General features: G+C 41.1%; 210 protein-coding genes, 13 tRNA genes, 7 rRNA genes, 3 pseudogenes and 1 riboswitch (1 of these 234 only partly in view). Of the genes and pseudogenes, 87 read left to right on the plus strand and 146 right to left on the minus strand.

The annotated features are described in order from the left end of the window. Nucleotides 1–168: 168 nt before the first annotated feature. From hemC to FVA72_RS20285, 5 genes are all read left to right on the plus strand, one after another. Nucleotides 169–1,113: a hydroxymethylbilane synthase gene (hemC, locus tag FVA72_RS20265; protein WP_110591032.1), complete on the plus strand. Its 945-nt coding sequence runs from the start codon at nucleotides 169–171 to the stop codon at nucleotides 1,111–1,113. Continuing rightward, complete coding sequence (locus FVA72_RS20270) at nucleotides 1,110–1,865, plus strand: uroporphyrinogen-III synthase (RefSeq protein WP_094962459.1); 756 nt, start codon at nucleotides 1,110–1,112, stop codon at nucleotides 1,863–1,865. Before hemC ends, FVA72_RS20270 begins: the two co-directional genes overlap by 4 nt. A 3-nt stretch (nucleotides 1,866–1,868) precedes the next feature. Next, a complete protein-coding gene (gene hemX, locus FVA72_RS20275) occupies nucleotides 1,869–3,137 on the plus strand; it encodes a uroporphyrinogen-III C-methyltransferase (RefSeq protein ID WP_094962458.1) in 1,269 nt (422 codons plus the stop codon). Between the two features lie 2 nt (nucleotides 3,138–3,139). Further along, entirely contained in the window at nucleotides 3,140–4,333 is a 1,194-nt protein-coding gene (gene hemY, locus FVA72_RS20280; protein WP_110591031.1) for a protoheme IX biogenesis protein HemY, read from the plus strand. Nucleotides 4,334–4,652: 319 nt separating this feature from the next. Further along, the gene (locus FVA72_RS20285) at nucleotides 4,653–4,880 is read left to right on the plus strand and encodes a hypothetical protein (RefSeq protein WP_004906084.1); all 228 of its coding nucleotides are present in this window, start codon (nucleotides 4,653–4,655) and stop codon (nucleotides 4,878–4,880) included. 807 nt (nucleotides 4,881–5,687) lie between these two features. Here FVA72_RS20285 and FVA72_RS20290 read toward each other — a convergent pair. The 19 genes and pseudogenes from FVA72_RS20290 to trxA all read right to left on the minus strand — a co-directional run bounded on the left by FVA72_RS20290 (nucleotide 5,688) and on the right by trxA (nucleotide 23,799). Next, nucleotides 5,688–5,764, minus strand: a tRNA-Pro gene (locus tag FVA72_RS20290). Between the two features lie 40 nt (nucleotides 5,765–5,804). Continuing rightward, nucleotides 5,805–5,890 (minus strand) — tRNA-Leu (locus FVA72_RS20295). Between the two features lie 15 nt (nucleotides 5,891–5,905). After that, nucleotides 5,906–5,981, minus strand: a tRNA-His gene (locus FVA72_RS20300). A 79-nt stretch (nucleotides 5,982–6,060) separates the two neighbouring features. Then, nucleotides 6,061–6,137: transfer RNA gene (locus tag FVA72_RS20305), tRNA-Arg, on the minus strand. Between the two features lie 167 nt (nucleotides 6,138–6,304). Beyond that, on the minus strand, nucleotides 6,305–7,681 hold the full coding sequence (thrP, locus tag FVA72_RS20310; RefSeq protein WP_004906089.1) for a bifunctional threonine/serine APC transporter ThrP: 1,377 nt from the start codon (nucleotides 7,679–7,681) through the stop codon (nucleotides 6,305–6,307). Nucleotides 7,682–7,970: 289 nt separating this feature from the next. Beyond that, nucleotides 7,971–8,738: a lipopolysaccharide N-acetylmannosaminouronosyltransferase gene (gene wecG, locus FVA72_RS20315; RefSeq protein WP_036958810.1), complete on the minus strand. Its 768-nt coding sequence runs from the start codon at nucleotides 8,736–8,738 to the stop codon at nucleotides 7,971–7,973. A gap of 9 nt (nucleotides 8,739–8,747) precedes the next feature. Next, the gene (wzyE, locus tag FVA72_RS20320) at nucleotides 8,748–10,103 is read right to left on the minus strand and encodes an ECA oligosaccharide polymerase (RefSeq protein ID WP_110591030.1); all 1,356 of its coding nucleotides are present in this window, start codon (nucleotides 10,101–10,103) and stop codon (nucleotides 8,748–8,750) included. Then, nucleotides 10,100–11,182, minus strand: a complete 1,083-nt coding sequence (locus FVA72_RS20325) for a TDP-N-acetylfucosamine:lipid II N-acetylfucosaminyltransferase (RefSeq protein WP_004906092.1) — start codon at nucleotides 11,180–11,182, stop codon at nucleotides 10,100–10,102. Before FVA72_RS20325 ends, wzyE begins: the two co-directional genes overlap by 4 nt. After that, nucleotides 11,179–12,429, minus strand: coding sequence for a lipid III flippase WzxE (wzxE, locus tag FVA72_RS20330; protein WP_110591029.1), 1,251 nt, complete (start codon nucleotides 12,427–12,429; stop codon nucleotides 11,179–11,181). Before wzxE ends, FVA72_RS20325 begins: the two co-directional genes overlap by 4 nt. Then, nucleotides 12,429–13,559 carry a dTDP-4-amino-4,6-dideoxygalactose transaminase gene (gene rffA, locus FVA72_RS20335; protein WP_004907307.1) on the minus strand — a complete coding sequence of 377 codons (1,131 nt, stop codon included), beginning with the start codon at nucleotides 13,557–13,559 and terminating at the stop codon, nucleotides 12,429–12,431. The genes wzxE and rffA overlap by 1 nt, the downstream gene beginning before the upstream one ends. Beyond that, nucleotides 13,546–14,286 carry a dTDP-4-amino-4,6-dideoxy-D-galactose acyltransferase gene (gene rffC, locus FVA72_RS20340; protein WP_110591028.1) on the minus strand — a complete coding sequence of 247 codons (741 nt, stop codon included), beginning with the start codon at nucleotides 14,284–14,286 and terminating at the stop codon, nucleotides 13,546–13,548. The genes rffA and rffC overlap by 14 nt, the downstream gene beginning before the upstream one ends. Continuing rightward, nucleotides 14,264–15,145 carry a glucose-1-phosphate thymidylyltransferase RfbA gene (gene rfbA, locus FVA72_RS20345; RefSeq protein WP_096865163.1) on the minus strand — a complete coding sequence of 294 codons (882 nt, stop codon included), beginning with the start codon at nucleotides 15,143–15,145 and terminating at the stop codon, nucleotides 14,264–14,266. The genes rffC and rfbA overlap by 23 nt, the downstream gene beginning before the upstream one ends. Nucleotides 15,146–15,153: 8 nt before the next feature. Continuing rightward, nucleotides 15,154–16,227, minus strand: coding sequence for a dTDP-glucose 4,6-dehydratase (gene rffG, locus FVA72_RS20350; RefSeq protein WP_175427134.1), 1,074 nt, complete (start codon nucleotides 16,225–16,227; stop codon nucleotides 15,154–15,156). After that, nucleotides 16,218–17,480: a UDP-N-acetyl-D-mannosamine dehydrogenase gene (gene wecC, locus FVA72_RS20355; protein WP_110591027.1), complete on the minus strand. Its 1,263-nt coding sequence runs from the start codon at nucleotides 17,478–17,480 to the stop codon at nucleotides 16,218–16,220. Before wecC ends, rffG begins: the two co-directional genes overlap by 10 nt. Further along, nucleotides 17,477–18,608: pseudogene (gene wecB / locus FVA72_RS20360) on the minus strand (non-hydrolyzing UDP-N-acetylglucosamine 2-epimerase). The gene wecC and the pseudogene wecB overlap by 4 nt, the downstream one beginning before the upstream one ends. Before the next feature lie 98 nt (nucleotides 18,609–18,706). Further along, a complete protein-coding gene (gene wzzE, locus FVA72_RS20365; RefSeq protein ID WP_004906105.1) occupies nucleotides 18,707–19,765 on the minus strand; it encodes an ECA polysaccharide chain length modulation protein in 1,059 nt (352 codons plus the stop codon). Between the two features lie 29 nt (nucleotides 19,766–19,794). Further along, the gene (gene wecA / locus FVA72_RS20370; RefSeq protein ID WP_004906107.1) at nucleotides 19,795–20,880 is read right to left on the minus strand and encodes a UDP-N-acetylglucosamine--undecaprenyl-phosphate N-acetylglucosaminephosphotransferase; all 1,086 of its coding nucleotides are present in this window, start codon (nucleotides 20,878–20,880) and stop codon (nucleotides 19,795–19,797) included. Nucleotides 20,881–21,506: 626 nt separating this feature from the next. Beyond that, nucleotides 21,507–22,766 (minus strand): transcription termination factor Rho, encoded by a 1,260-nt coding sequence (gene rho, locus FVA72_RS20375; protein WP_004906109.1) that lies wholly within the window; start codon nucleotides 22,764–22,766, stop codon nucleotides 21,507–21,509. Between the two features lie 706 nt (nucleotides 22,767–23,472). Continuing rightward, nucleotides 23,473–23,799, minus strand: a complete 327-nt coding sequence (gene trxA / locus FVA72_RS20380; RefSeq protein WP_004906112.1) for a thioredoxin TrxA — start codon at nucleotides 23,797–23,799, stop codon at nucleotides 23,473–23,475. A 117-nt stretch (nucleotides 23,800–23,916) separates the two neighbouring features. On the opposite strand from trxA, the gene rhlB reads away from it, so the two are divergent. Together rhlB and gppA are read left to right on the plus strand one after the other, a co-directional pair. Beyond that, the gene (gene rhlB / locus FVA72_RS20385) at nucleotides 23,917–25,203 is read left to right on the plus strand and encodes an ATP-dependent RNA helicase RhlB (RefSeq protein WP_004906115.1); all 1,287 of its coding nucleotides are present in this window, start codon (nucleotides 23,917–23,919) and stop codon (nucleotides 25,201–25,203) included. 11 nt (nucleotides 25,204–25,214) lie between these two features. After that, on the plus strand, nucleotides 25,215–26,717 hold the full coding sequence (gene gppA / locus FVA72_RS20390; protein WP_110591026.1) for a guanosine-5'-triphosphate,3'-diphosphate diphosphatase: 1,503 nt from the start codon (nucleotides 25,215–25,217) through the stop codon (nucleotides 26,715–26,717). A gap of 52 nt (nucleotides 26,718–26,769) precedes the next feature. Here the strand turns inward: gppA and rep are convergent, their stop codons facing one another. Next, nucleotides 26,770–28,794: a DNA helicase Rep gene (gene rep, locus FVA72_RS20395; RefSeq protein ID WP_094962448.1), complete on the minus strand. Its 2,025-nt coding sequence runs from the start codon at nucleotides 28,792–28,794 to the stop codon at nucleotides 26,770–26,772. Between the two features lie 329 nt (nucleotides 28,795–29,123). After that, complete coding sequence (gene ilvC / locus FVA72_RS20400) at nucleotides 29,124–30,596, minus strand: ketol-acid reductoisomerase (protein WP_036958818.1); 1,473 nt, start codon at nucleotides 30,594–30,596, stop codon at nucleotides 29,124–29,126. Between the two features lie 174 nt (nucleotides 30,597–30,770). On the opposite strand from ilvC, the gene ilvY reads away from it, so the two are divergent. Continuing rightward, nucleotides 30,771–31,667: an HTH-type transcriptional activator IlvY gene (ilvY, locus tag FVA72_RS20405; protein WP_004906122.1), complete on the plus strand. Its 897-nt coding sequence runs from the start codon at nucleotides 30,771–30,773 to the stop codon at nucleotides 31,665–31,667. Here ilvY and ilvA read toward each other — a convergent pair. The 6 genes from ilvA to ilvL form a co-directional block, all read right to left on the minus strand. Beyond that, nucleotides 31,659–33,233 (minus strand): threonine ammonia-lyase, biosynthetic, encoded by a 1,575-nt coding sequence (gene ilvA, locus FVA72_RS20410; protein WP_094962447.1) that lies wholly within the window; start codon nucleotides 33,231–33,233, stop codon nucleotides 31,659–31,661. The two genes, ilvY and ilvA, sit on opposite strands and share 9 nt — an antisense overlap. Nucleotides 33,234–33,235: 2 nt before the next feature. Beyond that, a complete protein-coding gene (gene ilvD, locus FVA72_RS20415) occupies nucleotides 33,236–35,086 on the minus strand; it encodes a dihydroxy-acid dehydratase (RefSeq protein ID WP_094962446.1) in 1,851 nt (616 codons plus the stop codon). A gap of 67 nt (nucleotides 35,087–35,153) precedes the next feature. Then, nucleotides 35,154–36,080, minus strand: coding sequence for a branched-chain amino acid transaminase (locus FVA72_RS20420; RefSeq protein WP_004906127.1), 927 nt, complete (start codon nucleotides 36,078–36,080; stop codon nucleotides 35,154–35,156). Nucleotides 36,081–36,091: 11 nt separating this feature from the next. Continuing rightward, the gene (ilvM, locus tag FVA72_RS20425) at nucleotides 36,092–36,361 is read right to left on the minus strand and encodes an acetolactate synthase 2 small subunit (protein ID WP_004906129.1); all 270 of its coding nucleotides are present in this window, start codon (nucleotides 36,359–36,361) and stop codon (nucleotides 36,092–36,094) included. Continuing rightward, entirely contained in the window at nucleotides 36,358–38,004 is a 1,647-nt protein-coding gene (gene ilvG, locus FVA72_RS20430; protein WP_110591025.1) for an acetolactate synthase 2 catalytic subunit, read from the minus strand. Before ilvG ends, ilvM begins: the two co-directional genes overlap by 4 nt. A 132-nt stretch (nucleotides 38,005–38,136) precedes the next feature. Further along, nucleotides 38,137–38,238 (minus strand): ilv operon leader peptide, encoded by a 102-nt coding sequence (gene ilvL / locus FVA72_RS20435; RefSeq protein ID WP_071524553.1) that lies wholly within the window; start codon nucleotides 38,236–38,238, stop codon nucleotides 38,137–38,139. Nucleotides 38,239–38,717: 479 nt separating this feature from the next. Between ilvL and FVA72_RS20440 the strand changes: the two are divergent. Beyond that, nucleotides 38,718–40,245 (plus strand): annotated as a pseudogene (locus tag FVA72_RS20440) (YifB family Mg chelatase-like AAA ATPase). 77 nt (nucleotides 40,246–40,322) lie between these two features. Here the strand turns inward: FVA72_RS20440 and FVA72_RS20445 are convergent. Further along, entirely contained in the window at nucleotides 40,323–40,661 is a 339-nt protein-coding gene (locus FVA72_RS20445) for a DUF413 domain-containing protein (RefSeq protein ID WP_036958821.1), read from the minus strand. Between the two features lie 112 nt (nucleotides 40,662–40,773). On the opposite strand from FVA72_RS20445, the gene hdfR reads away from it, so the two are divergent. After that, nucleotides 40,774–41,613 (plus strand): HTH-type transcriptional regulator HdfR, encoded by an 840-nt coding sequence (gene hdfR, locus FVA72_RS20450; RefSeq protein WP_004906133.1) that lies wholly within the window; start codon nucleotides 40,774–40,776, stop codon nucleotides 41,611–41,613. Between the two features lie 572 nt (nucleotides 41,614–42,185). Here the strand turns inward: hdfR and FVA72_RS20455 are convergent. From FVA72_RS20455 to FVA72_RS20480, 6 genes are all read right to left on the minus strand, one after another. Continuing rightward, nucleotides 42,186–42,261 (minus strand) — tRNA-Trp (locus FVA72_RS20455). An 8-nt stretch (nucleotides 42,262–42,269) separates the two neighbouring features. Beyond that, nucleotides 42,270–42,346: transfer RNA gene (locus FVA72_RS20460), tRNA-Asp, on the minus strand. Between the two features lie 59 nt (nucleotides 42,347–42,405). Further along, nucleotides 42,406–42,521, minus strand: a 5S ribosomal RNA gene (gene rrf / locus FVA72_RS20465). Nucleotides 42,522–42,665: 144 nt separating this feature from the next. Beyond that, nucleotides 42,666–45,574 (minus strand): 23S ribosomal RNA (locus FVA72_RS20470). A gap of 349 nt (nucleotides 45,575–45,923) precedes the next feature. Next, nucleotides 45,924–45,999: transfer RNA gene (locus tag FVA72_RS20475), tRNA-Glu, on the minus strand. A 133-nt stretch (nucleotides 46,000–46,132) separates the two neighbouring features. Beyond that, nucleotides 46,133–47,672 (minus strand): 16S ribosomal RNA (locus FVA72_RS20480). Together the 16S, 23S and 5S rRNA genes with 3 tRNA genes alongside form the textbook arrangement of a ribosomal RNA operon. A 583-nt stretch (nucleotides 47,673–48,255) precedes the next feature. On the opposite strand from FVA72_RS20480, the gene FVA72_RS20485 reads away from it, so the two are divergent. Next, the gene (locus FVA72_RS20485; RefSeq protein ID WP_094963182.1) at nucleotides 48,256–48,801 is read left to right on the plus strand and encodes a gamma carbonic anhydrase family protein; all 546 of its coding nucleotides are present in this window, start codon (nucleotides 48,256–48,258) and stop codon (nucleotides 48,799–48,801) included. Here the strand turns inward: FVA72_RS20485 and FVA72_RS20490 are convergent. Genes FVA72_RS20490 through dprA form a run of 5 tightly spaced genes read right to left on the minus strand, consistent with a single transcriptional unit; the run spans nucleotide 48,777 to nucleotide 52,080 of the window. Beyond that, nucleotides 48,777–49,037, minus strand: a complete 261-nt coding sequence (locus tag FVA72_RS20490; protein WP_110591024.1) for a DUF1488 domain-containing protein — start codon at nucleotides 49,035–49,037, stop codon at nucleotides 48,777–48,779. The genes FVA72_RS20485 and FVA72_RS20490 overlap by 25 nt on opposite strands. Beyond that, on the minus strand, nucleotides 49,034–49,852 hold the full coding sequence (gene aroE / locus FVA72_RS20495; RefSeq protein ID WP_110591023.1) for a shikimate dehydrogenase: 819 nt from the start codon (nucleotides 49,850–49,852) through the stop codon (nucleotides 49,034–49,036). Before aroE ends, FVA72_RS20490 begins: the two co-directional genes overlap by 4 nt. A 5-nt stretch (nucleotides 49,853–49,857) precedes the next feature. Continuing rightward, the gene (gene tsaC / locus FVA72_RS20500; protein ID WP_096865179.1) at nucleotides 49,858–50,427 is read right to left on the minus strand and encodes an L-threonylcarbamoyladenylate synthase type 1 TsaC; all 570 of its coding nucleotides are present in this window, start codon (nucleotides 50,425–50,427) and stop codon (nucleotides 49,858–49,860) included. A gap of 12 nt (nucleotides 50,428–50,439) precedes the next feature. After that, nucleotides 50,440–50,979, minus strand: a complete 540-nt coding sequence (locus FVA72_RS20505) for a DNA topoisomerase family protein (protein WP_036959223.1) — start codon at nucleotides 50,977–50,979, stop codon at nucleotides 50,440–50,442. 24 nt (nucleotides 50,980–51,003) lie between these two features. Beyond that, nucleotides 51,004–52,080, minus strand: a complete 1,077-nt coding sequence (gene dprA / locus FVA72_RS20510; RefSeq protein ID WP_036959221.1) for a DNA-processing protein DprA — start codon at nucleotides 52,078–52,080, stop codon at nucleotides 51,004–51,006. 133 nt (nucleotides 52,081–52,213) lie between these two features. Here dprA and def point away from each other — a divergent pair, with 133 nt between their 5' ends. The 5 genes from def (at nucleotide 52,214) to mscL (ending at nucleotide 56,987) form a co-directional block, all read left to right on the plus strand. Beyond that, on the plus strand, nucleotides 52,214–52,735 hold the full coding sequence (gene def, locus FVA72_RS20515) for a peptide deformylase (RefSeq protein WP_004265511.1): 522 nt from the start codon (nucleotides 52,214–52,216) through the stop codon (nucleotides 52,733–52,735). A 28-nt stretch (nucleotides 52,736–52,763) separates the two neighbouring features. After that, the gene (gene fmt / locus FVA72_RS20520; RefSeq protein WP_004265508.1) at nucleotides 52,764–53,711 is read left to right on the plus strand and encodes a methionyl-tRNA formyltransferase; all 948 of its coding nucleotides are present in this window, start codon (nucleotides 52,764–52,766) and stop codon (nucleotides 53,709–53,711) included. A 69-nt stretch (nucleotides 53,712–53,780) separates the two neighbouring features. After that, a complete protein-coding gene (gene rsmB, locus FVA72_RS20525) occupies nucleotides 53,781–55,064 on the plus strand; it encodes a 16S rRNA (cytosine(967)-C(5))-methyltransferase RsmB (protein ID WP_110591022.1) in 1,284 nt (427 codons plus the stop codon). A 36-nt stretch (nucleotides 55,065–55,100) separates the two neighbouring features. Next, the gene (trkA, locus tag FVA72_RS20530; protein ID WP_004265502.1) at nucleotides 55,101–56,477 is read left to right on the plus strand and encodes a Trk system potassium transporter TrkA; all 1,377 of its coding nucleotides are present in this window, start codon (nucleotides 55,101–55,103) and stop codon (nucleotides 56,475–56,477) included. Nucleotides 56,478–56,576: 99 nt separating this feature from the next. Then, on the plus strand, nucleotides 56,577–56,987 hold the full coding sequence (mscL, locus tag FVA72_RS20535) for a large-conductance mechanosensitive channel protein MscL (RefSeq protein ID WP_004265501.1): 411 nt from the start codon (nucleotides 56,577–56,579) through the stop codon (nucleotides 56,985–56,987). Here mscL and FVA72_RS20540 read toward each other — a convergent pair. The 37 genes and pseudogenes from FVA72_RS20540 to FVA72_RS20720 all read right to left on the minus strand — a co-directional run bounded on the left by FVA72_RS20540 (nucleotide 56,988) and on the right by FVA72_RS20720 (nucleotide 74,579). Continuing rightward, a pseudogene (locus tag FVA72_RS20540) lies at nucleotides 56,988–57,187 on the minus strand (alternative ribosome-rescue factor A). A gap of 33 nt (nucleotides 57,188–57,220) precedes the next feature. Continuing rightward, nucleotides 57,221–57,637, minus strand: a complete 417-nt coding sequence (gene zntR / locus FVA72_RS20545) for a Zn(2+)-responsive transcriptional regulator (protein ID WP_036959225.1) — start codon at nucleotides 57,635–57,637, stop codon at nucleotides 57,221–57,223. Between the two features lie 133 nt (nucleotides 57,638–57,770). Beyond that, nucleotides 57,771–58,157: a 50S ribosomal protein L17 gene (rplQ, locus tag FVA72_RS20550; protein ID WP_004907152.1), complete on the minus strand. Its 387-nt coding sequence runs from the start codon at nucleotides 58,155–58,157 to the stop codon at nucleotides 57,771–57,773. Between the two features lie 37 nt (nucleotides 58,158–58,194). Next, the gene (locus tag FVA72_RS20555; RefSeq protein ID WP_004265491.1) at nucleotides 58,195–59,184 is read right to left on the minus strand and encodes a DNA-directed RNA polymerase subunit alpha; all 990 of its coding nucleotides are present in this window, start codon (nucleotides 59,182–59,184) and stop codon (nucleotides 58,195–58,197) included. A gap of 25 nt (nucleotides 59,185–59,209) precedes the next feature. Beyond that, on the minus strand, nucleotides 59,210–59,830 hold the full coding sequence (gene rpsD, locus FVA72_RS20560) for a 30S ribosomal protein S4 (RefSeq protein ID WP_004265487.1): 621 nt from the start codon (nucleotides 59,828–59,830) through the stop codon (nucleotides 59,210–59,212). Nucleotides 59,831–59,867: 37 nt separating this feature from the next. Then, nucleotides 59,868–60,257, minus strand: a complete 390-nt coding sequence (gene rpsK / locus FVA72_RS20565) for a 30S ribosomal protein S11 (RefSeq protein ID WP_002919257.1) — start codon at nucleotides 60,255–60,257, stop codon at nucleotides 59,868–59,870. 16 nt (nucleotides 60,258–60,273) lie between these two features. After that, nucleotides 60,274–60,630 (minus strand): 30S ribosomal protein S13, encoded by a 357-nt coding sequence (rpsM, locus tag FVA72_RS20570; RefSeq protein WP_004907144.1) that lies wholly within the window; start codon nucleotides 60,628–60,630, stop codon nucleotides 60,274–60,276. Between the two features lie 145 nt (nucleotides 60,631–60,775). Next, the gene (gene rpmJ / locus FVA72_RS20575; protein ID WP_004265484.1) at nucleotides 60,776–60,892 is read right to left on the minus strand and encodes a 50S ribosomal protein L36; all 117 of its coding nucleotides are present in this window, start codon (nucleotides 60,890–60,892) and stop codon (nucleotides 60,776–60,778) included. Between the two features lie 46 nt (nucleotides 60,893–60,938). Then, entirely contained in the window at nucleotides 60,939–62,264 is a 1,326-nt protein-coding gene (secY, locus tag FVA72_RS20580; protein ID WP_004265481.1) for a preprotein translocase subunit SecY, read from the minus strand. A 7-nt stretch (nucleotides 62,265–62,271) separates the two neighbouring features. Continuing rightward, complete coding sequence (gene rplO, locus FVA72_RS20585) at nucleotides 62,272–62,706, minus strand: 50S ribosomal protein L15 (protein ID WP_004265478.1); 435 nt, start codon at nucleotides 62,704–62,706, stop codon at nucleotides 62,272–62,274. 3 nt (nucleotides 62,707–62,709) lie between these two features. Then, on the minus strand, nucleotides 62,710–62,889 hold the full coding sequence (rpmD, locus tag FVA72_RS20590; RefSeq protein ID WP_004265475.1) for a 50S ribosomal protein L30: 180 nt from the start codon (nucleotides 62,887–62,889) through the stop codon (nucleotides 62,710–62,712). Nucleotides 62,890–62,895: 6 nt separating this feature from the next. Then, the gene (gene rpsE / locus FVA72_RS20595) at nucleotides 62,896–63,396 is read right to left on the minus strand and encodes a 30S ribosomal protein S5 (protein ID WP_004265471.1); all 501 of its coding nucleotides are present in this window, start codon (nucleotides 63,394–63,396) and stop codon (nucleotides 62,896–62,898) included. A 14-nt stretch (nucleotides 63,397–63,410) separates the two neighbouring features. Further along, nucleotides 63,411–63,764: a 50S ribosomal protein L18 gene (gene rplR, locus FVA72_RS20600; protein WP_004265467.1), complete on the minus strand. Its 354-nt coding sequence runs from the start codon at nucleotides 63,762–63,764 to the stop codon at nucleotides 63,411–63,413. Nucleotides 63,765–63,773: 9 nt separating this feature from the next. Beyond that, the gene (gene rplF, locus FVA72_RS20605) at nucleotides 63,774–64,307 is read right to left on the minus strand and encodes a 50S ribosomal protein L6 (protein WP_004265464.1); all 534 of its coding nucleotides are present in this window, start codon (nucleotides 64,305–64,307) and stop codon (nucleotides 63,774–63,776) included. 14 nt (nucleotides 64,308–64,321) lie between these two features. Continuing rightward, nucleotides 64,322–64,714 carry a 30S ribosomal protein S8 gene (gene rpsH / locus FVA72_RS20610; RefSeq protein WP_004907134.1) on the minus strand — a complete coding sequence of 131 codons (393 nt, stop codon included), beginning with the start codon at nucleotides 64,712–64,714 and terminating at the stop codon, nucleotides 64,322–64,324. 29 nt (nucleotides 64,715–64,743) lie between these two features. Further along, the gene (gene rpsN / locus FVA72_RS20615) at nucleotides 64,744–65,049 is read right to left on the minus strand and encodes a 30S ribosomal protein S14 (protein WP_004265458.1); all 306 of its coding nucleotides are present in this window, start codon (nucleotides 65,047–65,049) and stop codon (nucleotides 64,744–64,746) included. 12 nt (nucleotides 65,050–65,061) lie between these two features. Beyond that, entirely contained in the window at nucleotides 65,062–65,601 is a 540-nt protein-coding gene (gene rplE, locus FVA72_RS20620; protein WP_004265455.1) for a 50S ribosomal protein L5, read from the minus strand. Nucleotides 65,602–65,616: 15 nt separating this feature from the next. Then, the gene (rplX, locus tag FVA72_RS20625; protein WP_004265452.1) at nucleotides 65,617–65,931 is read right to left on the minus strand and encodes a 50S ribosomal protein L24; all 315 of its coding nucleotides are present in this window, start codon (nucleotides 65,929–65,931) and stop codon (nucleotides 65,617–65,619) included. Nucleotides 65,932–65,941: 10 nt separating this feature from the next. Continuing rightward, a complete protein-coding gene (rplN, locus tag FVA72_RS20630) occupies nucleotides 65,942–66,313 on the minus strand; it encodes a 50S ribosomal protein L14 (RefSeq protein WP_004265449.1) in 372 nt (123 codons plus the stop codon). Nucleotides 66,314–66,488: 175 nt separating this feature from the next. Then, entirely contained in the window at nucleotides 66,489–66,743 is a 255-nt protein-coding gene (rpsQ, locus tag FVA72_RS20635) for a 30S ribosomal protein S17 (RefSeq protein WP_004265446.1), read from the minus strand. Next, complete coding sequence (rpmC, locus tag FVA72_RS20640) at nucleotides 66,743–66,934, minus strand: 50S ribosomal protein L29 (protein WP_004265442.1); 192 nt, start codon at nucleotides 66,932–66,934, stop codon at nucleotides 66,743–66,745. The genes rpsQ and rpmC overlap by 1 nt, the downstream gene beginning before the upstream one ends. After that, nucleotides 66,934–67,344, minus strand: a complete 411-nt coding sequence (gene rplP / locus FVA72_RS20645; RefSeq protein WP_004265436.1) for a 50S ribosomal protein L16 — start codon at nucleotides 67,342–67,344, stop codon at nucleotides 66,934–66,936. Before rplP ends, rpmC begins: the two co-directional genes overlap by 1 nt. A 12-nt stretch (nucleotides 67,345–67,356) precedes the next feature. Then, nucleotides 67,357–68,058, minus strand: a complete 702-nt coding sequence (rpsC, locus tag FVA72_RS20650; RefSeq protein ID WP_004265433.1) for a 30S ribosomal protein S3 — start codon at nucleotides 68,056–68,058, stop codon at nucleotides 67,357–67,359. A gap of 17 nt (nucleotides 68,059–68,075) precedes the next feature. Further along, a complete protein-coding gene (rplV, locus tag FVA72_RS20655) occupies nucleotides 68,076–68,408 on the minus strand; it encodes a 50S ribosomal protein L22 (RefSeq protein ID WP_004265430.1) in 333 nt (110 codons plus the stop codon). 15 nt (nucleotides 68,409–68,423) lie between these two features. After that, entirely contained in the window at nucleotides 68,424–68,702 is a 279-nt protein-coding gene (rpsS, locus tag FVA72_RS20660) for a 30S ribosomal protein S19 (protein WP_004265426.1), read from the minus strand. A 14-nt stretch (nucleotides 68,703–68,716) separates the two neighbouring features. Beyond that, nucleotides 68,717–69,541 (minus strand): 50S ribosomal protein L2, encoded by an 825-nt coding sequence (rplB, locus tag FVA72_RS20665; protein WP_004265422.1) that lies wholly within the window; start codon nucleotides 69,539–69,541, stop codon nucleotides 68,717–68,719. A gap of 19 nt (nucleotides 69,542–69,560) precedes the next feature. Continuing rightward, a complete protein-coding gene (gene rplW, locus FVA72_RS20670; protein ID WP_004265420.1) occupies nucleotides 69,561–69,863 on the minus strand; it encodes a 50S ribosomal protein L23 in 303 nt (100 codons plus the stop codon). Further along, on the minus strand, nucleotides 69,860–70,465 hold the full coding sequence (gene rplD / locus FVA72_RS20675; RefSeq protein ID WP_004265418.1) for a 50S ribosomal protein L4: 606 nt from the start codon (nucleotides 70,463–70,465) through the stop codon (nucleotides 69,860–69,862). Before rplD ends, rplW begins: the two co-directional genes overlap by 4 nt. A gap of 16 nt (nucleotides 70,466–70,481) precedes the next feature. Then, nucleotides 70,482–71,111, minus strand: coding sequence for a 50S ribosomal protein L3 (gene rplC / locus FVA72_RS20680; protein WP_004265414.1), 630 nt, complete (start codon nucleotides 71,109–71,111; stop codon nucleotides 70,482–70,484). Nucleotides 71,112–71,143: 32 nt separating this feature from the next. Then, a complete protein-coding gene (gene rpsJ / locus FVA72_RS20685) occupies nucleotides 71,144–71,455 on the minus strand; it encodes a 30S ribosomal protein S10 (RefSeq protein ID WP_001181005.1) in 312 nt (103 codons plus the stop codon). A gap of 340 nt (nucleotides 71,456–71,795) precedes the next feature. Beyond that, the gene (gene bfr, locus FVA72_RS20690; RefSeq protein WP_094963184.1) at nucleotides 71,796–72,269 is read right to left on the minus strand and encodes a bacterioferritin; all 474 of its coding nucleotides are present in this window, start codon (nucleotides 72,267–72,269) and stop codon (nucleotides 71,796–71,798) included. A 126-nt stretch (nucleotides 72,270–72,395) separates the two neighbouring features. Continuing rightward, on the minus strand, nucleotides 72,396–72,596 hold the full coding sequence (gene bfd / locus FVA72_RS20695) for a bacterioferritin-associated ferredoxin (RefSeq protein WP_004265412.1): 201 nt from the start codon (nucleotides 72,594–72,596) through the stop codon (nucleotides 72,396–72,398). A gap of 273 nt (nucleotides 72,597–72,869) precedes the next feature. Next, nucleotides 72,870–74,054: an elongation factor Tu gene (tuf, locus tag FVA72_RS20700; RefSeq protein WP_004264373.1), complete on the minus strand. Its 1,185-nt coding sequence runs from the start codon at nucleotides 74,052–74,054 to the stop codon at nucleotides 72,870–72,872. A 117-nt stretch (nucleotides 74,055–74,171) separates the two neighbouring features. After that, nucleotides 74,172–74,247 (minus strand) — tRNA-Thr (locus FVA72_RS20705). Nucleotides 74,248–74,253: 6 nt separating this feature from the next. Then, nucleotides 74,254–74,328, minus strand: a tRNA-Gly gene (locus tag FVA72_RS20710). A gap of 75 nt (nucleotides 74,329–74,403) precedes the next feature. Further along, nucleotides 74,404–74,488, minus strand: a tRNA-Tyr gene (locus tag FVA72_RS20715). A 15-nt stretch (nucleotides 74,489–74,503) separates the two neighbouring features. After that, nucleotides 74,504–74,579 (minus strand) — tRNA-Thr (locus FVA72_RS20720). A 426-nt stretch (nucleotides 74,580–75,005) separates the two neighbouring features. On the opposite strand from FVA72_RS20720, the gene coaA reads away from it, so the two are divergent. Next, a complete protein-coding gene (gene coaA, locus FVA72_RS20725; RefSeq protein WP_004264367.1) occupies nucleotides 75,006–75,956 on the plus strand; it encodes a type I pantothenate kinase in 951 nt (316 codons plus the stop codon). Between the two features lie 39 nt (nucleotides 75,957–75,995). On the opposite strand, the gene birA is transcribed toward coaA, so the two are convergent. From birA to btuB, 10 genes are all read right to left on the minus strand, one after another. Next, entirely contained in the window at nucleotides 75,996–76,970 is a 975-nt protein-coding gene (birA, locus tag FVA72_RS20730) for a bifunctional biotin--[acetyl-CoA-carboxylase] ligase/biotin operon repressor BirA (RefSeq protein WP_110591021.1), read from the minus strand. Continuing rightward, nucleotides 76,967–78,001, minus strand: a complete 1,035-nt coding sequence (gene murB / locus FVA72_RS20735) for a UDP-N-acetylmuramate dehydrogenase (protein ID WP_110591020.1) — start codon at nucleotides 77,999–78,001, stop codon at nucleotides 76,967–76,969. The genes birA and murB overlap by 4 nt, the downstream gene beginning before the upstream one ends. 155 nt (nucleotides 78,002–78,156) lie before the next feature. Then, nucleotides 78,157–78,272 (minus strand): 5S ribosomal RNA (gene rrf, locus FVA72_RS20740). A 26-nt stretch (nucleotides 78,273–78,298) separates the two neighbouring features. Then, a tRNA-Thr gene (locus tag FVA72_RS20745) sits at nucleotides 78,299–78,374 on the minus strand. A 45-nt stretch (nucleotides 78,375–78,419) separates the two neighbouring features. After that, nucleotides 78,420–78,535, minus strand: a 5S ribosomal RNA gene (gene rrf, locus FVA72_RS20750). 142 nt (nucleotides 78,536–78,677) lie between these two features. Then, nucleotides 78,678–81,762, minus strand: a 23S ribosomal RNA gene (locus tag FVA72_RS20755). A 349-nt stretch (nucleotides 81,763–82,111) separates the two neighbouring features. Continuing rightward, nucleotides 82,112–82,187: transfer RNA gene (locus tag FVA72_RS20760), tRNA-Glu, on the minus strand. Between the two features lie 138 nt (nucleotides 82,188–82,325). After that, nucleotides 82,326–83,865, minus strand: a 16S ribosomal RNA gene (locus FVA72_RS20765). A gap of 530 nt (nucleotides 83,866–84,395) precedes the next feature. Continuing rightward, nucleotides 84,396–85,259 (minus strand): glutamate racemase, encoded by an 864-nt coding sequence (gene murI / locus FVA72_RS20770; protein ID WP_110592832.1) that lies wholly within the window; start codon nucleotides 85,257–85,259, stop codon nucleotides 84,396–84,398. Next, the gene (gene btuB, locus FVA72_RS20775) at nucleotides 85,204–87,072 is read right to left on the minus strand and encodes a TonB-dependent vitamin B12 receptor BtuB (RefSeq protein WP_110592831.1); all 1,869 of its coding nucleotides are present in this window, start codon (nucleotides 87,070–87,072) and stop codon (nucleotides 85,204–85,206) included. The genes murI and btuB overlap by 56 nt, the downstream gene beginning before the upstream one ends. A gap of 74 nt (nucleotides 87,073–87,146) precedes the next feature. Next, a riboswitch (cobalamin riboswitch) is annotated at nucleotides 87,147–87,241 on the minus strand. A 112-nt stretch (nucleotides 87,242–87,353) separates the two neighbouring features. On the opposite strand from btuB, the gene trmA reads away from it, so the two are divergent. Further along, nucleotides 87,354–88,451, plus strand: coding sequence for a tRNA (uridine(54)-C5)-methyltransferase TrmA (trmA, locus tag FVA72_RS20780; RefSeq protein WP_036959114.1), 1,098 nt, complete (start codon nucleotides 87,354–87,356; stop codon nucleotides 88,449–88,451). Between the two features lie 70 nt (nucleotides 88,452–88,521). On the opposite strand, the gene FVA72_RS20785 is transcribed toward trmA, so the two are convergent. Then, the gene (locus tag FVA72_RS20785; protein ID WP_110592830.1) at nucleotides 88,522–88,911 is read right to left on the minus strand and encodes a YijD family membrane protein; all 390 of its coding nucleotides are present in this window, start codon (nucleotides 88,909–88,911) and stop codon (nucleotides 88,522–88,524) included. Between the two features lie 12 nt (nucleotides 88,912–88,923). Next, nucleotides 88,924–89,580 (minus strand): HTH-type transcriptional repressor FabR, encoded by a 657-nt coding sequence (gene fabR, locus FVA72_RS20790; RefSeq protein ID WP_004265350.1) that lies wholly within the window; start codon nucleotides 89,578–89,580, stop codon nucleotides 88,924–88,926. A 350-nt stretch (nucleotides 89,581–89,930) separates the two neighbouring features. Here fabR and sthA point away from each other — a divergent pair, with 350 nt between their 5' ends. Continuing rightward, nucleotides 89,931–91,328: a Si-specific NAD(P)(+) transhydrogenase gene (sthA, locus tag FVA72_RS20795; RefSeq protein WP_004265342.1), complete on the plus strand. Its 1,398-nt coding sequence runs from the start codon at nucleotides 89,931–89,933 to the stop codon at nucleotides 91,326–91,328. Nucleotides 91,329–91,401: 73 nt separating this feature from the next. Here sthA and oxyR read toward each other — a convergent pair whose 3' ends face one another. Then, the gene (gene oxyR / locus FVA72_RS20800; protein WP_004265340.1) at nucleotides 91,402–92,307 is read right to left on the minus strand and encodes a DNA-binding transcriptional regulator OxyR; all 906 of its coding nucleotides are present in this window, start codon (nucleotides 92,305–92,307) and stop codon (nucleotides 91,402–91,404) included. A gap of 1,442 nt (nucleotides 92,308–93,749) precedes the next feature. Here oxyR and FVA72_RS20805 point away from each other — a divergent pair. Both FVA72_RS20805 and FVA72_RS20810 read left to right on the plus strand, forming a co-directional pair. Further along, nucleotides 93,750–94,088, plus strand: a complete 339-nt coding sequence (locus FVA72_RS20805) for a pilus assembly protein (RefSeq protein ID WP_094961910.1) — start codon at nucleotides 93,750–93,752, stop codon at nucleotides 94,086–94,088. Nucleotides 94,089–94,164: 76 nt separating this feature from the next. Next, nucleotides 94,165–94,509: a hypothetical protein gene (locus FVA72_RS20810; protein WP_110592829.1), complete on the plus strand. Its 345-nt coding sequence runs from the start codon at nucleotides 94,165–94,167 to the stop codon at nucleotides 94,507–94,509. A gap of 64 nt (nucleotides 94,510–94,573) precedes the next feature. Here FVA72_RS20810 and argH read toward each other — a convergent pair whose 3' ends face one another. The 4 genes from argH to argC all read right to left on the minus strand — a co-directional run bounded on the left by argH (nucleotide 94,574) and on the right by argC (nucleotide 99,089). Next, nucleotides 94,574–95,950 carry an argininosuccinate lyase gene (gene argH, locus FVA72_RS20815; protein ID WP_004265335.1) on the minus strand — a complete coding sequence of 459 codons (1,377 nt, stop codon included), beginning with the start codon at nucleotides 95,948–95,950 and terminating at the stop codon, nucleotides 94,574–94,576. A gap of 78 nt (nucleotides 95,951–96,028) precedes the next feature. Next, nucleotides 96,029–97,249 carry an argininosuccinate synthase gene (locus FVA72_RS20820; protein ID WP_004265334.1) on the minus strand — a complete coding sequence of 407 codons (1,221 nt, stop codon included), beginning with the start codon at nucleotides 97,247–97,249 and terminating at the stop codon, nucleotides 96,029–96,031. A gap of 44 nt (nucleotides 97,250–97,293) precedes the next feature. Next, entirely contained in the window at nucleotides 97,294–98,070 is a 777-nt protein-coding gene (gene argB / locus FVA72_RS20825; protein WP_004265333.1) for an acetylglutamate kinase, read from the minus strand. Between the two features lie 14 nt (nucleotides 98,071–98,084). After that, nucleotides 98,085–99,089 carry an N-acetyl-gamma-glutamyl-phosphate reductase gene (gene argC, locus FVA72_RS20830; protein ID WP_110592828.1) on the minus strand — a complete coding sequence of 335 codons (1,005 nt, stop codon included), beginning with the start codon at nucleotides 99,087–99,089 and terminating at the stop codon, nucleotides 98,085–98,087. Nucleotides 99,090–99,191: 102 nt separating this feature from the next. Here argC and argE point away from each other — a divergent pair, with 102 nt between their 5' ends. The 4 genes from argE (at nucleotide 99,192) to gadC (ending at nucleotide 105,228) form a co-directional block, all read left to right on the plus strand. Next, the gene (gene argE / locus FVA72_RS20835; RefSeq protein ID WP_110592827.1) at nucleotides 99,192–100,346 is read left to right on the plus strand and encodes an acetylornithine deacetylase; all 1,155 of its coding nucleotides are present in this window, start codon (nucleotides 99,192–99,194) and stop codon (nucleotides 100,344–100,346) included. A 228-nt stretch (nucleotides 100,347–100,574) separates the two neighbouring features. Then, a complete protein-coding gene (gene metF / locus FVA72_RS20840; protein ID WP_110592826.1) occupies nucleotides 100,575–101,459 on the plus strand; it encodes a methylenetetrahydrofolate reductase in 885 nt (294 codons plus the stop codon). 705 nt (nucleotides 101,460–102,164) lie between these two features. Continuing rightward, nucleotides 102,165–103,565, plus strand: a complete 1,401-nt coding sequence (locus FVA72_RS20845; RefSeq protein WP_004265325.1) for a glutamate decarboxylase — start codon at nucleotides 102,165–102,167, stop codon at nucleotides 103,563–103,565. 112 nt (nucleotides 103,566–103,677) lie between these two features. Beyond that, the gene (gene gadC, locus FVA72_RS20850) at nucleotides 103,678–105,228 is read left to right on the plus strand and encodes a glutamate:gamma-aminobutyrate antiporter (protein ID WP_094961903.1); all 1,551 of its coding nucleotides are present in this window, start codon (nucleotides 103,678–103,680) and stop codon (nucleotides 105,226–105,228) included. Between the two features lie 72 nt (nucleotides 105,229–105,300). Here the strand turns inward: gadC and ppc are convergent, their stop codons facing one another. The 3 genes from ppc to metB form a co-directional block, all read right to left on the minus strand. Continuing rightward, nucleotides 105,301–107,940, minus strand: coding sequence for a phosphoenolpyruvate carboxylase (gene ppc / locus FVA72_RS20855; protein ID WP_094961902.1), 2,640 nt, complete (start codon nucleotides 107,938–107,940; stop codon nucleotides 105,301–105,303). Between the two features lie 403 nt (nucleotides 107,941–108,343). Next, entirely contained in the window at nucleotides 108,344–110,785 is a 2,442-nt protein-coding gene (locus tag FVA72_RS20865) for a bifunctional aspartate kinase/homoserine dehydrogenase II (RefSeq protein WP_094961901.1), read from the minus strand. Nucleotides 110,786–110,797: 12 nt separating this feature from the next. Next, nucleotides 110,798–111,958 carry a cystathionine gamma-synthase gene (gene metB / locus FVA72_RS20870; RefSeq protein WP_110592825.1) on the minus strand — a complete coding sequence of 387 codons (1,161 nt, stop codon included), beginning with the start codon at nucleotides 111,956–111,958 and terminating at the stop codon, nucleotides 110,798–110,800. Between the two features lie 315 nt (nucleotides 111,959–112,273). On the opposite strand from metB, the gene metJ reads away from it, so the two are divergent. Beyond that, nucleotides 112,274–112,591 (plus strand): met regulon transcriptional regulator MetJ, encoded by a 318-nt coding sequence (metJ, locus tag FVA72_RS20875; protein ID WP_004265315.1) that lies wholly within the window; start codon nucleotides 112,274–112,276, stop codon nucleotides 112,589–112,591. A gap of 262 nt (nucleotides 112,592–112,853) precedes the next feature. Here the strand turns inward: metJ and rpmE are convergent, their stop codons facing one another. Next, nucleotides 112,854–113,069: a 50S ribosomal protein L31 gene (gene rpmE / locus FVA72_RS20880; RefSeq protein ID WP_004265313.1), complete on the minus strand. Its 216-nt coding sequence runs from the start codon at nucleotides 113,067–113,069 to the stop codon at nucleotides 112,854–112,856. 218 nt (nucleotides 113,070–113,287) lie between these two features. Between rpmE and priA the strand changes: the two genes are divergently transcribed. From priA to rraA, 7 genes are all read left to right on the plus strand, one after another. Next, nucleotides 113,288–115,486 carry a primosomal protein N' gene (gene priA / locus FVA72_RS20885; RefSeq protein WP_004265310.1) on the plus strand — a complete coding sequence of 733 codons (2,199 nt, stop codon included), beginning with the start codon at nucleotides 113,288–113,290 and terminating at the stop codon, nucleotides 115,484–115,486. 341 nt (nucleotides 115,487–115,827) lie between these two features. Then, entirely contained in the window at nucleotides 115,828–116,856 is a 1,029-nt protein-coding gene (gene cytR, locus FVA72_RS20890; RefSeq protein ID WP_004265308.1) for a DNA-binding transcriptional regulator CytR, read from the plus strand. A gap of 73 nt (nucleotides 116,857–116,929) precedes the next feature. After that, the gene (gene ftsN / locus FVA72_RS20895) at nucleotides 116,930–117,736 is read left to right on the plus strand and encodes a cell division protein FtsN (RefSeq protein ID WP_004265307.1); all 807 of its coding nucleotides are present in this window, start codon (nucleotides 116,930–116,932) and stop codon (nucleotides 117,734–117,736) included. 169 nt (nucleotides 117,737–117,905) lie between these two features. Further along, nucleotides 117,906–118,436, plus strand: a complete 531-nt coding sequence (gene hslV / locus FVA72_RS20900; protein WP_004265304.1) for an ATP-dependent protease subunit HslV — start codon at nucleotides 117,906–117,908, stop codon at nucleotides 118,434–118,436. An 11-nt stretch (nucleotides 118,437–118,447) separates the two neighbouring features. Then, nucleotides 118,448–119,782, plus strand: coding sequence for an HslU--HslV peptidase ATPase subunit (gene hslU, locus FVA72_RS20905; protein ID WP_004265302.1), 1,335 nt, complete (start codon nucleotides 118,448–118,450; stop codon nucleotides 119,780–119,782). 187 nt (nucleotides 119,783–119,969) lie between these two features. After that, nucleotides 119,970–120,893 (plus strand): 1,4-dihydroxy-2-naphthoate polyprenyltransferase, encoded by a 924-nt coding sequence (locus FVA72_RS20910; RefSeq protein WP_004265301.1) that lies wholly within the window; start codon nucleotides 119,970–119,972, stop codon nucleotides 120,891–120,893. 119 nt (nucleotides 120,894–121,012) lie between these two features. Next, on the plus strand, nucleotides 121,013–121,537 hold the full coding sequence (gene rraA / locus FVA72_RS20915; protein ID WP_004265300.1) for a ribonuclease E activity regulator RraA: 525 nt from the start codon (nucleotides 121,013–121,015) through the stop codon (nucleotides 121,535–121,537). Nucleotides 121,538–121,906: 369 nt separating this feature from the next. Here the strand turns inward: rraA and zapB are convergent, their stop codons facing one another. Further along, on the minus strand, nucleotides 121,907–122,146 hold the full coding sequence (gene zapB / locus FVA72_RS20920) for a cell division protein ZapB (protein ID WP_110592824.1): 240 nt from the start codon (nucleotides 122,144–122,146) through the stop codon (nucleotides 121,907–121,909). A 305-nt stretch (nucleotides 122,147–122,451) separates the two neighbouring features. Between zapB and FVA72_RS20925 the strand changes: the two genes are divergently transcribed. From FVA72_RS20925 to FVA72_RS20935, 3 genes are all read left to right on the plus strand, one after another. After that, complete coding sequence (locus tag FVA72_RS20925; protein ID WP_004265297.1) at nucleotides 122,452–123,312, plus strand: MIP/aquaporin family protein; 861 nt, start codon at nucleotides 122,452–122,454, stop codon at nucleotides 123,310–123,312. 3 nt (nucleotides 123,313–123,315) lie between these two features. Next, nucleotides 123,316–124,842: a glycerol kinase GlpK gene (gene glpK / locus FVA72_RS20930; protein WP_004265295.1), complete on the plus strand. Its 1,527-nt coding sequence runs from the start codon at nucleotides 123,316–123,318 to the stop codon at nucleotides 124,840–124,842. 224 nt (nucleotides 124,843–125,066) lie between these two features. Next, on the plus strand, nucleotides 125,067–128,840 hold the full coding sequence (locus FVA72_RS20935) for a hypothetical protein (protein ID WP_110592823.1): 3,774 nt from the start codon (nucleotides 125,067–125,069) through the stop codon (nucleotides 128,838–128,840). 41 nt (nucleotides 128,841–128,881) lie between these two features. Here FVA72_RS20935 and emrD read toward each other — a convergent pair whose 3' ends face one another. Beyond that, on the minus strand, nucleotides 128,882–130,066 hold the full coding sequence (gene emrD, locus FVA72_RS20940) for a multidrug efflux MFS transporter EmrD (RefSeq protein WP_110592822.1): 1,185 nt from the start codon (nucleotides 130,064–130,066) through the stop codon (nucleotides 128,882–128,884). A 144-nt stretch (nucleotides 130,067–130,210) separates the two neighbouring features. Beyond that, nucleotides 130,211–130,339 carry a hypothetical protein gene (locus FVA72_RS21785; RefSeq protein ID WP_256372551.1) on the minus strand — a complete coding sequence of 43 codons (129 nt, stop codon included), beginning with the start codon at nucleotides 130,337–130,339 and terminating at the stop codon, nucleotides 130,211–130,213. 183 nt (nucleotides 130,340–130,522) lie between these two features. Here FVA72_RS21785 and fpr point away from each other — a divergent pair, with 183 nt between their 5' ends. Beyond that, on the plus strand, nucleotides 130,523–131,269 hold the full coding sequence (gene fpr, locus FVA72_RS20945; protein WP_094961897.1) for a ferredoxin--NADP(+) reductase: 747 nt from the start codon (nucleotides 130,523–130,525) through the stop codon (nucleotides 131,267–131,269). A gap of 74 nt (nucleotides 131,270–131,343) precedes the next feature. Here the strand turns inward: fpr and FVA72_RS20950 are convergent, their stop codons facing one another. Next, complete coding sequence (locus FVA72_RS20950) at nucleotides 131,344–131,763, minus strand: DUF805 domain-containing protein (RefSeq protein ID WP_094961896.1); 420 nt, start codon at nucleotides 131,761–131,763, stop codon at nucleotides 131,344–131,346. 35 nt (nucleotides 131,764–131,798) lie between these two features. Here FVA72_RS20950 and FVA72_RS20955 point away from each other — a divergent pair, with 35 nt between their 5' ends. From FVA72_RS20955 to FVA72_RS20975, 5 genes are all read left to right on the plus strand, one after another. Further along, nucleotides 131,799–132,428, plus strand: coding sequence for a DUF1454 family protein (locus FVA72_RS20955; RefSeq protein ID WP_175427135.1), 630 nt, complete (start codon nucleotides 131,799–131,801; stop codon nucleotides 132,426–132,428). Nucleotides 132,429–132,606: 178 nt separating this feature from the next. After that, nucleotides 132,607–133,377, plus strand: a complete 771-nt coding sequence (gene tpiA, locus FVA72_RS20960) for a triose-phosphate isomerase (RefSeq protein WP_036959102.1) — start codon at nucleotides 132,607–132,609, stop codon at nucleotides 133,375–133,377. 425 nt (nucleotides 133,378–133,802) lie between these two features. Then, entirely contained in the window at nucleotides 133,803–134,747 is a 945-nt protein-coding gene (locus FVA72_RS20965) for an OmpG family monomeric porin (RefSeq protein ID WP_004265280.1), read from the plus strand. A 425-nt stretch (nucleotides 134,748–135,172) separates the two neighbouring features. After that, entirely contained in the window at nucleotides 135,173–137,053 is a 1,881-nt protein-coding gene (locus FVA72_RS20970; protein ID WP_110592821.1) for a glycoside hydrolase family 3 protein, read from the plus strand. 123 nt (nucleotides 137,054–137,176) lie between these two features. Continuing rightward, entirely contained in the window at nucleotides 137,177–138,133 is a 957-nt protein-coding gene (locus tag FVA72_RS20975) for an OmpG family monomeric porin (protein WP_004265276.1), read from the plus strand. A 213-nt stretch (nucleotides 138,134–138,346) separates the two neighbouring features. Here the strand turns inward: FVA72_RS20975 and FVA72_RS20980 are convergent, their stop codons facing one another. From FVA72_RS20980 to ssuE, 7 genes are all read right to left on the minus strand, one after another. Beyond that, nucleotides 138,347–139,360, minus strand: coding sequence for a sulfate ABC transporter substrate-binding protein (locus FVA72_RS20980; protein ID WP_110592820.1), 1,014 nt, complete (start codon nucleotides 139,358–139,360; stop codon nucleotides 138,347–138,349). A gap of 402 nt (nucleotides 139,361–139,762) precedes the next feature. After that, complete coding sequence (locus tag FVA72_RS20985; RefSeq protein ID WP_004265273.1) at nucleotides 139,763–140,203, minus strand: PACE efflux transporter; 441 nt, start codon at nucleotides 140,201–140,203, stop codon at nucleotides 139,763–139,765. Between the two features lie 248 nt (nucleotides 140,204–140,451). Beyond that, complete coding sequence (locus tag FVA72_RS20990; RefSeq protein WP_110592819.1) at nucleotides 140,452–141,390, minus strand: sulfonate ABC transporter substrate-binding protein; 939 nt, start codon at nucleotides 141,388–141,390, stop codon at nucleotides 140,452–140,454. A gap of 47 nt (nucleotides 141,391–141,437) precedes the next feature. Next, entirely contained in the window at nucleotides 141,438–142,589 is a 1,152-nt protein-coding gene (gene ssuD, locus FVA72_RS20995; RefSeq protein WP_110592818.1) for an FMNH2-dependent alkanesulfonate monooxygenase, read from the minus strand. A 49-nt stretch (nucleotides 142,590–142,638) separates the two neighbouring features. Beyond that, a complete protein-coding gene (locus FVA72_RS21000) occupies nucleotides 142,639–143,373 on the minus strand; it encodes an ATP-binding cassette domain-containing protein (RefSeq protein ID WP_405030007.1) in 735 nt (244 codons plus the stop codon). Nucleotides 143,374–143,375: 2 nt separating this feature from the next. Next, nucleotides 143,376–144,155, minus strand: coding sequence for an aliphatic sulfonate ABC transporter permease SsuC (gene ssuC, locus FVA72_RS21005; protein WP_004265254.1), 780 nt, complete (start codon nucleotides 144,153–144,155; stop codon nucleotides 143,376–143,378). Between the two features lie 64 nt (nucleotides 144,156–144,219). After that, on the minus strand, nucleotides 144,220–144,741 hold the full coding sequence (gene ssuE / locus FVA72_RS21010; protein WP_004265252.1) for an NADPH-dependent FMN reductase: 522 nt from the start codon (nucleotides 144,739–144,741) through the stop codon (nucleotides 144,220–144,222). A gap of 691 nt (nucleotides 144,742–145,432) precedes the next feature. Between ssuE and FVA72_RS21015 the strand changes: the two genes are divergently transcribed. From FVA72_RS21015 to FVA72_RS21035, 5 genes are all read left to right on the plus strand, one after another. Next, nucleotides 145,433–146,677, plus strand: a complete 1,245-nt coding sequence (locus FVA72_RS21015) for a PfkB family carbohydrate kinase (protein ID WP_004265251.1) — start codon at nucleotides 145,433–145,435, stop codon at nucleotides 146,675–146,677. A gap of 10 nt (nucleotides 146,678–146,687) precedes the next feature. Next, nucleotides 146,688–147,650, plus strand: a complete 963-nt coding sequence (locus FVA72_RS21020; protein ID WP_004265250.1) for a sugar ABC transporter substrate-binding protein — start codon at nucleotides 146,688–146,690, stop codon at nucleotides 147,648–147,650. Nucleotides 147,651–147,722: 72 nt separating this feature from the next. Further along, entirely contained in the window at nucleotides 147,723–149,249 is a 1,527-nt protein-coding gene (locus tag FVA72_RS21025) for a sugar ABC transporter ATP-binding protein (RefSeq protein ID WP_110592816.1), read from the plus strand. A gap of 13 nt (nucleotides 149,250–149,262) precedes the next feature. Beyond that, a complete protein-coding gene (locus FVA72_RS21030) occupies nucleotides 149,263–150,255 on the plus strand; it encodes an ABC transporter permease (protein WP_110592815.1) in 993 nt (330 codons plus the stop codon). 36 nt (nucleotides 150,256–150,291) lie between these two features. Then, complete coding sequence (locus FVA72_RS21035) at nucleotides 150,292–151,236, plus strand: nucleoside hydrolase (RefSeq protein WP_110592814.1); 945 nt, start codon at nucleotides 150,292–150,294, stop codon at nucleotides 151,234–151,236. Between the two features lie 355 nt (nucleotides 151,237–151,591). On the opposite strand, the gene FVA72_RS21040 is transcribed toward FVA72_RS21035, so the two are convergent. Together FVA72_RS21040 and FVA72_RS21045 are read right to left on the minus strand one after the other, a co-directional pair. Next, on the minus strand, nucleotides 151,592–152,635 hold the full coding sequence (locus tag FVA72_RS21040) for an NAD(P)-dependent alcohol dehydrogenase (protein ID WP_110592813.1): 1,044 nt from the start codon (nucleotides 152,633–152,635) through the stop codon (nucleotides 151,592–151,594). 172 nt (nucleotides 152,636–152,807) lie between these two features. After that, entirely contained in the window at nucleotides 152,808–153,311 is a 504-nt protein-coding gene (locus tag FVA72_RS21045) for a DUF4334 domain-containing protein (protein WP_004265242.1), read from the minus strand. Nucleotides 153,312–153,715: 404 nt separating this feature from the next. On the opposite strand from FVA72_RS21045, the gene FVA72_RS21050 reads away from it, so the two are divergent. Then, the gene (locus tag FVA72_RS21050; protein WP_004265240.1) at nucleotides 153,716–154,615 is read left to right on the plus strand and encodes an AraC family transcriptional regulator; all 900 of its coding nucleotides are present in this window, start codon (nucleotides 153,716–153,718) and stop codon (nucleotides 154,613–154,615) included. Nucleotides 154,616–155,145: 530 nt separating this feature from the next. On the opposite strand, the gene pfkA is transcribed toward FVA72_RS21050, so the two are convergent. From pfkA to FVA72_RS21090, 8 genes are all read right to left on the minus strand, one after another. Then, on the minus strand, nucleotides 155,146–156,123 hold the full coding sequence (pfkA, locus tag FVA72_RS21055; RefSeq protein ID WP_004265237.1) for a 6-phosphofructokinase: 978 nt from the start codon (nucleotides 156,121–156,123) through the stop codon (nucleotides 155,146–155,148). 406 nt (nucleotides 156,124–156,529) lie between these two features. Continuing rightward, on the minus strand, nucleotides 156,530–157,474 hold the full coding sequence (locus FVA72_RS21060) for a phosphatidate cytidylyltransferase (protein ID WP_004265235.1): 945 nt from the start codon (nucleotides 157,472–157,474) through the stop codon (nucleotides 156,530–156,532). Then, nucleotides 157,471–158,112 (minus strand): lysophospholipid acyltransferase family protein, encoded by a 642-nt coding sequence (locus FVA72_RS21065; RefSeq protein ID WP_094961883.1) that lies wholly within the window; start codon nucleotides 158,110–158,112, stop codon nucleotides 157,471–157,473. Before FVA72_RS21065 ends, FVA72_RS21060 begins: the two co-directional genes overlap by 4 nt. Nucleotides 158,113–158,349: 237 nt before the next feature. Further along, on the minus strand, nucleotides 158,350–159,102 hold the full coding sequence (locus FVA72_RS21070) for a M48 family metallopeptidase (RefSeq protein WP_004265231.1): 753 nt from the start codon (nucleotides 159,100–159,102) through the stop codon (nucleotides 158,350–158,352). Between the two features lie 219 nt (nucleotides 159,103–159,321). Further along, nucleotides 159,322–159,903: a HutD/Ves family protein gene (locus tag FVA72_RS21075; protein ID WP_094961882.1), complete on the minus strand. Its 582-nt coding sequence runs from the start codon at nucleotides 159,901–159,903 to the stop codon at nucleotides 159,322–159,324. 82 nt (nucleotides 159,904–159,985) lie between these two features. Then, nucleotides 159,986–160,270 (minus strand): addiction module antidote protein, encoded by a 285-nt coding sequence (locus tag FVA72_RS21080; RefSeq protein WP_004265229.1) that lies wholly within the window; start codon nucleotides 160,268–160,270, stop codon nucleotides 159,986–159,988. Beyond that, nucleotides 160,267–160,569, minus strand: coding sequence for a type II toxin-antitoxin system RelE/ParE family toxin (locus tag FVA72_RS21085; RefSeq protein WP_096863599.1), 303 nt, complete (start codon nucleotides 160,567–160,569; stop codon nucleotides 160,267–160,269). Before FVA72_RS21085 ends, FVA72_RS21080 begins: the two co-directional genes overlap by 4 nt. A 256-nt stretch (nucleotides 160,570–160,825) precedes the next feature. Beyond that, nucleotides 160,826–161,395 (minus strand): Spy/CpxP family protein refolding chaperone, encoded by a 570-nt coding sequence (locus tag FVA72_RS21090; RefSeq protein WP_110592812.1) that lies wholly within the window; start codon nucleotides 161,393–161,395, stop codon nucleotides 160,826–160,828. Between the two features lie 150 nt (nucleotides 161,396–161,545). On the opposite strand from FVA72_RS21090, the gene cpxR reads away from it, so the two are divergent. The 23 genes from cpxR to FVA72_RS21205 all read left to right on the plus strand — a co-directional run bounded on the left by cpxR (nucleotide 161,546) and on the right by FVA72_RS21205 (nucleotide 186,257). Next, nucleotides 161,546–162,244 (plus strand): envelope stress response regulator transcription factor CpxR, encoded by a 699-nt coding sequence (gene cpxR / locus FVA72_RS21095; protein WP_004265224.1) that lies wholly within the window; start codon nucleotides 161,546–161,548, stop codon nucleotides 162,242–162,244. Continuing rightward, nucleotides 162,241–163,611, plus strand: coding sequence for an envelope stress sensor histidine kinase CpxA (cpxA, locus tag FVA72_RS21100; RefSeq protein ID WP_004265222.1), 1,371 nt, complete (start codon nucleotides 162,241–162,243; stop codon nucleotides 163,609–163,611). Before cpxR ends, cpxA begins: the two co-directional genes overlap by 4 nt. Before the next feature lie 471 nt (nucleotides 163,612–164,082). Then, nucleotides 164,083–165,519, plus strand: coding sequence for a capsule assembly Wzi family protein (locus FVA72_RS21105; RefSeq protein ID WP_110592811.1), 1,437 nt, complete (start codon nucleotides 164,083–164,085; stop codon nucleotides 165,517–165,519). 611 nt (nucleotides 165,520–166,130) lie between these two features. Then, nucleotides 166,131–167,114, plus strand: coding sequence for a nitroreductase family protein (locus tag FVA72_RS21110; protein ID WP_110592810.1), 984 nt, complete (start codon nucleotides 166,131–166,133; stop codon nucleotides 167,112–167,114). A 152-nt stretch (nucleotides 167,115–167,266) separates the two neighbouring features. Continuing rightward, entirely contained in the window at nucleotides 167,267–168,730 is a 1,464-nt protein-coding gene (locus FVA72_RS21115) for a lipopolysaccharide biosynthesis protein (protein ID WP_137019342.1), read from the plus strand. Between the two features lie 32 nt (nucleotides 168,731–168,762). Continuing rightward, a complete protein-coding gene (locus FVA72_RS21120; RefSeq protein ID WP_110592808.1) occupies nucleotides 168,763–169,911 on the plus strand; it encodes a polysaccharide pyruvyl transferase family protein in 1,149 nt (382 codons plus the stop codon). A 10-nt stretch (nucleotides 169,912–169,921) separates the two neighbouring features. Beyond that, complete coding sequence (locus FVA72_RS22275) at nucleotides 169,922–170,986, plus strand: EpsG family protein (protein WP_110592807.1); 1,065 nt, start codon at nucleotides 169,922–169,924, stop codon at nucleotides 170,984–170,986. A 34-nt stretch (nucleotides 170,987–171,020) separates the two neighbouring features. Continuing rightward, a complete protein-coding gene (locus FVA72_RS21130; RefSeq protein WP_165119773.1) occupies nucleotides 171,021–171,800 on the plus strand; it encodes a glycosyltransferase in 780 nt (259 codons plus the stop codon). Nucleotides 171,801–171,845: 45 nt separating this feature from the next. Beyond that, on the plus strand, nucleotides 171,846–172,952 hold the full coding sequence (gmd, locus tag FVA72_RS21135; RefSeq protein ID WP_110592805.1) for a GDP-mannose 4,6-dehydratase: 1,107 nt from the start codon (nucleotides 171,846–171,848) through the stop codon (nucleotides 172,950–172,952). A 10-nt stretch (nucleotides 172,953–172,962) separates the two neighbouring features. Next, nucleotides 172,963–173,925 (plus strand): GDP-L-fucose synthase, encoded by a 963-nt coding sequence (gene fcl / locus FVA72_RS21140; protein ID WP_110592804.1) that lies wholly within the window; start codon nucleotides 172,963–172,965, stop codon nucleotides 173,923–173,925. 14 nt (nucleotides 173,926–173,939) lie between these two features. Then, entirely contained in the window at nucleotides 173,940–174,416 is a 477-nt protein-coding gene (locus FVA72_RS21145; RefSeq protein WP_110592803.1) for a GDP-mannose mannosyl hydrolase, read from the plus strand. A gap of 6 nt (nucleotides 174,417–174,422) precedes the next feature. Further along, complete coding sequence (locus tag FVA72_RS21150; RefSeq protein ID WP_110592802.1) at nucleotides 174,423–175,829, plus strand: mannose-1-phosphate guanylyltransferase/mannose-6-phosphate isomerase; 1,407 nt, start codon at nucleotides 174,423–174,425, stop codon at nucleotides 175,827–175,829. After that, the gene (locus FVA72_RS21155) at nucleotides 175,829–176,575 is read left to right on the plus strand and encodes a glycosyltransferase family 2 protein (RefSeq protein WP_110592801.1); all 747 of its coding nucleotides are present in this window, start codon (nucleotides 175,829–175,831) and stop codon (nucleotides 176,573–176,575) included. Before FVA72_RS21150 ends, FVA72_RS21155 begins: the two co-directional genes overlap by 1 nt. A gap of 5 nt (nucleotides 176,576–176,580) precedes the next feature. After that, nucleotides 176,581–178,011 (plus strand): phosphomannomutase, encoded by a 1,431-nt coding sequence (locus FVA72_RS21160; RefSeq protein WP_272662975.1) that lies wholly within the window; start codon nucleotides 176,581–176,583, stop codon nucleotides 178,009–178,011. 225 nt (nucleotides 178,012–178,236) lie between these two features. Further along, the gene (gene tnpA / locus FVA72_RS22160) at nucleotides 178,237–178,533 is read left to right on the plus strand and encodes an IS66 family insertion sequence element accessory protein TnpA (protein WP_008914069.1); all 297 of its coding nucleotides are present in this window, start codon (nucleotides 178,237–178,239) and stop codon (nucleotides 178,531–178,533) included. Further along, nucleotides 178,530–178,874: an IS66 family insertion sequence element accessory protein TnpB gene (tnpB, locus tag FVA72_RS21170; protein WP_034167512.1), complete on the plus strand. Its 345-nt coding sequence runs from the start codon at nucleotides 178,530–178,532 to the stop codon at nucleotides 178,872–178,874. The genes tnpA and tnpB overlap by 4 nt, the downstream gene beginning before the upstream one ends. A gap of 84 nt (nucleotides 178,875–178,958) precedes the next feature. Further along, nucleotides 178,959–180,482 (plus strand): IS66 family transposase, encoded by a 1,524-nt coding sequence (gene tnpC / locus FVA72_RS21175; RefSeq protein ID WP_137018908.1) that lies wholly within the window; start codon nucleotides 178,959–178,961, stop codon nucleotides 180,480–180,482. A 76-nt stretch (nucleotides 180,483–180,558) separates the two neighbouring features. Then, nucleotides 180,559–181,713: a polysaccharide export protein gene (locus FVA72_RS21180; protein ID WP_110592799.1), complete on the plus strand. Its 1,155-nt coding sequence runs from the start codon at nucleotides 180,559–180,561 to the stop codon at nucleotides 181,711–181,713. A 5-nt stretch (nucleotides 181,714–181,718) separates the two neighbouring features. After that, the gene (locus tag FVA72_RS21185) at nucleotides 181,719–182,147 is read left to right on the plus strand and encodes a protein tyrosine phosphatase (RefSeq protein WP_110592798.1); all 429 of its coding nucleotides are present in this window, start codon (nucleotides 181,719–181,721) and stop codon (nucleotides 182,145–182,147) included. Nucleotides 182,148–182,182: 35 nt separating this feature from the next. Next, nucleotides 182,183–184,261, plus strand: coding sequence for a polysaccharide biosynthesis tyrosine autokinase (locus tag FVA72_RS21190; protein WP_110592797.1), 2,079 nt, complete (start codon nucleotides 182,183–182,185; stop codon nucleotides 184,259–184,261). Nucleotides 184,262–184,278: 17 nt separating this feature from the next. After that, a complete protein-coding gene (gene galE / locus FVA72_RS21195; protein WP_110592796.1) occupies nucleotides 184,279–185,304 on the plus strand; it encodes a UDP-glucose 4-epimerase GalE in 1,026 nt (341 codons plus the stop codon). Between the two features lie 159 nt (nucleotides 185,305–185,463). Beyond that, on the plus strand, nucleotides 185,464–185,967 hold the full coding sequence (gene trmL, locus FVA72_RS21200; protein ID WP_096863620.1) for a tRNA (uridine(34)/cytosine(34)/5-carboxymethylaminomethyluridine(34)-2'-O)-methyltransferase TrmL: 504 nt from the start codon (nucleotides 185,464–185,466) through the stop codon (nucleotides 185,965–185,967). A gap of 110 nt (nucleotides 185,968–186,077) precedes the next feature. Beyond that, nucleotides 186,078–186,257 (plus strand): hypothetical protein, encoded by a 180-nt coding sequence (locus FVA72_RS21205; RefSeq protein ID WP_110592795.1) that lies wholly within the window; start codon nucleotides 186,078–186,080, stop codon nucleotides 186,255–186,257. Nucleotides 186,258–186,288: 31 nt separating this feature from the next. Here FVA72_RS21205 and cysE read toward each other — a convergent pair whose 3' ends face one another. The 4 genes from cysE to FVA72_RS21225 form a co-directional block, all read right to left on the minus strand. After that, nucleotides 186,289–187,110, minus strand: a complete 822-nt coding sequence (gene cysE / locus FVA72_RS21210) for a serine O-acetyltransferase (RefSeq protein ID WP_110592794.1) — start codon at nucleotides 187,108–187,110, stop codon at nucleotides 186,289–186,291. Between the two features lie 23 nt (nucleotides 187,111–187,133). Further along, nucleotides 187,134–188,162, minus strand: a complete 1,029-nt coding sequence (gpsA, locus tag FVA72_RS21215) for an NAD(P)H-dependent glycerol-3-phosphate dehydrogenase (protein WP_110592793.1) — start codon at nucleotides 188,160–188,162, stop codon at nucleotides 187,134–187,136. After that, nucleotides 188,162–188,638 carry a protein-export chaperone SecB gene (secB, locus tag FVA72_RS21220; protein ID WP_004906947.1) on the minus strand — a complete coding sequence of 159 codons (477 nt, stop codon included), beginning with the start codon at nucleotides 188,636–188,638 and terminating at the stop codon, nucleotides 188,162–188,164. Before secB ends, gpsA begins: the two co-directional genes overlap by 1 nt. A gap of 240 nt (nucleotides 188,639–188,878) precedes the next feature. Continuing rightward, nucleotides 188,879–189,316: a rhodanese-like domain-containing protein gene (locus tag FVA72_RS21225; protein ID WP_004265159.1), complete on the minus strand. Its 438-nt coding sequence runs from the start codon at nucleotides 189,314–189,316 to the stop codon at nucleotides 188,879–188,881. Nucleotides 189,317–189,749: 433 nt separating this feature from the next. Between FVA72_RS21225 and envC the strand changes: the two genes are divergently transcribed. Together envC and FVA72_RS21235 are read left to right on the plus strand one after the other, a co-directional pair. Beyond that, nucleotides 189,750–191,039: a murein hydrolase activator EnvC gene (envC, locus tag FVA72_RS21230; protein ID WP_110592792.1), complete on the plus strand. Its 1,290-nt coding sequence runs from the start codon at nucleotides 189,750–189,752 to the stop codon at nucleotides 191,037–191,039. Between the two features lie 48 nt (nucleotides 191,040–191,087). Beyond that, complete coding sequence (locus FVA72_RS21235; protein ID WP_110592791.1) at nucleotides 191,088–192,152, plus strand: divergent polysaccharide deacetylase family protein; 1,065 nt, start codon at nucleotides 191,088–191,090, stop codon at nucleotides 192,150–192,152. Nucleotides 192,153–192,213: 61 nt separating this feature from the next. On the opposite strand, the gene tdh is transcribed toward FVA72_RS21235, so the two are convergent. Then, nucleotides 192,214–193,239: an L-threonine 3-dehydrogenase gene (gene tdh / locus FVA72_RS21240; RefSeq protein ID WP_004265155.1), complete on the minus strand. Its 1,026-nt coding sequence runs from the start codon at nucleotides 193,237–193,239 to the stop codon at nucleotides 192,214–192,216. Nucleotides 193,240–193,249: 10 nt separating this feature from the next. Beyond that, entirely contained in the window at nucleotides 193,250–194,446 is a 1,197-nt protein-coding gene (locus tag FVA72_RS21245; RefSeq protein ID WP_110592790.1) for a glycine C-acetyltransferase, read from the minus strand. 229 nt (nucleotides 194,447–194,675) lie between these two features. Between FVA72_RS21245 and rfaD the strand changes: the two genes are divergently transcribed. From rfaD to rfaC, 3 genes are read left to right on the plus strand one after another with little or no spacing between them, the layout of a single operon-like run. Beyond that, nucleotides 194,676–195,614 (plus strand): ADP-glyceromanno-heptose 6-epimerase, encoded by a 939-nt coding sequence (gene rfaD, locus FVA72_RS21250; RefSeq protein ID WP_110592789.1) that lies wholly within the window; start codon nucleotides 194,676–194,678, stop codon nucleotides 195,612–195,614. A gap of 23 nt (nucleotides 195,615–195,637) precedes the next feature. Further along, entirely contained in the window at nucleotides 195,638–196,684 is a 1,047-nt protein-coding gene (gene rfaF, locus FVA72_RS21255) for an ADP-heptose--LPS heptosyltransferase RfaF (RefSeq protein ID WP_110592788.1), read from the plus strand. Next, nucleotides 196,684–197,649 (plus strand): lipopolysaccharide heptosyltransferase RfaC, encoded by a 966-nt coding sequence (gene rfaC, locus FVA72_RS21260; RefSeq protein WP_110592787.1) that lies wholly within the window; start codon nucleotides 196,684–196,686, stop codon nucleotides 197,647–197,649. The genes rfaF and rfaC overlap by 1 nt, the downstream gene beginning before the upstream one ends. A gap of 54 nt (nucleotides 197,650–197,703) precedes the next feature. On the opposite strand, the gene FVA72_RS21265 is transcribed toward rfaC, so the two are convergent. Then, a complete protein-coding gene (locus FVA72_RS21265) occupies nucleotides 197,704–199,170 on the minus strand; it encodes a glycosyltransferase family 39 protein (RefSeq protein WP_004265145.1) in 1,467 nt (488 codons plus the stop codon). Nucleotides 199,171–199,369: 199 nt separating this feature from the next. Beyond that, a complete protein-coding gene (gene waaA, locus FVA72_RS21270) occupies nucleotides 199,370–200,650 on the minus strand; it encodes a lipid IV(A) 3-deoxy-D-manno-octulosonic acid transferase (protein WP_096863630.1) in 1,281 nt (426 codons plus the stop codon). A 191-nt stretch (nucleotides 200,651–200,841) separates the two neighbouring features. Here waaA and coaD point away from each other — a divergent pair, with 191 nt between their 5' ends. Then, nucleotides 200,842–201,327, plus strand: a complete 486-nt coding sequence (gene coaD / locus FVA72_RS21275) for a pantetheine-phosphate adenylyltransferase (RefSeq protein WP_036959128.1) — start codon at nucleotides 200,842–200,844, stop codon at nucleotides 201,325–201,327. A gap of 10 nt (nucleotides 201,328–201,337) precedes the next feature. On the opposite strand, the gene mutM is transcribed toward coaD, so the two are convergent. The 11 genes from mutM to radC all read right to left on the minus strand — a co-directional run bounded on the left by mutM (nucleotide 201,338) and on the right by radC (nucleotide 211,152). Then, nucleotides 201,338–202,147 carry a bifunctional DNA-formamidopyrimidine glycosylase/DNA-(apurinic or apyrimidinic site) lyase gene (mutM, locus tag FVA72_RS21280; protein ID WP_004265140.1) on the minus strand — a complete coding sequence of 270 codons (810 nt, stop codon included), beginning with the start codon at nucleotides 202,145–202,147 and terminating at the stop codon, nucleotides 201,338–201,340. A gap of 21 nt (nucleotides 202,148–202,168) precedes the next feature. Beyond that, entirely contained in the window at nucleotides 202,169–203,314 is a 1,146-nt protein-coding gene (locus tag FVA72_RS21285; protein ID WP_231135968.1) for a glycosyltransferase, read from the minus strand. 1 nt (nucleotide 203,315) lies between these two features. Continuing rightward, entirely contained in the window at nucleotides 203,316–204,332 is a 1,017-nt protein-coding gene (locus FVA72_RS21290; RefSeq protein WP_110592786.1) for a glycosyltransferase family 8 protein, read from the minus strand. Further along, a complete protein-coding gene (gene rfaL, locus FVA72_RS21295; protein ID WP_110592785.1) occupies nucleotides 204,325–205,563 on the minus strand; it encodes an O-antigen ligase RfaL in 1,239 nt (412 codons plus the stop codon). Before rfaL ends, FVA72_RS21290 begins: the two co-directional genes overlap by 8 nt. Before the next feature lie 18 nt (nucleotides 205,564–205,581). Further along, entirely contained in the window at nucleotides 205,582–206,592 is a 1,011-nt protein-coding gene (gene waaO, locus FVA72_RS21300; protein ID WP_110592784.1) for a lipopolysaccharide 3-alpha-galactosyltransferase, read from the minus strand. 24 nt (nucleotides 206,593–206,616) lie between these two features. Then, nucleotides 206,617–207,414 (minus strand): lipopolysaccharide core heptose(I) kinase RfaP, encoded by a 798-nt coding sequence (gene rfaP / locus FVA72_RS21305; RefSeq protein ID WP_004265130.1) that lies wholly within the window; start codon nucleotides 207,412–207,414, stop codon nucleotides 206,617–206,619. Then, nucleotides 207,411–208,532: a glycosyltransferase family 4 protein gene (locus tag FVA72_RS21310; protein WP_110592783.1), complete on the minus strand. Its 1,122-nt coding sequence runs from the start codon at nucleotides 208,530–208,532 to the stop codon at nucleotides 207,411–207,413. The genes rfaP and FVA72_RS21310 overlap by 4 nt, the downstream gene beginning before the upstream one ends. 1 nt (nucleotide 208,533) lies before the next feature. Beyond that, nucleotides 208,534–209,598, minus strand: coding sequence for a lipopolysaccharide core heptosyltransferase RfaQ (gene rfaQ, locus FVA72_RS21315; protein WP_110592782.1), 1,065 nt, complete (start codon nucleotides 209,596–209,598; stop codon nucleotides 208,534–208,536). Nucleotides 209,599–209,796: 198 nt separating this feature from the next. After that, entirely contained in the window at nucleotides 209,797–209,964 is a 168-nt protein-coding gene (gene rpmG, locus FVA72_RS21320; RefSeq protein ID WP_004265124.1) for a 50S ribosomal protein L33, read from the minus strand. Between the two features lie 11 nt (nucleotides 209,965–209,975). Beyond that, entirely contained in the window at nucleotides 209,976–210,212 is a 237-nt protein-coding gene (gene rpmB / locus FVA72_RS21325; RefSeq protein ID WP_004265123.1) for a 50S ribosomal protein L28, read from the minus strand. A gap of 274 nt (nucleotides 210,213–210,486) precedes the next feature. Beyond that, a complete protein-coding gene (gene radC / locus FVA72_RS21335) occupies nucleotides 210,487–211,152 on the minus strand; it encodes a RadC family protein (RefSeq protein WP_094962934.1) in 666 nt (221 codons plus the stop codon). Nucleotides 211,153–211,335: 183 nt separating this feature from the next. Here radC and coaBC point away from each other — a divergent pair, with 183 nt between their 5' ends. The 3 genes from coaBC to slmA all read left to right on the plus strand — a co-directional run bounded on the left by coaBC (nucleotide 211,336) and on the right by slmA (nucleotide 213,806). Further along, nucleotides 211,336–212,547 carry a bifunctional phosphopantothenoylcysteine decarboxylase/phosphopantothenate--cysteine ligase CoaBC gene (coaBC, locus tag FVA72_RS21340; protein WP_004265117.1) on the plus strand — a complete coding sequence of 404 codons (1,212 nt, stop codon included), beginning with the start codon at nucleotides 211,336–211,338 and terminating at the stop codon, nucleotides 212,545–212,547. Further along, nucleotides 212,534–212,989: a dUTP diphosphatase gene (dut, locus tag FVA72_RS21345; RefSeq protein WP_110592781.1), complete on the plus strand. Its 456-nt coding sequence runs from the start codon at nucleotides 212,534–212,536 to the stop codon at nucleotides 212,987–212,989. Before coaBC ends, dut begins: the two co-directional genes overlap by 14 nt. A 217-nt stretch (nucleotides 212,990–213,206) precedes the next feature. Then, complete coding sequence (gene slmA, locus FVA72_RS21350; protein ID WP_004265112.1) at nucleotides 213,207–213,806, plus strand: nucleoid occlusion factor SlmA; 600 nt, start codon at nucleotides 213,207–213,209, stop codon at nucleotides 213,804–213,806. Nucleotides 213,807–213,855: 49 nt separating this feature from the next. Here slmA and pyrE read toward each other — a convergent pair whose 3' ends face one another. Beyond that, nucleotides 213,856–214,500, minus strand: a complete 645-nt coding sequence (pyrE, locus tag FVA72_RS21355; protein WP_096863636.1) for an orotate phosphoribosyltransferase — start codon at nucleotides 214,498–214,500, stop codon at nucleotides 213,856–213,858. Between the two features lie 111 nt (nucleotides 214,501–214,611). Next, entirely contained in the window at nucleotides 214,612–215,325 is a 714-nt protein-coding gene (rph, locus tag FVA72_RS21360) for a ribonuclease PH (RefSeq protein ID WP_137019344.1), read from the minus strand. Between the two features lie 123 nt (nucleotides 215,326–215,448). Here rph and FVA72_RS21365 point away from each other — a divergent pair, with 123 nt between their 5' ends. From FVA72_RS21365 to FVA72_RS21385, 5 genes are all read left to right on the plus strand, one after another. Continuing rightward, entirely contained in the window at nucleotides 215,449–216,312 is an 864-nt protein-coding gene (locus tag FVA72_RS21365) for a YicC/YloC family endoribonuclease (protein WP_036959080.1), read from the plus strand. Nucleotides 216,313–216,811: 499 nt separating this feature from the next. Beyond that, nucleotides 216,812–218,122 carry an MFS transporter gene (locus FVA72_RS21370; protein ID WP_110592780.1) on the plus strand — a complete coding sequence of 437 codons (1,311 nt, stop codon included), beginning with the start codon at nucleotides 216,812–216,814 and terminating at the stop codon, nucleotides 218,120–218,122. 48 nt (nucleotides 218,123–218,170) lie between these two features. Beyond that, a complete protein-coding gene (locus FVA72_RS21375) occupies nucleotides 218,171–218,818 on the plus strand; it encodes an RraA family protein (RefSeq protein WP_094962910.1) in 648 nt (215 codons plus the stop codon). Nucleotides 218,819–218,827: 9 nt separating this feature from the next. Then, nucleotides 218,828–219,619, plus strand: a complete 792-nt coding sequence (locus tag FVA72_RS21380) for a carbon-nitrogen hydrolase family protein (RefSeq protein ID WP_110592779.1) — start codon at nucleotides 218,828–218,830, stop codon at nucleotides 219,617–219,619. Between the two features lie 161 nt (nucleotides 219,620–219,780). Beyond that, nucleotides 219,781–220,404: a GntR family transcriptional regulator gene (locus FVA72_RS21385; RefSeq protein WP_004906170.1), complete on the plus strand. Its 624-nt coding sequence runs from the start codon at nucleotides 219,781–219,783 to the stop codon at nucleotides 220,402–220,404. Nucleotides 220,405–220,481: 77 nt separating this feature from the next. On the opposite strand, the gene FVA72_RS21390 is transcribed toward FVA72_RS21385, so the two are convergent. The 3 genes from FVA72_RS21390 to FVA72_RS21400 all read right to left on the minus strand — a co-directional run bounded on the left by FVA72_RS21390 (nucleotide 220,482) and on the right by FVA72_RS21400 (nucleotide 223,537). Continuing rightward, the gene (locus tag FVA72_RS21390) at nucleotides 220,482–221,738 is read right to left on the minus strand and encodes a nucleoside permease (protein WP_094962907.1); all 1,257 of its coding nucleotides are present in this window, start codon (nucleotides 221,736–221,738) and stop codon (nucleotides 220,482–220,484) included. Continuing rightward, the gene (locus FVA72_RS22165; RefSeq protein WP_110592778.1) at nucleotides 221,735–222,652 is read right to left on the minus strand and encodes a DMT family transporter; all 918 of its coding nucleotides are present in this window, start codon (nucleotides 222,650–222,652) and stop codon (nucleotides 221,735–221,737) included. The genes FVA72_RS21390 and FVA72_RS22165 overlap by 4 nt, the downstream gene beginning before the upstream one ends. A 66-nt stretch (nucleotides 222,653–222,718) precedes the next feature. Further along, nucleotides 222,719–223,537 (minus strand): purine-nucleoside phosphorylase, encoded by an 819-nt coding sequence (locus tag FVA72_RS21400; RefSeq protein WP_094962905.1) that lies wholly within the window; start codon nucleotides 223,535–223,537, stop codon nucleotides 222,719–222,721. 189 nt (nucleotides 223,538–223,726) lie between these two features. Here FVA72_RS21400 and FVA72_RS21405 point away from each other — a divergent pair, with 189 nt between their 5' ends. Together FVA72_RS21405 and thiM are read left to right on the plus strand one after the other, a co-directional pair. Further along, a complete protein-coding gene (locus FVA72_RS21405; RefSeq protein ID WP_036959170.1) occupies nucleotides 223,727–224,929 on the plus strand; it encodes an ROK family protein in 1,203 nt (400 codons plus the stop codon). Nucleotides 224,930–225,006: 77 nt separating this feature from the next. Beyond that, a complete protein-coding gene (gene thiM / locus FVA72_RS21410) occupies nucleotides 225,007–225,777 on the plus strand; it encodes a hydroxyethylthiazole kinase (RefSeq protein WP_165119775.1) in 771 nt (256 codons plus the stop codon). Nucleotides 225,778–225,844: 67 nt separating this feature from the next. On the opposite strand, the gene FVA72_RS21415 is transcribed toward thiM, so the two are convergent. The 4 genes from FVA72_RS21415 to FVA72_RS21430 form a co-directional block, all read right to left on the minus strand. Continuing rightward, nucleotides 225,845–226,549, minus strand: coding sequence for a lipopolysaccharide core heptose(II) kinase RfaY (locus tag FVA72_RS21415; protein ID WP_110592777.1), 705 nt, complete (start codon nucleotides 226,547–226,549; stop codon nucleotides 225,845–225,847). A gap of 189 nt (nucleotides 226,550–226,738) precedes the next feature. Then, nucleotides 226,739–227,905 (minus strand): nucleotide sugar dehydrogenase, encoded by a 1,167-nt coding sequence (locus tag FVA72_RS21420; RefSeq protein WP_004906180.1) that lies wholly within the window; start codon nucleotides 227,903–227,905, stop codon nucleotides 226,739–226,741. 44 nt (nucleotides 227,906–227,949) lie between these two features. After that, nucleotides 227,950–228,951 (minus strand): NAD-dependent epimerase, encoded by a 1,002-nt coding sequence (locus tag FVA72_RS21425; RefSeq protein WP_110592839.1) that lies wholly within the window; start codon nucleotides 228,949–228,951, stop codon nucleotides 227,950–227,952. Nucleotides 228,952–229,177: 226 nt separating this feature from the next. Beyond that, nucleotides 229,178–230,686 carry the 3' portion of an LTA synthase family protein gene (locus FVA72_RS21430; protein WP_110592776.1) on the minus strand. The gene runs 153 nt beyond the window's last position, so 1,509 of the gene's 1,662 nt are visible here — the last part of the coding sequence; the start codon falls outside the window, past its right edge — the gene reads right to left on this strand; its stop codon occupies nucleotides 229,178–229,180.

Below are 230,686 nucleotides of genomic sequence, written 5' to 3' on the forward strand. Positions count from 1 at the left end.
CATCTCATTTTGAATCGCGTTCTTGCATCATGGAAGAAAAAGTAAATCAGTTATCAACAATTCAGAGAGTGGTTTTGCGCCTAACTGGAAAAAATATCCTTAACATGTTAAAACTAAGGCCAATTGTATGGTTAATCTGCGGCATTTTTCGCCAGAGAAAACAGTAAAATGACATCAACAAATATCGTGCGTATTGCAACGCGCAAGAGCCCTTTAGCCCTATGGCAAGCGCACTTTGTCAAAGACAAATTAGAGCAACTTCACCCAGGTTTGCTGGTTGAACTCGTGCCTATGGTGACAAAAGGCGACATCATCCTTGATACACCTCTCGCGAAAGTTGGCGGGAAAGGGTTATTCGTCAAAGAATTAGAACTTGCCTTATTAGAAGGGCGCGCAGACATTGCCGTTCATTCGATGAAAGATGTCCCTGTTGAATTTCCTGAAGGCTTAGGATTAGTCACGATTTGTGAACGTGAAGACCCCCGAGATGCCTTTGTCTCAAACCACTATGACAACCTTGAGGCACTACCAAAAGGCAGTATTGTCGGAACATCGAGTTTGCGTCGTCAATGCCAATTAAGGGAGCTCCGCCCTGATTTAGTCATTCGTGACTTACGCGGCAATGTCGGAACACGCTTATCAAAACTAGATAACGGTGAATATGACGCCATTATTTTGGCCGTTGCAGGGTTAAAACGTTTGGGGTTAGAAACTCGAATTAAAACCGCCCTTGCCCCTGAACAATGCTTGCCTGCCGTTGGCCAAGGTGCTGTCGGCATCGAATGCCGTTTAAATGATAGTAAAACCCGTGAGTTACTCGCGAAACTAAATAATGACGCAACATCGACCTGTGTTCTTGCCGAACGAGCAATGAATATGCGCCTTGAAGGTGGTTGCCAAGTTCCCATTGGCAGTTATGCTATTTGGCAAGATGACAAAATATGGCTACGCGCCTTGGTTGGAGCGCCAGACGGTAGTGTGATTATTCGTGGAGAACGACGAGTTTCACCAAGTGAAGCTAACCAAGCAGGGGTATCATTGGCTGAAGAATTACTTGAACGCGGTGCAAGGGATATTTTGGCGGATGTCTATCAAGGAAACCCGCCTGCATGAAAGTGCTTGTCACTCGCCCTGAGCCCGCATGTTCAGAGCTGATCACGGCAATCACCACCAAAGGGGGGGAAGCCTTCGCCTCTCCTTTAATTCGCATAGGGCCCGGTGCTGAATTAAATACCCTTATTCCTCAACTTGATAGCCTTACTGCGAATGATTTAGTCTTTCTTTTATCTAAAAATGCAGTCGAATATGCAAATTTAACACTTGAACAAATGGGGCGTAGCTGGTCAGATAAGTTATCTTACTACGGAATTGGCCGCTCTACAGGGCAATATTTTCAGCAAGTAACCGGAAAAGACATACGTTGGGCGGAGCAAGGCGAAACCAGTGAAATACTACTGACACACCCTGAGCTTCAATTTCTCGAAGGGAAAAACGCCCTGTTATTACGTGGAAATGGTGGGCGAGAGCTTCTCGCGTCAACATTACGGGCTCGAGGTGCGCAAGTCAGTTATTGTGAATGTTATACAAGGTACCCGGTTGATTATGATAAAGCTCTGTTCAATCAGCAGTGGTTTCAAACCGGTATTACAGATGTTGTGATCACGAGTGGTCAAATGTTAGCCTTGTTAGAAGAATTAATCACTGAAGAATACCAAACTTGGTGGTTTTCCCGCCGCCTACTTGTCGTCAGTGAACGGATTGCAGACCAAGCCCGCAGAGGCGGATGGCAAAAGGTCTGTGTAGCTAATAGCGCAGATAATAATGCTTTATTAGAAGCATTAATTTCAATCGATATGGGATGCTAATTTATGACGGAACACGATAAAACAACCGAGACGGTTACCCCAGAAGCTGGTGCAGAACAACAGCACCCAAAAACTAAACCTTCTTCGGAACAAAAACGTTCTGGTCTGATAGGCGGTGTAATTGCTATCGCTATTATCATCGCTATTGGCGGTGGGCTGTACTATTTCACTCAACAAAGTAATGCCACCTTAGTCAATGAAAACAATGAATTAAAACAAAAATTAAGTGATTTAATCGAACAACAAAACTCAGACAGGCAGCGGTTAGATGCATTAGTTGCGGCTAATGCTGAAATAAAAAGCCATTCTCGTGAATATGAAGAGAATCTCAACCGCCGCATGCAAGAGCTGCAAGCGCACGTTACTGCGTTATCTAGCGCTGATGTTAAAAGTTGGCTACTTGCACAAGCTGACTTTATGGTCAAAATGGCGGGAAGAAAGCTGTGGAATGATCGCGACCCAGTAACCGCGGCCGTTCTGCTAAAAAGTGCTGACTCAAGCTTGGCAGAAATGAATGACCCAAGCCTACTCGACATTCGTAAATCAATTAACAGTGATATGGCTAAATTAGCCGCAATCAACCAAGTTGACTATGACGGCATTATTTTACGTTTAAACCAGCTAAGCAATGAAGTCGATAACTTACGTTTAGCGGATTTAAACAGTGGAGATGCGAAAACTGAAGATAACGCTGACGTTAGCGATGATATTTCGGATTGGAAACAAAATTTGGCGCGTAGCTGGAAAAGTTTTGCAAATGACTTTGTCACAGTACGAGCTCGTGATGGCTCAGAAGCCCCTCTCCTTGCACCAAATCAAGACATTTACCTACGTGAAAACATTCGCTCTCAGCTATTAATTGCAGCGCAAGCCGTACCACGTTATCAAGAAGCCACCTACAAACAGTCATTAGAGCAGGCATCGACTTGGGTAAGAGCCTATTTTGATACTGAGGCGCCTGAAACCAAAGCATTCCTATCAACCATTGACGACCTAATCAATCAGCCGATTGATATTGACATGCCTGATACCTTGGAAAGCCAAGAAAAGCTAGAAAAAATCATGCAAACACGGGTTCGTAGCTTACTTTCTCAGTCATCCGACAATACAAAAGTTAGCGATGGTGCCGTTGATGCCGCAGCGGATGCGACTGAAGCGCCAACAGAAGCCGCAGCAGATGCCGCTGTTCCTGCCACGGATACGCAAAAAGCAGAGTCAGCTGACAATTCACACCCTTCTGAATCAGCAGAGCCTGCTGGCAATAGGGGGTAATTATGATAAAAGTCCTGATCCTATTTATAGTACTTATTGCAGGGATAATCTTAGGCCCATTATTAGCGGGTCACCAAGGTTATGTTTTTATCCGTACAGATAATTATGACATTACGACCAGTGTAACCAGCCTCGTTTTGGGCTTTATCTTGCTCCAGTTTGTGCTGTTATTCCTTGGTTGGTGCTACCGCCGCTTTATCAGCACGACATCACGTACCCGAGGTTGGGTAAGTGGTCGTAAATACCACAAAGCGCATACTCAAACACAAAAAGCGCTACTGAAATTAGCAGAAGGTGATTTCGAGCAAGTTGAAAAATTAATGAGCAAACATGCTGATTTTTCTCAACAACCGGTCATTAACTACCTCATGGCAGCCGAAGCTGCTCAACAGCGTGGTGATGAATATCGCACTCACCAATACTTGGATAGAGCCGCCGAAGCCGCAGGAAGTGACCAGCTTCCTGTCGATATCAGCCGTGTCCGTATCCAATTAGCGGAAGGAGAAGTCCATGCTGCTCGCAATGGTATTGATAAACTTCTCGACAAAGCCCCAAGACACCCTGAAGTATTGCGTCTTGCGGAACAAGCTTATTTACGTTCGGGCGCCTATCAGTCACTGATTGAATTACTTCCTGTTATGGCTAAAGTACAGTTACACAATGAAGATGAGCTCGATGCATTGAAATTAAAGGCTTACAAAGGGTTGATGAACCAATATATGGCTGAAGGGGGTAGTGATGGGCTAAAAGCTTGGTGGAAAGCACAACCTCGCCGAGTTCGTCATGAAACCGCATTGCAAGCTTTCTTAGCAGAACATTTAATTGAATGTGGTGATACTGCAAGTGCAGAAAAAATGATTATTGATGGTTTAAAACAGCAATATGATGAACGCTTACTCCTGCTAGTGCCAAAACTGAATAGTGAACGCCCTGAAGTTATCGAAAAAACCCTTTTACATCTGCAAAAGCAAAACGGTGCCACCCCGTTACTCAACAGTACATTAGGTGTTTTATCGCTACAGCATGCCCAATGGGACAAAGCAGAGACCTACTTTAAGGCCGCTTTAGCACAACGTTTTGATGTTCAGGATGCATCATGGTTAGCCGATGCGTTTGACAGGCAACATAAATCTAGTGATGCGGCAAAAATTCGCCAAGATGCATTAAACCATTCATTGAAACAAGAACGAAACTAATATTCTTGCTTATCCTTTTCTAAAAACTCCACACCTTTTAGTGGAGTTTTTTTATTCATAAACTTAACTGCCACTAAGCCTAGCTTCCCCAATCAAAACGCAGAAAAGAATTTAAATACATTGCGTTAGTCGTATTAAATCATCGTAAAAGGAGAATATGAGGTTTATGATTGGTAACATTACAGATCAATAACTCAATGTTTAATCAATAATCGTTATTTAAGGATCAGCAAAACACACTTGGCTATGTTATAAAATAAACACATAGTGTATAAAGCTTTATATACATCTTTGCTTTGAATGAATTAGGGATATCGATATGAATGTAATTAAAACTATTTGGCGCTGGATTATTGCAACCCCAAACCGTTTACAAATATTCTTTGATCTTCTGCTGTTAGTATTATCACCTTTTGTTTTTATTATGATTATTGGTTTTAATACCGAAGATCTTAGTAAAGACATTTTCATTATTACATTCATTATCCTCTGCTATACCTATATTACTCGCTGGTTCAGTAAATGGTTTAGTAAAGGTAGAAGCTAATACCTATCTTATTTTCAGCCTCTTAGTCATTTTCTAAGGGGCTTGGCTTTTTACATAAACAAAAAAAACACCTGCACAAGGCAGGTGTAAAATACAATCAGGTCTACAGACGGATGGTGCCTCACTCAACGTTTCGCCCGTTCGTTGATGGTAAGAGGATGAGCTCTTGATCATCTAAGTTGGACAATAGGCACCGATAATCGGCTTTGCGTCATCTCTGGGTTTATGAAGCTTCGCTGTCATAAGAAGTGAGATGAGCATCTACATATAAAATAATGCACAATGCATGCCAACTTTTTTAAACCGAGTTTTTTTTAAGTTTACTCTTTTGGCTTCGCTCTCATCTCTCGGTTTTACACATAATTTTCCTTCTTGGAAAGAAATCCCCCTAACATTAAAGAATTCACTAATGTGGTGCCTGTATCTTATCTTGCTATTTTGTCGCAGTTTAGAGACAGCATAAAACAGTTATTTATATTCCCTTATAAATCAACAAGTAAAATGTCTCCTTTTGACGACACCAATATAATGAATTGTATCTATTTTACGACACAGGCTAGTTAACCTGCTAAATTACAAATAAAAACAAGCAATTAACCATAGCCAATCATTATTGAAGAAACAGCACTAAGTAGACTTTAAACAATTCAGGTTATAACTAGGCGACAAGTGAAGATATACCGATGAGTATACACAAATATGTGATTCTAGGAGACTAACGCAGACAACAACGCGATGGGTCAAAGTGTGATGATTATAAAGCATAAAAAGCAAAAAACCCGTCGGTTAAGACGGGTTTCTTTAAATTGGTCGGCGAGAGAGGATTCGAACCTCCGACCCACTGGTCCCAAACCAGTTGCGCTACCAAGCTGCGCTACTCGCCGAAATTTTGTAGTACTTATTAATACCTATTACATTTCTTCGTGGTGCGAAAGGGGGGACTTGAACCCCCACGTCCATAGGACACTAACACCTGAAGCTAGCGCGTCTACCAATTCCGCCACCCTCGCAATGTCACAAAAAAATGGGGTGGCTAATGGGACTCGAACCCACGACAACTGGAATCACAATCCAGGGCTCTACCAACTGAGCTATAGCCACCATAACTTCACTTTTTTCAAAGCGTTGCTATATTACTACATACAACGTCATTTTGCCAACCGTAGCGAAGCGCTAAAACTGGTGCGCCCGACAGGATTCGAACCTGAGACCTCTGCCTCCGGAGGGCAGCGCTCTATCCAGCTGAGCTACGGGCGCTTAACGCCGTTGCGGGAGAGGATAGTACGGATTTATCCTCCCGCTGTCTAGTCCTTTTTGAAATAAAAATATCGATTGCTTGCCTTTTATCCATTTCGCTGAGAAAGAGAGCATATTTACCCTCTTTTTCACTGTACGACTAATAAAAATCCGTCGAAGGACTACCACTAAACTTTTGCATTGCGGCTATTGAACAGGCGAATAATGAAATAGAGCAGTGAAACGCCCCCTAAAAAGATGGCGCCAACGATTAAAGATAAACGGGTATCTGGGTTAATCGCCATCCCAACCAATACGCAGGCTAAAAATAATAAGGTCGCATAGTTAACCCATGGAAAAAGGATCGATTTGAAAGGATGCCCAATAAGCTTTTCTTTGTTTTGTTGGCGAAAACGGATTTGGCTGGTCAATAGCACTAACCAAGGCACCATACCTGGTAACACACTCGCACTATAGACATACACAAAGACTTTTTCTGGATTCGGTATGATGTAATTCAAGCTAGAACCCGCCACTAAACAGAGAATAGTAAAGCCAACGCAACGTGCTGGTACGCCATTTTTCGTTAATTTCAATAATGACTTAGGTAATTGCTTATTTTGCGCTAAGGCATATAGCATTCGCCCACCACTATACATGCCACTATTGCAACCAGATAACGCCGCAGTTAACACCACAAAGTTAATTACAGCGGCTGCGGACACAATCCCCACTTTCGCAAACGTAAGAACAAATGGGCTACCTTGTGAACCCACTTCCGTCCACGGAAAGAGTGTCACAACAATAAAAATAGCACCCACATAAAAAATTAATATGCGCCATAAAATATTATTGATCGCTTTTTTTAATGTAACTTGAGGATTTTTCGCTTCACCTGCCGTGATCCCAACTAATTCAACCCCTTGATAAGAGGCCACAACGATACACAACGCAAATAAGAAACCTTTCCAACCCCCTGCAAAGAAACCACCATGTTCAGTGAGGTTTGCTAGCCCAATCGGTTCAAAATTATTACCAAGGCCAAAAAAAATCAGCCCTAAGCCAATTAAAATCATAACTACAATTGTGGTCACTTTGATCATGGCAAACCAGAACTCAAGCTCTCCATACAGCCGAACAGCAGCTAGGTTAGCTAATGCGACTAATACCACGGCAATAATGGCAAAAATCCATTGAGGCACGTCAGGGAACCAATATTCAGCATATACGCCAATGGCAGTGATCTCTGAGATACCAACGGCCACCCACATGAACCAGTAGCCCCACGCAGTGAGACATCCCCAAAACGGACTTAAGTATTTATAACCAAACGAAGCAAAAGAACCGGTTACAGGCTCAAGAAATAGCATTTCCCCCATTGAACGCATAATGAAGAAAACAAAAATTCCTGCGATGATATAAGCCAGTAAGACAGAAGGCCCAGCCCATTTTAGTGTACTGGCCGACCCCATAAATAACCCAACGCCAATAGTCCCACCGAGCGCAATCAGCTCGATATGCCGTGCTTCTAACCCACGTTGAAGCCCTTGCTGTGGATTTCCCATACATACCCCTGTCAAAATTAGATATTTAAAATGCAGTTTTAATTGAAACTCAGTTAGTAATAATCACTGCAATTATTTGAAAAGCATCAATTAGGCGATTAAAAAAATGCCATAGCCGCAAGATTAAGCACAAACTGGTGCGAATATGATTATTTTTGAGGGATTATAGAAATATTTGAAGAAAGAGACCAGTCATTCGGAGAATTCAGACCGCAAGCAAGGGATTAGGCCTACTTGCGGCCAGTAAAATACATCGATAATAACGATAAAAATCAAATCACTATAAAAATTACAGCTTACCGCCGTAATAGTAACCTAAAAATTTCAGTAATTTAAACTGGCGAGTAATACGGGAAGGCTGAGATAGTAAGCGATACAACCATTCCAACCCTAAGTTTTGCCAAACTTTCGGTGCACGTTTTACATGCCCTGTAAACACATCATAAGTCCCCCCAACGCCCATATATAAGGCATCTGGGTACACACTTCGGCAATCTCGCATAAAAATTTCTTGTTTCGGAGAACCCATCGCAACAGTGACAATTTTTGCACCACTTGCACGAATGCGTTCGAACAATGCACTTCGCTCTTCAGCAGTAAAATAGCCGTTTTGCGAACCTACAATGTTCACATTCCACTGCGAGCGTAGCTTGCTTTCAGTTTGCTCTAGAATTTCTGGTTTGCCACCCACTAGGAAAACTGGCGTACCTTCTTTACCGGCCCGTTCCATTAACCCTTCCCACAAGTCAGCACCAGCCACGCGGGAAACTTCAGCTTGGGGGTATTTACGACGAATAGCACGGACAATACTAATTCCGTCAGCATATAAATATTCGGCTTGGCCTAGTAACGTATTTAAAGCCGTATCTTGTTCAGCGATCATCACTTTTTCTGCATTAATCGCAACGAGCGTTCCCGTTTTCGTTTCCCCACCAGCAAATAAGTAGTCTAAAAAATGGGCCATATTTTTAAAGCCCCAAATATTATGACCACGAATACTATATTGTGGAATAGATGGCTGTGTAACGGATGAAGACTGAGTTGATGACGATTCCATGATACTCCTTTAGCGGCTTTCACGCTGTTGGCTTCTTAAAAAAGAAGCTGTTTTTGTGCGAATAAGCCCTGCACTTTCAAATAACCAATACAGTAATTTTGCTAACACCAGACACAGTCCGAATATTAAGCAGAAGAAAACCACCCGTGAGACGAAAGAATCCACGCCTTCACGCGCTAAAACAATGATGTTAAAAATGGCACCAAAACAAAATGCCTGCATAATGGCAGCCTTATAGCGATTCGGTTCTTTCAGGCTCATGCCATAGATCCAATCAAACCATTTGATGATAAGCCCCACAACTATGGCTCCGAGTGGTATAAAAATCACCCCACCCATCACCACCAATGAACCAATCAGTGTTGGGGAAATTGCCAGTCCAGAATGGTTGTTTAGTACTTCCCACGTAAAATAGTTGGCAGAATTCAATACCGTATCTGGGCGTTCTGGCCAAACCCAAGAAGGAATAAAAACATAAAAGTCACGGATAATCGGCGCTAGGCCTTGAAAGTCCATCTCATCATAGTGGCTTAACAGTAATGCTAAGTTTTCCCACGGGGAGAATGTGTCCCGTGTTAAATACAAGAAAGTGTAATACGCTTCGGCACCACTGACATCTAGCCCATAGCGCTTTAAGGCTAACCAGAACATACCTACAATACTTGCGACCCCGGCTGCAGCTAGCATCCACAGCGTAATCCAACCCCTGACAATCCCAATAAATAAGAATAGTGCGAAAGCAATAATAATGTTCGCTCTGGTTCCTCCAACGATAACATAGGTCAAGAAACCAAATGCAACGGTACTAACGAGGAAGAAAATCCAACGTTTCTGTGTCGGTCGCAAGAAATAAACAATCAACATTGCCGGTATGAAGAAATAGAAAAAGCGTTTTAATGCCACGCCAGAAACTTGGCTGGAGAAAATTTGGCTATAGGATTTTAGCTTAAACAGCAAAAAACCGTTCTGCATGAAAAAGATACCTACTGTCACGACTGCAATCAGTATCAATAACAGACAGGTTAGATTCGTTTCCACTTTGTTCATGCTAAACAACGCACGCCGTGGTGCGTCTGGTTGCCTAGAAAGCCGTGTTTTATAAGCAACATAATAAATCGCATAAAAACTGGTAGCCGCTAGTTGGGCGTAAAGTAAGTAATCCGCTTTCACAACCGCAACATCAAATTGGAACACTAACGCACAAGTTAATGGAAAACCAAAGTAAAACGTCAATAAATACAGCATTGAAAAGAAAATATTGAAGTTAAACCGAGCACGTAAAAACTCTTTGTACAACAAAGTACCAATAAAAATAATTGATATCAGGTAGGCCAGTGCTAAGCCACCTAACTCCGTCAGTGTCATGCTCGCTCCTCCACGGCACTGAGAACGGCTTTCCAGCCTTCAGTAAAGTTAGGAGCAAAAAATTCGATATGCTGTTTATCTAATAAGCTCATTTGGCGCTGAGCTTCATCCACTAGTGGTATCGTCAGGTTGTCACCATAGAAAAATACAGGGACATTTTGAGCAGTTAGATCCTGCCAAAATGTATTTTGACGGCTGATCACAAAAGGAATACCAAATTGAATTAGCAAACAAACCGTACCAACACCTTGCTGGCGATTAAAAATAAAATAGCCAAGATCACAGGATTTGAGCAAATTAAGGTACTCGCTAAACTCCATGCGCTCTTTCAGAATTTCTACTTGCCCTGAAGTAAACTCACTATTTGCAGCCTGTTCGACTTGTTCAATATAGCCTTGGTTATTTGCAGGATAGCCCATTGGGACAATAACCTTAACCTCATCACCAAATTGCTGTTTAATCGCACTCAGCGCCTCTACATGACGATTAGAACGGTCACCTGAGTTACCCAACAAAATAGTCAGTTGAGAGCCTTCACGTGCCTTAGGCTCGCTAATTGTCAATGCGGGGTCCATTCGTGTTGGAAAATACAACACAGTGGCAGGCACTTTAGGGTTCGACTGGTGGAAATAGCACAAATCCCCACGTGTTGCACACACATGCCCTACTTTTTTCTGCGCTAAACGACGCAAAATATAGAATAACTTAAATTTTAGGGAGCTAGATTCTTCATAGAGGTCAGCTCCCCATATATGCCACCAAAACTGATGGGATTTGATTTGACCAAATAATAGCGCTAACCAAATAGGGGCGTTGAATTGCCCATGAAAGAAAAAGCGAGTACGGCGATCTGCCTTGGCACGCTGTATAACACTATTAGCAATGGCCTGTTTATTCGCAAAAACATCTATTTTTAGCTGAGGATAAGCGTCAGCAAGCTGCGCATCATCGCTTACCACCATAAAATGCGGCGTTGATGACGAAGCCATTTCTTGGCAAATGACGTCATTAAAAAACGTCAGTACCGTCTGATTGTGGTGTGGGAGGTTCGATCCCAGTACATGTATTAAGGTTGTCATGCTCGCCTACGGTAAATCAAAAATACGCAACAACATAAGGTAAAATAGACAATATAAGTGGCCATATAAGCCTGAGTTGCACCTACTGCACCATGTTCAGGGATAAGCCAATGGGCAAAGCCCGTTAATAATAAAAATTGACTCACTTCAGTGAGGACATAAAAACGCAATGCGGCTTTGGCAATGACCAAATAGCCAAATACGTAAGCCCCCACTTTCAATACATCACCGACCAACTGCCATGCAAACAGGTCTCTCATCCCTGTAAATTCTTTTGAGAACAGCAACCAAATCGCGAAATCACGTAGTAACCAAACTGTAAAACTCACAACGGCAACAGCAGGTAAAACAAACTTCAATGCTTTAACAATTTCTGCTGTGATTTCATTTTTATGCTGCAAACGCGATAACGTCGGCAATAAATACACTGAAAATGTCGCGGTAATAAACTGCAAATAGGCATCTGAAATGGTGGTCACACCGGTCCATAACCCCACTTCATCCCAGCTATAGGTTTGGGCAAGTAAGTTTCGCATCATGATATAAGCGACTGGCAGTGTGACTGCCGTTAGCATCGCCATGACCGTAAATTTGCCTAAATTAGTCGCAATCGCTTTGTCCCATGCTGGCTTCAATGACGATAACGCAAACTGCTTGCGTTTAATTATCATCCCAGCCGCAGGCAATACCACAAGTGCAGGAACTAATGCTAACCCCGCTAGTGCACCTTCATACCCGCCCACTAGATAGCATAAATAATAAGCAATTACACCAATTACGCTACCTAAAATAATGGCTAATGCGTTTGCTGATGCGTCTCGGTAGCCCTTCAAAATAGCCAGAAAATAGTTCGCATACGCGATACCCATTTGAATTAAGGCGACTATTTGAATAACTGAGCTGTATTTTTCACTATCAAATAACGCCATGCTAATTGGCGCACTGCAAAGTAAAAAGATAAGCGCAAGTAGCGCTGAAAATCCTAGAATAATCGTCGATGAAGTTCCCAGAACCGCACGTAATTTTTGTGGGTCTTGGTGGTACTCTGCAACATATTTTGTGACACCATTGAAAATCCCTGCACCAGATAACACCCCTAGTACAGTAATTAATTGGCGGAAGTTACCCGCCAGCCCCACACCGCTGGGCCCAAATGAGACTGCAAACAACTTAACGATTAACAGGCCTACCCCGATTTTAATCAGGGTAGAGCCAGCAGTCCAAACCGATGCTTTAGCAAGAGACATTAGGCAAAGAACGCTTTGATTCGCTCAATGACCGTCTGCTGTTCGTCATCAGTCATGTTGTAGAACATCGGTAAACGCACTAAGCGATCACTTTCTGATGTTGTATATTTATCTTCACCATGGAAACGGCCAAACTCAATACCTGCCGGGCTAGTGTGTAATGCAACGTAGTGGAATACCGTCAAAATGCCATGAGATTTCATGTAATCATTGAATTCGGTACGCTCTTCGATATCTTTAAGTTTGATGTAGAACATATGGGCATTATGTTTTAAGCCTTCTGGCACAGTTGCTAGGACTAAACGTCCCGCATCAACCAATGGCTGCAACGCTTCATCATACCGTTTCCATAATAGTAAACGGCGATCATTAATTTTGTCGGCTTCTTCTAACTGTGCCCATAGGTAAGCCGCTTGCAAATCAGACAACAGGTAGCTTGAGCCGATATCACGCCATGTGTATTTATCCACTTGACCACGGAAAAATTGGCTACGGTTCGTTCCTTTTTCACGGATCACTTCAGCACGGCTAATCAAGTCTTTATCATTGATAAGCGTTGCCCCACCTTCACCGCCTGAAGAATAGTTTTTAGTTTCATGGAAGCTATAACAGCCAATGTGGCCGATAGTCCCCAGTGCTTTGCCTTTATACGTCGACATCACACCTTGTGCCGCATCTTCAATCACGAATAAATTGTGTTTTTTCGCAATAGCCATAATGGTGTCCATCTCGCAAGCAACACCTGCATAGTGGACAGGAACGATGGCACGCGTACGTTCAGTGATTGCGGCTTCAATTTTAGTTTCATCAATATTCATGGTATCAGGACGGATATCAACGAATACAATTTTAGCGCCACGTAATACGAATGCGTTAGAGGTTGATACAAAAGTAAAGCTTGGCATGATGATTTCATCACCCGGCTTAGTATCAATCAGGATCGCCGCCATTTCTAATGAGGCCGTACAAGATGGCGTTAACTGCACTTTCGGGCAATTAAACCGTTTTTCCATCCATTCTTCACAACGTTTCGTGAAGCCACCGTCACCACACAGTTTGCCACTTTCCATGGCTTGTCTCATATACTCTAATTCAGTACCTACAACTGGTGGTTTATTAAATGGAATCATGTTGTCCCCTGTATAACCAATAAGCGGTACTGGCAATTGCTGCACCGCTACGTGAATAAAGATTTAATGCCGCAACATTACTGATTTGCGTGGCCACATTTAACTGTGCTTTTTGGTGTTCCACACACCAATTAAATGCTGCAGACATCAACTTACGCCCTACACCTTGCCCCTTCGCTTCTGGTATTTTCGCTAGTAGGCCAACCCGTGCTGTTTCTGCATCAAGATGCCGTAAACTCACAAAGCCCAATATCGCACCAGACGCGTCTTTAACTAGTAAACAAGTGTGATCAAACGTACCAAGTACTGATTTTTCTATCCACAACGCATAAAACTGACCGCTATCACCATCACGATACCAAGGTGCTCTAAAGCGGCTTTTGCTAAAGACAGACTCAGCGGCTTGCCGTAAAGTAGGAATATCATCCACTTGTGCAACAACAATGTGCTCTTCCGCTGTTAAACCTGCCTTTAAATAAGCATTTTCTGTGCCAATAGTAAGAGCGAAATCGATTTCACCTTCAACAAATGAAAAACCCATACCAGCCAAATCATCAATCAGCTGCGTTTCAGACGCGGCGACTTTTGCTTGCACGATATCGTATTCATTTATTTGATAAGCAAGGAGGGTCTCGAGATTATCCCCCGTAAAATTCAACTTTGCCGTTGAGCGATGAAAAAATTCGCTCTCCCATGGCAGGCTCTCAATACTGGCGCGGACGGACACGTAATAAATCCTCTAAGTATTGCCCATAACCTGTTTTTTTCAGCTGTTGCGCTGAAAAAGCGACTTGCTCGTCTGTCAGCCAGCCGTTACGCCATGCTATTTCCTCTAAACAAGCAACTTTGAAACCTTGACGTTTTTCAACGGTTTGCACAAAGGTACCTGCCTCAATGAGGCTATCGTGGGTGCCTGTATCTAACCAAGCAAAACCACGACCGAGCAATTCAACGTTTAATTCGCCACGTTCTAAGTACATTTGGTTAATTGACGTGATTTCTAACTCACCTCGTTCAGAAGGCTTAACTTGTTTTGCAAATTCAACTACTTGTGAGTCATAGAAATACAGCCCTGTCACCGCCCAATTCGATTTAGGTTTAACCGGCTTTTCTTCAATCGACAGTGCTTTAAAATTATCGTCAAATTCCACGACACCAAAACGCTCAGGATCCATCACTTGGTAACCAAAAACCGTTGCGCCATTTACTCGTTTAGCAACAGATTTTAATTTTGGGCTAAATGAATGGCCGAAAAAGATATTGTCGCCCAATACTAAACAGCACGAATCACCGTTAATGAACTCTTCACCAATGATAAACGCTTGCGCAAGGCCGTCTGGTGATGGCTGTTCTGCATAGCTCAGCTCAATCCCAAACTCATTACCATCCCCTAATAAACGCTTAAACATCGGCAAGTCGTCAGGGGTAGAGATAATTAAAATCTCACGGACTCCCGCCAACATCAGGACTGAAAGCGGATAGTAAATCATCGGCTTATCGTAGATAGGCAATAACTGTTTAGAAATACCGCGAGTGATAGGATGCAAACGCGTCCCCGACCCTCCAGCTAATATAATACCTTTCATACTGTCACCTAATTTCCTAGACCTAGACGTTCGCCCGCATAGGAACCGTCTTGTACGCGGCGCCACCACGTTTCATTGTTCAAATACCACTGCACCGTTTTGCGGATACCTGATTCGAAGGTTTCTTGTGGCGTCCACCCCAATTCGCGCTCAATTTTCGCGGCATCAATGGCATAACGCATATCGTGACCCGGTCTGTCTTTCACAAACGTGATTAAGTCACGGTAGTGCGCCACACCTTGTGGCTTCTGCGGATGCAGCTCTTCAAGCAGCTCACAAATCGTTTCTACAACGTCAATATTACGACGCTCATTATGACCACCAATATTATAGGTGGTGCCAGGTTGCGCTGTTGTCGCAACTAAATGCAGTGCTCGTGCATGGTCTTCAACAAACAGCCAGTCACGAATTTGCTCACCTTTCCCATAAACAGGCAGAGGCTTACCCGCTAAAGCATTCAAAATAATTAAGGGGATCAATTTCTCTGGGAAATGATACGGCCCGTAGTTATTTGAACAATTGGTGATCATCGTCGGCAGACCATAGGTTCTTTGCCATGCACGAACCAAGTGATCGCTCGATGCTTTCGATGCGGAATAAGGGCTACTTGGCGCATAAGGCGTGGTTTCTGTGAAGAAACCATCAGGCCCCTCGAGGTCGCCATAAACTTCATCTGTCGAAATATGATGAAAACGGAAAACCGCTTTTTTCTCATCATTCAGTGCAGACCAGTAATGGCGCGCCGCCTCTAACAATGTGTAAGTTCCCACAATGTTGGTTTCGATAAATGCCGCAGGGCCATCAATTGAACGGTCAACATGGCTTTCTGCCGCTAAATGCATAACGGCATCGGGTTGGTATTTTTCAAAAACGGCATCTAATGCAGCTCTATCACAAATATTCACCTGCTCAAAAGCATAGCGCGGGTTATTCGCAACCGTTGCAAGGGACTCTAAGTTACCTGCATAGGTTAAGCAATCCAGAACCACTGCGCTGTCGTCAGTGTTTTCAATAATATGACGAACAACAGCAGAGCCGATAAACCCGGCGCCTCCAGTGATTAAAATGCGTTTCAACGCCATACTCCTTTTGTATCCACAACCCATTTTTGTGGGATCGCAGAGCCTTGGATGCCTTTGAACATATTGTGGTCAACTAACATTAAGATCACATCCGCTTCATTAACGGCTTTTTCAATCGAAACTAGCTCAGAAATGCCTTTTAAAGAGGTCGGTAATTCATCAATGTGTGGCTCAACCGCATACGTTTTACCTGGGTTCCAGTTCGCTACCATTTTGGTGATGTGCATTGCTGGGCTTTCACGTAAATCATCAATATTCGGTTTAAATGACAGGCCGAAACAGGCAATGGTCACTTCACTGGCTTTTTTACCGGTTTCCACTAAGCAATCAGCCACTGCTGCTTTCACTTGGTCAACAACCCAAATTGGTTTGCCATCATTGACTAAACGAGCGGTATGAATGAGGCGTGATTGTTTTGGATTTTGCGCAACGATAAACCATGGGTCAACCGCGATGCAGTGCCCACCAACACCTGGGCCTGGTTGCAAAATATTAACGCGTGGATGACGATTCGCGAGGCTGATTAACTCCCACACATTGATGTCTTGTTCCGCACAAATTAATGATAATTCATTCGCAAAAGCAATATTCACATCACGGAAGCTATTTTCCGTTAACTTACACATTTCCGCAGTTCTTGAGTTAGTAATTACACACTCACCTTCAAGGAAAATATTGTATAGCTCACTTGCACGCAGAGAGGATTTTGGCGTCATACCACCAACAACGCGGTCATTTTTAATTAATTCGACCATCACTTGGCCTGGTAACACACGCTCAGGGCAGTACGCTACATCGATATCGGCTTCTTCCCCTGCTTGATGAGGGAAGGTTAAATCAGGGCGAGCAGCTGCCATCCACTCTGCCATTTGCTCTGTTGTTCCTACTGGCGATGTAGACTCAAGGATGACTAAATCCCCTTTCTTCAGCACCGGAGCCACAGACTCAGCAGCAGCACGTACATACGCGAGGTCAGGTTCGTGCTCGCCTTTAAATGGCGTAGGCACAGCAATCAGATAAGCATCTGCAGATTGCGGCTTAGTAAAAGCTTTCAGATGGCCTTCTTCAACCGCCTTTTTGACCACGATATCCAGTTCTGGCTCCACGATGTGGATTTTACCCTGGTTAATAGTATCAACGGCATGTTGGTTAACATCGACACCAACCACTTGTTTTTTACGTGATGCAAAGGCTGCTGCTGTTGGTAAACCAATATAACCAAGGCCAATAACAGAAATAGTTTCAAAACTCATAATTTCACCTGATTACTTTTCAATGCTGCAAGAATACGCTGACATGCATGACCATCCCCATAAGGGGTTATGTGCGCGGCTCATTTCGTGATACTCCGCGTCATCTGTCAGTAACCGATTAACTTCTTTCACAATTTTTTGTGTATCTGTTCCCACAAGACGAACAGTACCTGCATCAACAGCTTCTGGTCGTTCTGTGGTATCTCTCATCACCAAAACAGGCTTACCGAGAGAAGGCGCTTCCTCTTGAATACCACCTGAGTCTGTTAGAATTAAATAAGCATGGTTCATCAAATAAACAAACGGTAGGTAATCTTGAGGGCTAATTAAAATAATATTATCAATATCATGCAGTATACGTTTAACAGGCTCACTCACATTTGGATTTAAGTGAACTGGATATACGACTTGCACATCGGGATGCGCTTGTGCAATTTCTGCTAAAGCGTGACAAATACGTTCAAAGCCACCACCAAAACTTTCTCGACGATGGCCCGTGACTAAAATCATTTTTTTATTTGGGTCGATAAATGGGTAATTTGCAGCCAATTTCTCCATCATATGCTGGTCGCTCATGACTTTATCACGTACCCACAATAACGCATCAATTACGCTATTACCGGTGACAAAAATATGGCTGTCAGGGATAGATTCTTTTAACAAATTTTGGCGTGAATTTTCAGTTGGCGCGAAGTGATACATCGCTAAATGACCAGCAATCTTACGGTTTGCCTCTTCAGGCCATGGCGAATACAGGTTTCCTGTACGTAATCCCGCTTCAACATGCCCTACTGGTATACGATGGTAAAATGCCGCAAGGCTAGTTGCCATCGTTGTAGCTGTGTCGCCATGAACAAGAACAACATCCGGTTGAAAATCAGCAAAAACGCTTTTCAACCCTTCAAGAATACGACAAGTGATATCAGTTAAATCTTGCCCTGGCTTCATAATATTGAGATCGTAATCTGGAATGATCTCAAACAGTTTCAGTACTTGATCTAGCATTTCACGATGCTGTGCCGTAACACAAACTTTAGCTTCAAAGTCTGTATCCTCAGCCAATGCATGAACCAGTGGTGCCATTTTAATAGCTTCAGGTCGTGTGCCGAATACAGTCAATACTTTCACAGTGACTCTCTTATATTTATCTTTCGCAGTGAGCTGCTTTGTATAATCTTAATAACTTTATATGCCACTGGAAAATTCGCCAGTGGCTTATCCCAAAATCAAGATGGGCGGCGGCGAGCAAGTACCACTCCGGCACCTACTAACATCCCTATGGCTCCCCATAGAACCATCATAAAGGCTCGACGAGGACTATCGCGTTTAACGGGCTCTTCAGGAGTACGTAAATAGCGATATGCTTGAAAATTATCTTGGAGGGTAGGCCCGACGCTCAATGTTGATAACATGGCAATATTTTGGTCGTAATCACTGTCGTGATCGGGGCCGGTTGCTTTCAATGTTTCAATTTGTGCTTGTAATAAAGGGGCACCTAGCATAAACATTTTTGAATCTGGGATTTCATCCACAGGTGTTGCGCTTTGGTTACGTACAATACCTTGTTTTTCTGCAACTTTTAATGCTTGTTCCAGTGCATTCAAACGTCGCTCATAAGCGGCCTTGGCCACCATATCTTCACGTTTAACTAATGCCTTCATGGATTGCATTTTCGTTGCCCAAGTGCCTTTAATTTCATCATTTAGATTCGTTGTGGCACGTTGGTTAGCAAACTGAGTGTATTGACGCAGCAACTGGTTCGCATCTGCGGAAGTTTCCGCCACTAACTTAATGCTATCGGTTAAATTTTTGACTTCATCTGCTGGCGTAAACTCAATATCATTGATGAGCTCATCCAATAATGCGGCATCTGCTTTAGGATCATTCTCTAAGCGCTGCTTATAGTAATCCGTATTTAGCCAAAATTGACGACGTGTATCATAAGAGCCAAGCTGCTTTGTGAATTCTTGATAAGCTTCTTTTGCAATTGTCGGTAATTGCCCTTCTTGCCCCGTAGTATTAATACGGGAATCGAGGTTGCGCAGAAATTGCTGCTGAGAATAGTAACTTCCCAGATTATTGACGGTTGGTAAATCCGTAATTGCTGTCGCACTCCACTTCGGCTGCATAAAATAGGACGCTCCCAAGGCAATTGCTGCAAAAATAACGGCAAATGCAACGATCCAAATTTTACCTTGCCACAGTGAGCGACATAAACCACGGATATCCAATTCCGGCTCTATTGGCGATTGATGCTGACTCGGTTGTGTTTCTGAGTTATTCACTGCACAGAACCTCTATTTTCGTTTTGTCGTTACCGTACTGCTCCTCTACGTGCTCTACGTCTCACTCGCTTAATAAAACGGGCGACTTTCCAAGCTCGTTTGATGCAGTAACCATACATCATAAATACAAGCAAAAATAATGCCAACATTACCCATTCAGGTACAAATGTTAAGTGTTCACCAATAATACCGACACATGCTAAAGCGGCCGCTGATAGTGTAATCAGTACAAATGCCCCTTTTGGTGTAAAACCAGAACGCATAATTAAATGATGAATGTGCTGGCGATCGGGTGAAAATGGGCTCATCCCTTTACGAATTCTGCGATACATAATGGCAACCATGTCCATTAGTGGGATCGCAATAATCCATAAAGCGGTAACTGGGTTAATCGGATGTACTTCTTCTTGGGTCGAAGCCACAAGGATCCAAATAATAGTAAACCCAATCAGCGTACTTCCCGCATCTCCCATGAAAACTTTAAAACGACGGCCTAGCACACCTAAATTCAGAAGAATATAAGGAAGGATAGCTGCAATAAAGGCAAAACACCAAAATGCTAACGCATAGTTACCGTTTTGATAAAGCAAAAAGCCGAGAGCGCCAAAAGAAACAGAAGATAAGCCACCGAGTAACCCATCAATGCCATCAACCATGTTAAAAGCATTAATTGCTGCCCATACTGCAAATAGGGTAACGATATAACCGAATGGACCCAGTACCAGTTCCCATGGGCCAAAGGCATGACCGAGTGAATCAAGTTTCAACCCTGCCGCTGTCATCATAACAACCGCAACGATCGCTTGAATACCAGCCCTTAGTTTCACACTGATGTCAAACCTATCATCTAATGCGCCAATAAAGACTAATAACCCTGCACAAGCGATATATAGCCACTTATGAGGGATATATTCTCCGGTAATATAAAACGCAAAACAGATCCCAAAGAAAACGGAAATTCCCCCAACAAGAGGAACTAATCCTACGTGTTTCTTTCTGAAATTAGGTTTATCAACTAACCCGATTTTTATTGCAACAACTCGAGCCAGAAAAATAAAAACTAATGAAAACAAGAAAACGTAGAAGAGATTGGTTACAAAGTGTATGGTGTCCACTGTTTGACTCTCTTAATCTTTATATTTAACTTTCAAAACTAATTTTTTAGCGAATGCAGATAAACCAGCATACGCCAATGCATTATCATCTTGGTACTAAAATTCGCTATAAGACGAATCTTTATTCATAAAGAGATTCCTGTAACATTATTAGTTTTTACACTTTATTAGTGTGTTTGATTTAATAACGAAACATCCAGTAATTTTATACTGAATAGCTGCAATATGCATGCCATAAAAGCAATACTCTAAAGTTGAGTTAATCGATTGATGTTTAAATAGGCGCTTGATGATTAAATAATAAAGTGGCGAAAATAAATTTAATGCTAATCACAAAATAAATATCTCCATAAATTTGTCTTTTAATTCAATCAATTAAAGAATGTTCGTTAGTATTTCCTATCGTTTATTATTAATTTTTTAATAAAAACTCCATCTGCTACCCAATGCTATTTATAAATGAACCAAATAAAACATGTTCTTAATTTATTGAAAATAAATCAGTAAAATATTAAACCTGCTTAATATGGTAGGCTTTAATTTTTATACACCACTATCGAGTATGAAAACAAAAAAAAGGTGCCATAACAGGCACCTTTTTTATAATACGTAGAGAACCTTAACGGTTACGCTCTTTTCATAAAATCAAAGAACTCTTCGTTGGTTTTTGTCATCGCTAACTTACTGATGAGGAACTCCATCGCATCGATTTCGCCCATTGGGTGAATAATCTTACGTAGGATCCACATTTTTTGTAACTCATCTTGCGATGTAAGTAACTCTTCTTTACGCGTACCTGAACGGTTGTAGTCTATTGCAGGGAAAACACGTTTTTCTGCAATCTTACGAGATAGGTGCAGTTCCATGTTACCTGTACCTTTAAACTCTTCGTAAATAACTTCATCCATCTTAGAACCGGTATCAACCAGTGCAGTTGCAATGATTGTCAGGCTTCCACCTTCTTCAACATTACGAGCAGCACCGAAGAAACGTTTTGGACGGTGTAATGCGTTAGCATCCACACCACCGGTTAATACTTTCCCAGAGGAAGGTACAACCGTGTTATATGCACGAGCCAGACGCGTAATAGAGTCGAGTAAAATGATAACGTCTTTTTTATGTTCAACTAGACGTTTCGCTTTTTCAATCACCATTTCAGCGACTTGGACGTGACGTGCTGCAGGCTCATCGAAAGTTGAAGCAATAACTTCACCTTTAACCAAACGCTGCATTTCTGTCACTTCCTCAGGACGTTCATCGATCAACAGAACCATCAGAACGCAATCAGGGTAATTGTGTGCAATATTCGCTGCAATATTTTGCAGTAACATTGTTTTACCGGCTTTCGGTGGAGCCACAATCAGACCACGTTGACCACGACCGATTGGAGCCGCTAAGTCTAGTACACGAGCAGTTAAATCTTCAGTTGAACCATTACCACGTTCCATGCGCAGACGACGGTTTGCATGTAATGGAGTGAGGTTTTCGAAAAGAATTTTACTGCGGGCATTTTCAGGTTTGTCGTAATTAACTTCGTTGACTTTCAGGAGGGCAAAATAACGTTCACCTTCTTTAGGAGGACGAATTTTTCCTGAAATTGTGTCACCTGTACGTAGGTTAAAACGGCGGATTTGGCTAGGAGAAACGTAGATATCATCAGGACCTGCGAGGTAAGAACTGTCTGCTGAACGGAGGAAACCAAATCCATCCTGCAATATTTCCAGTACGCCATCGCCGAAAATATCTTCGCCACTTTTCGCATGCTGCTTCAAAATAGAGAAAATAATATCCTGCTTTCTCATACGGGCTAAGTTCTCTAGCCCCATGTTTTCGCCTAACGTAATCAATTCTGATACTGGCGTATTTTTTAATTCGGTAAGATTCATAATGGTGGGTTCTTTAACTCGGGGTAATTCTCGAACTATGAACGTAAATTGACGGCAGCTTACTATTAAGTGCCAGTTTAACTTTATACTGCCCTGTTGCTCACTAATTTTTACCAAAAGCAAACAACAATGCAAAAAAATCTTGTGCTAGCCATTACTAAGATTGCTCTAACATTTGACTGCAACTCATCTTGATGATGTGTGACATATTATTAGAAACACACACAATATTAGCAATAGTTTTTTGTACATTTAGGACAACATCCATCCCAATATCGCAAATTTAATGTCAGATTAGCATTAAAAAACACATAATTGCTAAAGACTAACCTTGTCCCACTTCGTTTTTATATCCCTATGATATAAAAATATTGAATTTCATTGCGTTCGCTTATGCGCTATCTTTAATTCATATGAGAGATGCATTGAAACCGAAGATATTGAATACTGCTATAACTCAATGTCTAAACTTTCCAATTTCATATTTAAAATCATTACGCCATCAGTTTTTTGATCAATAACAATCATCACAATACTGAACTAACAAGCTAGATATGTAAGATAAGAGCAATGGAATACAAGGTAATTCATATGGGTGCTATACGAGGAATGACGATAACTTATCATGCTTAAGTGAAGACGTCTAGCGGCTCTCTAGATAAAATAGATATACCGCTAAACGTTTTAGCTTACATATAACGATAACTTACAGATTTTCGTCTAAAAATTCTTTCAGTTGCGTTTTTGATAATGCCCCAACTTTCGTTGCTGCGACTTCACCATTTTTGAATAAAAGCAAGGTCGGGATACCACGAATTCCATATTTTGGAGCGGTAGCAGGGTTTTCATCAATATTCAGTTTTGCGATGGTCAGTTTGCCTGTATATTCTTCAGCAACTTCATCAAGAATAGGCGCGATCATTTTACAAGGACCACACCATGCAGCCCAAAAATCGACTAGAACAGGTGAACTTGCGTTCAGAACTTCAGTTGCAAAACTTGCATCAGTTATATGTATAATTTTATCGCTCATGTTGTACTCCAAAGGATCATCTTTTGCAGACTTAGTGTAACATTATTGGCAGCAGTATGCTTTATTTCAAAAGATACACTTTCGTAAACCAACCGTTAACTGATATTCTAACATACTATGAGTAAAGCACACTTGACAGAAAAGAAGTTTTCCGACTTCGCATTGCACCCTAAAGTCATTGAAGCTCTGAATAAAAAAGGCTTCAATTTTTGCACGCCTATACAGGCGTCCACCTTGCCTTTTACTGTCGAAGGCAAAGACGTGGCGGGTCAAGCGCAAACTGGTACAGGTAAAACGTTAGCTTTTTTAACGTCTACATTCCATTATTTATTAACTCACCCCGCTATTGAGGGTAAAAAAGCGAATCAGCCTCGTGCGCTGATTATGGCACCGACACGCGAACTCGCGGTACAAATTTATTCGGATGCGAAAGAGCTAGCTGAGTACACTGGCCTGAAAATGGGGCTAGCTTACGGTGGTGACGGCTATGATGAGCAGCTTAAGGTTTTACAAAACGGTGTTGATATCCTTATTGGTACAACAGGCCGTTTAATCGACTACGCGAAACAAGGCCATGTCGACTTAAGTGCGGTTCAAGTTGTGGTACTTGATGAAGCCGACCGCATGTATGATCTTGGTTTTATTAAAGATATTCGCTGGATTTTCCGTCGTATGCCAGGTGCTGCAGAAAGGCTTAATTTGCTGTTTTCTGCAACTTTATCTTACCGAGTAAGAGAATTAGCTTTCGAGCAAATGAATAACCCTGAATATGTTGAGGTCGAACCTTTACAAAAAACAGGTCATCGTATCAAAGAAGAGTTATTTTACCCTTCTAATGAAGAAAAAATGCGCTTACTCCAAACGCTTCTTGAAGAAGAGTGGCCAGAGCGTTGTATTATTTTCGCCAATACAAAACACCGTTGTGATGATATTTGGGCGCATTTAGCTGCTGATGGTCATCGTGTAGGTTTGTTGACCGGCGATGTCGCACAGAAAAAGCGACTGCGTATATTAGAGCAATTCACACAAGGCCATTTAGATATTTTAGTGGCAACTGATGTTGCAGCTCGTGGTTTACATATTCCATCAGTTACTCATGTATTTAATTACGACTTACCTGATGACTGTGAAGATTACGTACACCGTATTGGTCGTACTGGTCGTGCTGGTGAAAGCGGAAACTCAATTAGCTTAGCCTGTGAAGAATATTCACTTAACCTGCCTGCTATTGAAGAATATATTCAACACTCAATCCCTGTTAGTAAGTATAACAGTGATGCATTATTGAGCGATTTACCGGCACCAAAACGCCGCCATCGCCCACGCCCTGGAGGCCAGCGCCGTAATTCGAATTCGCAGCGTCGCCACAATGGCCCACGAAACAACCATAAACGTCCAGGCTGAGTAAAAACGATATGCTGAAATCTTCTTCTCTTTATGCCGCCATCGATTTAGGCTCAAACAGTTTTCATATGCTAGTCGTACGTGAAACTGCTGGTAGCATTCAGGTGATCTCTAGGGTTAAACGCAAAGTTCGTCTTGCTGCAGGGTTAGATAACAACAACCTGCTTTCTAAGCAAGCAATGGAGCGAGGCTGGCAATGTTTACGCCTGTTTTCGGAGCACTTACAAGATATTCCGAATACACAAATTCGTGTTGTCGCGACTGCGACTTTGCGTTTAGCTAAAAATGCCGATGTTTTCATCGAAAAAGCCAGTCAAATTTTAGGAAACCCTGTAAAAGTTATTCAAGGGGAAGAAGAAGCTCGCTTAATTTATCAAGGTGTTGCACATACAACTGGTGGGCCAGATCAACGCTTAGTGGTTGATATTGGTGGGGGAAGTACTGAACTTGTTACAGGTACTGGCGCAAAAGCGGAGCAACTCTATAGTCTTGAAATGGGTTGTGTGACTTGGCTTGAACGCTACTTTGGCGATAGAAGTTTAACCGAAGAAAACTTCTCAGCGGCTCAAGCCGCTGCACATAATGTCATCGCCCCTATTGCAGAGTCACTCAAGACACATGGGTGGAAAATATGTGTTGGAGCATCCGGTACTGTACAAGCCATTCAGGAAATCATGATTGCCCAAGGCATGGATGAACTGATCACCCTTTCTAAGTTACAACAGCTTAAGCGCAAAGCCATTCAATGCCAAAAACTTGAAGAGCTTGAAATTGACGGCTTAACCTTCGAACGTGCCCTTGTTTTTCCAAGCGGCTTGTCTATTTTGATTGCTATCTTTGAAGCATTAGACATTGATAACATGACACTTGCTGGCGGAGCACTTCGTGAAGGGCTTGTCTATGGTATGTTACAGCTTCCTATTGAGCAGGATATTCGCGCTCGTACCGTTCGCAATATTCAACGGCGCTTCCAAGTCGATATCGAACAAGCTGGCCGAGTCCGTCAACTTGCAGAATATTTTTATTTACAAGTCGCGAAAGATTGGGGCTTAGATACACGCTGTCGTGATTTACTATCGAGTGCATGCGCCTTACATGAAATCGGCTTGAGTGTCGATTTCCGTAAAGGCCCCGAGCACGCGAGCTACCTCATAACACACCTTGATTTACCTGGCTTCACTCCAGCTCAAAAACGGTTACTTGCTGCATTATTGAAAAATCAGCAAGGCCCTATCGATTTAACACCATTAAGCCAACAAAATGCGCTACCCATACAGCATGCATATGATTTATGTCGTTTACTCCGCCTCGCCATTATTTTTGCGAGCCGCAGACGGGATGATACCTTGCCTGCACTAAGACTTAATGTGAATGCACAAAGGTTAACCATTACACTGCCTTATCGTTGGTTATCTGCTCACCCTCTACGAGCGGAAAATTTACAGCAAGAAGTTCAATGGCAGGGCTATGTGAATTGGGTTTTAGAGTTGGAAGAACGTAATAGTTCAAATTGATAATATATTCCACACTAGACCTACTCTAGTGTGGAAATTCAATTAGTTGTGGTTACTCACTTTTTTTATTTAGCCCTAAGCGCGCTTTAATATCGGCTAAAGCTGATTGCCCTTTCTGCATACGCTCCTGCGCACTAACCACTTTACGCTGTTGCTCCCATTGTAAATCATCTTGTGGCAATTCAAGGAGAAAACGGCTTAATTCGGGACGGATCAATTCACCATATTGACGACGCTCACGACAATGAGAAAAGAATAACTCTCTTTGCGCTCTTGTGATCCCTACATAAGCTAAACGGCGTTCTTCATCAATATTATTTTCATCAATACTGCTTTGATGTGGCAGCAGCCCTTCTTCCATACCGACCAAAAAAACATAAGGAAATTCAAGGCCTTTAGACGCATGCAACGTCATGAGTTGAACTTGGTCTGATTCTTCATCATCCTCACCACGCTCCATCATATCGCGCAGCGTAAAGCGTGTAACCACTTGGCTCAATGTCATTGGGTCATTGAGATCATCACCTTCCACCATTTCACTCATCCATGTGAACAATTGGTTGACGTTTTTCATTCGCATTTCAGCAGCTTTAGTACTGGTCGACGTTTCATATAACCAGCTTTCATAATCCATTTCGCGCAGTAAATCACGCACCGCAATTAAAGGTTCGCGTTCCGACGTTCTAACAATACTGTCCATCCAATGAGTGAAACGCTGTAATGCTTCTAATCCTTTACCTTTTAAAATTTGTTCAAGCCCTAGATCAAAGCTGGCTTGATATAAGCTTTTCCCTCGTTGGTTTGCCCATTCCCCAAGTTTTTGGATAGTTTTGGGACCAATCTCTCGACGTGGAGTATTTACTATGCGTAAAAAAGCACTGTCATCTTCAGGGTTAGTTAATACTCGCAAATAGGCTAATAAGTCTTTAATTTCAGGGCGGGAGAAAAACGAAGTCCCCCCCGAAATGCGATACGGAATACGATTTTGCATCAACATTTTTTCAAAAATACGCGATTGATGGTTACCGCGATACAAAATGGCGTAATCTTTATATTCCGTCTTATTAATAAAATGATGTGCAATAAGCTCCCCAATCACTCTTTCGGCTTCATGGTCTTCATTGTTTGCCGTAAGAACCCGAAGTGGCGCTCCATATCCCAATTCAGAAAATAATTTTTTTTCAAATACATGAGGGTTATTGGCAATTAAAATATTTGCAGCCTTTAAAATTCGTTCAGATGAACGGTAATTTTGCTCAAGCTTAATGACATTTAACTTAGGGAAGTCCTGATTCAATAAAACCAAGTTTTGTGGCCTTGCGCCACGCCATGAATAGATTGACTGGTCGTCATCACCCACAACCGTAAACCTTGCTCGCTGCCCCACAAGCAATTTAACCAACTGATATTGGCTCGTATTGGTATCTTGATATTCATCCACCAGCAAGTAGCGAATTTTTTGCTGCCAGCGTTCACGAACTTCTTCATTTTGATATAACAACATGGTAGGTTTGCTGATTAAGTCATCAAAATCCAACACATTGCAACTTTTCAGATGAAGTTCATAGCGGCGATAACACTCGGCAAAGTGATGCTCTTTCTCACTCCGTGCTTGGCCTATAACTTGTTGTGGCGAGATAAGATCATTTTTCCAATTAGAGATCGCTGAGATCAATTGTTTGAGTAAGTCTTTATCTTCTTCTAGTAAGTCAAAAGTGAGTTCTTTCAACAATGCCATCTGGTCTTGGTCATCAAATAGCGAAAAGTTGGCTTTAATACCCAGCGCTTTATATTCACGCTTAATAATTTCCAAGCCTAATGTATGGAAGGTGGATATGATCAAACCACGCGCTTCTTTTTTACCCAAGGTTTGTGCCACGCGCTCTTTCATTTCCCGCGCCGCTTTATTGGTGAAAGTCACCGCTGCAATTTGCCGAGGCTGATAACCGCATTGGCGAATTAAATGCGCAATTTTATTGGTAATAACACGTGTTTTGCCTGACCCCGCCCCCGCCAATACAAGGCACGGGCCATCGACAAATTCAACTGCCTGCTGTTGGCTAGGATTCAATCGCATGGCTTATCTACATCACTCAGTTATTCAAAAAGGAATTCGCTACAGATTGTAGCAGAAACCGACCCAACTCTTGAGCAACGATCTTCTCTATTTATAAAAAACAAAAAACCACATCATCCATCCGAATAATGTGGTTTTGTTCTTTTTCTTTTATAACATCAATGCTTTTTTCTACACTATTGCAAGAGAAAACATGGTGATTATCCAAAGCATTTCGCGTTCTAGGTAGGAAGCAAATAAGATTATCCCAAGGAGCATACTAAAGTATGTGACTTGGGTAATCTTAAGAAGCTGACACCCCTAGAGCGTGAAAGGGGAAGGATAATGAGTTAGCCGACCGCAATCTTCTTCATATCCGTCATATAACCACGTAACGTCTTACCGATCTTCTCAATCGGATGGTTACGGATAGCTTCGTTGATATCACGTAACTGTGCATTATCAGTGCCATTATCGGCAACTGGTTTCGCTAAATCCCCTGCTTGTAACTTCGTCATGAAATCCTTCAGCATTGGCACAACTGCGAATGAGAACAGATAGTTACCATATTCTGCGGTATCAGAGATAACCACGTTCATTTCATATAAACGTTTACGAGCAATGGTGTTCGCAATCAGTGGTAATTCATGCAGTGATTCATAGTAAGCCGATTCTTCTAAGATACCCGCTTCTAACATCGTATCGAACGCTAATTCAACACCCGCTTTAACCATAGCAACTAACAAAACACCATGGTCGAAGTACTCTTGTTCCGCAATTTTCCCTTCATATTCAGGGTAATTTTCAAATGCTGTTTTGCCTGTCTCTTCACGCCATGTCAGCAAGTTTTTATCATCATTTGCCCAGTCTGCCATCATGGTTGCAGAAAATTCACCTGAAATGATGTCATCCATATGTTTTTGGAACAATGGCGCCATAATGGTTTTCAGTTGTTCAGATAATGCATAAGCACGAATTTTTGCAGGGTTAGACAAACGGTCCATCATCAGCGTGATACCGCCTTGTTTCAGTGCTTCGGTGATAGTTTCCCAGCCAAACTGAATTAATTTTCCTGCGTAGCCTGGCTCAACACCGTCTGCGACCATTTTGTCGTAACTCAGTAATGCCCCCGCTTGCAGCATTCCACACAGAATAGTTTGCTCGCCCATCAGGTCAGACTTAACTTCTGCAACAAATGAGGATTCCAAAACACCTGCACGGTGGCCACCAGTCGCTGCTGCCCACGCTTTGGCAATCGCCATCCCCTCACCTTTCGGGTCATTTTCTGGGTGTACTGCAATCAGCGTTGGAACACCAAAACCACGCTTGTATTCTTCACGAACTTCAGTACCTGGGCATTTTGGCGCTACCATCACAACAGTAATATCTTTACGAATTTCTTCGCCAACTTCAACAATGTTGAAGCCATGTGAATAACCCAGTGCTGCACCTTGTTTCATCATAGGCTGAACAGCGCGAACAACGGTTGAGTGCTGCTTGTCTGGCGTTAAGTTAATAACCAAATCAGCGGTAGGGATCAGTTCTTCATAAGTACCAACTTTGAAACCATTTTCTGTCGCTTTGCGCCATGAAGCACGTTTCTCTGCAATTGCTTCATCACGTAATGCATAAGCAATATCTAAACCTGAATCACGCATATTCAGGCCTTGGTTTAAACCTTGCGCTCCACAACCGACGATGACGATTTTTTTACCTTTCAGAAAACCTGCTTCATCTGCAAACTCTTCGCGCTGCATAAAACGGCACTTGCCTAATTGAGCTAACTGCTCACGCAAATTCAATGTGTTAAAATAATTCGCCATTGTCATACTCCATTGTTCTGTTGTGTTCGTTATGTCAGGCAATCTGCCTGTCGCTCATTTTTGAGCGTTTATGGATTTACTATATGCGATGTTTCGCATTGCTTAAATTGATATATTAACAATACAATGTTGCAATATCTGCAACGCCATTAATTATGTTAATTAGAGGGCAAAATGGACATTCGCGATCTCAAGCTTTTTTTGCATTTAGCACAAAGTTGCCACTTCGGGCGCACATCTAAAGCGATGCATGTCAGTCCTTCCACGTTGTCTCGGCAAATACAACGCCTCGAAGAGCAGCTTGGTCACCCACTATTTGTGCGAGATAACCGCTCAGTCAAATTGACCCAAGCAGGAGAACACCTTAAGCAATTTGCCCAACAAACATTATTGCAATATCAACAGCTGCAACATGCTCTCAACCAGCAAAGTCCATCGCTCAGTGGGGAACTACATCTTTTTTGCTCAGTTACAGCAGCTTATAGTCATTTACCCGAAGTTTTAGATAAATTCCGTGCGCTACACCCATTAGTGGAAATTAAACTCACGACAGGGGACGCAGCGGATGCTGTCGAAAAAGTAGAAACTCATGAAGCTGATCTTGGCATCGCTGGGAAACCCGAGCGCTTACCTGATAACGTCCGTTTTGCAAAAATCGGCGAAATCCCTCTCGTTTTGATTGCGCCATCACTACCCTGTGCTGTACGAAGCATGGTAACAGAAGCGGAACCTGATTGGTCTACCGTCCCCTTTATCCTGCCTGAGCACGGCCCATCTCGTAAACGTATCGAACTCTGGTTCCGTCGCCATAATATCAATAACCCTGTCATTTATGCGACGGTATCAGGCCATGAGGCAATTGTGTCAATGGTGGCTTTGGGATGCGGTATTGCCTTGATTCCTAGTGTGGTCGTTGATAACAGCCCAGAACCCGTACGCAGCCGTATTTCACAGCTCGATAATATTTCAATGGTAGAACCTTTTGAACTCGGCGTTTGCCTATTAAGCAAACGCCTGAGTGAACCATTAATTAAAGCGTTTTGGGAATTACTCCCAGACAACTCAATCTAAGGTTCTTTGGCTATCTTGCGGCGCTAAGAAAAAACGGAAAGACGGGTTTCCTGTTTCATCATGATATTCATAACCTAACGCATCAAGATGCCTATCAAAACGTACTTCTGGCCCAGCCAGTTCAAACGCCGCCAGCACTCGCCCATAATCTGTACCATGGCTGCGATAATGAAATAACGTAATATTCCAATGAGTCCCAAGTGTCTCTAAGAATCTCAGTAATGCACCTGGAGACTCTGGAAATTCAAAGCTATACAATCTTTCATCTAATGGCTTTGATGGGCGACCACCAATCATATAACGCACATGAAGTTTTGCCATTTCATCATCTGATAAATCATTGACTTCATAGCCGTTACTTCTAAGTTCTTGGATAATCTCCGAGCGCTCGCCATCACGGCCACTTAAACGCACCCCAACAAAAATACAAGCACGGTCAGGATCGGCATCCGTATATCGATAGTTAAACTCCGTAATGGCTCGATGGCCTAGTAACTGGCAAAAACGTAAGAAACTCCCTTTTTGCTCAGGAATGGTCACTGCCAGCAAAGCTTCTCGTTGTTCACCAATTTCACAGCGCTCAGAAACATAACGCAGCCCGTGGAAATTCATATTCGCACCGGACAAAATATGTGCTAAACGTTCGCCTTTGATGTTGTGCTGCTGTACATATTTTTTCAATCCAGCCAATGCCAAAGCGCCTGAAGGCTCTGCTATCGCGCGAACATCTTCAAAAATATCTTTCAATGCTGCACAAATGGAATCACTATCAACAGTGATAACATCATCAACATATTGCTGGCACAATCTGAAGGTTTCATCGCCAATACGTTTGACTGCCACACCTTCTGCGAACAAGCCAACACGCGGTAAATCAACAGGGTGCCCAGCCTCCAATGCCGCTTTTAGACAGGCGGCATCTTCAGACTCCACACCAATAATTTTAATCTCTGGCATTAACTGCTTAATAATCACAGCGACGCCCGCAATTAACCCACCGCCACCTACTGGGATAAAAATTCGGTCTAAATGAACATCTTGTTGCAGTAGTTCCAGTGCTATCGTAGCTTGGCCTGCAATGACTGAAGGGTGATCAAAAGGTGGAACGAAGGTGTAGCCATCCTCTTCTGCCATTGTAATGGCTTTCGCTTTCGCTTCATCAAAATTAGCGCCATGTAAAATAGCTTCGCCACCGAAGCTTCGTACTGCATCCACTTTGATATCTGCTGTTGCGACTGGCATGACGATTTTTGCTTTCACACCCACACGGTTTGCCGATAATGCAACGCCTTGAGCGTGGTTCCCTGCAGAAGCGGTCACCACACCTTTGCTTTTTTGCTCTTCGGTTAAACTCGCAATCATGGCGTAAGCACCACGGAGCTTAAAGCTATGTACAGGCTGCCTATCTTCGCGCTTTACTAAAATGGTATTGCCCAAGCGTGAAGATATTTTATCCATCTGTTGAAGAGGTGTTACTTGTGCAGCTTCATAAACCGGCGCACTTAGCGCCGCTTTTAAGTAATCTGCTCCGGTTGGGGCAGCCGGTAATGGTTTTGCTGCAGCCACAATTAGCCCCCTAATTTCGACTTGTCACGAACAGCACCTTTGTCTGCGCTCGTCGCCAAAGAAGCGTAAGCACGCAGAGCAAAAGAAACCTCACGCTGGCGATTACGCGGGGTGTAAGCTTTATCGCCTCGAGCTAATTCAGCTTCACGGCGTTGATTCAATTCGCTTTCACTCACATCCAGCACCATCGTTCTTTTTGGAATATCAATATCAATAATATCGCCATCTTGAACTAATGCTAATAAGCCACCACTCGCTGCTTCTGGCGAAATATGACCGATAGAAAGGCCAGAACTACCGCCCGAAAAACGGCCATCCGTTATTAATGCGCAGCTTTTCCCTAATCCCATTGATTTGAGGTATGAAGTTGGATAAAGCATTTCTTGCATGCCTGGACCACCTTTTGGCCCTTCATAGCGAATAACAACCACATCTCCTTCAACGACTTTGCCACCCAGAATGGCTTCTACTGCGTCATCTTGGCTTTCAAACACTTTGGCTGGGCCACGGAATGTTAAGCTGCCTTCATCAACTCCAGCGGTTTTAACAATACAGCCATCTTCTGCAATATTTCCAGACAGGACAGCCAGCCCTCCATCCAAACTATACGCATGCTCAATACTACGGATACACCCATTCTCACGGTCAGTATCCAATGACGGCCAGCGGCAATTCTGTGAAAAGGCTTTTGTCGTACGGATCCCAGCAGGGCCCGCGGAAAACATCGATTTAACAGACTCGTCCTTCGTTAACATCACATCATATTGCGCTAATGTTTCTTGGAAACTTAGCCCTAAAATATTAGTTACGTTTTCTTGCAACAAACCTGCACGGCTCAGTTCACCTAAAATACCAATAACACCACCAGCACGGTGAACATCTTCCATATGGTATTTTTGTGTACTCGGTGCAACCTTACACAAATGCGGAACTTTACGTGATAAACGGTCGATATCATCCATGGTGAAATCAATTTCGGCTTCCTGAGCCGCCGCAAGCAAATGCAGAACTGTGTTAGTTGAACCACCCATCGCAATATCCAACGTCATCGCATTTTCAAATGCAGATTTATTGGCGATATTGCGTGGTAACGCACTTTCATCATCTTGTTCGTAATAGCGTTTAGTTAATTCAACAATGCGCTTACCTGCATTGATAAATAAAGTTTCGCGGTCTGCATGAGTCGCTAATAATGAGCCATTTCCTGGTTGAGATAACCCCAGTGCCTCAGTTAAGCAGTTCATTGAGTTTGCAGTAAACATTCCTGAGCAAGAGCCACACGTTGGGCATGCTGAACGTTCTATTTGCTCGCTATCTGCATCGCTCACATTTGGGTTCGCCCCTTGGATCATGGCATCAACTAAATCGAGCTTGATAATTTGATCTGAAAGCTTAGTTTTACCCGCTTCCATTGGGCCACCCGAAACAAAAATAACCGGAATGTTGAGGCGCAATGACGCCATTAACATGCCTGGCGTGATTTTATCGCAGTTTGAAATACACACCATGGCATCCGCACAGTGTGCGTTTACCATATATTCAACCGAGTCTGCAATTAATTCACGGGAAGGTAAGGAATACAACATTCCGCCATGTCCCATGGCAATCCCATCGTCAACTGCGATTGTATTAAACTCTTTCGCAACACCACCTGCATTTTCAATTTGCTCTGCAACTAATTTGCCTAAATCACGTAAATGTACGTGGCCTGGAACAAACTGTGTGAATGAGTTAACAACAGCAATAATGGGCTTTCCAAAATCAGCATCGGTCATGCCTGTTGCACGCCATAATGCACGAGCCCCAGCCATATTACGACCATGAGTTGTTGTTGCTGAACGGTACTTAGGCATATCTTTAACTCCCGTGTTTAAAACAGGCGGGGAACGTCCGCCTGTAACATCTATTTCAATTTAATTATTAAGGGTTTACTGGATCTAACCAGCCCCATTTATCTTCTGTTGTGCCATCAAATAAGCCAAAGAATGCTTGCTGAATTTGCTTGGTTACTGGGCCACAACGACCAATGCCGACTTGGATACCATCAACGCTACGTACTGGCGTAATTTCGGCAGCTGTGCCTGTCATAAAGACTTCATCAGCAAGATAAAGAGATTCGCGTGATAGTGTTTGCTCACGAACTTCAATACCCAAATCTTTTGCTAACGTTAAAATTGCATCACGTGTAATACCTGGTAATGCAGAGGATGTGAACGGAGGTGTATACAGGATGCCGTCTTTCACCTCAAAAATATTTTCCCCTGCACCTTCTGATAAATACCCATGAACATCTAATGCAATACCTTCTTGGTAACCATGACGACGAGCTTCGCTACCAACTAGCAAAGAAGATAAATAATTACCTCCTGCTTTCGCCCCTGTAGGGATAGTATTTGGCGCCACACGGTTCCAAGAAGACACCATCGCATCAATACCTTGGTCTAACGCTTCTTCACCTAAATACGCCCCCCATGGGAACGCCGCTAAAATAACATCGGTTTTGTAACCGTCTGGTGGGTTAACGCCCATACCAACATCACCAATAAACACTAATGGACGAATATACGCACTGACTAAGTTATTTTTACGCAAAGTTGCACGGCAAGCTTCCATTAACTCTTCAACGCTATAGCTGACAGGCATACGGTAAATTTTCGCTGAATCATGCAAACGTTGCATATGCTCACGGTGGCGGAAGACCACAGGACCTTTATGTGAGTCATAACAACGGACGCCTTCAAACACCGATGTACCATAGTGCAGAGCATGAGACATAACATGAACCTTTGCATCAGCCCATGGCGTCATTTCACCGTTAAACCAAATAAAGTCAGCTTTCTTAGTCATTTGTATATTCCTTACATTGCACTTTGTGTGCGTAATAGTCGTGATTCTTGTTGTAGTACTTCAACTTCTGTAATGTCTGAAAGCTTAGTTAACTGTGCACAAAGCTGAGTTAATGGCCTTTGACTACTTACAGTGAGTTCAATATTAACATTGTCGCCGTCTGTTGATTGCCCCATATTCATGGAATTAATACGAAATCCACGATGGCGAGTGACCCTTAATATACGCTCTAAAACCTCAGGACGGAAACGGGCCAATATCGAGATTTGATGTTGCATCATAATGGTTTCTCCATCATTTTTTCATTACTAGCCCCAGGTGGAACCAACGGCCAGACATTTTCTAGTTCATTAATTGATACCTGTAATAAATAGGCACCTTCGCTATTCAGCAATTCATCTAATGCAGCATTAACTTCTGACTTATCAGTAATTCGTTGGCCTTTGATACCAAACGCACTGGCTAATGCCACAAAATCAGGGTTATCCGTCAAAATCGTTTCACTATAACGCTGCTCAAAAAACAGTTCCTGCCATTGGCGAACCATGCCTAAGCGTTGGTTATCGATCAAAAGGATTTTTACAGGAAGTTGCTTACGTTTGATGGTTCCCAACTCTTGGACATTCATCATAAATGACCCATCCCCAGATACACAGACTACAGTATCCTCAGGCCTAGCAACCTGTGCACCAATTGCCGCAGGGATACCAAACCCCATGGTGCCAAGCCCACTAGAGGTTAAGAAATTTTCAGGGCCATCAACGGTGATATGCTGTGCTGACCACATTTGGTGTTGCCCTACATCGGTGGTCACAACCGTATTTGGTTTCATTTTATCCGACAGCTGTTTCAATAACAGTGGCGCATAAATAGGTTCACCAGGATGGTCATAACGCCAACCAAACTCTTTTTTAAGTTGCTGAACTTCCTGCTGCCAAGGTTCAATTGATTTTTTAAGCATTAATTCAGGGAGTAATACTTTTGCATCACCATGTAGCGCAACATGTGTTTGACGTAATTTGTCTAATTCTACGTGGTCTATATCGATATGAATCACTTTGGCGTTCGGTGCAAAAGTATTCAACTTACCTGTTACCCTATCATCAAAACGAGCACCAACAGCGATGAGTAAGTCACAGCGTTGCACTGAAATATTGGCTGCTTTAGTACCATGCATACCTAACATGCCTAAATAGTTTTCATCTAAAGGGCTCACGGCACCAAGCCCTTTTAACGTTGCAACTGAAGGAACACCTGTAAACTCAATAAATTCACGTAATTCTTTAACGGCACCAGACATTCCAACACCGCCACCAACGTACAACATAGGCTTTTCTGATTGTTCTAATAGCATTCTTGCCTGTTGTATTTCAGATAAAGGTGAAGTGACTTCTTGCTCTACCGGCATTAAAAATGGAGACAACTCAGCTTGTTGTAGCTGAATATCTTTCGGAATATCAATCAGTACAGGACCAGGACGCCCACTATTTGCGATTGCGAAAGCCTCAGCAAGAATGCGAGGTAAATCCTCGATATCTTCAACCAAAAAACTGTGCTTAGTACAAGCTAAGGACAACCCTAAAACATCGATTTCTTGAAAGGCATCGGTTCCAATAAACTCAGAAGCAACCTGCCCAGTAATGGCGACAACAGGAACGGAATCTAACAATGCATCAGCCAATCCCGTGATAACATTTGTTGCGCCAGGACCCGATGTTGCGATACATACCCCTGTTTTCCCTGTTGAACGTGCATATCCAATCGCAGCAATTACAGCCCCTTGCTCATGTCGACACAACAAATGCTCAACTCCGCCATCATACAATGCGTCATAAACTGGCATAATTGCGCCACCAGGATACCCAAATACGGTATCAACTCCCTGTGTTCGCAATGCTTGAACTAACCATTGTGCTCCGTTCATGCTTTATCTCCTGTCCGTCTACTTTATCTATTTGTATTTGTTATGTTTTATTTAGTGTGTTTGCATTCATCAACATTTATGTCAAAAAAAACCCCGCGCCTTTCGGTGCGGGGTTCTCGTGAGATCTGGCTGTTATTTTAGCCTTCGTCGTCCAAGTGCAGCCCCGCACGGTGGGATAATAATCACCACCACGCTAATAATAATTAGGCTAACTGCTTGGATAAATGCGTTCATGAGTTTTACTTTTTCAATATTCTTAATTATCTATTATTTAGAGTTATCATTTTAAAATCGTTTTGACAACTTTTATTTAATTTATTTATTTTCAAAACATTAAATTATTTAAAAATCATATCGTTATCAACAAATTAGCATTATAAACTGCTTAAACTACCGTTTCTCAGTAAAATTCAATAGAATACATAGCATAATCAGCTACATCATCCGCACCAGCCATTCAATACCATTAAGATTCACGCCAAAAAACTAATTACTTTTTCTTATGAATATCCAAGTTCAGTATAGCTTCCACTCTTTATAAAATTAACGCAATCACTGTTATAACAAGTCCTCGAAGCTACTCGACGCAAATTGAAACAGCCTAGTAACTAAGCAATTAAATTATCGAGCAGCTTCGCAAATATGTTATCAACTCAAGATAAACAAACCTAATTTCAGCAGAATATTACTCTGTAAAAAATATTGGAGGGCTTATGACATTAGCAATTGTTTACACTAGAGCATCAATTGGGTTAGAAGCACCTCTTGTTACTGTTGAGGCACATATTAGTAATGGGCTTCCAGGTTTAACACTTGTTGGGCTACCAGAAACAGCAGTAAAAGAAGCAAGAGATAGAGTTCGAAGCGCTCTACTAAATAGCGGGTTTGAATATCCAGCTAAAAAAATAACGGTTAATTTAGCCCCAGCAGATTTACCAAAAGAAAGTGGTCGGTATGACCTTGCCATCGCTATTGCCATACTCGCATCATCAGGGCAAATCCCCCACGAGCCATTAAAACAGTATGAATTTTTAGGCGAACTTGCTTTGTCTGGCGATGTTCGCTATGTCAACAGTGCTATTCCAGCGGCCCAATCAGCATTAAAACAACAGCGCTCTTTAATACTATCAACGGAGAACCAACACCAACTAGGCCTACTTCCAGATAATAGCGTTTATTTCACGACATCCTTATTAGAGCTCTGCCATTTTTTACATAACAAACACACATTAGTTTGTAATCAACAAGTTCATCAAGCATCTATCCCAACCAAGCAAGAAGGTGATATCAACGATATTATTGGTCAAGAACATGGGAAACGGGCATTAGAAATCTGTGCTGCAGGTGGACATAATTTACTCTTGTTAGGTCCTCCGGGGACAGGAAAAACTATGCTAGCAAGCCGTCTAATGACTTTACTCCCCCCCATTAACCTCTCAAGAAGCCTTAGAAGTTGCTTCACTACATAGTTTAAGTGAAAACACAAAAGAAGACATGAATTGGCCAATAAGGCCTTTTAGAGCACCCCACCATAGTGCATCAATTGCCGCTTTAATTGGTGGTGGCTCTCTTCCCAAACCTGGTGAGATCTCACTTGCACACCATGGTGTTTTATTTTTAGATGAATTACCCGAATTTAGCCGCTCGGTATTAGATTCTTTACGAGAACCCCTAGAATCTAGAAAAATTAGCATTTCTCGAGCAAAAGCAAAAGTTTGCTATCCTGCCAGTTTCCAGCTAATTGCGGCCCTAAATCCTAGCCCAACAGGCCATTACCAAGGAGAAATGAGCCGCTCAGCTCCTACTCGCATACTACGTTATCTTTCACGCATATCAGGGCCTTTTATTGACCGATTTGATCTTTCAATAGAGATTCCATTGTTACCTCTCGGTTCATTAAGTAATCAAACTAACCAAGGTGAAACAAGTGAACAGGTTAGACAAAGAGTCATCGAAGCCAGAAATAGGCAACTTAGGCGAGCTGGAAAAATTAATAGTTTACTAACACCAAGAGAAACCACACAATTTTGCCTGCTAACAACAAAAGATGCGTTATTCTTAGAACATGCATTAAATAAGCTAGGTCTTTCCATTCGAGCTTGGCACAGAATTTTAAGGGTTGCTAGAACAATCGCCGACCTTAATGCCGCAGAAACTATTGAACGTTCAGATTTATTAGAAGCTTTGGGGTATCGAGCAATGGATAAGTTATTGCTTCATTTGCAAAAACAAGTAAGCTGAGAAGAGTGGACAGATAAGTACTTATTATCCCGTAGAAATAAAGGGACCGAAGTCCCTCTTATCATACGATGATAATATTAATCATCTGTATCAGTGTAGTCTTCCGATGGGTCTATCTGCGGTTTACCGCCAGATAAAGTATGGAAGCGTTTTGGACGGTTAATACGGCTAGAATATTTTGTCCAAACTTTTTCTTCTGGGGTAGCCGGTTCACGTTCACCACGGCATACAGCGACGAAAAGTTTTTCTTCTTCTGTCTGAGGTGCACGTTTACCTGTATCAAGCTCATTAAAAGCTTGGCCGAGACGTTCTAGCAACTGAGCTTCTTTAATGGTGAAATCACCATGACGAGAAAAGCCACGTGGGTAATGTTTGTTATCAAAAAAACGATTAGTCGTGATGAAGCTATCTGCCATCTGACACACTCCTAACTTATTACAGTCAAACTCTATATGGCGCGGAGTATTAGACAGCATTGACAATCTGTAAAACAAAACATTTAAATCATCACGACAAAAATAATTGGAGATGCATGTGGACAGCGAGTTATTGAGAACTTTTTTAGAGGTCAGTAAAACTAGGCACTTTGGTCGAGCCGCAGAATCACTCTATTTAACGCAATCAGCGGTTAGCTTCCGTATTAGGCAATTAGAAACACAATTAGGTACAAGCCTATTTACGCGGCATAGAAATAATATCCGGTTAACAGCTGCAGGAGAAAGGCTTGTTCCATATGCTGAATCGTTAATGAATACCTGGCTGCAAGCTAAAAAAGAAATATCTCATGCCTCACAACACACAGAGCTTTCTATTGGTGCAACAGCTTCACTTTGGGAAGGTTATCTAACTGACTGGGTAGAAGAACTTTATAATCAACATGATGAACTGCGGCTCGAAGCTAGGGTTTCAACGCGCCAGTCTCTTGTTAAGCAACTACATTCTAGAGAATTAGACTTATTAATCGCAACTGAACCACCTAAAATGGATGAGTTTGAAAGTACAATCATCGGTACGATTGACTTACAACTCATGGCTTCCCAAAAAAATATTGCACTCACAAAATATAATTTTATAAGGCTTGAATGGGGTGCTGACTTCCATCCAAAAAATGAACCTTCATTAACTCAAGATGACACACCTGTTATGATCACTACCTCAGCCCATATTACCCGCCAATTACTTCCTGTATCGCTTTCAGCGGCATTTTTACCTGCTCATTGGGTATATCAATATCCGGGCTTAAAAACGCTCTCAGAAACCTCAATAAACAAACCTTTGTATGCAGTTTGGCTCCAGAAAAACGATCAGCAAGCTCTTATCAATCAACTGATTAAAACTCCAATAAAAAATGCACAGTTAAGTGAATAAAAAATAAGAAGGTGAGTAACAAATCCACTCACCTTCCTATGATCCCATAAACAAACTATAGATCTCTGCAAAATAATCTTAATTGATACTTCATTTTGTTTTTTAATAAGATATATCAATAACAGATAACTGACCAATATTCATACAGCAATACAATGATATTTTGCTTTTTCAGCAAGATAATTTTTGAGCTTAATAAAAATTAAACTACCAACTTTATATATACGCTCATTTTTCTAACTTAAATATTGAGCACAACAAAATATTATTCAACCTGTGAATACATTGAGAAGTATAAAGTCGTAAGTAACAACTCACTGATGATACGAAAAATAAATATAAGATGGTGAAAATAAAAAGTAGCTGGGAGAACGTAACATCACAGTGTATTTAAATAGTGAATACGATTAAGAGATACAAAACAGTGGGATAGCTAATGGGATAAAATAAATTGAAAATTAGCAGAAGGGGAAAAATAACTTTATATTTATAGTCATACGAATAAAGAAAAACCCGATTAAACTAATCGGGTTATCAATAGATACTTCTTTTATTATTACTTAATTGGTAACTGGCAGGGGCGGAGAGACTCGAACTCCCAACACCCGGTTTTGGAGACCGGTGCTCTACCAATTGAACTACGCCCCTAAATTAAGTGGCGGAACGGACGGGACTCGAACCCGCGACCCCCTGCGTGACAGGCAGGTATTCTAACCAACTGAACTACCGCTCCACTTATTCTTTTGCCTTTCGGCTGTTTACTGCTTATTGAGCAATAAACCTTTAATTAATGTCTGGCAGTTCCCTACTCTCACATGGGGAGACCCCACACTACCATCGGCGCTACGGCGTTTCACTGCTGAGTTCGGCATGGGGTCAGGTGGGACCACCGCGCTATTGCCGCCAGACAAATTCTGTTTTGTTCCCGTTTAATTTGGTTTTCACCTTCCTTAAACCAGAACCTCAATCTCAAACAAGCTGCGTGTCCTTCACCTTTCGGCTTCTCACTTCTCGAAAACAACTCTATCTCTCTAAAACACCTTCGGTGTTGTCAGGTTAAGCCTCACGGTTCATTAGTATTGGTTAGCTCAACGTATCGCTACGCTTACACACCCAACCTATCAACGTCTTAGTCTTAAACGTTCCTTTAGGACTCTTAAAGAGTCAGGGAAGACTCATCTCAAGGCAAGTTTCCCGCTTAGATGCTTTCAGCGGTTATCTCTTCCGCACTTAGCTACCGGGCAATGCCATTGGCATGACAACCCGAACACCAGTGGTGCGTCCACTCCGGTCCTCTCGTACTAGGAGCAGCCCCTTTCAATCTTCCAACGCCCACGGCAGATAGGGACCGAACTGTCTCACGACGTTCTAAACCCAGCTCGCGTACCACTTTAAACGGCGAACAGCCGTACCCTTGGGACCTACTTCAGCCCCAGGATGTGATGAGCCGACATCGAGGTGCCAAACACCGCCGTCGATATGAACTCTTGGGCGGTATCAGCCTGTTATCCCCGGAGTACCTTTTATCCGTTGAGCGATGGCCCTTCCATTCAGAACCACCGGATCACTAAGACCTACTTTCGTACCTGCTCGAGCCGTCACTCTCGCAGTCAAGCTGGCTTATGCCTTTGCACTAACCGCATGATGTCCGACCATGCTTAGCCAACCTTCGTGCTCCTCCGTTACTCTTTGGGAGGAGACCGCCCCAGTCAAACTACCCACCAGACACTGTCCGCACCCCAGATAATGGGGCAACGTTAGAACATCAAACATTAAAGGGTGGTATTTCAAGGTTGGCTCCACGCAGACTGGCGTCCACGCTTCGAAGCCTCCCACCTATCCTACACATCAAGGCTCAATGTTCAGTGTCAAGCTATAGTAAAGGTTCACGGGGTCTTTCCGTCTTGCCGCGGGTACACTGCATCTTCACAGCGAGTTCAATTTCACTGAGTCTCGGGTGGAGACAGCCTGGCCATCATTACGCCATTCGTGCAGGTCGGAACTTACCCGACAAGGAATTTCGCTACCTTAGGACCGTTATAGTTACGGCCGCCGTTTACTGGGGCTTCGATCAAGAGCTTCTCCTTACGGATAACCCCATCAATTAACCTTCCAGCACCGGGCAGGCGTCACACCGTATACGTCCACTTTCGTGTTTGCACAGTGCTGTGTTTTTAATAAACAGTTGCAGCCAGCTGGTATCTGCGACTGGCTTCAGCTCCATGAGTAAATCACTTCACCTAATGCCAGCGTGCCTTCTCCCGAAGTTACGGCACCATTTTGCCTAGTTCCTTCACCCGAGTTCTCTCAAGCGCCTGAGTATTCTCTACCTGACCACCTGTGTCGGTTTGGGGTACGATTAATGATAATCTAGAGCTTAGAGGCTTTTCCTGGAAGCGGGGCATGAGCTACTTCATCACCGTAGTGACTCGTCATCGAACCTCAGCATGTAGTGAACCGGATTTGCCTAATTCACCTGCCTACATTCTTAAACCGGGACAACCGTCGCCCGGATAGCCTAGCCTTCTCCGTCCCCCCATCGCAATTATCACCAGTACGGGAATATTAACCCGTTTCCCATCGACTACGCATTTCTGCCTCGCCTTAGGGGTCGACTCACCCTGCCCCGATTAACGTTGGACAGGAACCCTTGGTCTTCCGGCGTGCGGGTTTTTCACCCGCATTATCGTTACTTATGTCAGCATTCGCACTTCTGATACCTCCAGCATGCCTCACAGCACACCTTCACAGGCTTACAGAACGCTCCCCTACCCAACAATATTTACATATCGCTGCCGCAGCTTCGGTGCATAGTTTAGCCCCGTTACATCTTCCGCGCAGGCCGACTCGACCAGTGAGCTATTACGCTTTCTTTAAATGATGGCTGCTTCTAAGCCAACATCCTGGCTGTCTGAGCCTTCCCACTTCGTTTCCCACTTAACTATGACTTTGGGACCTTAGCTGGCGGTCTGGGTTGTTTCCCTCTTCACGACGAACGTTAGCACCCGCCGTGTGTCTCCCGTGATAACATTCTTCGGTATTCGTAGTTTGCATCGAGTTGGTAAGTCGGGATGACCCCCTAGTCGAAACAGTGCTCTACCCCCGAAGATGAGTTCACGAGGCGCTACCTAAATAGCTTTCGGGGAGAACCAGCTATCTCCCGGTTTGATTGGCCTTTCACCCCCAGCCACAAGTCATCCGCTAATTTTTCAACATTAGTCGGTTCGGTCCTCCAGTTAGTGTTACCCAACCTTCAACCTGCCCATGGCTAGATCACCGGGTTTCGGGTCTATACCCTGCAACTTATTCGCCCAGTTAAGACTCGGTTTCCCTACGGCTCCCCTATACGGTTAACCTTGCTACAGAATATAAGTCGCTGACCCATTATACAAAAGGTACGCAGTCACCCTGATAAATCAAGGCTCCCACTGCTTGTACGTACACGGTTTCAGGTTCTATTTCACTCCCCTCGCCGGGGTTCTTTTCGCCTTTCCCTCACGGTACTGGTTCACTATCGGTCAATCAGGAGTATTTAGCCTTGGAGGATGGTCCCCCCATATTCAGACAGGATAACACGTGTCCCGCCCTACTCGTCGAGTTCACAACACTAACATCTTCGGATACGGGGCTATCACCCTTTACTGCCGGACTTTCCAGACCGTTCTCCTGATGCTAATGCTGATTAAGACTCTGGGCTGCTCCCCGTTCGCTCGCCGCTACTAGGGGAATCTCGGTTGATTTCTTTTCCTCGGGGTACTGAGATGTTTCAGTTCCCCCGGTTCGCTTCGTTTGACTATGTATTCATCAAACGATAGTGCAACGAATTGCACTGGGTTTCCCCATTCGGAAATCGTCGGTTGTAACGGTTCATATCACCTTACCGACGCTTATCGCAGATTAGCACGTCCTTCATCGCCTCTGATTGCCTAGGCATCCACCGTGTACGCTTAGTCGCTTAACCTCACAACCCGAAATTGTTTCAACGTTCACCTTACTGTCATGGCTGTGCGTGCATTCCTTCTTTGTTGGGCAGTGCTCGCAATGCTCACATACTTATGTATGCTGCGCTTGCTGTGCGCTGGCCGCCGCGAAGGACTGACTGCTCGCTCATGCCACTCGCTAAAGTGACCGAAAATTTCAGGTCTGAAATTTTGAGAGACTCTCACATTGTTTAAGCGATAAACAATGTGCGTTGTTTTCAATTTTCAGCTTGTTCCAGATTGTTAAAGAGCATAATTGTTAAACCAACTACAATATAATTGGCTTAATCATTATTGGGGACATCGTCTTTCACTCGATATCGGCGCAATTGGCGTCCCCTAGGGGATTCGAACCCCTGTTACCGCCGTGAAAGGGCGGTGTCCTAGGCCTCTAGACGAAGGGGACACAAGATATTGCACATACTGCTGCGGTATCTCATGTAAGTCCTATTCTCTTGAATAAGTCTACCACGTATAGCCTATTGCTCTACTTTCTATCAGACAATCTGTGTGAGCACTTCACAAAAACACTTCAATGGTAAGGAGGTGATCCAACCGCAGGTTCCCCTACGGTTACCTTGTTACGACTTCACCCCAGTCATGAATCACAAAGTGGTAAGCGCCCTCCCGAAGGTTAAGCTACCTACTTCTTTTGCAACCCACTCCCATGGTGTGACGGGCGGTGTGTACAAGGCCCGGGAACGTATTCACCGTAGCATTCTGATCTACGATTACTAGCGATTCCGACTTCATGGAGTCGAGTTGCAGACTCCAATCCGGACTACGACGTACTTTATGAGTTCCGCTTGCTCTCGCGAGGTCGCTTCTCTTTGTATACGCCATTGTAGCACGTGTGTAGCCCTACTCGTAAGGGCCATGATGACTTGACGTCATCCCCACCTTCCTCCGGTTTATCACCGGCAGTCTCCTTTGAGTTCCCGACCGAATCGCTGGCAACAAAGGATAAGGGTTGCGCTCGTTGCGGGACTTAACCCAACATTTCACAACACGAGCTGACGACAGCCATGCAGCACCTGTCTCAGAGTTCCCGAAGGCACTAAAGCATCTCTGCTAAATTCTCTGGATGTCAAGAGTAGGTAAGGTTCTTCGCGTTGCATCGAATTAAACCACATGCTCCACCGCTTGTGCGGGCCCCCGTCAATTCATTTGAGTTTTAACCTTGCGGCCGTACTCCCCAGGCGGTCGATTTAACGCGTTAGCTCCGAAAGCCACTCCTCTAGGGAACAACCTTCAAATCGACATCGTTTACAGCGTGGACTACCAGGGTATCTAATCCTGTTTGCTCCCCACGCTTTCGCACCTGAGCGTCAGTCTTTGTCCAGGGGGCCGCCTTCGCCACCGGTATTCCTCCACATCTCTACGCATTTCACCGCTACACATGGAATTCTACCCCCCTCTACAAGACTCTAGCTGACCAGTCTTAGATGCCATTCCCAGGTTAAGCCCGGGGATTTCACATCTAACTTAATCAACCGCCTGCGTGCGCTTTACGCCCAGTAATTCCGATTAACGCTTGCACCCTCCGTATTACCGCGGCTGCTGGCACGGAGTTAGCCGGTGCTTCTTCTGTCGGTAACGTCAATCGTTGATGATATTAGCATCAACGCCTTCCTCCCGACTGAAAGTACTTTACAACCCTAGGGCCTTCTTCATACACGCGGCATGGCTGCATCAGGCTTGCGCCCATTGTGCAATATTCCCCACTGCTGCCTCCCGTAGGAGTCTGGGCCGTGTCTCAGTCCCAGTGTGGCTGATCATCCTCTCAGACCAGCTAGGGATCGTCGCCTAGGTGAGCCATTACCTCACCTACTAGCTAATCCCATATGGGTTCATCCGATAGCGCAAGGACCGAAGTTCCCCTGCTTTGCTCCTTAGAGATTATGCGGTATTAGCTACCGTTTCCAGTAGTTATCCCCCTCTATCGGGCAGATCCCCATACATTACTCACCCGTCCGCCGCTCGTCAGCGAGAAGCAAGCTTCCCCTGTTACCGCTCGACTTGCATGTGTTAGGCCTGCCGCCAGCGTTCAATCTGAGCCATGATCAAACTCTTCAATTAAAAAGCTTGATGCTCAAAGAATGTTTACTGTCGTATGTCTTCTTGCGAAAACATATTACCTATTAGTTCATATATATGAATTAACGTGTTAGTCACTCTTCAAGACTTAAAATCAAATATTTTTTTGATAGTGTCCTGTGAGTGCCCACACAGATTGTCTGATAAATTGTTAAAGAGCGTTGCGACTGAATCTTTCGATTTTTGAACCGGATTCCGTGAATCAGGTCGTTGTCGCGAGGTGTCGTATAATACGTTTTTTATTTAGAAAGTCAAGCGTTTATTTTCAACTTTTTTCTTTCTCACCTCTGTTATCACTGGGTTACGAAGTTTTCTTCTAACCGGTTTGTCGTGACAACGGATGCGCATTATAGGGAGCCTTCAGAATTACACAACCTTTTTTTTAAAAAAAAACTCTGTTTGCGGATAAAATAGCCACCTTGTGCTTTTTCACCGCATAACGGTTATAAAAGAAACGACTTCATGCCTATAATTCTAACTTTAGCAACCTACTCGCTCATAAATTCATAATGAACTAATGAGTTATTTAACTGCTATCTTTTATTTCTTTTTTACGGTTATCACTATGAACACACTTTTACGTCCTTATTTAGGTATTTACCCTTCTATTAATGCACGCGTTTTCATTGACCCATCTTCTGTTGTAATTGGAGATGTTCGCATAGCTGATGATGTCAGTATTTGGCCTCTTTCTGTTTTGCGTGGTGATGTTAACTATATTTCTATTGGTGCACGTACCAATATTCAAGATGGCTCAGTTCTACATGTCACACATAAATCCGCAAGTAACCCTGAGGGGAACCCGTTAATTATTGGAGAAGATGTCACCATTGGTCATAAAGTTATGTTACATGGTTGCACTATAGGAAATAGAGTGCTGGTTGGAATGGGTTCAATTGTTATTGATGGAGCTATAGTGGAAGATGACGTTATTATTGGGGCTAACAGTTTAGTGACCCAAGGGAAAAGGCTCGAATCCGGTTACTTATATACAGGGAGCCCAGCAAAAGCCATCCGAAAATTGACTGATGCTGAGTTAAGCCATTTACGTTATTCAGCGAATAACTATGTCGAATGGAAAAATAACTATTTAGCTTCTGATAATATGTAAAGCCCATCGTCATCATCGAGGCCTTGTTCAATCAAGGCTTCAAACTCTTCTTCTATATCCCATCGATACTGCTGAAATAAACTCAAAGGTGTTTCTTCTTTACCATAACGTTGAAATAACAATGACTGAGGAATTGCACATTCCGCAAGCATTCCGCTGATCAACACAGGAAAGCGTACTTGCTTGGATAGCGCATCCCACTCTTCTCTATCAGGGAATTGAATTTGCTGATTCACCCTTTCAATTCCTTATATAAGGCAGATAGAACAGGTGTAATTTCAGGAAGAATGCCATGCCATAGTTTAAAAGAAAACGCGGCTTGCCCTACTAGCATACCTAGGCCATCGGCTATTTTAGTCACTTGATGTTGAGTCACAAACTCAAGGAAGGGCGTTAATGATGATTGATAAAACATGTCATAGCATGCAACTTGATCGCTAAACACATTTGGATTGATTGCAGGAACCTCTCCACTTACACCAGATGAAGTCGCATTGATAATCAGATCAAAATCAGCAGATACGATCTGTGAGATCTCTTTCCCGCACATTTTACCTAGTGCTGAAAATTCATTAACTAATAATTCAACCTTAGAAAAGGTTCTATTTGTCAAAGTGATATCACAGCCATATTCTAAAAGTGGCAATAATGCTCCACGTGTCGCACCACCAGCACCAATCATTAATATTCGGCTATTTGGATGAACAAACTTTAAACGTTGTAAATCTAACAAAAGCCCCATTCCATCGGTGTTGTCGCCCAACAATCGATTATCATCAAGCTTCATCACCGTATTAACAGCGCCACAAACTTGAGCTCTTGCAGTTAATTCAGAAACAGCCTGAAAAGCACGCTCCTTAAATGGCAAAGTAATGTTTGCGCCCTTTCCACCCTGAGAAAAAAAACCTATTAGACTTTGTTCGAATCCCTCGATTGGTGCTAGGACTTTTTCATATTCAAGGGAAACCCCTGTTTGCTCTGCAAACATTTTATGTATAACAGGTGATTTACTGTGTTGAATTGGATTACCAAAAACCGCAAACATTTCCATCAATATTATCCTTTACGATATAATTGCCCTGTTTTTGCATCTCTTATTTCAGATGGGTTTTGACGACCACCGACCATTCCATCAAGAACAGGAATACTCCCGTTGAACTGTGCAATAACATCTTCAGTTGTCCTACAAGGCTCTAACCCACTTAAATTAGCACTTGTAGATACCAAAGGTTTGCCATAATGACGGCATAATTTTTTTACTAATTCATGGTCTGTAACTCTCACTGCGATAGTATCAAACCGACCTGTCAACCATTTTGGAGTCGTTACTTTTGCCGGGATCACCCATGTTACTGGCCCCGGCCATGTTGCAAACATCGCTTGCTTTTGTTCTTCTGTTAGTTGCTCATCATCTATATAGTCTTTTAATTGCTCGTAGCTATCAGCGATAAGGATTAATCCTTTTTCCCAAGGGCGTTGCTTTAACTCTAATAACTTATATACCGCTGTTTCACTATCAGGGTCACAACCTAAACCAAATACGGCTTCTGTTGGATAGGCAATAACCTCCTCATGTTGTAATGAACTAATAATACTTTCAATTGCAGGTGTAGATATATTTGACATAGTTTTAACTCATTATTCTTCTTGTTGTTTACCGCAGCGTTTGCTGGCACAAAATAATCTTACTCCCTGTCCCCCCCTTTTTTCCATAAGTAATGGATACTCACAATACTTACATTTACCATTAATAGGCTTATTATTTAATATAAACTGACAGTTAGGGTAATTGTCGCAAGCATAAAAAGTCTTACCATAACGCGATTTTCTCTGTAATAAATTCCCTTTTTGGCATTGCGGACAAGAAATTTTAGTTTCATCCGGTTTATCAATTAGCTCAATATGTTCACATTCAGGATAATTACTACAACCAATAAACATGCCAAATCGGCCTTGCTTAAGCACTAGGTCGTGACTACATTTAGGACAATGTTGACCTTCTAATACTTTAATTATATGACTTTCCACCGTAGGTCTTAGCGGTCTCATATAATGACATTGTGGATAACTTGAACAACCTAAAAAAGGCCCATGTGAACTATTGCGGATAACAAGCAAAGAATCGCATTCTGGACAATGTTCATTTTTTTCTGTATCGAAGGGCAGTTGTTTAGACATGTTTTTCTCTACTGTTGCTTTTAACTAAGTTACTCTGGTATACCCACCAGCCCCCGAGCTAACTACCCCATTAATTTCCATCTCAGTTAATATGGTAATAATTTGAGTAACTGGAATTTGGGTTTGTTCTGCAATGACATCTACTGGTGTCGCTTGGTACCCAACCATACCTAAAATTTTATTTTCTACCACATTAAACTCAAGTGGTGCCTGTTCTATAGGTAATTCGGTTTGTATCCAATTTAACCCATCACCTATATGCTGTAAAACATCCTCAGGTTCAGCTAATAGATAAGCTCCCTGCTGTAATAACCAATGGTTGCCATGAAATGCAGAGTTACCTAATGGAGCAGGCAATGTAAATAAGTCGCGGTTTTGCTCTAATGCATACCTAGCGGTTATCAGTGAGCCACTTTTCATCCCTGCTTCGATTACAATAACTGCTTTACTTAACCCACTAATAATACGGTTTCTCTTGGGAAATTGTTTAGGTAATGGTGGTGCATCAGGCCAATATTCTGAAATCAAAGCACCATAATTTTTGATTTTTTCAGCCAATTCAGTATGTTGACGTGGATAAATATTCGCTAACCCGCTACCTAAAACCGCAATTGTTTCACCTCGATTATCAAGGGCAGCCTTATGGCTTATACCGTCGATACCTAATGCAAGCCCACTGGTGATGGTTATACCATGATGGACAAAGCTCTTCACAAATAGGTTAGTCCATATTCTGCCGTATTCACTTGCTCTACGACTTCCAACTACAGCAATTTGTGGCGTTACCAATAATTCACTTTTTCCCACGACAAATAATAAAAGAGGAGGACGGTAAATTTGCTTTAATAAAAAAGGGTAATGGGAATCACAGAAAGTAATCATTTGATGATGTTTATTTGAAAGCCATGCCTGTACTTTCTCAAGCCGGTGCATAGAGACATTCATAAACTGTAATTGCTGTATTTCATTCAAACCATGATGGTGTAAAGTCTGATAGCTAATTTTATTTAGTTGTTTTAGCTCATTAATTATTCTTACTGCATTCAGAGGTAATAACCTTTTAACCTGTGACATTCTTAACCAAATTTCTTGGATATTCATTATTGTCATCCTGACTCATCAACAAATAGGTTCTTCAGTGAACAAATCATAACCAATACTGTCAATATGAATGAGAAATGTCTAGAATAGTCATTAATTCCCATTCACATTTTGGAAACTGCTCGAAAAATTTATGTCAGTCTTAAACGTATTACATTACCCAGACGAACGCTTACGCACAATTGCTAAGCCAGTAGACAAAGTTGATGCTTCTATACAGCGTATCGTTGATGATATGTTCGATACCATGTATGAAGAAGAAGGTATTGGCCTTGCAGCAACACAAGTTGATATCCACCAGAGAATCATCGTTATTGATGTGTCTGAAACTCGTGATGATCGCTTAGTTCTTATTAACCCTGAATTACTAGATAAATCAGGGGAAACGGGGATCGAAGAAGGTTGCTTGTCTATTCCAGAACAACATGGCTTCGTCCCTCGTGCTGAGCAGGTAAAAGTTCGCGCGCTAAACTATAACGGAGAGTCTTTTGAACTGGAGGCTGATGGTTTATTAGCTATCTGTATCCAACATGAGATGGACCACCTTGTTGGTAAACTATTCGTTGACTATTTATCGCCTTTAAAACGTCAGCGCATCCGCCAGAAAGTTGAAAAGTTAGACAGACTAAGAGCAAAAGAAGCCAAAAATAGCTAATTCGCTACATATAAATAGGGAAATTAACGTGTCAGAGCCATTAAAAATTATTTTTGCGGGTACCCCCGATTTTGCGGCCAAACATTTAGCTGCTCTCTTAGATACTAGACACCAAATCGTTGGCGTCCTCACTCGCCATGATAAACCTGCGGGAAGAGGTAAAAAGTTAACTCCGAGCCCTGTCAAGGTTCTCGCTGAAGAACACCAAATCCCTGTTTTTCAACCAGTATCTCTTAAAGATAGCGAAAACCAGCAGTGGATAAAAAACCAAAATGCAGACTTAATGATAGTTGTTGCCTATGGCCTGATTCTACCGCAAGCCGTTCTCGATATTCCTCGCTTAGGTTGCTTGAATGTTCACGGCTCTTTGTTACCTCGCTGGAGAGGAGCGGCACCAATTCAACGTTCTATTTGGGCTGGTGATACTGAAACGGGTGTGACTATTATGCAAATGGATGCAGGTTTAGATACTGGAGACATGCTTTACAAAGCAATTTGTCCAATTAACCCTAGTGATACAAGCGCCTCGTTATATGACAAGTTAGCAATAATAGGCCCAGAAGCATTAATTCATACTGTTGAAATGCTATCCTCAGGCCAATGCACAGCTGAAAAACAAGATGATTCATTAGCAAATTACGCTGAAAAATTATCAAAAGAAGAAGCTCGCATTAATTGGCAAGATGATGCTGTACATATTGAGCGCTGTATTCGTGCTTTCAATCCTTGGCCAATGAGTTATTTCATGGTTGAAGAACAACTCATTAAAGTTTGGCAAGCTGAAGCACTCGAAGAAGCACATGATAAGCAACCAGGAACAATTATTAGCGCTGACAAAAAAGGTATATGCATTGCCACAGGAAATGGCATACTAAATATTACTCAGCTACAACCGCCTGGCAAAAAAGCAATGAGTGCACAAGATATCCTAAACTCTCGTCGCGAATGGTTTACCCCAGAGCAAGTTCTAGCATAACGAACTTGTAAACTGCCTGATACCTTCAGGCAGTTTTATTTCAGTCACTAATGAATTCATCCTCACCATATGAAAAACACATATAATTTGCGTAGTATCGCGGCAACAGCAATTTTCCAAGTCCTTGATAACGGCCAATCATTAAGCACTGTACTGCCTGACTTACAACGCAATATCAATGATAAAGATAAAGCTTTATTACAAGAAATTTGCTTTGGCGTTTTACGTTATTTACCTAAACTTGAATGGTTTATTAGCCAGCTAATGGAAAAACCATTAACGGGTAAACAAAGAACCCTACATTACTTAATTATGGTAGGCATCTACCAGCTACTTTATACTCGTATACCGCCTCATGCTGCATTAGCAGAAACAGTAGATGGCGCAGTTGCACTGAAAAAGCCCCAATTAAAAGGGCTTATTAATGGCGTATTACGTTCATTTCAGCGCCAACAAGTACAATTAGAAGAAAGGATTGCTAACAACACTAGCCAATATTTACATCCAAGCTGGTTATTAAAACGCCTACAAACTGCCTATCCAGAGGATTGGCAATCTATTATTGAAGCAAATAACCAACGCCCACCTATGTGGTTAAGAGTAAACTCTCAACATCACACTGCTGCACAATATCTCAACTTACTAGAACAATCTGAGATAACCGCACATTTGCACCCCTCACATCCAAATGCTATTCGGTTAGATGAACCCACCGCAGTATCTCGTCTTCCGGGCTTTGAAGATGGCTGGTCAACAGTACAAGATGTCTCAGCTCAAGGCTGCGCTGAATTGCTAGAACCTCAAAATGGGGAAAGTATTTTAGATTTATGTGCAGCACCAGGTGGAAAAACAACCCATATTTTAGAATTATCCCCTAGAGCGAATGTTATTGCTGTAGATATCGATGAATATCGCCTTAAAAGAGTGAAAGAAAATCTAATTCGTCTTAAGCAACATGCTGTTGTTATACAAGGAGACGGCACACAGCCTGAAAAATGGGCGAAAGATCAGCAATTTGACCGTATTTTACTTGATGCACCTTGTTCCGCTACAGGCGTTATTAGGCGTCATCCTGATATTAAATGGCTACGCCGTGATTCGGATATAAATGAATTGGCGCAACTACAAGCTCAAATTCTCGAAGCTATCTGGCCTTATTTAAAACCGGGCGGTACTCTACTTTATGCGACATGCTCAATTATGCCCGAAGAAAATGGAAAGCAAATACAAAATTTCCTATCTAAACATAATGACGCCAGTCTAAATGATGGAACCGATGCTGGGTTACAAGTATTACCAAGTACTAATGGTGGTGATGGTTTCTTTTATGCACGCTTAGTCAAAAAAGTGTAGTAAATTGTAGCCAGCTCTCTGATATAGGAAGATGTAATGAAGATCATTATTCTAGGTGCTGGGCAAGTTGGCGGAACGCTTGCTGAAAATTTAGTTGATGAGAACAATGATATTACCGTCGTTGATACCGATGCTGATCGGTTACGTCAATTACAGGATCAATTCGATCTTCGAGTGGTAAATGGTCATGGCTCTCACCCTAGAGTGCTTCGAGATGCAGGCGCAGAAGATGCGGATATGTTAGTAGCCGTTACCAATTCAGATGAAACTAACATGATTGCCTGCCAAATTGCATATAGCCTATTTAATACCCCAAATAAAATAGCGCGTATCAGGGCGACTGAATATATCCGTGAAGCCGACAAATTGTTTCTACCTGAACAAATCCCGATTGACTACTTAATATCGCCAGAACAACTAGTTATCGACTATATCTATAAATTAATTCAATACCCTGGCGCCCTTCAGGTTGTAAACTTTGCAGAAGGCAAAGTTAGCATAGTTGCTGTAAAAGCTTATTATGGCGGCTCACTCGTTGGTAATGCACTATCGAGCTTACGCGAACACATGCCACATATTGATACTCGTGTTGTCGCTATTTTCCGTCAAGATAGACCTATTCGCCCTCAAGGCTCAACAATTATTGAAGCGGGTGATGAGGTTTTTTTTGTTGCTTCAACACAACATATCCGAGCCGTAATGAGCGAGCTGCAAAGACTAGAAAAACCATACAAACGTTTGATGATAGTCGGTGGTGGTAACGTCGGAGCCGGTCTAGCAAGGCGACTAGAAAAAGATTACAGCGTGAAACTTATTGAGCGCAACCAGAAGCGCGCAACAGAACTTGCTGAATTGCTGCATGATACCATTGTATTTTATGGCGATGCATCCGACCAAGAACTACTCACAGAAGAACATATTGAGCAAATGGATGTTTTTATTGCCCTAACAAATGATGATGAAGCTAATATTATGTCTGCTATGTTAGCAAAAAAAATGGGGGCTAAAAAAGCAATGGTTCTTATACAACGCTCTGCATACGTTGAACTCGTTCAAGGTGGGGTGATTGATATTGCGATTTCACCTCAACAGGCAACTATTTCTGCTTTATTAAGCCATGTAAGAAAAGCGGATATAGTCAATGTTTCATCTTTAAGAAGAGGCGTTGCGGAAGCTATTGAGGCAATTGCACACGGTGATGAAAATACGTCAAAAGTTGTTGGCAAAAAAATATCTGAAATTAAACTTCCTCCTGGAACTATTATTGGTGCAATTGTTCGTGAAGAAGAAGTCATTATAGCTAGTGATTACCATATAATTGAACAAGGTGACCATGTCATTATGTTTATTACAGATAAAAAGTATGTACCCGAAGTTGAAAAATTATTTCAGCCAAGTCCATTCTTTTTATAAAAATAGCAAATATTTGTAGCTTAATAATTTTAGCGACTATAATTTGTTAACCTAATACATGTTTTGTTTCAATTGAGTTATTTATTAAGGGGTCGTCTAATGAGCTTTTTAAAAGATTTCCGCGAATTTGCTATGAAGGGCAATGTAGTGGATATGGCAGTTGGTATTATTATTGGTGCTGCATTTGGTAAAATCGTATCTTCATTAGTTGCTGATGTCATTATGCCTCCGCTAGGTTTACTAATCGGAGGTGTTGATTTCAAATCATTCAGCGTAGTATTAAAAGAAGCGCAAGGTGATTTACCAGCAGTAGTACTAAATTATGGTATGTTTATACAAACCGTTTTTGACTTCGTTATTGTTGCGTTCGCTATCTTTATGGCAATTAAGGTCATGAATAAAGTTCGCCGTGAAAAAGAAGCCGCACCAGCAGAGCCGGCCCCACCATCTAAAGAAGAAGTTCTGTTATCAGAAATTCGTGATCTTTTAAAAGAACAAAATAAAAATTAACTAAAAGGCCAGTGGTAATAAGTAAATAAACCTATTACCGCTGGCCTCCCAGTTAACTGACTTCTTATTTTTTCTTTTCTTGTATAACTACCTTTTCCTTTTTTGTTTTTTTCAACTCTTTGGCGAAATAGTGGATCATGTAGTAATGCTTCAATCGCATTATCTTTAATCTCACCACGTTTATGTTGATATTTACTCATGATATACCCTCATATAATTAGCAGATTGTATAATTAATAAACTTTAGATGCGCCTTTTTCTAGTATTTCCATAATGGAGCAATAGGTTGTCGCATGTTCTTCTCCACAACATGCTGAACTTAACATCTTCAGCGAATCGCGCATAATAATAAGCTCTTGTATCTTTTTTTCAACTTCAAGTAATCTGAGATCAACAATCTGTTTAGATTCTTGGCAGGTATGATGTTCAGGATCCACTCGTATTGAAAGTAGTTCAGTGATAGCTTCTAAAGTAAAACCTAACTGTTTTGCATAACGAATAAAACGCAGTCGCTGTAGGTCTTGTTCCGTAAATAACCGATACCCACCTTCTGTTCTTTCTTTATGTCCCATCAAACCTTGTTTTTCATAAAAACGAATCGTATCAGGCGTCACATCTGCTAGCCTAGCAAGTTCACCTATCTTATACATGCTCATAATACTTACCTGTAGATATGGGTTAACCACGAAAAAATCAAGGGAATAAATTTATTTGAAGAAGTAAGAATAGCAGGTACAAAAAAACCGGGCAAATATACCCGGTTTTCTTGAAAGCGACAGCAGATTACTCTGCAGCTGCTTCTTGAGACTCAACAGCACGGTCAACAAGCTCGATGTAAGCCATCGGAGCGTTGTCACCTGTGCGGTAGCCACACTTAAGAATACGAGTGTAACCACCTGCACGAGCTGCGAAACGAGGTCCCAGTTCATTAAATAATTTTGCAACGATCTCGTTATCACGAGTACGTGCGAATGCCAGACGACGATTAGCTACGCTGTCGGTCTTGGCAAGAGTAATCAGCGGCTCAACGACGCGACGCAGTTCTTTCGCTTTAGGCAGAGTCGTCTTGATGATTTCATGACGAACTAAAGAACCTGCCATGTTACGGAACATAGCTTGGCGGTGGCTGCTGTTGCGGTTCAATTGACGACCACTCTTACGATGGCGCATGACCTTATCCTTCTCAGTAAAACCTTAACCTGTGATCTTAATCATCAGCAATACTTGCTGGTGGCCAATTTTCTAAGCGCATGCCCAGAGAAAGACCACGAGATGCCAAGACGTCCTTAATTTCAGTAAGAGATTTCTTACCAAGATTCGGAGTTTTAAGCAACTCAACTTCTGTACGCTGTACCAGATCACCGATGTAGTGGATAGCTTCTGCTTTGAGGCAGTTAGCAGAGCGGACAGTCAATTCCAGATCGTCAACTGGGCGCAATAAGATAGGATCGAATTCTGGTTTTTCTTCTTTAACTTCAGGCTGACGTACATCACGTAAGTCAACAAAAGCTTCAAGTTGTTCAGCCAGAATGGTTGCCGCACGGCGAATCGCCTCTTCAGGATCGATTGTACCGTTAGTTTCCATTTCAATAACTAACTTATCCAAGTCTGTACGTTGCTCAACACGAGCTGCTTCAACATTGTAGGCAATACGCTCTACTGGGCTGTAGCAAGCATCGACTAACAAACGACCGATTGGGCGCTCATCTTCTTCCGAATGAACTCGGGCAGAAGCCGGCACATAACCACGACCACGCTGTACTTTAATTCGCATATTAATAGATGCGCTTTCGTCAGTCAGGTGGCAGATGATGTGCTGTGGCTTGACGATTTCGACATCACCATCATGGATGATGTCGGCTGCAGTCACAGGGCCAATGCCAGATTTATTCAAGGTTAAAATAACTTCATCTTTCCCCTGAACTTTTACCGCCAGCCCTTTCAGGTTGAGGAGAATCTCCAGGATATCTTCCTGTACACCTTCTTTGGTGCTGTACTCATGCAGTACACCATCAATCTCAACCTCTGTCACCGCACAACCCGGCATAGACGAAAGCAGAATACGGCGCAGTGCGTTACCAAGAGTATGGCCAAAGCCACGCTCTAAAGGCTCAAGGGTCACCTTAGCGTGCGTCGAACTCACTTGCTCGATATCTACCAGGCGCGGTTTTAGAAACTCTGTCACAGAACCCTGCATTGTGTCCTCTCTTTGGTGCTAAGCTTTACTTGGAGTAAAGCTCGACGATCAGGTGTTCGTTAATGTCCGCAGACAAGTCAGTACGTTCAGGAATACGTTTGAACACACCTTCCATTTTAGCAGCATCAACTTCCAGCCAAGTTGGCTTCTCACGCTGTTCAGCCAGCTCTAAAGCAGCCTTAATACGAGACTGTTTTTTAGCTTTCTCACGAACGCTGATAACGTCATTCGGGGAAACCTGATAAGAAGCGATATTAACTACACGGCCATTTACCATGATAGCTTTATGGCTAACCATTTGACGTGCTTCTGCGCGAGTTGCGCCAAAGCCCATACGGTAAACGACGTTATCAAGACGACCTTCCAGCAAAGTCAGCAGGTTTTCACCTGTGTTGCCTTTCAGACGTGTTGCTTCTTTGTAATAGTTACGGAATTGACGTTCCAGAACACCGTAGATACGACGAACTTTTTGTTTTTCACGTAACTGGACGCCATAGTCAGACAGACGCGGTTTACGCGCACCGTGCTGGCCTGGAGCCTGTTCTAATTTACACTTGGTGTCAATCGCGCGAACACCAGACTTCAGGAAGAGGTCTGTTCCTTCGCGACGGCTCAGCTTGAGCTTAGGACCCAAATATCTAGCCATTTTCTTTCTCCAACAGTCCTAAAAAAAACGAAACGTATTAAACGCGACGTTTTTTCGGTGGGCGACAACCGTTATGAGGGATAGGAGTCACATCAGTAATATTAGTGATGCGGAAACCAGCGGCGTTCAGAGCACGAATTGTTGATTCGCGACCCGGACCCGGTCCCTTAACCATAACTTCCAGGTTCTTGATACCGTATTCTTTCACGGCTTCTGCGCAACGCTCTGCTGCAACCTGAGCTGCAAACGGAGTGGATTTGCGAGAACCACGGAAACCGGAACCACCGGCAGTTGCCCAACCCAATGCGTTACCTTGACGGTCTGTAATAGTAACGATTGTGTTGTTGAAAGAAGCATGGATATGAGCCACACCGTCTGAGACTTGTTTTCTTACACGCTTACGTGCACGAATTGGTGCTTTTGCCATTATTCAATACCCCGACTTATTTCTTGATCGGCTTACGCGGACCCTTACGGGTACGAGCGTTAGTCTTAGTACGCTGTCCGCGCACAGGAAGACCACGACGATGACGTAAACCACGGTAACATCCAAGGTCCATCAGACGCTTGATGCTCAGGGTAATTTCACGACGTAAGTCACCTTCTACAACGTATTTAGCAACTTCGTCACGCAGCTTGTCGATTTGTTCTTCAGACAGCTCACTGATCTTAACATTTTCAGCAATACCAGTTGCTTCACAGATAGCCTGTGAACGAGTTTTGCCGATACCGAAAATCGATGTTAAAGCGATTACAGTATGTTTATGATCAGGAATGTTAATGCCTGCTATACGGGCCACTATGCACTCCTAAGTTAAAATATACATTACTGTGCTGAAAAGCCCGTTTTCAGGATACTCAAACAATAATGTATCTTAGATAAAAAAGATTGGCTGGCTAATTTAGCCAGCTCAACCCAACTTTGCAAGAAAAAAATGCTTTTTCTTAACCTTGACGTTGTTTATGTCTTGGTTCAACACTACAAATTACACGAACGCTACCATTGCGACGAATAATTTTGCAGTTACGGCATAATTTCTTGACGGAAGCACGAACTTTCATTTTTACTCTCCGTAACTTCTAAGCAAACCATAATCACACTAAATGATTACTTACCTTTCAGGTTTGCTTTCTTCAATGCAGACTCATACTGACTTGACATCATCAGAGTTTGCACTTGAGCCATAAAGTCCATGATAACGACAACCACGATTAAGAGGGAAGTACCACCAAAATAGAAAGGTACTTTCATTGCGTCACGCATGAACTCCGGGATTAGGCAGATGAAGGTAATATATAATGCGCCAACTAATGTTAAGCGAGTCATTACCTTATCAATGTACTTGGCCGTTTGCTCTCCCGGACGAATTCCTGGTACAAATGCACCGGACTTCTTCAGGTTATCTGCTGTTTCTCTCGGGTTGAAAACCAACGCCGTATAGAAGAAACAGAAGAAGATGATCGCAGATGCATAAAGTAACACATATAACGGTTGACCAGGCTGTAAATACATAGAAATTGTAGTCAGCCAGTCCCAGCCAGTTCCATCACCAAACCAAGAAGCTATTGTACCCGGGAATAGTATGATACTGGAAGCAAAAATTGCAGGAATTACACCCGCCATATTCACTTTTAACGGTAAATGTGTACTTTGTGCTGCGTAAACACGGCGGCCTTGCTGACGTTTAGCGTAATTAACGACGATACGACGTTGACCACGTTCCATAAACACAACAAAGAATGTAACCGCGAATACTAACACCGCAACCAACAGCAACAGGAGGAAGTGCAGATCGCCTTGCCGAGCTTGCTCGATGGTATGGCCAATAGCCGGCGGTAATCCCGCAACAATACCAGCAAAGATAATGATAGAAATACCGTTACCGATACCTCTTTCAGTTATCTGCTCACCTAACCACATAAGGAACATAGTCCCCGTGACCAAGCTAACAACAGCCGTAAAGTAGAACGGGAGACCCGGATCAATAACTAACCCTTGCATCCCTGGCATATTCGGTAGACCCATTGCAATACCAATAGATTGGAATATTGCTAATACCAGAGTACCCCAACGAGTATATTGGCTTATCTTCCGACGACCTGCTTCTCCTTCCTTCTTAATCTCTGCTAACCGTGGATTAACCACTGATAATAATTGGATGATAATCGATGCCGAAATATACGGCATGATACCCAAAGCAAAGATAGAAGCACGGCTAAGAGCACCACCAGAGAACATGTTAAACATTTCAATGATGGTGCCTTGTTGCTGTTCGAGCAATTTGGCAAGCACAGTGGCATCAATACCAGGGATTGGAATAAAAGAACCAATTCGGAAAACAATTAGCGCACCAATTACAAACAAAAGTCTGCGTTTAAGTTCGCCAGCTCCACCCTTGGCACTTTGAAAATCTAATCCTGGTTGTTTAGCCATCTGTCACTTATTCCTCAATTTTACCGCCGGCAGCTTCGATTGCAGCGCGAGCACCTTTAGTAACACGAAGGCCACGTACAGTAACTGCACGGTTCACTTCGCCAGACAGAATAACTTTCGCATATTCAATCTGGATGCCAACAACGTTCGCGGCTTTCAGTGCGTTCAGATCAATAACATCGCCTTCAACAGCAGCAAAATCAGACAGACGAATCTCTGCAGTGATCATTGCTTTGCGTGAAGTGAAGCCGAATTTCGGCAGACGACGGTATAAAGGCATCTGGCCACCTTCGAAACCACGACGTACGCCACCGCCAGAACGAGATTTCTGACCTTTGTGACCACGGCCGCCGGTTTTACCGAGACCAGAACCGATACCACGACCTACGCGTTTAGGCGCGTGCTTGGCACCTTCAGCCGGAGACAGAGTATTTAAACGCATCTCTTACTCCTCAACTTTAACCATGTAGGAAACCAAGTTGACCATACCACGTACAGCAGGAGTATCCTCGCGCTCTACTGTATGACCAATGCGACGCAGACCTAAACCGACCAGTGTTGCCTTATGCTTAGGCAGACGACCGATTGAACTGCGAACTTGTGTAATTTTAATAGTCTTAGCCATAGCCGATTACCCCAGAATTTCTTCGACGGATTTTCCACGCTTAGCTGCGACCATTTCTGGAGACTTCATGCTGTCTAAAGCATCCAGTGTTGCACGAACCACGTTGATTGGGTTAGTGGAACCATAGGTTTTAGCCAGTACGTTGCGAACTCCAGCTACTTCTAAAACAGCACGCATTGCACCGCCGGCAATGATACCGGTACCTTCGTGAGCAGGTTGCATAAACACACGAGAACCAGTGTGTGTACCTTTCACAGGGTGGAACAATGTGCCGTTGTTTAGAGCAACGGTTTTCATACTGCGACGGGCTTTTTCCATCGCTTTCTGGATTGCTGCCGGAACTTCGCGCGCTTTGCCGTAGCCAAAACCAACGCGACCGTTACCATCACCAACTACAGTCAGTGCGGTAAAGCTGAAAATACGGCCACCTTTAACGGTTTTTGCTACGCGGTTTACCGCGATCAGCTTTTCCTGCAGTTCGCCAGCTTGTTTTTCGATGTGAGCCATCTTACACCTCTACCTTAGAACTGAAGGCCAGCTTCACGGGCAGCATCTGCCAGTGCCTGGACTCTACCATGATATTGGAAACCAGAACGGTCAAAAGCAACAACAGTGATGCCTTTTTCCAGTGCGCGTTCAGCAATTAATTTACCAACTACTGCTGCTGCATCTTTGTTTCCAGTGAATTTCACTTGCTCATTGATAGCTTTTTCTGTAGTAGAAGCTGCAACCAATGTTTCAGAACCGTTCGGTGCGATAACCTGCGCATAAATATGGCGTGGAGTACGATGTACCACCAGGCGAGTCGCACCCAACTCTTGGATCTTACGGCGTGCGCGGGTCGCACGACGGATACGAGCTGCTTTCTTATCCATAGTGTTACCTTACTTCTTCTTAGCCTCTTTGGTACGCACGATTTCATCGGCGTAACGAACACCTTTACCTTTGTAAGGCTCAGGACGACGGTAAGCACGCAGTTCTGCTGCAACTTGACCAATCACTTGCTTATCCGCACCTTTCAGTACGATTTCAGTTTGTGTTGGACATTCAGCAGTAATGCCTGCTGGCAGTGCGTGTTCAACCGGATGCGAGAAACCTAAAGACAAGCTTACTGCATTGCCTTTGATTGCTGCACGGTAACCAACACCGACCAGTTGAAGCTTTTTAGTGAAGCCTTCGGTAACACCAACAACCATTGCATTACACAGTGAACGAGTAGTACCCGCTTGTGCCCATGCATCATCAAAACCTTCGCGTGGTGCGAAAGTCAGTTGATTGTCTTCGCTTTTAACTTCAACTGCATTATGGATAGTACGAGTAAGCTCGCCGTTTTTACCCTTAATCGAAATAACCTGACCGTTGAGTTTTACCTCTACGCCGGCAGGAATGACGACGGGTGCTTTTGCCACACGAGACATTCTTTCCTCCCGAATTAAGCTACGTAGCAGAGAATCTCGCCACCAAGACCAGCTTGGCGAGCTGCACGATCAGTCATGACACCTTTAGAGGTAGAAACAACAGCGATACCTAAACCAGCCATAACTTGTGGCAGCTCATCTTTTTTCTTATAGATGCGCAGACTTGGGCGGCTTACACGCTGAATGCTTTCTACAACAGCCTTACCTTGGAAATAACGTAAAGTCAGTTCCAGTTCTGGCTTGATGTCGCCTTCAATTTTAAAATCTTCAATATAACCTTCTTCCTTCAGCACTTTGGCAATTGCCACTTTCAGCTTGGAGGAAGGCATGGTGACCGCAACTTTGTTCGCGGCCTGACCGTTACGGATACGGGTCAGCATATCCGCGATGGGATCTTGCATGCTCATCTGTCTTTACTCCCGTGATTCAAATGGAATTACCAACTTGCCTTTTTAAGGCCCGGGATTTCACCGCGCATAGCGGCTTCACGGACTTTAATACGGCTCAGACCAAACTTCCGCAGGAAACCGTGCGGACGCCCTGTTTGACGGCAGCGGTTACGCTGACGAGAAGGACTTGAATCACGTGGCAGTGTTTGCAGCTTGAGAACAGCGTCCCAGCGATCTTCATCAGATGCTTTAACATCAGAGATGATAGCTTTCAGTTCTACGCGTTTTGCGAAGAATTTCTCAGCTAATTTAGCACGTTTAACATCACGCGCTTTCATAGATTTCTTAGCCATGAGTACCCTGCCTTACTTGCGGAACGGGAAGTTGAACGCTGCTAACAGTGCGCGACCTTCGTCATCTGATTTCGCAGTAGTGGTGATAGTAATATCTAAACCACGTACGCGATCCACTTTATCGTAATCGATTTCAGGGAAGATGATTTGTTCACGAACACCCATGCTGTAGTTACCGCGACCATCGAAAGACTTAGCGGACAAGCCACGGAAGTCACGAATACGTGGTACAGCAATAGAAATCAGACGCTCAAGGAACTCCCACATGCGTTCGCCACGCAGGGTTACTTTACAGCCGATTGGATAGCCCTGACGGATTTTGAAGCCTGCAACAGATTTGCGTGCTTTGGTGATCAAAGGTTTTTGACCTGAGATCGCTGTTAAATCAGCTGCTGCATTATCCAGCAGTTTTTTATCAGCAATCGCTTCACCAACACCCATATTCAGGGTGATCTTCTCGACCCGAGGGACTTGCATGACAGAAGTGTAGCTAAACTCGGTCATGAGTTTATTAACTACTTCGTCTTTATAGTAATCATGCAGTTTCGCCATCGTATACTCCAAAAATTACTTGATAGTTTCACTGTTAGATTTGAAGAAACGGACTTTTTTGCCGTCTTCGAATCTAAAGCCTACACGGTCAGCCTTACCAGTTGCCGCGTTAAAGATTGCAACGTTAGAAACTTGAATAGCCGCTTCTTTTTCAACGATGCCACCTGGTTGGTTCAGAGCCGGTACAGGCTTCTGATGTTTTTTAACCAGATTGATACCTTCAACGATAACTTTACTAGAAGAAATAACCTGCTTTACTTTACCGCGCTTACCTTTGTCTTTCCCAGTTAGCACGATAACTTCGTCATCACGACGGATTTTCGCTGCCATAGTTCGCTCCTTAGAGTACTTCAGGTGCCAGAGAGATAATTTTCATAAACTTCTCGTTACGAAGTTCACGAGTTACCGGCCCAAAAATACGCGTACCGATTACTTGCTCACTGTTATTATTTAATAACACACAAGCATTACCATCGAAGCGAATGACAGAACCGTCAGGGCGACGTACACCCTTCTTGGTGCGCACCACTACCGCTTTCAGGACATCACCCTTTTTAACTTTACCGCGTGGAATTGCTTCTTTAACAGTAATTTTAATGATGTCGCCTACATGTGCATAGCGACGGTGCGAGCCACCTAGAACCTTGATACACATTACGCGACGTGCACCGGAGTTGTCGGCCACGTTCAGCATAGTCTGTTCTTGGATCATTTTAGTGCTCCGCTAAATGTCAACTACTACTGAGCCACCTCATTATGAAGAGGCCGTTCAAATATACCCATACTACGAGGGCGCGGCATTATAACACCACATCATCGTGTTGGACAGAAAAAAATAAACGGCTCAATCAAAAAGAGCCGTTTATTCATCAAGAAAAGTTATTCTATTACAGAACAGCTTTTTCTACAACGCGAACTAAGGCCCAAGACTTAGTCTTAGACAGTGGACGAGTTTGGCGGATTTCTACCACGTCACCGATTCCACATTCATTGTTCTCGTCATGTACGTGCAATTTAGTCGTACGACGGATGAATTTACCATACAGAGGGTGTTTCACCATACGTTCGATAGCAACAACAATAGATTTCTCCATTTTATCGCTAACTACACGACCTTGCAGAGTACGGATTTTATCGCTCATTACGCACCTGCCTTCTCAGTCAGTAAAGTCTTCACACGTGCGATATCGCGACGCACTTGTTTCAACAGATGAGACTGTTGCAGCTGACCGCTTGCAGCCTGCATACGTAAATTAAATTGTTCACGTAACAGGTTCAAAAGTTCAGCATTCAGCTCTTCAACGCTTTTTTCGCGCAGCTCTTGTGCTTTCATTACATCACCGTCTTAGTTACAAAGGTGGTTTTGATAGGCAGTTTCGCTGCTGCCAGAGAGAATGCCTCACGAGCCAGCTCTTCAGGCACACCGTCCATTTCGTACAGTACTTTACCAGGCTGAATTAAGGCAACCCAATATTCTACGTTACCTTTACCTTTACCCATACGAACTTCGAGTGGTTTCTCAGTGATTGGTTTGTCTGGGAACACACGGATCCAGATTTTACCTTGACGCTTAATAGCACGGGTCATAGCACGACGTGCCGCTTCGATCTGACGTGCAGTCAGACGACCACGGCCAACAGCTTTAAGACCGAAAGTGCCGAAGCTAACATCCGTACCTTGCGCTAGACCACGGTTGCGGCCTTTGTGCACCTTACGGAATTTTGTACGCTTTGGTTGTAACATCAGCGACTCTCCTTACTTGCGGCCTTTACGCTGCTGCTTTTTAGGTTGAGCAGCTGGTTTCTCAGCTTGTTCAACAGCAGCCATACCACCCAGAATCTCACCTTTGAAGATCCATACCTTAACGCCGAGAACACCATAAGTGGTGTGCGCTTCTGAAGTGTTGTAATCGATATCAGCACGTAATGTGTGCAGTGGCACACGGCCTTCACGATACCACTCGGTACGAGCGATTTCAGCACCGCCTAAACGGCCACTGACTTCAACTTTAATACCTTTAGCGCCCAGACGCATTGCGTTCTGTACCGCACGCTTCATAGCACGACGGAACATAACACGACGTTCCAGCTGTGAAGAAATGCTGTCAGCAACTAATTTAGCGTCTAGTTCTGGTTTACGAACTTCGGCGATATTGATTTGCGCAGGAACACCAGCGATATCCGCTACTGTTTTACGCAGTTTTTCAACGTCTTCACCTTTCTTACCGATAACGATACCTGGGCGAGCAGTGTGAATAGTCACACGGATGCTTTTCGCAGGACGTTCGATAACGATGCGAGAGATTGACGCTTTTGCCAATTCTTTATTCAAGTACTGGCGTACTTTGTAATCGCTGTCTAGGTTGTCAGCGAATTCATTGGTGTTCGCATACCAGGTAGAGTTCCAAGGTTTGACAATACCCAGGCGAATACCATTAGGATGTACTTTCTGACCCATTGCTAGTCTCCAGAGTCTCAGCGATCGGACACAACCACAGTAATGTGGCTGGTGCGCTTAAGAATACGATCTGCACGGCCTTTCGCACGCGGCATGATGCGTTTCATGGTTGGACCTTCGTCTACGAAAATTTTCGCAACTTTCAGGTCATCAATGTCAGCGCCATCGTTTTGCTCTGCGTTAGCAATTGCAGATTCAAGTACTTTCTTCACTAAACCAGCAGCTTTCTTGTTGGTGTAGGTCAGAATTTCCAGAGCTTGCGACACTTTCTTACCGCGAATCAGGTCGGCAACTAAGCGAACCTTCTGGGCAGAAGAACGAGCGTGGCGATGCATAGCTAAAGTTTCCATCTCTTCCTCCTATCCTTAACGTTTCTTAGCTTTCTTATCTGCCGCGTGGCCGCGATAAGTGCGAGTCGGTGCGAATTCACCCAGTTTGTGACCAACCATTTCGTCGGTTACGAAAACTGGAACATGCTGACGACCATTATGGACAGCGATGGTCAATCCGATCATATTAGGAAAGATCGTTGAACGACGGGACCAAGTCTTAAGAGGCTTCTTGTCTCCGCTTTCCACCGCTTTCTCTACCTTCTTCAGCAAGTGCAGGTCAATAAAAGGACCTTTCTTGAGAGAACGTGGCATGGTTTATCCTCTAATTATTTTTTAGAACGATGACGTACGATGAATTGATCAGTACGCTTGTTACTACGAGTTTTCTTACCTTTGGTTTGAACGCCCCATGGTGTTACTGGGTGTTTACCAAAGTTACGGCCTTCACCACCACCATGTGGATGGTCTACTGGGTTCATCGCAGTACCGCGAACGGTAGGACGAACACCACGCCAGCGGCTAGCACCAGCTTTACCGAGAACACGTAACATATGTTCAGCGTTACCAACTTCACCAAGAGTTGCACGGCAATCAGCTAAAACTTTACGCATTTCACCAGAACGCAGACGTAATGTGACATAAGCACCATCACGAGCAACGATTTGAGCGTAAGTACCTGCTGAACGCGCTAACTGTCCACCTTTACCTGGTTTCAGTTCGATGTTATGAACTGTAGAACCAACAGGGATGTTGCGCATCGGCAGTGCGTTACCAGCTTTGATTGCTGAATCAACACCAGATTGAATCTGGTCGCCAGCTTTCAGGCCTTTTGGTGCAAGAATATAACGACGTTCACCGTCTTTATATAGAACCAGTGCAATGTTCGCAGAACGATTTGGATCATATTCCAAACGCTCAACAACTGCAGGAACACCGTCTTTGTTGCGTTTGAAGTCAACTAAACGATAATGCTGCTTATGGCCACCACCGATATGACGGGTAGTGATACGGCCATTGTTGTTACGACCACCGGATTTGCTGTTTTTTTCTAACAGCGGAGCATAAGGTTTACCCTTATGCAGCTCAGGGTTAACCACTTTAACTACGTGGCGACGGCCCGGAGACGTAGGTTTACATTTAACAACTGCCATTGTTCTTTACTCCTCCGACTTACTCAGCACCGCTAATGAAGTCCAAATTTTGGCCTTCTTTCAGCGTGACGTAAGCTTTTTTCCAGTCGCTACGACGACCGAAACGCTGACCGTGGCGTTTAGTTTTGCCTTTAACCAGCAAAGTGTTAACACCTTCAACTTCAACTTCAAACAGTTTCTGTACAGCAGCTTTGATTTCTGCTTTAGTCGCGTCTTTCGCAACTTTGAGAACGATGGTATTGCTTTTTTCCATCGCTGTAGAAGCTTTTTCAGATACATGCGGCGCGCGCAGTACTTTTAGCAGACGTTCTTCACGGATCATGCCAGCATCTCCTCAACTTGCTTCACAGCATCAGCAGTCATAACCACTTTGTCGAAGGCGATCAGGCTAACCGGGTCAATACCTGCTGCATCACGAACGTCAACCTTATACAGGTTACGCGCTGCTAAAAACAGATTTTCATCTAATTCAGCAGTGATGATCAGAACATCTTCCAGAGCCATATCTTTCAGTTTCTGTGCCAGCAACTTAGTTTTAGGTGCTTCAACAGAGAACTTCTCGACAACGATCAGACGATCTTGACGTACCAACTCAGAGAGGATGCTTTTTAAAGCACCACGGTACATCTTCTTATTAACTTTTTGACTGTGGTCCTGTGGTTTAGCTGCGAAGCTAACACCACCAGAGCGCCAAATTGGGCTCTTTACTGAACCAGAACGTGCACGGCCAGTACCTTTTTGACGCCATGGTTTTTTACCTGAACCAGAAACTTCAGCACGAGTTTTCTGAGCACGAGTACCTTGACGAGCACCAGCTGCATACGCAACAACTACTTGGTGAACAAGCGCTTCATTGAAATCACGCCCGAAGGTAGTTTCGGAAACAGTCAGCGCGCTTTGCGCGTCTTTCATTACCAATTCCATTCCTATCTCCTCGACGTTAAGCCTTGACAGCCGGTTTTACGATCAGGTTGCTACCAGTTGCTCCTGGAACAGCACCTTTGACCAGCAGCAGGTTGCGCTCAGCGTCAACACGTACTACATCTAGGCTTTGAACAGTTACACGCTCATTACCCAGTTGGCCTGCCATTTTCTTGCCTTTAAACACTTTGCCCGGAGTCTGGTTTTGACCGATAGAACCCGGAACACGGTGAGACAAGGAGTTACCGTGAGTAGCATCTTGAGTACGGAAATTCCAGCGCTTAACTGTGCCGGCAAAACCTTTACCTTTAGATGTACCAGTAACGTCGACTTTTTTAACGTCAGCGAAAATTTCAACGCTAATGCTTTGACCTACTGTGTATTCTGCACTGTCTTCAATGCGGAATTCACGCAGGATACGGCCAGCTTCGACGCCAGCTTTAGCGAAATGACCTGCTTCAGGCTTAGTTACACGATTAGCTTTTTTGCTACCGGTAGTAACCTGAATTGCATTATAACCGTCAGTTTCTGCAGTTTTAACCTGAGTAACACGGTTATTTTCAATTTCGATAACAGTTACAGGTATAGAAACGCCATCTTCAGTGAAGATACGAGTCATACCGACTTTCTTACCGACTAAACCTTTCATTGTTTCAACCTCTCAATCGTTCGACGACCTGATTAACCCAGGCTGATCTGCACGTCAACGCCGGCAGCCAGGTCCAGACGCATCAGAGCATCAACGGTCTTTTCGGTTGGCTCAACGATGTCAACCAGACGCTTGTGAGTGCGAATTTCGTACTGATCACGCGCATCTTTGTTAACGTGCGGAGAAATCAGAACGGTAAAACGCTCTTTACGTGTCGGCAGCGGGATAGGACCACGAACTTGCGCACCAGTGCGCTTAGCAGTCTCTACGATTTCCGCAGTTGATTGATCGATTAAACGATGATCAAAAGCTTTCAGGCGGATACGGATTCTTTGGTTCTGCATGAGACCAGAGCTCCAACTATTTTATAAACGTAAATGATTACTCCTCGTACCCATTTCGATTGATGGGAGAGTGTAATCGTTCTTGATGTAACTTCCAAATCGGAAGTATTGTCTAAATGAGCAACAAATTGTTAACTCAATACTGATATTTCAGTCCTAAAATATAGGGCTTACTCATCAGTAAGCCCGCGCATTATACGTAAATTATAGGGAAACGCAAGCAATCGAGGAAAATATGTGCGAATTTTCTAGGGGAGTAATGGAAAAAACCTCAACCATGGAATACACAGTGGTTGAGGTTAGTTATTAACTTAATAAAACAACAGTACGGAATAAGACTTTATTCTTCTTTAACTTGTGCTTGAAGATAGTTTTGAATTCCCAAACGATTAATCAGCTCTAGTTGAGTTTCTATCCAATCAATATGATTTTCTTCATCAGCTAAAATTTCAATCATCAGGTCTCGACTTACGTAGTCATGAACCGAATCTGCATACTTAATAGCTTCCTTTAGATTTTTTGCCCCATCGATTTCAAGCTGTAAATCTGACTTCAGCATTTCTTCAACATCTTCACCAATATTCAATTTGCCAAGATCTTGTAAGTTAGGAATACCTTCGAGGAAAAGAATTCGCTCTATATATTTATCTGCGTGCTTCATTTCATCAATTGATTCGTGATATTCCATCTCATTGAGACGTGTAAGCCCCCAATTTTTAAACATGCGTGCATGCAAAAAATATTGGTTAATTGCAACTAACTCATTGCCCAGTAGTTTATTTAGGTGGGCTATCATTTTTTTATCGCCTTTCATTTCTACCCTCCATCGCTTCCAGTCTTTTAAGTGTAGTACTGAAATTGATGTTAGTGTGATTTTTACACAATGTATTTAAACAAAAGGTGATAAATATGGTGGGAATAATTTGACTGGTATTAAATACTATGCGACTTCAGTTGCGCACGCATCCTCAAAAATCATTTGCTCTTCATATAAAATTGCCTTCGTCTGCCGAATACATTTTCCACATTCTAAGCCTACAGGCAGAATTTGTCGTAGACCCTTTAGTGAGGTCACTTGATACTTTCTTGCGGCATTTCTGATCTGTTTATCAGTAATGGCTTCACAAAGGCAGATGTACATGATGCTTACCTGTATAAATCACATACAGATAGTTTAAATAAAAATGATTTGCATTTCAATTATCATTACTAATGATTTACAAAGATCATTTACCACTGAGCGATTAATTACACAAGCAAATGAAATCAAAAGAAAAAATAACTTTTAATATGAATAATTCGGCTAATATATAGCAACGTAATACTGTAATTTTATGTAGTCAAAATTTTGCTTATAACAACAAAAGGGCACCTAAATAAGGTGCCCTTTTTTAAAACTAGATAAAGCTATGTATTATGCAATAATTTTTGCAACAACACCCGCACCTACAGTACGGCCACCTTCACGGATTGCGAAACGTAAACCGTCGTCCATCGCGATTGGGTGGATCAGGGTAACGATCATGTTGATGTTATCACCTGGCATTACCATCTCTACGCCTTCTGGCAGTTCGATAGTACCTGTTACGTCAGTTGTACGGAAGTAGAACTGTGGACGGTAACCTTTGAAGAATGGAGTATGACGACCACCTTCATCTTTGCTCAGAATATAAACTTCTGATTCAAATTTAGTGTGTGGCTTGATTGAACCTGGTTTCGCCAGTACTTGACCACGTTGAATTTCTTCACGCTTAGTACCACGCAGCAGAACACCAACGTTCTCACCTGCACGACCTTCGTCTAACAGTTTACGGAACATTTCAACGCCAGTACAAGTTGTTTTAACCGTGTCTTGAATACCAACGATTTCAACTTCTTCACCAACTTTGATGATACCACGCTCAACACGGCCTGTTACTACTGTACCACGACCTGAGATTGAGAATACGTCTTCGATTGGCAGTAGGAATGGCTTGTCAATTGCACGCTCTGGTTCTGGAATGTAAGTATCCAGGTGGCCTGCTAATTCAACAATTTTCGCTTCCCACTCTGGGTTGCCTTCCAGCGCTTTCAGAGCTGAACCACGAACAACTGGAGTGTCGTCGCCTGGGAAATCGTATTGAGACAGAAGTTCACGAACTTCCATTTCGACTAATTCTAACAGCTCTTCGTCGTCTACCATGTCACATTTGTTCAGGAAAACGATGATGTAAGGAACACCAACCTGACGACCTAACAGGATGTGCTCACGAGTTTGTGGCATTGGGCCATCTGTCGCAGCAACAACCAGAATTGCACCGTCCATCTGAGCAGCACCAGTGATCATGTTTTTAACATAGTCGGCGTGTCCTGGGCAGTCTACGTGTGCGTAGTGGCGAGTTGGAGTATCGTATTCTACGTGTGAAGTAGAGATGGTGATACCACGCGCTTTTTCTTCTGGTGCGTTATCGATTTGGTCGAATGCACGAGCAGAACCGCCGTAAGTTTTAGCCAGAACAGTAGTGATAGCTGCTGTCAGAGTAGTTTTACCGTGGTCAACGTGGCCGATAGTACCAACGTTAACGTGCGGTTTTGAACGTTCAAATTTTTCTTTAGACATTAGATTGTCCCTCTAAGACACGGAATCGGTGGTTAAACCACATCAACCAAGCAAGAATTATTTCGCTTGTTTTTTTCAGGAGACAAATCAGGGAGATAAGTGAGAACATAAAGGAAGTGGTGCTGATAGGCAGATTCGAACTGCCGACCTCACCCTTACCAAGGGTGTGCTCTACCAACTGAGCCATATCAGCACATCTTGGAGCGGGCAGCGGGAATCGAACCCGCATCATCAGCTTGGAAGGCTGAGGTAATAGCCATTATACGATGCCCGCAATGAACTCGGCTACCTGAGTTATCAGCTGTTAAACTGTTCCTCAAAATTTTCTCTTAAGAAAATTTCTTGGAGATGGTGGTGGGAGAAGGATTCGAACCTTCGAAGTCTGTGACGGCAGATTTACAGTCTGCTCCCTTTGGCCGCTTGGGTATCCCACCTATCCAAATTTTTAATGGTGCCGGCACCAAGAGTCGAACTCGGGACCTACTGATTACAAGTCAGTTGCTCTACCAACTGAGCTATGCCGGCATCAAGTGCTGCGCATTCTAGGTAGAGTCGGCGCAGGTTGCAACAAAAAAATTAACTTTTTTGTTTGTTCGCTCACATTTTGTTCGCTTTTCGCATTTTTGTTGATTTTTTAACTGTTTTGAGCTTAAAACATCAACAACAGCTGTTAACTATAGTCCATTATCATTTGGTCAGTAAAGGGAGAAAAAGGCTTAAAATTTTTAAAATTATTATTTTTTATTCGATATCACAGTTTTACCCTCTTATTCTTAGGTGTTTTTTTCATCACTCAGTATCATTTTTTCTGCCTGCATCAAAAAAAACTGATAAAAAATAGAAAAAAACCTACGCCTCCCCACTTTCCCTCGCTATGATGCTAGCAAATTTTATGGATACGGGTGTTTAGGCAACCTGTCCAACCTGCATAAAATAGGCAGATGTTGGTTTATGAAAAAGAAAGAAAATTTTATTACTACGCCATACTTAGAGTTTGATAGAGAACACTGGGCAACTTTACGTGATTCAGTACCGCTTACATTAACATCGAGTGAACTTCTAGAGTTAAAAGGGATTAACGAAGAACTCTCTATGGAAGATGTTATAGAAATTTATCTACCTTTATCGCGTTTACTGAATTTTTATATTAGTTCAAACTTACGTCGTCAGGCTGTTCTAGAGCAATTCCTTGGAACTAATGGCGCAAAAGTGCCTTATATTATTGGTATAGCAGGTAGTGTGGCCGTTGGTAAAAGTACAACAGCACGTTTGCTGCAAGCGCTACTCACTCGTTGGCCTGAACACCGTAAAGTCGACTTGATCACAACTGATGGTTTTTTACATCCTAATCAAGTATTAAAAGATAGGAATATCATGAAGAAAAAAGGTTTTCCGCAATCTTATGATATGCGAAAACTAGTCAACTTCGTGTCGCAAATAAAATCAGGTGCACGTAATGTTAAGGCTCCGGTTTATTCGCATTTAACGTATGATATTGTCCCTGATGAAGAACAGGTAATTGATCAACCTGATATTTTAATACTCGAAGGGCTGAATGTCTTACAAAGTGATATGGATTATCCACAAGACCCCCATCATGTATTTGTATCTGACTTTGTTGATTTCTCCATTTATGTTGATGCTGCACCTGAATTATTAAAGCAATGGTATATCGGTCGGTTCCTTAAATTTAGGCAAGGTGCATTCTCAGATCCTGATTCTTACTTCCATAGTTATTCTAAACTTAGGGAAGAAGAGGCAATTAATATTGCTAGCTCTATTTGGGATGAAATTAATGGACTAAACCTTGAAGAAAATATATTACCAACAAAGGAAAGAGCCAGTTTAATTATGACTAAAGGTGAGAATCATTCTATTCAGAGTGTTAGATTAAGAAAGTGATTATTTATATTGGCCGGTTTCTCCCCGGCCAATAATATATTATTCATTTGGTCTTAAGGATATTTCACCACCGATGTAGGGAATTATTCCGCCATTATCCTTTTGTAGCAATAATGCACCTTGCTCATTAATCCCACGCTCAATTCCCGTTATTATTTCATTGCCAATCAATAGCTTAACATTTCTATTTAAAAAATTATCTAACTCAACCCATCTTTCTAAAAATGATTTTAGCCCTTCTTTTTCAAATAAAACCAATGAATTCCTCAAAGCTTGAATTATATTTGCTGATAATTCATTTCTCTCTATATTTTCAAACTCGTCAGATAGAGAGGACCAGGCTTGAGTTATGTTTTCGCTACTGTCAGAATTTTCTTTATTCATGCCAATATTAATACCAATACCGATAATAATATGAGCTGCATCCCCTGTTTTACCCGTTAATTCAACCAAAATTCCTGCAAGCTTTTTATCATTCATATATAGGTCATTAGGCCATTTGACTTTGACTTTATTACCAATTAATTTATTTAACGTTTCAGCGACAACAATACCAACAACTAAGCTTAACCCTATTGCCGCCGCAGGACCTTGGTCTAATTTCCAGTACATGGATAAGTAAAGGTTACATCCAAATGGTGATATCCATTGCCTTCCTCTTCTGCCTCGCCCAGCACTTTGATACTCAGCAAGACACGTATCCCCTGACTGTAATTCAGTAATTCTCTCCAACATGTACTGATTAGTAGAATCAATAACGGGTTCAACTATAATATTTACGTCATCAACTCGCTGTTTTATTGTATCTTCGTTAAGTAGGTTAATAGGGAAAGGTAACTTATACCCTTTACCGGTTACCGTTTGTACATTTACTCCCCACGAACGTAGCGTTTTTATATGCTTATTGATCGCTGCGCGGGTCATCCCTAGTTTATCTCCTAGCTGTTCTCCTGAATGCACTTGTGCATCGGCCAAGATATTTATGAGATCTAGTGGGGTGTTTCTTTCTTTCATTGAATACATTCCATTGCGTTGATTTCGCCATTTTTACCAATAAACCTGACCTCTGGCTCTAAATGTATACCAAAACGCTCTAAAACCTTTTGGCTCACATATTTTGCTAGATTGACAATGTCTTGCCCTGTTGCTCGGTTTTTATTAATTAAAACCAATGCTTGCTGTTTATGTACCGCAGCACCACCGATTTCATGACCTTTCAGACCACATTGGTCGATAAGCCACCCTGCTGCTAGCTTTACGCTTCCATCTTCTTGGTTATATTGAGGACAATTTGGATAAGCTATTTTTATGGCTTGTGCTTTTTCTGCTGAAATAATAGGATTTTTAAAGAAACTCCCTGCATTACCTGTTATTGCCGGATCAGGTAATTTACTTCTGCGCGTTTGGCATACAGAGTTAAATACTTGTTCTGGTGTTACTGTATTGGGGTCAAGCTGAGCAAGGTCACCATATATAAGCTTAGGCGTCCATTCTTTAGCAAGTTTTAACCCAACACTGATAATGACATAGCCATATTGATATTCATGCTTAAAAATGCTATCACGGTAGCCAAACTGACACTCTGCAGCCGTTAGCCGTGTTACTTTACCTGTATCTAGAGAAAGTACATCAACATACTGACATATATCTTTTAGCTCTAAACCATAAGCACCAATATTTTGAATGGGCGCAGAACCTACACAACCTGGGATCAACGCTAAATTTTCCGCACCACAAACACCTTCACTCAATAACGTTTCAAGTAATTGATGCCAATTTTCACCTGCTTGAGCATGAACATACCAATAGCTGATATCTTCTGTTATTTGTACACCCTTTAGCTGATTGATGATTACTACACCTGCAAAGTCTTCAACAAATAGAACATTGCTTCCCCCTCCTAATAATAATACTGGGAGTTGCTGATTTTTAGCCTCGCTCCATTGCTGGAGTAGAGATTCTTGGTTATCCACAAAAACAATTGATAGTGCTTTTGCTTGAATGCCAAAGCTATTAAATGATTTAAGTTCAGACGTTAGGTTCATTACAGCCTTCAGTACAAATAAAACAAAGATAAGATAAGTCTATCAGGCTGGATTAAGAGTGAATAGCAGGATTAAGAAAATAAGATAATTAGTGAAAATTATTCTATTAGTAGAATGCAAAAAGCCACCCAATGGGTGGCTTCTTTATATTTAAAACCTAGCAGTTCCCTACTCTCACATGGGGAGACCCCACACTACCATCGGCGCTACGGCGTTTCACTACTGAGTTCGGCATGGGGTCAGGTGGGACCACCGCGCTATTGCCGCTAGGTAAATTCTTTTTAAATGCCGATTATATGGTGCTGATACCCAGATTCGAACTGGGGACCTCACCCTTACCAAGGGTGTGCTCTACCAACTGAGCCATATCAGCAATATGGTGCGGTCAGTCAGTACTGACACAACCTTAAAATTTAATGTCTGGCAGTTCCCTACTCTCACATGGGGAGACCCCACACTACCATCGGCGCTACGGCGTTTCACTGCTGAGTTCGGCATGGGGTCAGGTGGGACCACCGCGCTATTGCCGCCAGACAAATTCTGTTTTGTTCCCGTTTAGTTTTTTCTTCACTAAACCAGAACTTCAATCTCAAACAAGCTGCGTGTCCTTCACCTTGCGGCTTCTCACTCTTTCTTGAAAAACAACCCAATCTCTCTAAAACACCTTCGGTGTTGTCAGGTTAAGCCTCACGGTTCATTAGTATTGGTTAGCTCAACGTATCGCTACGCTTACACACCCAACCTATCAACGTCTTAGTCTTAAACGTTCCTTTAGGACCCTTAAAGGGTCAGGGAAGACTCATCTCAAGGCAAGTTTCCCGCTTAGATGCTTTCAGCGGTTATCTCTTCCGCACTTAGCTACCGGGCAATGCCATTGGCATGACAACCCGAACACCAGTGGTGCGTCCACTCCGGTCCTCTCGTACTAGGAGCAGCCCCTTTCAATCTTCCAACGCCCACGGCAGATAGGGACCGAACTGTCTCACGACGTTCTAAACCCAGCTCGCGTACCACTTTAAACGGCGAACAGCCGTACCCTTGGGACCTACTTCAGCCCCAGGATGTGATGAGCCGACATCGAGGTGCCAAACACCGCCGTCGATATGAACTCTTGGGCGGTATCAGCCTGTTATCCCCGGAGTACCTTTTATCCGTTGAGCGATGGCCCTTCCATTCAGAACCACCGGATCACTAAGACCTACTTTCGTACCTGCTCGAGCCGTCACTCTCGCAGTCAAGCTGGCTTATGCCTTTGCACTAACCGCATGATGTCCGACCATGCTTAGCCAACCTTCGTGCTCCTCCGTTACTCTTTGGGAGGAGACCGCCCCAGTCAAACTACCCACCAGACACTGTCCGCACCCCAGATAATGGGGCAACGTTAGAACATCAAACATTAAAGGGTGGTATTTCAAGGTTGGCTCCACGCAGACTGGCGTCCACGCTTCAAAGCCTCCCACCTATCCTACACATCAAGGCTCAATGTTCAGTGTCAAGCTATAGTAAAGGTTCACGGGGTCTTTCCGTCTTGCCGCGGGTACACTGCATCTTCACAGCGAGTTCAATTTCACTGAGTCTCGGGTGGAGACAGCCTGGCCATCATTACGCCATTCGTGCAGGTCGGAACTTACCCGACAAGGAATTTCGCTACCTTAGGACCGTTATAGTTACGGCCGCCGTTTACTGGGGCTTCGATCAAGAGCTTCTCCTTACGGATAACCCCATCAATTAACCTTCCAGCACCGGGCAGGCGTCACACCGTATACGTCCACTTTCGTGTTTGCACAGTGCTGTGTTTTTAATAAACAGTTGCAGCCAGCTGGTATCTGCGACTGGCTTCAGCTCCATGAGTAAATCACTTCACCTAATGCCAGCGTGCCTTCTCCCGAAGTTACGGCACCATTTTGCCTAGTTCCTTCACCCGAGTTCTCTCAAGCGCCTGAGTATTCTCTACCTGACCACCTGTGTCGGTTTGGGGTACGATTAATGATAATCTAGAGCTTAGAGGCTTTTCCTGGAAGCGGGGCATGAGCTACTTCATCACCGTAGTGACTCGTCATCGGACCTCAGCATGTAGTGAACCGGATTTGCCTAATTCACCTGCCTACATCCTTAAACCGGGACAACCGTCGCCCGGATAGCCTAGCCTTCTCCGTCCCCCCATCGCAATTATCACCAGTACGGGAATATTAACCCGTTTCCCATCGACTACGCATTTCTGCCTCGCCTTAGGGGTCGACTCACCCTGCCCCGATTAACGTTGGACAGGAACCCTTGGTCTTCCGGCGTGCGGGTTTTTCACCCGCATTATCGTTACTTATGTCAGCATTCGCACTTCTGATACCTCCAGCATGCCTCACAGCACACCTTCACAGGCTTACAGAACGCTCCCCTACCCAACAATATTTACATATCGCTGCCGCAGCTTCGGTGCATAGTTTAGCCCCGTTACATCTTCCGCGCAGGCCGACTCGACCAGTGAGCTATTACGCTTTCTTTAAATGATGGCTGCTTCTAAGCCAACATCCTGGCTGTCTGAGCCTTCCCACTTCGTTTCCCACTTAACTATGACTTTGGGACCTTAGCTGGCGGTCTGGGTTGTTTCCCTCTTCACGACGAACGTTAGCACCCGCCGTGTGTCTCCCGTGATAACATTCTTCGGTATTCGTAGTTTGCATCGAGTTGGTAAGTCGGGATGACCCCCTAGTCGAAACAGTGCTCTACCCCCGAAGATGAGTTCACGAGGCGCTACCTAAATAGCTTTCGGGGAGAACCAGCTATCTCCCGGTTTGATTGGCCTTTCACCCCCAGCCACAAGTCATCCGCTAATTTTTCAACATTAGTCGGTTCGGTCCTCCAGTTAGTGTTACCCAACCTTCAACCTGCCCATGGCTAGATCACCGGGTTTCGGGTCTATACCCTGCAACTTATTCGCCCAGTTAAGACTCGGTTTCCCTACGGCTCCCCTATACGGTTAACCTTGCTACAGAATATAAGTCGCTGACCCATTATACAAAAGGTACGCAGTCACCCCATCCTCAAATGTCCCGCTTGTCTTTGCGGCCAATCTTGCCCGATTTTTTAACTTCCGTTGCTCGTGTACTTCTATGTACACTGCGCGACGGCTTGAAAAAATCGACCAATCTTGTTAGCAAATTCTGCGCTGCTCTTGTGGTGGTTGTTAAGCCATCACTCAATTGCCGAGGCACTTGAGTGATGGGGCTCCCACTGCTTGTACGTACACGGTTTCAGGTTCTATTTCACTCCCCTCGCCGGGGTTCTTTTCGCCTTTCCCTCACGGTACTGGTTCACTATCGGTCAATCAGGAGTATTTAGCCTTGGAGGATGGTCCCCCCATATTCAGACAGGATAACACGTGTCCCGCCCTACTCGTCGAGTTCACAACACTAACACCTTCGGATACGGGGCTATCACCCTTTACTGCCGGACTTTCCAGACCGTTCTCCTGATGCTAATGCTGATTAAGACTCTGGGCTGCTCCCCGTTCGCTCGCCGCTACTAGGGGAATCTCGGTTGATTTCTTTTCCTCGGGGTACTGAGATGTTTCAGTTCCCCCGGTTCGCTTCGTTTGACTATGTATTCATCAAACGATAGTGCAACGGATTGCACTGGGTTTCCCCATTCGGAAATCGTCGGTTGTAACGGTTCATATCACCTTACCGACGCTTATCGCAGATTAGCACGTCCTTCATCGCCTCTGATTGCCTAGGCATCCACCGTGTACGCTTAGTCGCTTAACCTCACAACCCGAAATTGTTTCAACGTTCACCTTACTGTCATGGCTGTGCGTGGTGAACTTCTTCGTTGGGCAGTGCTCGCAATGCTCACGTACCTAAGTACGCTGCGCTTGCTGCGCGCTGTCCGCCTTGAATTTCACACTGCTCGCGCATGCCGCTCGAGTTTGTGACCGAAAATTTCAGGTCTGAAATTTTGAGAGACTCTCACATTGTTTAAGCGATAAACAATGTGCGTTGTTTTCAATTTTCAGCTTGTTCCAGATTGTTAAAGAGCATAATTGTTAAACCAACTACAACGTAATTGGCTTAATCATTATTGGGGACATCGTCTTTCACTCGATATCGGCGCAATTGGCGTCCCCTAGGGGATTCGAACCCCTGTTACCGCCGTGAAAGGGCGGTGTCCTAGGCCTCTAGACGAAGGGGACACGAAAATTCAATTGCAAAACACCGTTTTGCTATTTTCGTGTAAGTCTTATCCTCTCGAATAAGTCTCCCACGTAAAGCCATTGCTCTACTTTCTATCAGACAATCTGTGTGAGCACTTCACAAAAACACTTCAATGGTAAGGAGGTGATCCAACCGCAGGTTCCCCTACGGTTACCTTGTTACGACTTCACCCCAGTCATGAATCACAAAGTGGTAAGCGCCCTCCCGAAGGTTAAGCTACCTACTTCTTTTGCAACCCACTCCCATGGTGTGACGGGCGGTGTGTACAAGGCCCGGGAACGTATTCACCGTAGCATTCTGATCTACGATTACTAGCGATTCCGACTTCATGGAGTCGAGTTGCAGACTCCAATCCGGACTACGACGTACTTTATGAGTTCCGCTTGCTCTCGCGAGGTCGCTTCTCTTTGTATACGCCATTGTAGCACGTGTGTAGCCCTACTCGTAAGGGCCATGATGACTTGACGTCATCCCCACCTTCCTCCGGTTTATCACCGGCAGTCTCCTTTGAGTTCCCGACCGAATCGCTGGCAACAAAGGATAAGGGTTGCGCTCGTTGCGGGACTTAACCCAACATTTCACAACACGAGCTGACGACAGCCATGCAGCACCTGTCTCAGAGTTCCCGAAGGCACTAAAGCATCTCTGCTAAATTCTCTGGATGTCAAGAGTAGGTAAGGTTCTTCGCGTTGCATCGAATTAAACCACATGCTCCACCGCTTGTGCGGGCCCCCGTCAATTCATTTGAGTTTTAACCTTGCGGCCGTACTCCCCAGGCGGTCGATTTAACGCGTTAGCTCCGAAAGCCACTCCTCTAGGGAACAACCTTCAAATCGACATCGTTTACAGCGTGGACTACCAGGGTATCTAATCCTGTTTGCTCCCCACGCTTTCGCACCTGAGCGTCAGTCTTTGTCCAGGGGGCCGCCTTCGCCACCGGTATTCCTCCACATCTCTACGCATTTCACCGCTACACATGGAATTCTACCCCCCTCTACAAGACTCTAGCTGACCAGTCTTAGATGCCATTCCCAGGTTAAGCCCGGGGATTTCACATCTAACTTAATCAACCGCCTGCGTGCGCTTTACGCCCAGTAATTCTGATTAACGCTTGCACCCTCCGTATTACCGCGGCTGCTGGCACGGAGTTAGCCGGTGCTTCTTCTGTCGGTAACGTCAATCGTTGATGATATTAGCATCAACGCCTTCCTCCCGACTGAAAGTACTTTACAACCCTAGGGCCTTCTTCATACACGCGGCATGGCTGCATCAGGCTTGCGCCCATTGTGCAATATTCCCCACTGCTGCCTCCCGTAGGAGTCTGGGCCGTGTCTCAGTCCCAGTGTGGCTGATCATCCTCTCAGACCAGCTAGGGATCGTCGCCTAGGTGAGCCATTACCTCACCTACTAGCTAATCCCATATGGGTTCATCCGATAGCGCAAGGACCGAAGTTCCCCTGCTTTGCTCCTGAGAGATTATGCGGTATTAGCTACCGTTTCCAGTAGTTATCCCCCTCTATCGGGCAGATCCCCATACATTACTCACCCGTCCGCCGCTCGTCAGCGGGAAGCAAGCTTCCCCTGTTACCGCTCGACTTGCATGTGTTAGGCCTGCCGCCAGCGTTCAATCTGAGCCATGATCAAACTCTTCAATTAAAAGTAGCTTGATGCTCAAAGAATGTCTTACTGACCGTAACGTTCTTTTGTTCGGCTAACTTTGTCGGCTTCGCATCGCTTCCCCTCGCCGTACCTAAGTACTGTCTCGGGTTATCTCTGCTTGCCTTCGCGTTATCCTTTCAAAATAAGCGTTACTACCTTATTTCATATATATGAATTAACGTGTTAGTCACTCTTCAAGACTTAAAATCAAATATTTTTTTGATAGTGTCCTGTGAGTGCCCACACAGATTGTCTGATAAATTGTTAAAGAGCGTTGCAGCTTTTCTTTATGAAAACCAACCTTTCGGTCGTTGCTGCGAGGAGGCGTATATTACGTTTTCCTCCGTGAGAGTCAAGCAATTTTTTGCTTTTTCTTTTCAGAATCTCTCGCTGCCGTTTCAGTGTTCATCGCGCTTTGCGTTGTCTTGTTCCCGGTCAGTGGTGGCGCATTATAGGGAGTCAGAAAAATCTGGCAACCCCTTTTTTCATATTTTTTTTCGTTCGCTCAGTTTTCCATCAAATTTAACTTAGATAGCTAGTTTTTCCAGCGTTTTGAACCCTTCTGCTTCGAGAACAAGCTGTAATCCTTTTGCGTTGTCATCCATTAATAAGCAATATGCGAAGTTTTCTTCCTCTGAATTGGCGATTTCTTCTTGATTATTAATGAGCCAAACGGTTCTTCTGGCGATTGCAGAACCTGAATCAATGAATCGAGTTCCATTTGGTAGCACTTTTTCGAGTTCTTCTATTAATAGAGGAAAATGCGTGCAACCCAAAATAACGGTATCGGGCGGCTCTGGCATTCGAATCCATGGCCTGACCGTTTGGGCGACTTCATCTAACGGTAAGGTTTCCCCATGCAACTTTCTTTCTGCGAGTTGAACTAATTCCGCAGAACCGAGAGAAATCACTTTGCAGTCTGTTGCAAACCGTTCGATCAGCTCTTTGGTGTATTCGCGGTTTACAGTGCCTTTCGTCGCCAATAAACCAACTACGCCATTACGCGTTAACTTGGTTGCGGGTTTAATGGCTGGAACAACCCCAACAACTGGGAACGTAAAATGTGCTCTCAAATTAGGAAGGCTGACCGTACTTGCGGTATTGCACGCAATAATCGCAATGGTTAAAGGATGTTTTGCAGCTATTGCATTTACGATTTGATAGACCCTATCAATAATGAACTCTTCGCTTTTTTCACCATAAGGGAAGGCTTCATTGTCGAATGCATAGATATAGTGAGCATTCGGGATCATTTTTTTGACTTCACGATAAACAGATAACCCGCCCACTCCAGAGTCAAACACTAGAATGGTCGGGCGAACAGATAGGTTGTTATCAGAAATTGTAGCTTCCTGTAAGGAAATATTCTCTTCCAGCGGTGCGATAACCATACGCGGTCTCATAGTCTTTATCGAACATATTAGCTATTTTACCACGAATTGTGAGATGTGAAGTGATTGGATATGCAGCGGTGAGATCCCAGATGCTAACGCCGCCGACTTTAGTGCGTTGATAAGTTTCATTGGTATCATAACGACTACCTATATATTGGTAAGTCAACCCCATATCTACAGCAGCAATGTTCCAATCTAGCTGGTATTTGACTTGTTGTTTTGCTCTACGATTAAGCACTTTATTTGTTTTTTCATTTCTTGGGTCTAGATACTGTAACGTGAGTTGATGGCTAAATAGGCCTGTTTGTAATTCACCATTCCACTCGACTCCTTTAATCTTTGCCTTGCCAATATTGTTATAAGAACTAGTTTGCGTCACTGGATCCGAAGTGAAATCAATCAGATTAGTTATCTCGTTTTCATACCCAGTTAATTGCCAAAACAATAACCCTGTTTCGCCTTCTAAACCAATTTCCCACTGCTTACTTTCTTCTGGTTTTAAATTTGGATTTCCTTTGATGTTCCAAGCAACATTATCCGTATAAAGCTGACCTAAGTTAGGGGCTTTATACGCTGTAGCATAAGAGCCGATTAACTTATATCCATCATAAAATTCCCAGCTTAAACCTGATTGCCATGTCGTGTGCCAGTTAAATTCAGAATGGTGATCTGAACGTACTGCCCCTTCCGCATTGACAGAGTCGATGAGTGCATATTGTCCTGTAAGATAAATACCTGTGTTATTGACGGTTTCTTTTTTACTTGTCATCGTATAACCACCGGGCTCAATGCTTTGACGTTGATAATCAACCCCAGCACTGATATTTCCTTTTTCTAATCTATAGCTATTACCCCATTGAAAGTTGTATTGGTCTGATTCATCAATTACAGAACCGCTACCATACCGCCCATTGTGATAGTTGTAGTTGTAATCTTTCATATGGCTATAGCTCCCAAGCAAACTTGTAGAGTACTTACCATTCGCATATTTCAACCCAGACTCATATGTTCTGCTGTATAGCTTACGAGTGTCTGCTGGCGTACCGTCATAACTCGTACGATTGTCATAACCATAAGCGCGTGCATAAGCAGAAAGAGCGGAAGAGAATTGATGCTCAACACCTAACCATAATGTTTTATTCAAAAAACCATCTTTATCAGGTTGAGGGCCCCCGCCTGTATTTCCTCTGGCTTCAACATCAAACCCTTTTGTATGAGTATAAGCACCCGCTGCCGTTACCGTTGTATTCTCACCAATTTTTTGCTGAGTCGAACCGTTATAGTTTTGATAACTGTGTGAGCCAATACCTGCATTTAAAGTAGTGCCATCGTTATCACGACGAGTAATAATATTCACCACACCACCAACAGCATCAGAACCATAAACCGCTGAGCGTGCGCCGCGAATATACTCAATGCGCTGTACCAGAGAAATTGGGATTTGGCTCATATCAGATGAACCTGAAATGCCCGCCTGATTCAAACGAACGCCATCAATTAGAACTAAAACATGACGAGATTCTGTTCCCCTAATAAAAAGAGAGCTTTGTTGCCCCATCCCCCCATTTTGAGCAATATCCACCCCCGGCAAGCGCCTTAATACATCTATTACGGTATTGGATTGCCAATGGTCGATATCTTCACGAGTGACCACCGTCACTGGCGCTAATATAGAAGAAATAGGTTGTTCGAAACGATTAGCTGACACAACCACTTGGTCAGTTTTGTCATTTGCACTTGCCAAAGAAGAAGTAGCGCACAGTACTGCAAGCCCAGCGGCCGATAGCGGCAGCGACTTTTTATTATTCATTATGGTTACACTCGGAAAATCAATTTAATTAACATTCCGCGAGGTTGAATATAAGATCCGCGCGAATATTCAACGAAGCGATTGGATGCGTGGCAGGTATCGGACTTTTACCGTTGCGCGTCAGTCTTGGATTCACACCAAATTCCCTAAACCACAGCCTATTATCGTAAGTTGAATAGTAGTGAGTGTCTACGGATGGATAATGAAAACTGGACATCTTCGCCGCATTCCCTACAATTTCGCTCCTGATACGAATTTATTACTGCTTTATGGAGCCAAACATGCCAAACACCTTGCATACTGAAGACTACGAACAACAACTCGTAGAAAAAACGGATCGTTTAAAGGCGATGATGGCTCCTTTTAACGCCCCTGAACCTGAAATATTTTCATCTCCAACATCCCATTATCGGATGCGTGCTGAATTTCGTATTTGGCATGAAGGTGATGACCTGTTTCATATTATGTTCAATAAAGAAACGAAAGAGCGTATTCGTATTGACCAGTTTCCTGTTGCCAGCCAATTGATCAATGACATGATGGCGGCGTTATTGCCGTTAATTAAGCAAAATGAATTACTGCGCCATAAATTATTTCAAATTGACTATTTATCAACACTAAGTAATAAGCTGATTGTTTCGCTGCTTTACCATAAAAAATTAGGTGAAGAATGGATGGCAGAAGCAAAAGCGTTAAAAGCCGCTTTAGTTGAACAAGGCTTTGATGTGCAATTGATTGGCCGAGCGTCAAAAACAAAAATCATGTTAGATAATGATTATGTCGATGAAGTCTTACCTGTTATGGGTAAAAATATGGTTTATCGCCAAGTTGAAAATAGCTTCACGCAACCTAATGCACAGGTCAATATCAAAATGTTGGAGTGGGCAATTGAGTCAACGCAGAATTCGACGGGTGATTTATTGGAACTGTACTGCGGAAATGGAAATTTCTCTTTAGCATTAGCGCAAAACTTCGAACGCGTATTAGCGACTGAAATTGCAAAGCCCTCAGTGGCCGCTGCTCAATATAATATCGAAGCCAATAATATTGAAAATGTACAAATTATTCGTATGTCCGCAGAGGATTTTACCCAAGCCATGCAAGGTGCCCGTGAATTTAGGCGCTTGGAAGGTATTTCTTTAGCCGATTACCAATGCAATACTATATTCGTCGACCCGCCTCGCAGTGGTTTAGATGCAGAAACAGTGAAACTAGTTCAGGGTTATGAGCATATCCTATATATTTCATGTAACCCAGAAACGCTATGCGATAACTTAGCTGAGCTGACTAAAACCCATAAAATAGAGAAATTAGCCTTATTCGACCAGTTCCCTTATACCCACCATATGGAAAGTGGGGTATTACTGAGCCGCTATTAATTTACTAAAAAACAAAAACGCCGCAGTGATGTGAACTGCGGCGCCTTACTATTAGAAAAGTCGTATAAACTTAATTTTCAACTTCTTGTTCAAGTGCTAGCTCCGCTTTTTCTTTCTTACGTGCTTTCCAGCTTGAGTACATCCACAATGCGATAATGACAATAAAGGTTGCGGGAATAAAATTAGAGCCTATTTCAGGGTTTTGCACACGTAAAATCGCGGCATAGCCAAAAAGCCCAATAAAAAAACTACCGGCAACAAATTTTGGCAGCCCCATAGGCATCGCTTGATGCAAATAGCGCTGATGTAAACAATACACTGCCAATATCAGGGTTAAAATTGGGAAAAATGAAAAATCGACCAGCGAGTTAAACAGCGTTGAAAAGGTTCCATGGGTTGCAAGGCCAATCACAAAGGCTAGCAATAATGTGCTTCTTTCATAACTTTTTTGATCCATCATTGATTCTCCTTATTATTTAGTCAGGTCTGGGTCAGTTTGATTTTGTTTTTCCTGTTCCCGGCGGTACCAGTAATAGGCGCCTTTCGCTATCATTCTTAACTGTAATACCAGCCGTTCTTCGAGATTTCTGCGTTTTTCTTCATCGATATCTAGCGCCTCTGCACCTGCGCTAAAGACAATCGTTACCATGGCCTCTGCTTGCATTTCAGTAAAATGGCGAGGCATACGGCTTTCAAGTTCAAGATAATCGGCCAATTCCGCAATAAAATGCTGAATTTCCCGAGCGACTGCCGCACGAAACTCAGCAGATGTTCCTGAACGCTCCCGCAATAATAACCTAAAGGCGTTAGGGTTATTACCAATAAACTCCATAAAAGTTGAGACTGATGTACGGATCACACTCCCGCCTTTTGCAATACGCTGCCTTGCTTGGCGCATTAGCTGGCGTAACATCAAGCCGCTTTCGTCGACCATCGTCAGCCCGAGTTCATCAACATCCTTGAAATGACGGTAAAATGAAGTCGGTGCAATCCCAGCTTCACGCGCAACTTCTCGCAAACTAAGGCTAGTAAAACTCCGTTCAGCGCTTAATTGGCTAAATGCGGCTTCGACGAGTGAACGCCGAGTTTTTTCTTTTTGTTTTGCTCTAACGCCAATTGTGTTACTCACGGTGATCCTAGTTTCTTATCATGAAAGGTAAATGTAATAAGCCTTACTCTTCGCCTAGCATACCTGAAAATAGTTAAACTGTTTTGGAGAAAAAGCGACTATCACTACAATTTACTCATTTTCAGAATTTAACTTAGCCTTTTTCAATTAGTTTTTTAACACTGATATACTACCAACCTTTTATTAAACAATGCGTCAGCAAATCCTTGGAAGCATGCATAAATATGTGACTAGGGTAAGCGAGTGTAGCCAATGCTGTATCAATTTGAAAAACGACGAGGAAATTAGGTGAAATAACCAACTAATGATAACATCTTGTTGTCATTTTGTTTTAGAGCAGGTCTTACCTCATGCAACTTACCCATTTTGATGCAATAGTCATTGGTTCCGGTCCTGGTGGTGAAGGCGCCGCCATGGGGCTAGTGAAACAAGGAAAAAACGTTGCTGTTATAGAACGTTATAATAATGTCGGCGGAGGCTGTACCCACTGGGGAACCATTCCCTCAAAAGCCCTCCGTCATGCTGTTAGCCGTATTATCGAATTCAACCAAAACCCTCTTTATAGTGATAACTCCCGTAGCTTAAGCTCCTCTTTCTCTGAAATTCTTCGTCATGCTGAAACGGTAATTAGCCAACAAACACGCATGCGCCAAGGTTTTTATGAGCGTAATGGTTGCCAAATGTTTTCGGGTGAAGCCACCTTTATCGATGAGCAACATATCAGTGTCCGTTACGCAGATGGTAGTTGTGACGTTTTAAGTGCGGATAAAATCGTGATTGCCACAGGTTCTCGTCCATACTGTCCTTCCGATGTTGATTTCAATCATTCTCGAATTTATAACAGTGATACGATCCTCAACCTAACTCACGAACCTCGCCATGTCATTATTTATGGTGCCGGAGTGATAGGCTGTGAATACGCCTCTATATTTCGTGGATTAGGGGTTAAAGTTGATTTAATCAATACCCGCGATCATCTATTGGCCTTTCTTGACCAAGAAATGTCAGATGCCTTGTCGTATCATTTTTGGAATAGTGGCGTTGTTATTCGCCATAATGAAGAATATGAAAAAATCGAAGGGGTCGAAGACGGTGTTATTGTTCACCTGAAGTCGGGTAAAAAAGTCAAAGCAGACTGTTTACTGTATGCGAATGGTAGAACGGGTAACACGGATAGCTTAGGTCTCGCTAATGTCGGGATTGAGGCTGATGGCCGCGGTTTAGTTAAAGTCAATAAAGCATATCGCACCACTAATGAACATATCTATGCTGTTGGTGATGTCATCGGCTACCCAAGCTTAGCCTCTGCGGCCTACGACCAAGGACGAATTGCGGCCCGAGCCATTGGTGGTAGTTTAGGTGATGCTCATTTAGTAGAAGATATTCCAACAGGGATTTATACCATTCCTGAAATTAGTTCAGTTGGTAAAACAGAGCAAGAATTGACCGCAATGAAAGTGCCTTATGAAGTCGGTCGGGCACAATTTAAACATTTAGCACGTGCACAAATCGCAGGTATGAATGTCGGTAGTTTGAAAATATTATTCCATAGAGAAACATTACAGATACTAGGTATTCACTGTTTTGGTGAAAGAGCGGCTGAAATTATCCATATCGGCCAAGCTATCATGGAACAAAAAGGTGAAGGTAATACTATAGAATATTTCGTGAATACAACCTTCAATTACCCAACAATGGCGGAAGCTTTCCGTGTTGCGGCTTTAAATGGTTTAAATCGACTATTTTAATTATTTTGTGATTTATGGTTGCCAATAACCTGGCAACCATCATCAACTAAAAAATAATATTGGCGGCTTAACCTTAAACTCTATTTTTATAATAGTTATCCATTGAGTTATAGATGGTCTCAGCTAATTGTTCATAGCGCCCACGTAACGGTGAACCCGGGCGATAAACTAATACAATTGTACGTTTCGGCTCAGGCTCAATACAATTTAAATAACATACCCCATCACGACAAACTTCATTTGGTACCGATAAATCAGGTAAAAGTGTAATTCCACTCCCTGCGGCCACCATATTTCTTAACGTTTCTAAGCTCGTTGCCCTGAAGTGTGTGTCTTCTTTCGCGCCCGCTTGGAAGCAGAAGCCCATCGCTTGGTCACGTAAACAGTGGCCATCTTCTAACATTAATAGCTTTTCACCTGACAACTCACTCATTTCAATCGTATCACGATCATGCCATGGGTGACTCTCATAAATAGCCAGTTTCATCGGTTCTTCGAATAACGGAACAACAATAAAAGGTTCCGTTTCTTTAACTTCCGCTAAAATAGCGCAATCTAATTTACCGCTGTCTAACTGAGCTAATAATTGCTGAGTTTGCGCTTCATGCAAATAGATTTCTAATTTCGGATGAGCTTGGTGCAATTGCGGAATAATATGAGGTAATAGATATGGCGCAACCGTTGGGATTAAACCAATATGTAATGGGCCCGACATACTTTCCCCTTGGAGGGCGGCCATTTCTTGTAATACTTTAATTTCACGCAAAATAGTACGGGCTTGTTCAACCAATAATAAACCTTGTTGAGTGAAAAGAACTTTGCGGCTGGTTCTTTCTAACAACATAACGCCAAGTTCTTCTTCTAATTTACGAATTTGGCCACTAAGAGTAGGTTGGCTAACATGACAAGAATCCGCGGCACGTCTAAAGTGTTTATGTTCGGCGAGTGCGACAAGGTACTCTAAATCTCGAATATTCATATTTCTTTTCCTTTCGTGAATTCTCTGTCAAACCAAAGATAGATAATACCAATCACTATATCGATATTGTTTTGTTTTATCTATTGATAAATTGAAAAATAGGGAGAAAACCTCATTTTCTGTACAAAACCCGCAATAAAATGAAATAAAATGTAATATTTAGAAACAAAATGTGTCATTATTTACCCTCCTGTTATTTACAAAGAAAACACAACACCAGAAAAACATTAAGTTTTACTTATCATACTTAAAACAGTATTAAATATAAGTGTAAACTCTACTTAAGATCGATATTAAAGTAAAAATCCAATTGACCAACCTCAAAAACATTTCAAGCTAGTACATGGATGCGATCTTAAAAAAAAGAAGAAGTAATTTTTTTAAATTTGCATTAATTTATTATTTTAGTTTTATAATTTCATGAGTGAAAATAACGTCATGTATAAAATCCTTTAAAATCTTACACATAATTACACACACTTTTATTGTGGATAAACTCAAAATAACACCCTATATTTATTATAAGAAAAGAAAAGCATAGAACAGCATCAATTCAAATTAATAGTTTTATATAGTCACCTAACTTCTGCAATATCCTCATCAATGATGATAATACGGAGGGCTAAATACTATGAACACTATTATCAGCTTTACCTTCCCCATAAATGATCTAAATAGCAAACAAAGTTATTACAGAAAACAACAAGCATGCCGATATAAGATATGCATGTATATGATGAGCAGTGATACAAGCATAAGTTTGAAAACTGCACATACCAATAAAAATCCTCTAGGGGGTATAACAACATAAATAGGTAATTCAAAATACTGATGAATACCAATATGAATGAGGTAATAAAAATGAAGAGTAAAAGCATCAAATACCAATTCAAGTATCGAAAACATAATTTAGAGCAATACTGAAACGTTTTCATTAATAATAAGGTGGTATTAACCAATATTATTTTGGAAACAAAGAACATCACTCTCCAAAGGTTTAAAAAAGAAATCACAATGCCTTATTTCTGAAACATTTTGTCATATTCATTTTCACTTTCAATTAAACTTTGTAAATTTGTATTTAAAAACAAATTAAAAATCTCAATATAACAGCCATTTTTTATATCTAAAAATGAATATATTCAAGGCGGCTTTAAAAAACGCCACAATAGATTAAACCACCCAAAAGGGGGGTTTTGATGCAAACACAGAACATTAAACACTAACAAACCAAATTTAACGGAATATTATAAATATAAATCATTAAAAAATGACCCTAGAGATATATTAAAGCAGGTCATTTAGAATTATATTTTAATACATTTTTAGCTTTTAGATTTACACCTTTTTAGAGTTTTTCATTTTATAATTCTTCCCATAGCAAGATATATGAAAACTTAAACAAACCGAATTACAGAAATTTGAAATTAGGAGCAAACATTATGACTATTAAAAAAATCACTTCAGTATTAACTTTAACTTTCGCTTTAGCTGCAACATCATTCTTTACTACGAATGTACAAGCTGAAGGAAATCAAACAACCATTACTTTTAAAGCCATGATTGTCTCTCCACCATGTACCTATGACATTAATCAAAACAACACAACTTTGAATTGTTTTAATAATGAAAAAAACAAAATGGAATCTAGCCCAATTAACTTTTCCAAAGAGAAAAAATCACCAGAATGGAAAGAATTAAATGGAAGCACGAGTATTTACCAATTCAATTGGACTAATAAAGAAAAAGGATATGCATTATTATCCGTGCAACACGCTTAATTAGAAAATAACCCAACTTTAAAAACACATTACATAACCAACTGATTTAAAACGAATTAAGTTGTAGGACTCTATTATGCAAAAATCAATAACAGAAAGAGTATTTAATCGTTCATTAACAGCTTTAATATTAGTTTTAGCATTCAGTACATTCAATACCTATGCGAACCAAAGCCAAGAATCAGGCACTATTAGCTTCAATGGCGCAGTGGTTCACCCAACTTGTACGAATGCTGTCTCTGATACACATATTAAATTGAGTTGCTTGAATAATACTGAGTCTACAATGACAAATATTGGGCTAAATAATATTACTCAAGAAAAAGATTGGAACGTTATTAATGATGGTCGAAATGAATACTCATACAATTGGATCAATGAGGAGAAGCAATTAAGAATGTTAACCATTAAATATATTTAAAAACAAACGCGTTATGGGAATTGGGGTAGTCATGCTACCCCCCATTTTTATCTTCTATAACCGATCACAGCTCTAATCGTTTTTTTGCTTCTACAATAGCATTTGCCACTTGTTTCTGAGATACCCCGCCTTTTGCTAACCGCTTATCTAAACAAGATTGTAGTGATAAAACTTCATAGACATCCAACTGAATAGTGCTACTGAATTTTTGCAAATCACTTAAAGCCATTTCCTCTAAAGCTTTACCTTGCCCAATTGCGGCAACAACGGCCTCACCCACAATATGATGCGCTTCACGGAATGGAACACCTTTAGCAACCAGATAATCAGCGAGTTCAGTTGCATTCGCATAACCTTGCTTCGCAGCATCTTCACAACGACTACGGCGAATTTGAATACCATCAAGAACCAACGCAGCCATGTGCATGCAATCTAACCAAGTATCTAATGCATCAAATAACCCTTCTTTGTCTTCTTGCATATCTTTGTTGTAAGCAAGAGGGAGCCCTTTTAGGGTCATCATCATACCTGTCAATGCACCTTGGACACGCCCACATTTTCCACGGATCAATTCCAATGCATCAGGGTTTTTCTTTTGCGGCATGAGTGATGAACCCGATGTCACTTTGTCTGATAGCTCAACAAAGCCAGCTTCTCCACTATTAAAGAAAATTAAATCTTCAGCAAAGCGGGATAAATGAACCATACCGATACTTGCGTTCGATAATAATTCAAGAACGTGATCTCTGTCTGATACCGTATCCAAGCTATTACGCGTTGCAGAAGCAAAACCTAACCAAGAGGCAAGCTGCTCACGGTCGATATCATAAGCCGTTCCTGCTAATGCCCCACACCCTAATGGGCTAACATCTAAACGTTTTAAGGTATCTTTTAAACGACTTTCGTCACGCGCTAGCATTTCGCTATAGGCTAAACACCAGTGGGCAAATGTCACCGGTTGGGCACGTTGTAAATGCGTATAACCGGGCATTACTGCATCTTGGTTATTTTCTGCGGTGATGACCAACGCTTTTTGTAATTCGGTTACCGCTTCAAGCAACAATGCGACTTGGTCTTTACACCACAGTTTTAAATCTGTTGCCACTTGGTCATTACGGCTACGACCGGTATGTAATTTTTTCCCTAAATCACCAACTTTATCAATCAGCTTACCTTCAACCCAGCTATGAATATCTTCTGCGTCACTTTGCAGGATAATTTCAGGGTTATCTTGCACTTCTTTCAGTAAGGAGTTTAGCGCTTGTTCTAAAGTTTGTTGTTCGCTATCAGACAATACACCAACTGTTACTAGTGATTTTGACCATGCGACTGAGCCGATAATATCTTGTTGCGCCAGGCGATAATCGAAACGCAATGAATCATTAAACTGTTTGAACCGTTGATCCGCTTGCTGACTAAAACGTCCACCCCAAAGTGCCATAACTAATCCCTACCTGATTAATAAAATAAGTTTTTAACCCCGACAGCAGTCTTGGCTGCCGGGAGACTACTATTTGATTTATTTCGCTTTGTTTTGTTCTTTCAGCGCACGGATACGTGAAGACAGTGAGTAAAGACGAATAAACCCACCTGCATGACTGTGGTCATAAACTTCATCTTCACCAAATGTGGCAAATTCCTCAGAATACAGGCTCTTATCCGCTTTTTTCTGAATCGCAGTCACTTGCCCTTTATATAATTTCAGAACAACTTCCCCTGTCACATCTTGTGCTAATGATTCAGCAGCCGCTTGCAGCGAGTGACGTAGTGGTGCGAACCAACGGCCATCATAAACTACATATGACATTTCTAAGCCGAGTTGCTCACGCCATTTGTAGCTGTCACGGTCAAGAACCAGTTGTTCAATACCACGTAATGCCGCCATCATAATGGTGCCTCCCGGGGTTTCATAGCAACCACGAGATTTCATACCCACTAAACGGTTTTCAACGATATCAATACGGCCCACTCCATGTTTTGCACCTAAAGTATTTAATGCTTCTAAACAGCCAAGTGGAGACAATGCTTGACCATTTACCGAAACGACTTCACCGTGCTTGACACCAACGGTAACTAATTCAGCTTCATCTGGTGCATCTTGCGGATCGACAGTCCATACCCAACAATCTTGGTTTGCAGCATTCCATGTGCTTTCTAAAACACCACCTTCCGTAGAAATGTGCCATGCGTTTTCATCACGGCTGTAGATTTTTTCAAGGCTAGCTGTTGTTGGAATATTACGCTCTTTCAGATAATCGAGCAGCGCTTCACGGGAACGTAAGTCCCACTCACGCCATGGTGCAACCACTTGTAACTGTGGTGCTAATGCCGTATAGGTGCTTTCGAAACGCACTTGGTCATTACCTTTACCTGTTGCGCCATGGGCAACAGCATCTGCACCCACTTTTAAGGCAATTTCAACTTGCGCTTTAGCAATGATTGGACGAGCCATTGACGTACCTAATAAATAGCTACCTTCATATAGTGCCCCCGTTTTCAATACAGGGTAAATATATTCTTTGATGAACTCTTCACGTAAATCGACGACATAGCACTCGGATGCACCTGATTGTAGAGCTTTTTTCTCTACGCCTACTAAATCTTCACGGTCTTGCCCCACATCCGCAACGAAGGCCACGACTTCGCAATCATCATAGTTTTCTTTTAGCCATGGAATAATTGCTGATGTATCCAGGCCACCTGAATATGCTAATACAATCTTTTTAATGCCCTTTTTCATAACGTACCTATCCGCTCAATTAATATAGTTATTCCATGGCTCATTTATGATGCCAAGATCCGTGTTCCGATTGCTGTTCCATTAAACAGCTCGGGAAGTTGTTCTGCATGACGCCAACTTGCGATATCAACAGAGCGTTGTAAGGCTGCCGCAGCGTCTAACGCCGCATTGACCTTCACAATCATTCCATCGGTAATAATTCCCTGCTCAATGAGCTTTTGCGCTTTTTGCGTCGTCATTTCGTCAATTTTTTGGCCTTTACCATCTAAAATACCGCTCACATCAGACAGTAAAACCAAATCTGCGTTTAAGGCTTGGGCGATAGCGGTTGCAGCTTGGTCCGCATTTACATTCATCAACTCACCTTCTGGTGTGATACCTATAGAGCTGATAATGGGTAAATAGCCTGCACCCAACAATAATTTCAATAATTTCGCATCGCCAGGTTTGGCATCACCGACATGACCTAATTCTTCGTTTAATTGAGTCACTGTGGCACTTTGCCCATCACCGAGAGAAAGCCCTACGGCTGGAAGTTGATACTTCGTTGCCCATGCCAGTAATGTTTTATTCGCCGTACCCGCTAATGCCCCTGTAATGATATCGATTTGGTCTGCTGGCGTGACTCGTAACCCTTGCTTTTTAACAACAGGTAATTGCAGTTTTTGCATCAATTCATCAACTAAACAGCCACCGCCATGTACAATCACCAACTCACGTTGATGTGCTTGCCGATAGGTTTGAATCGCTGTAAATAATTTTTCAAGTGCCTCGACGCTATCAAGTAACACTCCGCCCAATTTAATCACTAAGGGTTGCATGGGGTTAATCCTTCTTAAAATAAAGACTGAGTTTCAGCAAAACCAAAACGAATATTCATGCACTGAACGGCTTGTGCTGCCGCACCTTTGAGTAGGTTATCTTCTGTACCCACTAAAATCAGGTGTTCACCTTTCAATACATAGCCAATATCACAAAACGGCGTACCAACTACCGATTTCAATGCAGGAACGCCTTTTTCATATAGCCGCACTAACGGTTTATTTTGATAAGCATCTTTAAACGTTTGTGTGATTTTTTCTGCCGAAACACCTGTTTTCACTTTGCACGTAATCGTTGCAAGGATGCCTCGAGAGAAATTTCCTAAATGTGGTGTAAAAATAACCTCTCTCCCTAAGTGAGTCGCAATTTCTGGCTGATGGCGATGGGTAAAAATGCCATAAGGTTGCAAACTCACTTCACAGAAGCTGTTGGTCATTGAGGCTTTACGACCTGCTCCAGAGACTCCGCTGGTGGCATTAATCACTGGCCACATAGCTTCATCTAGCAAATTGCCTTCAATCAATGGTTTAAGTGCTAATTGGGAAACCGTTGGGTAACACCCTGGTACTGCGATCAGTTGCGCTTGACGAATTTTATCGGCCTGCCATTCTGCTAAACCGTAAACTGCTTGCATTAGCCATTCAGTATTTGTATGTTCAAAGCCATAGTATTGCGTATAGAACGCAGGATCTTGAACACGATAAGCACCCGATAAGTCGAACACAACGCAGCCCGCTTCAAGAAACTGAGGGGCTATGTCGTGGCTTACTTCATGTGCAGTGGCAAGAAAAACAACATCAATACCTTCCGCTGCTTCTGCGACATCGGTTAATGGCAGAACGGGAAGGTCTATGATGCCTTTATACTGAGGATGTAAATCAGAAAAACGTTTATTTGCATCCGCACTTTGCTTCGATACCATCAATCCTTGAAGATTAACTTCAGGATGGCGTTGCAAATAACCGGCTAATTCTGCTCCAGTATAGCCACTGGCCCCGATAATGAGTGTGTTCAACATATGCTTTCTACCTTGTACTCGTGACCCAAACAGTTTAATGTGTATTTTTATTCAAATAAAGTGCATGAATATTGATACTATTATGGATAAAGGCTGTCAACAGTGAATATTAAATTACCTGCATTTATTGAGATTTATCGTCAATTAATTGCGACTCCGTCGATTAGTGCGACTGATTCTCATTTGGACCAAAGCAATAAAGCCCTAGTGGAACTTCTCGGTGGGTGGCTGGAGACGTTAGGTTTTTCAGTCAACATTCAACCTGTGCCGGAAACGCGAGATAAATATAATTTGCTTGCATCTATTGGTGAAGGAAATGGTGGGCTGATGCTATGCGGCCATACCGATACCGTGCCCTTTGATGATGGACGTTGGAGCAAAAACCCGTTTGAGCTAACAGAGCATGACGGCAAGTTATATGGGCTCGGAACCGCAGATATGAAAGGCTTTTTTGCTTTTATTGTTGATGCGTTACGCGATATGGATTTAACTCAGCTCAAACGCCCACTGCATATATTGGCCACTGCGGATGAAGAAACATCGATGGCTGGCGCACGTTATTTTGCAGCCAGTACAGCGCTAAGACCGGATTTTGCGATTATTGGAGAACCAACGTCATTACAACTGATTCGTGCGCACAAAGGACATTTATCAAATGCTATCCGCATTACTGGGCAATCGGGGCATTCTAGTGACCCAGAACGTGGGGTCAATGCCATTGAATTAATGCATGAGTCTATTTCCCATTTGATGGACTTACGAAATACGTTAAAAGAACGATTTAACAACCCTGCATTTGTCATTCCCTACCCGACGATGAACTTTGGTCATATTCATGGCGGTGATGCTGCCAACCGAATTTGTGGTTGTTGTGAATTACACATGGACATTCGCCCACTCCCCGGCCTGACTTTGCAGGACTTAGATGAACTACTCAATGAAGCTCTTGAGCCTGTTAGTGCCCGTTGGCCAGGTCGCTTGGCGATCGAGCCCATGCATCCGCCGATCCCTGGCTATGAATGCCCAACGGACCACAAGATGGTGGCAGTAATTGAACAGTTGTTGGGGCAGAAAGCGGATACCGTGAATTACTGTACTGAAGCGCCGTTTATCCAAGAGCTCTGCCCGACGTTGGTTCTTGGCCCTGGATCTATTGAGCAAGCACATCAGCCTGATGAATTTATCGATATGCGCTTTATTGAACCTACTCGCCAATTAATTAGCCAAATGGTTGAGCACTTCTGTTTCACTGAGTAAATCTGACGAGCCATTGATTCGAACGCGACTCTGAAAAGAGTCGCGTTTTTTATCATGAATTATTTTCCTGTTGTCTTTGAAAAAACCTCAGCGTCATAATTTAATTTAAGTATTGACTATTGGTACCGATCTGGTAATTTCTATTTGGACGTCTAAACGTATAGACGCACAAATGGATATAATAACGTACAAAAAATAGTTAGTTTGCAAATTGCGAGGTTACAGGGTATGAGTTTTTTTCACGCAAATCAGCGCGAAGCGCTAAATCAAAACTTAGCTGAGTTAGATGGCCAAATTAATGTTTCATTTGAGTTTTTCCCACCTCGCAGTGAAGAGATGGAGCAGACACTATGGAAATCTATTGATAGGCTCAAAAACCTGAAACCTCAATTTGTCTCTGTGACTTATGGTGCAAATTCTGGCGAACGCGATAGAACGCACAGTATCATCAAAGATATTAAGGATAAAACCGGTTTAATTGCAGCCCCTCACCTAACGTGTATTGATGCAAGCCCTGAAGAACTGAAAGCCATTGCTCGTGACTATTGGAATAATGGTATTCGCCATATTGTTGCATTGCGTGGTGATTTACCTGACAACAGCCGTAAACCAGATATGTATGCTGTTGATCTAGTTGAGCTGTTAAAAGGTGAAGCGGATTTTGATATTTCTGTTGCGGCCTACCCTGAAGTTCACCCTGAAGCCAAAAGCGCTCAAGCCGATTTAATTAGTTTAAAAAAGAAGATTGATGCGGGAGCTAACCGTGCAATCACTCAGTTTTTCTTTGATGTTGAGAGCTATTTACGTTTTCGTGACCGCTGCGTCGCGACAGGTATTGATGTAGAAATCGTGCCGGGGATTTTACCCGTCTCTAACTTTCGTCAACTCGAGCGCTTTGCCAAACTGACTAACGTACGCATTCCTGCATGGATGAGTAAAATGTACGAAGGGCTAGATGACGACCCTGAGAGCCGTAACCTTGTCGGCGCATCAATCGCCATGGATATGGTCAAAATTCTTAGCCGTGAAGGCGTGAAAGATTTTCATTTTTACACGCTGAACCGCTCTGAGCTCACCTATGCTATCTGCCATACTTTGGGAGTTAGGCCTTAATTTAGCCGGATGAGGCGAATATTTTGCCTCATCCCTTTGCTATTTTCTTCTATTCTTATAAATATCTTCTATTTTCCCAGAAAAAAATATCAAATAGCTAGAACTAGTTATTTCTTGCTTAAAAAAGAACCAGTACCTTTAAGGTAAATATATTAACGTGATATCTAAACTGATTAGATTCGCGAACTACTTTTCCACAATATAACTCATGCTATTATTTTCTTTATATTCAAATTCATTTTGCCACAATAATTATATTTAACGGTTAACGGTATAAATTAACTTTAAACATTATGAAAATCAGGGTTTAAATAAAAGTTACATAACTTAACATTATTGAAATATTAGTTTTTTATGAACATTAATTTATTTCCACTACATTTTTCGCCCATATAAAATCAAATAAAAACAACTAAAAAGCTAAATACATAGAAATAAAAACCATAAAAATGTAATAATTTAGTTAAATTGAGTGGTTTTTAGCATCATTTTATGAACACAATCAGCTCTTGGGAAAAATTATCTATAACCAAAATAACCATAACCCATCATTCACTCTACTGTTACTTTCTAATTATGACGGTTTTCATTAAATTATCTTTTTTATTTGAACACTTTTGAATTTTTCAAAAGACGGCGTATATTTAATATTGAGCTCAAGATTAATAGTATTTAATTACCACATGGTCATTGAGGAATTAAAACATGAGTAATAATGCATTAAATTCAAAACACAGTGGAATGGATGATGTCTACGCATCATTAGAATTATCCAAATCATTACCAAAAACCAAGTTTCCATTGAAAGAACAAGCACCACGTAATGTATTTAGTGCAGTACGCGATGAATTAATGCTAGATGGGAATTCACGCCAAAACTTAGCAACATTTTGCCAGACATGGGTGGATGATGAAATTCGTGATTTGATGGATTTGTCTATCGACAAAAACATGATAGATAAAGACGAATATCCACAAACAGCAGAAATTGAAAACCGCTGCGTACATATGTTAGCGGACTTATGGAATTCACCGGATGCAGAAAATACCCTTGGTTGCTCAACCATCGGGTCCTCAGAGGCTGCAATGCTTGGTGGGCTAGCGCTAAAATGGCAATGGCGCAAAAAACAAGCCGCTAAAGGAAAACCGACCGATAAACCTAATTTAATTTGTGGCCCAGTTCAAATCTGTTGGCACAAATTTGCTCGTTATTTCGATGTTGAACTCCGAGAGATCCCTCTTGAAGGTGACCGCCTCATCATGACACCGGAAGAGGTGCTCAAACGTGTCGATGAAAATACTATTGGTGTCGTACCGACCCTTGGGGTGACATTTACCTGCCAATATGAGCCCGTAAAAGCTGTACACGATGCGCTCGATAAACTGCAAAAAGAAACTGGACTGGATATTCCTATCCATGTGGATGGTGCTAGTGGCGGCTTCTTAGCTCCATTTTGTGCACCAGATTTAGAATGGGATTTCCGCTTACCACGTGTAAAATCCATTAATGCATCAGGCCATAAATTTGGTTTGGCGCCATTAGGCGCTGGCTGGGTTATTTGGCGTGAAGCCAAAGACCTTCCAGAAGAATTGATTTTTAATGTGAATTATTTAGGCGGTAATATGCCAACATTCGCACTGAATTTCTCTCGCCCTGGCGGTCAAATCATTGCTCAATATTATAATTTCTTGAGACTGGGTCGCGAAGGCTATGCAAAAATCCACAACGCTTGCTATGCAACTGCACAATACCTCAGCCGTGAAATTGAAAAATTAGGGCCATTTGAAATGATTTTTGATGGTGATAGCCAAACTGGTATCCCTGCATTAGCATGGAAACTGAAAGAAGGCACCGCCACCAGCAAATATTCCCTCTATGATATCGCAGACAAACTGCGTAGTCGTGGCTGGCAAGTTCCTGCTTACTCCATGCCAGCAAACCGTGAAGACCTTGTTATTCAACGTATTCTAGTGCGTCATGGGGTTAGTTTAGATTTAGCCGCATTACTCATTGATGACTTCAAACGCACCTTAGAGTATTTCGATAAGCACCCTGTCAATAAACCGCTAACAGAAGAAGAAGGCGGCGGCTTTAATCACAGTTAATTCTTTTATTCATGATTGTGTTGTTAACGAGCCAAAGAGCCTTAGGCTCTTTGGCTCCTACTGAGATCCGCCCTGAAAAGGCAGATTGTTTATCGATTTGAGGAGAACTCGTATGGCAACAACGACAGCTCCAGCCGCAAAGCAACTGACACTACTTGGCTTTTTTGCCATCACTGCATCAATGGTGATGGCCGTTTATGAATATCCAACATTTGCAACATCTGGCTTTAGCCTCGTATTTTTCCTGCTATTAGGAGGATTATTGTGGTTTATTCCTGTCGCATTGTGTGCCGCAGAAATGGCAACCGTAGAAGGTTGGGAGGAAGGTGGTGTATTTGCATGGGTTTCTAATACATTAGGCGAACGTTGGGGATTTGCCGCCATTTCATTTGGTTATTTACAAATTGCGATTGGCTTCATTCCTATGCTGTATTTCGTATTAGGGGCACTGTCTTATATTTTGAATTGGCCAGAACTTAATACAGACCCAATCACCAAAACGATAGGGGCACTTGTTATTCTCTGGGTATTGGCTTTCACACAATTTGGCGGAACTAAATATACTGCCACGATTGCGAAAGTCGGTTTTTTCGCAGGCATCTTGCTTCCAGCGCTAATTTTGGTCTTTCTAGCGATCAGCTATTTAGCCAGCGGCTCTCCATTGGCCATTGAAATTAGTACTGAAACCTTTATTCCTGATTTCACCAAAATTGGCACACTCGTGGTATTTGTCGCCTTTATTTTGAGCTATATGGGTGTTGAAGCTTCAGCAACTCACGTTAATGAAATGAAAAACCCCGGTCGAGATTACCCCGCAGCGATGTTTTTACTCATGATAGCGGCAATTTGTTTAAGCTCAATTGGTGGGTTATCGGTAGCAGCGGTGATCCCAAACAGTGAAATTAATTTATCTGCTGGTGTGGTACAAACATTCAATGTGCTTGTCACACACTTTAATTCATCCTTTGAATGGGCAGTGAGAATTATTGCGGCACTATTATTGCTTGGCGTGCTGGCTGAGATTGCTTCTTGGATTGTGGGGCCATCCCGCGGGATGTATGTCGCGGCACAGAAAGGTATTCTGCCGCAAGGCTTTGCCAAGGTGAATAAAAATGGCGTACCGGTAACACTGGTGATTTCGCAGTTGTTGATCACAACAGTAGCGATTATCGTCCTCACCAATACTGGGGGCGGTGGTAATATGTCATTCCTTATTGCTCTAGCCTTAACGGTAGTTATCTATTTATGTAGCTATTTCATGCTATTTTTAGGTTATATGCAGTTAGTTTGCAAACAACCAGAGAAAAAACGTGTCTTCAATATACCGGGAGGTAAAGGCATTAAACTTCTCATTGCGTTAGTCGGCCTAATTGTTTCTATCTTAGCCTTTGTGATTTCATTCTTCCCACCGAGTTCTTTACCGAATGGTGCGAGCAATACCACCTATGTGACGTTACTTGCGGTTAGCTTTGTGATTATTTTCTTACTGCCTTTTGTAATTTATGCTTTCCATAACAAACAAGGTAAGAAAACTAATGTCTCTATGGTGCATATCAAAACGCATAATGCGCCAGCTAACCATTTCTTTATTCACCCTCGAGCTCGTTCTGCGTATCACTTGATTCATCATGATAAACCAGACGATGGTTCATCCAACTCGTAATAACCCGTAAAAATAATGAGGGCTACCATTTGGTAGCCCTCATATTATTCAAGTACTTTAAAAATCAACAAACTAACCCGTATTACGCATGCCTGCTGCCACACCAGCAATCGTCACCATCAAGGCTTGCTCGACACGTGGGTCGGGCTGCTCTTGTTGGCGGGAGCGGTGTAAAAGCTCTGCTTGTAAGACATTTAATGGGTCAGTATAAACATTACGTAATGCGATGGATTCCGCTATCCAAGGTAAATCCGCCATTAGCGCTTCATCTTTTGAAACCGCCAGCACGCTTTTAATATCTTCAGATAACTGGTCACGCAGTTTTTGCCCTAATGGCCATAAGCGCTCTTCCACCAAGCGGTGGTCGTAATATTCCGCCAGCCATAAATCTGCTTTTGCATAAACCATTTCTAACATCGCAATGCGCGTATTAAAGAATGGCCACTGCTGCCACATTTCATCAAGAATGGCTTGTTTGCCTTCTTTCTCAATGACATGTTTTAGCGCCGCTCCTGCCCCTAACCATGCGGGTAACATTAAGCGGTTTTGCGTCCATGCAAAAATCCATGGGATCGCACGCAAAGTTTCCACACCACCTGTTGGGCGGCGTTTTGCAGGACGTGACCCGAGCGGTAATTTACCTAACTCTAGCTCCGGTGTTGCTGCTCGAAAATAAGGCACAAAATCCGGTTGTTCACGTACATAATCACGGTACATCGCACAAGACACATCAGATAGCGAATCCATCACGGACTTCCACTCATCTTTTGGCTCTGGTGGCGGTAAAAGGTTCGCTTCTAATATAGCACTGGCGTATAACGCAAGGCTGCTAATGGTAACTTGCGGCAAACCGAATTTAAAACGGATCATCTCGCCTTGCTCGGTTACCCGCAACCCTCCTTTTAAACTACCCGGCGGTTGAGAAAGTAATGCAGAATGTGCAGGCGCACCACCGCGGCCAATTGTGCCGCCACGCCCATGGAATAATGTCAGAGTGACACCTTCTTTCTCACACAATTTAATCAGTGCATCTTGCGCGCGATACTGCGCCCATGAAGCTGCCATTACCCCTGCATCTTTAGCAGAATCCGAGTAACCAATCATCACCATTTGGCGATCATCGATAAGGTTGCGATACCACTCAATGCTTAACAGCTTGGTCATCACACTTTCTGCGTTATTTAAATCTTCCAGTGTTTCGAATAGTGGCGCGACGGGTAAGCGGACTGACGCCCCATTCTCTTTTAGCAGTAATTTAACCGCCAACACATCTGATGGGACTTTCGCCATTGAAATAACATAAGCCGCAACAGAATCATTTTTGGCTTTCGCAATCACTCGACAAGTTTCAAACACTTCCTGTGTTTCTGCACTCGGCTGCCAATCTTGCGGGATAAGTGGGCGTAAAGATTGTAGTTCTTCCAGCAAGAACTGTTGTTTTTCCTCTTCTGACCACTGCGAGTAATCACCCAACCCTAAATACTGAGTCAGCTCTGCAATGGCTTCAGTGTGACGAGTACTTTCTTGGCGCACATCAATACGTACCAGTTGCAAACCAAAGCTACGAATACGGCGCAGAGTATCCAACAACTGGCCATTGGCAATAATTTTCATATTGCAGGCAATTAATGATTGGTAGCACGCGTATAGCGGGTCCCATAATTGAGCATTATCCACCAATAGGTCTGCTGGTGGTAAAACTTGCTCGCCTTTTACACGGCGCTCTAAGTACTCTAGCGTCGAAAATAGTTGGCTACGTAAATTTTTCGCGATTTGGCGATAAGGCTCATCAACGTCATCCCCCCCAGCTAGCGCACGCAGCTCTGGGGTCGCTTCCGTCATCGAAAGCTCTGAAACCAATACTTGAATATCTTTGAGGAATAAGTCTGCCGCTTTCCAGCGACTCAGCAATAGAACTTGGCGAGTCACATCCGCAGTTACGTTCGGGTTACCATCACGGTCTCCACCCATCCATGAGGTAAAACGAATAGGATTGGCTTCAACCGGTAATACTGCCCCAATAGAGTCCTCAAGTTGTTCGTTAAATTCACGTAAGAAAGCAGGAACCCCTTCCCACAATGAATTTTCCACAACAGCAAAACCCCATTTAGCTTCATCAATGGGTGTTGGACGAATTTTACGAATTTCATCGGTATGCCATGATTGAGCCACCAATTGACGCAAGCGGCGCATGATATTATTGCGTTCATAATCCGCAATGTCATCATGGTCGAGTTGTGACAAACAGTTGTTTACCTCAACTAATTTATGGATCAACGTACGGCGAGCAATTTCCGTTGGGTGAGCCGTTAAAACCAGCTCAATTGAAAGCTGTTCAACTGCTTTTTGGATATCACCATCAGTGAAGTTTTTGCCTTTTAATCGGCTAAACAGATTTTTCAATGCTACTGGGTTACTTGCCGCTTCGCCGTGAGGCGAAATACTGTGGTATTGCTCAGCGACGTTTGTCAGGTTTAAGAATTGGTTAAATGCCCTTGCAACGGGTAGCAATTCATCATTAGAAAGATTTTGTAATGTCATCAGCAGTTTTTGCCGCTGAACTTCATTACCTGCACGAGAAGATTTGGAAAGCTTACGAATGGACTCAACTTTGTCGAGTATGTCCTCACCTAAGGCTTCCTTGATGGTATCGCCGAGTAGCTTACCCAGCATACTGACATTACTGCGCATTGCGGAATATTGCTGATTCATGAGACTCCTGACCTTGTGCTTCTGGCAGAATGCATTCCCGCACGGTTCACGGTTAACAGACTGCTACCTGTTTCCTGTAACAAAATTTCAGTCGGCTGCGTTAGAGTTGTCGTTTTGTGATGCAGGCCGCTAAATTTACCCTTCAGTGTATATTCATATCAGAAAAAAATGACTTTGGGGGATTTTTCTGAAATTTAATTACAGCCTTATTTTTATTAATTTTTCTTATTTAAGTATTGTTTCAGCGCAATATATCGTCGATTCAGCACTTTTAAGACATGAATAATGTTTAAGAATTAAATCATCAGAATAAAAAACAGAAAATGAAGGGATAAATTAAAAATCTTCATGATGCATTAGTGCCCTCAATACCGAAGAGAACACCAATGCACTGAATAAATGATTATAAAAGTTGAGAGAGTCGGTTCAGATCCGATTGAATAGCACCCGCAGTCACATCGCGCCCCGCTCCAGGCCCACGGATCACTAATGGGTTATCTCGATACCAACGGCTTTCAATAGCAAACACATTGTCACCCGGTAATAATGAGGCCAGTGGATGTTCCGGCTTCACCGCTTCCACCCCCACTTTTGCTTTGCCTTTTACCGCATCAAACCGTGCGACATAACGTAGCACTAACCCAAGTTCTTGCGCTGCTTCTAAGCGCTGCTGCATTTGCTCGTTAATAACCGCACTGTTTTCAAAAAACGCGTCCAAAGAACCTGCCTGTGCTTGTTTTGGCACTAAAGACTCAACTCTTACATCATCCGGCTCGATGTCATAACCCGCTTCACGGGCTAAAATAATTAATTTGCGCATAACATCTTGCCCCGACAGGTCAATACGTGGGTCTGGTTCAGTTAACCCTTGCTGCCAAGCTTGCTCTACTAGCTCACTAAATGGGATGGAGCCGTCAAACTGTAAAAATAGCCATGATAGCGTTCCAGAAAAAATACCACTGATAGTCAGGATAGAGTCACCGCTTTCTTTTAAATCACGTACTGTATAGTTAATCGGTAGCCCTGCCCCTACCGTCGCGTTATATAACCAGTGACGACCTGTTTTTGCGAACGCATCGCGAATTTGACGATATTGTGCCGTTTGCGCCGCCCCCGCAATTTTATTTGCACTAATCACATGAAAACCATAACTGGCAAAATCTACATAGTCATCTGCCAACGTTTCACTGGCTGTGACGTCTAACACCACTAAATCATCATAAGGGTGGGAACGCATCCATAAAAATAGGTTATCATCCTCATGCTCTACGGCTTCATCATCAAAGAAAGCTAGTGCACGACTTGGGTCAATCCCTTGGTAATTCAGTAAGCTACGGCGGCTGTCTACTACGCCAGCTAGGACGAAATCAAAGTCACTACGTGCAGAAATTTTGTGTTGCTCCGCGGCAAAAAGTTCTAACCAACGCGCGCCAATATTCCCTTTACCAAATAACACTAAACCGATGCGTTTTTCTGCGCGGAATAAGCTTTGGTGCATCCCTTTAATTAGATGTTCCGTTTGGTTAGAACGCAAAACAGCAACTAAACTGATATCGTCCTCTGAATGCCAAATAAATTCAACAGGTTGCCCTTTTAATTCCTCATAAAAGCGGTGGCTATGTAACGGTTTTTTACACACCCCCGCACCGACTAATGCAACCAGAGAAAAACCTTCACGTAATGATAATGACCCCGGTAAACCGGCTTCTTCAAGGGTATTTAAGGCACTTTCGACAATCTCGGAGGTATAGCACAATTGCAGTAAAGAACGGTCATGATGAATACCGCGAGCCAAAGGGCGCAATTGAGCACGTTTAAGTAATAAATCCACATCTTTGCAGATTTGTTTAAAATCACGCCCCGCGGCGATACGCAATTCAATCAGACACACATCATCATGACTAGTCACGATTTTCGCACCAGCCCCTGATGCAAGCACCCGTTCAATTTTTGTTGAACCCTGTTCAGGTTGATAGCTACACCTTAATTGCAAATCAATGTTGCTCACAGAAACAGGCTGTAAAGTCCGTGTATGTAAAACAGGAGCCGCTAAACGCGCTAATTCACTCGCTTCATCAAGACGTAACAAAGGCAGTAAACACGCATCTTTCACTTTGCGAGGATCCGCGCTATATACCCCAGCGACATCACTCCAAATCGTCACTTTAGCAGCATCCGCCAACGCACCAACTTGTGTTGCAGAATAATCACTGCCATTGCGCCCGAGTAATACGGTTTCACCTTGCTGATTCCGTGAAATAAACCCTGTTACCACAATACGACGGTTAGGTAATTGCGTTAGCTGTTGCTGTAACAAATACCGTGACTGTATTTCATCAACTTGTGGCTGTGCCGCACGTTCCGCACGCAGAAATAAACGTGCATCGAGCCATGCACTTGCCATATCAGCTTGGGCAAGCACTTCTGCCATCAAGCGAGCTGACCAAATTTCACCGTGCCCGACCACTTCTGCATAAATCGCATCATTTATGGGTTGATCCAGCAATGCGCTTAAACGCTCTAAATCGTGAATAAATAACTGGCTTAGCTCTGCAGCCTTTTGTTCAGGTAAAAGAGATTCAATTAAATCAAGTTGATAGCGGCGTAATGATTGCTGAGCTTGATGAGCCGAAATACGATCGCTTTGGCTTAATTTTAACCAGTTAATCAACTGATTTGTTGTACTACCCGCGGCAGAAACCACCATTAAATCACCGGGTTGGCTATAGTTGGCCATAATTGTTGCAACGCGTTGATAGCACTTCGCATCGGCTAAACTACTGCCCCCAAACTTATGTAACTGGCGGTGGCAAGGAGCCACCTCAACCGCTGTTAGTACACTCATCAAAAAACTCCGCTAACGTTGTGCCGCAACCTGAAATGCGTGATCTAAGTCTGTGATTAAGTCCTGAGGATCTTCAATCCCCACTGAAATTCTTAGCAAGCTATCTGTGATCCCCGCTTGCGCACGGGCTTCTGCTGACATACCTGCATGTGTCATTGTGGCCGTATGGGAAATCAATGTTTCCACACCACCTAATGACTCCGCTAGTGTAAACAGGCTGAGTGAACGAAGAAAATGGCGAAGTTGTGGCTCATCACCTGCAAATTCAAAACTCAGCATCGCGCCAAAGCCTTTTTGCTGTTTCACTGCTATTTCGTGCCCGGGGTGATCTTCTAATGCAGGATAATACAATTTTTTTACTAAAGGCTGTGATTTAAGATATTTTACGATCTCTTGTGCATTTTGCTGTTGCTGTAATACACGTGGAGATAATGTCCGAATACCTCTCAATAGTAGGTAGCTATCAAAAGCGCCCCCAGTAACACCAATATTATTCGCCCACCAAGCAAGCTCTGTTACCCATTTTTCTTCTTTCGCAACCACCACTCCTGCAACAATATCAGAATGGCCATTCAAGTATTTAGTGCATGAATGCACCACAAAATCTGCACCTAGCGAAAGAGGCTGCTGCAAAATTGGGCTTAAAAAAGTATTATCCACAACAACTAATGCACCTACATCATGAGCTAACTGTGCAATATGCTGTATATCAAAAATTCTTAATAGTGGGTTGCTGGGTGTTTCGATTAACACTAATTTGGGCTTTTTCGCTAATGCAGTCTGCAATGCAGATTCATCACTTTGGTCGACAAATTGCACCTGATAAGCCCCACGCTGACTTTGGCTATTAAATAACCGGTAGCTTCCGCCGTAACAGTCATGTGGCGCAACGAGTAAATCCCCCGGTTGCAAAAAAACTGTACATAACAGGTGAAGCGCAGACATCCCACTGTTAGTCATTACCGAACCACTACCACCCTCAAGTTGTGCCAATGTTTTTTGCACAATATCACGCCCTGGATTTCCACGACGTGAATAATCATGAGCTCTCGGTTCATTAAAGTCAGTAAAATTATAGGTACTGGATAAATAAATGGGAGGCACGACGCAACCAAATTGTTGGTCTTCATTTAATCCATTATGAATTGCGATGGTTGACGGCTTGTAAGTCATAAACGCTTCTCCTGAACAGTGATAGGCTAAATCATACCCATCGGATGTTTAGACGTCAACATATCTAGACGTCTAAACCTCTTTACGTTTATATCTAGTAATGGAATAATCAGCCCTAATAATTATGTGTAAATTGATAGTCAATCGCATAAGTGAACTTAACTCGTTAATTTTATATAATATCTTGTGATAAAATAAGTTAAGTCACGTCTAACATATATGCAGACGTTCTCGATTTAGGGCTTAGATTAAGTTTCTATTAAAAAGAATATGCATATTATTTTTTATTATTATTGAAAATATCCAAGGTAACCCATGGCTGAATGGAATGGTGAGTATGTCAGTCCGTATGCTGAACATGGCAAAAAGAGTGAGCAAGTAAAAAAAATTACAGTATCTATCCCTTTGAAGGTACTAAAAATTTTAACTGACGAACGTACTCGTCGTCAGATTAATAACTTGCGACACGCGACAAATAGTGAGCTCCTGTGTGAAGCTTTTTTACATGCATTCACAGGCCAACCACTGCCAAATGATGAAGATTTACGTAAAGAACGTAATGACGAGATCCCTGAAGCCGCAAAAGAAATTATGCGCGAATTAGGTATCGACCCTGAAACGTGGGAATACTAGCCCCAATTAGTCACCATTACGTATCTCAAAACTTTAACTACGTCGCACGCCTTGCGACGTAGTGCCTTTCCTTATGTTTTATTCAAGATAGCTATAACGATGATGGCGACGCGCTCAAGTCTAAAGTGAAAGTACGAATAATGATATTATGTTCGCCGTGCTTTACCGCTTCTAATTTCTTCATTTAGACATAAAAACACTTATTTTAGGCATTAAAAAAGGGAAACTCAGTTTCCCTTTTTTTCGCATTTCACAAGTTCGATTATTTTTTAGAACCTGGGATGCTGAAACGTTGGTTGAAGCGATCAACACGACCACCAGTCGCAACATCACGCTGTTTACCAGTATAGAACGGGTGGCAATTACCACAAACGTCCAGGTTCAGCGAGTGACCAGCAGTTGAATTAATTTTCATTACATTACCGCAAGAACAAGTTGCAGTAACTTCTTCGTATTTAGGGTGAATACCTTTTTTCATGGGAGAACCTCTATTAAGGCCGTGTCGCCATTCCAGCCCTAACGCCGGACACCACACGTCGTGTTGATTGAATTTAATATATTGGTAAAAATAGATACCAAAGGCGGCGGATCATACAGAAATTCTGTTTATCACGCAATGAAAACCGAGTAAATTTTGTGGTACTCTAGTCAACAATCGCTCGCATTATCGCATAAAAAATAGACGGAAACCCAGATATGATCGTCGTTCAGGTGGCTTTACCTGTCCCTTTAAACCGCACATTTGATTATCGCCTTCCTGATAACATGCCACTACCAGTGATTGGCAGCCGTGTTATGGTGCCATTTGGCAAGCGCCAAGCCTTGGGTATTGTGGTAAAGCACAGCGATAAAAGCGAATTTGCTGAAGATAAATTAAAAGCCATCGAACTGGTTCTCGACCACCAAACGCTCTTCCCTGACGATATTTGGCAGCTCTTATTGTGGTCTTCACAATACTATCATTACCCAATAGGTGAAGTGCTCTTCCACGCATTACCCACACTATTGCGCCAAGGTAAACCTGCGGAATTTACCCCTATTTGGCAATGGCAAGTGACGGATGAAGGCTTAGCCGTTGACCTTAATGAGCTAAAACGTTCCCCAAAGCAGCAACAAGCTCTTGCACTTTTGCGTCGTAGACCCGTTTATCGCCATCAAGTAAGTGAGCTTGAAATCAGTGAAAGTGCTCTGCAAGCACTGAAAAAGAAAGCTTATATTGAGTTACATCCCGTTCAACCGACTAGCGAAAAGTGGCAACCAAGCTTTACAGTTTGTGGGGAAAGGTTGCGGCTTAATAGTGAACAAGCGACCGCTGTCGGTGCTATACGTGCTGAAGATGACCAATTTTCGCCATGGCTACTCGCTGGGATCACAGGGTCCGGTAAGACGGAAGTGTACCTGAGTGTATTGGAAAATGTCCTTGCCCAAGGTAAACAAGCTTTAGTTTTGGTGCCTGAAATTGGCTTAACCCCACAAACGATTAGCCGTTTTCGCGAGCGCTTCAATGCGCCTGTTGATGTGTTGCACTCAGGCTTGAACGATAGCGAACGCTTAGCGGTTTGGTTACGCACTAAGCAAGGACAAAACGCCATTATTATTGGCACTCGCTCAGCGCTGTTCACCCCTTTTGCCCGCCTTGGCATTATTATTATTGATGAAGAACATGACAGCTCATATAAACAGCAAGATGGCTGGCGTTATCATGCACGTGACTTAGCTGTTTTCCGCGCTAAAAAGAACAATATTCCCATTGTGATGGGTACTGCGACGCCATCACTAGAAACCTTATTCAATGTACAGCAGCATAAGTATCGGCAATTAAATCTCACTATTCGTGCAGGTAATGCACGCCCTGCGGCTCAGCACCTTATTGATTTAAAAGGCCAGCCGTTAAAATTTGGCCTTTCTCACTTATTAATTCAACACATTAAAGAACACCTTGCACAAAACAACCAAGTCATTCTATTTTTAAATCGTCGTGGTTATTCCCCTGCATTAATTTGCCATGAATGTGGCTGGATTGCAGAGTGCCAGCGCTGTGACCACTATTACACCTTGCACCAAAATTTCCATCAATTACGCTGCCACCATTGTGATAGCCAGCGCCCGGTTCCTCGTCAGTGCCCACAATGTGGTTCAACTCATTTAGTGCCTGTTGGAATGGGAACGGAGCAACTTGAGGAAGGGATTTGTGAACTGTTCCCTGATACCCCCGTTACCCGTATTGACCGTGATACCACGAGCCGTAAAGGGGAACTGGAACAGCATTTAAACCAAGTACATGAAGGGGGAGCTAGAATTCTTATTGGCACACAGATGTTAGCCAAGGGCCACCATTTCCCTGATGTCACCTTAGTCGCCTTATTAGATGTCGACGGGGCTTTATTCTCGAGTGATTTTCGTGCAGCCGAACGGTTTGCTCAATTATACGTGCAAGTTTCTGGTCGAGCAGGACGAGCTGGTAAACAAGGTGAAGTGTTCTTGCAAACCCACCATCCCGAACACCCATTGTTGCTCACGCTTCTTGAAAAGGGTTATCACGCATTTACCCAAGAAGCAATGGAAGAACGGCAAATCGCAATGTTACCACCTTACACCAGTCATATATTGATCCGTTCAGAAGACCACAATAACCAAGATTCGCGCCAATTTTTGCAAAATGTACGGCAATATATTAGTGAACATCCACAAAGTGATGCCAAAATGTGGATTTTAGGCCCCTCGCCGTCGATTCAAGCCAAACGTGGCGGGCGATTCCGCTGGCAATTGCTATTGCAACACCCTTCGCGGCTTTATTTACAACAATTTATGGCGAAACTGTTGCCAGAAATTCTTCAACAGCCAGAAAGTCGCAAAGTAAAATGGAACATCGATGTGGACCCGACCGATTGTTAACTCATTATCAATGCTAAAGGATTCATTTTACCTAACCATTTAACTTTATAGGCCATACCAGTATTGTCTTTGCAGCATGTTGATAAATTTGAATTATTTGCCATATAATTCTAAACGACCAAATTGAGTATTTTTCATACACATTGAGTTTCATTTATCTTTTTGCCCTTAGAATTATTTTCAAAATTTGCGAAGTAGCTCTAAAAAATGACGCAAGTCACATTTTTTATGCAAACTAGGTAACAGATATTCTTGAGAAACCAATTAGAATAACCACTAATAATGACGTACTTGCGCCATTCAAAAAAAGCAAACGATTAAATCAATCTAAGGAAGGCGTTGTGGAAAGTAAAAAACACAATAACACGGCAACGATGAAAGATGTTGCTAGTGCCGCGGGCGTTTCGACAGCGACGGTGTCTAGAACACTTATGAACCCGGAAAAAGTTTCTTTGCAAACACGCCAAAAAGTCGAACAAGCGGTGATGGATGTTGGCTATTATCCTCATAACCTTGCTAGAAGCTATAAGCGCAATGAATCAAAGACTATTCTTGTACTCGTTCCTAATATTCGCGACCCTTTCTTTAGTGATGTCGTGTGCGGCATTGAAGAAATTGCCGCTCAAGAAGGCTATTTTGTTTTGATTGGGGACTGTAAACACCAAGAAAAACAAGAAAATGCTTTTATTAATCTCATTATTACCAAACAAATTGATGGCATGGTCTTACTGGGTTCCAATATTCCATTCGATATCTCAACCGAAGAGCAAAAAAACCTCCCTCCAATTGTGATGGCCAATGAGTTCGCACCTGAGCTAAAACTGCCTACCGTACATATCGATAACCTCACCGCCGCATTTAACGCAACACATTACCTACAAAAACAAGGCCATAAACTGATCGCTTGTATTGCAGGCCCTGACCATATGCCTTTAAGCCAATATCGTTTAGAAGGTTATAAAAAAGCCATGTTACGCACAGGTGAAAAACTGCGTGAAAATTATATTATTCGTGGTGATTTTACCCATGAGGGTGGCGCTGAAGCAGTGAAAACATTGATGTCACTTCCTGAACCACCGACAGCTATCTTTTGCCATAGTGATATCATGGCAATTGGTGCGATGTGGCAAGCGAAAAAAATGGGCTTAAAGCTCCCTGATGACCTTTCTTTTGTTGGTTTCGATAACTTAGAGCAAGCAAAATATACCTTGCCAGCCCTAACGACTATCAACCAACCTCGTGCTGAAATTGGCCATCATGCGATGCAATTACTACTTGAACAGATTCATGGGCACAATGTTAATCCAGGCTCACGTCTCCTAGATTCTGATTTAATCATTAGAGAGAGCACAAAAGCGCCTAAAAGCTAGTCAAAGTTGCTCAGGTTAAGTAACATGTTAACCCAAATGATGACTAACAATTGATAACTAGTGAATTAATAGCGTGGCACAAAAAGATTATGTAGCTCGAGGGCGCTCATCCGCCCGTAAAAAAAGCAAAGGTAAATCAAAGAAAGCACAAGGACTACCAATGACAACATTGGTTGTTGCTGTCGCGATTGTCGTGCTATTTGTTGGCGGCCTGTTTTATATCACTCAAAATAAAAAGGACACACCACAACCTCAGGTAGCCACTCCCACAACACCGGGTAGTACGCTTCCACCAAAGCCTGAAGAACGTTGGCGTTATATTAAGGAACTCGAACGTCGTGGTGTGGATATGCCAAATATTCAACAGCCGAGCACGGGGAATAATATTGTGCGCCCATCAGATTTAACACCTGAACAGCGCCAGCTATTAGAGCAAATTGATTCTGACAGACGCCAGCCTGTCACTAACTTGCAAGAAATACCTGCAAACGGTAAACCAGTGCCGCGTTCACAAGTGCTCATCAATGAGCCTGCTCAACCTATCGAGCCAGTACAACGTAAACCGGCGGCCAATATCCCTCCAAAACTTGAGGCTCAACCAACCGCGCCTGCAACTCAACCACAAACGGCACCAAGCACTAAACCGACAAACAGCTTGCAAAATATGGTTGTTCAATGTGGTTCATTCCGTACAGCAGAACAAGCCGAGTCTGTTCAAGCTACTTTAGCATTCTCAGGTATTGAAAGCCGTGTAAGCGCAGGTGGAGGTTGGCACCGTATCGTTTTAGGACCTTATTCCAAGTCCACTGCCGAAAAAATGCGTGACCGCGCAGCAGGTGCAGGTGTTTCCGGTTGTATTCTTCGTGCTTCTGGGGGTTGAAAAATTCCTCCTTCCCCCCCATGTACTGTTTTAATGTACTCATGAGCGGTACTTTGTGTCTTCAACCTAGTTCAAGTGATAGTTAATTAGACAACTATCACTTGAATTTAATCTTTTGAAAATCACATTTAACCGCATTCTTTTTTGTAATAAAACCAGGGGCTAACTCATGACAACAATCGTAAGTGTTCGCCGTAATGGCCAGGTCGTAATTGGTGGTGATGGACAGGCGACGATGGGTAATACCGTCATGAAAGGCAATGTCCGCAAAGTTCGCCGTTTATACAACGACAAAGTCATTGCCGGATTTGCCGGTGGCACCGCAGACGCATTCACATTATTTGAACTGTTTGAGCGCAAACTCGAACTGCATCAAGGCCATTTAACGAAAGCGGCCGTTGAACTTGCTAAAGATTGGCGTACCGACCGCATGCTTCGTAAATTAGAAGCCTTGTTAGCTGTCGCTGATGAACACACTTCACTGATCATTACGGGTAATGGTGATGTGGTTCAACCGGAAAACGACTTAATTGCGATTGGCTCCGGTGGCCCATATGCACAATCAGCCGCACGTGCTTTGTTAGAAAATACAGACTTAAGTGCTAAAGAAATCGCTGAAAAAGCGCTCGCTATTGCAGGTGATATCTGTATTTACACCAACCATAATGTCAACTTTGAAGAAATTTCTTCAAAATCATAAGGATTGCTAGTATGTCCGAAATGACTCCACGCGAGATTGTCAGCGAACTCGACAATCATATTATTGGCCAAAATAAAGCCAAACGTTCTGTTGCGATTGCTCTGCGTAACCGCTGGCGCCGTATGCAGTTAAACGAAGTATTACGACACGAAGTCACCCCAAAAAATATTTTGATGATTGGGCCAACAGGGGTAGGTAAAACTGAAATTGCCCGCCGCCTTGCAAAATTAGCCAATGCGCCATTTATCAAAGTTGAAGCGACCAAATTTACTGAAGTCGGCTATGTTGGTAAAGAAGTTGACTCGATTATTCGCGATTTAACTGACTCTGCCGTTAAAATGGTGCGTTTACAGTCTATCGAAAAAAATCGCTATCGCGCCGAAGAAATGGCTGAAGAACGTATTTTAGACGTTCTTATCCCACCAGCAAAAAATAACTGGGGGCAATCTGAACCAACGGATGAGCATTCTCCAGCCCGCCAAGCATTCCGTAAAAAATTACGTGAAGGCCAATTAGACGATAAAGAAATTGAAATTGAAGTCGCTGCATCCCCTATGGGTGTTGAAATTATGGCACCTCCAGGCATGGAAGAGATGACTAACCAGTTACAATCCATGTTCCAAAACCTAGCAGGCCAAAAACAGAAACCTCGTAAGATGAAAATCAAAGAGGCATTCAAACTGCTAGTTGAAGAAGAAGCGGCTAAATTAGTCAACCCTGAAGAGCTAAAAGAACAAGCGATTGAAGCGGTTGAACAGAATGGTATCGTCTTCATCGATGAGTTCGACAAAATTTGTAAACGCGGTGGCCAAAGTTCGGGGCCAGATGTATCCCGTGAAGGGGTTCAACGTGATTTACTGCCATTAATCGAAGGCTGCACCATTTCCACTAAGCACGGCATGGTCAAAACTGACCATATTCTGTTTATTGCTTCAGGTGCATTCCAAGTTTCGAGCCCATCAGACTTAATCCCTGAACTCCAAGGCCGCTTGCCAATTCGCGTTGAGCTACAAGCTCTGACAACTGAAGATTTTGTGCGTATTTTGACTGAGCCAAATGCCTCATTAACTGAACAGTATAAAGCGCTGATGGCAACAGAAGGCGTGAATATTGAATTCACGACTGACGGTATTCGTAAAATTGCAGAATCAGCATGGCAAGTGAATGAGTCAACCGAAAATATTGGTGCTCGTCGCTTACACACAGTGCTTGAACGCTTAATGGAGGATATTTCTTTCGATGCCAGTGACCGTAACGGGCAAACTATCCAAATCGATGCAGACTATGTCAGACAGCACTTAGATGAGCTGGTGGCAGATGAAGACTTGAGTAGATTTATTTTATAATCTTATTAATTATCTGGTTTTCATGTATCCTTAATATACATCGACTAAAGTGCAGCTTTTATCGCTGCACTTTTTTCTATGAAATATTCTGCCCATTACATTGAAAATACTCAGGTATCTCTCTATATGATGGGTTATTAAATTATTAAGATCACATCTCTAAAGAGTTTGAATTATAGGTAACTGCATGCAGTCGACATCCTCAACAATAAGTCGTAAACAAGCTTGGATTGAAAGTCTCCGCCCTAAAACCCTACCATTAGGGGTGATTGCGATTGTGACAGGCTCTGCACTCGCTTATTTAACTAATAATTTTAAATGGCCTGTCGCTTTATTAGCACTTATCACAGCGGGTTTATTACAGATTTTATCTAACCTTGCGAATGACTATGGTGATGCGGTCAAAGGCTCTGATACGGCTGAACGTATTGGTCCATTACGTGGCATGCAAAAAGGCGTTATCACGCAAGCGGATATGAAAAAGGCACTGAAGCTAAATATTACGGCGGCCTGTCTTTCCGGCTTACTGTTAATTATTGTCGCATGCGAAAAACCCGAGGATGCCATTGGTTTTGTCGCATTAGGGCTTATTGCTATCGTCGCTGCAATTACCTATACCGTGGGCAAAAAACCGTATGGCTACCTGGGGTTAGGGGATATTTCTGTTTTAATCTTCTTTGGCTGGCTAAGTGTTATTGGGACTTATTATTTACAAGCAAATAGTTTTAATATCATCACTGTCCTACCCGCAACGGCTTGTGGGTTGCTCTCTGTCGCAGTATTGAATATCAATAATATGCGTGATATCGAAAATGATATTAAAGCAGGTAAAAATACCTTAGCGGTACGCTTAGGTCCCCAAGGGGCTCGAATTTATCACACCATTATTATTGTTGCGGCTATTTTATGTTTGGCCTTTTTTAATCTAATTTATTTACACGGCTGGAGCGGTTGGCTATTTTTACTCGCCGTACCAATGCTAATGAACCATTTACGCCGTGTTCTCAGCGACCCAACCCCCGAAGGTATGCGCCCTCTATTGGAAAATATGGTGAAAGCTGCACTCGTGACCAACGTTTTATTTTCCATCGGCGTCGTAATGAGCAAATAATATTCACTATTTGTCGTTTTTTTGACTTTTTCCGCCTATTTTTAGGCGGGTAACTTTGCCAAGTACGGTTCAAAAGGGATATACTGGTTGCCTCTTGCAGCAAAAAAGACCTAACTCCTATGAAATATGATACTTCCGAACTCTGCGATATTTACCAAGAAAGCGTCAACGTGGTAGAACCCCTTTTCTCCAATTTTGGTGGACGTACTTCATTTGGCGGTCAAATCATTACAGTTAAGTGTTTTGAAGATAACGGCCTAGTGTATGATTTGCTGGAAGAGGATGGTACAGGGCGTATCCTACTCGTTGATGGGGGCGGTTCTGTCCGTAAGGCACTTATTGATGCTGAAATTGCAAGGTTAGCTGTTGATAACCACTGGGAAGGAATTGTGGTTTACGGTGCGGTTCGTCAGGTAGATACCCTGATGGAACTCGACCTCGGTATTCAAGCTATTGCTGCGATGCCGGCAGGTTGCCCAGATGAAGGCATCGGTGAAAGTGATATTCGTGTTAATTTCGGCGGTGTGACTTTCTTTTCAGGTGATTACCTTTATGCCGATAACACCGGTATTATCCTTTCTGAAGAGCCATTAACACCTTATGAGAACAACGGTTTTGTCGAAGATGACAATATCGACGCATAATCCGTTAAAAATTCTATAAATAAGGGCTGCAATAATTTGCAGCCCTTATTTTTATACTCTACTACGCGAGGTATGACGAAAGTTTCTCTAAACCCTACAATGCGAGATATAACAAAGATTTCTCTAAATAATTCGTGTTGTAGGTAGGCGGCAAAGTCGATAAGACCCTAGGAGCATACATGAGTATGTGACTAGGGCGAAGAGACGAAGCCAACACCCCTACAATGCGAGATATAACAAAAATTTCTCTAAATAATTCGTGTTGTAGGTAGGCGGCAAAGTCGATAAGACCCTAGGAGCATACATAAGTATGTGACTAGGGCGAAGAGACGAAGCCAACACCCCTACAACGCGAAGTATGACGAGAAATTACACTTCTTCCATCTTACCGAGCAAAGTGCGAAGACGCTCTTGCCAAGCTTGCTGCTCTTGTTTTAACTGTTCATTTTCACGCACCAGTAAATCCGTGCCTGATTTTGCTGTTTCAAGCTCTTGGCTTAACGCACCATTTTTATCTTTTAATTCATCGATTTCCATTTGTAACAGTGTGATTGTATCAATCGCTTGTTGCACTTTGGATTCTAGTTTCTCAAATACTTCAAATGACATAATTCTGGTCTCCCTTATCAGCTTTTACACGATTGTAAGTAGCATGATCCTCTGTGTCCAGTTCCTTCCTTCTGAATCGTAATAACCTTCATTAAAAAACACTGGTCAGATCACATCACAAAGGTCGAATCCATCACTATTTTTGATTGTTTTGTTTCGCTTTAGTGATGTAACACACACTTTTCAATTTCGATATTTCTCGTTTATGTTCTTTAACGATAAATTTACAGTTAATGATTTTCGATTAGAAAATCTTAACTTAAAAAAACATTACAATATTTTTCATTTTCGTAGGATAGAAACATATGAGCCAAATGACGACTACATCACTCACGGGTCAGTGCATCTCAGAGTTTTTAGGGACTGCGCTACTGGTCTTTTTTGGTCTAGGTTGTGTTGCTGCCGTTAGAATAGCGGGCGCACAACTAGGCCTGTGGGAAATTAGTATTATATGGGGCTTTGGCGTTGCTTTAGCCGTTTACCTAACCGCTGGCACCTCGGGTGCCCACCTAAACCCAGCCGTTACTCTCGCACTATGGCTATTCGCGTGTTTTGATAAGCGCAAAGTTGTTCCTTATATCATCGCACAGATGCTAGGTGGTTTCTTTGCTGCCGCATTAGTTTACTCAATGTATTCCCCTGTATTTTTCGATTACGACCAAGTCCATCACATCATTAGAGGCTCACAAGAAAGCTTATTTACTGCGGGTGTTTTCTCAACCTACCCAGCACCACAAATTAGTGTTCCTCATGCATTCTTTATTGAGGTCATTATTGCGGCCATTCTTGTTTGCTTAATACTCGCGCTAACCGATGATGGCAATGGTGTCCCACGTGGCCCACTTGCACCATTGTTAATCGGTATTTTGATTGCCGTTATCGGTGGGTCATTTGGCGCGCTCACTGGGTTCGCACTCAACCCTGCTCGTGACTTTGGTCCAAAGGTTGTCGCTTATCTCGCTGGTTGGGGTGATATCGCTCTGACTGGTGGCCGCGATATTCCTTATTTCCTTGTCCCATTGACAGCACCTATTGTTGGTGGTCTGCTAGGCGCATTCGCCTATCGCAAACTGATTGGTCGCCACTTACCTTGCATGGTATGTGAAGAAGAGACCAAAACAGAAAAATTATCCGTTAAAAACACCAAATCCTCGGAACAGGCTTAAATTATGACTACTGAAACCACTATTGCGAAAAAGTATATTGTTGCACTCGACCAAGGCACAACCAGCTCACGTGCTGTCGTACTCGACCATGATGCGAATATTGTCAGTATTTCACAACGTGAATTCACCCAAATTTATCCTAAGCCAGGTTGGGTGGAACATGACCCAATGGAAATTTGGGCATCACAAAGCTCAACACTAGTGGAAGTACTCGCTAAAGCGGATATCCGTACCGATGAAGTCGCTGGGATTGGGATCACTAACCAACGTGAAACCACTATTGTTTGGGAAAAAGCCACAGGTAAGCCTGTTTATAATGCAATTGTGTGGCAATGTCGCCGTACTGCTGACTTTTGTACCCATCTGAAACAAAATGACCGCGATTTAGAAGAGTATATTCGCCAAAACACCGGTCTGGTTGTTGACCCATATTTCTCCGGTACAAAAGTCAAATGGATTTTAGATCATGTTGAAGGCGCACGTGAGCGAGCTGAAAAAGGGGAGTTATTGTTTGGTACTGTCGATACTTGGCTCGTTTGGAAAATGACACAAGGGCGTGTTCATGTCACCGACTACACCAATGCCTCTCGAACCATGTTGTTCAATATCCGCAACCTCGAGTGGGATGACAAAATCCTCAAAGCGCTCAATATTCCACGAGCAATGCTTCCTGAGGTACGCCCTTCTTCCGAAGTCTACGGGCAAACCAATATTGGGGGGAAAGGTGGGACTCGTATTCCAATTTCAGGAATGGCGGGAGACCAACAAGCCGCTCTGTATGGCCAACTGTGTGTCAAATCAGGAATGGCCAAAAATACCTATGGAACAGGCTGTTTCCTACTTCTGAACACGGGAGAGACTGCTGTACGTTCAAATCATGGCCTACTGACGACTATCGCGTGTGGCCCAAAAGGTGAAGTCAATTATGCACTTGAAGGCGCTGTATTTGTCGGAGGTGCCTCTATCCAATGGCTGCGTGATGAATTGAAATTAATTGATGAATCAACAGACTCAGAGTACTTTGCCACTAAAGTGAAAGACAGCAATGGCGTGTATGTTGTTCCTGCCTTTACTGGTTTGGGAGCTCCATATTGGGACCCATATGCGCGCGGTGCTATTTTTGGCCTGACACGTGGTGCAAACCGCAACCATATTATCCGTGCAACATTAGAATCTATCGCTTATCAAACCCGTGATGTACTTGATGCAATGCAAGCAGATTCAGGTGAGCGCTTAAAAGCACTACGTGTTGATGGTGGCGCTGTCGCCAATAACTTCTTAATGCAATTCCAGTCAGATATTTTAGGTACTCCTGTTGAACGCCCTGAAGTGCGAGAAAGCACTGCATTGGGAGCCGCTTACCTTGCAGGCTTAGCCGTTGGTTTCTGGAGTAATCTTGATGAGTTACAGAGCAAGGCGACCATTGAGCGTGTATTCAAACCAGGTATTGAAACGACGGAACGTAATTTCAAATACGAGGGATGGAAAAAAGCCGTAGCTCGTGCCCAAGAGTGGGAAGATCGTGGCTAATCCATCTTTTAATCTGTTTTATTTCTAATATCCCAAAGGCCATATGAATCATATGGCCTTTTTTATTTTATCCCTACAAGTATGACTTTCTTCTAATAACTAATTAGTTAATCAATGAAAATGCAGTTATTAAAACAATAATAAATTAGACCGTTTTTTGCAGTTTATTTAGAATAATATTTCAATAAAATTCAAAATTAACCCTCAAAAAATGGATTATGGTAATGGATAACCTTAAAATATTTGCTGATGAGATACAGCAAGGCAACTTACAACTAGGATGGTATAAAAAAGGGAGAGTGGCAATTATTCAACAAGATACCGCCTTGATAAATGCATTAAAGGATAACCCTGAACTATCCGCTGACGGCGAAAAAGCATTTAAGTTATTCAATTGGTTAAGTGATAGACCCCGGTTAGCAGGTAAAAATAAAAAAACTTATTTATTGAGTGCCCTCGGTACTGAACATTTTTCTGGATTTAGTTTCCACCCCAAGCAAAATTTGTTTGTCGAAGGCTTTAATTCACCCCATGAATGGATTAATGGAGAAACCAGAGCACAAGCTCAGCTCGCTGATTTATTATTACCAAGCGGGCAATGGCATCGCCATTATAATATCGTCGTCTTGCCTGAAAATGCCAATGACAAACAAGTCGAGCTAGTTCGCCATTGGTTGGAACTCACCGGCGGCAGTTTATTGATAGTCAAAAATAAACACAAAAAACTATCAGCATCGACCCAACAACTCATTGATGAAATTAATCCAGTAGAGCCTATTGAGCAAGCCAGCCGCACCTTAGAAAATCACAGTTTCCAGCAAATTATCACCCTACCAACCCAAGCAATAAACTCATTGAAGCTAACCGATGAGTTACGAAAAAACAGCCAATATTTCTCAATATCTATAGAAAATATGAAGTATAACAAGGTGTTGTCTTTACATGACGTTCCAATTACAAAAACATCATCTTGGCAACAGATTGCCCATTCTGTCGAAACCGATGTAAATAAAATAATGGCAGTAAATCAGCTTCCTGCGGTTAAAATCCGCTATGAAAAGAATACCTTAAAACTTGTTGGTGAAAATATCATTTTTCGCCAGTTCCAATTGAAACAAACAAAACCGGCGATCTCTCGACATGATGCGCAAGAAAGCGTTCCTCAAATTCTACCTATTTTAGTAGCAGAAAACCCAGATGAGCTCCCAAATCAGTTAGTTGTAGGTGCCATAACAGGAAAACTACCAAATAGCCCCCATATTAAGGGTTACAAAATCCTTGAGCAGCCCAAATTTGGTCAATTAACGCTAAATAACACCACCAACGAATGGCAATACATTGCCAATAATGCAAAATTTAAAACCCACTCAGATCAATTTGATTTTATTGCTATGCTACCTAACGGGCAGCAATCCCAACCCTTTTCCATTCAGTTACAAACCGCAAATGCACCACAACTGCGCATTCCTGGTAAACGCACATATTCCACTCCAGACCCTGTTTATCATGAACCTCAACGGCGTTACAACCCAACACCAAGTGATATGCAAATCCATCATATTCAACTTGCGCAAACTCACCTGCAGAATATGACCGATAAGCATATGAGCTTAACGGCTAACCGCTGGGCGTTATTGAATGTAGAAATTACTAGCGAAACGGCGGCTAAATCCCCTAATATTGAAGCCATCGTCAGCAATAAAGAAAGAAAAATATTAGGTCGAGTGAGACTAACTGGCCCGGATCATTTGCCCCAAAAATTAACAGCGCTCCCCCAAAAGATGAATGTTTCCGCACAAAATTGGCATCAGCAACGCTTTACTGCTCCGCTAAAAGGCGAGTGGATACAACCGGATATCAACCTTGTTATCACTGTTAATGGCAAACCCATTATCACCGAAGAAACCAACCAATATGGTCTATTTTCACCTAATGTTACCCTTGATAGCCATCTAATTGTTCAGGTTGATAATCACAGTTTATATCAACAAGGTCATGGCATTTATCCCTACTCTCCTTTAAGCTGGGGGCAGGAAGCAGCGACAATTTTGCCTATTGGGCAGCTGACAGTGCATAGCCTTCCTGCTACAGTGAGTCACCCAAGCTTAACGCCACTTAGGACTAACACCAATAGCAACACCATTCCGTTTATTCATCCTCATTATGATAACCCTGAAGAGATTGACTATCACCCCAGTGCACAAATCTTTTGGGCTTATAATAAGAGCCATAAATACCAAACTGCTAACAATGCTGATTCTGATTATCAATATACTGCGATTGAAACCCTACCTTCAAATGTTGGCACTGCGCTATTAGGGCTTGGGTCGCCCAACAACGGTGGCGGAGTTCATGAACCTAACGTGATGTTTCATGAGATTTTTGGTCACGGTCTTGGCTTGCCTCATACCAATAAACTAGGTGATGATGATAAGTTAGTATACCCTTACGACCCTCACAGCCATGGCAAAAACCCAGCTTATAACCAATCTAGGCAATATTATGTCACTTATCACGATCTCCATAGTCACTTAAAACAGGCTATGCCGACCATGTTTTCTAGTTTTGTGCCTTTTAGGAGCGGTGCTTATGATGCATTTTTGCCTCATCCTGATGTCTACAACCAAAAAATTCACCAATTTTTAAGCAAAAGAATACGCTGGCAAAGCAATAAAACTAAAGGGGAGGATACTGAAGATGGCGGGTTTGCAGGAGACGGCTTTTATCAACGCTGGGATCAAATTAACAAACAATGGGTCACACTAACTCAACAGAATTACTCAAAATATTATCACCTAACGCAAATTGAGCAATTCCCTCATCAACGTGATGTAGCGATTTATTGGATACAGCATCAGTTTACTAAAATGGCAGATAATACCCCACACCCTTATAGCACCATCACGGTTGACCGTACCATAGGAAGCTTGCCGGCCGATTACCATAACCTAAAAACAGGGGTTGGCCGTCCATTTGATATTAATGGTGACTATGCATTAACCGTCACTTATGCAACTCCGAATGGGTTATCGACCGAAGTATTGCAAATCCGACGTACAGAGAGCTTCAATATTGCAGATAAAGGCGAATTGGTTCAGTTTACTGTACATGAATTGAACTACAAAAAAGAGCTTGGGCAGTTGATCTCCCACTATAACAACCCGGATTCATTAGCTTGCCGTGTATTAACAAACAGTGATGGCTATTTATTACCCAACCAGCTGATTCTCGATAATTATTGGCAAGGTGCCCCTATTTACTGGGCAGCAACAGAAGAAGGCTTAATTGATTTTTCGACAGGTAAAGTCAATCTCGACAAAATCACCTCAAAAAGTGCACTTTGCGCCAAGTGGGTTGAAAAAGGCCGGTTACATCAACAATATTTTTCATTATCTGACCCATTTGGCCAAGATTCGCAGGTTGATACCTCTTTGAACTTTATTGCGCTCAATCACCTTGATACTCACGCAAGGCATTACTCAGCAATACCCGATGTGATCTACTACACAGTCGAGCAACCTTTAGTTGCGGATGTAAACTTCGAACAAACGGTGGATATTACTCACCTAAACTTGCCTGATGGCCAGTACTCTTTTTGGGTCACACTAAGGACAAGTGATGACCAAAAACAAATTCAAGAAAGCATACCAATAGAGGAATGGTATTTTTCAGTACAACAAAATCAATTAACAATAAAAGGCACGATAGACAGTACCCCTGAGTTAAAACTGGATGGAATAATCATTCATATAGACCAACACTTGCAGGACCATACTGTACCAAAGTTGATTTGGCTCCAACAAAACACTCAAAATCCAACAGGACAATTAGCAGAAAATACAAAATTTCTAGATTATAACCAACCAGTGATATTTAATTCAGGAGTCATGTTGCCGGAACTTATATCATCAATGTCAGAAGAGGAACCTAGCTCCTTGTATTCATCGGTGCTATCAATTCCGCCACAAAAGCAAGCTGATATACTGCTAAGCGCGTAATTTGATGGTCAGGCTGTCTTTTGCAGCCTGACCATATCCCATTAAACTATGCGTTCTGAGTGATTCATACGTTTTGCTAAAGGTAACCAGCACAACAATACAAGCATCGACATTAAAAACATCAACAATCCTAAACTAAACTGCCCGTTCTGTGGTAACAAGGCGGAAACCCAAGTCGCAACACCTGAACCGACATTTTGTAAGCCGCCAACGAGTGCTCCTGCGGCACCTGCCAAATAAGGGAAAGGCTCCATAGCTCCTGTCGTTGCTAAGGGAAATAACATACCAGCGCCAAAGAAAAATACTGCTGCTGGGACTAACAATGTCCATATATTCATAATCCCAAACCAGCCTGGCACCCACATCATAAAGCCAGCCAATAAACAAATAAGCACTGAGTGCCACATCAAATTATAAAACGTTTTTCCCTCTCGCCCTGCATACCAAGCGCCAAAGAAAGCGGCAGGAATCGGCAATATAAATAAAATACTCACGGTGATACTGCTTAGCCCTAATACACCGCCCATCAATACACCACTGCTGGCTTCAAATACCGCTATCCCAGCTAACGCACCAACTAGCATAGCAAGGTAAGAGAGAAATGAACCACTTGAAAGTAATTCACGATATGAGGCCAACATTCTGTGCTTTTCTGGGGAAACCGGCCGCGTTTCTGGTAGCCAACGATACATACTCAATAATACTGAGGCACCTAAGATAAATAGGAAAATATAGCAAGCATGCCAGCCCCAAAAGTGCGCTAATATTCCACCAAACATGGGAGCCAATAATGGGCTGACTAACACCCCCATATTTAATAGGCTATTTGCATAACGCAGCGCTGTGCCTTTATATAAGTCTCGAGGCATTGTTCTTGCCATTACACCGGCAACACCAGTTCCTAGCCCTTGTAACCCACTTGCCACTGTAAGTATATTTAGCGTTGGCGCGAAAATTGCCACAACCGTTGAAAATAAGAAAATCGTTAAACCGGTTAAAATAACAGGTCGGCGACCAATTCGGTCAGATAGCGGCCCATAAACTAACTGCGAAAAACCATAAGAAAATAAATAAGCCGCCATTACTTGTTGAACAGCACCAGAGGGCTCATTAAAATAAGCGGCAATTTCAGCAATGACAGGAACATAAATAGTTTGTGTCATTTGGCCGACTGCTGCCAATGCAATTAGCATTAATAGCAAATTAAAATGTTCCAGTTTTCTCATTTTTCTCTCAAATACATCCAATAATTCAAATGCACGCTATTTCGGACACAAAATAACGCCGCATTATTTCATTGTAATAACGCAAAATTATTTAGGTGCTTAATTATCAATATAAAAATACTGCTCTACGCTTTTATGCCATTTTTAATAAATAGCAAATAATGCGTTTTGCTTGAGTGTGACTAAGATAACAAAAGCAGCCATCTTTTCGTAGTAGTGCGACATTTTATATTTTTCAACAATGGCAGTAATATTCGCCAGCATTGTCAACATAACTGTACATTGAACTTTAAAATAGACCAATATTAAGAATAAAACACTGGAACACATTATCGATAAGCATAAATAATGAACTGTTTTAGTATTAAATCCTAGTGAACCATGCTTTGGCTCATTCACATCAAAAATGAGTTATTTTTCAGATGGTCGATTTTAAAATATGAAGAGGTGGGATCTATGGCAAATTGGGTAACAGGAACAGTGATTGAAGCCAAATTTTGGACTGATTCATTATTCAGCTTAGTCATTGAGGCGCCAATTAAACCCTTTACCGCCGGACAATACGCCAAACTGGCACTCGAAATCGAAGGCGAACGTATTCAGCGAGCTTATTCTTACGTCAACGCACCTAGTGATAACCGACTTGAATTTTATTTTGTCATAGTCCCCGAAGGGAAACTTAGCCCAAAATTAGCACAATTAAAACCCGATGATACGTTACAGATCACGGATGAAGCAGCGGGTTTCTTCGTTTTAGACGAAATACCCGAATGTAAAAACTTATGGATGTTATCAACAGGTACCGCCATTGGGCCTTTTTTGTCCATCTTACAGGAAGGCAAAGACCTTGAGCGCTTCGAGAACATTGTTTTACTCCACGCTGTCCGTTATGAGAAAGATTTAAGTTATTTGTCCTTAATGAAAAAGTTGGAACAACAATATCAAGGGAAATTAAAAATTGTCACCGTGGTGAGCCGCGAACAATGTACAGGTTCATTATATGGCCGTGTTCCAGCCTTAATTGAAAATCATGCACTCGAAGACGCTGTTGGCCTAGCCCTTTCGCCTGACACCTGCCACGTTATGCTATGCGGTAACCCTGAAATGGTCAGGGACACTCGCGATACACTAAAAAATAACCGTAACATGGTTAAACATTTACGCCGCAAACCTGGCCATATTTCGAGTGAACAATACTGGTAATTTAGCATGCTACCCTGAAATAGTTTCAGGGTAGCATTCATGTTATATGGTAGTCGGGCTACATGGCATTAGCGCTATAAATAATCCACCGTTTCTGTTTCTTCACCGTAGTGATTAACACCATCCATCCCCACAAAAGCTCCACAATCAAGTACCATTATCATAGTAATTAATAATGGTAAAAAGCGCCCTATCCCCCATTGCCATACAGGTTCAAATTGGCTGACGTCGATTGAAAAAAGAGCAAATGCCAATAAAATCAGCGCAAACCACCCACCCGATTTTCCACGGTCATGTAAACGCTTCACAAAGATAGCGGCCAAAGGGTAAAGTAGTAAAATAAATAACGATATAGCAAGTGTTTCAGAGAATAGCAGTGCATTTTGTAACAGGGCAATTACCGTCATTAAAATAAAAATGACTGCAATACCTACCCAAAATGGCCGGCGACCGATACGGCCTTTGAAGGAAAAAGCCCATTGTTGTAATGTCATTACCTATAATCCTGATACAATGTGGAAAACTAAAAATGAGTGGCTCAAAAATGACCCAAACTTTATTTCGTTCTGTATACGCCATCATAACCATTTTTGTACTTAGTGTGCCACAACTGGCTTTTGCTCAAAAAGTCCCAACGCTGCCAGATACTGACTTTGAGGTCTCCTATTTGGCCCCTGATGCGCCTTCTTTTAACCTCACTATTCCTGAATTACGTAACCAATTCAATCAAGCATACAAAGACTTATATCTTCATGAATATAAAGTAATTGCTAGCCAAGATATCGCAGCTCCCTATATTCGAGCAGCTTCTCGAATTAACCAACAAATTTATTCCTCTGCGGTGTTAGAACGCGGAAGTGAAAAAATTAAAAGTTTACAGCTCACATTACTACCGTCTGATAACCCACAAGAAAACCAAAAAAATCGACAATTAATGGAAAGTTATACCATGGCAATGGTCCGTATATTTGCCCCTGAAGTTTCACTGGATAAAGCCCCTGAGCTTACGGAAGCCTTAAATAAATTTATTGCCAATAATAGTGCAACTCACGCGGAAGAAGCTCGATTAGGCGCTTTAAGATATATTTTAGTAAAAAGTGACAATAATGTGCTTACTTTTGCTGTTGAACCGATTAAGCTAGAACAACAAACACCCTAAACTGACTGTGATCACGCTCTAAGAACAAGCATGATGAAAAGCAAAGCTATTATTATCCATTGTTCTTATAATGCAGAAGGTGAATGGCGACAACATTGTCACGTTACGCGTGTAACATAAGCGTGTGATGAATAACTTATTGATTAATCATTCAAACTCTCTGGTTGGAGGAAATAACATGCGACATCCATTGGTAATGGGTAACTGGAAACTAAACGGCAGCACACAGATGGTCAATGACCTCGTCGCTGGCTTGCGTAATGAACTCAGCAGCGTTGATGGCTGTGATGTGGCTATTGCACCACCTGCGATTTATTTGACTCAAGCTAAACATGCGTTAGCAGGCAGTCGCATTGCATTAGGTGCACAAAACGTTGACGTTAACCTATCAGGTGCATTTACAGGTGAAACCTCTGCTGAAATGTTAAAAGATGTTGGCGCCAAATACATCATTATCGGCCACTCAGAGCGCCGTACTTATCACAACGAAAGTGATGAATTTGTCGCTAAGAAATTTGCTGTCTTAAAAGAACAAGGTCTGATCCCAGTACTGTGTATTGGTGAAACTGAAGCTGAAAATGAAGCGGGTAAAACCGAAGAAGTCTGCGCTCGTCAAATCGATGCCGTATTGAATTCTTTAGGTGCAGAAGCTTTCCAAGGTGCCGTTATCGCTTATGAGCCAATCTGGGCTATCGGTACAGGTAAATCAGCAACACCAGCACAAGCACAAGCAATCCATAAATTTATTCGTACTCATATTGCGAAAAAAGATGCAGCCATTGCTGAACAAGTTATCATCCAATACGGCGGCTCTGTTAATGCCAGCAACGCAGCTGAGCTATTTACCCAGCCAGATATCGATGGTGCCTTAGTGGGTGGTGCTTCTCTGAAAGCTGACGCTTTTGCTGTTATTGTTAAAGCGGCTGCTGAAGCGAAAAAATCTAAATAAGGTTATTTTAATACCTTGAGATTAACCGCCAAATATTGGCGGTTTTTTATTTTAATTAATTCCAACATGAATAAAAGCATCACATCAATATTTTTATTATTCTCATAATTACCAACCATATAATACAATTACCACTTAGTTTTAAATTTAATTAATATTTATTAATTAAATTTAAAACTAACAAATAAACATATGATTAAAAATCTTAAATAAAGTTATAAATAAAAATACACCTTTATACCGACAATAATAAAACTCCCAAAAATAACAACAAGATGCAACTTATTAGATTTTTAATTTATATATACCATTCATCATCTATTAAATAATAACGGTAGACAATCTATAAAAGTTAATACACATTTATCTCTCTAATCGCTCAACTAGATAATTAACACTAATAAAACTCACCCTGAAGGATAAATATGAAATATATAGTTGGTTTAATCTATAGCATCATAATTATATTCCCTACAATTTGTTTCTCTGAATTAAATAATGACTCTTGGCGAGTTAATACCAATATCTATTTGGAAATAGAAGAATATCAAGGACAACGGGATTCATTTAATAATAAAGTCTACGATAAAATCAGCACCGTTGGGCAACTAAAGCTTTTCAACCCGCAATCTGCCTGGCGCTTTGCTCTTGAACACCGCGAATCTTTAAGGAATCATGGCCGTAACTTCACGACTTCACGGGATTCTTACATTAGAAATCGCACGCAAATTGATGCTATCAAGAAAATGATTAACACCCCAACATCAGACTTAGAGCTTGGTTTTCGTTACAGAAAAGAGTCAAACGATGTCGAACCCAACACCAAAGCACGTTCTTCGAATCGTTTATATGGCTTAACTCCTGCCGGCGAGTACCGTTTCAATGATGATTGGTCTTTTAACTTTTGGCTCTCTTATTTTTATTACAGTAATTATTTCAATGACAGCAGCCATGAAGCAGAAACCGAATTTGGTGTGACCTATAAATATTCAGATGCATTAAAAGCAAAATTCACTGTTTATATTGATAACCAATGGGATAAACATTTCAGTACCCGCTTTTTACAATCACAAGTTCGTGCGTACCTACCCATTACCATTAAACCCAACTGGAAAATCACCCCCTATGCACGTTATTTCTTACAAGAAAATACCTATGATAAAAATAATTATTTAACACAGGAAATTAAAAATGGCTTCCGCATTGGCTCTCTCGTGGAATACCAAGTCACCCCATCACTGACTTTATGGAGTGAGTTTGCCTATGAGCCTTCAACATGGAAATCACCTAAAAAGAATGGAATTACGTCAGGATATGATAATAAACAAACGCTATACCTAAGTAAAATTGGCGTAAAATACCAATGGTAACCTTTGGTTTGTAACTAACTTATTTCTCTTAAAAAAATAAGCCATGTGAAATATCATATGGCTTATATATTTTAAATTAGAAAACTACTTAAATATAAGAATAAAATATATTAAAAAGTAAATAATTAGTGAAAACATTAATTTTTTACGCTCTACCGTCGATTTAAATACCATTTAATTATAATTTATACTTACGTCACATAACAAAATAATATCAAGTTGAAATTATTCTAGGTCAAAATTAATTATTCTTGATAATTTGCTATTTAATATCAATGAGATAAATAAAGCCCCCTTCTCTATCTATTTGTACTCTATTCCTCTTACTCTGAAAGAGAGAATACTATCAACTGTGAGCACTCTCACATCATAAATATATCCAGCCACTTATTATTTTTTGAAAAATAACTTAGGGAAAATGAAAAATGAAGAAATTCACTTTACTTAGTGCTTGTATTTTCAGTGCATTTTCAATGGCTAACCCAATAACACAAGCCCAATTGAATGAATTATGGCAAGACAAACAAAAGTCTGCACAAGAAATAGTAAATAATATGTCCGAGGCTGAGAAAATTGGTCAGCTCTTCATGTTAGATTTCAGATATTGGAATAAAGACAGCCATGGAGAACCCGCTCCTTTTCTCGTTATGAATGATGAAGTTTCTAAGGTTATCAATCAGTACCACCTCGGTTCGGTGATCCTATTTAGAGAAAATCTGATTGATACACCACAAACTGTGGAGTTAATTAATAAACTTCAATCTTCCCGCAGTAACCTTCCACTATTTATTGGTACCGACCAAGAAGGGGGTTATGTCACCCGCTTACGCGTAGGCACCGAAATGCCCGGAAATATGGCATTAGGCGCAGCACGTAACCCAGCCCTTGCAGAGCTAACAGGGATGATCCACGGATATGAGCTATCCAGTCTTGGTTTTAATATCAATTTTGGCCCAGTTGTTGATGTTAATAACAACCAAAATAACCCAGTGATTGGGGTACGCTCATACTCAGATGATAAAAATTTAGTTGGCTCTCTGGCCACCAGCTATATTCAAGGCATTCATAAATATAATTTATTGACGTCACTTAAACATTTCCCGGGTCATGGAAATGTCTCTGCTGACTCCCATGTTGATTTACCCGTTGTTAATTCCGACGCGAAAACATGGCGAGACACTGAACTCGTCCCATTCAAATACGCGTTATCTCATGGTGCTGATGCCGTCATGACCGCACATATCATTGTACCAGCACTGGATGACGATAAGATCACCACACTTGCAGGTAAACAAGTTGGCACCCCAGCGACGCTTTCCAAACCTATTTTGCATGGTATTTTACGCGATGAGCTCAACTATGATGGCTTGATAGTGACAGATGCCATGGACATGGGGGCTATTGCTGACAACTTCGATATTAATTGGGCGGTAGAAACCTCGTTACTCGCTGGCTCAGATATTATTCTTATGCCAATTAAAATGTGGGACTCCCAAGCGGTTTCTCGTTTAGATAACATGTACCGCTATTTAGAAACACAAGCAGAGAAAAACCCAGAACTGAAAAAACGTATTGATGAATCCGCAAAACGTGTAGTGCTGAAAAAGCTTCAGCAAGAAATTACAGCACAACCAATAGACTTAGTGAAAGCAGAACAAGTCGTCGCATCAAAAGGCCATAAAGATATTGAAAATATGGTTTCTGAGCAGGCTATCACATTAATTAAAAATGAGAATGTGCTGCCCTATCAATTAAAACCGCTAAATCGAATTTTCATTATTTCTGATGAAAAGCCACGCAATACCTTAATTCAAAAACAGTTAAATGATATCGCACAGGAAACGGGGGTTGCTATTCTTACAGGCGAAAGTGTCGTTAAATTGAATGAAAATACGCTAACACAAGATGAAGCAAAAAAACTGGTTCAAAACCAAGATTTGGTATTACTGACGACCTATAATTTAAAGGATACGCCAACGAATGCTCAGCTTATCATTGATGCTGCAAACCAACTTAAAACCCCTATTGTTGTTATCTCTTCACGTAACCCCTATGACATCGCATACCTAAACGATGTAAACGCAAATATTGCCATCTACGGTATTACCGGATTTGATATCACCAATAATAACCGCAATTCGTTAGAAACCAATATTCGCAGCGGTTTACGGACATTATTTGCTAACACTCACGGCCAGCCGCTAAACCCACCTCAAGGGTTGCTACCCGTTAATATTAAAAACTCACAAGGTAACAAAGTGCTGTTCCCTTATGGTCATGGTGAAACCTACTCCACAATCAATTAATTACACAACCTATTAATTATTAACAATGATTTAGCCTTTATACCCCACGGTATAAAGGCCAGACACTAACGCCTTGGACTAAGGCATAAAAAATAAAATATACATAAAAATTAAAGGGTTAAAATGAAAACTTCACTGAATGGTTTACTTTTTGTTACTCTCACAGGATTGACAACATCCGTTTTCGCAGCTGATCAGGTCAATAATGATTACTGGCGCGTTTCTTCCAACGTCTATATGGAACTCGAAAAATTTGAAGGACACCATAATACCAGCGGTCGTAAGGTCTACGACAAAACCACGATGGTTGGCCAGCTATTTTTAGCGAATCCTGAATCAAAATGGAGCTTTTTTCTGGAACATAAGGAATCATTAAGAAGCTACAACCACAATTTCTCAACATCCAAAGATTCTTTTATTCGTAATCGTACGCAAATTGGCGCTACTCGGAAAATGTATGCGAGCGATATTGGTCAGTTCAATTTGAATGTCACCTATCGTAAGGAATCAAATGACTCCGCACCGGGCACACAGGCACGGCCATCGAATACTATGTTTTGGTTAATGCCTAGCGGGACATACAATTTCAATGATAAGTGGGCATTTAACTTTTGGGATGCGGTTTACCATTACGATAATTTCCATGCCCCCAATAGTTATGAGTGGGAATCCGAACACGGACTTGTTTATAAGGTCAACGACTCTGCAACCGCCAAAGTCTATCTATACACCGATTGGACATGGGATAAAGACTTTAATAAGACATGGGAACAAAACCAAATTCGCGGTTATTTTCCTATCACGTTAAACCAGGACTGGAGCGTAATGCCTTATTTTCGTTATTATTTAAATGAACATAACTACGATAGTAACAAACGCACTACCCAGAAAGTTAAAGACGGCTACCGTGTCGGGACACAAGTTTTTTATAACTTAACACCAAAACTAACACTATGGGGCGGCTTCGCGGTTGAACCTAGTACTTGGGAAAACCCAAAAAATGCAGGTATCACCTCAGGTGGCAACAACCGCCAAACATTTTATCTTGGCCAGTTAGGTGTCAAATACCAGTGGCAATAAATTAACCTCATTCCTAGTCTGCCCCTCACAGGCTAGGAATAATACCCCATTTTAATCCTGTTTTTATTATACCCGCCCTTAACTATCATTACTCAAAATAGTTCGTGCTGTAGCTAGGCGGCAAGAAAAGCTAATCCCTAGAAGCATACACCAGTATGTGACTAGGGTTAGCGAACGTAGCCAACAACGCTACAGTGCGAAATATGAAGAGTATTAGCGTTGGATGATTTCGTCGAACACCCCCCCATTCGCAAAATGAGTTGCTTGTGCCGCTTGCCACCCTCCGAAACTTTCATCTACCGTCAGTAACTTAAGCTCAGGAAACTGCTGCTGATATTTTTTAGCCACTTCCACATTTCGTGGACGATAGTAGTTTTTCGCTGCAATTTCCTGCCCTTCAACTGAATAGAGGTGCTCTAGGTAAGCTTCGGCAACTGCCCTGCGGTCACGTTTATCGACAGTTTTATCAACAACAGCGACAGTTGGCTCAGCAAGAATCGAAATACTTGGCGTCACTATCTCAAACTGCCCACTTTCCCCTAACTCATTGATAGCGAGTAAAGCCTCATTCTCCCAAGCAATTAATACATCACCTATACCGCGTTCAACAAAACTATTGGTTGCGCCGCGAGCCCCCGAATCGAGTACTTCCACATTTTTATAGAGCTGTTTAACGAATTGTTTCGCTTTTTCAGGGTTTTGCTGATTTTTATCTAACGCATAGCCCCATGCTGCTAAGTAATTCCAACGTGCTCCGCCGGAGGTTTTCGGGTTTGGTGTCACCACGGAAACGTCTTTGCGGACTAAGTCGTCCCAATCTTTGATATTTTTCGGGTTATCTTTACGAACGAGAAAGACGATAGTCGATGTATAAGGAGCTGAATTATCGGGGAGCTTTTTTATCCAATTTTTATCTATACGGCCACTTTGTGCTATAGCATCAACATCATAGGCTAAAGCTAAGGTAACAACATCGGCTTCTAATCCATTCACCACTGATATGGCTTGCTTACCTGAGCCACCATGAGATTGCCGAACGGTAACGGTATCGCCCGTTTTCTTTTTCCAATAATCACTGAACTCCTGATTATATTGCTGATAAAACTCACGAGTCGGATCATAAGACACATTCAACAATTGAATATTTTTCGCCCAAGCCCCTGTTGCTAGCAGCAATAGCAATGCCGTCGTAAATTGTGATTTTGTTACCTGCCATGAACGTGTCATCCACATTTCCTCATTAAATTTATGATAAGAAGAGGCTGACAGATAGCATCAATTACGGGAAATAATTAAAAAGAAAAACTTATAAGAATGAGGAATATGTGAACAAAGAATAAAAGATAAAGACTTACAAATAACCCTCTTTTAAAACGTATCGTTTATTCCACATTAGGAAAAAGCCATGTAACACTCAAAAGGGTTTAAGCGATATTAGCGTTCGCAAAAGTCAGCTGGCCATTTTTATTATGGCCAGCCTTCTGAAAAAGTATATTTGGTAAATAGAGTATTTGATCTGCAACCTAGAATAGGATAAAAACGTTTAAATCTATTTCCTTATTTACAAGAGTACCCTATTATCAATGTTTCCTTAGGTAACAAATAGAAGGAAACACAACCTTGACATTATCATGTCATTTTATTTTCCTGCGGCAATGCTGATTTTGGTAAACCAAAGATTTTGTCAAAAGCCAAATTAAAAAAGAAAGTATAAATTGGGATAAAAATAATTAAGGCAAAATCGAATATTAATGCTTGTAAAAGACTAATTGACAGCCACCATGCAATTAAAGGAATTAAGAAAGCAACTAGTGTTATTTGAAAAAGTATAGCGTGAACAAAACGGCGTCTAAATGTTCTAATACGTGATTTTTGTTTCGATTCCCAATATTCAAATGCGGTATTGAAAATAAAATTCCAACTAACGGCAATAGTAGTTATTACTAAGGCTAATGGCCCTGTAGTTCCTGCTGAATTACCAGAAAGAAAAGCCAGTGCCAATGCGGAAATAAACCAGCCAATAACTTCATAAATCGTTATAAATACAATTCTACGTTTTATTCCCTGCATTTCTCCACCTCCAATATATTATTACCAATAAAATGACAGAGTAAATATTCGTCAATATTAATAAAACTCAGCCACTTAAGTTTTTATCGCAGGAGACAATTTCATCTACTAGAAAGCGGCAAATGATATAACATTAAGTAGTAAAACATCTGATTATACGAAAAACCGTGTTAAATATTCTCGTATTAAGCTGGCGACTTTATATAAAACTTTATCAATTATTAGATTTAAATATTTTTATTAAAAAATTAATTTTCCTTAATTATCCATTGTGCTTTTTTAACATCAACAGGTTCAGGAATTAGACGTGCTTTTACAAAAATATCTGCAATTTTTTGTTGCTTCGCAAACGAATCATCACTCATATGAATAAACCCATAATTTGCGCGTTGTAATGCTTTTAACCATATATCTTTGCTTAGCCCTGTTGATACTGATAAGACTTCTGAGGTTTCTTGAGGATGTGTATTAACCCATTCACTTTGTTGTATTAGTTGCTCAATAATTACTTCAACATATTTAATTTTTTTTTCAGCAAAGTTACGGCTAGCAAGGAAAAAGGTGTAATGAGGAACTAAATTTTCACCATTAACGATTTGACGGACTGACAAGTTAGTTTCAACTTCAGCTAAAAAAGGATCCCAAATCGCCCATGCATCAGTTGCCCCTTTCTCAAAGGCTGCTCTCGCATCTGATGGTTGTAAATAAACTGGGATAATATCACTGTAATTAAGCCCCGCATGTTGCAATGCGGCCAAAAGTAAATAATTCACATCAGAACCTTTATTTAATGCGATCCGTTTTCCCTTTAAATCATTGATAGACTTAATTGATGAATTTTCAGGAACAATAATTGCCTCTGATTTGGGATTAGCTGGTGAATGACCTAAATAGACAAAATCAGCTTGTGCTGCTTGAGCAAAAATAGGTGGTGCATCTCCCGTCGCGGCTAAATCAATACTTCCTAGATTTAACCCTTCTAACATTTGCGGTCCTGCGGGAAATTCAATCCAATTAATATTAACATCATATTTTTTAAATTCGCTTTCTAACGAACCTCGATATTTTAATATTGCAAAAATATTGGCTTTTTGATACCCAATATTAATTTTTTTCACTTCTGCGAAAATAAAGTTGGGGTAGATGAAAATCAGCAATAATGAAGCAAATAGTATTAACTTTTTCATAGTAGGACTCCTGATAGGATTAATTACCTCAAATAGTTTTCACTCACTTATTTTGGCCTTGAATCATTGGCAATTGTTTCACCAAATGGCCCAGTATTAATACATGAACTAGAGAAAGAGAACTCTTTTAGTCCTTGTAATAACGGCATTACTAACTCTGCAAACCGGTGTGCTTCCTCTAAATGCGGATAACCTGAAAAAATAAACTTACTAATACCCACGGCTTGATATCCCCTAATTCGTTCTGCAACTTGCTCAGGTGAACCAACTAAAGCCGTTCCGGCTCCGCCTCGAACTAAACCAATACCGGCCCATAAATTAGGTGCAATAAATAAGCTATCTTTAGAGCCATTATGGAGTGCTTGCATACGCTTCTGCCCCATTGAATCCATACGCGAAAAAATAGATTGAGCTTGAGCAATCACTTCATCATCAAGATGTGAAATCAGCTTATTCGCCGCATCAATAGCCTCTTGCTCTGTTTCTCGCACTATCACATGTAAGCGAATTCCAAATTCCAATTGGTTACCCTTTTCATCTGCTAGTTTCCGCACAGCTGTAATTTTTTCAGTTACATCAGCAATTGGTTCGCCCCATGACAAATATGTATTAATATGTTCTGCTGCAACCGCTAACGCAGCTGGCGATGAGCCACCAAAATACAATGGAGGACCTAATGGTTGTACTGGTGGAAATAGCAATCCTGCATTTTCAACATTTATATGTTCTCCTTGATAATTAACTTGCTGCTCTCCACGGATCAACCGTTTATAAACTTCAAGGAATTCCTTTGTCACTTTATATCGCTCTTCATGATTTAAAAAAATCCCATCACCTCTATTTTCTATCGGATCACCTCCTGTAACCACATTTACCAATAATCGTCCATCTGATAGTCTATCCAAAGTAGAGGACATGCGAGCAGCTAGTGAAGGGGGTTGAAGACCTGGTCTAACCGCTACTAAAAAACGTAATTGTTTGGTCACTGAAACCAATGCTGCAGCAATTAACCACGAATCTTCGCAGCTTTTACCTGTTGGGATCAGCACACCATGGAAACCTAAACTATCCACTGCGATAGCAATTTGCTGCAAATAAGATAATGTCACGGGACGAGCACCTTTCTGAGTGCCTAAATAGCGCCCGTCTCCATGCGTCGGTAAAAACCAAAATATCTGTAGTTCTTGCTGTGCTGTCATGTTTAATCCCTATTCAATTGATAACAATCAGAAATTATTTTTAATACCTCTAAAACTCTGTAAGTGCACTCAATACCTTCGATTCAAGTTCAATCAACCTAGAGTTAGTCAGTGTTCTGGGATAATCTTCATTTACTTGTAAATCAAAATACAGCCCGCCATCCTTTAACATCAATACTCGTTCAGAGGTAAACACAGCTTCATGCACATCGTGTGTTACAAGCACAACGGTAAATTTGTATTCTTGCCATAGCTTAATGATCAACTGCTGCATTTCTATTCGAGTTAATGCATCAAGTGCACCTAAAGGCTCGTCAAGTAATAGTAAACGAGGACGATGAATAAGTGCTCTTGCTAATGCGACACGCTGTTTCTGTCCACCAGATAATGTTGCAGGCCATTCATTAGCTTTATCAAGCAGTCCAACGGCATCTAGTGCTTCAAGTGCCTCATTACGCCATTTTCCTTTAAGTCCAAGCTCTACATTCTCGATAACTTTTTTCCATGGTAGTAATCGCGGCTCTTGGAACATCATGCGTGTATTATTATAAAAATGAGCTAGTGATAGTGTTTCGCTCGTGATTTCCCCTGACGAGGGAAAATCTAAATTAGCTATTAGGCGTAATAAGGAACTCTTACCACAGCCACTGTGCCCAACAATGGCGACAAATTGCCCTGCAGGAATTGTAAAGCTAAGGGATTTAAGTACTTCATGAGCACCAAACTGTTGAGTAATCTGGTTAACATTAACTGTAATGCCTTCATTTCTAATAGGTTGATTTATCATCATGCTGGAACCTTTTTTTTCTGCCAAGTAGGATGCCAACGCAAAAGTACAACTTCTAATAAATAGGTCGACCAATCTGCTATTTTACCCAGTAAGGCATAAACAATGATGGTAAATACTACAATGTCAGTTCTGAGGAACTCGCGCGCATTCATTGCTAAATATCCGATCCCTGCATTTGCAGAAATGGTTTCAGCAACAATCAATGTTAGCCACATCAGCCCAAGAGAAAAACGGATACCAACCAATATTGATGGCAGTGCCCCTGGAAAAATAACGTGATGGAATAGTTGATATCCATTTAGTCCATAGCTTTTTGCCATCTCAATCAAACCGCGGTCAATATGTCTAATGCCATGTAATGTATTTAAATAAATAGGGAAAAAAGTACCTAATGAGACGAGAAATATTTTAGCTTTCTCATCAATACCAAACCATAAAATAACTAAAGGGATAAGTGCCAAATGTGGTATATTGCGGATCATTTGTATCGAACTATCTAATAAAGTTTCACCTAATCGGGATAGCCCTGTAATTAGTCCTAAAATAAGCCCTATCGAGCCGCCAATAATAAAACCGATAGAGGCACGTAATGTGCTGACAACCATATTTTCCCATAACTCACCACTTTTTATTAACCTCCACCCCGCATTCATTACTTGAAGTGGTTCTGGTAATATACGGTTTGATACCCAGCCTGAATTTACGGAAAATTGCCAAATCATCAGTAAAGCTAAAGGCACTAGCCAACTCAAAAATAAATTACGTTGATAGCTCATTTTTATTCCCCCAATCCAACAATCGAGTATAGTTCAGCTTGTAATATATAATTCCTAGTTTTATTTAGTGAGCGATAAAAAAACGTAAAGTATTATTTACTCTACCAATAATCTCATCATTAAAAATATATTTCTGAGATTGCTCAGAATACTTTGAATGTTTATTACTAATATAAATTCCAATCATAATTTCTTCAGCTTTTAATGCCATCAATAAGGGTTTAAAAGCATAATCCAAGGCTAATTGATGACATTCACTGCCTCCAGACATAATTGGCAATACTCTTTTATTAGCAAATGAACCTTGTGGTAATAAGTCAATTAATGACTTTAACACACCGCTATACGATGATTGGTAAACGGGGGAAGCTATAATAACACCATCTGCTCTATTAACTTTTTTAATAAACAATTCTATTTGAGAATGTTGATATTCTGCTTTTAATAACACACTTGAATCAAATTCATTCACACTAACCCGTTCAATCAATACATTATATTCACCAAGCCATTGCTGAATATAATCAAGTAAGGCAGATGAAAGTGATTTCGAATTTGGACTTCCTGAAATAATAAGAATATTCATATTAACCTCTCTATTGATAACTGACTCTTAATATTTATCGAATTAGCCTATGAGAAAGAAATAATTTTTTGTTCTTAGTAATACTATAATCGATATAAAAGAATTGCTTTTTAATTATTATCGGATTTAAAATTTTGAACAGGATGCAAAAAATCAAAAAAAATACCAAAACTACTTGCTTTAAAATTAGAATTCGCAGAATTATTGAATTTCATATTAGCCTAATTAGTAATTAAAAGTAACTGGCCAGAGTTACAGGATTGAATGAATAGTTACTGATGCATTTGATTTTTAATCATTTTATGTTATTACGATTTAATTAAGTGGAAAATCACATTACTGTAATAGACACATTTATCAATGCTGAATATTTTAGCTGTCACTCAGTAGTGGAAAATTTTAATACTCGCTTGATAAATTCATAGGCGGCATCGTAATTACCTTTTAGTATGAAACACCCTGAAAAACTGACTTATTTGTTATTTGTAACAAATGCAAGGAGAGTGTATAGATTACGGATTATAACTATAGATTGTAATCCGTTGACACTAGATTTTTATTCGAGCTTCCTGAACATTTAACTAATTACCCAAATCGGAAAAAAAAATTCCAATTTATGTGTTTATTTTTGAACGTCACTCAATAAACATTAGCATTAATTTAATATTATAAAACTTGGAGGTGAGTATTTATGAAAAAACAAGAACGACAAAAAGCTATTCGAATTAAGTTGATAACTGATAAAAAAGCTTATGTTAGCGAATTAGCTAAAGAATTATCGGTAACTACTCGAACTATTCGTAATGACTTAAATGAGCTATGCCAAAGTACACTATTCTCATTGTTTCATGGTGGCGTACAATTAAAAAACACACCAGATGACGAATCCTTATTTGAACAATCGTTTACAGAAACGATATTAAACGGCTTTAAAAGCGGCAAGGATATTGCACCAAATTCAAATCGAACTACACAAAACAGCTATATTAATGAAAGTGTTTACATCCTAGGTTCGTTTAATGTTGATATTGTCTCTGAAATAACAGCACTACCCCAGATTGGTCAAACCATACGGGCTTCTGCAACACATTTTTATGCCGGAGGAAAGGGGACAAACCAAGCTATCGCTGCGGCTAAAATTAATAATAACGTTCACTTAACGGTTAAATTAGGCTCAGATGAGTTTTCAAAAAAAGCCAAGAGGTATTTAACAAAGACTGAGATTTCATCATTTTCTTTTCTTATAAATGAAATGTCACCAACTGGAATAGCAATCGTATGGGTTTCTGATGCTACTGGTGACAATATGATCAGTGTCACTCTTGGTGCCAACGAAACATTTACCGAAGAGGACATTTTATTAGATATTGATATCATTCGTAATTGCAGAGTATTTTTGACTCAGCTAGAAAACAATTTCCCTATAACTCGTTATGCAATAATGCAGGCAAAACTTGGGAAAGCTATTGTTGTATTGAACCCAGCCCCTTATGTTCCAGAAATCAAAGAAATATTGCATTTAATAGATATTATTACACCAAATAAAATTGAAGCCGAAGCATTATCTGGAGTAGTTATTGACGATATTAATTCGGCAAAAAACGCAGCCAAAAGCATTCATATTCAAGGTGCAAAATCCGTCATTATCACGTTAGGTAATCAAGGTTGCCTAATCTTTGATGGCAAAGTTTATACCCATATTCCTGCCTATAAATCAGCTGTTGTCGATACCAGTGGAGCTGCCGATGCTTTTACTGGAGCACTAGCTGCATACATTGCTAACGGTAAAGAGCTCGTCAATGCAGCGCAGTATGCTTCTGCGTTTGCATCGTTGAAAGTTGAACGTAAAGGCGCATCAAACATGCCCAGTAACTCGCTCGTTTATCACCGTAAGCAGCAATTGTTTAGAGAATTATTCAGTCCCCTAAGCCTATAGGAATAACCAAATGAAAAATAAAATGTTTTATCGCATTATCGGTGCAACTGTCGGAATAGCACTTTCCTCCTTCTTCATCATACCTGCATTTGCCGCCGATACGCAGACGCATAAACCAAAAATTGCCCTAGTCATGAAATCATTGGCAAACGAGTTTTTTCTGACAATGGAGACAGGAGCAAAAGATTATCAGAAAAAAAATATAGATAAGTTTGATTTGATATCTAATGGAATAAAGAACGAAACGGATACGGCAAATCAAATCCAGATTGTAGAGCAAATGATTGTATCTAAAGTGGATGCTATCATCATTGCACCATCTGATTCTAAAGCAATCCTACCTGTAGTTAAGAAAGCAATTGATGCAGGAATAATCGTTATTAATATTGATAATAAATTTGATGAAGGTGTACTCAAAGATAAAAATCTAAATATTCCTTTTGTTGGTCCTGATAATCAAAAAGGAGCTAAAGATATTGGTGATTATTTAGTAAAGCACCTTAAACAAGGTGATCAAGTAGGTATTATTGAAGGCATTCCAACCTCCCGTAACTCTCAACAACGCACTCAGGGATTCCAGCAAGCAATGGCTGAGGGAGGAATGAAAGTGGTTTCTATTCAATCCGGTCAATGGGAAATAAACAACGCTAATGTGGTAGCCGCTGCAATGCTGAGTGAATATCCCGATATCAAAGCACTGTTAGCAAATAACGATAACATGGCATTAGGTGCAGTTTCTGCAATTCGTTCAGCTGGAAAAAAAGGACAGGTTCTGGTGGTAGGTTATGACAATATCGAAGCAATTAAGCCGATGTTGAATGATGGCCGAGTATTAGCAACAGCAGATCAATTCGCTTCCCAGCAAGCTGTATTTGGCATTGATGCCGCACTTGATGCGCTCAAAAATGGTAAAAAACAAAGTGATTTATCCAGCAATATTGAGACCCCAATAAAACTTATTATTAAACAATAGGTTAATCATGGTTCATTGCTTTGGTATTGCACCTTTCGGATATCAGAGCAGCTTACCCGATAAGGTCAGGATATGAAAAATAGGCAAGAGATCCTCGCAATACACGGAATAAGTAAAACCTATAGTGAACCTGTCTTAGTGGATGTGACACTAGCATTATATTCAGGAAAAGTATTGGCTCTGACTGGGGAAAATGGCGCCGGAAAAAGTACCTTAGCCAAAATAATTGGAGGACTAACCAGCGCAACCTCTGGACAAATTATTTATCAGGGAAAACCTTACACGCCTAACAGCAGGAAAGATGCTGAAAAATTGGGTATCCGCATGGTGATGCAGGAACTCAATTTACTGCCCACGCTATCGGTAGCAGAAAATCTGTTTCTCGAACAGCTTCCTCACCGATTTGGTTGGATTGATCGGAAAAAGTTAAACGAAGTAGCTCAACCCGTGATGGCCATGGTTGGATTGCAATCGATCGATCCTAATACACTTGTTGGTAAATTAGGCATTGGCCATCAACAGATGATTGAAATCGCAAGAAACTTAATTGGCGAAAGCCGAGTTCTTATTCTTGATGAACCTACAGCAATGCTCAGTAACCGTGAAGTTGAATTACTGTTTAAACAGATAATGTTGTTTAAAGCCCGAGGTGTTTCATTGATTTATATCTCCCATCGATTAGATGAATTAGCGGTAATTGCTGATGATATTGCAGTACTACGGAATGGCCACCTAGTCTGTGTGGATGATATTAAACGCTATAACAGTGATCAGCTAGTTTCACTGATGGTCGGACGTGATTTAAAAAGTTCATTTAATTTAAATCAGCACCAGGTCGGTCATCCGATCTTGAAAGTGAAAAACTTTAAGCGTGGAAGAATTATTCAGGATACATCGTTCACGCTACACAGTGGTGAAATATTAGGTATTAGCGGTCTAGTAGGTTCTGGACGAACAGAACTTTTACGCGCTATTTTCGGTGCTGATAAAATCGACAGCGGCACATTACAGGTTGGTGATCCGTTAAAAACCGTAGTAATACGATCTCCTAAGGATGCAATTAAGCACGGTATCGCATTGGTTACAGAAGATCGTAAAGGCGAAGGCCTTTTATTACCACAATCTATAGCAGCAAATATCTCCTTGGGTAATAGCGATAAAACAAGCTTTCTATCAATCGTTAGCTCACTTGATGAAACCAATTTAGCAAATAAATATATTAAAAACTTAGGCATCCGCGCGACAAATCCTTCGCAGCCTGTAAAGAGTTTATCAGGAGGTAATCAGCAAAAAGTATTAATTAGCCGATGGTTAGAAAGAGATTGTCAGATTATTTTATTTGATGAGCCCACTCGAGGTATAGATATTGGTGCAAAACAAGATATTTACCAGTTACTGAATGCGTTGACGGCTAAGGGAAAAGGCATTGTTGTCGTTTCCAGTGATTTACGCGAACTCATGCTCATTTGCGACCGTATTGCAGTAATTTCAGATGGCAAACTAGTGAATACCTTTTCACGTGGTGACTGGAGTCAGGAGCAAATTTTAGCAGCAGCATTTTCTGCATATCAGCATGTAGAAAATACTTCTAGCGAATAGCCGAGGATAAAAAATGAATAACAAATTATCGACTAAACAAGCGGCAACAACAAAAGAAACCCCTTATACATCATTGAAAGAGTTAAATAGCTACATCGGATTAATCGGCGCGTTATTGGCGATGATAGTGCTATTTTCATGCCTTAGCACACACTTTTTAAGCATGAATACCTTTAGTACTATTGCGAATCAAATCCCTGACCTAATTGTTATGTCTGTTGGGATGACATTCATATTAATTATTGCAGGTATAGATCTTTCCGTTGGATCGTTGTTGGCTCTTGCAGCAGCTGTGGTAAGCGTAACGTATTTAAATTTCCAATGGCCCCCATGGCTAGCAGCTCTTTCTGGTGTAATGCTCGCAACACTAGTTGGATCACTAACGGGCTTCATTACGGTTGCTTGGCGTATTCCCGCATTTATCGTCTCTCTCGGAATGTTGGAAATGGCTCGAGGATTAGCCTATCAGTTGACTGACTCTAGAACGGCCTATATTGGTTCTATTTATGATTATATTGCCGACCCGGTTTTCTTCGGAGTATCCCCTTCTTTTATTATTGCCATAGTAGTCATTATAGTCGGGCATTTAGTTTTAACTCGAACTGTGTTTGGCCGTCATTTGATTGGTATTGGTACGAATGAAGAAGCGGTCCGATTATCAGGCATTAATCCCGGGCCTTATAAGATCGCTGTATTTGCACTTATGGGAGGATTATCTGGTTTGGCCTCACTGTTCCAAGTGGCGCGCCTTGAGGCCGCTGACCCAAATAGTGGTGTTGGAATGGAACTACAGGTTATTGCTGCTGTTGTGATAGGCGGTACAAGCTTGATGGGAGGAAGAGGTTCAATTATATGTACTTTTCTTGGAGCATTGATTATTTCCGTTCTGGCTGCTGGGTTGGCACAAGTTGGTGCAAGCGAGCCCACAAAACGCTTTATAACAGGAGCCGTAATTATCGTTGCAGTGGTACTTGATACATACCGTAGTCATTTAAACAAGAGCTAAACAACCACCTACTAAATGTTAATAAAAGGAAAAAAAATGTCTAAAAATAAAATTATTATCGACTGTGACCCCGGTCATGATGATGCAATGGCTATTTTTTTAGCATTAGGTAATCCGAATATTGATTTACTTGCCGTAACAACGGCTGCTGGAAACAAAACTTTAGATGAAGTCACTTATAATACACGCGCTGTTATGGAATTAATCGGTGCAAATAATATTCCTATCGCAGCAGGTTGTTCTCGCCCTTTAGTCAGGACAATACAAAAAGGTTTAAAAACTCATAAAGTAACAGGTATTGATAGGTCACAACTTCCAGAACCTAAACTACCTATTGATAAACGACATGCCGTTGACTTAATTATTGATACCATTAAATCTCATCCGCCAAAAACAGTAACTCTCGTTCCGATAGGGGGACTTACAAATATTGCATTAGCAGCAAGAAAGGCGCCAGAAATTGTAGGATTAGTGAAAGAGGTAGTTTTAATGGGGGGTGGCTACCATACAGGCAACAGCACAGCTGTTGCTGAATTTAATATCCTCATAGATCCTGAAGCCGCCCATATCGTATTTAATGAAACTTGGCCTATCACAATGGTTGGATTAGACCTAGCCTATCAAGCACGCCCAGATGACCAAATCATAGAAAAGATTAAGGCGTTAAATACTCGACTAAGCCATTTTGTTGTTGAGTCCCTCAATAACTACACTGCTAGTTATCGTCAGCAAAAAGGACATAGTGACCATGCCCCAGTTCATGATTTATGCGCTGTTGCTTATGTTATCGACCCATCGATAATGGAAACAATCAAAGCTCCAATTAATATTGAATTGCAAGGTGCTCTAACAACGGGAATGACAGTCACAGATTTTCGTCTACCCATTAAAGCAGAATGCCATACCCAAGCTGCCACTAAATTAGATAATCCGCAATTATGGGATATGTTTATTGATTCCCTTGAGCAATTAGGAAAATAGAGTGATAACCACCCCACATAGCGGGTGGTTTACTCATTAATTTCTATAGAGGTAATCTGTATTAACAAATAAACCAGATATCAGCGGATGCATAGAGCAATGATATTAGTGAAATAGTGAAGACATTTGAACGCTTTTCAAATTAAAGTCATGAGTAACTCATCCTGGAAAGCAACTAAATTACCCTACTTATTCTTAATGCGGCAGAACCAAATGCATTCATGCAATGAGTCTCTGAAATGAGATTTCTAGCTCAGCCTAATACCTTAATTAAACTTTGTAATGGTGCTTTTCATATCATATTGGCATAAATACAATCAATTCTGCCGCGCTACAAGAATCGACTAAAACATTATCAGAACGAACTATTGTCGATTACAAAGCGATATTTAACATCACGTTTCAACATACGTTCATATGCTTGATTAATATTTTCTATATTAATCAACTCAATCTCTGCAACAATATTGTGTTCCCCACAGAAATCAAGTAATTCCTGAGTTTCTTTAATACCACCGATTAATGAAGCCGAAATAGATTTTCTTCCAAGATATAACGGAACTGAACTCGTGTTAAATTCACCGATGTAACCAACAAGAACCAATGTTCCATCTAATGTTAATGTAGAAACATATGGTTTTAAATCATGCTCATAAGGGATAGTATCAATGATGATATCAAACTGATTTTTAATCTCTGCCATCTTAGCTTCATCTGTTGATAACACAACATGATGGGCACCTAAACGGATCGCATCAGCTATTTTGGATTTTGAACTAGTTATTAATGTAATCTCTGCCCCTAAAGCATGAGCTAGTTTAATAGCCATATGACCCAAGCCACCTAATCCCACAATAGCAAGCTTAGTTCCGTTACCTACTTTCCAATGCCTTAACGGAGACCAAGTTGTAATACCAGCACATAATATTGGTGGAACTGCTTTTAAATCTAAATTTTTAGGTACTTTTACAACAAAATTTTCACTGCAAACAATTTTTTTAGAATATCCTCCATAAGTCATTCGTCCATCATAACGATCTAAACTATTAAAGGTTTGAGTTGGACCCTCTTCACAATACTGTTCCAAATCTGATTTACAATATGTACAGTCCTGACAAGAATCTACTATAAATCCAATTCCTACAATATCACCAACTTTAAACTTTGAAACTTTATTTCCTATATTAGAAATACGTCCAACAATTTCATGTCCAGGAACAATAGGATATTGAGAAACACCCCAATCATTTCTACTTTGATGAATATCAGTATGACAGACTCCACAGTATTCAATATCAATTAAAACATCATCTTCGCGAAGATCTCGACGTTCGAAAACAAAAGGAGCTAGTGGACTTTTATTACTTTTAGCTGCATACCCAAGTATTTTTATCGACATAGTATTCTCTTTATTTTTTATATAAATTAATGATTGATTTAATGACAGCGCGAATAAACCAGACTTTAAATAAATTAAATATCATTTACTCTTTATATCTTAAATATAAAATTTATATAATATAAAGTGGCTTATTCACTCACTCCTAATACACAATTAAAATTGTGTTTTTTTATTGTTCAATAAACTTAGCAGGATATTTGGCTATTCTTTCTAGAAAAAAGAAATAGTATTTACCGTTATCAACAATGTCGGGAAACCCTTCAATATGCTTACCATCCATTAGCCCGAAAACAATATTATTATCGACTTTCCTAAAGTGGTCAAAGATTGGCACTCCATCATAAATCATGGTTGCAGACGTTTTTCCTCTAAAGCTCACATCAAGAATAGATGCTTCTCCTTTCATTATCTTATTAGAAAAAAGTTTACCCTCATCATTGAAACAAATGATTGGAAGCACATCAAATTTGCTTTTAAACCATTTACCGTACCATTTCATTTCCGCTAAGGCTTTATTCCCCCAATGACCTGTTTTGAAATCACCACCTTTCCACTTACCTAACATCTCATCTGATGTAATTATAGGAAGGGAGTCAAAAAGACTCAGTAAAACTGAATCATCTATAATAGAATTTTTAGAACGTAGATCATAAAATTTTTGAATATTATTCATATAAATATACCTTATAAGTTAAAAGTCTTAGTCTGATATAAGCAGTCTCAGATTACCTACTCATCTAAAGTTTCAATATCTATAAACAGAATTTCGGCTATAACTTTCTTTACTACTCTTCATTACCTTTTTAGGAATCAATGATTTTATCGCTAAGCTGAGTATTAGAAATAATAGGATTAGAGGTGGGCCCTTATTCCGAAAGAAATTTTGCTCATTATATGTATTTACTTTTATTGCCTTGTCGATACATATACAGTAAAGGAATTTAGGAGTACTGCATTGCCTGATATTGGATATTTTTTTGCCTGATAATATTTTTATGGCATTTAAGGGGGGAAATATGGTGTTGCAAGTGTGAAAAAAACATAATATTCACATATGATCTTGCTTGGAAACACTATATGAACAACGAACTATTAAATCTCTGCCGTCACTATGCCGATGCTCGGGCCGTTTTTAACGGTGTTATTACTACACCTGTTTCGGGGTTGACTATCGTACGCTCTATCCATCAAGGAGAATTACAGGTAGCAGTATCAAGGCCACTTGTCGCGATGATGTTACAGGGACGAAAACGTGTAACAACAGGCTCTAACAGCTTTGAGTATGGTCCCGGAGAAGCGATGGTTATATCCGCAGATATTCCTATAGAGGGCCTGATAACAAAGGCTAGTGCTGGAGAGCCCTATTATTCACTTGTTCTAGAACTGGATATTTCGCTCCTTAGTGAACTCTTGAGCGCTATGAAAATTAAGAGAAATCGATCGGCAAGTAATATCCATATTGAACCCATTCGAACTAATGTGGCAGATACTGCATGTCGTCTGGTAAGGCTGTTCGAAGAACATGAAGCACTTAACATCCTTGGTAAAGGGTTAATACGTGAGTTACATTACTGGTTGCTCAGGAGTGAGCATGGAGAAGCCATCAGGGCTCTTGGTGCAATGGACAGTCATTCTGTGAAAGTGAGTCGTGCAATAGAAAAATTGCGTAATGATTTTATGTACCCAATCAAAATCAAAGAACTAGCCAGTAGCGTAGGTATGAGCGTACCAGTATTCCATAAATATTTCAGATTACTCACCACACTTACCCCTCTACAATTTCAGAAACAACTACGCCTAATTCATGCTAGAAATCAGATGTTAACAAATGGTGTGAGTATCACTCACGCAGCTTCTGCAGTTGGTTATAACAGTGTATCGCAGTTCACCCGTGAATATTCGCGAATGTTTAATATTTCACCAGGACGAGATAACAAACTGTTCAGAGCAAACTTTTCTCAAAAAGGTAAGCATTAACTAAAAATTATTATATGAAGCTTAAGCTCATCGTTAGCATAATTACTCAATACAATTAATAAGTTACCCAACCCAAAACACTCATAATACAAGTGCATCAAATTAACATCAATTAAGTGCAACCATATCCTTCATCGACACGTATGCACGGAATAGCGTACTACACTGAAAATTTGCATCTATATCATAATTGTCGCTTTACCTACCCTTCCAATTGTGGACCGATTGTTGCCATAACCCAATATTGAAAATATACAAACTATATTTACTACTTATGTAAAATAAATCTATTTGTGATTTTTATAAATACTTTTGACAAGCAATGGACTTCAAATAATCAAATAACTATCCCATTAAGCATTGAACTGCATTTGATTGATTTTCATTATATATCCCGCTAGTTTCTCCAAATAGTTTGAGTTGTGACTAGGCGGCGGCTCGGGTGCATACATAAGTATGTGACCCGAGTAACCGAGAGCTGCCAACAACGTCACAGCTCAAAATATGACGAAGAAAAAGAAGAGGAAGAATTAGTACAGCTTCTTCGCCGTATCAAACCAATCCTTCTTAAAGACGCGCTTCATATTCATAACAGCATCAATAATGTCATGATGAACTAATTTTTCATTTTGGATACCAACACAGCGCCCGCCATAGCCTTCTAACAGAAGTTGAATGGAATAAGCTCCCATGCGTGATGCCAAAATGCGGTCATAAGCAACTGGAGATCCGCCACGCTGGATATGGCCTAGAACCGTTGCGCGAGTTTCATGATGTGTTTCTTGCTCTATATATTTCGCTAACTCACCCACATCACAAACATGTTCGGTAATAGCGACAATCGCATGACGTTTACCTTTTTCAATACCACGTTTGATTTCAGATAACAGTTCTTCGCGGTCAAAAGCCATTTCTTGCTCAGGTAATACTAAGAATTCACAGCCCCCTGCAATCGCAGCAGATAATGTTAAATCACCACAGTAACGCCCCATGACTTCAACAATCGAAATACGTTTATGGGAAGTCGAAGTATCACGAAGGCGGTCAATGGCCTCAACAACCGTTTCGAGGGCAGTAAAATAGCCGATGGTATAGTCTGTGCCAGCAACGTCATTATCAATCGTTCCCGGTAGACCAATACATGGGAACCCTGCTTCCGTCAGTGCTTTAGCCCCTAAATAAGAGCCATCACCACCGATGACAACTAATGCGTCAATATGGTTTTTCTTCAGATTATCAAATGCGACTGCACGCACTTTTTCATCACGGAATTGTGGAAAACGAGCTGAACCTAAAAAGGTACCACCACGGTTAATCATATCCGACACGCTATACCGGTCTAATTGCTTCATGCGGTTTTCATATAAGCCAAGGTAACCGTCAAAAATACCCATGACTTCTAAACCTTCACCTAGTGCCGCACGAACCACACCGCGGATAGCGGCATTCATGCCTGGCGCGTCACCACCACTCGTTAAAACCCCAATTCTTTTAATCTGCTTGACCATGATGACCTCTGATTAATGAACATAAAATTGCAAATCGATAAAACCGTTACGCTGTTAATCTTTTTAACGCTAATTACACTGACTGACTAGTGCTGAATTGATTCACCTAACAGCATAATACGGCAAAGAGTGAATTATGCATCTGCTTTCCATCAAGCTTTTATGTTTTATTGTGATCCAGTTTACATAATTCTAGCCGATCACCCCAATAGGTAAATCCTTCAAGGTAAAAAAAGCCCTAGAGTACAAAATACAGCGTATTACCCTAGTCATACCTTAGTTTGAAATAAAAATTAAGTATTAATGATAACACTTAAATTCCTTCGATGCTGTACCTATAAAACAAAAGAAAAGCACCATTTTGGTGCTCTTTTGATTAACGAACAAAAACGAAAATAAAATGGGATTATGTATAGTAATAACGCGTTAAATGGAAAAAAATAGGCGCAGCAAAACACAATGAGTCAATACGATCCAGCATCCCACCATGCCCTTCAATAATCGCCCCAAAATCTTTAATACCACTATCACGCTTAATTGCTGACATACATAACCCACCCACAAACCCCATAATGGTAATAGCGAATGACATCAGCCCCGCAACCCACCAGCTAAACGGGGTTACCCAGTAAAGACAAACACCAATGAGTACTGAAGATAATACTCCGCCAATAAAACCTTCAATGGTCTTATTTGGGCTCAACTTAGGCACAATAGGCCGCTTACCCATTAACTTGCCAAAAACATACTGCAACACATCTGAAATTTGCGTCACAATAATCAAGAAAAGTAATAATTTTACGTTTTCGCCTTCATAGCCTTGAATATTCAACATCAATAACGCAGGGACGTGGCTTAAACAGAAAACAGCCACCAACATCCCCCACTGAATTTTTGCAGTGCGTTCAAGAAAATGAAAGGTATCTCCAGCTAAAGCAATACGGGTAGGCAAGAAAAGGAATACAAAAACAGGTACGAAAATTGAAAATAACCCATACCATTCAATACCTACCAATACATATTGCAATGGAATAAAAACAAAGAAGCACCAAAATAATGCCTCGTGGTCACTTCGCCGTGTTGGCGTTAAGGTAATAAACTCTCTTAGTGCAAAGAACGATATCAGTGCGAATAAGATCACGACACCTATATTGCCAAGCACCACAGCAAGTACACAAATAATGCACATAACCCACCATGCGCGGATACGAGCATTCAAATTATCAATGGTTGGGTTACTTTTTTCACCTGAATAACGATATGCAAGAATACCACCAATAACACTAGCAAATACTAGTATCCCAAACACACCTGACAACAATAATACTAATTCCCTGTCCCCAATACTCATGGCATTAGCTCCTCAAGTGCTTCTTTGGCTCGCTGCAAAAAGTCGATTTTATTTTCATTCTCCATAATAGGCTCCAGAGGCTTACCAACGATAGCTGAGCAAATCACAGGCACAACAAGCTTTGACCCCTTCGGTAATACACGATTTAAATTTTCCAAATAGACTGGAACAACTTCAACATCAGGGTATTTTTTCGCGAGATGGTAGAGCCCACTTTTAAATTGACTTAGCGTTTCCCCATCTCCACGCGTACCCTCAGGAAAAAATATTAATGAATGCTTTGACTCTAATACTGATTCTAAAGGAGCTAATGTATTATTTTGTGCGGGCTTATCGCCTTTTCTATCGACTAATACAGCGCGAAAAACCTTATTAACTAAATAACGCCGAAATGGTGTCTTAACCCAATAATCTTTAGCGGCAACAGGGTGAACAAAATGGCGCATTAACGGCGGCAACCCAGACCAAATAACCAAACCATCAAGATGACTGGAATGATTGGCATAATAAATACGTGAAGCCATTGAAGGTTGGCACCCGACCCAACGAGTGCGAACGCCAGTTAATAAACGGCAGGTTCCCGATAACAGCATGCCCATTCCCTTAGCTAAAAGAGAAATTCTCTGCACTTTTTCCATCTTTTTTCCTTGCTAACGTTTTATCAAACGAAAATTTGCAAAATTACGAAAAAACCTGAATATCGTTTAATTAACAAGATAGAGAGTCAATTACAGGAGTACAACGGGATAAGTTCTGATTTGTAATATAAGAAAAGTAATATTGAGATAAACAGCAGGGAATAAGTGATTGGTGTAGCAATATATCATCACATTACTACACCAGAATGACATCCAACTAACATCAATAATTAAATATTATTTTTTGTCAGCAGCAATACGGTCACGGATGTTTTGTGCGCGCTCGCTTGATGGTGGGTGAGAATCAAACATACTTGTTTCACTGCTACCCATTTTCGCTAATTTTTCAAAACCAGTAACTAAACCTTCAGTTTTAACACCGCGTTTTTTCAGTAAATCGTAAGAAAAGTTATCTGCTTCACTTTCTTGGTGCTGAGAGAACTGTGAGTTAATCAGTTTTTCACCCAGTGCAGCAACTTGTGATGCGCTCAGTTGTTCTGCTACGCCACCCGCTGATGATGCAGCAGTACGTGCAGCAACCGTTGCATAAGCAACTTGCATAGCTTTACGTGTATGACCTAATGCAACGTGGCCCATTTCATGACCTAAAACACCTTCGACTTCATTGTCATTCATCACATCCATCAGGCCGCTGTATACACGTACACAACCATTCGCCATCGCCCATGCATTTACATCGCTAGTCATATAAACTTTATAGTTTACTGGGGTACCATCAACTTCGTTACCCAATGCTTTTGCGATTTTATCTAAACGTTTTGCATATTTGCTAGACGCTGGTGCGATTTTGTTTTGCGCATCCATTTCTTTACATGATTCATCACTGAATTTTTTAACGTCTGCATCACTCAGTGTTGCCGCTTGGAATAATTGCATACCTGAGTTAGTCAACATCCCTTGGTCTAAATTTTTACAACCCGTTAAAATGACAGCAGAAACAGCAACTGCCACAAGCGCTTTCATCTTCATAGAACATTTTCCTTTAGTATATAGGTATTATTTTTTAACAACGCTAAAGACTATGAATTTTGCGAAAAATAACAATAGGAATAAAGCCATAATTATCTAATATATGAATTTGATAACGTTTTGACTAAAATTGCAAAATGGGCAGAATATTATTCCAATAATAAGTACTATATAAGCTTCATACAAATAGTACTTAAATTTAGAGTGAAAAAATTCTAACTATTTAATAAATAACTCAATAATGCAAAAATCATTTTCTGTATTTTGCTCAATAGTAAATTGTAGATTCTCTCGATTTTCTTTGATTAGTAGAGTCTCGAATGGTTTTAAATAAAAGCAATCTGAATTAATAGTCACCCCCAAATTAGGGGTAATATTAAAAATTAAGATCTCACTTGCTCCACTGACCCAAGAGTTAATAAGCGCAGTATTCACCCATTGTAAGCGGGCTTGATATTTTTCAGGATTATAGATGACATTAAAATCACGAATTGCACCTTGGATAAGCTCCGCATAAACCTCACTTTCCCCATTAAAAGCAAAAAACTCTTTTTGCTTTAACGTCACCGCAGGGTTCTTATCCACATGTAAAATAAATCCTTCCCCTTCCAATACTCCAATAATACGTTGTCGATTTTGGAAAAACGAAAATGCTCCCGCCGCTTTAACATCTGCAATAGACACTCGCCAATCAAAATCATCTAAACCTTCACCATGACTGCGTGCCAATTCAAGTGTCGACCCTTGGCCATTTTTCCAAGGCATATTGCGATAATCTTGCGTCGTTAATATCTGAGTCATAAAGTGAACCCTACTTTGGTGGATACGTTATTTTTATAGTGAGCTTAGCTAATGGCTAGCCTAATCATAGATAAGCTATTTTTTAGATACTCTTAAACTGTAGCTTTAATCCGAGAGAATTAACGATTTTTATAATCGTCATAAATGTTGGATTTCCCTGTCCTGATAGCGCCTTATATAAACCTTCACGACTCATTCCAACTTCTTTAGCTAATTGGCTCATATTTCTTGCCTTCGCAATATCACCAAGTGCAGCGAGAACTAGACTAGGGTCACCTTCTTCTAGAATTTCGTTTAGATACATTTGTATTTCTTCTTCACTGTTTAAATACTCAGCGATATCAAATTCTTTTAATTTAGTATTCATAGTTCCCCCTCAACTTCACCAAAAAGAAGTTTAGCTTTATGGATATCCTTCTGCTGCGTTGCCTTTGTCCCACCACAAAGTAAAATTACAATAACATTGTTTTTCTGCTTTAGATAAACACGATACCCTTGTCCTTCATGTACCCTCAGTTCCGAAAAGCCATCACCAATGGGTTGAACATCACCATAATTTCCATTTTTTAACCGCCTAATTCTCATTAGAATTTTAGTTTTAGCTCGAATATCTCTAAGATTTTTGATCCAACTATCAAAACATTCCGTTGTTAGAACCGTGATCATAAGACTGCTCCTTGTCTTTATGTTTTTATCTTAGCAATCTTCGTTTAGTTGTCAACTATAGTTAACAACCATGAATAAAGGACTAGTTTAGAAACAAAAAAAAAGCCCCTAACAGGGGCTATAAAAGACAGGGATGGTGTCTATGGCAAGGAAAAACTTCACTTACTGCTACTTCACTACTTACTATGGAACTCAATATATGAAACTAACTAACTTGCATTACTACAGGCATTACTACAGGTACTAACAACTAAATTTACTGAAACTGCATCGCTTGAAATTCCGCCATTTTGTGTTGGTGAATATTTTCAAGCTCAGTTTTCTGCTCTGGCGTTAACAACTGGTACAATTCATGGTGAATTCGAGCCATTTCAACACGTTGTTCCAGTTCTTTTTGCATTCGCTTTTCAAGCTCTTCACGAACCGCTTTGTCATCAAAGCTATCCGCTATAATTAATTTGTGCAGCGCTTCACGTTCTTTAACTAAAGCAGTGTTATCAACATGATAATGGCGCTGTGTTGCCATTAAATCGCGTAATTGCTGGCGCTGTTTTTCATTTAACGTGATACCATTAAACATAAAGGTACTGGCACGTTCTTCACTGCTAAATAACTCATGATGTTGAAAGGGCACAACCGTATTGCCTGATGGCGCAGTTGGCTCAGACTGCATCTGTAACATCAAAGGTGTTGAACTTTCATTTGCAGCACTTTGTGGCTCTTCTGCAAAAGCAACCGCTGGCCCGAACACAAACGCAGAAGCTAAAACTAACATTGCGGTTTTATGTACTGTATTATGTACTTTGCTATGTGTTGTTCTCAGCATTTGACACCTTGTCTCCGAACTGTGCTCGTGATTCAATGTGAACAAATATACACCTGTGGCTGCAAACTAGCGTCAGAGCATGTAAAAGAACGTAAAGTCATGGAATCGTACAGATTGTTATCGTATTTTGGCAGTTGGAGGACTTAAAAAATGCATAAAATCCTATTAGTTGATGACGACCGTGAACTCACGTCGCTATTAAAAGAACTGCTGGAAATGGAAGGTTTCAATGTTGTCATCGCCTATGATGGTGAACAGGCATTACAGCAAATTGACTCATCCATTGACCTGTTACTACTTGATGTCATGATGCCGAAAAAAAATGGTATTGAGACATTAAAAGAACTGCGCCAAATCCATCAGACCCCCGTAATCATGTTAACGGCTCGCGGTAGTGAGCTAGATAAAGTTCTGGGCCTAGAATTAGGTGCAGACGACTATCTACCTAAACCGTTCAATGACCGTGAACTGGTCGCGCGTATTCGTGCTTTATTACGCCGCTCTAACTGGAGCGAGCAAACCCAAGGCGACAATAGCAATACCCCTGTTTTACAAGTTGATAAACTGCAACTTAACCCAGGCCGCCAAGAAGCCAGCTTTGATGATGAAATTTTGGACTTAACAGGTACCGAATTTACGTTGTTATATCTGCTCGCACAGCACCTAGGCCAAGTTGTTTCTCGTGAACACCTTAGCCAAGAAGTACTTGGGAAGCGCTTAACACCGTTTGACCGTGCTATTGATATGCATATTTCAAACTTACGCCGCAAACTTCCGGAACGCACTGATGGCCAGCCGTGGTTTAAAACCTTACGTGGCCGTGGATACTTAATGGTTTCTGCCACATGATCAACAGCTTAACCGCAAGGATCTTTGCGATCTTCTGGTTTACCCTCGCACTAGTATTAATGCTAGTGCTGATGGTGCCCAAACTCGACTCTCGGCAAATCACCGTCCTTATGGAAAGTGAACAACGCCAAGGGGAGATGCTTGAGCAGCATATTGAAGCCGAACTCGCACAAGCTCCGATGAATGACCTACTTTGGTGGCGGCGTATTTCTAACGCCATCAAAAAATGGGCACCTCCCGGCCAACGGTTGATTATCGTCACCAGTGAAGGCCGTGTGATTGGTGCTATGCCAAGTGAAATGCAGGTGATACGTAACTTTATTGGCCAGTCCGATAACGCAGATCACCCGAAAAAGAAAAAATATGGACGAGCTGAAATCCTCGGGCCATTCTCCATTCGCGATGGGGAAGACCACTACCAGCTATATTTAGTTCGCCCAGCAAGCAGCCCGCAATCTGACTTTATTAACTTATTGTTTGATAGGCCTTTCTTATTACTGATTGCCACAATGCTGATCAGTGCTCCGTTATTATTATGGCTATCTTGGAGTCTTGCCCGCCCTGCTCGTAAGTTAAAAATGGCGGCCGACGATGTGGCGAAAGGAAATTTACGGCCACACCCAGAGCTAGAAGCCGGCCCACAAGAGTTCTTGTCTGCTGGGAATAGCTTTAACCAGATGATCAGCGCCCTTGATGGTATGGTTAGCGCACAGCAACGCTTAATCTCTGATATTTCTCATGAATTACGAACTCCATTGACACGTTTGCAGTTAGCAACAGCCTTATTGCGCCGTCGCCATGGGGAAAGTAAAGAGTTAGAACGCATCGAAACCGAGACCCATCGCCTAGATAGCATGATTAACGATTTGCTGGTGCTATCTCGTAGCCAGCACAAAAACGAGATCTTGCGTGAAAATATCAAAGCCGATGAACTTTGGGGCGATATCTTAGATGATGCTAGCTTTGAAGCCGAGCAAATGAACAAAACCCTCGAGGTCACTTCTAACCCCGGACCTTGGCCGCTATATTGCAACCCTTCTGCTGTCGGGAGTGCTTTTGAAAATATTGTGCGTAACGCACTACGCTATTCGCACACGCATATTGCCGTTGATTTCAAAGAAGAAAATAACGGTATTTTAATCACTGTCGATGATGATGGCCCTGGTGTTAGCCCTGCTGACCGTGAGCACATTTTCCGTCCGTTCTACCGCACGGATGAAGCTCGGGACAGGGAGACGGGTGGGACTGGTTTAGGTCTTGCAATTGTTGAAACCGCGATAACACAACATAAAGGTTGGGTGAAGGCTGATGATAGCCCATTAGGTGGTTTAAGGTTACAAATCTGGCTACCTGAACACGGCCGGTAAATTAATTTTATTCATACAAATAAACCCCCTTATTTTCATTCTCAATATGGGGGTTTATTTTTTCAGTCAACTTATACCTATTAATAGGGAATAGTCCTATATTGCATCTAAAAACAACAACTCCCAAATACCTAACCAATATAAAACTCTATTTTGCTGTTTTTCACACGCAAAAAAAAGAATAATAGAAAAGAATTTTTGAAATTAGCAACGTACTAGCCTAGTAAAAAGTATATCGCTTTACATCTTAAGATGTTACTAATTCCTATACCTAACATATTAATCTGATATTCTGTTATTACTTAGTTAAAGTGTGATAGCTGAATTAATAGAAAGCACAGAAGCCCAACTCAATGCAAATTAAGATACTTATAATGTGGCGGATAATAATCATATTTTAACTCTATTTATAGGTTTTCATTTATTAACCTGTTCAATATTAGGCGAACTCAACTTCAAATGGATTTATCAATGAAAAATTTCAAGCTCACTAAGCTAGCAATACTTGCTGTGCTCGGAACCATCAGTGCACAAAGCATTGCAGGGGGATTAGTTCTACCAGATAACAACTTACGCAGTGACCTTGCTTGGCTTTCTGAACGTAACGTTATTCAAATTAGCTTATCCACTTGGCCACTGTCCCAAGAAGAAATCACGCGTTCTTTAAATAATGCAAATATTACTAATAGCGAACAAGAAGCCATTATTCAGCGCATTAAAAAGAACCTTGACCGTAAGAAAAACAGTGTTCAACTAGAAACTCACCTTGCATCTAGCCACAACTCAATGCCACAAGGCTTTGCTCAAAGTGAATATAGTGATATTCGCTATACCGTTTCAGGTAACTACAGCACTGACGATGTAGACTTAAACCTCACCGCGAATGGCGAACGTGCTTTACGTGTTGAAAATGGTTCTGATTACAACCTCAATGGTTCATATGGTGGTGTAAAAATTTGGAACCAGTGGGTAACTTTTGGTGAGATCCCACAATGGTGGGGCCCCGGTCACGACGGTAGCTTAATTCGTACTGATGCCGCACGCCCTATGACCGGTTTCTTAATTCAGCGTGCAGACCAAAGCCCATTTGAAACACCATGGCTTTCTTGGATTGGTTCATGGCAATATCAGTTAACAGCTGCACAATTCAAACAGTATGACCCCAAAAATACTAAACTGATTGGCCTGCGCATGACCATGAACCCAACTGATTTCTTCGAACTCGGTGGTTCACGCGTGGTCATGTGGGGAGGCGATGGCCGCCCTAATAACTGGGATTCCTTCTGGGATGCCATGGGCGGGAAAGATAATACAGGCGACAAAAACAAAGACCCAGGTAACCAGTTAGCCGGTTTAGATTTCAAACTAAAACTTTACCCATTAGTCGACCTACCTGTCAGCTTATATGGCCAAATGGTCGGTGAAGACGAAGCTAACCTCTTCCCATCGAAAAACGCCTTTATGGGTGGTATCGAAGGCTACCACACCTTATGGGGCCAGCCACTAAATTGGTATATTGAAGGCGCGAACACCCACACAGAGTGGAATAAAGATAACGTCATGTATCGCCACTTTATCTATACTGAGGGCTACTATCAGCAAGGTGCATCACTAGGCCACGCAATGGGCGGTGACGGGCGCATGCTCACGACCAAAGTGGAATACACTCTCGATGATGACAACCGTGTTAGCACCCGCCTCATGTATGCGAAAGTGAATAAATCTAACTTTGATGGCAACAAGTTATTCCCTAAATCAGAAACCATCAAAGGTGTTGATTTCGGTTGGTGGCATAACTTTGACTATGACATCAGCACTGACGCGAAGGTTTGGGTATCTAAAACTGATTACGAAACACGCAATGACTTAGGTGCAGCCGTTACAGTAAACGTGCCGTTTAAGTGGTAATTGGCACACATTGAGTATATTTAATCGAAAACGGGTTATGTTTTGGCATAATCCGTTTTTTTATCCAAAAAAAATTGTCATCCTAGTCAAAAATATATTACACATATAATTTCTACCGATAGCCAAGTGAATTAATATAATCAATTAAGCATTTTATTAATCTATTACTACTCTAAATTAGGATAAATATGGAGATATAAGCATCTCGTTTTTATTAAACCCACACTAAAAGCAATGATATACAAGGAATAACTTAACTTAAATATATAATCACATACAAGGCGTAAGAATAGGATTATAACCTGATAATTTAAAATAATTTATTGTATTGCTACTCCCCTTAGGACTATTCCCTAACACTATCACGGTGATAGTCAGTAACTAGCTTTAATGGTATTATTAAGCGCTTTTTACTTGACCAAATAAATGCTGAGGCATACCCTTTGGCAGTCAAAAAACAATAAGCTATGCTTATCAATTGAACAAGTTAGCAAAAAATGCAATGTTTTCAATTAATAAGTATGCATTTACAAATTCAATGGTGCTCTGGGACCCGACAACCCAGTGCGGTAGCTATGGGTTTTCATATCCCATATTATTAGAGACGATATATGATGTTAAAAAAAGGTATAAAAAAACCATTAAAAAATATTTATTACTCTTTATTACTAATCATTAATTCACTATATGATTATAATAAATTTAGAAAACATTATGCTAAAGATAATAAAAAAAACAAAAATAAAAAACAATTAGAAGCTTGGATTTTGCAAGATAAACACCGTATAGAAAAAGCATTCACACTACCAAACCCAAGACCATCTTTTGGGAAGGATGCATTAACAAGATTAATACATAATACAGTTGAATATGAATCAAAATTTGCAAAAGATGAAGTTTACTATATTTCACTTGGCGCCATAAAAGCATATAAAAAATTTCACACTGACAATGATTATGAGCTTCCGATTTTCTACAAAAATCTATTAAAATTGATTAACTTAAACGATCTAAACGATCCAAAAACAGAAATTAGTGGCTACTATAAATATCAAGAAAGTGATAAAGAAATCGTTAGTTTAGAAAGTCTAATGCGGTCTAGGCATAGTTTTCGCAATTTTTCCGATAAAAAAATAAATGATGAAATACTAAAAGAAATAGTTTCACTATCAATAACAGCTCCATCAGTTTGTAACCGGCAGCATTGGCGAATACACTTTTTTGAAGGCGAGAAAAAATTACAAATATTAAGCTTACAGAACGGGAACACTGGCTTTACTGATAATATCCCAATGATAGCAGTAATCTCTAGTGAACTCAGCGCATTTTATACACCAGGCGAACGAAATCAGCCATACACAGATGGAGGAATTTTCGCAATGAACCTAATGTATGCAATAGAGGCAAAAGGTTTAAAAAGCTGCCCTTTGAATTGGTGTAATTCATTTAAAGATGAAAAAAAACTACATAAACTCGGATATATTCCAAATTCTGAGGCTGTAATTGTCATCATTGCTCTTGGTCATCCTGCAAGTAATAGTGTATTAGCTAAATCACCGCGTTTAGATACTAGTAACTTTTATAAAAGACACTAATTATAGTTTACAATTCACTTAGAGTTACAATAATTAAGACTGTATTTATCTATTTTTACTAAAAATCAATAATTTACAATTTAATGTCTAAAATTAAAAACAATAATACAATTATTAAAAATACAGTATTCTTATATGTACGAATGCTGTTCATGATAGTAATAACACTTTATACATCAAGAATAGTTTTAGATGTTCTAGGTGTAACTGACTTTGGTATTTATACCGTTGTAGCTAGCGTTGTAACAATGTTAGGTTTCATAAGTAGCGCGATGATCTCTGCTACACAACGGTTTTTGTCTTTTGAAATAGGTAGAAATGATAAAGTAGAATTATCAAATACTTTCGTCATGAGCGTTAATATAAATATACTAATAACAATTATAGCATTAATCATAATTGAAACTATTGGCCTATGGTTTATTCATTTTGAATTAAATATTCCAAAAGATAAACTACCCTCAGCTTTATGGGCTTTTCAATGTGCTATGATTTCATTTTGCTTCAGTGTCATAAGCATCCCTTATAGTTCGAATATAATAGCACATGAAAAATTGAATGTTTATGCAATAATAAGCATTATCGATGTCACCTTAAAATTAGTAATATTATTTTTTATTAATGAAGAACAGCCAAATAAGCTTAAAGTATATTCTAGCTTGATGTGTTTAGTTGCCTTTCTTACATCGATGACTTATATTTTTTATAATAAATTTACCTTTTCCATTACAAAATATAGACTGTATTGGAATACTAATTTATTCAAGAAACTATTTTCATATACTGGATGGAATTTTTTTGGAGCACTCGCTGGAGTATGTACAAATCAATTTTCTAATGTGTTAATTAACATTTTCTTTGGCCCTACAGTTAACGCAGCTAAAGCCATATCTTCGCAAGTAAATAGCGCTATATATGGTTTTGTAACCGCAATACAGCTATCCATGAGCCCTCAAATAGTAAAATCATATTCTATAAATGATCGAAATAGAACAAAAGAGCTTATTTCTACTGGATCAAAATTATCTTATTATTTTATTTTTTTTATTTCCTCTCCAATGATATTTAGAATGGACTACATTCTAAATATATGGCTTTTATCGGTGCCTAATTATACAACTATATTTTGCCAATTAATCATTATTGAATCTTTAATTATAAGCTTATCAAATTCATTGATGTCTGCATGTAATGCAACTGGGAAAATAAAATTATATCAAATTATTATTGGAAGCATTACACTCTTGAATATACCAATTTCATTTTATATTCTAAAAAAATCTCCTTCACCCGAGATGGTTTTTATAGTTAGTATAGTTTTATCTATAATCTGCTTAATTGCGAGGATTATAATATTGAATAAAATAGATAGATATATAATATCTGGATTTATTAAAATTGTGATTCTTCCCGTTAGTCTTGTTTCGTTCTTTTCATTATCCATTATTTATTTAATAAATAAATTTTTATCTGAAGGATTTCCTCAATTCACTTTGTATATTTTCTTATCTTTATTAAGCATATCTTTTTTTATTTGGTTCATTGGATTAACAAAAAAAGAAAAAGATTTTTTCTCTTCGTTTATAAAAAAAAAATTCACCCATAACTTAACTTAACTTAACTTAACTTAACTATTAAGATATATAAAATGACAAAAATAAAAATAGGAATATTAAACTTTCAATATTCAGACCATAATTATGGTGCAGTTCTACAAGCCTCTGCTTTAGAGTCTGTTGTTAATGGTTTAGGCTATAACGCACAACATATAGATTATATTCCTTATGACAAAAATCAAATAAAAAATAAAATAAAATATGGTTTTCTAGGACATATAATCAAATTTTTCTTGGGTAAGTCTAACCTTTTCTCGTACACAATGAACAATAATGTATTTGAAGAATTTAGGCAAAAATGGATAACTAGAACAACTGATGTCTACCTAAACTCATCTGACTTAACAAAAATTGCTTCGAATTATGCTGGACTAATTGTAGGAAGTGACCAAGTCTGGCGCTATAGCATGTTTTTCAGTGAACATGACTATCATGCTTATTTTTTACAGTTCGCTTCTGACTCAACAATTAAGATTTCATATGCGGCTAGCTTTGGGGTTGACCATTGGGAAAAAAACGATGACCCAATAATTACAAATTCTATTAAAAGTTACCTATCTAAGTTTGATGCAATTTCAGTCAGAGAAGATTCTGGTGTAAAAATTTGTAATGATATTTTTTCGGTTAATTCTACTCATGTATTAGATTCTACTCTTTTGGCAGGAAAAGAGTTCTTTGATAAAATCATCTCTAGTTCTAGTATAGCTTCATCTAACAATCAAAGAAAACCAACAATTGTATACTATAAATTAGATATAACTAAAGACTTTAAAAATAAACTAAAGAAAATCAGTAACACTTTGAATATTCAAACAAAAAATATTTATTACTCCGAAGGAATATTCTATAATAAATATATAAATGTAACCTCATGGTTAGAACAAATTAAGAATAGCACTCTGGTAATAACCGATTCATTTCACTGCGTTTGCTTTTCAATAATTTTCAACAAAAATTTTGTTTGTATAAAAAACAAAAATAGGGGTGAGTCTAGATTATTTAGTTTACTTGGTTCTTTAGGCTTAACAGATAGATTTATAACAGAAGATGAATTAGATACTTGTCTTGAAAACATTCAAGATATAGATTATACAAAAATTAATACTATTATTGAAGAGCAGAGAAAAAATTCATTAACTTTCCTTATAAATGCACTATCTAAAACTAATGCTATAAGGTAACTATACTCAAATGATATATATATTTATTTTATTATTTGGTAGTTATTATTTATATATTCTTGATAGAAGTAAAATAGTATACAATATACTATCACTACTACCACTTTTTTTAATATATTTTTTGACTTCTGCAATTCAAGATGGTGTTGGAACCGATTATCATACTTATATAAACATTTATAATCACTCCTTCTTGAATGATAGATACTTAGATAGTTATGAATTTATTTTTTATTACGCAGTGAGATTTTTCAACTTTCTAAATCTACCTAGCCAATCTCTATTTTTTTTCTTTTCATTTATTCAGGCGTTGCCTTTATTTATTTATTTTTCGATACTCAGAAACAAGTTTAATTTTAAAGTGTATATTATATTCTTCTTATTTATGTCTGTTACTGGAATATATATAAATCAACTTAATGGAATTAGACAATACGCTGCCCTACTACTATTCCCTTTAATATCTTACTTATGTTTTAATAAACAAAATTTCAAAAGTGTATTTTTACTAATAATTTCGATTAGCTTACATCAGAGCGCATTTATATTTTTAATAATATATCCTCTGACTTACATATATAGAAAATTAAATATACCTTTATTTTTTATATTTTTAATTACCATACCTATATATATTTTTGGTTCAAAAATAGCATTTTACATAGTTCAATTATTAGACTTAAAATACTCCATATACTTCGAAAGTAAGCATGCTGAACCACAAGATATTTTAAATATTTTAACGCGATTATATTACCTTCCTTTGATTATCTATTTTTTCTATATCTATCGTAAAAACAAGACAAAAGATTACTTTGATTTCACCATTTTTCTATTTAGCGTTTTTTATTTTTCATTTATTATGGGATATGATTTTGGATTACTTTCTAGAATAGCATCTTATTTTTGGTTTTTTATTATCTTTCCAATTTACTTTATAATTAACAAGTCAATGGTTAAAGGGAACTATAATAACTTTATGTTATCAATTATTTATGTACTCATTCCTTTTATATTAAAAACCACTCTATTTGCCAGAGCGGAATATTCATATCAAAGTATACTTTTCAACTAGAAACAAATAAGTTAAGGAAACTATGAAATTAGACATGATTTATTCAACCTTTGGCGATCGTATCTATTCATTGATAGATACATTACCAGAGCAGCATGATAATGTTAAAATAATTATTATTCATCAAACTAACAATATATCATTTAATAATATTACTGAAAAATTTCACAATCGAAATGACATTAAATATATCGATATAAAATCCATCGGTGTAGCCAAAAGTAGAAATAAAGGCATTGACGTTTCATCAGGTGATATAATTTTATTCTGCGATGATGACGTTATATACAATAAGAATATTTATACTTTAATTACTCAGCAATATACACAAAACCCACAAACTGACTTCATTACATTTCAATATAGTTTCTTAGGTCATACCGAGCCGGCACCAAAGTTTAAAAAAATTATTTTCTCACACAATTATAGAACAATATTAAGTATTGGTACTATTGAAATAACTTGTAGGCGAGAAGCTTTGTTAAAAAATAAAATTTATTTCCCAGAGGATATGGGAGCAGGTACCAAATATTTTCTATGCGATGAACCAGTATTTTTATCGAACTTTATAAAGAACAATTTAAATGGTATTTCTGTACCTAAAATCATTGGCTCTCATCCCGTTACATGCAGTGGAGATATATTCAATGACCGTAATGCATTCATCTCAAGAAGAATATGTTTCAACCGTATCTTTGGTAAGTTTCTAGGACCCATCCTATATCTTGTTTTTATATTTAAAAACATAAAAAAATTCAATTCAGTTAAATCATTTATGACATCTTTGAGTATAATTAGATTTAATGGTAATTAATACTACTAAGTAGATTTATATTAATAGCATATAAAAGAGTAAACAATGAAAATCGCATTTATTACAGGAATAACTGGCCAAGATGGCTCTTATCTCGCAGAATTTCTTTTAGAAAAAGGCTATGAAGTTCACGGTTTAATTCGTAGAGCCTCTTCTTTCAATACGGAAAGAATTGACTCTGTCGTTAATAATAATGATAAAATTAAATTACACTATGGTGATTTAACTGACACTTCAAACCTAATCCGTTTAGTAAAAGAAATCCAACCAGATGAGATTTATAACTTAGGCGCAATGTCACATGTGGCTGTCTCTTTTGAATCTCCTGAATATACTGCTGATGTCGATGCTATCGGGACATTACGTTTATTAGAAGCGATCCGTATTAACGGCCTAGAAAAGAAAACTCGCTTTTACCAAGCATCAACATCAGAACTGTATGGAGAAGTTCAAGAAATACCACAGAAAGAAACCACACCTTTCCATCCTCGCTCACCATACGCTGTCGCGAAAATGTATGCTTACTGGATCACCGTAAATTACCGTGAATCATATGGCATGTATGCATGTAATGGTACTTTATTTAACCACGAGTCCCCTCGTCGTGGCGAAACTTTCGTCACTCGCAAAATAACTCGTACCATTGCTAATATTTCACAAGGCTTAGAACAGTGTTTATATCTGGGTAATATGGATGCGCTACGTGACTGGGGTCATGCTAAAGATTATATTCGTATGCAATGGATGATGTTACAACAAGATCACGCTGATGATTTCGTTATCGCGACAGGGAAACAAATTTCAGTACGCGAATTTGTACGAATGTCTGCTAAAGAAGCTGGGATTGAACTGTCATTTAGTGGTAATGGCGTAGATGAAATAGCTACCGTAACCAGTGTAGATAATACACTAGCACCAAGTGTAAATATTGGCGATATTATCGTTCGTGTTAGCCCTAAATTCTTCCGTCCGGCTGAAGTTGAAACCCTTTTAGGCGATCCTTCAAAAGCAAAAGAAAAATTAGGTTGGGTACCAGAAATCACAGTGGAAGAAATGTGCTCTGAAATGGTTGCATCCGATATAGAAAAAGCAAAACAACATGCTTTACTTAAAGCAAACGGTTTTGATGTTGCTATTTCTTTAGAGAATTAAGGATCACTACGTGAAAAAAAGAGTATTTGTTGCTGGCCATAATGGCATGGTTGGCTCAGCAATAATTAGACAATTACAAAACCGTCCCGATATTGAGCTAATCACAAAATCACGTCACGGATTAGATCTCACAAGCCAAGTAGCTGTTGATAATTTCTTTGCCCAAAATAAAATTGATGAAGTCTATTTAGCCGCTGCTAAAGTGGGTGGTATTCATGCGAATAATACTTATCCCGCCGATTTTATTTATGAGAATTTAATTATGGAATGTAATATTATCCATTCAGCTCATAAATATAATGTTCAACACTTACTATTTTTAGGCTCATCTTGTATTTATCCAAAGTTAGCAACACAACCGATGTCTGAAAGTGCATTATTAACTGGTGTTCTTGAGTCAACAAATGAACCTTATGCAATTGCAAAAATTGCTGGTATCAAACTTTGCGAATCGTATAATCGACAATATGGTCGTGATTACCGCAGTGTTATGCCAACCAACTTATACGGTGAAAATGATAATTTTCACGCGGAAAATTCACATGTTATTCCTGCATTAATGCGCCGTTTTCATGAAGCGAAACTAAATAATGATAAAGAAGTCACTGTTTGGGGAACCGGTACGCCCATGCGCGAATTTCTTTATGTCGATGATATGGCTGCCGCGTCAGTCTACGTTATGGAACTAAATAAAGAAACATACCAGGCAAACACTCAACCAATGTTATCCCATATTAATGTTGGCACAGGTATTGATTGTACTATTCGTGAAATGGCTGAAACTATGGCCAGAGTTGTTGGTTTCAAGGGGAATGTTGTTTTTGACAGTACTAAGCCTGATGGTACGCCAAGAAAGTTAATGGATGTCTCTCGTCTACAAAGGCTAGGTTGGACATATTCGGTCGAGCTTGAAAATGGGTTAAATAAAACCTATCAATGGTTCCTACATAATCAACATAACTTTCGTAAATAGTGGATTAAATAACTATGGCGCAGCGATTGGCATTAGATACGTTTAAAACTATCGTTGCATCTACCCCTTTAGTTTCTATTGATCTGGTCATTTGTAACTCAAAAAACCAAGCATTATTAGGGCTCCGAAATAATCGACCCGCTCAAGGTTATTGGTTTGTACCAGGAGGGCGTATTTGCAAGGATGAAACATTTGATATCGCTTTTCAGCGTTTAACATTTGAAGAACTTGGCTTCGACTACAATATAAATAATGCTACATTTATTGGTCATTACCAACATCTCTATCAGGATAATTTTTCAGAGGATAATTTCTCTACTCATTATGTTGTCTTGGGATATTTAATAGAAAAAGATATCGACCTCAATAAGTTACCACTAGAACAACATAAAAACTATCAGTGGTGGAATATTGATGAGCTCCTTAACTCTCCAAAAGTTCACGATAATACAAAAGCCTATTTTATCAATAACCATTTAAATTTACGGTAAATTATTATGTTATTGCCTGTTATTATGGCGGGAGGCTCAGGTAGCCGTTTATGGCCTCTTTCCCGTAGCCTATACCCAAAACAGTTTATTAGCTTAACAAGTAAGAAAACTATGTTACAAGAAACTGTCGTACGGTTAAAAACACTACAACACCAACCTCCAGTATTTATCTGTAACGAAGAACATCGTTTTATTGTTGCAGAACAATTAAGACAGGAAAACTTTAAACATAGTGGAATAATATTAGAACCTATTGGCCGCAACACAGCACCCGCTATAGCACTAGCAGCCATTCGAGCAATACAAGCAGGTGATGACCCTCTACTCTTAGTTCTCGCGGCAGACCATGTAATTCAAGATAATGAATCATTTGCTGAAGTAATAGAGCAAGCCGTAGAAGCTGCAGAACAAGGAAATCTTATTACATTTGGAATTATTCCTACTAGTCCAGAGACTGGTTATGGGTATATTAAAAAAGGTGATTACGTAAACAATCATACTTTCACTGTTGAACGCTTTGTCGAAAAGCCAGATTTAACTACGGCCGAAAGTTACCTCACAAGTAAAAAATACCTCTGGAATAGTGGTATGTTTTTATTTAAAGCATCTTGTTACCTTAATGAACTAGAAAAACATTGTCCTGAAATTTTTAAAATATGTGAGCAAGCAATTCTTAATTCAAAAAATGATTTAGATTTCATTCGTATACAGCCTGATATTTTTAGTTCATGCCCTGATAATTCAATAGATTACGCCGTTATGGAAAAGGCCAGCAACGTTCAAGTTGTTCCTATGGATGCAGGCTGGAGTGATGTTGGTTCCTTCAGTTCACTTTGGGAAGTTTCCCCTAAAGATGCAAAATCTAATGTAATTATTGGTGATGTTCTAACTGAAAGCACAACGAATAGTTATATTTACTCTCAAAACAAACTTGTCTCAACTGTAGGTATTGACAATTTAGTTATTGTGGAAACAAAAGATGCAGTTTTAGTTGCTAATAAAAATAATGTACAAGATGTAAAAAGTATTGTTAGCCAACTAAAAAATGCTGGTCGCCCTGAATGTGAGCAACATCGAGAAGCCTATCGCCCATGGGGGACACATGATGATATTGCAGAAGGCCAACGCTTTCATGTCAAACACCTAAAAGTAAAACCTGGTGAAAAAACAGCATTACAATTACATTATCATCGTGCTGAACATTGGGTTGTTGTACAAGGAACAGCAAAAGTTACTAACGGTGATAAAAGCTTTATTTTAAGTGAAAATGAATCCACTTATATTCCTATTGGAGCTCAACATCGAATTGAAAATCCTGGTAAAATTGATTTACATTTGATAGAAGTTCGGTCAGGTAATTATTTACAAGAAGATGATATTATTAGGCTAGAAGAATATGGCGGAAATAAATAATGAAAGTTTCTATTATTACCGCTACATATAATAGCAGCAACACCATAATTGACACATTGAAATCCCTTGAGAATCAATCATACCTCGATATTGAATACATTATTATTGATGGAGCATCAAAAGATAACACTCTGGATATAATAAAAAAACACAGTACAAAAGTTTCTAAAATCATATCCGAGCCAGATAAGGGAATATATGATGCTCTAAATAAAGGTATTGAAAACTCTACAGGTGATATTATTGGCTTTCTTCATTCTGATGATATTTTTGCATATCCAAATGCTATTGAAGATTTAGTTAGTATCTTAATTAACGAGCAGTCGCAGGCCATTTATGCGGATTTGGAATATGTTTCAAAAGAAAATACATCTAATGTCGTTAGGCGATGGGTCTCTGGTAATTATAAACATTCAAATCTTAAAAAAGGCTGGATGCCACCACATCCAACCTTTTTTATGAAAAGAAGTCTCTATAAAAAATATGGTAATTTCGACCTTAACTTTAAAATATCTGCTGATTATGACTCGTTATTACGCTATTTATGGTTACATAATATTTCCGTCTCTTATTTACCAAAAGTAGTGACTAAAATGCGAGTCGGTGGTGAAAGTAATCGTAGTTTTTTAAATATATTAAAAAAGACTAAAGAAGACATTTTAGTACTTAAAAAAAATAATATCTTTTGGATATACCCTTTGCTCATGAAAAATTTATCCAAATTACCTCAATTTATTAAGAAATAATGAATATGCTATCTAGTCTAGATATAATCAAAACCTCAGGTATACTATTTGGTACAAGTGGAGCCCGCGGTTTAGTAACTCAATTTAAGAATGAGTCCTGTGCCGCCTTTACTCATGCTTTTATTAATAGCATCAAAGATAAATTCGATTTTAGCCAAATGGCCATTGGTATAGATAACCGTCCAAGTAGTGAATTTATTGCTACTGCTTGTATCAAAGCAATAAAACAGTTGGGAATAGAACCTCTATACTATGGTGTGATTCCAACACCGGCCCTTGCATATACTGCAATGAAAAATAATACTCCTTGTATTATGGTAACCGGTAGCCATATTCCTTTTAATAGGAACGGACTAAAATTTTATCGTCCTGACGGAGAAATCACTAAAATTGATGAGATGGCGATTTTAAATAATAACTCGCAATTTGAAATACCAGATGTTACCCCACAGACCTTATCAATAAATACCTTAGCAACTGAAGAATATATCAACCGTTATTTATCTATTTTTGATAAAAATTTATTAGCTGGCAAGCGTATTGGTATTTATGAGCATTCTAGTGCGGGTCGTGATATATATCCAACTTTATTCAGAAAGCTTGGTGCTGAAGTTATTTCTCTCGAACGCAGTGACCAGTTTGTTCCAATTGATACTGAAGCTGTATCTGAAGAGGACAAGATAAAAGCAAGAAATTGGTCAAAATCATACAGACTTGATGCTATTTTTTCTACTGATGGAGATGGCGATCGCCCACTTGTTGCTGATGAAAACGGCGAATGGTTACGCGGGGATATATTAGGTTTGTTATGTGCATTAGAGATGAATATTGAAGCGCTAGCAATCCCTGTTAGTTGCAATACTATCATTGCATCCCATAAAGATTTTAAATGTGTAAAACAAACTAAAATTGGTTCTCCTTATGTTATTGAAGCATTTTCTGATTTAGCAAAAAATTATAAGAAAATAGCGGGTTTTGAAGCTAATGGAGGCTTCCTTTTAGGGTCTAATATTGAAATTAACGGTAAACAATTATCTGCACTACCAACCCGAGATGCCATATTACCCTTCTTAATGTTGTTATCTGCTGCAAAAGAGAAAGGAATTGCTGAATTAGTCAATTCATTGCCACAGCGTGTAACCTTTAGAGATAGAATACAAAACTTCGCAACAGAAAAAAGTAAAGCTATTCTCGAAAAAGCAAAAGATAGCCCGCAACATTTATTACAATACTTAGGTTTTTGTGACGAAAGTTTGCTCGATTCAAATACCATTGATGGTTTAAGAATGACATTATCAAATGGCAATATTATTCATCTAAGGCCGTCTGGTAACGCTCCTGAGCTAAGATGTTATGCAGAAGCTAATGACTATCAGACAGCACAGTCCATTGTGCGACAAACACTAAAAAACATTCAAACTTTCTCTGAAATTTAACTTATCCACTTTCTTCTACTGATCACTTTAGTAGTTATCATTTCGGTAAACTGTATTATAACTATCACATTTTTACCAAATTACGAGCATCAATATAAACTGCTCCCATTTGTAATAATATGTATAAGTGGGAATGATGACTAACATCATCAGTAAGCGGTTAATGAACCACACATACTAAACAAACTCGTCATTTGCCATAGTAGCTTTTTCATTGGAGGGACTATGGAACAACAAAGTAAACGAGAATACTGGGCTGCAATTCTAGAGCAGCAACGACAAAGTAATTTAGGCATTAAGCAGTTTTGCTCGGAGCAAAACATAAGCTATCAGACTTTTCACTATTGGTCGAAAAAGCTCACGCAATCCGAGCCTGAAACCAGGGTTCAACCTATCGTGGTGACAGAGCCTACCGTGAGCACAAGTTGTGTTGTGTTAATTCTCAATAATGGCATTCGAGCAGAACTGCCGGCAACGCTTAGCTCGCAACAAATTAAGACTTGGTTTGAAGCGCTACAATGATACCAACAGGTAAGGTTTTCCTCATCTCTGGAGTCACGGACATGCGTAAGTCCATTGATGGACTATCGTTGATTGTCGCGGAGACTCTTGAGATGGATCCGTTTAGTGAGTCTTGGTTCATTTTCTGCAATCGTACTCGAGATAAATTGAAAATCTTGTTTTGGGATACTAATGGCTTCTGGCTGTACTATCGTCGCTTAGAAAAAGGGACCTTCAAGTGGCCAAGACCCAGTGAGGACGGAGCCATTCATATTACTAAGCAACAACTGGGTTGGCTTCTTTCGGGGTTAACGCTCGAACATGCCAAAGCTCATCGTCCACTTCATAATCTAGAAGTGTGACCGCTGATACTGATCGTCACGTTGGGCTTGAACGATCCTTTTTTGCTGTCATACTTAAGTCATTGAGATGACCAGAGCCCAGACATGACCGACCTCCCTGATGATATCGACCAGCTAAAAGCTATGCTGCTTGAGCTTCACCAACAGAACGAAGCAAAAGATAAACTCCTTGAGGCAAAGCAAGAGGAGGTTGCCGAGCTCAAAACCAAAATTGAGTTGTTGATTGAACAGCTCAATTTAAGTAAGTCAAAGCGCTTCTCATCACAAAGTGAAAAAATACCCAAAGGTACGTTTAACGAAGCGGAGCAACAAAAGAGTACGGCTAAATCCGACGACGACAAGAAAAAAACAGGCCGTAAGCCTTTTCCAAAAGAGCTCGAGCGTGAAGTTCATAAACATGAACTCAATGCCCCTTATTGCGACTGCTGCGACGAGCCTTTACATCAATGTGGTGTTGAAACTTCTGAAGAGCTGAAAATCATCCCACAGAAGGTTAGTGTTATACGTCACGAGCGAACCAAGTACGCTTGCCGGCAGTGTGAAAAAACACAGACTGAAACAAAGATTATCACAGCCCCAAAACCCGCAAGTATGATCCCTAAAAGCCTAGGGAGTGCAGATGCATTCGCCGCTGTAGTCACAGCAAAATACGTTGATGCTCTGCCACTCTATCGCCAAGTGGATATTCTCAATCGCTCTGGTATAGATATTAGTCGCGCTACACTGGCCAACTGGTGCGTTCAGTTAGGAAGCAAAGTGCAAGTCATTATTGATGCAATGAAAAGTGAGTTATTGAAAGAAAAGCTCATCTGCACGGACGAAACCACTGTTCAAGTATTACGTGAAGAAGATAAGAAAGCACAATCTAAGTCATATATGTGGGTCTATCGTAGCGGTGAGTTCGTCAATAACCCAGTGGTTATCTACGACTATCAAGCCAGCCGCAGAGCAGAGTGCGTACAAGACTTTTTAGGTGGTTACTCTGGTTACTTGCTATCGGATGGCTACAGTGCATACGATAAACTTGAGGACGTGACTCAAGCTGCTTGCATGGCGCATGTACGCAGAAAGTTCACTGATGCTCAAAAAGCTTCACCATCAAAAAAAGCGGGCAAGCCAGAAAAAGCACTGAACTTTATTAGCAAACTATACGGTCTTGAAAAGAAAGCCAAAGGGCTTGATGCAAAATCTCGACACCAACTACGACAAGAAGAAGCCAAACCTATTTTAGATGAGTTCAAGCAATGGCTTGACAGTCAAAACGTTCTCCCTAAAGGATTACTTGGCAAAGCCATCACTTATACGCAAAACCAGTGGCCTAAGCTGCTTACCTACCTTGAAGACGGCGATATAAGTATCGACAACAATGTGACCGAACGAGATATAAGGCCGTTCACGACAGGTCGCAAAAATTGGATGTTCTCAACTTCGGTAGGCGGAGCAAAGGCGAGTGCAAACTTGTATAGCCTCGTGATGACTTGCCGCGCTAATGACATGAACCCTTATTATTACTTCCAACACCTGTTTACCGAGTTACCAAAACGAAGTCCGAAAGATAATGTGTCGGATCTCATGCCATGGAACGTAGAAATCAGTGAGGTTGAGTAAAGCTTTACTGGTTCATTAAGCGCTTACCATCATCACTTATACCTTATCTAATCATTTTTTATCATAGGATGTTACCGTGTTTAGGAAGCCTTTCCCACTTACACTATTAACAATTAGTATATTACTTACAGGCTGCACCGTCACCCCCGGTGCCTATATGTCAACCTCAGGCAAAAATGTGGTTGATACGGGTGACCGTGATATTAGCAAATTGGTTGATATCTACCCAATTTCGCCAAAATTGTTGGATGATATGTACACTGCACCTACCATTGCTAAACCCAATGCACAGTTAGAAAAGCAACTGACTCACTATGAATACCGCGTGGGTGCAGGTGACGTACTAACCATTACGGTTTGGGACCACCCAGAGCTCACTATCCCTGCGGGTTCATACCGTAGTGCGCAGGACTCAGGTAACTGGGTTCATTCTGACGGCACTATCTACTACCCGTATATTGGTAAAGTCAAAGTGATCGGTAAAACGGTCACTGAAATCCGTACCCTGATCAGCAACCGTTTAGCCACCTATATCGAATCCCCACAAGTGGATGTGAGTATTGCTGCCTTCCGTTCGCAAAAAATGTATGTATCTGGTGAAGTTGCCAAACCGGGTACGCTGCCTATCACTAACGTTCCACTCACTATCTTAGAAGCCTTTAATAATGCCGGTGGCTTAACCGAGAAAGCCGATTGGGATAATGTCGTGCTTACCCGTAATGGCAAAGAAATCAAAGTGTCATTACAAGATTTGGTTCAGTATGGGGATTTAACCCAAAACTACCTGATGCTACCGGGTGATGTACTATATGTGCCACGTAATGATAGCCAAAAAGTGTTTGTCATGGGTGAAGTGGGTCAACCAACAACACTTACCATTGACCGTGCTGGTATGAGCATTACTGAAGCCCTAAGCAAAGCGAGCGGGATAGACCAAAACACAGCCAATGCGACGGGGGTATTCGTTATCCGCCCAATTAAAAACCAGCCCGCGGAAGACAAAGAGCTTGATGCTCTGTTACCGAAAAAAATGGCCGCGGTTTATCAGCTAGACTTATCGGATGCCACCTCACTCGTGATGGGAACTGAATTTAAACTGCAGCCCTATGACTTAGTCTATGTTACCGCAGCCCCTGTGGTACGTTGGAACCGTCTAATCACTCAGTTATTACCAACTATCGCTTCATATAATCAGTTAACCGAAGGTACCAAGCGTATTCACGACTGGTAATCGATATGTTTAATAATATTCTTGTTGTTTGTATGGGAAATATCTGCCGCTCTCCTACGGGGGAGCGTTTATTACAACAGCATTTTCCCGAAAGAACTGTTCACTCAGCGGGCATTATTGCCAAAAATGACATGCCCGCTTATGACAGTGCCATCCGGATTGCCGAGCAACATCAGGTTTCCCTTGAAAACCATCAATCACGTCGGTTAACTAGCGAAATATGCCATAAAGCAGACTTAATCCTAGTGATGGAAAACGATCATATTGCTAAAATCCACCAACAGTTTCCTGAAACACGCGGTAAAGTGATGTTATTTGGGCAATGGATTAATAAAGCCGAAATCCCTGACCCTCATAAACGCAGCGATGAAATGTTTGAACATGTTTACCAGTTGATGGAAAAAGCCGCAATTGCTTGGCAAGGCAAAATTTAATTTTATTTATTGGATGACTTAACATTTAACCTATTATGAACACACAAAAAAATAGCTCCCCTGCCTCAGATGAAATCGATCTGCTCGCTCTGTTTAAAGTTTTGAAATCCAATACCATTAAAATTGGGTTTTTTATCGTTATTTTCACGGCTATCGCCGTAGCCTATAGCCTATTGGCAACACCAATTTACCAAGCCAATGCCACATTGCAATACGATAAGCTTAGTCAGGTTTCATTGCTGGACCAAATGAGTGATGTCATGCCATTTGGTAACAGCAATAACCAAGTGGATTCCGAAATTGAAGTTATCAAGTCCCGCATGGTGTTAGGTAAAACCGTTACAGACCTGAACCTTGACACTCAAGCAGCTCCTGAAGGCTTTGTCAGTAAATTACTGGGTGAAGTGGCTCCCGTTCATGTTGCCCTATTTCAGTTACCTGAAAGTTTAATTGACCAGCCATTTACCCTAACTTATTTAGGGGATAACAATTATTCCCTCAATGTAGATGGCCAAGTCTTACAAGGTAAAGTAGGTGAAGTCCTCAAACAAGGGGAAATTAACTTATTGATTTCTAGTTTCACGGCTGAAGCTGGCGAAGAGTTCTCATTAATCAAAAATGCCCGTTACTCCACCATTGAAGACTTACGCAACACCCTAACCATCGCTGAAGTCGGGAAAGGCACTGGTATTATCAGCTTAGCCATTAAAGGGGCGGATAAAACTGAGAATGTTAAAATCCTCAACAGTGTTATCCAAAACTATGTTGACCAAAATACCGAACGTAAAAAAGAAGTCACTAACAATACGCTCGTATTTTTAGATGACTACTTACCTACGATTAAAAAGAAATTAGATAACTACGAAAACCAGCTCAATGCCTTTCGTAAAAAGAATGAATCCATTGACCTCTCTTTAGAAGCTAAAGCCGCTTTAGATACCGCATTACAGGTCGAAGAAAAACTTAATGAATTGACCTTTAAAGAAGTGGAAATTCAGCAGCTATATACCCGTAACCACCCCGCTTATCAGTCCCTGTTAGATAAACGCCAACAGTTGTTACGTGAAAAAGAAAAAATCAGTAAAAATATCCAAAAGTTACCCAATACCCAACAAGAAATCGTCCGTTTAACCCGTGATGTTGAAGCAGAGCAGGCCATCTACACCCAATTAGTGGCTAAGCAACAAGAGCTGAGTGTGTTAAACTCCGGTATTACGGCGGATGTGCGTATTATTGACTCTGCTGAATCCCAACCAAAACCAGTGGCGCCAAAGAAATCGCTGATTGTCGTTCTCGCCACTATCCTTGGCTTTATTATCGGCTGTGCGTATGTAATTGCCCGCGAGTTCTTTAATAATAAAATTAAGAGCACGGAAGACATTGATGCATTGGGTGTCAACGTCTATGCCACTATCCCATTCTCTGCTCATGAGAAAAAACTCATTGAAGCTGGTAATAAGAGCCCACTAGCGATAGAAAACCCAGCAGATACTGCTGTCGAAGCTATCCGTTCATTACGTACCAGTGTGTACTTCTCGGTAATGAACCAAGGTAACAACCTAGTTATGGTCACCAGTGCGTCACCGGGTGTTGGGAAAAGCTTTGTTACCTCCAATATGGCGGTGGTACTGGCTAACGCAGGTAAAAAAGTATTATTAATCGATACCGACTTACGTAAAGGCCGTTTGCACAAAGCCTTTGGGTTAAACAATAAAGCAGGCTTATCTGATTACTTATCGCAGCAAAGTTTAGAATCACCGACCATTCATACTAACGTGATTGAAAATCTCAATGTAATTTGTCGTGGTAAAAACGTCACTCACTCTTCTGAGTTATTAATGGGTGAGCGCTTTAAGCAGTTATTAGATAAAGTCAAAAACCAATACGATATTGTGGTGATCGATACCGCACCAATCTTAGCAATAACGGACTCTGCGATTATTGGTAAATATGTCGGTACCTCATTACTGATTGCTTTCTACGGTGTGAATACCGTGAAAGATGTTGATCTATCACTGAAACGCTTTAAGCAAAATGATATCGACATTACCGGTGTGATCTTGAATGGTATCGATGCAAGGTCTGACGACTATAACTATCATTACGAATATTAAGACTTGGGAATATTGAGATGAAGAATCAACAAGTTCTCGTCACGGGTGGCCTTGGTTACATTGGTAGCCACACCTGTGTACAGATGATCCAGCAAGGGATGCAGCCGGTTATTTTAGATAACTTGCATAATGCCAACCTTGAAGTGCTTAACCGTATTGAAGCTATCACAGGTGTTAAACCCACCTTTTACCAAGGTGATGTACGTGACAAGGCTATCTTAGATATTATCTTTGCCAATCACCAAATTCATTCTGTCATCCACTTTGCTGGGTTGAAAGCTGTTGGTGAGTCGGTACAAAAACCAATTGAATACTATGATGTTAATGTCAATGGCACATTGGTATTAGTAGAAAGCATGAAAAAAGCGGGTGTTAAGAGCCTGATTTTTAGCTCATCGGCAACTGTATATGGCGAGCCTGAGCATATCCCATTAACGGAAGAAGCATCGGTGGGTAATACCAATAGCCCGTATGGCACCAGTAAATATATGGTTGAACGTATTTTGACTGACTTAAATATTGCAGATAACGAGTGGTCTATCTCATTGTTGCGCTATTTTAACCCTGTAGGTGCTCATAATTCAGGTTTGATGGGTGAAGACCCTAATGGTATTCCAAACAACCTGACACCGTTTATCGCACAAGTCGCAGTAGGTCGTCGCAAAGAGTTAGCAGTGTTTGGCGGTGACTACCCGACAAAAGATGGTACGGGTGTTCGCGACTATATTCACGTGATGGATTTAGCTGATGGCCATATTGCTGCGCTAAATAAAGTCAGCCAGCAAGCCGGATTGCATATCTACAACCTAGGCACGGGAACAGGAACAAGTGTTCTGGAAGTCGTTGCTGCATTTGAAAAAGCTGTTGGCAAGCCAATCCCTTATACTATTTCAGCCCGTCGCCCTGGTGATATTGCTGAGTACTGGTCAACACCTGCAAAAGCTAAACGTGACTTAGGTTGGACGGCAAAATACTCCATTCAAGATATGGCTGATGACGTTTGGCGTTGGCAGTCCATGAACCCTAATGGTTATAACAGCTAACCTCAACGAGTTATTTCAGAGACGAGCCTTTATGGCTCGTTTTTTGTTTTCAGGGTACAAATAATTTTTACGGCTGCTATAAAAGTTCCACATGAAAACAAACCCATTTGCGCGTAAACTCTTCCCATCATTTATTATCACAAATATCAGCTTAACGTTATGCCACACATTGTTTTATTCGAACCAGAAATACCGCCAAATACTGGCAATATCATTCGCCTTTGTGCCAATACTGGCTTTGATTTACATCTTATTCACCCTCTTGGCTTTACATGGGATGATAAACGCCTACGCCGTGCAGGGTTGGACTATAGCGAGTTTGCCGATATCAAGCACCATCATGATTATTTTGCTTTTTTAAAAAGTGAAGGGCTAAACCCAGATAATAACCAATCTGAAAGCGGTGCCCGTGTGTTTGCCTTAACCACTAAAGGTAAGCCAAGCCATAGTAATGTTAGCTATCAAGAAAATGATTATTTGATGTTTGGCCCTGAAACCCGGGGGTTACCGCCTTATGTGCTAGATAACATGCCAATGGAGCAAAAAATTCGTATTCCGATGTTGGCAGATAGCCGCAGTATGAATTTATCCAACTCTGTGGCAGTCGTGGTGTTTGAGGCATGGAGGCAGTTGGGGTATGCAGGGGCGTTATTGAAAGATTAATGCCATATTCGAGCTGTATAGTATGGACTCCGATTCTTTGAATCCTATTACAGCTCGATTTATGAAAATAAGCTTTTATTTTCTCATTAAATAATGAAGGAGGAGATTAGGTGAAAATTAGTCTTAAAAATCAAATTAAAAATACGACTACTGAAACTGTAAATAGTGATAGTAAACTGACAGAAACCGCCTACTTATTATATTCTCCAGTCAATGCTGAACACCTAAAAAAATCTATTGCTCAGTTTAAAGCAGGTAACATATTCAAAAGAAAGATCTTTGAAAAATAGGCATAACGAGTTTCAGAAATAATTAACTCTCTCAAATCCCATCCCCATTTTCAAAACCCCAAATACTACCATTAAAGTTTTGATCCATTTCTAAGGACGGTTTATCGCTGGTTGGTTTACCGACAATGCGTGCTGGAACCCCTGCTACCGTGGTGTGTGGTGGAACGGGGTGAAGTACAACAGAACCTGCGCCAATTTTTGCGCCACGGCCAATTTCAATATTACCTAAGATTTTTGCCCCTGCACCAATCATCACCCCTTCTCTTACTTTAGGATGGCGGTCACCACAGGTTTTCCCAGTACCGCCTAATGTGACGGATTGCAAAATTGAGACATCATTTTCGACAATTGCCGTTTCCCCAATCACAATACCCGTCGCGTGGTCAAGCATAATGCCACAACCAATACGGGCCGCTGGGTGGATATCGACACCAAAAGAAACGGAGATTTGATTTTGCAAATAAACCGCCAGCGCTTGGCGGCCTTCTTTCCACAGCCAATTACCGATGCGATAGGCTTGCAAGGCGTGGAAACCTTTTAAATACAATAATGGCGTGGAGTATTTATCAACGGCAGGGTCACGTAAGCGAACCGCCGCTAAGTCCATTGCCGCAGAGAAAATCATACTTTCGTCATTGCGATAAGCGGCTTCCACAATTTCGCGCACTTCAAGAGCAGGCATAATAGGTGAGCTCAGTTTGTTAGCTAGCATATAACTGAGCGCACTGCCTAAATTGTCGTGCTTTAATAATGTCGCGTTAAAAAAACTGGCAAGAAGTGGTTCGCAGTCCGCAAGAGACTTCGCTTCATCTTTAATGAAACCCCAAATTCTATCCAGTTCTTCACGCGACATAATCACTCACCTATCTATTTTTATTAATCATGCAGCTTTGGCATATCGGCAATTTCATCTTTCGTCGCACGCCCTAATAGGGCTTGCGCTGCCTCTAACACATTTTTATGGCGATAGAGGATTTGATAAATTTGCTCAGTAATTGGCATTTCAACACCTGCCCGCTCAGCCAGTGCGCGGACTTCTTTGGTATTACGATAGCCTTCAACCACTTGGCCAATCTCTTTTTCTGCATCTTCAACGCTAACGCCATCGCCTAGCATCATGCCAAAACGGCGGTTACGGGATTGGTTATCGGTACAGGTTAACACAAGGTCACCTAAGCCTGCCATCCCCATAAAAGTTGCAGGGTCTGCTCCCAAAGCTGCACCTAAACGGCTCATTTCCGCTAAACCACGGGTAATCAATGCGGTACGTGCGTTCGCACCAAACCCCATACCATCGGAGATCCCTGCGCCAATTGCGATGACATTTTTTACAGCACCACCCAGTTGCACTCCAACCATGTCAGGGTTCTTATAGACGCGAAAACTCTTGCCACAATGGAATAATTTTTGTAAATCATCACCAAATTGGCTATCGCTTGCCGCCACGGAAATTGCCGTTGGTAAACCTGCGGCTAATTCTTTCGCAAATGTCGGGCCAGAAAGTACTGCCAGCGGAATTTCATTGCCTAATACCTCACGTGCCACTTCTTGCAACAAACGGCCAGTATCCCTTTCTAAGCCCTTAGTCGCCCAAATAATACGGGAGTCTGCGCGTAAGTATGGCTGGATTTGTTTTAGTACATCACCAAAAACATGGCTCGGTACGACAATCAAGATATTGGGGCTCGACTCAACGGCGCGTTTTAAGTCCGTTTCGAGAGATAAACTATCAGGGAAAGAAACACCAGGCAGAAACGCCTGATTACTGCGGTCTTGTTCTAATTGATGAATGTGTTTTGGATCATGGCCCCATAACACAACCTGATGTGCATTACGTGCAAGCGTAATGGCTAAAGCGGTGCCGTACGAGCCGGCACCGATCACTGTCATTGAAGCAGTATTCATTAAGCGTCCTGTTGAGCTTCTGAGTTCTGCGCTTGTTCACCTTGTTGCTGCTGTAAATAGTTCATGAACAGTGCATCAAAGTTAACTGGCGCTAAGTTCAATTGTGGGAATGTACCACGGCCCACTAAGCTAGTGATCGCTTCACGTGCATATGGGAACAGGATGTTCGGGCAGTATGCACCTAAGCAATGTGCCATTTGAGTACCTTCAATGCCTTCGATAGAGAAAACACCCGCCTGCTGCACTTCACACAAGAAAGCTGTTTCTTCACCTAAAGTTGCCGTAGTCGTGACACGTAAAACAACCTCATAAACACCTTCAGACAGCTGAGTTGAAGAAGTATCTAAATCTAATTTGATTTCTGGTTGCCACTCGTGTTGAAAGATGTGTGGTGCGTTAGGTGCTTCAAATGAAACGTCTTTTGCATAAATGCGTTGAATTTGAAAGACCATTTCTGAGTTGTTTTGTTCTGACATAGTGTATGTACCTTTAACTTCCATATGAATTTTCCCTGTTATTCTTTGAGCTACAGGGGTGTTCGCTGCATTGCGCTACCCAAGTCACATACTGATGTATGCTCCTTGGATATCTTCACTTGCTGCCTACCTGTAGCCCAAATAATTTAAGGGAAACCCTGTTATTCTGAGCTACAGGGGTGTTCGCTGCATTACGCTACCCAAGTCACATACTGATGTATGCTCCTTGGATATCTTCACTTACTTCTTACCACGAGCTAAAGGAAGGTTTTCACCTGCCCAGCCAGAGATCCCTTCTTTCAGGACAAAGACTTTTTCAAAACCGTGTTGTGCCAACTGTTCAGCAGGTTTACCTGATTCCATACCACTTGCAGAAACGATAATCACTGGTTTCTGTTTGTGTTTTTCTAATTCACCTAAATTATTCTCTTTAATTTCAGACGGTGTTAAGTTAATAGAATCAATAATGTGCCCTTTACGGAAATCGTCACGAGAACGTAAATCGACAACAACCGCCTCTTCTTTATTAATCAGTGTAATCGCTTGTGAACGAGCAATCACTTTCGTTTTAGAGAAAAGGCCTTTAAAGGTCATAACAACCACAGCCACTAATAGCGCTATCCAAACCAGACTCAATAACATGTTCCGGCTTACAAATTGCATGATTTCTTGGATCATGGGGGGCAATCACTCCCGTTAGTTAAAAACAAATATCAAAGGGTTCTGAGTATACCTTTGTGTTGAGCTAATTACAGCCAATTCCCGCAAACTCGCTTGTTTTTTTTGCGCTAAGGCACGCAAAATTAACACTGTTCACTGAAAAACCGCGTTTCTATTTCGAGGCGGTACGCAAATATTTTAACATAAACGTGCGAAACAGGTCTAAGTCGTGCTTCAAATAGGCAGTGAATAAGAAAAAAGTATTGAATACTGGCTATACAAAATAAATCAGTGATAATAAAACTGTATTATTTAACTTAATATAGTTCTAGTTCAGGGCAAAAATCCGAATTTATAAATGTTTTCAATACTATTTGTTAGACAGTGCTGGAAACCATCACTTGCAGATGAAATAATCAGCTATTGCATTTAATTGAGGTGATTTATCACGATGGCCAATACACATTATCGAATGAAAATTTCATTTATTCGTCAGGCTATTAGCGCTCTCTTTGGGTTAGGGCTGCTTGTTCTCGCCCCAACACAAACTGTGTTTGCCAACCAGATCACTGAAAATAAAGGCCAGCTACATGATTTACTCAAAAGTATTGCTGAAAAAGAGAAAAGCGTAAAAGAACAACAAGCCAAGCGCTCAGCACTACTTGAGCAACTCAAACAACAAGAACAAAGTATTTCTGCGGCCGGTCGTAGCCTGCATGAGACTCAAAGCCAGCTAAAACAATTAGATAAAGAAATTGTTTCCTTAAATAGCAATATCAAGCAGCTACAAATCAAAAAACAACAACAAGAGAAATTATTAGCTGACCAACTAGATGCGGCCTTTCGGTTAGGTAAACACCAAGGGTTAACCTTAATGTTCAAAGGTGAAGAAGGCCAACGAGAAGAACGTATTTTGGCCTATTACAGCTATTTAAATCAGGCGCGTGAAAAAAATATTGTTGCTTTAGAAGAAACCACTAAAGAATTACAAGAACAAAAAGAACTCGAACAAAAAAAACAAGCCGAACAAAAAACAACGCTGGCACGCCAACAACAAGAAAAGCGTAAGCTGGATAACGCACGCGCTTCGCGGCAAAAAACCCTAAATGCCCTTGAAAGTACATTAAAAGAAGACCAAAAAAATCTTGCTGTTCTAAAACAAAACGAAGCGAGATTACGCGATAAGATTGCCCGCGCTGAACGTGAAGCCAAAGCCCGAGCAGAGCGAGAAGCCAAAGAAGCGGCACGTATTCGCGTGCAAGTGGCTGAAAAAGAACGGCAAGCCAAACAGAAAGGCTCAACCTATAAACCATCTGAAAGTGAACGCTCACTGATGTCACGTACAGGTGGTTTAGGACGCCCTGCTGGGCAAGCTATTTGGCCTGTTCGCGGCTCATTACTCCATAACTATGGAGATGTCATTTCCAGCGAGTTACGTTGGAAAGGCATGGTTATCGCGGCTAATGAAGGAACCCAAGTCAAAGCTATCGCCGATGGGCGCGTGCTACTGGCTGACTGGTTACAAGGCTATGGGCTAGTTGTCGTCGTTGAACACGGTAAAGGGGATATGAGCCTCTATGGCTATAACCAGAGCGCCTTAGTGAATGTCGGCCAAGAGGTTAGAGCAGGGCAGCCGGTCGCCTTAGTGGGTAGCAGTGGCGGCCAAGAGCGACCAGCACTCTATTTTGAAATCCGCAGACAAGGTAAAACCGTAAACCCACGTCCATGGTTAGGCCGATAAATATAGTTAGGGCGATAAATTTTAAATTCAATTAATTAGGATAACGTTATGCTGAAGCACTTACCCGTTCGACCACTCATTGTTTTGTCATTATTAATGATGTGTCTACCGGTGAGTGCGGCAAAATTGGCGATTGTGATTGATGATTTTGGTTATCGCGTTAAAGAAGACAACCAAATTCTAGCGTTATCCCCTGCGGTAACTATTGCAATTTTACCGAGCTCTCCTCATGGCCGTGAAGTCGCAGAAAAAGCCCATCAGCAAGGGCGCGATATTCTCATCCATATGCCAATGAAGCCATTGAGCAAACAACCGCTAGAGAAAGACACATTAGCTCCATCAATGAATGCAGAGGAAATTGACCGTATTATTAAAAATGCGATAACCCGAGTTCCTTATGCAAAAGGCATGAATAACCATATGGGGAGCGAGATGACATCAAGCTTACCCGGTATGCAGAACGTGATGCGCAGCCTATCACAATCAAATCTTTTTTTTCTTGATAGCGTAACGATTGGGAATACCCAAGCAGGTAATGCCGCCAAAGAATACGGAGTTCCCTCGTTACGTCGCCATATTTTTATTGATAACCACCAATCGGAAGAAGAAACGCGCACTCAATTGAATAAAGCCGTTGCCTATGCGCGCAAACACGGTAGTGCGGTAGCAATTGGCCATCCACACCCATCTACCGTACGCGCCTTACAAAAATACCTTGCCCAACTCCCTGCTGATGTCGAGTTAGTGGCCGTTAGCGCTCTGCTTAGCCCTCAATCTTCAACTAAACAGCCAACATCATTAAGAATGTTATCTGAAGAAGCGAAAAAAACACCGACACAACCTCAAACCAAGCAAGCAGTACAAGATGAAATAAAAACACCACCAACCAAAGATGCTACTGTTGGGCAACCCGAAGCGGCTAGCCAACCAGAAAATGTGATTATTCCGCAAGAACTCGGTATATGTGAGTTTACATTACCGCCTGCTAAGCCACAGGGGATTGATTTTATTATGTTTGTGGTTGAGAGTATTTATAACGATAAGGCTTTACAACCTTTGTTGGTACAGGGCGATAGAGCCCAAAAGCGCCCGCTTTTCAAGCAACAGCAGTAGATCATTTTCGATTCCCCTTCTTGGTTCAAAAAAGCCAAAAAGGGGAATCGAGATAATTAATTTAATCCCAGTTTAAAATCACTTTACCAGATTGGCCTGAACGCATGATATCAAAGCCTTTTTGGAACTCATCAATCGAGAATTGATGGGTAATTATCGGTGATAAATCCAAACCAGATTGAATGAGTGTCGCCATTTTATACCATGTTTCAAACATCTCACGGCCATAAATTCCCTTAATAAACAGTCCTTTGAATATTACTTGGCTCCAATCTGTTGCCATCGAAGCAGGGGGAATCCCTAATAGTGCAATTCTGCCACCGTGGTTCATGGTGTCTAACATGGTCTGAAAAGCTGCTGGTGAACCAGAAACTTCCAGTGCAACATCAAAACCTTCTTTCATCCCCAACTCATTCATCACGTCTTTTAAATTTTCACGACTGACGTTCACTGCACGGGAAACACCCATTTTTTTCGCCAATTCAAGTCGATAGTCATTCACATCCGTGATAACAACATGGCGAGCCCCCACATGTCGGCACACTGCAGCCGCCATGATACCTATAGGGCCAGCACCCGAAACCAGCACATCTTCCCCCACTAAATCAAAGGAAAGAGCCGTATGAACCGCGTTGCCAAATGGGTCAAAAATAGCCGCTATTTCATCGGGGATATTATCGGGAATTTTAAAAGCATTAAATGCAGGGATCACCAGATATTCAGCAAAACACCCTTCTCGGTTAACCCCCACCCCAATCGTATTGCGGCAAAGATGAGTACGGCCACCACGGCAGTTTCGGCAGTGGCCGCAAGTAATATGCCCTTCCCCTGACACTCGGTCACCAATTTTAAAGCCTTTGACTTCCTGCCCAATCGCAACAATTTCCCCTATATATTCATGACCGACAACCATTGGGACAGGAATGGTTTTCTGCGACCATTCATCCCAGTTATAGATATGTACATCCGTACCGCAAATCGCAGTTTTACGAATTTTGATCATCACATCATTGTGCCCGAGTTCCGGTTTCGGAACATCTGTCATCCATATACCTGGTTCAGCTTTCAGTTTGGACAGTGCTTTCATAAAAGACCTTTTATTTGATTATTTTTAGTTTTCTACCAATGCGGGTGAATGCTTCAACAGCGTGTAAAATATCCTCCTCACTATGTGCTGCAGACATCTGAGTACGAATACGTGCCTGGCCTTGTGGTACAACAGGGTAGAAAAAGCCCGTGACATAGATACCTTCATCGAGTAGCTCTTTCGCAAAAATTTGGGCGAGTTTGGCATCACCTAACATGACAGGGATGATGGCGTGGTCAGCGCCAGCGAGGGTGAAACCCGCTGTGGTCATTTTTTCTCTAAATAACACGGCATTACGCCATAATTTTTCACGTAATGAATGGCCTTCTTTCATCATATCAATCACTTTGATAGATGCGGCAACAATCGCAGGAGCGAGGGAATTCGAAAACAAATAAGGACGAGAACGCTGACGCAGCCATTCAACGACCTCTTTTTTCGCTGCCGTATAACCACCAGATGCGCCGCCAAGGGCTTTACCTAATGTCCCCGTGATAATATCGATACGCCCCATCACATCGCAGTACTCATGGCTACCACGACCATTTTCCCCAACAAAACCAACAGCATGTGAGTCATCCACCATCACCAATGCTTGGTATTCATCCGCAAGGTCACAAATGGATTTTAAATCAGCGATAACGCCATCCATTGAGAACACGCCATCTGTGGCAATTAAAATATGGCGAGCTCCTGCTGTTTTGGCTTCCTCTAAACGTGCTTTCAATTCCACCATATTATTATTGCTGTAGCGGTAGCGTTTTGCCTTGCTTAGCCTAACCCCATCAATAATGGATGCATGATTTAATGCATCTGAAATAATCGCATCTTCCGGCCCTAACAAGGTTTCAAATAGCCCACCATTTGCATCAAAACAGGATGAATAGAGAATCGCATCTTCCATGCCCAGAAAATCTGCCAATTTGCGCTCTAAAACTTTGTGGCTGTCTTGCGTTCCACAAATAAAGCGTACAGACGCCATACCAAAACCATGGCTATCCATTCCCTGTTTAGCGGCTTCGATGAGCGCGGGATGGTTAGCAAGACCAAGGTAATTATTTGCACAGAAATTAATAACCCGCTGGCCACCTACAATTTCAATGTCAGCATCTTGTGAAGTCGTAATAATGCGTTCATTTTTAAATAACCCATCGGCTTCAATTTGTACCAATTGTTCTTGAATCTGCTGATAAAATCTTTCTGACATGATTTTTTCCTGTATAGAGACTATTAATAGAGTTTAATAATAGTCTCTATGTGTGGCGATATTCACAGCATAAATAAGTCAAGTTTGTAGCCAAGATCACGATATTTACCTTGTTCTCATTTAAGTGTCAGCTCAATTCTCTTCTATCAATGCTACCGTCTGCGCCAAGAGATGTTATTATAGTCACCAATTACGATTCTATTTTCTTAACCCATTTGAGGTATACCCAATGATCATAGTCACTGGTGGAGCTGGTTTTATTGGCAGCAATATTATTAAAGCCCTAAATGCAATCGGCCGTACAGATATCCTAGTCGTTGATAATCTGAAAGACGGCACTAAATTCGCTAACCTTGTTGACCTTGATATTGCGGATTATGCAGATAAAGAAGATTTTATTGGCAGCATCATTGCGGGTGATGATTTCGGTGATGTCGATGCGGTATTCCATGAAGGCGCTTGCTCGTCAACCACTGAATGGGATGGAAAATATATGATGGACAATAACTACCAGTATTCCAAAGAGTTACTGCACTATTGTCTAGACCGTGAAATCCCGTTCTTATACGCTTCTTCCGCAGCAACTTATGGCGGCCGCAGTGATAACTTTATTGAAGAACGCCAATTCGAAAAACCATTGAATGTCTATGGTTACTCAAAATTCCAATTTGACCAATATGTACGTGAAATTCTGCCAGAAGCGGACTCACAAGTCTGTGGTTTCCGCTATTTCAATGTCTATGGGCCAAATGAAGACCATAAAGGCGGCATGGCAAGCGTTGCTTATCACTTAAATAAACAAATTAATGAAGGGCAAAACCCAAAACTGTTCGAAGGTAGCGATACTTTCCGCCGTGACTTTATTTATGTGGGTGATGTGGCTGCGGTCAATTTATGGTTCTGGGAAAATAATGTTTCCGGTATTTTTAACTGTGGTACAGGACGTGCGGAATCTTTCCAAGCTGTTGCTGATGCTGTTACTGAATTCCACAAAGATAAAAATGTGGCCATCGAATACATTGAGTTCCCTGAAAAATTAAAAGGTCGTTACCAAAGCTTCACACAAGCTGACCTCACTAAGCTACGTGCCGCTGGCTATACTGCACCATTTAAAACGGTTGCAGAAGGTGTCACCGAATATATGCACTTGCTCAATAAAGACGCGTAACGCTTATTTCTGAAAAATCATTTATGAAAATATTGGTGATCGGCCCTTCATGGGTAGGGGATATGATGATGTCACAAAGCCTTTATCGCACGATCAAGGCTTTACATCCCCATGCACAGATTGACGTGATGGCGCCACAATGGTGCCGTCCTTTACTCGCCAAAATGCCTGAAGTTAGCGAAGCCATTCCTATGCCGCTTGGGCATGGTACACTGGAAATTGGTGAACGTCGTCGATTAGGCCAAAGTTTACAGGCAAATGGCTATGACCAAGCGATTGTGTTACCCAATTCCTTAAAGTCTGCACTTGTGCCTTTCTTCGCAAAAATCCCCAAAAGAACGGGATGGCGTGGTGAAATGCGCTATGGTCTACTCAATGATATTCGCCCACTCAATAAAGACGCTTTTCCTTTAATGGTGCAGCGGTATGTTGCGCTTGCTTATGATAAGCAAACTATTCGATCAGCTGCTGATATTCCGACACCCATTTTACCGCCTAAACTGGTGACTATACCGCAAGAAGTCGCTGAGACTCTGCAAATCTTTGGGGTTGAAGGTTCTCGCCCTGTTATTGGTTTTTGCCCAGGCGCAGAATTTGGGCCCGCCAAACGTTGGCCCCACTACCACTACGCTTCTCTTGCTCAAACACTCATTAGCCAAAAAGGCTATCAAGTGTTGCTATTTGGTTCACAAAAAGACCACGAAGCGGGTGAAGCCATTCGTTTAGAGCTGACCGATGATGCTAAATTGCATTGCCATAATTTTTCAGGGAAAACATCTTTAGAACAAGCTGTTAATCTAATCGATGCTTGTACTGCAGTTGTCAGTAATGACTCTGGTTTGATGCATGTTGCGGCAGCGCTAGGTAAGCCACTTGTCGCCTTATATGGCCCAAGTAGCCCTGACTTTACACCGCCATTATCAGATAAAGCAGAAGTGATCCGCCTAATTACGGGGTACCACAAAGTGCGTAAAGGTGACGGTGAAAGTGGTTATCACCAAAGTTTGATTGATATCCAACCCCAATTAGTTATCGATGCGTTAGCTCGGTTAAATATAGGTATTGAATGATGAGAGTATTATTAGTCAAAACATCTTCAATGGGAGATGTTTTACACTCATTACCTGCGCTGACCGATGCACAACAAGCCATACCCGATATCCAGTTCGATTGGGTCGTTGAAGAAGGCTTTGCACAAATTCCAACATGGCATAGTGCCGTTAACCAAGTGATCCCTGTGGCCATTCGTCGCTGGCGTAAAAATTGGTTTTCTGCACCGATCAGAGCCGAACGTGCAGAATTTCGCAAGAAATTACAAGCAACTCATTATGACGCAATCATTGATGCGCAAGGGTTATTGAAGAGCGCCTTTCTTGTCACCCGCTTAGCTCATGGCGATAAACATGGCTATGACCGCCATAGTATTCGCGAACCATTAGCCAGCTTCTTTTATGACCATCGTTACGCAATTAGTAAGCAACAACATGCCGTTGAACGTATTCGCCAGTTATTTGCCAAGAGTCTTGATTACGCCTGCCCAACACAGCAAGGGGATTACGCAATTGCTCGCCACTTTTTGCAGTCAACAGAAGAGCATCAAAGCCCTTATGTCATTTTCCTGCACTCAACTACTCGTGATGATAAGCACTGGCCTGAAGAAAATTGGCGAGAGCTCATCGGGCTAATGGCTGGGAGTGGTATCAAAATCAAATTACCGTGGGGAACACCTCATGAGCAACAGCGCGCAGAGCGATTAGCAAAAGACTTTGATTTTGTAGAGGTTTTACCTAAACTTACTTTAGCCGAAGTTGCACAGCAAATTGCTAATGCTAAAGCCGTGGTTTCTGTCGATACAGGGCTTAGCCATTTAACAGCCGCGCTTGATAAACCCAATTTTACCCTGTTTGGCCCCACTGACCCCGGCTTGATTGGAGGATATGGGCAAGGGCAGCATACGATTAAATCAGTTGATAATTCAATGGCAAGTATTAGTGCTGACGAAGTTTATCAGCAACTAATTGACACGATAAAATAAACGGTTAGCGTTTGAATATAAAGTAACCGTTTATTTATATCAGCTTACTATGCCCTATTTCATATTCTCTGGCGCAATAAACCCAAAGCACATGGTTTCAGGTTCTGCATCTGGCTCAGAACGATAAATCACATCTTCTTTTTCTATCGTAAACTGTGGCCAGAACTTACGAACCTTAGCGAAGTTTTCATGGGCACAATCATCGTATTTTTTACCCAGTAATAAAGCACCATGTTGACGAATTTCAGCTTCCGTAATCTCACGGTTATACACATTCGGTGGCATATGCTTTTCCATAGACCAAGGCTGAATGACATGTGGCCTGTCCTTGCCATAAATAATAAACCATTGGTACTGATTATCTTCGCCGCCGACATATTTTACAGGTGTGTTATAACGTTCATACCAACGCTGTTCCCCATCTGCAATTAAGGTTTTAACACCAATAAATTTTTGCCCCGCTCCACGAATATTCGCAGCCTGAACGGTAATATAGCCAACTACCACTAAAACACCAAAAATTGCAAAACCCACTAATGACTTCTTAAACGGTTTTCTTGGCATTTCTATTATTGAGCCAACAAATAACGGTGCGCTGATAGCCATAAATGGCTGCAGCCATTCAGTTATTCGACCACCATCGTGGAAAGAGAACCAGCCATATATCACCACTAATGGAAATAAAATAATGAAGTTAGCCATGCGGTTAGGCAAAGCTTTAGGCCACCCTAGCTTTCCACCACAGCTATAAACGACAATCGCCGCAATCACTAATGGGTAAAACACGCTTAATGCCGCTTGTGTGGTGTGAAGATTAAACCCAGGGTCGATTTGTGAATCCACCCATTTGAAAGCCGAAAAGTCCGTTGCCATCAACCAAAAGAAATTTGGCAATACCAAAGCAAACCACAATGCAATCGCAAGGTAAAAAACAGGATGACGGTAACTTTGGCGAACCTGTTTCACAAATATAGTTAACAAGAAAACAGACCCAACTAGCGCCAACGTTGAATATTTCCCCATTGTTGCAAGGCCTGCAAATAAGGCAAACGGTAACCACCATGCAGGATTATCATCAACCGCACGTAAAAAGAAATAAATAACCCAAGGCCATAATGTCACTAGAATATAGTTATCATTATAAGGAATGATATCGAAATTAATGACACCTGATAAATTCAGCATTAGCATTGCAAACCAAGCAAAATCGCGACGCCCAGTTAAACGGAAGGCTAGTTTCCATACCCCAAGTAAACCAAATGCAATACCGACAAAATGGCTAAAATACCAATAAAAGCTATAGGGGATATCGAGGTAAATTGCAGGCCACATCATTACGCCAACAAACCATGGGTTTTTAGGTGATCCCCACTCCCCATTCATCCCCCAATTCACTGCTTCTACTGTGTCATAAGGTACGGTAGGGTCGAAATAAAAACTCGCTAAGATCCAAACGATGGCATAGCTTATGACCCATACATAAACATATTTATTTGAAATTGATTGATTAATGGCTGGCATATAGTCTTAGAAAGATAAGCAAAAGTTCCAACATTCCATTTGGATACTACTCTAATAGTAATAAACCAAATCGAATGACTCTATAATAAACGAGGCAGTGTACTATAGTTTAAATGCAATACTAGGATGTGCCAGAAAATATTCACAATCTATTGTTGTAATGTTCAAGTTAATATTCAAAAAAAGACATTACTTGGCATTATTGCTCTCGCGGAGGCAAATAGGGTTGCAATAGTTTTAATAATCTTTGAAGGGCACCTTGGTTCTCATGAAGAACTTCGGCGGCATGACGTCCATAATATAACCGGTAATCTTCATCAGAAAGCAAACTCGTCACGGCTTGAGCCATCGATTCACTATCTGTCACCGTAATTAAGCCATCTGCTTGAGTCAGTTTTCCGCAAATATCTTTAAAATTAAATGTGTGAGGCCCCATTAATACGGGTAGCGCATGGGCTGCCGCTTCGAGCGGGTTATGCCCCCCAGTCTCTACCAAGCTTCCCCCAACAAAGGCAATATCCGCAATTCCATATAGCAACATCAATTCGCCCATAGTATCGCCAATCACCACTTGAACATCTGCAGTAGGGATCGTATTGGCACTACGACGAATAAACGTTAAACCGGCTTTTTGAGTTAATTCTTCCGCTTTTGCAAAGCGTTCAGGGTGGCGTGGTACTAAAATTAATAATAAATCAGGAAATCGTTTTAATAACTGTTGATGTGTTTCTAAAACAATGGCTTCTTCACCCTCATGAGTGCTGGTCGCTATCCAAACTGGGCGATGTGCTGCCCATTGGCGGCGTAAAGTTATTGCCCTGACAGCTAATTCAGGCGTTACAGAGATATCAAACTTCAGGCTCCCTGTTACACTCAATTGCATCCGCCGCAACCCTAATTGAACGAAACGTTCACCATCTTCCTGATGTTGTGCTGCGACCATAGTGACATTACGTAGCATACGTTTCACAAAGCTACCGAGCTTTTGATACCCAGCAGCAGAGCGCTCAGAAAGTCTCGCATTTGCAATAACCAATGGAATTTTACGTTTATGCAATTGGTTAATCATGTTTGGCCATAATTCAGTTTCCATAATGATCACAAGCTTTGGGTCGACTTGTTTTAGGAAACGTCGCATAGAACCAGGGAGGTCATAAGGTAAATAGACGTGGTCAACATCGTCGCCAAATGCAGAAAGAACGCGCTCTGAGCCAGTTGGCGTCATTGTTGTTACTGTAATTGGCAGAGACGGATAGTGATGGCGAAGTGCGCGGACTAGTGGAACGGCTGCAAGAGTTTCCCCGACAGAAACTGAATGTAATAAAATGCCTTGAGGTTTTACTTTTCCTGCACAAAAGCCGTAACGTTCGCCCCAACGTTTACGATACGCAGGCGCTTTACGGCTGCGCAGCAATAGGCGAACCCATATAAATGGCTGGATAAGATAAAGAAGTACCTGATATAAACGCAGCAATAACATTCGATCTGATTCACTTACCAAAATTGGCGCTATCTTACCATAAAGCTCAGATAAAAGTGTGCAGAATATGCACCTAAAAATAGCAGTAAAATCTTATCTACAGTTGCAACCATGCTAGATAGCCGATAATGTTAGCGCTTATTCATGCTATTTTTTCGAATAGAAAATACAAACAACGAGATACTATCGCCATGAAACATAAGGCTATTTACCCTGGTACGTTTGACCCTGTGACATCAGGACATGTTGATATTGTTACCCGAGCAGCAGCAATGTTTGACCATGTCTTGTTGGCTATTGCAAATAGCCAACGAAAAAACCCGATGTTTTCCCTTGATGAGCGCGTTGCCCTTGCTAAAGAGGTGACTTCTCACCTTGATAATGTTGAAGTTGTTGGGTTTTCTGAATTGATGGCTAATTTTGCACAAAAAAATGGCGCTAATATTCTTATTCGTGGCGTTCGTTCTGTGGCTGATTTCGAATATGAGTGGCAATTAGCGAATATGAACCGCCATTTTGTTCCTGACTTGGAAACCGTATTTTTATTACCATCGCAAAGTTTGTCCTTTGTTTCTTCTTCTTTAATCAAAGATGTTGCCCTTCACGATGGTGATATTTCGTCTTTCCTACCCCCAGTGGTTGCTGAGGCAATGCTAAAGAAACTCAATAAAAAATAGCAAAAGCGCACTATTTTTGACACTGCGGACAAAAGAAAGTACTGCGTTGCCCCTGTTTAATGCTTTCTATTGGCGTACCACACATTGAGCAGGGTTCCCCCTTTTTCCCATAGACAAACAATTCTTGGGCAAAGTAACCCGGCTTACCATCCGACTGTAAAAAATCTTTTAGTGTCGTGCCGCCTTGCTCAATGGAGCGTTGTAACACCTTTTTGATCTGTTGCACGAGTTCAGTAATTTCAGCCAATGTTAATGTATTAGTGATTTTTTCAGGTGATATTTTCGTCGCAAATAATGCTTCATTGGCATAAATATTACCCACACCAACAACCACTTTGTTATCCATTAACCACGGCTTAACGGCCACTTTTTTCTTTTGCGCTAATTCATAAAGATATTGGGGATTAAAGGCATCTGATAATGGCTCAGGTCCTAAGTGTGCAAGTACCGAACTGTTTTCTAAATCATCACACCAGAGCCATGCGCCAAAACGACGAGGGTCCGTATAGCGCAGCACTTTGCCATCTCGCATAACTAAATCTACATGGTCATGTTTTTCTTCAGGTAATTCTTCGGTCAAAATACGCACACTACCAGACATTCCCAAATGAACAATAATCCAACCTGTTTGCAATTCAATCAGTAGATATTTGGCCCGGCGTTGGACACTCAGAACCGCTTCATCTGATAAGCTTTTAATTTGTTCACTGACCGGCCAACGTAATCGACTGTTGCGTACAACTGCATAAGAGATTGTATTTCCGACTAAATGTGGCTCTATTCCACGGCGGCTGGTTTCAACTTCTGGTAGTTCTGGCATATATAAACTCACATTTCTTGCTTAGGGATACCATTTTGCAATCACCCTCATGAGCTCATCTTTAACAATTTCCCAAGTGAAATTATCATAAGCATGTTTTTTGGCATGATAGGCTATGTCTTGGCTATTTGGGTGCTCTAACGCACTAGTAATATCTTCTGCCATACTTAAAGGCGAAAGTGGCTCCCTGAAAATAAACCCAGTTTCATTATGTGAAATAAATTCCACCATTGCTCCTCGCTGGCTCGCTATCACAGGGCGCCCGGAAGCCATCGCCTCTAATGCGACCATACAAAATGGCTCTGGGGCGATGGAAGGTACAGCAACCACATCCGCAAGAGAATAATAGTGTCGGATCTTTTCAGGATGAACACCACCTAAGAAAATACATTGTTCATCCAAATTTTTTGCATAATCTTTTACTTCATCTTGATATTGCGCTAATTCACCTTTTAACGCGGCATTTGGGTCACCCACAATGACGAGCTTATAACGAGGGCCTTTTTTAAAAAAAGTCTCGCACGCCTGCATTAATTCAAGTAATCCTTTATCCCTAGCGATTCGGCCAGCGAATAAAACTATTTTATCTTCTGCTGTTAGCCCAAAATCCTCACGTTTGACCTCAGGAGGCTGAGCATAAATTTCACCATCAAACCCATTACGGACCACTTCAATAAGCGCATTTGGTAAACGTTCTCTGTACCAGTTTTTCATAAAATGACTTGGCACTATGATTTTTATGTCTTCAGGGACATCTTTAGGCTCATACAAATTATGCATGTGTAACACAACGTTATTATGCCCTTCTTTCTTAATTATTTTTTTGAAGGATTTAATATGATTGTGAACAAAAATAACGCTTTCATTCGGATTTGGCGAAAATTGATGTTTAATTTTGACAATTCTATCTGCATAAGAATATGGATCTAATCTTGTCCATTTCTTGAATAGCCTTGTATACACTTTTCCAAACTTAATACGCTCAATTTCACAATACTTATTAACAACAGAATGAGCACTATACCCATCATTTCGTATACAAACGATTCGGTTTTCAATGTCTAATCGTTTGGCGACATTGTACATCCACGATTCAATTGCTGCCGCGCTTTTAGGCGGTATAGAAAATATAGGAGAAACTGTTAAGATAATTTTATTAATCATCATATTATTTTCTTTTTTTTGCGTATTTTTCAAACAAATAGCAAATGCCCGACAAAATACCTGATAAATACGCACCCCGCTTTAATAGGTGTTTATATTCCTTTTTCCTTTCAACAAATTTAGTGGCATGTTTTAAATCATCCTTTGTCCAAGGTGATTGTGCTAATGCTTTATAAAAAGACTGAGAAGAAGGATAATTCGCCCATGTGTGCCAAGGTTTACTCACACCAGTGTAATGAATTAAAACCGTTTCGGGTGTAATAATGGTTTGGTATTTTTGATGTGTTCGGTCATACAGCTCATTTTTTAGGGTGTAAACTGTATTAAATTTTTTATTAAGCAGTATCAGGTCATTTCTTAAAATAAGGTTTAATACATCTTGATCAGGGTATTTAAACCGTTGTTTCGCATTTTTTGCAGACAATAACTCAAAACATTGCTGAGTAACTCGTTTTTCATGCCACTTCTTTAAATTCACAAACATAACACCCGAGTTAAAATAGGTCTCAGCTAACTGTGGTGTGTGTAGTCGCGTTTCACTTTTTGTTCTTACACCGATGTCATCAGCAATAACACCACAAACTTTGTCTTCAATTAAATTGGCTGCCAAATCTAATTGACCATCACAGATAACATCCGCATCTAAATATAAGGCAACATCATAATCTTTCGAAAGATAATCTAAAGCAACTAACCGAAAATACATCGCTGAGGACCAAACATCAGAAGCCGGCAATGTTTTTAATAATTGATTATCCAATTCATAAACATGAAATTCAGCTGAAAACTGATGAGAAATAACCTTCAATTTCTCTAAAAAGCTAGGGCTGACTTTATCTAAAAAATAATGAAATCTGAAGAACGTATTTGGGTTATTAATAAGTAAAGAGACCGCTGAAACACCCGCACCAAACTGATAGTTTTCATCCGAACCATAAATAACATCAAGACATGGTAAAGAGGTATTACTAGCATTAGCCCCCTCATTTAGCAGATATTTATTTGTTATCAGGTTATTCATGGCACACTCTCTTCTGCTTGGTTGAACTATGCCCCATCATGGCGATTAAAAACCCCAAAAGAATACCTAAGGGTTTAAGGTCCACTTGTTCAAACATCCCACGAACCAGATAAAAGCCAATAAGACTTAACAACAATGCAATGAAGGCAAAGTAAATTTCCGGTTCTTCAGACCTATTTTTAATCCCTTGCATTGAGGAATAGCACATTGACAAAAATACCGCACTAAATATCGCTAACCCTGCAATACCTGCACCAAACCAAATATAAAGCCAAATATTATGGGGCCCGATAGACTTCTTAAATGTCCATTTCGGATGATTTTTTACAACACTGTTATACTTTTCATGGTAAATTTTATCGCCAAAACCATATCCGATAACTGGATTTTCCAATATGAGCTCAAAAGCGGTTCCTTGGGTTCCATTAGCATAACGGTAAGAACTGTCTGTCTGCTCCAGCTTATAAAATAATTGTTTACTTGTATCAGGGTAAATTAGCTTAATAGAAATAAGTGAAACTAATGAAAGGCATAATACAACCCCAATTAGCTTCCAAGGACGTTTAAAACACAAAAATAATAACCCAGCGACTGCAACTGCAACCCATGCCCCCCGAGCTAGCGTTCCAAGTAAAACAAACAGAAATACAATACTTAAAATATAGAAATAAATAAGTTTAGATTTAGGCAATAAATACCAAAGAATAGGAAGTATTGGAAAGAAAAAAACTAACGCATCCGAAACATGCCTAAAATCATAGGTAGTAAACGGCAAGATACCCTGCTGATAAGCTATATAGTAGCGGTATAACTCAACAAGTAAAACTAAGGCTAACGATGCAGTAAAACTCGTTAATAATAGTTTTGAAATATCTTTTAGGCTTTCTCTATATAAAATAATCGGCAATAAAAGAGATAAACTTAGTATTCCATAATTTAATAAATTATTGTTGAGGGTCTTAATCGATACACTTGGTATATCCGAATAAGTTACTGATATATAAAGAAATAAAGAAAAAGAACCGACCAAATATAATAGCTTATTATTTAATTTTTCCAACACTTTTTTTGTATCTAAAGATAGATAAACCAAAGATGTCGCTATCATCAAATAGAACAGAATATGCTTATATCTCGTTACATTTTCCACAAAAAAAAGAACAACAAAAATTAGTACCAAAGTCTTGTTATACTTTGAGAGAATACTTTCATTTCTTTCTAAAAAAGACATAACTTACCCAATTATTATTTAATTTAGTTTAACCCAGAAATACTGAAGATTATTTTTTATCCCAGAGAAAACCTTTCCTTGGTTAAACATATGCTTCGCACAATAACGCAAATGATTACTGCTTTTAGCCTTCAGTAAGGGAATATCTTTCCAAGGCGATGCGTCCTTTGCACTAATAAAGGGTTGAGCTGTTGGATAATTCGCCCACTCATGCCAAGGCTTAGTTGGGCCAATATAATGAATCAATACCGTTTCAGGCGTGATTGGATTTTCTTTTTTGCCTTTTTGCAGCTCATAATTGATGCTGTATTGAGTGTTATATTTGCCATCAAGGTAAATGACTTTCCCTGTTAATAGCATATTTAAAATGTCTTGGTCTAAATAGGATAATTTTGCTTTCACAGCATCTTGGGAAAGTAAATCCATTGCTTTAGTTGAGATATCAAATTTTGACCAATTCACTAAATTTAAAACTAAAAACCCTGCATTAAAATACCCCGAAGCAATACTTGGGACTCCTAAAGCATCCGCTCTTTTTTGCCACCAATTGCGATCCCTTTCAGGCACAACAGCAGCAATTTCATCATCTTTAAATTGAATATTTAGCAATGGCTGCAGCGTTCCTTGGCACATAATATCTGCATCCATATAGATCATTCTATTTAACTGGTTTGAAAAGTAGTCCGCAATAATAAACCTAAAATAAGTTGCATATGACCAATTTTTGGTACTTGGAAGCGATTTAAGCTGCTCACAGTCAACTAAATAAACTTTAATACTCGTCTTATATTGCTCAGCGAGCTGTTTAAATAATTTATTTTGCTCATCATCAAAATAGTCAGTAAATACATGAAATGAAAAAGAGATATCAGGATTGGTTTTCAATAAAGAAGCAATCGAGATCCCACAACCATATAGAAAATTACGGTCAATCCCATAGGAAATATGTAAGCTATCATTATTAACAATCGCATCAGATGACGATAAATCAATTTGTTGTGTAACCGCATTTTCTTTATTGAAGAACATTTATATCTCTCTTCTTTCTTTGACTTACAATGACTTTCTAATTGTACGTTCTTTAATTTGTGCAGCTTTGCTTTCCGCTTTAGCGATCAATGACGCTTCCTGTTGCAAAATATCTCGTAGCGATAAGCCAAAGTAGACTTTCATAAAACGAAGAACATCACGCTGAGTGAGCCCAATATTTAATGATGAATAATATAAACCAATTAAGTCTTTATTTCGCCAACGAATTGGAACAGAATTTCTGAGTTGTGCTCTGTGCAAATCAATAACCGATATTTTTAGCTGCTCTTCATTTCCCGTAAATGGCAAATGCAGTAAAAAATGGCAAATATAACAATCACGATGGTTAATACCCGTTGCGTGCATTTTACGCACCATTTTCGCGACCCGACGAATAATCATTTGCTTGGTACTGAAAGTTGGCGGGTTATCTAACCAATTTGCACAATAATCTTCCAAACTCACCGTCGGGGTCAAATCTTCAGTAATAATAAAGGAGTGGCGACGAAGAGGATTAACCCCTTTTTGCCCGAAAGCTCGGCCATTCATAGTATCCACTCCAACTTGGGTAAGTTGATGAATAGCATTCCACTCTCTATCAGCCCCTAATACCGGCAACCGAAAAGATAATAAGTTTTTAAGGACTTCTTTCAGTGTAGTCCCATAATGAATTTTTATAAAATAGCTACGCCCTTCAAGTTCAAAACGCAGCGTTTTACGTGTCTCTAACGCACGAAAAACTTCACCTTGTAACTTATCAGCTTCGATAAAGGGATCTTTATTTTTCCATAATTCACTAAAAGGGGTTTTTAACTCAATCATTTGCTTCCCCCTAAAATAATATCTGCGGCTTTTTCTGGTAAACTATACAAATCTTCTGTATCCGCAAAATAGCACGCATTACTTGCCCATTGTGCTAATTGAGCCGGATTTTTTAAACTATTTTCTAAAGCCAAGTTTAAAACGGTTTGTTCAAAAGGTTCATTTACCACAATACCGCATTGAGCTTGGCTAATAAATGAAGCATATCCACACACTTCTGTGACAATAATCGGTAAACCTGCAGTAATCGCTTCTAATAACACGATACCTGCAGCTTCTTGATAAGCCGGATGCATTAATATATCGGCTGCTGCCATTAATTCGGCAATATCATTACGTCCGCTAAAGAAAGAGACTTGTGAGCCGATTCCTAGCGTTTTCGCTAACTGCTGGTATTTCACCGGTTTATCTTGGCCAACTACCATCAATAACGTGTTTTTCTTAATGTCTTCGGGCAATGCCGCAATGGCTTTTATGGTCCGGTCAACACCTTTACGTTTGAAGTCAGAGCCCACCTGCAATACTAAAAATGCAGATTCAGGTATTTGATTTTTTTCACGATAAACTCTTTTGGCGTCAGCAATTTGTTTATCATATTTTCTATCTTGGGCAATACCGGGAGGTAGCATATGAAAACGCTCATTTTCAGTTCCATAATGCTTTTTAAAATGACTAATTTGATGTGGCGTTAACATTAATAGCTGTGTCGGTTTCCCCACTGCAAAAACCGCTTTTTCAAATGCGGCATAGTGTTTATAGCGAGGTGTCAGCTTATACAAAAACCCTTTTTCTTCAGCGACTTTTTGTGCATAACAGACATCAGCTGCATAATAAACATCCAACCCTGGCATTTTATTGAAACCAATTATCCGCTCAGCAGGATGCTGCTTTAAATGAGCTAACACCCAGTCACAATATTGTGCATTTCGCCCATGATTCGTCTTTGAAGTTATCGGTACGATAATAATTTCAAAACCACTAGGCTTATCACCTTCCCATGATTGGGTATAAACACGGACGTGATGACCACGTGACTGGCATTCAGTTGCAATACGTAGGAAATCCCGCTGTAACCCACCAAACGGAAAGTATTTATATAAGCAAAATGCCAGATTCATGTTAATACCTTGTCATCATAGAGCGAATATTCATCGGCAACATTTTCTCTGTTGCTTTAATTACATCAGAAGCTGGAATAATGGATAAATACTTTTTATCACGATCTAGCTCTTCTCTCGGTGGCATAGTTTCATAATCACCCGCCCAAAACTGAGCGACATTATCGCTCCAAGGCCGCCAAAAAATATGATTTGTCGCACCGAAAAGGCACACTATTGGCGTTTTAACTGCAGCAGCAATGTGCATGGGTGCCGAATCAACACCAATAAATAAAGCGGCATGAGCAATTAATGCGCCTAGCTCAGGAAATGAAGTTTTCCCTGCTAGTTCAGTAACGGGCTTTGTTTGGCAGCCATTTGCAATATCACTGATACATTCCAAATCTTCTTTACTCGGCCCCGAAGTTAAAACCACTTGATAACCCCGAGACTGCAATGCATCAATGACAGCTGAGAATTTTTCATTATCCCAACACTTAAAAGCTTGGCGCGCTGTTGGTTGGATGACAACATAGCTGCTATGGACACCAAGGCTTAATAACCTTTCATCAATATTTTTCCAATCCTGCTCTGAATAAGACATAGTTAGATGTGTTTTTAGTTCTTTTATTTCTAACGGCTTGAGCACAGATAAGTTATTTAGAACAACATGTTCACCCTCAGGCTCTGTCAGATGCGTAAAACTATTACACCAATATTTAGAGTCTCGATGGGCAAACTGATGGGAAATTTTTGTACTAGCAGGAATTGCTCGAACCAATACACTCACCATCCATTGGTCTGCTAGATTAACAACTAAATCATATTTATTTTTACGCAGCTTTAGCAGTAACTTAATAAAATTACATACTTTATTTAGCCCACCACTTTTTTTCCCCGCCATGCCGTACAAAGCGTTAATTTCAGCATTTTCAGAGAGGATAGGGATAGTATCCTGATAAAGCAAAACATCAATTTCAGCATCAGGATATTGGTGTTTTAATGAGCTGATAACTGGTGTTGTCAGCAGCATGTCCCCATGAAACCTCATCTTGATCACAAGAATTTTTTTAAACTGTTTTTTCACCAGGCACTCTTAATCAAGTCTATATGTAAAAGACAATAGTCATTCGACAACAAATATCATTATTAATTCAATGAATACTCTCTATGTTACTACTTTCATTATAATGGTCATAGCTTCGAATGCGCATATCATCGATAACCCAAATTTTAGGTAAAAAAAAACTCAGCCGAAGCTGAGTTTTTAACGCAGAAAGCAAAATTATTTAATTTTTGCTTCTTTGTAGATCACATGCTTACGAACAACTGGATCGAATTTTTTCAGTTCCAGTTTTTCTGGCATTGTGCGCTTGTTCTTCGTAGTGGTATAGAAATGACCTGTACCTTCAGAAGAGACTAGCTTGATTTTCTCGCGAATACCTTTAGCCATTTTTTAGCTCCTTAGTACTTCTCACCACGGGTACGCAGTTCAGCAAGAACAGCATCAATACCCTTTTTATCGATAACACGCATACCTTTAGCAGATACACGCAGTGTTACGAAACGTTTCTCAGACTCAACCCAGAAACGGTGAGAGTGCAGGTTTGGCAAAAAACGACGTTTGGTCGCGTTTAATGCGTGTGAACGGTTGTTACCGCTCATTGGACGCTTGCCAGTAACTTGGCAGACTCGTGACATGTCTATTCTCCAAAAATCTAATCAGCTCGAGCTTTTTTGTTCTGGGTATGGCCGCCTCGTCAGGCTTAGGAGCCCATCTCAGCAAACTTTCATTGACTGAAAAAACCGTTAATACCTGAATAAAGATTTACTTTACTAAGACGTAAAAATTTACTGAGATAGGCCCTTCTCGCCAAACCCAAGATCCTTAAAGGTGGCGTAGTATACGCTTTCAATCGTTTTCACTCAAGCCCAACACAAAGAAAGTTGTCATTTTTTAGGCAAAAAAATAATTTTATAACCACCCTCGTTCTACAAATGAGACACATTGCTTATGCCCGACGACAAAATGGTCAAGTAGTTTAATCCCCATAATAGCGCAAGCTCGCTGGATTCGCTCTGTCACTTGCCTATCAGCTGTACTGGGTTCTGGGTTACCCGATGGATGATTATGGGCTAATATAATGCCGTTCGCATTCATTTTTATGGCAAAGCGAATAATTTCTCTGGGGTGGACTTCAACTTTGTTCAAAGTACCTTTAAACAACTCTTCATGGCAAATAATTTGATTTTTATTATTTAAAAATATCACGACAAAAACTTCACGCTCTTGCCCTGCGAATAAATCCAACAACTTTGCTTTCAACTGTTCAGGCCCAGTCATCACATCTTCATATAAAAATTGTTCAGAGAAAAAGCGTCGAGCTAGTTCACTGACGGCCTGTAGTTGGGTAAATTTACAACTCCCCATTCCTTTACAGTGTTTTAGTTTTTCGTAGTCTGCTTGTAGAAGCAAATACACTGAACCAAACTCCTGTATTAAACGCTTCGCAAGCTGCAAAACAGGTTCACCTTGGCTCCCTGTACGCAAAAAAATAGCGAGTAGCTCAGCATCAGATAACGCAGCCGCCCCGTATGCGAGTAGCTTTTCTCTTGGTGGTAAATCTAGATGTTCACTCATCATATTCTTTGTCCCTAAATCCCTTGCATCCTTTTTATCTAGCCTAAAAAACATTCACAACCCCTCACATATGGGTTTGCGTAGCGCTTCGCAAAAATAGTACTGTGACGAAAAATCGAGCGCGCCACCTCTAGCTTCTCTGTGGTAATATGCCTCCCATGTTGACCGAATTGGATAAAAATAATGAATCAACTATCACTATTAGGTAAGCAGATAGTTATTGGTATTAGTGGGGGCATTGCCGCTTATAAAATCCCTGAACTTACCCGCCGTTTGCGCGATAAAGGTGCGATTGTGCGTGTTGTGATGACTCAAGGTGCAAAAGCCTTTATTACACCTTTAACCTTGCAAGCCGTTTCAGGGCATCCTGTTTCCGATGACTTACTCGACCCAGCCGCTGAGGCTGCTATGGGACATATTGAACTCGCTAAGTGGGCAGATATCATTATTCTAGCGCCTGCTACTGCGGATTTAATTGCTCGCCTCAGTGCAGGAATGGCAAATGATTTACTCACAACAGTTTGTCTTGCTTCCGCTGCACCGATTGCACTTGTGCCAGCAATGAACCAACAAATGTACAAAGCAAAAGCAACGCAAGAAAATTTAATCAAACTGCAACAACGCCAATGTATGATTTGGGGGCCGGACGCAGGTAGCCAAGCTTGCGGTGATATTGGTCCTGGTCGCATGATTGACCCACTAGAAATTGTTCGTCTAACCAGTGAGTTTTTTACCCCTAAACTCGACTTACAAGGTATCAAATTAATGATCACTGCTGGCCCAACACGGGAAGCACTCGACCCCGTTCGTTTCATCAGCAACCATAGTTCGGGGAAAATGGGTTTTGCCATTGCTAAGGCAGCCAGTCAACGTGGTGCTGACGTCACTTTGATTGCGGGCCCTGTAAATATTGAAACACCAGAAGGGGTTAAGCGGATTGATGTCACGAGCGGCCTAGAAATGTATGAGCAAGTTCATCAAACCATTACAGAGCAAAATATTTTTATTGGTTGCGCCGCAGTTGCAGATTACCGAGCAAAAAACATTGCTGAAAACAAAATAAAAAAACAAGGTGATGAAGTTTCGATTACACTTATCAAAAATCCAGATATCGTGGCTAGTGTCGGCAACCTAAAACACAATAGGCCATATGTTGTTGGGTTTGCAGCTGAGACCCAAAATGTGGAAGAATACGCACGCCAAAAACGACAGCAAAAACAACTCGATCTCATTTGTGCCAATGACGTCTCACTAGCAGACAATGGATTTAATAGCGATAACAACGCGTTACATATTTTTGATGCTAACGGTGATACACGTTTGCCTCACTGCAATAAAAACGAATTAAGCCACTATTTACTTGACGAGATACTTCAACGTTATGAAAAAAATTGACCTAAAAATCCTTGATAGCCGTATCGGTAATGAATTTCCTCTACCAGCCTACGCCACTACAGGTTCTGCTGGTTTAGATTTACGTGCATGCCTTGATGCACCTATCGATCTGGCGCCAGGTCAAACAGAACTTATTCCAACGGGTTTAGCCATTCACATTGCTGATGAAAGCCTTGCTGCTGTCATCTTACCTCGTTCAGGTTTAGGACATAAACATGGCGTCGTACTTGGTAACCTAGTTGGGCTCATTGACTCTGATTATCAAGGGCAACTTATGGTGTCTGTCTGGAACCGTAGTGATAAAAATTTTACTATTGAACCCGGTGAACGTATGGCTCAAATGGTATTTGTCCCGGTTGTTCAGGCGGAATTTAATATTGTTGATGATTTTGACGCAACAGAGCGTGGGGCTGGCGGTTTCGGCCATTCCGGCCGTCAATAAATAGAATATCCTGATAACAAATATGCTAGATAGAACCTGAATTAGGTTCTATCTTTATGAATAAAAACAATCAGCCGTATATTTTCTTTCAGGAAACTTGCTCAACATTACTTATATTTTAAACATTTTTTAAATCCATTTTGCTTTGTAAGTCTCTTTACTAAGAGCAAAATTTTGGATAGTTTGTTTTGCTGTTTTAGCAGGGGTCTTATTAGACATGGCAGAAAAAGCGACAACACAAAAACGTAACAGACGTGATGAGATTTTACAGGCTCTTGCGTTAATGTTAGAAAGTAGTGATGGTAGCCAACGCATTACAACAGCAAAACTTGCTGCTACGGTTGGTGTATCAGAGGCTGCGCTGTATCGTCATTTTCCGAGTAAAATGAAAATGTTCGATAGCCTCATTGGGTTTATTGAAGACTCATTGGTTTCGCGCATTAATCTGATTTTAAGTGATGAAAAAGATACGATAATTAGAATTAAACTAATACTAGCGCTAATACTTGGTTTTTCAGAGAAAAACCCTGGGCTAACGCGTATAATGACGGGCCACGCTCTGATGTTTGAGCAAGATAGGCTTCAAGATCGTATTAATCAATTATTTGAACGTATAGAATCGCAATTGCGACAGGTGTTAAAAGAGAAAAAAATACGTGATGGTCATGGGTTTATTCATGATGAGTCACTGCTTGCTTCTCAGTTATTAGCCTTTTGTGAAGGGATGCTCTCACGTTTTGTACGTTCTGAGTTTCGTTATCGGCCAACCGTCGAGTTTGAATCGCGCTGGCCTTTAATTCTAGCTCAGTTACAATAACCGATTGTTTATACTACTCACCCCGCCCATCATTGGGCGAGGGCTTTTTTTACTCGATTCCGTATTGTTCGCGGTAAGCCTTCATAGCCGCTAAATGTTCCTGCATACCTTCCTGTTCAGAGAGGTAAGTGATTAAATCGCTCATGGTAATAATTGAGTAAACTTTACAGCCATAATCACGCTCAACCTCTTGCACTGCTGAAATGTCACCTTTACCTTTTTCTTGGCGATCAAGACATAGCAAAACACCATTCAACGTCGCTTGTTGTTGTTTAATAATTTCCATTGACTCACGAATTGCCGTTCCTGCAGTAATGACATCATCAACTACCACAACACGCCCTTTCAAAGGACTCCCAACTAACACGCCACCTTCCCCATGGTCTTTAGCTTCTTTGCGATTGAAGCAATATGGCATATCGATGTCATGGTGTTCAGAAAGTGCTACCGCCGTCGTCGCTGCGATAGGGATCCCTTTATACGCAGGGCCAAAGATGACATCACACTCAATTGCGCTATCTTGTAATGCTTGTGCATAAAAACGACCGACAAGTGCCAGATCACGCCCTGTATTAAATAACCCCGCATTGAAAAAATAAGGGCTTTTACGACCTGATTTCAGCGTAAACTCACCAAATTTAAGTACCTGTTTTTTCATGGCAAGTTCAATAAAATCGCGCTGATAGGCTTTCATTGGTCATTCTCCTCGTTGATGATTATTTATCTATATTCAAAGCTGCTAATTGGTTGATGAACCAGCAGACATAAAAAAGGCGACTATTTAGCCGCCTAATTAATGATTAACTTACTTCAGCGCTTCTCGCTGAGCTTCAAAAATGGTATTTAAACCTGTTTTAGCTAATGCCAATAGAGCAAGTAGCTCTTCATGACTAAATGGTTCGCCTTCTGCGGTGCCCTGCACTTCAATCATTCGGCCATCATCCATCATGACAACATTCATATCTGTTTCAGCTGCAGAATCTTCAACATATTCAAGGTCACATAGGGCTTCTTGATTTACAATTCCGACAGAAACGGCTGCAACCATTGATTTTAGTGGACTTTTTGCAATTTTACCTTGCTCAACTATATTGTTCAGTGCATCAACTAGAGCTACACAGGCACCAGAAATCGCTGCTGTACGTGTACCGCCATCCGCTTGGATAACATCACAGTCTAAAGTAATGGTGTATTCACCTAATTTTTTAAGGTCAACAGCAGCACGTAAAGAACGTGCGATTAACCGTTGGATTTCCATCGTACGACCCGTTTGTTTTCCTCGTGCAGCTTCACGTTGATTACGTGAATTTGTTGCGCGCGGTAACATACCATACTCCGCTGTAACCCAACCTTGCCCCTGCCCTTTTAAAAAACGAGGAACACCTTCTTCAACAGTTGCATTACATAACACCTTCGTGTCGCCAAACTCAATAAGAACAGAGCCTTCTGCATGCTTAGTATAGTTGCGCGTGATGGTAATCGGGCGCATTTGGTCTGCTTGTCTATCTGCTGGGCGCATGGTGTTATCTCCATTATCAACTCAAATTGGGACGCATTATACGTTGTTCAAGCGATAATGCCTATCCTGTCATCCTGCATAGCGTTATAATCTCCTAAATCTTTACGATAATGGGAACGAATTATGATCCGTAGTATGACCGCTTTTGCCCGTCGGGACATCAAGGGTGAATGGGGGAATGCGGCCTGGGAGCTGCGTTCCGTGAACCAACGTTATTTAGAAACGTATATTCGCTTACCTGAGCAATTCAGAAGCCTTGAGCCCGTCATTCGCGAGCGCCTGCGTTCTCGCTTAACTCGTGGAAAGGTGGAATGTAGTCTACGCTTTGAGTTAGATGGCGCAAATCGTGGCGAGTTAATCCTAAATGAGCAATTAGCCCGCCAATTAATCAGTGCTGCGAATTGGGTTAAAAATTACAGCCATGAAGGTGAAATCAACCCATTAGAAATTTTGCGTTGGCCTGGAGTGATGTCAGCTGGCGAGCAAGATTTAGACATAATTAGCGAACAACTAATGGCAGGGTTAGATGAAGCGATTGATGCCTTTATCCAAAGCCGTGAAGCTGAAGGGGCATCCTTACATACACTTATTGAACAGCGACTTGACGGTGTGCTAGCAGAGGTCGCCAAAGTACGTCAACACATGCCAGAAATTCTACAATGGCAACGTGAACGCTTACAAAACAAGTTAGAAGAAGCTGACATTCAAGTGGATAACAACCGCTTGGAACAGGAACTTATTCTATTGGCTCAACGTGTTGATGTTGCAGAAGAATTGGATAGATTAGAAGCACACGTTAAAGAAACACGTAATATCTTGAAGAAAAAAGAGGCAACTGGCCGCCGTCTTGACTTTATGATGCAAGAATTTAACCGTGAAGCGAATACGTTAGCGTCAAAATCAATTAATAGCGAAGTCACAACTTCAGCAGTTGAGCTCAAAGTATTAATCGAACAAATGAGAGAACAGATTCAGAACATCGAATAATCACTCTGTTGCGATTTTAATCCATAAAAAAGCCAACCGATGAAGTGAGCTTATTTATCGTTTGGCTTTTTTCTTTGAAAAGATTCTCAAGTTAACTCGAAATAGGTGCTAATTGTCACGATTTTTGAACCTGCATTCCACAACAACCCTTCGAAGATATTAAAAAATTTTTACCCAAGAAGTATTCGGGGAAAAATAGACTATTACCACGATATTCATTATTTCTTTCCAAATAATGAATAGAAACGATTAAATCAATTTCCATAGAAATACATAATCATTTGATTTTTAATCATAAATATTATTTTCTTCCTGTATTTTCCCAAAAATAAGATCTCGCTCATAAATCAATCAAATGTTTTGAGTTCAATCACAGATAACAAAACAGATCTTTGACACCACAATAACTGCTTATTAACATCCATCTTGTATACAAGTTGAATTCAATATAAATACAATAAGGTTGATTACCTCGACAAACCAATAAAAAGGTAACTCTATGTCACATAATGATTCTGTTGTAACACCAGCAACAAAAGACTCACCAGGGCGTTTACGTTGGGGATTAGCAGCAATATTTTTTATTATCGGTTTGATTGCATATATGGATCGCGCCAATATTTCCATTGTTGCCGAACATATGATGACCGATTTAGGAATGAGCAAAGTTCAATTTGGATTTTTGGGTGCGTTATTTTCGCTTGGCTATGCACTTGCCCAAATTCCAAGCGGAATACTTGCAGAACGGTTTGGTAGCAGGCTTATCGCAACCATTAGCCTTTACGTTTGGTCCGCATTCACAATATTAACGGTCGTTGCCCCTACCTATATTTGGCTATGTATCGTACGCTTCCTATTTGGTGTTGGAGAAGCGCCGCTCTACCCTGCGAATGCCGTCTTTAATACATGGTGGTTTCGCCAAAATGAAAAGGCACGAGCCGCTAGCTTCTTACTTGCCGGTTCCTATTTTGGGCCTGTGATTGCCCCCACCCTTACCGTATTTATTATGATTTCGTTCGGGTGGCATGCCGTTTTCTATATCTTCGGTGTGATTGGTATTCTTATCGGTATGATTTGGTATTTCTTTGCCAGAAATAAGCCTGAACAACATCCAAAAATTTCTCAAAGTGAAATTGCATTTATCCAAGGAGGCCGAACAATTAGTGAGCAAGGAGGTGCTGATGTTAAAGCCCCTTGGCGCAAATTTATGAAAGAACGTCCGTTCTGGGCTGTTGGTTTCCAATATTTTTTTGTCGCCTATATGACCACCTTATTTATGATTTGGCTCCCCACCTATTTACAAGAGGCTCGTGGTTTCTCATTAACCCAAATGGGCGTTGCCGCCAGTTTTCCTTGGCTAGCAATTTGTATCGCGGTACTCACTGCAGGTTCAATTTCTGATTGGTTACTCAACAAAGGGTACTCACAGTTAGTCGCTAGGGGATATATCGCCATTACCGGTTTTATTCTCTTTATTGTGGGTATTTGCGGTGCTGCTCAAACTGAAAGTGCCATTGCAAGTGTTGCATGGTTAACTCTTGCACTCGGTTCTCTAGGATTACCAGTTGTGACCTCTTGGGCGATTGCAGCAGATAAGGGCCGCCAATATGCAGGCTCTGTCAGTGGATGGATGAATTTATGGGGCAATCTCGGTGGTGTTATTTCCCCCATTCTATGTGGCTGGCTTGCACAGCATTTCGGCTGGACCGTCGCTTTACTTTTCAATGTGATACCTATCAGTTTAGCGATTGTTTGCTGGTTTTTCATTCAGCCAGATAAACCATTAGCTGCTGCAGTTAATCCTGATTAATTTTCACCCATATACATTATGTTCAATACAATAAATAAAGGTGTCCCTATGTTTACATTAAATCCTCGTGTTGCTTGTTTTAGCTCGGAAATTATCGAAAGTTGCCGTGATGTTTGCCCGTCAACTATTGGACACATGACTGACTTCGGTTTTCTCAAAACATTACGCCCACAAATTGAACAATGCCAATTTATTGGTAATGCTGTAACTGTTCGTATTCCACATATGGACTCATCTGCCGTACACAAGGTTTTCGACATTGTGCAAGAAGGCGATGTTGTCTGTATCGATATGTCAGGGGATTATGATCGTGCTTGTTGGGGGGAAATGGTTTCTTATATGGCACGGGCAAAGAAAATTGCTGGTGCTGTCATTGATGGTTGTGTCACGGATATCAAAGCATTACGTGAGATTGGCGTTCCTATTTATGCACGTAAAGTGAGTCCGTTAACAACTCGAATTTTAGGTATTGAAGGCGCAATTAATGTGCCGATTAGCATAGATGGCGTAACGATCCATCCTGGTAACTTAATCATCGCAGATGGCGATGGCATTTTAGTCGCAGATGAAGTTACTCTACAAGAGTATCGCCAACGAGCCCTTAATGCCCAACATGCTGAAATTGATGTTAAAAAGCGCATTGATGCCGGTGAAACATTAGCGGCAATTTCAGGTGCAGCGAAATTTTTTGAATAAGGAGGCTCTATGAAGATTGCAATTGCTCAGCTAGCCAGTAGCTCAGATAAAGCTCTAAATTTAAAAAAAGCATGCGAAGCTATACAAAAAGCCGCTCAAGGTGGTGCCGACCTCGTCCTATTGCCGGAAATGTTTATGGCTTTTGTTCCAGTGGATAGTGGTATTAGCTATGCCGATGTCGCAGAGGCTGTCGATGGCCCTTTTGTCTCTCAGTTAGCAAAAACCGCTCAACAATACGGTATTTATGTGACCTGTGGTATTTATGAAAGTGCCCCGAATGAGCCGAAAAGAGCTTTCAACACGACAATTATGTTGAACCGCCAAGGTGAGCTTATCTATCACTACCAAAAAACACACCTGTACGATGCCTTTTCATATCAGGAATCCCTTAATATCATTCAAAGTAATAATGAATTAAAACCTGTGGAAACGGAATTTGGCAAAATTGGCGTTTTAGTCTGTTATGAACTGCGTTTCCCAGAAGTTGCTCGAAAACTAACCTTAGCTGGCGCTGACCTTATACTCGTTCCCACAGCATGGGTTAGCGGGCCACTAAAAGAGGAGCATTACCAAACATTAGTTAAAGCACGCGCTTTAGAGAACACAATCCCTGTCTGCGCATGTGACCAAACAGGTAATATTTTTATTGGTCGCAGCCTTGTTTGTGATGCGCTTGGAGTAACCATCGCATCTGCTGGCTACGATGAAACGCTATTTTTTGCTGAAATATCAACACAGCATACCGCAGAGACACGAGAAAAATTACCTTGTATGCAAAACCGACGCCCTGAGCTGTATTAGTCTAAAAACTGGCAAGGATGCCAGTTTATTCAACAAGCTAAGTTCAATTACCCACCAGAATTTAACAGCACCTTAAATAATATAAAACTAGTGTATTACTTGTATACCAATCTATTCCTTTCTATACTCACTAAAATTTCTATTGTTAACACAAGATCCTGATGAAAGATAAACCACTAAGCCAACAGGCCTATACTGCAATTAAACATAAAATTCTCAGCAAGCAATTTGGAGAGGAAAGTTACACCTCTGAAAATAGCTTAGTTGAGGAACTCGGTATGAGTCGTACTCCAATTCGCGAAGCCTTATATCAATTACAAAATGAAGGCTTAGTCAAAATTATCCCTCGTAAAGGTGTTTTTATTCAGAAACTATCGTTAAAAGAAACCAGAGATAATTATGATTTACGCTTAGCAATTGAGTCCCATGCAATTAAATTAGTTCGTGAATATTTAACTGATGAACATTTTTCTATCTTAAAGACGATTATTGAGCGGCAAGATGAATTATTGAAGAAAAATGACTATCAAGGTTGGATAAAAGAAGATGAACGCTTCCACCGTTTCTTCTTGGAATTACTGGATAACTCGGTTTTCTTAGATTTAGCGGATAATATTCGCCAGCGAGTCTATTTCCAACCTGACCCTATTTATCGCAATGAATATTATCATGAGTCTACACGCCAACATCAGCAATTAGTTGAACAACTCAAAGCAAAAGAATTTACCCTTGCGGAAGAAACGCTAACTGAGCATATATTGCGCGGCAAGCGTAATTATGTTTAGTGTTAAAACCAACAAAAAAAGAGAAAACCAAATTGATGGTTTTCCCTTAGATTAAATGTTATTTCTAACAACTTATCTTAGCTAGACTTAGCCTCTTTCAGTGCGGCGTCTTTATCGTGATGATAATGGAAGGTAAATTGGAAGATTATTGCTAATACAACAGTATAAGAAGCAAAAACTAACCAGATCATTTGCCAATCTTTAATACCATCCACCGTGTAATAGTCGACAACCAATCCACTTAATATCGCACCAAAATAGGCACCAACACCATTAACCATCGTCATAAATAAGCCCTGAGCACTCGCGCGCATACGCGTATCCACTTCTCTTTCAATAAAAATAGAGCCTGAAATATTGAAGAAGTCGAATGCACAGCCATATACGATCATCGACATTATTAAGAACATCAAGCCAATTGCTGATGGGTCACCAAAGGCAAAGAATCCAAAGCGTAATGTCCACGCAAACATGCTTAATAGCATGACAGTTTTAATGCCATAGCGTTTCAAGAAAAATGGAATTGCTAAGATAAAGCACACTTCTGCCATCTGAGAGATCGATAATAATATCGATGGATACTGAACCACCAAACTATCTTGGTATAACGGATTCAGACCGAAGTCATGCAAGAATGGATTACCAAACGTATTGGTAATTTGTAAAACCGCACCAAGTAACATAGCGAATAAGAAAAATACCGCCATAATAGGTTTTTTAAATAACACCAGAGCATCTAAACCTAGCTTACTGATCCAGCTACTTGAAATCGCTTTTTTATTAACATCAATTTTTGGCAAGGTTAATGAATAAAGCGCTAAAAGTAATGAACAGCCACCTGCAATATAAAGCTGCATACTACTTAGCTCAAATTTCAATAAGCTAATACTCCACATAGCAACAATAAAACCTACCGTACCAAATACACGAATAGGTGGGAAGTTACTCACTGAATCGAGCTGATATTGGCTTAATGATGAATAACTGATGCTATTTGAAAGTGCAATAGTTGGCATAAAGGCCATTGCATTAATTAACATCACCCAGAACATCACTGTTGAACTCGTGACTGTTGCAGCATAAAACAATGCGGCAGCCCCAATCAAATGACAAATCATATATAAACGATTTGCTGGAATATATTTATCTGCAATGATTCCGATAAGCCCGGGCATTAGAATGGCAGCAATACCCTTTGAGCTATACACCATACCGACTTCTGCACCTGAGAAACTCAATGTTTTCATCATGTAGGAGCCGAGTGTAACTAACCAACTTCCCCAAACAAAATATTGCAGGAAAAGCATGATTTTCAAGCGGGATTTAATATTCATACAAGGCTCCGTTTGGAGTTATATTTATTTGTTTTTATTTTCAACTCAGCAATGGCGACACCCATAAGGATGACAGCAACGCCAATAAACTGAATGAACTCAAGAGGTAACTGCAATACAGTCACAGATAATAAAATCGTGACGGGCAACTGCATTGAGCTAACAATGGTCGCTAAACTGGTACCTATCAGTGGAGTACCTTTGGCAAACATCCACATACCAAAGAAAGAACCAAAGAAAGCTAGGGGTAAACCATAAGAGAAAAATAGAGAATGAAACGTTGATGCGCTCAATAAGAATGTTGGCGGAACGATAATCGATGTCAAAATTGCGCCCCCTGTTACCATAATTGCAGAGCGCATCATAGGATCTGTTTTAACCGCTAATGCACCACTGACATAAACACGAATAGCATTCGATAATGCCGCACATAGTCCTAATAGCACACCAAGCCAGTGAAATACGATCCCTGAACTATTTAACAAACCTGTCGCTAATACTGTCCCAATTAATATCACCACAACCGACACCATGGTCATTATGGGAGGAGCTTGACGGCTGACAACCGCATTAATGGCAACCCCCATCCATGTAAATTGCAAAAATAAGACGACACCAAGCGCCGGAGACAAATATTGCAATGATGCATAATATAAGAGTCCGGTTAGCCCTGTTGTCGTCCCAGTGAGTAACATTAATAGGCCTTGTTGTCGTGTTGGCCATACTAGACGTGCTTTTTTAATTAATGCGCCTGCGGCAACAAAAAACCACAGTAAAATCGCACCTAATACCGTTTGGCTACCGATGACATCATTCAAGGAATATCCTGCGCGGTAGGCCAACACGACGAGTGTTGAAAGAATGCCATAACTGCAAGCGCCTAAAGAAACTAAAATTAGACCTTTAAATTTCATTTCAATATTCACCTTATTTAGCGTTATGAACATCTTTATATTGTTTTGAGAAAAAGAACCTAAAAACTAGAAGCGAGCGATCACACCCGTCACCAATTTCAAGAAGGTGGCTTTAACTTTCTCTGCAGTTTCAATAACTTCGTCATGGCTAAGAGGTTGTTCTAAAATACCGCAAGCCATATTAGTTAAACAGGAGATGCCCACTGTCTTAATTTGTGAATGATGAGCGACCAGAGCTTCTGGTACAGTAGACATACCAACAGCATCAGCGCCTAAGGTTCTGATCATGCGAATTTCGGCAGGTGTTTCATAAGTTGGACCAGTCCACCATGCATAAACACCTTCACGAACAGAAACACCTTGTTCGGCCGCTACATCCTTGATTGTTTGGCGTAATTCTTTGTTATACACCTCACTAACATCCAAGAAACGCACCCCTAATTCAGGGTTATTTGGCCCCATCAATGGGTTATTTGCAGTTAAATTAATATGATCGGTAATAATCATCAGGTCACCTGGGTTGAAATCGGTATTTACTGCACCGCAGGCGTTGGTAATAATCAATTTTTCGACGCCCAATGCTTTCATCAAACGCACAGGGAAAGTGACTTGGTCGAGGGTAAAGCCTTCGTAGTAGTGGAAACGGCCTTTCATCGCAACCACATTTTTACCTGCGATGGTGCCAATCACCAATTCATTGGCATGCCCTACGGCTTCAGATTTGGCAAAATGTGGAATTTCGCTATAAGGAATATGTACTGCATTTTCTAATGTGTCCGCAAACGGGCCTAATCCTGAACCCAGAATAATGCCCACTGTTGGTTTAATATCTGTGCGAGACTGAATAAAGCTTAAGCTTTCTAGAATATCTTTTGTATGATGCATAGTTGTCTCCAAATTGACATCGACTAAAAATTGTTAAAATCGATCATAAAGCAATTTAGAAACAGAACAGCGATCTTAATCTCATTTTAAGAAAAAGAATTTAGATATGATGTGTCACATGAAGCAGAATCTTATGCGTATATTTGCTAATCTTTAGCGCAAGAGTCGGAATGAAAAGGAGTGAGGCGCTTGTTACATACACTATTAAATGAATTTCGCACCTCAAAAAATTCAAAAACACAAAAACTCAAAACGCTTTACCGGTTAATTTTAAACCATGGTCCCATTAGGGCAGAGACGTTGACATCACTGGCTAGCATGAAACCAGCAACTTGTGCTCGGTTACTCGACGAACTGGGGAGAAATCACTTAATTTCGACTTCTGAGCTCGGAGAGTCGACCGGTGGCCGCAAACCTATCCTCTATAATATCAATGCTGCTGATGGCTACCTAGTTGGCATTGAAATGAGTGATATATATTCGACGATAGTTTTACAGAACCTAAAGTTGGATATTTTAGGGATGGTAAAGGTCAAATATGAGCACCTAGAAACCGCAGAAAATATGGTGGATCATCTGCTCAATAAATTAGATATTTTATTAGCTGAACATGGACTTAACGTAAAAAGTTTGTTGGGTATAGGCATCGCCATCGACCATATATTAGAACGCGATAAACTGCCATATCATCAATATAACTCACGAATAAAAGAACTTCACGACTATATATCCAGTAAAGTCCCTTGCTTCGTATTACTCGGAAGTGGGATTAGTTTTGCGGCTTTTGCAGAGTATCGTTTACGCTATACCTCTGATAGCCAAAGGTTTTTATTTACAACCTGTGATACCGATATTCGCAGCTGTACCATCATCAACAATCAATACGCTCCAGCACCCATTAGCACCGCTCAAGCCTTTGGTCATACGACAATTGATATTAATGGTCAACGCTGCGAATGCGGGTCATTTGGCTGTTTAAAGCAATATAGTTCACTGTCTGCGATTAAGTCACGGGTGATCCAGCAACTCAGGTTGGGTAAAAGCTCAATAATCAATGAATTAGTTAATAATGAGTCTGAAATTAGCTACCATACTATTTTCCAAGCTCTCACATTGGACGATGCCCTGTGTCTCGAAGCACTTGGCGAGGCAGCCTATTATTATGGTATTGCCATCGCTAATGCGATTTTAACGACTCAAGCAGATGTGGTGGTGTGCGGCGGAACCCTAACACCTAAAAATCACTTTTTTGAGATGACCAAAAAGTCTATTGAAGAAAAACTCTCTATTTTTCCTCATATTAAGACACGTATTTACCCCGCCAATGATTCATACGAAATTGTTGCTCAAGGCGCTGGTGGAATGGTCATGGAGAAATACCTTGCTGATTAAGCGGTTCTTTCATTAAAACAGATAGAGTGTAGAATAAATCAACGAACCTATGCTCTATCACTATTAATGAGGGGATCATGTTAGAATTTGAACACATCAGCAACACGACAAAATCATTGGTACTACAACAGCTTACTTCTCAATCCCCACTTATTCATTGCATGACAAACGATGTTGTTCAGACCTTCACTGCCAATGTCCTGTTAGCGCTCGGCTGCTCTCCCGCCATGGTCATTGAACCCGAAGAAGCGGAGCAGTTTGCCGCTATCGCACATGGCTTGCTGATTAATGTAGGCACATTAACCACTGAGCGCCGACATGCAATGAAATGTGCGGTTAACAGTGCGAATCAAGCGAAAAAACCTTGGGTACTTGACCCTGTTGCCGCAGGTGCGCTTAGCTTTCGCACCCATTTTTGCCATGAATTGCTGACTCTCAAGCCTGCCGCTATTCGCGGTAATGCCTCTGAAATTATGGCATTGGTAGGAAACAGTGCTGGCGGCAGAGGCGTTGATTCCCTTAACACCACTGATGACGCTCTTCCCGCAGCACAATTATTAGCGAGACAAGCTAAGACAATTGTTGCGATAAGCGGGGAAGTGGATTACATCACCGATGGAATACGCACCTTTGCGGTTACTGGCGGCCATATTTTAATGACTCGTGTGGTCGGTACGGGATGCGCTCTTTCCGCGGTGGTTGCTGCATGTTTCGCTCTATCTGGTGATAGGCTACAAAATGTTGCCGCTGCTTGCGCTATCATGAAACAAGCTGGAGAAACCGCAACCCAGCGTTGCCATGGGACAGGCAGTTTTATCCCTGAATTTTTAGATGCGCTTTATCAATAGTTTTGTTGTGATCGATAACTTTGTTTTTTTCGGTAATTTTGTGGTAATGAAAACTTGGCATAGCGAACTAGAGCCGAGTTTTCTTCCCTCTTATCTTTCTTGACCAATGACGAAAGTGATCTCTAAAACGAATAAAACGATAAACAAAATTTTTGCTATCGGGTTCGATACCGTAAAAACGCTGTAATGCAATTAAATCATTCGCTTTGCAAATAGCAAAATTACCATAATCTGATAAATCAATAACCTTAAGTCCTTCATTGGTTATAACAAAGTTCCCTGCATGGATATCATTAGAAGATAAACCATACCAATGCAATTGGTTGATAATGACTTTCATCTCTGCATAATAAGGCTTGATATCATCAACTTCAGATAAAACAGTTCCTTCCACATACTCCGCAATAATCCATGTTTCTACTGACTCACGACCGACCATTTTTTCTGCAACAAAGTAAATATCATTCGTTACGGTACAACCGTTATTTTGTGCAGTCACTAAACGTTTCAATAAACGTGAATAAAAAGGGCCAGAAATAATACGCATCAGCCGTTTTTCAATACGCTTATCGCGTTCTTTTTCGCATTTAATAATATAACTTTGTCCATTTACATGAATACGAGCAACACTTCTCTCAATATTTCCGCTACTTAAATTCTTACCCGCGATCTTCCCATCAATATAATCATTAACAATTTGCCAAAAATCTATCTCACCTTCTTTTTGAAAGGTGATAAAACCGTCTCTTTGTTTTTTTATGATTTTCTGCATAACAAAATAGCCAATTTTTAATCAATTGACGGATGCTAGCAAATGGCAAACAACATTTCTTAGCGATTGTTGCAGAGTGGCGCTTAAAAATAGGTAACTTGTGCACTATGGCACAAAATAGATAGGGTTATTAGCTCTTAATATGCAGAGATAGGTTAGCACGATGCCAACCTACCCCATAAACGCGTTTTAATCGTTACCAAATAAATCGCGGGTATAAACTTTCTCTGCCACATCTTCCAATTCAGGCACCATACGGTTGGCTAGAATAATGTCGCTTTGTGCTTTGAAAGTATCGAGATCACGGATAACCTTCGAACGGAAAAACTCTTCTTCTTTTAAAACCGGCTCATACACCACCACTTCGATGCCCTTGGCCTTGATGCGCTTCATCACACCTTGTACCGCAGAGGCACGGAAATTATCAGAGCCCGCTTTCATGACTAAGCGATAAACACCGACTTTGCATGGTGCTTTAGCAATAATTGCATCGGAAATAAAGTCTTTACGGGTGCGGTTTGATTCCACAATGGCGTTAATAAGGTTATTTGGCACGTCATCGTAGTTAGCTAACAACTGCTTGGTATCTTTCGGTAAACAATAACCGCCGTAACCAAATGATGGGTTGTTATAATGGCTACCAATACGTGGGTCTAAAGAGACCCCTTCAATAATTTGACGTGCATTTAAACCGCGGCTTTCTGCGTAGGTATCGAGTTCATTAAAGTACGCCACACGCATGGCTAAATAAGTGTTGGCAAACAGTTTAATGGCTTCGGCTTCGGTTCCATCGGTAAATAGCACGGGCACATCTTTCTTAATTGCGCCTTCCAGTAGCAAATCAGCAAAAATTTTCGCACGCTCTGAACGCTCTCCCACCACGATACGGGAAGGGTGCAAGTTATCCCACAAAGCACGCCCCTCACGTAAAAATTCAGGAGAGAAAATCACGTTGGTATAACCAAACTCTTCACGTAAGCGCGCTGTAAAGCCCACAGGGATAGTGGATTTCACGATAATCGTCGCTTCTGGGTTAATTTCATTCACATCATGAATAACAGACTCAACCGATCTTGTATTGAAGTAATTGGTTTTTGGGTCATAGTCGGTTGGCGTTGCTACAATGACGTATTGTGCACCAGTGTAAGCTTCAGTTTTATCTTCTGTGGCACGGAAATTGAGGGTCTTTTCCGTTAAAAACTGTTCAATTTCTGCATCAACAATCGGTGATTGATGGTTGTTTAACATCGCCACTTTTTCAGGGATGATGTCCACCGCAACCACTTCGTGGTTTTGTGACAGCAACATGGCGTTAGATAGGCCGACGTAGCCGGTTCCTGCGATTGCTATTTTCAAACTTGCCTCTCAAATCCTGCTAAAGATGTTACAGCTTATTGATATTATTGGTGGTAATAAGAACGGTACCAATCCACAAATGCCTGAACACCCTGCTCAATAGAAACTTGTGGGCGATAACCTGTCACATTAAACAAGTCTTCCGTATCCGCCCAAGTGGTGTACACATCACCCGCTTGCATAGGTAAAAAGTTTTTAATCGCTTCTTTACCCAGTGCCTTTTCCAGTGCAGAAATAAATTCAATCAACTTAACAGGCTGCCCATTACCAATATTATAGATTCGATATGGCGCGCTGCTTTCTGCAGGTGATGCCGAATGATTATTCAGGTTCGCTTGTGGAATTATATCTGAAATACGGATCACACCTTCGACAATATCATCAACAAAAGTGAAATCACGACTGAGATTGCCGTTATTATAGACATCGATAGGCTCGCCCGCCAAAATAGCTTTCGTAAACTTAAATAAAGCCATATCTGGGCGCCCCCAAGGGCCATAAACCGTAAAGAACCGCAGCCCTGTGGTCGGTAGCTGGTATAAATGTGAATAGGAGTGCGCCATTAATTCATTGGCTTTCTTTGTTGCCGCATAGAGTGAAATCGGGTGATCGGTTGCCATGTCAGTAGTAAATGGCGTCTTATCGGTTACGCCGTACACCGAACTTGAAGAGGCATAGACTAAATGCTTCACTTTTGCTTGGCGACAACCTTCTAAAATGGCGAGGTGGCCAGTTAAATTACTATCTGCGTAAGCAAATGGGTTTTCCAACGAGTAACGAACACCCGCTTGTGCCGCTAAGTGAATGACTCGGTCAAATTGTTCTTGTGTACACAATACACGGACAGTCTCACGGTCTGTGATATCAAGATGAATAAAACGAAATAACGGCAACTGCTCCAATAAATGTAAACGGGATTGTTTAAGCCCTTGATCGTAATACGCATTTAAGTTATCAATCCCGACAACTTCATGCCCACTCTCTAATAAACGTTGGCAAAGCGTGAAACCAATAAAACCCGCACTTCCCGTGACCAAATATTTCATATTCATTGTCTTCTAGCGTTAAACCATTCTAAAGCTCGAAATGAGCACCTAATTTCACAGAAAAATTAACTAAAATTAAGACAAAAAAAATAACGAATGGTTTTGTTATTAAAACAAAAAAGCGTAAAAAAATAATAAATTTTAAGAAAATATTAATATTTTAGGCAGGAAATAACAAAAAAGAGGGTATCAGCCGTAAATATCTACGGCTGATAATAACATACTCTTACATATCACCTTTATTGGCATTAGCTGCTTCTAAAGTTCCATAAACATAGTTGCGATAGCTATCAAGTAACTTTTGGTCTTCACAATCATTGAGTTTGCCATCACATAAGTGACGCATTTTGATGTTGGCTTCATAAAATGGGGAAATGTTTAAATTTGCCCTTTCTAATAAGATTCCGCCTAAGAAGGAAATATCTGTTAACTGGCCCGTTGTTATTGCAGTTCCTGATTTCAAGTTATCCCGCAAAGTAAATTGTGTTAGGTAAGCGGGTGATGAAAATGAAGAATTATACTGATTTAAGCTAATTCCTGGTTGATGGTCACCAAAATATAAAAACATCAACGGACGCTTACGTTTTTCAATGAATTCTGCGAAATCACGTATTGATGCATCTGAGGTTACGATTTTGTCCATATAATGGCTAAATTCACCTGCAGCATCTGAGTTTTTAATTTTGTCTTTTATACCGTAGTCATCACTATGGCTCTCTTTGTAAGGACCATGCTCATACATTGTAAGAGAGAAAATAAATACGGGTTTATCTGTTTCTTTCGCTAAGATTTCTTTTACATATTTCAGCATATCATCGGTGCTGATTGTCCATAAGTTATCTTGCAGTTTTCCTGGATAGCCAAGTTCTTGTGGTTGAATAATTCTATCAACCCCAAGCGTTTCATAGGCATGCCCTGAATGGTATGCACCTTTATTAAAGGGGGTAAGTACCACAGTATAATAACCGTTGGCCTTCATTTCTTTGAATAAGCTATTTTTAAGGTGGTCAACGATAAAATAAAAGACACCGCTTTTTTGCGCACCAAAATCATCACTATTTAAGCCAGTTAGCGCTGAGAATTCAGATAACCAAGTTCCTCCCCCAAAAGTTTGTACCCGCATCTGACTATGCGCACTTACGCCACTATCTTGCTGGAACATAAATAAATCAGGAAGCTTAGTTCCTTCAGGTAAGTCATAAATATGTGGGTCAACAGTAGACTCTTGCAGTAATAAAACGATGTCTGGTTTTTCTGAGACTGCATTATTTTCTAGGGATATTGCTGCTGCTTTTTCCATAAAATAATCAGCTGAGCCTGCAAATTCAGGGGATTGATAACTCGCATTTTGTGCCGACATAATAATATTGGTCACTGTCCCTCGGCCTTTTGGCAACGTCTGAGACCATCTGTCATAATAATGTGAGCTTGTGAAGTTAATACCAAAGTAACCCGCAACAATAAGAACAACACCAATAACACGAGTCATTTTTGATTTACTCGGCTTGAGCAATCGCCAGCTAATAACCCCATTAATGACTAATAATATAAGCAACCCAACCAGTGCGACACCTGCTAACCAATAATGACCCAAGGTCCCCATATTGGATGTGTCTGTCATAATATTGATATCACTAAAGAAGAGTTGTTCTTTGTAATAATGAACTTTTAACTGATTCAGGAATTTTATGATGATAAATAATGTGCTGGTAATAATAGCGGAAAATAACCAGCG

Origin of the sequence: Providencia sp. PROV061 (assembly GCF_011045655.1) — a bacterium.
Taxonomy (GTDB): Bacteria; Pseudomonadota; Gammaproteobacteria; order Enterobacterales; family Enterobacteriaceae; genus Providencia; species Providencia hangzhouensis.

Coding starts and splice junctions, on each gene's coding strand:
- ilvD (WP_094962446.1), bottom strand. CDS start 35,086: ATGCCTAAGTACCGTTCAGCAACAACAACTCATGGTCGTAATATGGCT.
- FVA72_RS21785 (WP_256372551.1), bottom strand. CDS start 130,339: ATGTTGACAATGCTGGCGAATATTACTGCCATTGTTGAAAAATATAAA.
- rhlB (WP_004906115.1), top strand. CDS start 23,917: ATGAGTAAAGCACACTTGACAGAAAAGAAGTTTTCCGACTTCGCATTG.
- aroE (WP_110591023.1), bottom strand. CDS start 49,852: ATGGAAATGTTTGCGGTTTTTGGTAATCCAATTCAACACAGTAAATCA.
- FVA72_RS21090 (WP_110592812.1), bottom strand. CDS start 161,395: ATGCTGAGAACAACACATAGCAAAGTACATAATACAGTACATAAAACC.
- FVA72_RS21155 (WP_110592801.1), top strand. CDS start 175,829: ATGAAAGTTTCTATTATTACCGCTACATATAATAGCAGCAACACCATA.
- FVA72_RS20805 (WP_094961910.1), top strand. CDS start 93,750: ATGACTATTAAAAAAATCACTTCAGTATTAACTTTAACTTTCGCTTTA.
- metB (WP_110592825.1), bottom strand. CDS start 111,958: ATGACTTACAAGCCGTCAACCATCGCAATTCATAATGGATTAAATGAA.
- rpsN (WP_004265458.1), bottom strand. CDS start 65,049: ATGGCTAAGAAATCTATGAAAGCGCGTGATGTTAAACGTGCTAAATTA.
- metJ (WP_004265315.1), top strand. CDS start 112,274: ATGGCTGAATGGAATGGTGAGTATGTCAGTCCGTATGCTGAACATGGC.
- rpmC (WP_004265442.1), bottom strand. CDS start 66,934: ATGAAAGCACAAGAGCTGCGCGAAAAAAGCGTTGAAGAGCTGAATGCT.
- rpmB (WP_004265123.1), bottom strand. CDS start 210,212: ATGTCACGAGTCTGCCAAGTTACTGGCAAGCGTCCAATGAGCGGTAAC.
- ilvG (WP_110591025.1), bottom strand. CDS start 38,004: ATGAACGGAGCACAATGGTTAGTTCAAGCATTGCGAACACAGGGAGTT.
- secB (WP_004906947.1), bottom strand. CDS start 188,638: ATGTCAGAACAAAACAACTCAGAAATGGTCTTTCAAATTCAACGCATT.
- wecG (WP_036958810.1), bottom strand. CDS start 8,738: ATGGAATCGTCATCAACTCAGTCTTCATCCGTTACACAGCCATCTATT.
- rpmD (WP_004265475.1), bottom strand. CDS start 62,889: ATGGCTAAGACTATTAAAATTACACAAGTTCGCAGTTCAATCGGTCGT.
- waaA (WP_096863630.1), bottom strand. CDS start 200,650: ATGTTATTGCTGCGTTTATATCAGGTACTTCTTTATCTTATCCAGCCA.
- priA (WP_004265310.1), top strand. CDS start 113,288: ATGATCGTCGTTCAGGTGGCTTTACCTGTCCCTTTAAACCGCACATTT.
- FVA72_RS21235 (WP_110592791.1), top strand. CDS start 191,088: ATGCTGAAGCACTTACCCGTTCGACCACTCATTGTTTTGTCATTATTA.
- FVA72_RS21150 (WP_110592802.1), top strand. CDS start 174,423: ATGTTATTGCCTGTTATTATGGCGGGAGGCTCAGGTAGCCGTTTATGG.
- rpsH (WP_004907134.1), bottom strand. CDS start 64,714: ATGAGCATGCAAGATCCCATCGCGGATATGCTGACCCGTATCCGTAAC.
- FVA72_RS22275 (WP_110592807.1), top strand. CDS start 169,922: ATGATATATATATTTATTTTATTATTTGGTAGTTATTATTTATATATT.
- FVA72_RS21370 (WP_110592780.1), top strand. CDS start 216,812: ATGTCACATAATGATTCTGTTGTAACACCAGCAACAAAAGACTCACCA.
- ppc (WP_094961902.1), bottom strand. CDS start 107,940: ATGAATCAGCAATATTCCGCAATGCGCAGTAATGTCAGTATGCTGGGT.
- FVA72_RS20865 (WP_094961901.1), bottom strand. CDS start 110,785: ATGAGTGTACTAACAGCGGTTGAGGTGGCTCCTTGCCACCGCCAGTTA.
- slmA (WP_004265112.1), top strand. CDS start 213,207: ATGGCAGAAAAAGCGACAACACAAAAACGTAACAGACGTGATGAGATT.
- rplD (WP_004265418.1), bottom strand. CDS start 70,465: ATGGAATTGGTAATGAAAGACGCGCAAAGCGCGCTGACTGTTTCCGAA.
- FVA72_RS21160 (WP_272662975.1), top strand. CDS start 176,581: ATGCTATCTAGTCTAGATATAATCAAAACCTCAGGTATACTATTTGGT.
- FVA72_RS21035 (WP_110592814.1), top strand. CDS start 150,292: ATGTCTAAAAATAAAATTATTATCGACTGTGACCCCGGTCATGATGAT.
- dprA (WP_036959221.1), bottom strand. CDS start 52,080: ATGAATATCCAAGAAATTTGGTTAAGAATGTCACAGGTTAAAAGGTTA.
- rpsK (WP_002919257.1), bottom strand. CDS start 60,257: ATGGCAAAAGCACCAATTCGTGCACGTAAGCGTGTAAGAAAACAAGTC.
- rffG (WP_175427134.1), bottom strand. CDS start 16,227: ATGGCGTTGAAACGCATTTTAATCACTGGAGGCGCCGGGTTTATCGGC.
- FVA72_RS21110 (WP_110592810.1), top strand. CDS start 166,131: ATGATGTTAAAAAAAGGTATAAAAAAACCATTAAAAAATATTTATTAC.
- rpsC (WP_004265433.1), bottom strand. CDS start 68,058: ATGGGTCAGAAAGTACATCCTAATGGTATTCGCCTGGGTATTGTCAAA.
- tuf (WP_004264373.1), bottom strand. CDS start 74,054: ATGTCTAAAGAAAAATTTGAACGTTCAAAACCGCACGTTAACGTTGGT.
- rplF (WP_004265464.1), bottom strand. CDS start 64,307: ATGTCTCGTGTGGCAAAAGCACCCGTCGTCATTCCTGCCGGCGTAGAG.
- FVA72_RS21365 (WP_036959080.1), top strand. CDS start 215,449: ATGATCCGTAGTATGACCGCTTTTGCCCGTCGGGACATCAAGGGTGAA.
- hslU (WP_004265302.1), top strand. CDS start 118,448: ATGTCCGAAATGACTCCACGCGAGATTGTCAGCGAACTCGACAATCAT.
- FVA72_RS20845 (WP_004265325.1), top strand. CDS start 102,165: ATGAGTAATAATGCATTAAATTCAAAACACAGTGGAATGGATGATGTC.
- FVA72_RS20990 (WP_110592819.1), bottom strand. CDS start 141,390: ATGAAAAAGTTAATACTATTTGCTTCATTATTGCTGATTTTCATCTAC.
- rplP (WP_004265436.1), bottom strand. CDS start 67,344: ATGTTACAACCAAAGCGTACAAAATTCCGTAAGGTGCACAAAGGCCGC.
- rfbA (WP_096865163.1), bottom strand. CDS start 15,145: ATGAAAGGTATTATATTAGCTGGAGGGTCGGGGACGCGTTTGCATCCT.
- thrP (WP_004906089.1), bottom strand. CDS start 7,681: ATGGGAAATCCACAGCAAGGGCTTCAACGTGGGTTAGAAGCACGGCAT.
- FVA72_RS20925 (WP_004265297.1), top strand. CDS start 122,452: ATGAGCCAAATGACGACTACATCACTCACGGGTCAGTGCATCTCAGAG.
- rplQ (WP_004907152.1), bottom strand. CDS start 58,157: ATGCGCCATCGTAAGAGTGGTCGTCAATTGAACCGCAACAGCAGCCAC.
- rplC (WP_004265414.1), bottom strand. CDS start 71,111: ATGAAAGGTTTAGTCGGTAAGAAAGTCGGTATGACTCGTATCTTCACT.
- rraA (WP_004265300.1), top strand. CDS start 121,013: ATGAAATATGATACTTCCGAACTCTGCGATATTTACCAAGAAAGCGTC.
- FVA72_RS21290 (WP_110592786.1), bottom strand. CDS start 204,332: ATGAATAACCTGATAACAAATAAATATCTGCTAAATGAGGGGGCTAAT.
- sthA (WP_004265342.1), top strand. CDS start 89,931: ATGCAACTTACCCATTTTGATGCAATAGTCATTGGTTCCGGTCCTGGT.
- FVA72_RS21400 (WP_094962905.1), bottom strand. CDS start 223,537: ATGCATCATACAAAAGATATTCTAGAAAGCTTAAGCTTTATTCAGTCT.
- FVA72_RS21310 (WP_110592783.1), bottom strand. CDS start 208,532: ATGAATCTGGCATTTTGCTTATATAAATACTTTCCGTTTGGTGGGTTA.
- emrD (WP_110592822.1), bottom strand. CDS start 130,066: ATGAGAAAACTGGAACATTTTAATTTGCTATTAATGCTAATTGCATTG.
- FVA72_RS21425 (WP_110592839.1), bottom strand. CDS start 228,951: ATGAAATATTTGGTCACGGGAAGTGCGGGTTTTATTGGTTTCACGCTT.
- FVA72_RS20985 (WP_004265273.1), bottom strand. CDS start 140,203: ATGCAGGGAATAAAACGTAGAATTGTATTTATAACGATTTATGAAGTT.
- tnpB (WP_034167512.1), top strand. CDS start 178,530: ATGATACCAACAGGTAAGGTTTTCCTCATCTCTGGAGTCACGGACATG.
- FVA72_RS20785 (WP_110592830.1), bottom strand. CDS start 88,911: ATGATGGATCAAAAAAGTTATGAAAGAAGCACATTATTGCTAGCCTTT.
- FVA72_RS20505 (WP_036959223.1), bottom strand. CDS start 50,979: ATGTCTAAACAACTGCCCTTCGATACAGAAAAAAATGAACATTGTCCA.
- wzxE (WP_110591029.1), bottom strand. CDS start 12,429: ATGTCTCTTGCTAAAGCATCGGTTTGGACTGCTGGCTCTACCCTGATT.
- FVA72_RS20820 (WP_004265334.1), bottom strand. CDS start 97,249: ATGAAAAAGGGCATTAAAAAGATTGTATTAGCATATTCAGGTGGCCTG.
- cpxA (WP_004265222.1), top strand. CDS start 162,241: ATGATCAACAGCTTAACCGCAAGGATCTTTGCGATCTTCTGGTTTACC.
- wecC (WP_110591027.1), bottom strand. CDS start 17,480: ATGAGTTTTGAAACTATTTCTGTTATTGGCCTTGGTTATATTGGTTTA.
- rpsE (WP_004265471.1), bottom strand. CDS start 63,396: ATGGCTCACATCGAAAAACAAGCTGGCGAACTGCAGGAAAAGCTGATC.
- def (WP_004265511.1), top strand. CDS start 52,214: ATGTCAGTCTTAAACGTATTACATTACCCAGACGAACGCTTACGCACA.
- FVA72_RS21070 (WP_004265231.1), bottom strand. CDS start 159,102: ATGAAGATGAAAGCGCTTGTGGCAGTTGCTGTTTCTGCTGTCATTTTA.
- radC (WP_094962934.1), bottom strand. CDS start 211,152: ATGAGTGAACATCTAGATTTACCACCAAGAGAAAAGCTACTCGCATAC.
- rfaD (WP_110592789.1), top strand. CDS start 194,676: ATGATCATAGTCACTGGTGGAGCTGGTTTTATTGGCAGCAATATTATT.
- FVA72_RS20555 (WP_004265491.1), bottom strand. CDS start 59,184: ATGCAGGGTTCTGTGACAGAGTTTCTAAAACCGCGCCTGGTAGATATC.
- FVA72_RS20935 (WP_110592823.1), top strand. CDS start 125,067: ATGGATAACCTTAAAATATTTGCTGATGAGATACAGCAAGGCAACTTA.
- argH (WP_004265335.1), bottom strand. CDS start 95,950: ATGGCACTTTGGGGTGGACGTTTTAGTCAGCAAGCGGATCAACGGTTC.
- trxA (WP_004906112.1), bottom strand. CDS start 23,799: ATGAGCGATAAAATTATACATATAACTGATGCAAGTTTTGCAACTGAA.
- rpsD (WP_004265487.1), bottom strand. CDS start 59,830: ATGGCTAGATATTTGGGTCCTAAGCTCAAGCTGAGCCGTCGCGAAGGA.
- FVA72_RS21075 (WP_094961882.1), bottom strand. CDS start 159,903: ATGACTCAGATATTAACGACGCAAGATTATCGCAATATGCCTTGGAAA.
- gppA (WP_110591026.1), top strand. CDS start 25,215: ATGCTGAAATCTTCTTCTCTTTATGCCGCCATCGATTTAGGCTCAAAC.
- rsmB (WP_110591022.1), top strand. CDS start 53,781: ATGAAAAACACATATAATTTGCGTAGTATCGCGGCAACAGCAATTTTC.
- FVA72_RS21115 (WP_137019342.1), top strand. CDS start 167,267: ATGATAGTAATAACACTTTATACATCAAGAATAGTTTTAGATGTTCTA.
- FVA72_RS20975 (WP_004265276.1), top strand. CDS start 137,177: ATGAAAACTTCACTGAATGGTTTACTTTTTGTTACTCTCACAGGATTG.
- FVA72_RS21245 (WP_110592790.1), bottom strand. CDS start 194,446: ATGTCAGAAAGATTTTATCAGCAGATTCAAGAACAATTGGTACAAATT.
- murB (WP_110591020.1), bottom strand. CDS start 78,001: ATGAACCTAACGTCTGAACTTAAATCATTTAATAGCTTTGGCATTCAA.
- FVA72_RS21390 (WP_094962907.1), bottom strand. CDS start 221,738: ATGAATATTAAATCCCGCTTGAAAATCATGCTTTTCCTGCAATATTTT.
- secY (WP_004265481.1), bottom strand. CDS start 62,264: ATGGCTAAACAACCAGGATTAGATTTTCAAAGTGCCAAGGGTGGAGCT.
- FVA72_RS21190 (WP_110592797.1), top strand. CDS start 182,183: ATGAACACACAAAAAAATAGCTCCCCTGCCTCAGATGAAATCGATCTG.
- glpK (WP_004265295.1), top strand. CDS start 123,316: ATGACTACTGAAACCACTATTGCGAAAAAGTATATTGTTGCACTCGAC.
- rffA (WP_004907307.1), bottom strand. CDS start 13,559: ATGATTCCATTTAATAAACCACCAGTTGTAGGTACTGAATTAGAGTAT.
- FVA72_RS21050 (WP_004265240.1), top strand. CDS start 153,716: ATGAACAACGAACTATTAAATCTCTGCCGTCACTATGCCGATGCTCGG.
- FVA72_RS20420 (WP_004906127.1), bottom strand. CDS start 36,080: ATGACTAAGAAAGCTGACTTTATTTGGTTTAACGGTGAAATGACGCCA.
- rpmE (WP_004265313.1), bottom strand. CDS start 113,069: ATGAAAAAAGGTATTCACCCTAAATACGAAGAAGTTACTGCAACTTGT.
- btuB (WP_110592831.1), bottom strand. CDS start 87,072: ATGAATAATAAAAAGTCGCTGCCGCTATCGGCCGCTGGGCTTGCAGTA.
- ssuE (WP_004265252.1), bottom strand. CDS start 144,741: ATGAATATTCTTATTATTTCAGGAAGTCCAAATTCGAAATCACTTTCA.
- metF (WP_110592826.1), top strand. CDS start 100,575: ATGAGTTTTTTTCACGCAAATCAGCGCGAAGCGCTAAATCAAAACTTA.
- rph (WP_137019344.1), bottom strand. CDS start 215,325: ATGCGCCCAGCAGATAGACAAGCAGACCAAATGCGCCCGATTACCATC.
- coaD (WP_036959128.1), top strand. CDS start 200,842: ATGAAACATAAGGCTATTTACCCTGGTACGTTTGACCCTGTGACATCA.
- FVA72_RS20445 (WP_036958821.1), bottom strand. CDS start 40,661: ATGGCAGATAGCTTCATCACGACTAATCGTTTTTTTGATAACAAACAT.
- hemX (WP_094962458.1), top strand. CDS start 1,869: ATGACGGAACACGATAAAACAACCGAGACGGTTACCCCAGAAGCTGGT.
- cpxR (WP_004265224.1), top strand. CDS start 161,546: ATGCATAAAATCCTATTAGTTGATGACGACCGTGAACTCACGTCGCTA.
- FVA72_RS22165 (WP_110592778.1), bottom strand. CDS start 222,652: ATGAAATTTAAAGGTCTAATTTTAGTTTCTTTAGGCGCTTGCAGTTAT.
- ilvY (WP_004906122.1), top strand. CDS start 30,771: ATGGACATTCGCGATCTCAAGCTTTTTTTGCATTTAGCACAAAGTTGC.
- coaBC (WP_004265117.1), top strand. CDS start 211,336: ATGAATCAACTATCACTATTAGGTAAGCAGATAGTTATTGGTATTAGT.
- FVA72_RS21415 (WP_110592777.1), bottom strand. CDS start 226,549: ATGCAGAAAATCATAAAAAAACAAAGAGACGGTTTTATCACCTTTCAA.
- coaA (WP_004264367.1), top strand. CDS start 75,006: ATGAAAAAGAAAGAAAATTTTATTACTACGCCATACTTAGAGTTTGAT.
- FVA72_RS21015 (WP_004265251.1), top strand. CDS start 145,433: ATGAAAAAACAAGAACGACAAAAAGCTATTCGAATTAAGTTGATAACT.
- tnpC (WP_137018908.1), top strand. CDS start 178,959: ATGACCGACCTCCCTGATGATATCGACCAGCTAAAAGCTATGCTGCTT.
- ssuC (WP_004265254.1), bottom strand. CDS start 144,155: ATGAGCTATCAACGTAATTTATTTTTGAGTTGGCTAGTGCCTTTAGCT.
- trmA (WP_036959114.1), top strand. CDS start 87,354: ATGCCAAACACCTTGCATACTGAAGACTACGAACAACAACTCGTAGAA.
- FVA72_RS20965 (WP_004265280.1), top strand. CDS start 133,803: ATGAAATATATAGTTGGTTTAATCTATAGCATCATAATTATATTCCCT.
- FVA72_RS20270 (WP_094962459.1), top strand. CDS start 1,110: ATGAAAGTGCTTGTCACTCGCCCTGAGCCCGCATGTTCAGAGCTGATC.
- argB (WP_004265333.1), bottom strand. CDS start 98,070: ATGCAACCCTTAGTGATTAAATTGGGCGGAGTGTTACTTGATAGCGTC.
- rplE (WP_004265455.1), bottom strand. CDS start 65,601: ATGGCGAAACTGCATGATTACTATAAAGACGAAGTAGTTAATAAACTC.
- bfr (WP_094963184.1), bottom strand. CDS start 72,269: ATGAAAGGCGATAAAAAAATGATAGCCCACCTAAATAAACTACTGGGC.
- bfd (WP_004265412.1), bottom strand. CDS start 72,596: ATGTACATCTGCCTTTGTGAAGCCATTACTGATAAACAGATCAGAAAT.
- ilvL (WP_071524553.1), bottom strand. CDS start 38,238: ATGAACGCATTTATCCAAGCAGTTAGCCTAATTATTATTAGCGTGGTG.
- rplX (WP_004265452.1), bottom strand. CDS start 65,931: ATGGCAGCGAAAATCCGTCGTGATGACGAAGTTATCGTGCTAACTGGG.
- FVA72_RS21380 (WP_110592779.1), top strand. CDS start 218,828: ATGAAGATTGCAATTGCTCAGCTAGCCAGTAGCTCAGATAAAGCTCTA.
- FVA72_RS20980 (WP_110592820.1), bottom strand. CDS start 139,360: ATGACACGTTCATGGCAGGTAACAAAATCACAATTTACGACGGCATTG.
- FVA72_RS21020 (WP_004265250.1), top strand. CDS start 146,688: ATGAAAAATAAAATGTTTTATCGCATTATCGGTGCAACTGTCGGAATA.
- cysE (WP_110592794.1), bottom strand. CDS start 187,110: ATGTCGCGTGAAGAACTGGATAGAATTTGGGGTTTCATTAAAGATGAA.
- hemC (WP_110591032.1), top strand. CDS start 169: ATGACATCAACAAATATCGTGCGTATTGCAACGCGCAAGAGCCCTTTA.
- rfaF (WP_110592788.1), top strand. CDS start 195,638: ATGAAAATATTGGTGATCGGCCCTTCATGGGTAGGGGATATGATGATG.
- gmd (WP_110592805.1), top strand. CDS start 171,846: ATGAAAATCGCATTTATTACAGGAATAACTGGCCAAGATGGCTCTTAT.
- murI (WP_110592832.1), bottom strand. CDS start 85,259: ATGGTTATCGCACCGCTGGAAGAGAATATTTCCTTACAGGAAGCTACA.
- gpsA (WP_110592793.1), bottom strand. CDS start 188,162: ATGAATACTGCTTCAATGACAGTGATCGGTGCCGGCTCGTACGGCACC.
- trmL (WP_096863620.1), top strand. CDS start 185,464: ATGCCACACATTGTTTTATTCGAACCAGAAATACCGCCAAATACTGGC.
- pyrE (WP_096863636.1), bottom strand. CDS start 214,500: ATGAAAGCCTATCAGCGCGATTTTATTGAACTTGCCATGAAAAAACAG.
- oxyR (WP_004265340.1), bottom strand. CDS start 92,307: ATGAATATTCGAGATTTAGAGTACCTTGTCGCACTCGCCGAACATAAA.
- FVA72_RS21285 (WP_231135968.1), bottom strand. CDS start 203,314: ATGATGATTAATAAAATTATCTTAACAGTTTCTCCTATATTTTCTATA.
- hemY (WP_110591031.1), top strand. CDS start 3,140: ATGATAAAAGTCCTGATCCTATTTATAGTACTTATTGCAGGGATAATC.
- FVA72_RS21085 (WP_096863599.1), bottom strand. CDS start 160,569: ATGATCACGGTTCTAACAACGGAATGTTTTGATAGTTGGATCAAAAAT.
- rfaC (WP_110592787.1), top strand. CDS start 196,684: ATGAGAGTATTATTAGTCAAAACATCTTCAATGGGAGATGTTTTACAC.
- rplN (WP_004265449.1), bottom strand. CDS start 66,313: ATGATCCAAGAACAGACTATGCTGAACGTGGCCGACAACTCCGGTGCA.
- ilvC (WP_036958818.1), bottom strand. CDS start 30,596: ATGGCGAATTATTTTAACACATTGAATTTGCGTGAGCAGTTAGCTCAA.
- FVA72_RS20325 (WP_004906092.1), bottom strand. CDS start 11,182: ATGACAACCTTAATACATGTACTGGGATCGAACCTCCCACACCACAAT.
- FVA72_RS21025 (WP_110592816.1), top strand. CDS start 147,723: ATGAAAAATAGGCAAGAGATCCTCGCAATACACGGAATAAGTAAAACC.
- zntR (WP_036959225.1), bottom strand. CDS start 57,637: ATGTATAAGATAGGTGAACTTGCTAGGCTAGCAGATGTGACGCCTGAT.
- rplW (WP_004265420.1), bottom strand. CDS start 69,863: ATGATCCGTGAAGAACGTCTGCTAAAAGTACTGCGCGCGCCGCATGTA.
- gadC (WP_094961903.1), top strand. CDS start 103,678: ATGGCAACAACGACAGCTCCAGCCGCAAAGCAACTGACACTACTTGGC.
- rep (WP_094962448.1), bottom strand. CDS start 28,794: ATGCGATTGAATCCTAGCCAACAGCAGGCAGTTGAATTTGTCGATGGC.
- FVA72_RS21265 (WP_004265145.1), bottom strand. CDS start 199,170: ATGCCAGCCATTAATCAATCAATTTCAAATAAATATGTTTATGTATGG.
- ilvM (WP_004906129.1), bottom strand. CDS start 36,361: ATGATGCAACATCAAATCTCGATATTGGCCCGTTTCCGTCCTGAGGTT.
- rho (WP_004906109.1), bottom strand. CDS start 22,766: ATGAATCTTACCGAATTAAAAAATACGCCAGTATCAGAATTGATTACG.
- dut (WP_110592781.1), top strand. CDS start 212,534: ATGAAAAAAATTGACCTAAAAATCCTTGATAGCCGTATCGGTAATGAA.
- galE (WP_110592796.1), top strand. CDS start 184,279: ATGAAGAATCAACAAGTTCTCGTCACGGGTGGCCTTGGTTACATTGGT.
- tpiA (WP_036959102.1), top strand. CDS start 132,607: ATGCGACATCCATTGGTAATGGGTAACTGGAAACTAAACGGCAGCACA.
- rfaL (WP_110592785.1), bottom strand. CDS start 205,563: ATGTCTTTTTTAGAAAGAAATGAAAGTATTCTCTCAAAGTATAACAAG.
- zapB (WP_110592824.1), bottom strand. CDS start 122,146: ATGTCATTTGAAGTATTTGAGAAACTAGAATCCAAAGTGCAACAAGCG.
- rpmG (WP_004265124.1), bottom strand. CDS start 209,964: ATGGCTAAAGGTATTCGCGAGAAAATCAAGCTAGTCTCTTCTGAAGGT.
- birA (WP_110591021.1), bottom strand. CDS start 76,970: ATGAAAGAAAGAAACACCCCACTAGATCTCATAAATATCTTGGCCGAT.
- hslV (WP_004265304.1), top strand. CDS start 117,906: ATGACAACAATCGTAAGTGTTCGCCGTAATGGCCAGGTCGTAATTGGT.
- tdh (WP_004265155.1), bottom strand. CDS start 193,239: ATGAAAGCACTGTCCAAACTGAAAGCTGAACCAGGTATATGGATGACA.
- thiM (WP_165119775.1), top strand. CDS start 225,007: ATGTTAGAATTTGAACACATCAGCAACACGACAAAATCATTGGTACTA.
- FVA72_RS20955 (WP_175427135.1), top strand. CDS start 131,799: ATGAGTGGCTCAAAAATGACCCAAACTTTATTTCGTTCTGTATACGCC.
- fpr (WP_094961897.1), top strand. CDS start 130,523: ATGGCAAATTGGGTAACAGGAACAGTGATTGAAGCCAAATTTTGGACT.
- wzyE (WP_110591030.1), bottom strand. CDS start 10,103: ATGACACTGACGGAGTTAGGTGGCTTAGCACTGGCCTACCTGATATCA.
- FVA72_RS21225 (WP_004265159.1), bottom strand. CDS start 189,316: ATGATCCAAGAAATCATGCAATTTGTAAGCCGGAACATGTTATTGAGT.
- rfaP (WP_004265130.1), bottom strand. CDS start 207,414: ATGATTGAGTTAAAAACCCCTTTTAGTGAATTATGGAAAAATAAAGAT.
- FVA72_RS21060 (WP_004265235.1), bottom strand. CDS start 157,474: ATGAGTATTGGGGACAGGGAATTAGTATTATTGTTGTCAGGTGTGTTT.
- hdfR (WP_004906133.1), top strand. CDS start 40,774: ATGCATGTGGACAGCGAGTTATTGAGAACTTTTTTAGAGGTCAGTAAA.
- FVA72_RS21080 (WP_004265229.1), bottom strand. CDS start 160,270: ATGAATACTAAATTAAAAGAATTTGATATCGCTGAGTATTTAAACAGT.
- FVA72_RS21185 (WP_110592798.1), top strand. CDS start 181,719: ATGTTTAATAATATTCTTGTTGTTTGTATGGGAAATATCTGCCGCTCT.
- FVA72_RS21030 (WP_110592815.1), top strand. CDS start 149,263: ATGAATAACAAATTATCGACTAAACAAGCGGCAACAACAAAAGAAACC.
- FVA72_RS21105 (WP_110592811.1), top strand. CDS start 164,083: ATGAAAAATTTCAAGCTCACTAAGCTAGCAATACTTGCTGTGCTCGGA.
- FVA72_RS21040 (WP_110592813.1), bottom strand. CDS start 152,635: ATGTCGATAAAAATACTTGGGTATGCAGCTAAAAGTAATAAAAGTCCA.
- FVA72_RS21045 (WP_004265242.1), bottom strand. CDS start 153,311: ATGAATAATATTCAAAAATTTTATGATCTACGTTCTAAAAATTCTATT.
- envC (WP_110592792.1), top strand. CDS start 189,750: ATGGCCAATACACATTATCGAATGAAAATTTCATTTATTCGTCAGGCT.
- ssuD (WP_110592818.1), bottom strand. CDS start 142,589: ATGACAGCACAGCAAGAACTACAGATATTTTGGTTTTTACCGACGCAT.
- rplB (WP_004265422.1), bottom strand. CDS start 69,541: ATGGCAGTTGTTAAATGTAAACCTACGTCTCCGGGCCGTCGCCACGTA.
- pfkA (WP_004265237.1), bottom strand. CDS start 156,123: ATGGTCAAGCAGATTAAAAGAATTGGGGTTTTAACGAGTGGTGGTGAC.
- rplO (WP_004265478.1), bottom strand. CDS start 62,706: ATGCGTTTAAATACTCTGTCTCCGGCTGAAGGTGCCAAGCACGCGCCT.
- FVA72_RS20285 (WP_004906084.1), top strand. CDS start 4,653: ATGAATGTAATTAAAACTATTTGGCGCTGGATTATTGCAACCCCAAAC.
- waaO (WP_110592784.1), bottom strand. CDS start 206,592: ATGTTCTTCAATAAAGAAAATGCGGTTACACAACAAATTGATTTATCG.
- argC (WP_110592828.1), bottom strand. CDS start 99,089: ATGTTGAACACACTCATTATCGGGGCCAGTGGCTATACTGGAGCAGAA.
- FVA72_RS21120 (WP_110592808.1), top strand. CDS start 168,763: ATGACAAAAATAAAAATAGGAATATTAAACTTTCAATATTCAGACCAT.
- trkA (WP_004265502.1), top strand. CDS start 55,101: ATGAAGATCATTATTCTAGGTGCTGGGCAAGTTGGCGGAACGCTTGCT.
- rplV (WP_004265430.1), bottom strand. CDS start 68,408: ATGGAAACTTTAGCTATGCATCGCCACGCTCGTTCTTCTGCCCAGAAG.
- FVA72_RS21065 (WP_094961883.1), bottom strand. CDS start 158,112: ATGGAAAAAGTGCAGAGAATTTCTCTTTTAGCTAAGGGAATGGGCATG.
- FVA72_RS20970 (WP_110592821.1), top strand. CDS start 135,173: ATGAAGAAATTCACTTTACTTAGTGCTTGTATTTTCAGTGCATTTTCA.
- FVA72_RS20810 (WP_110592829.1), top strand. CDS start 94,165: ATGCAAAAATCAATAACAGAAAGAGTATTTAATCGTTCATTAACAGCT.
- FVA72_RS21145 (WP_110592803.1), top strand. CDS start 173,940: ATGGCGCAGCGATTGGCATTAGATACGTTTAAAACTATCGTTGCATCT.
- rpsS (WP_004265426.1), bottom strand. CDS start 68,702: ATGCCACGTTCTCTCAAGAAAGGTCCTTTTATTGACCTGCACTTGCTG.
- FVA72_RS20485 (WP_094963182.1), top strand. CDS start 48,256: ATGAACACACTTTTACGTCCTTATTTAGGTATTTACCCTTCTATTAAT.
- FVA72_RS21375 (WP_094962910.1), top strand. CDS start 218,171: ATGTTTACATTAAATCCTCGTGTTGCTTGTTTTAGCTCGGAAATTATC.
- rpsQ (WP_004265446.1), bottom strand. CDS start 66,743: ATGAGCGATAAAATCCGTACTCTGCAAGGTCGTGTAGTTAGCGATAAA.
- tnpA (WP_008914069.1), top strand. CDS start 178,237: ATGGAACAACAAAGTAAACGAGAATACTGGGCTGCAATTCTAGAGCAG.
- FVA72_RS20910 (WP_004265301.1), top strand. CDS start 119,970: ATGCAGTCGACATCCTCAACAATAAGTCGTAAACAAGCTTGGATTGAA.
- mscL (WP_004265501.1), top strand. CDS start 56,577: ATGAGCTTTTTAAAAGATTTCCGCGAATTTGCTATGAAGGGCAATGTA.
- rpmJ (WP_004265484.1), bottom strand. CDS start 60,892: ATGAAAGTTCGTGCTTCCGTCAAGAAATTATGCCGTAACTGCAAAATT.
- rplR (WP_004265467.1), bottom strand. CDS start 63,764: ATGGATAAGAAAGCAGCTCGTATCCGTCGTGCGACCCGCGCACGCCGT.
- tsaC (WP_096865179.1), bottom strand. CDS start 50,427: ATGTCAAATATATCTACACCTGCAATTGAAAGTATTATTAGTTCATTA.
- mutM (WP_004265140.1), bottom strand. CDS start 202,147: ATGCCAGAACTACCAGAAGTTGAAACCAGCCGCCGTGGAATAGAGCCA.
- FVA72_RS21130 (WP_165119773.1), top strand. CDS start 171,021: ATGATTTATTCAACCTTTGGCGATCGTATCTATTCATTGATAGATACA.
- FVA72_RS21385 (WP_004906170.1), top strand. CDS start 219,781: ATGAAAGATAAACCACTAAGCCAACAGGCCTATACTGCAATTAAACAT.
- rpsJ (WP_001181005.1), bottom strand. CDS start 71,455: ATGCAGAACCAAAGAATCCGTATCCGCCTGAAAGCTTTTGATCATCGT.
- FVA72_RS20950 (WP_094961896.1), bottom strand. CDS start 131,763: ATGACATTACAACAATGGGCTTTTTCCTTCAAAGGCCGTATCGGTCGC.